The sequence below is a fragment of the Micromonospora sp. NPDC048063 genome (genome assembly GCF_043202855.1).
Lineage (GTDB): Bacteria > Actinomycetota > Actinomycetes > Mycobacteriales > Micromonosporaceae > Micromonospora.
The window spans coordinates 283,240-513,925 of the sequence record NZ_JBIDBG010000003.1 but is presented as its reverse complement, the minus strand read 5'-3'; the positions used below and the strand labels follow the sequence as shown (position 1 = coordinate 513,925).

Below are 230,686 nucleotides of genomic sequence, written 5' to 3'. Positions count from 1 at the left end.
TGATCGACGAGTCCACGGCCCGGACGTCCCGGCACACGTCGATGCCGTTGCCGTCGGGCAGCCGCGCGTCGAGGATCGCCACGTCCGGCCGCAGGGCCGGGATGCGGCGGGCAGCCTCCTGGGCCAGGCCGGACTCGCCCACCACCTCGATGTCACCGCTGCTCTGCAGCAGGTCGGCCAGGCCACGACGGACGACCTCGTGGTCGTCGAGCAGGAACACGCGGATCATCCCTCGTTTCTACCCCGTTCCCACCGGTCTTCGCACGGGCCGAAGGTCCCGAACCGGCCCGTCCAGGCCGTCGTCCGGCCCCACTGCGCCGGGATGCCCGTGGGCAGGTGGGCGGAGCCAGCCGGGCCGAAGGCCCCCTGACCTGCGACGGAGCCAGCCCAGCCGAAGGCCCCTGACCTGGGACGGGGCCGGTCGGGCCCGGCGGGACGGGACGTCCGGCCCTGCCCGCGCCCCGCCCCGCTGACGCACCGTGGAGGTGTACCGGACGGGGACGGCACGACCTGCCACGGGAAGGAGCACAATCATGGACACCGGCTTCACCGTCGAGCAGCTACGGGCCGCCGCGACCGACGCCGTACGGGCACCGTCGCTGCACAACACCCAGCCGTGGCGGTTCCGGCTGCGCGACGGCGGCATCGAGGTGCTGGTCGACCCGGCCCGGCGCCTGCCGGCCACCGACCCGAACGGCTGGGGCGTCCGGATCGCCTGCGGCGCGGCGCTGTTCAACCTGCGGCTCTCCCTCGCCGCGGCCGGCGCCCCGGCGACCGTACGGCTGCGTCCCTACCCGGCGGAGCCGGACGTGGTGGCCCGGCTGGTCCCGGACGTGCCGCGCCACCCCACCCCCGCCGAGCAGGCCCTGCACGCGGCGATCCCCCGCCGGTTCAGCAACCGGGCGCCGTTCTGGCCCGACCCGGTGCCCGCCGACGCCCGCTGGCGGCTGGCCGAGGCGGCCCGCGCCGAGCACTGCTGGCTGGAGTTGCTGATCGGGGTCAGCGCCGTCAACGCGTTCGCCGAGATCGCCCGCAGCGCCCACCGGGTCCTCGAACGCGACCCGGCGTACGTGGCCGAACGCCAGGAGTGGGTGCGCTCGACCCCCGCCCCCGACGGGGTGCCGGTCGCGTCCGGCGGCCCACTGGGCGAGCCGCAGGACCTGCTGCCCTCTCGGGGCTTCGGCGGCCTGGACCGGGCACCGGGGCGGGACTTCGAGCCGGAGCCGCTGGTCGTGGTGCTCGGTTCGCCCGGCAACACCGCCGTCGACCAGGTCGTCGCCGGGCAGGCGTTGCAGCGGGTGCTGCTGACCGCGACGGATTCGGGGCTGGCGGTGTCGATGCTGTCCCAGCCGATCGAGGTGCCGAGCGCGCGGGAGCGGTTGCGGCTGTCGCTGGGGCGGTTCGGCACGCCGCAGATGGTGATGCGCATCGGGTACGGCCAGCCGGGCTGGCCCACCCCGCGCCGGGCTGTGGACGAGGTGCTGGACGTGCCGGTCAGGCGGTCATGACCAGCCCCCACCCGCCCTACGGCTGTGGCGGGGGCGGGACCTGCGGCCACGGTCGAACTGGAGAGGTGTCCGGCTGCCTCGTCGACGAGCAGGGCCCGTCTGGTCGGTGATGCCTGGGTGTGACTGTGGGTTCTTCTCATTGGTCGCGGTCGGCTGCAATGGACGTATGTCGTTTCGTGGTCAGCCGGGTACTGGAAACCGTCAACGTGTGTCCGCTTCGAGGCGGCGTTTAAGAGCTGCAGGCCAATACACGGACGGGCTGCGGGTGCCACGTTCCCCGCGGCCCGCGGCGGCTCGGCTGGAGGTGGGGCCGATCGACGTCAAACCTGACCCGTGGCAGCGTTTGGTGGCCATCGGCAGCATCCTGTCGGTGTTGTTCGTGGCCATCGGCCTGTACATCACCAATGAGGCCAACCGTGAGACCAGCGAGGCCAACCGCGAGCAGCATCGTCTCACCGCTCAGGGGCAGATCACTGATCGGTTCACCAAGGCGGTGGAGCAGCTCGGCCAGCCCGGCGCGGAGAAGGTGGACGTGCGTCTGGGTGCGATCTACGCCTTGGAGCGCATCATGCGCGACTCAGCCGTGGACCAGCCTGCCGTCGTCGACATCCTCGCCGCGTTCATCCGGGTTCACGCCCCCGCACTCAAGCGGACCAGCACTCCGGCTTCTTCAGCTCCTCGCCCACCGGTCGATATCCAGGCCGCCGTGACCGTGCTGGGCCGCCGCGATATCACCCGCGATGGCACCATCGGAAATGAGGCACTGCCTATCCGCCGTCTCGACCTCTCCAACATCAACCTGGCCCGCGCGAACCTGGCCTACGCGAACCTGAACGGCGCGAGCCTGGGCGGCACGGACCTGGCCGGCGCGACCCTGATCGAAGCGAGCCTGACCGGCACGAACCTGAACGACGCGAACCTGACCCGCACGGTTCTGCACAACACGAAGCTGGCCGGCGCGATCCTGACCGACGCGGACCTGACCCAGGCGTTCCTGTATGGCGCGGACCTAACCCGCGCGAACCTGACCCGCGCAAACCTGAACCAAGCGTTCCTGAACGGCACGAACCTGAAAGGCCGGGTCAGCGCGAGAACCGCGAATGTGGTCGCGAACTTGACCGCGAACCTGGCCTACGCGGACTTGACCGACACGATCCTGACCGGCGCGGACCTGACCGGCGCGAACTTGACCGGCGCGAACTTGACCGGCGCGGACCTGACCGGCGCGGACCTGACCGACGCGAACCTGGCGTGCGCCAAGACCGATGACCGCACGCGATGGCCTGCGGGGGTGCCGCGGCCGACGCCGTGTGATGAGTGACCTCCACAGGGGATACACCCCGCTACATCCAAAGGATCATCATGGTGCGTCGCGAAAGCCACAATCCGGGCGCGGATTCGTTCGGCAACCGGGCCTGCGGTCGGGTGCGGTCATGCTCGACCGTTCACGTCATGCTGACAGCGTGACCACCAACGGCGAACCCGACGCGCCACGCACCCGATTGGACTGGCGGAGCCGACTGTCCGTGGTGCTGCTCAGCGCGGCCGGCGGCATGGGCATCAACGTCCTGAGCAACGACGTCGGCTACCGAGGCGTGGCCGCCGCGACCGCCGCCGGCGCGGTCCTGTCCGCCGCCGCCTCACTACGCCGGCTTCCCCCACGGGCGCCCCTGGTCCGCCACACCGCCCGAACCCTGCTCGCCCTGGCCCTGCTCGCCGCGATCGCCGCCGCCGTCGGTCCGGCATCCTGGGCCGCCTACACCACCCTGATCGCAGCCGCCCTGACGATCGCCGCCGTCCTCACCACCAACACCACCGACACCGCCGTCACCCTGCTGCTCAACGCAGCGGTCATCGGCGGCGGGGTGGCGCTCATCGGCGCCGGCATCGCGATCCTGACCGACAGCAACATCCTGCTCGGCGTAGCGGTCATTGGCGGCGGGGTGGCGGGCATCGGCCTCGGCATCGCGATCCTGACCGACAGCAACATCCTGCTCGGCGTAGCGGTCATTGGCGGCGGGGTGGCGCTCATCGGCGCCGGCATCGCGGCCCTGACCGACAGCAACATCCTGCTCGGCGTAGCGGTCATCGGCACCGGGGTGGCGCTCATCGGCATCGGCATCGCGCGCCTGACCGACAGCAACATCCTGCTCGACTCAGCGGTCATCGGCGTCGGGGTGGCGCTCATCGGCGGCGGCATCGCGGCCCTGACCGACGGCGACACCCTGCTCGGCGTAGCGGGCATCGGCGTTGGGGTGGCGCTCATCGGCATCGGCATCGCGTTCCTGACCGACAGCCGCATCCTGCTCGGCGTAGCGGTCATCGGCACCGGGGTGGCGCTCATCGGCGGCGGCATCGCGATCCTGACCGACAGCAACATCCTGTTCGGCGTAGCGGTCATCGGCTTCGGGGCAGCGGGAATCGGTCTCGGCATCGCGGTCCTGGTTCGGGATACCGGTCTCACGACACAGTTACGGGAACGGGTCGCGGCCCTAACGGGGGATCCGGCGGGTGAAAAGTCCACAGCAGAGAACCCGGGCCGGGTTGGGAAGTCGTCCGGCACCTAACCCCGTGCCGTGCCGTGCCAGCCGATGACGGCCGTAGGCCGCCAGCAGGCCGGACGCGGCAACGCCCGGACATGTTCCCGCGATGTTTCGGCAACTGCGGCGCATCCTCTACCGGCCCGCCGCCTGGGTCGGGCGCTGCCGGCGTAGCGAATCTCGCCGCACCGTGCTGTGCCGGCCTGGCTGCCGCTGAGATGGTCGGCGGGGTAGTGACAACGACGGATTTGGTCGACGTCGGAAACGCACGCGCCGCGATCTGAGCGGCGCGTGCGTCATGCTCGGCCTCTCCCGCAGAGGCATGATCGGCTACGGCATGCTCGCCCTGGGCTCGAACCTCCGCCACCCCAGGAGTGGCGGTGGTCCCCTGGACCTCTCGCCACTCACCTTCGATGGTGGCCGTGCCGCGTTCATCGGCGAGGTCTACATCAGCGTCAGCTCGTTCCCCGGCAGCCTGACGGCGTAGTCGTCGACCACCCGGAACGCGTACGCGGCGGGGGTGTGGGCCCGGTCGACGAAGCTGGGCACCTGCCGTAGGAGTTCGCGGACGTCGTGCCCGGCGCGCTGCAACTGGTCGAGCTTGTACGCCAGCGCTGGCCAAGCCTCCGACCCATAGACCCGCTCCGCCCGGTCGGCGGTCCAGACCCCCGCACATGCGCCGCCATCGCCTCCTGGCGCTCCTGGGCGGTGCGGCGTCGCTCGCCGACGTCATCGGGCCGGGCATCCGCCGTCCGGTCGCCGTCCTTCGACGATCTAGCGGGACAGAATACGCCTGATCGCGGGGCCGAGGGCGACCACGCTGGCCGCGTCGTCGGGCTGATGCGTCGCCCATACCACGCCCCCCATCACCTCCGAAGGATCGGAAAGTCCGGGAAGAACGCGCTCCACCGTCGAGGAGCCCAGTTCCGCCAGAAGCCGGCGGGCGAGCTCTCCGTCACCCGCGATGGCTTCGGCTGGCCAGGTGGCAGTGCCCAACCAGGCGAGCAACGGGCGCACCACCGCGGCCGGATCGGCCTCCGACTGCGTCATCTTGGCGATCATCCGTGGGATCGACGACTGATCGATATTCGCCGCTTGGTCGCCCGACAGATCGCGCAGCTCATCGTGCAGGGCCTCGGGCACACGATGTCGCACCAACGCCGCATCGTCGCCGGCCGGCCTGAACTGGACGTCCCCCTCATCCAATTCCAGGGCGGTGATCATCTCACTCAACAGGCTCCTCGATCCGCCTTGAACACCCAACTCCGAAAGAAAGAGTTCCAGGTCGATCGAATTCGAGGTGGCGAGATCGACACCGAACCGGTCGCGTTGCCAGGCGATGGCACCCGGGTGCACCGACGCGGAGCCGATGAGAACGTCGTCGGCGTCGTACAGGGCCAGCGTGAGATCACCAGGACATCTGCAGATGTCTTTCAGCACCTCACCTGACGTGGTCAATGTCCGCAGCTTCTCCAACGCCGTGGAATCCGCGACTTCGGCGAGCACATCGCGATCCGGCAAAGGAGGGCCGTCCTCCCCTTCGGACAAAATTCGAGCAACGCGGACATGAGCCCATGCGTCTTCGAGCCATTGCCGCATCCGCTTAGTGTTCTTGCGTGAATTCAAGGGACGAACACCATCCTGGTCGTTCGGAACTACCGGAAACGGCTCGGCCGGCACCGAAAGGTGCCGGCCGAGCTGCCAAACTACCGCCTCACCACACTACAGGCCGCCCAGTGGCAGGTGCCCATACCAGGTTTGACCAAATCGCTGAGCAGGGTGGGCTCGTCCACCCGCTTTGAGGCCTCACGAACTCTGAGACCACTCGCGGGCAGCAGAGTGAAGTTCGGCATGGATTCGCCGGATCGATAGATCTTCACCGCAGTAGGCGTCGACCGTCCGCTCTCCACCCGGAAGGCGTCCGTATCCAACAGCTTCTTGGAGTACGGCACGTAGACAGCAATCTCCGTTCCCTCCGGGACAGTGAAGTTGCCGTTCGCAACGTCGTGCTTTCCGTGCCCGGCGAACACCACTTCACCGTCCGGACGACCGCCTGGCATGATCGCCTTGGGCGGCGCGGGGGCGGCGCGGGTACGGGCTGCTTGCTCCGCGCGCGTGAGGATGTCATCGGCCCATTTCCTGTTCTCGGCCCAGGTCATCAGGGCAGAACCGGCCCGGCGGAGAGTGTCGACGATCGGGTCGATCTTCTTGATCAGCTTGAGGGCCTTGCCCCATGGCACCATGTCGATGAGCGCCCAGGCACACGCCTTCAGGTCACCACCGATGCAGCCCATGATGTCGTTGATGCCAAAGAACTCGAGCAGAAGCTGGCCGCCCGCCTTGACGATGATGTCGATGGCGTTCTGCTTCTTGACTTCCTTGGCGCGTTTGATCTGCTCGTCGGTGGGGCCGCCACCCTTGCCGCCGCCCTTGCCGCCGCCATTGCCGCCACCGGCCTCGTGGGCGGCGCGGGCCGCAGCCCAGTCGTCATCCCCACAACTGCCGCCGCAGCCGTCGTTGTCGCCCTTCGTCTCGACGACCTCACCGTTGGGCAACTCGTAGTCGGCCCCGCCGCTGCATGCGTCGTCCGAGCAGTGCTTCTGGCCGCTCGGGTCAGAGAACGTGATCGGGTTGTTGTTGCTGTAGGCGTAGGCGTTCCACTGCTGTGGGTCTTTCAGATCCTGGACCGGGTCCACCGAGATGAAACGTCCCAACCCGGGGTCGTACTGTCTGGCCCCGATGTTGGTCAGACCGGTCGGGTCCTTGTCGCCGCCGACGAAGCCCTTGTTGTTGGTCCACTGCGGCTGGCTGCCGCGCGGATCGCCGTACGGGGTCTGCCGTCGGACGCTGACCGCCTGGGTACCCGCGTCGATCGCGGTCTGCTGGGTGCCCTGGTGGTCGGTGTAGAGCCAGGTCAGCCCGTTGGACGTGCGGTTACCGACGGTCCTTCCGGCGAAGCTGTAGTAGCGGGTGCCGGTGACGACCGAGCTGTTCTCCCGCCGGATCTCCTGGCCGGGCAGGTAGAGGGTGGTGCCGGTGGCGTCGCGGCGGATGAGCCGAACACCGTTGGCGTCGTAGATGTTGGTTTCGACGGTCTGCCCACCCGCGCTCACCGAGGCGAGCTTGCCCTCGGAGTTCCAGTTCAGCGTCTGGGAGTTCGTTGGGCTGTCGCAGCTGTTCGCGGTGGTGCCAACCGGCCGACAGGTCATGTTGCCGGCGTCGTCGTAGGCGTACTTGGTGGTGACCGCCGATTGGCCCGGCGCCTGGGTGACGACCTGGGTGACGGCGTGCGGGCGGACGACGTCCTTGCCGCTGGTGGGCGTCGTGTAGGAGCGGGTGGTGTCGCCCGCGGCGGTGTGCACCTTCTCGGTGCTGCGGTTGCCGACGTCGTCGACGGTCCACTCGTGCCAGTACGGCGCCGGGCCGCCCAGGTTCGGCACGCTCGGGTCCGCGGCGCAGTCGATGCCCGACTTCGGCGTCCACGCGTTGGTCATCCGCCGCAACTCGTCGTAGCGGAAGCACTGGGTGTCGGCCGCGCCGACCTCCGGGGTGTCCGCGATCGACAGGATGTTGCCCGCCGCGTCGTGCGTGTAGCGGGTGTCGACCACAGTGCCGGCGGCGGTCTCCGGCTTGATCTTCATCCGGTCGACGCGCCGGGTGGTCAGGTCGTAGTAGCTGGTGTCCTGGACGTAGACCCCACCATCGGTCTTGCGGGTGGTCAGCGTCGGCTCACCGTACTGGGTGTAGTCCTGGCCGATGACGTAGCGGCCGACATTGATCAGGTTGGTGGCCAGCTCCGTCGGCAGGCCCGTGACGGAGTCGTACTTCGTCTCGACGCTCTCGGTGGTCAGGCCGCCGCCGGCCGGGTACGTGATGGCGGTCGGGCTGCCGTCGTACGGCGAGTAGCCGTAGGCGTAGATCCACGTGCCGGCCAGGCTGGTGCCCTCGTTGGCCGGGATGACGTAGTTCGCGCCGGTCGGCTGGTAGCGGGTGTTGAAGCCGCGCGCCTGCCACTTGTAGGCGTTGGCGGAGCCCGCCGACTCGTACCGGATGCTCTGGGTGAGCTGACCGCGGACGGTCTGGCCGCTGTAGAGCTTGTCGTACTTCCACTCGGCCAGCTTGTTCGCGTCGGCGATGCTGCCCTGGTAGAGACCGGTCCGCCGGCCCAGCGAGTCGTACTGGTTGACCAGCACGTTGTCGTTGGCGTCCTTCGTCGTCTCCACCTGGTCGTACTCGGTGTACGTCGTGGTGACGGTGCCCTTGTCCGGGTCCTTGCCGCTGATCTGCCGGCCCTTGACGTCGTAGGTGTTCACCCACTCGTTGCCGCCGGTGTCCTTGACCAGCGTGAGCTGACCCTTGCGGTTGTACGTGTACGTGGTGACGTGGTCCGGCTTGGTGCCGGTCCGGTCGGCCTGCTGCCGCAGCTCAAGGGTCCGGCCCTCGATGTCGGTCTTCGTCGTGGTGACGGTGCCGCCCAGCGGCGGGGTCACGGTGGTGGTGTCACCCAGGTACCGGGTGGTGGTGCGCCACTTCTCGATCAGGTTGGTGATGCCGTCGGTGCCGAAGAAGACCGCGTCGGTGGGCCGGGAGGCGTCGTCGTAGACCATCTTCGTCAGCGCCGGCACCGACCACTCCGGCTCCCACCAGAGCGCCCCGCTCGGCGCGCCCGGCTCGGCGTGCGCCTGGTAGGTCGTCACGGCGCGCCCGGTCGCGTCGTACAGCGTGTCGGTGACCACCCGGTCGCCGCCCACGCCGGCCTTCTGCGTCTGGCGCGGCCTAAGGAAAGCGTCCTTGATGTCGTACGACGTCAGGTAGCCGCCGCCGGCGTGGAGCACCCGGCTCTTGGTGTACGGGTAGGCGTCCTTGTTCGGCGCGTAGTGGTAGGTGTACTCGACCGACGGGCTGGTCGGGTGGTCGGCCTTGGCCCAGCCGTTCTTCCAGCCCCGGGCGAGCCGGCCCATCGGGTCGTACTCCATGTCGGCGACCCGGCCGTTGTAGTCGGTGGTCCGGATCGGCTGGCCCCAGTAGGGCCGGGTCTCGATGGTGGTGGTCCAGTCGGTGGTGCTGCCGTTCGGGTCGGGCGTCTTCGTGACCACCTTGGTGACCGGCCCACCCGTGGCCGGGGTGTACTCCGTGGTCGCCGTCCGGCCGCGCACATCAGTGGCGGTCTTCGGCCGCCCGTACGCGTCGAAGGTGGCCTGGCTGACCGTCTGCCACACGGTGCCCCCGGCGAGCGACCAGTCCTTGAGCTTGTCGACCCGGGTCACCGCGCCGGTGGTCGGCGCGGTGTCGATGCTGGTGGCGCCGTCGTAGAACTTCCGCTCGTCGGCGACGATGTCGTCCTCGCTGGCCGGCGCGGTCGCGCAGGGCAGCACCTTGACGGTGAGCCGCTTGACCGTCTGCGTGATGTTCGCACCGGTGTTACGCGTGTACTCGTACGTGGTGCACTTCTCGTCGCCGGTCTTGGCGATGTCACCGTCGGCTTGGACGGTCTCGATGGTGCCGTACGTGTCGTGGAAGGTCGACACGTTGCGCGAGGTCCGCCACCCGGCGACACCGTCCACGCCGAGCGCGACGGCGCTGTAGGCGATCCGGGTGTTGGTCCAGCGGGCGGTGACCTCGTCGCCGTTGATGGTGCGGGTGGCGAGCGCCGGCGAGCGCCAGGGTACGTTGACGGTCTTGCTGACCGGCTTGGTGTCGACGCCGTTGTAGAGCACCTGCTCGCGCACCATGCCGGCGAACTGGTCCTCGTCGTACACCGTCTCGGTGCCCAGGGACGCGGCGACGGTGACCTCGCGGGTGCCGCCGGACTTGGTCAGCCGGTCGCCGTGCATGCCCCGCAGGAAGGTGGTGCGGGTCAGGGTCTGCGTCGGGGCGTCGCCCTTGCGGACCTCGACCTGGGCGTAGCCGCGGAACTGGTTCCACGTCTTGCGCTTCGGCTTGACCAGGCCGTTGTCGTCGGCGTAGTGCCACGCCGGCGTGCCCAGGTACTTGTAGTAGGTGTTCTGCACCGGCTGGCCGCGGTCGGAGCCGCTGGCCATGACCATGATGTCCGACTCGGACACCTGCTTCACGACGTACTTGTGCCAGTACTCGGTGAGTTCCTTGCTGGAGTCGTACGGGTCCGGGCCGACCACCGGGTAGCAGAGCCGGGTGTTGGTCTCCGGCGCCGACGGCAGGCTGCCGGAGGTGCAGTCGGGCAGGCTGTACGTCACCTGGATCTTGCCGCCGGTCTCGGTGACGATGTTGCCGATCCGCATCCGGTTGTTGCTGGTGTTGTTCTTGCTGAGGACCCGGTTCGGCATCGACACCGGCTCGAACGTCACCGGCGGCATCGCCTCCGTGCCGCCGACGAGGCCCTTGTACTGCAACGAGCTGAGCCACAGGCCGGCGTGGTCGCTGCCGTCACCGACCGAGGGGTAGGTGTGGCCGAGCGTCCACGAGTCGACGGGCTGCCAGGCCGGGGTGGTCTTGGTGGTGTCCCAGACCTGGGTGGTGACGGTCGACAGCCGCTTGGTGGTCCAGAACGTCGGACCGTAGTTCTCCTTGCAGTCCGCCGCCCCGGCCGTGCACTCCTGGTCCCACGGCACGTCCTTCCAGTGCGCCGCGTCCTTGATGTGGCAGTCCGACGCGCACCGGTCGACGCTGTTCAGGACGACCTGCGCAAGCGGGGTCACGGACCGGTCGGTGGCACCGCGGTCCCAGGTGCCGTAGTCGATCCGCTTGAGCACGCCGCCCCGGGTGTACAGGGCCTTGTTGGTCGACGTGGCGTTCTTGCCGTAGTAGTTGGTCTCCTTGTCGTACCAGTACGACAGCGTGTTGCCCCGGGGATCGACGACGTAGTCGAGGTTCCACCGCCACGTCTGGTTGCAGAACGACGAGGCGAACGACGACGCGTTGCACGGCTCGTTGGTGTGGTTGCCGGCGACGGGGACGGTCCACGCCGAGTTCGTCGCGTTGCCCTGCCCCGGCAGGTTGTTCAGGCCGAAGAAGTACTGCACGCCGTCGGACGTGGTGACCTTCCAGTGCTCACCGTTGTCGTCGCCGTTGCCGGCGCCGGTCAGCTTCTCGATCTTCGAGCCGTCCTCGCTGCGGGTGTGCCAACCCTTGCCGGCCTCGTAGATCAGCTCGCCGCCGCGCCCGTTGAGCGACAGGGTGGCGTTGTCGGACCGCCAGCACTGGTCACCGGTGCGGTTGGTGCTGTTGTTGCCGCCGGTCATGTCGTCGGCGCACGGCACGTAGCTGCGCTCGATGTAGCCGGACCACAGGTCGAATCCCTCACCGACCCAGGAAGGCTGGCTGTTCGACGCGTCCGACTGACCGTCGACCTTGTCCGAGGTGTAGGACAGGCCCAGGGTCGGCGCCGGGCCGCCGATGCCCGGCGGCATCCGCATCGGGTACGACCAGGTGAAGCCGCCCGTCGACGTGCCCGCCGACCAGGTCGCGCTGGCCGACATCGGGGTGGCGGAGAAGTCGCCCTCCGGCCCGGAGGAGCCGGCCGCCAACGCCAGCAGCGTGGCGGTTCCGGCGCTCCGCGCGTCCGCGCCGCTCGCCGTGACCGGCACCTCGGCGCTGACGGAGCTGCCGTCGTTGCGGGATTTCAGCGGCGTGGCCGCGCACTCGGCCTTCCCGGGGGTGCGCAGCCCGCACTCCGGCACCTGCCAGAGCGTGAGCCGCGACGACCAGTTGCCACCGAAGGCGTGCTTGAAGCCGCGGTAGTCCACCGAGACGGTGGCGGCGGCCGGCTGGGCTGCGGCCCCGTCCGGCGTGCCGGTCGCGCCCGCCCTGGTCGCCGGCTGGTCGGCGCTGACGCCGCCGACGCGCAGCAGCAGGCCGTCGCGCCAGCGCGCCGGCACCGCCGACCGGTCCAGCACCTCCACGGACACCGCCGACGCGCGGTCGCCCGCCGCGCCGGGGGCTCGGCTCACCGACACCGGCAGTGCTCCCGCCTTGACCGGAGCAGCGGCGGCCCGCCGCGCGCCGGCCGGGGCGTCGGGCAGGGTCACGGACGCCTTGCCCGGCTCCGGCCACACGGGGGCGGCGAGCTTCGCGCTCTCCGCCTCCTTGACGGGGTACGCCCGTCCCTGCGCCGTGCCGCCGTGCTTGTCGAGCTTCTCCCGCTGACCGGTGAGCTTCGTCGGGGCGGGCGCCGCCTGCGCGGGGACCGACAGGCCGGAGACGGCGAGGGTGCCGGTGAGCGCCGCCGCGACAGCGGCGTGGAACCGGTTAGGTCGTTTTCTTGACTTTTGCGGTGGTTGGAGGAGGGGTTTCGGGACGCGTTTCACTGTGCCTCCACAGGCTCGGTCGCAGGGATCGATGGAGAGGAAGAGGGTGAGCGGTTGGTCAGTCGACCGGCTCGACGGTCTCGGCGGACTCGGAGTTGAAGAGGATCTTCACGGCGGTGTCCGTCAACGCGCCCTGGTAGAGACCGAGGTCGTCGATCTCACCGCGCCACCGGTTGACCATGCCCGGTGTTCCCCCGGCCGGGGTCCACTGGCCGCCACCCACGGCCAGCGGGCCGGTGGCGTCGAACGCTCCGGTGAAGGTGCCCGAGAAGGGGACGTTGGCCTCGAGGACGCCGTTCACGTAGAGGCGGATCTGCCGTCGGGAGGCGTCGTGGACTCCCACCAGGTGGGTCCACCGGGAAATGTCCTCCTCGTTCAGCTCCCGGGACATCATCAGCAGTTCCTTGCTGTCGCCGTTCAGGTCGTTGTCCGCTCCGAAGACACTGAACGACCACCGGTTCTCCGTCACGCCGTTCACCACCCGCTCTCGCAGCCCGAGGTAGAAGGCGGACTGCTTCGCGCCCATCTGGGAGACGGCGGTCTGCGTACCGCCGAGCGCCGACGGGCGCACCCAGACCGCGACGGAGAAGGACTGGTCGGTGCGGAGGACCCGGCCGTTCTGCCAGACAGGGTTCTGGGGCTCGCCGAGGTTGTCCTGGGAGAGGCCGTACTCGCGGGTCGCCAGGCCGTAGTAGGGGTCGGTCGTGTCCTCCGTGAAGTGCACCGCGTCGAGCAGCAGCCCGTCGTCACGGTGCCCGGCCCCGACGTTGCTGCCCTGGGTCAGGGCCAGGTGGCGGCCGAACTGGCCGGCCTCGGGAGCGCTGCACAGCGTCGGGTCGAGGAACTCCTCGTAGCAGGGCTGGGCACCGGAGAAGGTCCAGTCGCCGACCTTGACCGCGCTGAGCATGCCGGGCTCGTCGAAGCCGCCCGACTCCGGGTCCTCGGCGGACTGACCGGTGAAGTCGTGGTCGACGAGGATCCGGTCGTAGACCTGGACGTCGGCCAGGTTGCCCTTGAACCAGTTGCCCGGTGCCGCGAAGCTCCAGCCACGTCCGACCACGAACTTGCCGTTCGCGCTCCAGGGCGTCGCGGTCCGGTCGACCTCGGCGGTGAGGGCGCCGTTGACGTAGAGCCGCACCTTGCCGGCGGTCTTGTCGTAGACGCCCGCGATGTGCGTCCACCGGCCGACGTCCGCGGAGGTCAACGCGGTGCTGCTGTACGCCGCCCGGCTCGCGCTGGACTGCAGGTCGCTGTCCTTCATCAGAAACGACCAGCGCGGCGTCAGCGGGGAACCGACCAGCCGCGTCCCCAGGTGGAACCCGGCCGCGCTGGTGGCCTCCTGGGAGGCGACGACGGTGTCGTCCGTCGTGGGCAGCGAGTTCAGCCGCACCCAGCCGGCGACGCTGAACGACTTGGTGGTGTCGACGACCTTGGTCGTGGTCGTCAACGCCGAGGAGGTGCCGTTGAAGGACGCCGTCTCGCCCCGGATCAACCTGAGGTCACCGGTCCAGGAGACGCTGCCTCCGGTGAAGGAGTTGTCGCCGGCCAGCGTCGGCTGGCTGTCCGCCATCGGTCCCGGGTCGACGCCCGGGTAGTTCTCCAGCCCCCAGCGGGCGATCGCGGGCGTCGGTCGGGCGGCGGTGAACTCGTGCGAGCCGTAGCCGATGTTGCCGGCGCCGTCGACGGCGGAGACGGAGATGGTGTTCTGGCCGTACTTCGACACCATCAACGACACGCTGGCCTGCTTGCCCGTGACGGTGGCACCCGTCGACGGGTCGGTCCAGGTGCCGGTCGTGGCGGCGATCTCCGTGGTGGGCGGGTTGACCCAGCCGTACCGGAACTTCGTCACGGTGGTGTCGGTGGAGCGGACCGCGAAGGTCGCCACGGTGCCCGGCACGGGGGACGCCGAGGTGAGCGTCGCGGTCACCGGGGGCACCTTCGTGTCGGCCATGAACTTGCACCAGTCGGACCAGACGCTGGTGCGGCTGTAGGGGGCGGGGTCGGTGGCCCTGGCGCGAAACGCGTACGCGACGGCCTCGGAGACGGTCACCGCCGCCGTGGTGGAACGACCGCCGGCGGGCACGGACGCTCCGGCGGGTGGCGTCCGGCGCGGCGTCGACGCGTCGATGACCCCGTTGGCGGGCACCTGCACCCACTCGTACGCCGTGGTCAGCGCCTGGGTGCTGTCGGCGTCCGGGAAGATCGCCGAGAAGGTCGGCTTCAGGGTGCCGATGACCAGCGTGGTGTTGGTGGGGCAGGCCACGCCGGCTGCCTGGAGGCTGCTGGGCTTGCCCGGGATGTTGTCGTAGTCGACGATCAGCTTGGCGTTGTTGGGGAAGAACTTCTTCCACCGGTCGGTGGTCGACTCGCCCGAGCCGTCGGTGGCGCTGCACGCGCAGAAACCGAAGGTGATGTTCGTGGCGTTGCTGGTCGCGTGCGACTGGATGACGCTGGTCACCGCCGAGCCGGTGAAGTTGACCGTCATGTCCGGCTGCGGCGAGTCCGAGCAGCCCGAGCCCTCGTTGGCGTGCGAGCTGGCCGACGACTTGAGGCTGTTCAGCTTCGGGGACCAGCCGGTGCGTGGCGTCGAGGCGATGCCACCCGAGTGGTACATGTACGTGGGCGTGTTTCCGCAGGACCAGGAGTGGTCCAGCTTCATCTGCACGTACGCCGACTCGATGTGCTTGCCCCTCATGGCGGTCAGGGGGAAGTCGAAGAAGGACCGGTACAGCCTGCCGCTCTCGGGGTCCTTGCCCACCCGGGCGACGGTCGTGTCGGTGTTGTTGCTGTTGTTGCTCGTCGCGTACGCCCACCGGGACTTGCCGGTCGACCACGCCGGGTCGATGTAGACGGGGAACGTCGCGTTCGCCAGGGCGAGCAGCTTCGCGTCCGGCCGCAGCACCAGGTCACGGCCGGCCACCTCGACACCCACCGGCGCGGTCTTCGCCGCGTCACCCGGTGCCGCCGCCGACGACCGCGACGGCAGCCCGCCACCGGTCGGGGCGTCGGCCGCCGACGCGCGGTCCGCTCCGGCCGACCGGGCCGTGGCGGCCGCCGAGGTGTCGTTCGAGTCCCACATGACGGCGGGTTCGGCGGAAGCGATCTGCTCCGCACCCGCCATGGCCGTCAGCCGCCCGTCGGCGCCGCGCACCACCCGGGCATCCCCGCCCAGCTCGAACCGCAACTCCCGCAGCCTCGGGTTGGCCGCCGCCTGCGCCGACTTCACCACGAACACATGCGTGAACCCGCTGCGCGTCGCCCGCAACACCAGGTCGACCCCCGGCAACACCTCCCCGTACGTCGCCGCATCACCACTGACCGACGGCTTCGGCAACCCACCCGGCCACGACAGGCTCAGCGACTTCCCCCGCCGCACCAACGTCACCGCCGCACCCGCACCACCATCGGAGAACCGCACATCCGCCACCGACGCCACCGGACGCCAACCATCCGACCCACGCCGCAACGACAGATCCACATCCGCCCACGACCCGTCCGACCGCTTCACCCGCTGCGGCACCACCGCCGACTCCACGGTGAAACCACCCGACGGATTCGCGAACACCTGCGTCAACTCCGTCCGAGCCGACGCCACCTCCACCCGCCGACCCGACCGCACCGCCGCCACCGCCGCCGACCCCGCATCCGGCGCCACCGACGGATCGGTCCGCGGCGCCGCCGGAGCGGCCTGGGCCGCCGACGGCACCCCCAGGACCGAGGCGACGAGCGTCCCGGCCACGAGCGCGGCGACGGCCGCACGAGTACGGTTCATGGGCTTTGGTGGTTGTTTGCGTGCTGTATTCGGGACGCGTGTCACCGTGTGCCTCCAAGGCGTGATCGAAAAATAGCGGAACTTGGTGAGGTGGAAGGGAACCGGTGGTGCTCAGCCCACGGTGTCGGTGGAGGATCCCGTGCCGTACGCGACGGTCGGCTCCAGCCTGTTCATCATTCGGGGCGTCGTCATCGCGTCGGCCACCCGGCCGTTGAGCCCGCCGACGCCGACGCCGACGACGCTGAAGGACCGCCGGTGCTCGACCGTCCCGTTGACCGTCCTCTGCCACTGCCCGAGGTGGAACGGGCACCTCTCGACCTGCGCGCAGGCAGCAGCCAGCGGCCAGCAGTCATCGCAATCCCCCGTGGAAGATGAGAACCAGTCGGCCGAACTGTAGGGGCGCCCCCGACCCTTGTCTATATCGATCACGGTCCGTGACCTCGGACCAGATTTCGCCGCTCACCGGGCACCGGGAAACCACCCACGGTGAACGCTTTCCCGCAGCACGACGGCGGCCGTCCACTCAGGACAGTGGACGGCCGCCGTCGTGCCGGTGGTGTCGAAGCGGGATCAGGCCCGGGCCGGGCCCGTCGCGGACAACAGCGCCGCCTCCCGCTCCGGGGCCAGACCGACCGGGGCGCGCTGTGGCCGGCCCGCCCGCGGCGGGACCGTGCCCACCTGCCGCAGCCACGCCCAGGTGTCCGCGACCGTCTCCGCCACCGGGCGGCAGGTCAGCCCGGCCGCGTACGCCTTCTCGACGCCGCGCTCCTGCAACCAGCGGTACTCGTGCCCGGCCGGAATCCAGGCCGGCAGGTCGTTCCACGGCACCACCCCGGCGGCCAGGATCGGCTCCGGGTCGGTCCACCGCAGCCGGGCGTCGGCACCGGTGACGGCGACGCAGGCGTCGAGCAGCTCGCCCATGGTCGCGTGCCCGGTGCGGCTCACCACGTTGAACGCCCCGCCCAGCCCCTCCGCGCCCCGGTCCAACATCCAGCCCGCCAGGTCCCGCACGTCGACGTACTGCAACGGCAGGTCGACCGGGCCCGGCGCCAGCACCTCCCCGCCCCGGGCGATCCGCTCCAGCCACCAGGGCAGCCGGCCGATGTCCTCCCCCGGCCCGAGGATCAGCCCGGCCCGGGCGAGCAGCGCCCGGTCACCGAACACCTCCCGCACGGCCCGCTCGCCGCCGGCCTTGTTGTGCGCGTAGTCGCCATCGTCGGCGTCCGACTCGGCGTCCACCACGGGGGCCTCCTCGCCCACCCCGTCGACGACCGGCTGCGCGTAGACCGAGCCGCTGGAGACGTAGACGTAGCCGCCGACGCGGTCGACCAGCGCGCGGGCGGCGTCCCGCGCCGCCCGGGGCGCGCCGTCCCAGGTGTCGACCACCAGGTCCCACTCGCCGTCCGCCAGCGCCGCCAGGCCGCCGGGCGCGGTCCGGTCACCCCGCAACCGGCGTACGCCCTCCGGCGCCGCGCCGTGCAGGCCCCGGTTGAACACCGTCACCGACCAGCCCCGACGCACCCCCTCGGCGACCGTGGCGCCGCCCACGAAACCCGTCCCACCCAACACCAGCAGTCTCATGGGCTCCACTGTGCCGGCTCGGACCGGTCGTCCGGCCCCCTGTTCACGGTGAGCGGATCTGCCCAGGGCAGAAGATCCGGCGGGCGAGGGCGACGCGGGTGGAGGGAGACACGGGTGACGGAGCACCACCCCTGGAGAGCACGAAGGCCCGCCACCGACGACGGTGACGGGCCTCGCGGATCATCTGGTGGGCGATACTGGGTTTGAACCAGTGACCTCTTCCGTGTCAAGGAAGCGCGCTCCCACTGCGCCAATCGCCCGTGGTGGCCACCCGGGCCCGGCAGACCGGGCCGGTAGTGGCGGGATGCGAGCGGACGACGGGATTCGAACCCGCGACCCTCACCTTGGCAAGGTGATGCGCTACCAGCTGCGCTACGTCCGCGTGTCGCCGGCGTTCCCCGGCGACGGGATGAACTCTACCCGACGGCAAGATCGCCCGGCACGCCGCCCCGCCGGCCGCCGCGGGCGATTCCCGCGCAGCCGATGGTTGCGCTGGTCAGCCACCGGGTACTGACCTCCTTCGACAGCACACCACATCCCCTGACCAAGGAGGCTGTCGTGGGTATCGGCACCAGCATCTTCCTGATCGCGCTCGGCGCGATCCTCACCTTCGCGCTCGACGCGAGCCTCGGCGGCATCGACCTCGACATCGTCGGCTGGATCCTGATGGCGGCCGGCGTGCTCGGCCTGATCATGACCACGCTCATCTGGGGACGCCGCCGCCAGGTGGTCAGCACGACCGAGCCGGTGGAGTACCGGCGGGTCGAGGAACGCCGGGACGTCGCCCCGCCGCTCTGACCCGACCGCCCCGCGCGACGGAGTCGGACGGTCGCCGGACGCACCGCGACGCACGTGCCGGGCACCCGCGAGGGTGGCCGGCACGTCGACGTCGCCGGCCCCACCCGCCCGGGGGCCTGCCGGCGTGCCGGGCGTCACCCCTCCGCCGCCTCTCCTCGTGACCCTCGCCACCCGGGTACTACCGTCTGCTGTCGTGCGGACGGAGCAGGACGGGTCGCGAACGCCCGGGCGACAGCCGTCGCGAGTCCGCTTCGAGCACGCCGAGGCCGTCGTCGCGATGACCCGCCTCGCCGCCGGCCCCGATCCCGTCCGGGCCGTCCTCGACACGCTCGCCCGTCGATCCACCGCGGCCGCCCTGATCGGCGTGGACGGCACCCTGCTGGCGGTCCACCCGGGGCGGGACCCGCTGGACCGGGCCGTGCTGGGCGCCGCCGCCCGCGCCGTACCTGAGCTGCACGGACGCGGCACGCCGGCGGCCGTGCGGGGCGGCTCGGGCGCGCCCACCGTCCACCTGGTCGCCCTCGGCGCCGGGGAGCGCAACGACGGCGCGGATTGCGACCCCGACGGCGGGACCGAGCCCGCCCCCTGGCTCGCGGTGGTGGACCCGGTGGACCCACTCCCCGGCGACCTGCTCGCCGACGCGGCGCGCGTCCTCGGTCTCTGCTGGCGGCTGGAACGCTCGGAGCGGGCCCGGCGGCGGGTCGCCGCCGGCGACGTGCGCAGCCGGGAGGCGGTGCTGCACCTGCTGATGGTCGGCGACGTGGCACCGGCCCGGCGCATCGCCGCGGCACTGCGTCCCCACCTGCCCAACCTGGTCCGGGTGTGCGTCGTTGAGTGCGCGCCCCGGCGACGCGGCGAGGCGGCCGGGCAGGTGACCCGCGCGCTGGGCGGGCGGGCCTGGGTGGTGCCCTGCCCGGTCCGCTCCCGGCACCTCATCGCGCTGGTGCCGGCCCCGGACCGCGCCGGGCCGCGAGGGGCCGGCGACGCGGACGCGCTGGGGAGACTCGTCACCGGACGGGTGCCCGGGACGCGGATCGGGGTGAGCGAGCCGGTCCCGCTGCGCCGCACCGCCGCCGGCTACGAGCAGGCGTTCCACGCCCTCGCGGTGGCCCGGAACGGACCGGACGGGCACTGCCGCTTCGACCGGGCGACGGAGCTGCGCGCCCTGCTCGGCGCCGCGGGGCAGGACTGGGCGCGGACGCTGCTGGCGCCGTGCCTGTCGTACCGGCCGGCCCGACGGATCGATCCCGACGGGCAGGAACTGCTCGCCACCCTCGGCTCCTGGCTCGCCTTCGACGGCGCGGCCCACCGGCACCTGCGGATCCACCGCAACACCCTGGCGGCCCGGCTGGCGTTGCTGCGCGACCGCCTCGGGCTCGACCTGTCCCGGATCTCCGACCAGTCGGTCGCGTGGTTGGCCCTGCACCTGCTCGGTTCCGCCGCGACCCCGGAAGACGTGCCGGAGGCACCGCCCGTCGTCGGTGGTGGCGCGGACGGCGCGTTCGGGCAGGGGGCGGCGGCCGGCAGCCGGTGGATGGGCCTCGACCGGCTGCTGGCGACCCCCGCCCTGTGCCTCTGGGCGCGCGGCCAGCTCGCACCCCTGGAGGCCGGCGGGACGCCCGTCGGCCTGGTCACCGTACGCGCGTGGCTGCGCGCCGAGGCGCGACTGCCCGACACCGCCGCCGCGCTCGGCGTCTCGGTGTCCGCCGTACGCAAACGCCTCGGCCGGGCCGAGCAGGCGCTGGGGCGTTCCCTGCTGCGCGGGCCGAGCGCCCGGCACGCGCTCTGGCTCGCCCTGCGGACCCTCGACGCGACCGCCGACGCGGGCCTGGTCGACGACCCGGCCGGGTGGCCGCCCGCCTGACCGCCGGTGGCTTCCCGCCGTGCGCCCCCGAGCGGCGGCGCGGGTCGCGGTCGCTGTGCAGCCCGACACCGCCGGCGCCGTCGCTGTGCGGATCGGTCCTCGCGCCCGGCCGGCGCTGCTCCCTACCGTTGCTGGGAGACGGCGGCGAGGACGCCACCATGTGAGCCCGACCGGCGATCCGGTGAGCTGACGGCCGACGTCCGGACGCGCCGCAACGGGGGACGCGTCCGGCCGGCTCCGGGGGGTGCGGCCGCCCCGTCCGCGACGACACCGCGGGCGGGCGGCCGTGGTCGCCCATGACTCCGGGTCCACCCGGGGCGGTCCGGGCGCGGCCTTCGAAACGGTGACGGTCCGAACGGCAGTGCCCTGTGCGCGGCGGAGGCTCGGCGCAGCGGCGTCCGGGAACGGCGAAGGCCCGTCACCGGATGGTGACGGGCCTTCGTTCTGGTGGGCGATACTGGGTTTGAACCAGTGACCTCTTCCGTGTCAAGGAAGCGCGCTCCCACTGCGCCAATCGCCCTCGCCTGTTGCCGAGGTGGGGACGGGATTTGAACCCGCGTACACGGCTTTGCAGGCCGTTGCCTCGCCTCTCGGCCACCCCACCGAGGTTGCCCCCGTCATGCGTGGCGGCATCTCCGAGCGGACGACGGGATTCGAACCCGCGACCCTCACCTTGGCAAGGTGATGCGCTACCAGCTGCGCTACGTCCGCGTGCCCCCGGCGTTAACCGGTGACGGATGAGAACTTTAGCCGAGCCGGCGAGCGGTTGCCAAATCGGGGTGGTTCTCGGCGCGTCCGATGGTGACGGGTTGCCTCACCTCCAAGCTTCCTAGGAGCCTGCCCAGCTACTCCTCCCCCGGTCCGGGCGAAGCGGGTCGGCCGCGGCGCCGGTCGTGGCGTGGCCGAACTGTCCGGCTTCCGACTCTCGGGAGGGCGGACGGGCCGTTATCGGTGACGCCTCGTGTTCAAGCTGATGCGCTACGGTAACGGCGTGACGAGACGTGCGGCCGAAATCCGCCTGGATGCCCTGCTGCGCACGGCCTGTGACGTGATCGTAGAGCGGGGTCTGGCCAACACCCGCACGGCCGACGTGGCGCAGGCGGCCGGGGTGAGCCAGGCGCTGGTCTTCTACCACTTCGCCACGAAGGACCGGCTGCTCGCGCAGGCGTTCGCGTACGCGGTGGAGCAGGACCTGGCCCGGCTGGACGCGGTGATGCGGTCCAGCGCCCCGCCGCTGACCAAGCTGCGCCGGATCGTGAAGCTCTACACGCCGGCCGGCCGGGCGACGTCGTGGGCCATGTGGATCGACGGCTGGGCGGAGTCGCTGCGCACCCCGGAGCTGGAGAAGGTCTCCCGCCGGCTCGACCTGCGCTGGCGGGAGGACCTCGCGGCGGTGATCTCGGAAGGCGTTCGCGACGGCACCTTCGAGTGCGCCGACCCGGCCGGCGCCGCGTGGCGGATCAGCGCCGTGATGGACGGCCTGGCGGTGCAGCTCGCGGTGCACGACCGGGTCATCTCCCGCCGCCAGCTCGCCGAGTGGGTCCGCCTGGTCACCGCCCGCGAACTCGGGCTCGACCCGGACCAGCTCGACTGACCCCGACCACCCGAGGCCGGCGGACCGGACCAGCTCGACCGATGCCCGTCACCGGAGGGCGGCGGAGCGGACGGGTTCGACCGATGCGGTCATCCTCGCCCGAAGCCGGCAAAACGACTCGGCCCCCGAGGCCACCCGGAACAATCGTCGGCATGGACCCGCTGGAGACGTACCGCCGCAGCCTGGCCGAGTTCACCGACCGGGTGGAGCTGGTCGGCCCCGGGCAGTGGTCGGACCCGACCCCCTGCCCGGACTGGGACGTCCGGGCGCTGGTCAACCACGTCGTCGGCGAGGACCGGTGGTGCGTGCCGCTGCTCGCCGGCCGGACGATCGAGGAGGTCGGCGACCGCTACGACGGCGATGTGCTCGGCCCGGACCCGGTCGAGGCGGCCCGGGAGGCGGCGGCGCAGGCGGAGCTGGCCTTCACCCACCCCGGGGCGCTGGCACGCACCGTCGCGCTCTCCGCCGGCGAGACCCCGGCGGAGGAGTACCTGCACCAGCTCATCGCGGAACACCTGATCCACGGCTGGGACCTGGCCGTGGCGATCGGCGCGGACCCCCGGCTGGACGCCGATGCGGTCGCCGAGTGCGCCCGCTGGTTCGGCCGACGGATCGGCGACTACCAGCGGGACAGGCTGATCCGGTCGGGGGCCGACGTGCCGGCGGAGGCCGACCAGCAGGACCGCCTCGTCGCCGCCTTCGGCCGCGACCCCGACTGGGCGCCGTAGCCCGCTGCGTCGCGCCCGCCGCCACCGGACGGCACCAGCGCGGCGACCACCATCCTCTCCTGGCGGCGGCGGGCCGAGGCCCGTTGCCGACAAGCCCGTGGCGCTCCAGGTAGTCGACCGCCACCGGTCTCCACCCTCCGTGAAGCCGCCATCGCGGCCGGGCCCGCCTTGAGTAGGCGTGGCCCTTGTTCCCGCCGACCCGGGCTGATATCCACAGATGCGCATGTGTCACCGCACTGCGCGGCCGGCGTAGGGCCGGCCACCCCCGCTCCCACGAGGAGGTCCCGTGGCACAACCGGAGTGGACACCCTGGATGAGCCGGCGTCGACGCCGGCTCGTTCCCGTCCTGGCGGCGACCGCGGTGGTGGCCGCGCTGCTCCCCGCCGGCCCCACCGCCGCCGTCCCCACCGGCGGTGCCGCCACCGAACGGCGCTCCGGCCCGTTCGCAGAGGGGCACGAGCACGCCGACGTCGACAACCGCCCCGGCACCGCCGCCCCCGACGCCCGGCAGCGGGGCCTGGCCCGCAAGGCCGACCCGGACGTCCGCTGGAACCGGCTCGGCACCCCGCACGCGCTCGGCCCCGCCCGCGCCCCGCTCGCCACCGGCCTCCCCGGCGACCCGGAGGCGGCCGCCCGCGCGTACCTGACCGGCAACCAGGACCTCTTCGGCCTGGACGCCGCCGCGGTCGAGGCGATGGACCGGCTGCTGGTCCGGCCGATCGGCGACGGCGCGGTGGTCACCCTCCGGCAGCGCTTCGGCGCCCTGCCGGCCGGGCACGACGGCCTGGTCACCGTCGCGGTCGCCGCCGGCACGGTCCTCGCGGTCAGCTCCTCGCTCTCCCGGGACACCGCCGCGCCGGCGCCCGCCACCCTCACCGACGAGCAGGCGTACGACGCGGCGCTCGCCGACGCCGGCCTGGCCGCCGACGCGGTCCGCAGCCACAGCGTGCGGGCCGTCGCCGTGCCCACCCCGCTCGACGGGCCCCGGGCCGCGTACGAGGTGACCCTGATCGGCGCCGACGACGACCACCCGGAGGCGTTCACCACCTACGTCGACGGGATCACCGGGAAGGTGCTGGTCCGCGAGGACCTCGTGGACTTCGACTCCGACAACCCGAGCTGGGCCGTCTTCCCGGCCACCCCGCCGCGCGACCTCGGCCCCGGGCAGGACCCCCGGGTGCGCTGGTGCGGCGACCCCGCACCGGAGTGCCGGGAGGCGTTCCGCGACCCGGCCACCGGGCAGCCGTGGGACGTCGACACGGCCACCGGCACGCCGACCGGCACCGCGCGTGGCAACTCCGCCAACACCGTACGGTCCTGGGGCGGCGGCACGCCGGCCGTGCCGGTCGCGCCCAGCCCGCAGCGGCGCTACGAGTACCCGTTCACCGACCAGTGGCACCAGGCCCGCTGCAACCCCGCGGTGTTCACCTCGGCGCAGCGCAACGACGGCGACGCCGCGATCGCCAACCTCTTCGCCATGCACAACCGGATGCACGACTGGGCCTGGCACCTCGGCTTCACCGAGGCCACCTGGAACCTCCAGGCGGTGAACCTGACCCCGCAGGGCCGGGGCGGCGACGCCGAGCAGGGCCGCGCGCAGCAGGGCGCGCTCAGCGGCAACCGGAACAACGCCAACCAGGGCACGCCGCGCGACGGGCTGCCGCCGACCACCAACATGTACCTGTGGCAGCCGCAGGCCGGTGGGCCGTACCCGCCCTGCGTCGACGGCGACTACGACATGACGGTGATCGGGCACGAGTACACCCACGCCATCACCAACCGGATGATCGCCGGCCCGGACAGCGGCATCGGCGGGCACCAGGGCGGTTCGATGGGCGAGTCGTGGAGCGACCTGCTGGCCGCCGAGTACCTCTTCGAGCACGGGCTGCGCGCCCCCGGCGAGACGCCCTACGTCACCGGCGGGTACGTCACCGGCAACCTGGTCAGCGGCATCCGCAACCACGACTTCAGCCGCAGCCCGCTGAACTACTCCGACGTCGGCTACAACACCGGCGGGCCGGCGGTGCACGCCGACGGCGAGATCTGGAGCGCCACCAACTTCCGGGTCCGCGCCGCGCTGATGAAGCGGTACGGCGTCGGCACCCCGCAGCGCCAGCTCGACTGCGCGCAGGGCAGGGTGGCGGTGGAGCAGTGCCCGGGCAACCGGCGCTGGGCGCAGCTCGTCTTCGACTCGTTCCTGCTCCAGGCCGCCAGCCAGGTCAGCATGCTCGACATGCGGGACAACATGCTCACCGCCGACCTGCTCCGTTTCGGCGGCGCCAACCAGGACCTGCTCTGGGCCGAGTTCGCCCGCTCCGGGATGGGCCGGGACGCCGCCAGCAACGGCGCCTCCGACACCGACCCGACGCCGAGCTTCGCCGCCCCCGACGCCGACAACGCCGTGCTCACCCTCCGCCCGAAGGGCGACAGCGCCGACGCGCCGATCCGGGTGTACGTCGGGGCGTACGAGGCGCGGGCGGTCCCGGTGGCCGACACCGACCCGGCGACGGCGCTGCCGGACCGGATCGAGCTGGTGCCCGGCAGGTACCAACTGCTCGCCGTCGCGCCGGGCTTCGGCCACCAGCGGCTCACCGTGGTCGCCAAGGCCGGCAAGGAGGGGTACGTCGACCTGCGGATGAGCCGCAACCTCGCGTCCACCGCCTCCGGCGCGACGATCACCGGCGACGGGGTCAACCTGGACCGGATCGCCGACGACACCGAGGCGACCAACTGGGCCTCCCTCGACGGGGTGGCCGGCAAGCAGGTCACCGTGGCGCTGCCCGGCGACGCGCCGCAGGTCGTGAAGCGGGTCAACGTCAGCGCGATGCTGCGCCCGTCGATCACCGGCGACGCCGACCCGGGCAGCCAGAACTCGCTCAGCGCGCTGCGGTCGTTCGCGGTGTCGGCCTGCAACGCGAAGACCACCGACTGCGCGGATCCGGCGAACTGGCAGCGGATCCACACCAGCGCGGCGGACGCGTTCCCGGGCGGGGCGTACCGGGCGTACGTGCGGGACATCAACCTGCGCGAGTTCCCGGTGCCGACCACGCTGGCCACGCACCTGCGGCTGGAGGTCCTGGCCAGCCAGTGCACCGGCGGGCCGGACTACGCGGGCGAGCAGGACGACGACCCGGCGACCACCACCGACTGCGCGACCGCCAGCCCGGCGCGTACGCAGGTGCGGATCGCGGAGTTCCAGGCGTTCTCGAAGTGACCGTCCGTCGGGGCCGGCCGGTGGCGCCGGCCGGCCCCGACGGCCAGCCCCGACGGCCGGTGGCGCCGGCCGACGGACGGCGGGAGACAATCGGCGGCGTGTCCGACCTTTCCACCGCCTTCGTCCGGCTGCACGCCCGCCTCGCCCCGGTCGCCTTCGTCCCCGAGGTGCGGCTGCACCAGGCGGACGACGCCATCGGGCTGTGGGAGCTGACCGAGGGCGAGTTCCGCAGCGCGCAGCCGCCGCCGTTCTGGGCCTTCGCCTGGGCCGGCGGGCAGGCGCTGGCCAGGTACGTCAGCGACCATCCCGAGCTGGTCGCCGGCCGCCGGGTGCTCGACCTCGCCGCCGGCTCCGGCCTGGTCGCCATCGCCGCCGCGCGGGCCGGCGCCGCCGCCGTCCGCGCCGTGGAGATCGACGAGCTGGCCGTCGCGGCCGTGGCGGTCAACGCCGAGGCCAACGGGGTACGCGTCGACGCGGAGCTCGGCGACATCCTCGACGGCGACGCCGGCGGAGCCGAGGTGGTGTTCGCCGGGGACGTGTTCTACAGCGAGGCGATGGCCAACCGGGTGCTGCGTTTCCTGCTCCGGGCCGCCCGCGCCGGGGCGGACGTGCTGGTCGGCGATCCGGGCCGGGCGTTCCTGCCCCGCGACCGCTTCGACGAGCTGGCCGCCTACGACGTGCCGGTGCCCGAGACGCTGGAGAGCGTACGGGTGAAGCGCACCACGGTGTGGCAGTTGCGGGCCGGGCTGCCGGGAGCCGCCCGATAGCGTGTCGACGTGCTGTTCCGGAGCTGGGCGCAGACCACCGACGCGCACTGGCCGGACGTGGCCCGGGTGGCCGACCACGTGGGTGTCGAACACCTGGTGGTGACCCGGCACGCGCTGGTCCGGGAGGTGCTGACCAACCCGGTCACGTACCGGCCGGACAACGCGCTGGACGCGGTGACCCCGATCCCGGTGGCCGCCCTGCGGGTGCTGGCCGGGCACCGGTTCCGGCTGCCGCCGACCCTGGCGAACAACGGCGGCGCCAGCCACCCGCAGATCCGGGCGATCGTCGCCGAGGCCCTGCACCCGACCCGGGTCGCCGCGCAGCGGCCCTGGCTGACCGGACTGGTCCGGGAGCGCCTCACCGCGATCGGCGCCGCCCTGGACGCGGGCGCGCCGGTCGACCTCTACGCCGAACTCGCCGCCGACCTGCCGCTGCTGGTGCTGGCCCGGCTGGTCGAGCTGCCCGACACGCCGGTCGGGGCCGTGAAGGAGTTCGCCCGCACGGCGCTGGAACTGTTCTGGGCGCCGCTGGACGCCGACCGCCAGGCGGCGCTCGCGGCCGAGGTGGGCCGGTTCCACCGGGTGCTGCGGGAGTTCGCCGAGACCGGGGGCGGGCTGGCGGGGTCGCTGCGGGCCGCCGGGCACCCGCCCGACGTGGTGGTCGGCGCGCTGTTCTTCCTGCTCGTCGCCGGCCAGGAGACCACGTCGCAGTTCCTCACCCTGCTGCTGCACCGGCTGGCCGGCGAGCCGGCCGTGCTGGCCGGCCTGCGGGCCGGCACCGTCGCGGTCGCCGACGTGGTCGAGGAAGGGCTCCGGCTGGAGCCGCCGATCGTCACCTGGCGACGGGTGGCCGCCGTGGACGCCACGCTGGGCGGGACGGCGGTGCCGGCGGGCACCAGCATCGTGCTCTGGCTGGCCCGCGCCGGCCGGGACCCGGCCACCGTGGAGGCGCCCGACGAGTTCCGGCCCGGGCAGCGCGGATCCCGCCGGCACCTGGCCTTCGGGGCAGGCGCGCACCGCTGCGTCGGCGACCAGCTCGCCCGGATGGAGGCGGCGGTGGTGGTCGGCGAGACGGCGCCGCTGCTGGACGGGGTCGCCGTCGTCCGCGAGCCGTGGTGCCCCGACAACCTCACGTTCCGGATGCCCGACGCCTTCGTCGTCCGACGCCACTGAGCCGCCGACGTGGCGGCGTGGCGGCGTGGCGGCGTGGCGGCGTGGCGGCGTGGCGGCGGATGGTCGGGTGCCAGGCGGCCAGAGGGAAGCCTCCCGGTCGGTCGTTTCGCCGAGGGCGGGCAGTCTGAGCGTCCCTGTCGAGCTGCCCCATCCGTGAGACCACCCCGAAAGGCGCCGCCGTCCCATCGTCAGACCACCCGGAAGGCGTCGCCCGTCCCCCGGACCACCCGAAGGCGCCCGCCGCCCCGTCCATGAGGGCAGCTCGACAGCGCCCGGTGGGATGCCGCGCCCGGTGGCGCTGCCCTGGGCGCGCGGGCCCGGGGCGGGTAAGCCCGGGGCGGGTCAGCCGCTGGGCTCGACCAGCCCCGCCTCGTACGCGAGGATCGCCGCCTGCACCCGGTTGCGCACCTCCAGCCGGGTGAAGATGCTGGTCAGGTAGCTCTTCACGGTGCCCTCGACCAGGTAGAGCCGGCGGGCGATCTCGGCGTTGGACAGTCCCGCCCCGACCAGTGCGAGCACCTCCCGCTCCCGCTCGGTCAGCCCGGCGAGCCGGTCCCGCGCCACCGGCCGGCGGGCCACCCGGTCCCCGCCCAGCTCGATCACCCGGCGGGCCACCCGCGGCGACAGGTACGCGCCGCCGTCGGCGACGGCGTGCACCCCGGCGATCAGCTCGCGCGGGTCGCCGGCCTTGAGCAGGAACCCGCTGGCCCCGTGCCCGAGCGCCCGGGCCACGTGGTCGTCCTCGCCGAAGGTGGTCAGCATGACCGTCGCCGTCTCCGGCACGAGGCGGCGGATCTCGGCGGCGGCGCTGAGCCCGTCCAGCCTCGGCATCCGGATGTCCAACAGCGCCACCCGGGGCCGGTGCGCCCGGACGAGGTCCACGGCGGCCCGGCCGTCGGCAGCCTCACCGATCACCTCGATCCCCGGATCGGTGGCCAGGATGGCCCGGACACCGGCCCGGATCATCGCCTCGTCGTCGGCGAGCACGACCCGCACCGGGCCGCCCGTGTCAGCGTTCATCCGTGATCCGCTCCTTGCTGACCAGCCGGCCGTCGGCGAAGCAGAGCCGCCAGGTCGGCTCGGCCAGGGGGAAGTTCCCGTCGGTGTAGTACTCGCAGCCGGGCCGCGCCGGCTCGGCGGGCGGGTCGAGCTGGCGCCGGGGCAGCCCGGTCAGCGCGGCGCGCTCCGCGCCGAGGGGCATCCGCGCGAAGGCGTCCGCGTGAAGCACCGTACCGGCGGTGGCGACCGGGTAGTAGACCAGCGACAGGACGAGGGCGAGGCCCACCGGGGCGCCGAGCGCCGTCAGCAGGCTACGCCGGACCCGTCGGCGGGCGGCGCGCAGCCGCTGCTCGGCCTCGGCCGGCCGAGGGCCGGCGGCAGGGTCTGGGCCGCCGGCAGGGTCTGGGCCGCCGGCGGGGCCTGGGGCGTCGCCGGGGCCTGGGGCGTCGCCGAGGCCTGGGACGTCGCCGAGGACTGGGGCGTCGCCGGGCGGGAGGACGGCGTCGGCGCCGGAAAGGCCGTCCAGCGGCAGCCGGGCGCGGACGGCGAAGCCGCCACCGCCCAGGGGACCGGCCGTCAGGGCACCGCCGGCGAGGCGGACCCGCTCGGCGAGGGCGAGCAGGCCGGAACCGCTGGACGGGGGGCCGGGCAGCGGCCCGGCCGGCGGCGGCGCGTTGACGACCGACACCTCGACCTGGTCGCCGTCGCCGGCCAGGGCGACGGTGACCGCCGCGCCGGGCGCGTACCGGGCGGCGTTGGTGAGCGCCTCCCGGACCACCCGGTGCAGGGTGCGCGCGGTGGCCGCCGGCAGGTGCGGCAACCCGCCCGGCGGATCCACGTCGACCGCCATGCCGGCCTCCCGGGCCCCGTCGACCAGGTCCGCGACGGTCTCGTCGGCCGGCCGGGTGGTGGCCGTTCCACCCTCGTCCCGGAGCACCCCGATGATCCCGTGCAACCGCTCGGTGGCGGCCGCGACGCTGGCCCGCAGTTCGCCGGCGGCGGCCCGGTGCGCCGGGGCGAGGTCGTCGGTGACCTCCAGGGTGGCCGCGCGCAGGGCGATCAGGCTCAGGTCGTGCCCGAGCGAGTCGTGCATCTCCTGCGCGATGCGGGCCCGTTCCCGCAGCCGGATCCGCTCCGCGGCGCCCCGCTGCTCGCGGTCCCGGGCCTCGGCGTGCCACCGGCCGGCGTCGGCCAGGGCGGCCTGCTGGCGCCGGTACCGCCCGACGAGCCACGGAAACACCCCGGCGAAGAGCAGCACCGAGGCGAGCAGGAACCAGGTGGCCGCGCCGGTGCCGAGCAGCCCCAGGTTGAGCGCGGTGCCGCCGGCCGCGATCGCGGCGAAGGCGAGAGCAGCCGGCACGGCGGTGGCGCTGCGGCGGCCCGTCAGGTAGCTGAACACCGGGATCGCGAAGAGGAAGTTGCCGTCCAGCAACGAGCCGAGCACCGCCGTCACCAGGGCGGCCACCGGCCACCGCCGGCTCACCGCGACCGCCACGGCGAGCAGCAGCAGCGCGCCGACCGTCAGGGCGACGGCCCGCCCGGAGTGCGGCGGCGTGACGCCCGCGTACCCGATCGGGGCGGCGGTCACCAGCCACAGGAGCAGGTCACCGGTCCACCGCCGGACGCCCGCCCGGGCCACCCGTCCACCGCCCGCGAGCGCGGCCCACCAGCTCTCCACGGCGGCCAGGCTACCCACGCCCGACCTGGGCGGGCACCGACGAAAGTCAGGTGCTCATATCTCGTCGGCCCAGGCCCGCCAGTCGTCGAGCACCCCGTAGAGCGCCGGGGTGAGCCAGCCGGGCGCGGACCGCCGGAACACCCCCGGGTCCATCGCGCCGGCACCGGCCGGCAGGGCGCCCAGCAGGTGCGGCACCAGCTCGGTGAGGTTGGCCCAGTGCACCAGCTCCGGGTCGGCCGGCCATGCGCCGATCACCACGCCGGCCGGCACCGCCCGGCGTTCCAGTGCCTCCAGGGTGAGCGCCGTGTGGTTCAGGGTGCCCAGCCCGGCCCGGGCCACCACCACGGCCGGGGACCCCAGCGAGACCGCCAGGTCGGCCACCGTCCAGGGCTCGCCCGACGGCCGCAGCCCCATCGGTACGAGCAGCCCGCCGGCGCCCTCCACCAGCACCAGATCGTGCTTCTCGGCCTCCTCGCGGACCGCGTCGACGGCGGTGTAGAGCTCCAGCGGCTCCAGCTCGGCGACCCGGGCCGCGGCCAGCGGGGCGAGCGGGTCCGGGAAGCTGGCCAGGGTGCGGCCGGTCAGCGGGGCGGCCAGCCGGGTGACGGAGTCGATGTCGCCGGGCTCGCCGGTGGCCGTACCCGTCTGGCCGGGCTTGACCACCGCGACGCGCAGGCCGGCGGCCTGCGCCGCGGCCGCGATCGCGGCGGTCACCACGGTCTTGCCGACCTCGGTGTCGGTGCCGGTCACCAGCACCGGCCCCCGCCACGGCTTGGTCACCGTGCCACCTCAGTTCGCGACTGCGGGGCTCGCAACACCGGCTCACTCCTCGCGCTCACGGGTGCCACCTCAGTTCGCGACTGCGGGGCTCGCAACACCGGCTCACTCCTCGCGCTCACGGTGCACACTCCACGATGACCTCCAAGGCCCGCTCGAAGTCCCGCCGGGGCACCCCCGCGCTGATGGTGAGCCGCAGCCGGGACCGGCTGTCCGGGGTGGACGGGGGGCGGAAGCAGCCGACGGCCACCCCCCGGTCGCGGCAGTCGGCCGCCCACGCGGTCGCCGCTTCGGGCCCCGGCGCGGTGACCGAGACGACCGCGCCGTCGGGGTCGGAGACGGCCAGGCCGGCGGCGGTCAGCCGGCGCACCGCGAGGGCGGCCCGCTCGGCCAACTCCGCGCGCAGGTCGTCGCCGGCGCGGGCGAGCCCGACGGCGGCGTGGACACCGGCGACGACCCCCGGGGGCAGCGCGGTGTCGAAGATGAACGTCCGCCCGGTCTCGACCAGGTGCCGGACGAGCGCGGCCGGCCCGGCGACCACGCCGCCCGCGCCGCCGAGCGCCTTGGACAGGGTCGCGGTGACCACCACGTCGGGCTGGCCGGCGAGACCGGCGGCGGCGACGCCCCCGGCACCCGCCGGGCCGGTCACCCCGAGGGCGTGCGCGTCGTCGACGAGCAGTATCGCGCCGTGCTCCCGGGCGACGGCGTGCAGCCGGGCCAGCGGGGCGAGGTCGCCGTCGACGGAGAAGACCGACTCGGTGACGACCACCGCCGGCCGGCCCGGCGCGGCGGCGAGCGCGGCGGCCACCGCCGCCACGTCGGCGTGCGGCGTCACCACGGTCTCCGCGCCGGAGATCCGGCAGCCGTCGATCAGCGACGCGTGGTTGTGGGCATCGGAGACCAGGAGCGTACGCGGCCGCACGAGCGCCCGGACCGCCCCGAGGTTGGCCAGGTAGCCGGACGAGAAGACCAGCGCCCGGTCGGTGCCGAGCCAGTCGGCGAGGGCGCCCTCGAGCGCGTGGTGGGCGTCGGTGGAGCCACGCACCAGCCGCGACCCGGTGGCCCCCAGCCCGTACGCGGACAGCGCCCGCGCCGCCGCGGCGGTGACGTCGGGGTGGGTGGCCAGGCCGAGGTAGTCGTTGCCGGCCAGGTCGACCACGGCGTCGCCGGCGTCCCGGGGCACCAGCGTGCGGGTCAGCCCCGCCTTCGCGCGCAGCTCGGCGCGGCGGTCGAGCGCCGCCAGCCAGTCCGCCACCGTCACCCCCACGCCGCCCGTGCCGCTCGTCGTCGGCTGCTTCCGCCGGGCGAAATTACCACCCGCCGGACCTGGCCCGGCGCGTCCACCCCGGCGCCGCCGGCCCGACACGCTGGCCGTTCTTCCCGGCCGGGCGGCCTTGTAGGGTACGAGCCATGCCAGAGATCCTCGACCAGGCCCGAACCCAGGTGCTGGAGAACGGCGTCGGTCTCGACGAGGCCGGCGTCCTCGCCGTGCTGAACCTGCCCGACGAACACCTGCCCGCCGCGCTCCAGCTCGCCCACGAGGTGCGGATGCGCTGGTGCGGCCCCGAGGTGGAGGTCGAGGGGATCGTCTCGCTGAAGACCGGCGGCTGCCCGGAGGACTGCCACTTCTGCTCGCAGTCCGGCCTGTTCACCTCGCCGGTACGCTCGGTCTGGCTGGACATCCCGTCGCTGGTCGAGGCGGCCAGGCAGACGGCCGCGACCGGGGCGACGGAGTTCTGCATCGTGGCCGCCGTGCGCGGCCCGGACGCCCGGCTGATGAAGCAGATGCGCGAGGGCGTCGCCGCGATCAAGGCCGAGGTCGACATCCAGGTGGCCGCGTCCCTGGGCATGCTCAGCCAGGAGCAGGTCGACGAGCTGGTCGACATGGGCGTGCACCGCTACAACCACAACCTGGAGACCTGCCGCTCCTACTTCCCGAACGTGGTCACCACGCACTCGTGGGAGGAGCGCTGGGAGACGCTGCGGATGGTCCGCGAGTCCGGCATGGAGGTCTGCTGCGGCGGCATCCTCGGCCTCGGCGAGACGGTGGAGCAGCGGGCCGAGTTCGCCGCGCAGCTCGCCGAGCTGGACCCGCACGAGGTCCCGCTGAACTTCCTCAACCCCCGGCCCGGCACCCCGCTCGGCGACCGGCCGGTGGTGGAGGGCAAGGACGCGCTGCGCGCCATCGCCGCCTTCCGGCTCGCGATGCCGCGCACCATCCTGCGGTACGCGGGCGGCCGCGAGATCACCCTCGGTGACCTGGGCACGCGCGACGGCCTGCTGGGCGGCATCAACGCGGTGATCGTCGGCAACTACCTGACCACCCTGGGCCGGCCGGCGACCGCGGATCTCGAGCTGCTCGACGACCTGAAGATGCCGGTCAAGGCGCTCTCCGCAACGCTGTGAGCGCCCGGTGACGACGAGCGACACTGTGAGCGCCCCGGTGACGACGGGCGACGCGGTGCCGGCGGCGGGCGGCGCGGTGCCGGCGGCGGGCGGCGCGGTGCCGGCGGCGGGCGGCGGGGTGGCCGCCGACCCGTGGTGCGACCGGTGCGGCGAGACGGCCGGCGCCGGTGCCCACGCGGCCTGCCGGGCGGCGCGCGAGCTGGAGCCCCCGCGGTACTGCGCGCGCTGTCGCCGCCGGATGAAGGTGCAGGTGCTGCCGGTCGGCTGGGCGGCGGTCTGCGTCGAGCACGGCGAGATCCGGGGCTGAGGGGGATGCTGCGGGGCAAGGCGGTCACGCTGCGTCCGGCCACCGCGGCCGACGTGCCGGCGCTCGCCGCGATCCGCGCCACCCCGCAGGTCCGACGCTGGTGGCGCGGCGGCGACGACCTCGCCGCGGCCGTGCGGGCCGACCTGGCCGACGACGACCTGTCGGTGTACGCGATCGAGCACGACGGCCGGGTGGTCGGCGCCATCCAGTGGTACGCCGAGGACGACCCGGACTACCGGCACGCCAGCCTGGACGTCTTCCTCGACCCGTCGGTGCACGGCCGGGGGCTCGGGCCGGACGCGATCCGCACCCTGGTCCGGCACCTGGTCGAGGCGCACGGGCACCACCGGTTCACCATCGACCCGGCGGCGGCGAACACCCCGGCCGTGCGCAGCTACGCCAAGGTCGGCTTCCGTCCCGTGGGCGTGCTGCGCCGCTACGAGCGCGGCGAGGACGGCCGCTGGCACGACGGGCTGCTGATGGACCTGCTCGCCGACGAGCTCACCGACTGACCGCCCGGCGTCGGCGCCGGCGCCACCACAACACCGCCCCGGCGACCCCGCCGACCACCAGCAGCACCGGCACGGCCGGCAGCAGGACGAGCGGCCGGGCCGGGAACGGACGCGGGTCGGGGGCCGTGGCGCCAAACCGGCCTGCCTCCATCAGGTGGCGCGCCACGTCCATCGCCCGCACACCGTCGGGCGGGTCGAGCAGCACCTGGACGCGCCCGTCGGGGCGCAGCGACACCAGCTGGACGTGGCCGGTCTCCCAGTAGCCGGTGTCGTCCCAGTCGGCGGTCTCCCCCATGGTCACGCCGGGCTCGGGGGCGTACCTGAGCGCGACCAGGGCGCGGCCGTTGCGCCAGCCCAGCGCGCGCAGGGCCTGCCCCTCGGCCGGGGGCAGGGCGGGGCCGGTGCCGTCCCGGCCGGTCGCCGCGTCGACGTAGCCGGTCCGCCACGTGCGGGCGGCCCGCTGGTCGGCGTCGCACCCACTCCGGCAGCCGTCCTGGCGGAAGACGGTGACCGCCGAGCCGTCGGGGGTGAACGCGCCGACCCCGGCGAGCCGCTCGTCCGGCCCCAGCTCGCGGGACCAGGCGACCGTGCCGGCGCGGTCCAGCATGGTCAGCTCGCCGCCGGCGGCGACGGCGATCCGGGTGCCGTCCGGGGAGAACGCGGCCAGCGACCCGGTACGCAGGTCCCACCGGTTGCCGAGTTCGCCCCCCAACCGGCGGGCGGCGCCGGTGGCCAGGTCCAGCAGGAGCAGCCGGCTGGGGTACACCCCGTCGCCGTCCGCGTCGGCGTCGGCGTGGTACAGCACGAGCAGGGCGTCGCCGCCCGGGGCCCACGCGACCGGCGTGGTGCAGCAGGTGCTCTCCGCCCCGCCGGCGAAGGACCGCCGGTCGCCGGTGGTGAGGTCGGTGACGTGGACCCACCCGTCGGCGGAACCATCCGCGACGTACCGGCTGTCCGGAGAGAGCAGCACGTCGACCCCGGCGCTGCGCTCTGCGTCGCCGTAGAGCATCATGCGGTACTTCCCACCCATGCCGAGCACCGCCACCTTGCCCTCGTGGTCGATCGGGTCGATGCCACGCAGGCCAAGGTGGTCGCCGCCGCTGAACAGCAGCGACGCCCGGCCGGGCGGATCCTGCTCGACGGTCGCCTGCCACATGTACGGCAGCCCGATCCGGTGCGGCACGGCGGCGGGCACGGCGCCCGTCATCGACCGCTGCTCGACGGTGCCGAGCGTCACCGGCACGCCGAGGGCGCAGGCCAGCACCACCACCAGCGACGCCACGGCGGCCCGCCGCCGCGCCCGCCGCCGCAGCCGCCGTCCCGCCGTCCACGGGTCGTCGCCCAGCCGGACCGGTGGCATCCGCTCGCCCAGATCCCGCAGCACGTTCCGCAGCTCCTCGCCCATCACGCCTCCCCCGCCGTCGCGCCGACCAGCTCGGCCAGTTCGGGAGCGTGCGTACGCAGCCGCGCCAGCGCGTCCCGGGTCTGGCTCTTGACGGTGGAGACCGAGCAGCCGAGCGTCTGGGCCGTCTCCACCTCGGTGAGGTCCTCGTAGAAGCGCAGCACCAGCACGGCCCGCTGCCGGGGCGCCAGCCGGGCCAGCGCGGCCCGCACCACCAGGGCGCGGGCGACGTCGGCGCTGCCGTCCGGCAGGGCCCGCTCCGGCGGCTCGGCCCGCAGGTCCACGCCCCGCCACCGGCGCCGCCACAGCGACACGTGCTGGCTGTACATGGTGCGCCGCACGTACGGGTCGGGATCGCCGGCCGCGCTGATCCGCTCCCAGTGCCGGGCGACCCGCACCAGGGTGAGCTGGACGAGGTCCTCGGCCTGGTGGCGGTCTCCGGTCAGCAGCCACGCCGCGCGGGACAGCGCCGCGATGCGCCCCGACACGTACGCGCGGAACGACTCCTCAGGGTCCACACCCCACCTCCCGACCGGGACCACGCGCGGCGACGCCCCGACGGGTGGGTCCGGTGGGAGATTTTCTCAGCCGTCCCAGACGAGGTCGCCGCCGTCGAGCCGGCGGGCGCCAGCAGCGGGCCGGTGCGGGGCACGCCGCCCGTCGGGCATCAGGTGGACCACCGGCACGCCGCGCCCCAGCCCGGCCACGTCGGCGACCAGCCGCCGGTGGCAGCGCCACCAGACGCTCTCGCTGCACATCACCGCCGTGGCCCGGGCCGCCGCGTCGGCGAGCACCGCGTCCAGCGCCGCCCGGAAGTCGGCGGTACGGGTGTACGCCGCGTACGCCCGGAAGGCGGCAACGGTCCACCAGGTGTCCGGCTCGGCGGTGCCGGCCGGGGTGTGCCGCCGCCCGCCGAGGCGCTGCTCCCAGCGGTAGTCGATCCCGGCCGCCGGCAGCCAGCGTGCCAGCTCCTCCCGGCGGACGTCGGGGTTGGTGCGGCTCGCGGGGAACCGCCGCACGTCCACGACGAGGGCGATCCCGGCGCCGGCGAGCAGTTTGCCCAGCCGCGTCCGGTCCGCCGCCCCGTGCCCCACCGTCAGCAGCTCCACGTGGAGGGGATGCCCCGAATCCTGGACAGTTACCGTCCTCGGGAAACGGAAGCTGTCCAAGATCCGCAGGCCGGGCGGTCGGGCATCCGGCGGCGCGGGGCCGGGCGGGCGGCGATGGTGGGACAGATGTGGCCCAGCCTTCCCGCCGACGAGGCCGACGCGCTCGACTGGCTGGCGTTCGACCAGGCCGGCGTCGTCACCACCGCCCAGGCGACCCGGCTGCTGACCGAGGGCACCGTACGCGGACACGTCCGCTCCGGGCGCTGGCGCTCCATCTGCCGGGGCGTCCTGCTCACCGGCAACGGCCGGCTGACCCGGGACCAGCAGTTGTGGGTGGCCGTGCTCGCCACGGGTCCCGGGGCCGTGCTGGCCGGGGCGACGGCTGCCGCCGAGGCGGGCGTACGCGGGCTGCGGCCCGAGCCGCTGCACGTGCTCGTGCCGGCGCACCGGCGGGCGGGCCGCACGGTGTTGGGCCGGCTGCCGATCGACATGCCGGCGGTCGTCGTGCACCGCACGTCGGTGCTGCCGGCGGCGCATCTCCAGCGCGCCCGTCCGCCGCGGACCTGCACCGCCCGGGCACTGGTGGACGCCGCCGGCTGGTCCCGTACGGTCGATCAGGCGCAGGCGACGCTGGCGGCGGGCTGTCAGCAGCGACGGGTCACACCGGACGAGTTGTCGGCCGTGGTGGAGGCGCTGCCCCGAGCCCGTCGGCGGGCGTTGATCCGGCAGACCGTGGCCGACATCTCCGGCGGTGCGGAGGCGCTCTCGGAGCTCGACTTCGTCCGGCTCTGCCGCCGCCACGGCCTGCCCGCGCCCGGTCTCCAGCAGCGGCGCGCCGACGCCTCCGGGCGCATCCGGTGGCTCGACGCGTACTGGCGGGAGTGGGGGCTGCACGTGGAGATCGACGGGGCGCATCACATGGACGTCCGGCACTGGGCGGCCGACATGAAGCGCCAGAACGACGTCTGGACCTCCGGGGACCGCATCCTCCGCTTCCCGGCGTGGCTGGTCCGCGCCCGCCCCGACGAGGTCGCCGACTCCGTCCGCCGTGCCCTCATCGCCGCCGGCTGGCGACGCGCGACGTAAATCTTGGACACTTCCCGCACTCGGCGAACGGCAACTGTCCAAGATCCGCGCGACCGGCGAGCGTCAGGGGACGGTGAAGGGGTGGCGTGTGAGAGAGGCCGGCGGGCTGGGGCCCGGGGCGGTGTGGGTGCCGTGACGACCGGCCAGGATGAACCGGTCCCGACGCGGGCGCCCGAACGGAGCGTCCGCGGGGCCGATCGCGTTACGTCGACACGCCTGCCGACGGTGAGGAATTCCGACACCGAGCCGCTCGATCTCGCCGCGTCGCCGCTGCTCAGGCCGATCGACCGATGTCCACGACCGTCACGCATTGTGCGATCATGTGCTGTCCCCTCGATCAACTCCGGAGGAGTCCTCATGGCACACCGTCGGCGCGTGGCGCGCGCTGCCGTTTCCACAGCCGCCGCCACGGCCCTTCTCGCGCTCGCCACCCCGGCCTGGGCGTCGAGCACCACCCAGATCAACCCCGACCACAAGGACAAGACCGCCGCCGGCTTCCCCACGCAGAAGTGCGACGACGAGCGCTTCGACGACCTCGCGGCCGGTCAGGACGGGTGGCACTTCGTGCTTCCCGGCGGCGAGAAGGCCGGGAGCTTCGAGAGCATCACCCTGACCTTCGACAACGGCACCGGCCCGGTGACCGTGAAGGTGCCGGACGCCTCCGACGCCTACCCCGACTACCTCTACTCCGCGGGCGGCCGGGTCATGCACGCCTACGTGTTCACGCCGGCCGGATGGAAGCTGGTCGACGGCACCGCCACGATCAGCGGCAAGGCCAGCAAGTTCAACCTGAGCCACACCTGCGCCGGCACCGCCCCGACGCAGTCGCCGACCCCCAGCCCGTCGGCGTCGACCTCCCCGTCGCCCTCGACCTCGACGTCGCCCTCGACGTCGGTGTCCCCGTCGGAGTCCACCTCCCCGAGCGGGTCCGTCTCGCCGTCGGAGTCGGTCTCGCCGTCGACGTCGGTCACGCCGTCGGAGAGCACGGGCGGCAGCGGCGGCGGTGACGACGAGGAAGGCGGTCTGCCGCTGACCGGCGTGGCGACGACCAGCATCGCGCTGGGCGGCCTCGCCCTGATCGGCGGCGGCGCGCTGCTGATGCTGCGCCGCCGGCGCGACAACGTCACCTTCACCAGCTGATCCGACCCAGCGCCCGACCGGCCGCCGGACACCTCGTCCGGCGGCCGGTCGCCGTTTCGGTCCGGCCAGCCGCCGTTGCGCCCGTCGGCCAGCGCCACTTCCGGCCCGACGGCCAGCGCCACTTCCCGCCCGACGACCAGCGCCACTTCCGGCCCGACGGCCAGCGCCACTTCCCGCCCGACGGCCAGCGCCACTTCCCGCCCGACGGCCAGCGCCACTTCCGGCCCGACGGCCAGCGCGTCGAGCCGCCGGAACCGCTCGCGCCCGGTCTGGCGCCGGTCGGCTCCGACGAGCACTGACGGCAGGCCCGGTGGGCGACGCCGGACGCTCATCACATCATCTAAGCCTATGGATACCTTGTCCGCGTACACCCTGCTCAGGGACGTGGTCGGCGGCCGGGAGGTCGCGCCACGGCCGGCCGGGCGCGGGCCGGGCGTTCCGGCATACGAACGTACGGTTGCCGCGCCGCTTTCCGGCGCGCGACAGTACCCGACACCAGCGGTGCCATCGACGCCGCCGCTCCCCCGGCCACACCCTGAGGAGATCGCGATGGCTCTACGACTTGCCGACGGCACCGCCTGGTCCGACACTCTCGCCCGCGCGGTGGCCGCCGCGCCGGAGGCGTTCGGCACCCCGGTCGACGGCGTCACCACGCTGCACAACCTCGTGCGCGGCGACTGGCACGCGGTGGGCACGCCCAGCCCGGTCCGCACCCCGGTCGACAACACGATCCTGATCAACCTGCCCCGCCTCGACGCGGAGACCGCCCGCGCCGCGGTCGCGCACGCCGCCGCCGCGCACCGCGCCTGGGCCGACACCCCGCTCGCCGAACGCAAGGCCCGGGTCACCGACGCGCTGGACGCCCTCACCGCCCACCGCGACCTGCTCGCCTTGCTGCTGGTCTGGGAGATCGGCAAGCCGTGGCGGCTGGCCTGCGCCGACGTGGACCGGGCGCGGGACGGCGTCCGCTGGTACGTCGGCGAGATCGACCGGATGCTCGCCGACGGCCGGGAGCCGCTGCCCGGGCCGGTCAGCAACATCGCGTCGTGGAACTACCCGATGAGCGTGCTCGTGCACGCCGAGCTGGTGCAGCTGCTCGCCGGCAACGCGGTGATCGCCAAGACCCCGTCGCAGGGCGGCGCGGTCTGCCTCACCGTCGCGCACGCCCTGATGCGCCGGGCCGGGCTGCCCGCCACGCTGGTCTCCGGCGGCGGCGAGGAACTCTCCGAGGTGCTCGTCCGGGCCCCGGAGGTCGGCGCGGTGGCGTTCGTCGGCGGTCGTTCCAACGGCGGCAAGGTGGCCGCCGCGCTGCTCGACTCCGACAAGCGGCACTTCATCGAGCAGGAGGGCCTCAACGCCTGGGGCATCTGGGACTTCTCGCAGTGGGACCTGCTCGCCGGGCACCTCAAGAAGGGCTTCGAGTACGGCAAGCAGCGCTGCACCGCGTACCCGCGCTTCGTGGTCCAGCGGGACCTCGTCGACGAGTTCCTCGACATGTACCTGCCGGTGGTGCGCTCGGTCCGGTTCGGACACCCGCTCGCCGTCGGCGACGACTGGACCGCCGGGGACCCGCTGCCCGAGCTGGACTTCGGCCCGCTGATCAGCGCCGCCAAGGCCGACGAGCTGCGCCGCAAGGTCGACGAGGCGGTACGCGGCGGCGCGGTGCCGCTGCACCGGGGCAAGCTGGCCGGCGCGCCGTTCCTGGACGGGCAGGACACGTCCGCGTACGTGGCGCCGTCGGTGCTGCTGGCCCCGCCCGGCCGGTCCCGGCTGATGCACGCCGAGCCGTTCGGCCCGGTCGACACCATCGTGGTGGTGGACACCACCGACGAGCTGCTGGCCGCGATGAACGCCTCCAACGGCGCGCTGGTCGCCTCGCTGGCCTGCGACGACGAGGAACTGGCCGGGAAGCTGGCGGTCGACCTCCAGGCGTTCAAGGTGGGCATCAACAAGCCGCGTTCCCGGGGCGACCGGGAGGAGCCGTTCGGGGGCCGGGGCGCCTCCTGGAAGGGCGCCTTCGTGGGCGGCGACCTGCTGGTGCAGGCGGTCACCCAGGGCGGCGACGGTCGCCTCTATGGCAACTTCCCCGACTACAGCAGCTACCCGACCACCTGAGGTGCAAGGAAGGGGCCCTTCCTATACCGGAGGCGTTAACAAGGGCCCCTTCCTTTCACCGCGGGTGCCGGCGGCGAGCGGGACGGTGAGGGTGAGCAGGGCACCGTCGCGCTCGGTCGGCGTGGGCCGGCCCAGCCGCCGCAGGACGCGCAGCATCGGGGCGTTCTCCGCCTGGACGTGCAGCACCAGGGCCGCGTACCCGGCGTGCTCGGCGTGCCGGACCAGCCGGCGCAGCAGGGCCGAGCCGAGTCCTCGCCGCTGCCAGTCGTCGCGGACCAGCAGCGCCACCTCCGCCTCGTCGCCCTCGGCGAGCAGGTTCGCCATCGCCACCACCGACTCCCCCGACCCGGCGTCGCCGCCGGCCGTGGCGAGCAGGGTGAGGCCCCGGGCCGGCTCCAGCATCCGGCGCAACCGGGTGGGCGAGGGCAGCGCCGCCCCGCCCAGGTAGCGGCGGTGCCGGCTGCGCGCCGAGCAGCGCTCGTGCAGCTCGACCACGCCCGGCAGGTCGTCCGCGCCCGCCGGCCGTACGGCCGCCTCGGCACCGTCGGGCAGGACCAGGGTGACCTGCTCGGCGGCCCGGCGGGCAACGGTGGCCGACAGCTCCAGCAGCGCCTGGGCCCGGGCGTACTCGGCCGGGGTGAAGTCGGGGGCGGCGCGGCGCAGGATGAACGCGCCGCCGCCCGGGTCGGCCAGCAGCATGGTGGTGCCGGTGATCCCGGCACCCGCGCCGGCCGGCGCGGGCCGCCAGGTGACGGTGTCCGCGCCGAGCAGGGTGCGCAGGGCCTCCCCGGCCGCGTCCGGGTCCCGCACGAGGCGGTTGGCCAGGCCGAGCACCCGGGTGGGCTGGTCGGCCAGCCCGCGCGCCTCGCTGCGCGCGACCCAGCAGTCCCGGCCCCGCCCCCGCTCCACGGCGGCGACGAGGTCGGCCTCGTCGAGCGCGTCCGGCGCGTCGACCAGGAAGTCGTCGACCGCGCCCCGCTCGGTGGTGTGCACCTGCACGGCGAGGATGTTCACCCCGCGTAACGCCAGGCTGGCCGTGAGCACCGACAGGTAGCCCGGCCGGTCGTCCACGGTCGCCCGGATCCGCCACAACGTCATGGTTGCCTCCCTTCCCCGTACGACCCTCGCCGCTGGCTGTTGCGGGCCGGTTGCCCGGCGGTGACGGCTCCGGTCCGGCCGCCGCGACGTGCGCCACACCGCCCGCCGCGCGGCGGGCTCAGGGCTTCGCGACCACCGGCGGCGCGCCGACCAGGTCGAGCCGGTCGCCGAGGATCACCGCGCCGGCCCGGACGAGCTGCGCCAGCCGGTCCACCTCGGTGGCGTGGAACGCCGCCGGGGCCGGCGTCCCGGTGCGCTCGCGGGCCACCACCAGCACCAGGCCGGCCCGGCCGAACGGCGCGACCGCGAAGTGTCCACCGTCGGGCGCGGTCATCGCCCGGGCGCGCAGCGGGGTCACCTCGGGCAGCCGCGTCGGTACGGGCGCGCGCCAGCTCGCGTAGCCGACGGTCGCCTCCCCCGTGGTGCCGGTCCGCGCGGCCCAGTCCACGGGCACCGCCGCGGCCACGGCCCAGTCGGCGGCGAGCAGCCCGGGCACGGCGTCGACCAGGGTGGCCACCCCCTCGGCGGGGTTCGCCGCGACCTGGGCCAGCAGTTCGGCGTCCTGCCCGGTGGTGGTGGGCGCGCCGATCGCCCGCCACACCCCGTCCACCCGGACCCCGGGGATGGCCGCCAGCCCGGCCAGCAACCGCTCCACCCGCGCCGCGCCCGGCCAGACCACGGTGAAGTCGTCCACCGCCCGCCCGCCGAGCCGCTCCAGGACGACCACCTGGACGATGTCCGCACCGGACACGCCCATGGTGCGCGCCACCTGACCGAGCGTGCCCGGACGGTCCGGCAGGGTGACCCGAACTCGCAGCAACATGTCTGAACCCTCCGCTCGGCGGGCCGGCACCGCTGGCCGGCAGGCTGGGCACCAGCCTGACCCGTGGTCGTTTCGCCCCTGTTGCCGCGGCATGTCCCGAGGGTCACATCCGACCTTGACAACCTGGCGGAGCTGCCATCAACTAGTCGGATGACCGAGCCGGCCGTCGAGGCGCACGGGCCGGGGAACGGCTCCGCCGCCTCGCCCCGCGGGTTGGACCTCGACCGACTCGCCGGCTACCTGGCGCGGCACCGGCCCGAGCTGGCCGACGGTCCGCTGCGGGCCCGGCTGATCGCCGGCGGCAAGTCCAACCTGACCTACCTGCTGCACGCCGGCGGGCAGGAGGTTGTGCTGCGCCGCCCGCCGCTCGGGCACGTGCTGGCCACCGCGCACGACATGGCCCGGGAGCACCGGGTGATCTCCGCGCTGGCGCCGACCGACGTGCCGGTGCCGCGGGCGCTGCTGCTGTGCGGGGACCCCGAGGTGATCGGCGCGCCCTTCTACCTGATGGAGCGGGTGCGCGGCGAGGTGTTCCGCACCCGCGCCCAGACGGACCCGCTCACCGCCGGCCAGCGGCGGGAGCTGGCGATGGCGATGATGGACACCCTCGCCGCCCTGCACGCCGTCGAGCCGGCGTCGGTGGGGCTGGGCGACTTCGGTCGGCCGGAGGGCTACCTCGCCCGGCAGGTCCGCCGCTGGTCCGGCCAGCTCGACCGCTCCCGCAGCCGGCCACTGCCCGGCATCGAGGAGCTGCGCGACCGGCTCGCCGCCACCGCGCCGGAGGGCGCCAACGCGGGCCGGATCGTGCACGGCGACTACCGGCTGGACAACCTCCTCGCCACCGTCGACCCGGTGGCCGTCCGGGCGGTGCTCGACTGGGAGATGGCCACCCTCGGCGACCCGCTGGCCGACCTCGGGCTGCTGCTGACCTACTGGGACGTGCTCGGCGGCAGCGACTCGGCCGCCGGCAACCCGGTCGCCGACGGGCTCGGCCCGCGCGCCGGCTTCCCCACCGGCTCGGAGCTGATCGAGCGGTACGCCGGGCGCGGCGACGTCGACGTCGGGCCGCTGCACTGGCACGTCGCGCTCGGCTGCTTCAAGCTCGCGGTGATCTGCGAGGGCATCCACTACCGGCACACGCTCGGGCAGACGCTCGGCGAGGGCTTCGACCGGATCGGCGACATGGTGGCACCGCTGGTCGAGCACGGGCTGACCGCCGCCGGGGAGCGGTGATGGACTTCGCGTACGACGCCCGCACGGAGACGCTGCGGGCCGAGCTGACCGACTTCTTGGAGCAGCACGTCCATCCCGCCGAGCCGGTGCACGCCGCGCAGGTCGCCGCCGCCGGTGACCCGTGGGCACGGCCGCCGGTGCTGGCGGAGCTGAAGGCCGAGGCGCGCAGGCGCGGCCTGTGGAACCTCTTCCTCCCCGACCCGCGCCACGGCGCCGGGCTGACCAACCTCCAGTACGCCCCGCTGGCCGAGCTGACCGGGCGCAGCCCGCACCTCGCGCCCGAGGCGGTCAACTGTGCCGCGCCGGACACGGGCAACATGGAGCTGCTCGCCGAGTTCGGCTCGCCGGAGCAGCAGGAGCGCTGGCTGCGGCCGCTGCTGGAGGGCGAGATCCGTTCGGCGTTCTGCATGACCGAGCCAGAGGTCGCCTCCTCGGACGCGACCAACATCGCCACCCGGATCACCCGGGACGGCGACCACTACGTCGTCAACGGGCGCAAGTGGTGGTCGTCGGGGGCGATGGATCCGCGCTGCGAGATCTTCGTCGTGATGGGCAAGACCGACCCGGAGGCCGACCGGCACCGGCAGCAGAGCATGGTCCTGGTGCCGCGGGACACGCCCGGTGTCACGGTGCGCCGGGGCATGACGGTGTTCGGCTACAGCGACGCCCCGCACGGCGGGCACGCCGAGATCGACTTCACCGACGTCCGGGTGCCGGCGGAGAACCTGGTCGGGGCGGAGGGCGGCGGCTTCGCGATCGCCCAGGCCCGGCTCGGCCCCGGCCGGATCCACCACTGCATGCGGCTGGTCGGCATGGCGGAGCGGGCCCTGGAGCTGCTCTGCCGGCGGGTCACCGAACGGGTGGCGTTCGGCCGTCCCCTCGCCGAGCAGGGCGTCGTCCGCGAGTGGATCGCCGAGTCGCGGGTGCGCATCGAGCAGGCCCGCCTGCTGGTGCTCAAGACCGCCTGGCTGATGGACACCGTGGGAAACAAGGGCGCGCACACCGAGATCCAGGCCATCAAGATCGCCACGCCGGCGATGGCCGAGTGGGTGATCGACAAGGCCATCCAGGCGTACGGCGGTGCCGGCGTCAGCCAGGACACCCCGCTGGCCGCCCTCTGGGCCCAGGCCCGCACCCTGCGCCTGGCCGACGGCCCGGACGAGGTGCACCGAGCCAGCCTCGCCAAGCGCGAACTCCGCCGCCACCCCCCTCCCCAGCCCTAACCCCACCCACCCCACCCACACCCCCACCCCTGGCCACCTCGTTGATCATGAAGTTGTTGCGCGACACGCCGATGTCGGCGCCAACAACTTCATGATCAACGGCATGGGCGGGGGGTGGGGGGGTGGGGGTGGGGGGGGTGGGGTTAGGAGGTGGCGCGGTTGATGAGGGTGGGGTTTAGGAGGAGGTGGGGGGACGGGAGGTTCTCGCCGCGGATGCGGGAGACCAGCAGGCGGGCCATCTGCCGGCCCATCTCCTCCACCGGCTGGAAGACCGTGGTCAGCGGCGGGTCGCACTGCCGGGCGATCGGGGCGTCGTCGAAGCCGACCACCGCCACGTCCTCCGGCACCCGCCGGCCCGCCTCGCGCAGCGCCCGCAGCGCGCCGAACGCCATCAGGTCGGAGGCGACGAAGACGGCGTCGAGGTCGGGGCAGACCTCCAGCAGCCGGCGCATCCCGGCCGCCCCGCTGCCCTCGCTGAAGTCCCCGTACGCGATCAGGTCGGGATCGACCCCGCCCCCGGCGGCCTGGACCGCCTCCCTGTAGCCGGTCAGGCGGCCCAGGCCGGCGCCCATGTCCTGCGGGCCGGCGATGGTGGCGATGCGCCGCCGCCCCCGGCCGGCCAGGTGTTCCACCGCCTGGCGGGCGCCGCCGACGTTGTCCACGTCGACGTAGTACGCGGGCTGCGTGCCGGGCTGGAGCATCCGGGCCGGCCGCCCGCCCAGCACGGTGGGCAGGCCGCGCTCCTCCAGCAGGGCGGGCAGCGGGTCGGAGTCGTGCAGCGACAGCAGCAGGACCCCGTCGACGTGCTGGTTGGTCAGGTGGTGCTCGACCCGCTCCCGCTCGATCGGCGACTGCACCATGGCGAGCCAGAGCTGCAACGGGGTCTCCAGCAGCCCCGAGCTGACGCCCCGGACGATGCCGGCGAAGAACGGCTCGGTGAAGACCCGGTCGCCCGACTCGGAGACGACCAGGGCGATGGAGTCGGTGCGCTGGGTGACCAGGGCGCGGGCGGCGCGGTTCGGCACGTACCCCAGCTCGGCGATGGCCTGCTGCACCGCGGCGCGCGCCTCGGGGCTCACCTGCGGTGAGCCGTTGACCACCCGGGAGACCGTCCCGCGGCCGACGCCGGCTCGGGCGGCGACGGCGTCGAGGGTCGGGCGCCCGAGCGACCGGGTGCGCTGCGTTGTCATCGTCTGCTCCTCCGACGGCGGGCCGGCCCGGCCCCGGCCCCGGGCGGGTGGTTGCCGGGGCCGCCCGTTGCTGGCTGGCCCTCGCCTATTGTGCGGCCAGACCGTTGCGTCGGATCACCTCGGCGTACCACCTGGCGCTGGACTTGGGGATCCGAGCCTGGCTGTCGTAGTCGACGTAGACCATCCCGAACCGCTTGGTGTAGCCCCAGGCCCACTCGAAATTATCCATCAGCGACCAGGCGAAGTAGCCGCGCAGGGGAACGCCGGCCCCGATCGCCTCGTGCGCGGCGCGCAGGTGGGCGTCGAAGTACGCCACCCGGTCGACGTCGTCGACCCGCCCGTCGACCACCGCGTCGACGAAGGCGGAGCCGTTCTCGGTGACGTAGAGCGGGAGGTCCGGGTACTCCTCGTGGACCCGGCGCAGCGTCTCCACCAGGCCCGGGGCGTCGATCTCCCAGTCCATGTCGGTGACCGGGACGCCCCGCGTGACGAACCGGACGTCCTCGCTGCCCGGCCAGCAGGACGGCGCCCGCCAGTACGGCTCCGGCTCGGCGCCCGCCACCGGGGCGGCGACGACGTGCCGGCTGTAGTAGTTGACGCCGACCAGGTCCAGCGGGGTGGCGATGGTCGCCAGGTCGCCCTCGCGTACGTGCCCGAAGTCGGTGACCCGGGCGAGGTCGGCCATCAGGTCCACCGGGTACGACCCGCGCAGCAGCGGGTCGAGGAAGAACCGGTTGGCCAGACCGTCGATGCGCCGCGCGGCGTCGACGTCGGCGGGCGCGTCGCTGGCCGGGGTGACCGGGTAGAGGTTGACCGTCACCCCGACCTCGGCAGCCGGCCGGGCCGCGCGCAGCGCCCGCACGGCGAGGCCGTGGCCGAGCATCAGGTGGTGCCCGGCCCGGACGGCGTCCGCCCCGTCGGTGCGGCCCGGCGCGTGCGCCCCGGAGCCGTAGCCGAGGAACGCCGAGCACCACGGCTCGTTCAGCGTCGTCCAGTAGCGCACCCGGTCGCCGAGCGCGTCGGCGACCAGCGTGGCGTAGTCGGCGAACCGCGCGGCCGTGTCCCGGGCCGGCCAGCCGCCCGCGTCCTCCAGCGGCTGCGGCAGGTCCCAGTGGTAGAGGGTGAGCCAGGGCTCGATCCCGTGCGCCAGCAGCTCGTCGACGAGCCGCCGGTAGAAGTCCAGCCCCTCCGCGTTGGCCGGGCCGGAGCCGCCCGGCTGGACGCGGGGCCAGGAGACCGAGAACCGGTACGACCTCAGCCCCAGCTCGGCCATCAGCGCGACGTCCGGCTCCAGTCGGTGGTAGTGGTCGCAGGCCACGTCGCCGGTGTGCCCGGCGACCACCCGGCCGGGGGTGTGGCTGAAGGTGTCCCAGATCGACGGGGTCCGGCCGCCCTCGGCCGCCGCGCCCTCGATCTGGTACGCGGCGGTCGCCGCGCCCCAGAGGAAGCCGGGCGGGAAGGTCAGCGGCGGGCGGTCGGCGAGGACGCCGACGGCGGGTGGGGTGGCGGGGTTGCTCACGACGTGACGGCACCTTCCATGATCCCGCGCGGTCCGCGGGAGGACGACGGGAAGCCAGGGGGCCTGCAGCGCTGCCACGAGCATGTCGGGGGCCGTCAAAGGTGTCAACGAACACATGGGAGCGTTCCCAGATCGTTACCGCGGCCGTCGCCACACGATTCGGAGCCGGCCGGCGGTGGGCGTTCAGCAGAAGCGGCGCAGCAGGGTGGCGACCCGGCCGGCGTCGAAGGCGGCCGGGTCGAAGCGCTCGCCCACCCAGTCCCGCATCGACCGGTGCTCCGGGTGGCCCGGGTCGGCCACCGCCGCCAGCAGGGCCTGGTAACCGACCGGCCCGCCCACGTCCTCCGGCGGGCACGCCCGCTCCCCGTCCAGACAGGACGGGTAGCGCTCGTCGGGATCGGCGGTGAAGGCGTCCTCCACCACCAGGTCGTGCTCCCACCAGTCGCCGAAGTCGTAGGTGTAGTGGAACCGGCTGCCCTTGCCGACCACCGCGTCGAGCCGGACGTCCAGCTCGTCGCGCAGGGCCAGCTCGCCGTCGGCGTCGGGCTCGCCGTACTGCCGGCCCTCGATCTCGAACGAGTGCAGGTGGCAGTCCCGCCAGCCCATGCCGTGCTGCACCACCCGGTGCACCCGGTCCAGCGTGTAGCCGCCCGGGACGAGCACCCGGCGCCAGACGGACGGCCGGACCCCGGCCAGGGAAATCTTCAGCTGGAAGATCTGACGCGGCATGCTGTCCCATCCTTCCTCGGCATAGGCTGCGAGCATGATCTGCCGAGCGTGCCGGGCGAGGCGGCACGACGACTGTCCGGGGCGGAACTGGTGCGACTGCCAGCACCGTACCCCCCGACCCACCCCTCCGGTCACCGGTCCGGCCGGCGAATGAGCGTCGGAATCCCGATTTCGGCGCTCTGGCCGCAGCCGTCGGCGCAGCCGCTGGACGACGCGGCGCTGGCCGGGCTCTACGGCCGCGCCGACCGCCCCCACCTGCGGGTGAACTTCGTGGCGAGCGTCGACGGCGCGGTCGCCGTCGACGGGTACTCCGCCGGGCTCTCCGGCGAGCCGGACAAGCGCGTCTTCGGCCTGCTGCGAATGCTCTGCGACGCCCTCGTCGTGGCCGCCGGCACGCTGCGGCACGAGGGCTACCGGGCGGTCCGGCTCGACGAGCGGCGCCGGGCGTGGCGCCGGGAGCACGGCCTGCCCGAGTACCCGACCCTGGTCGTCGTCTCCGGCTCGCTCGACCTCGACCCGGCGCAGGCCGCGTTCGCCGACGCGCCGACGCGGCCCGTCGTGCTCACCCGGTCCGACGCGGCGGCACCGCCCGGCCTCACCGACGTCGCCGACGTGGTGCGCTGCGGCGACGGCCGGGTGGACCTCGCCGCGGGCCTGGCCGAGCTGCGCCGCCGCGGCTTCGACCAGTTGCTCTGCGAGGGCGGGCCGCGGCTGTTCGGCGCGCTCACCGCCGCCGACCTGGTGGACGAGGTCTGCCTCACCGTCGCCCCGCTGCTCGCCGGGGCGGGCCCGGGGCGGATCACCGCCGGGGACGCCAGCGAGGTGCGCCACCTGCCGCTGCGGCACGTGCTGGCCGCCGCCGACGGCGTCCTCATGCTCCGCTACGCCCGCGACTGAGCGTGGCCGGGCGGGCACCCTGCGGCGGGGCGGTCGGCCGGGTGCGTGGCGTCCGCCGCGTCGCGTGGCAACCTGTCGTACTCCTGCGGCAGGATGCACCACGTGTGCCCCGACCGCGACGACCAGCCGACCGGAGTTGCCCGATGACTGACGACGGGTTCGACGGCCCGGGCGAGGAGGTCGGCCGGGTGCTGGGCACGGCCGACGCCACCCCCCTCCAGTTCTGGACGGCGGTCTCCCCCGCCAGCTACCTCCAGCTCGACGACGTCGTGGTGACCCGCCGGGAGCTGCCCGACCGCGAGCCGGTGACGATCGCCGGGGTGGTCACCCAGGTGCGCGCCCGGCACGAGGGCGCCCAGTTCGACTCCGACGTCTTCGCCATCGCCGACGGCACGCTGCCGGCGCAGGTGCAGGAGGCCGCCGAGATCACCACCACCCGCGTCGACCCGGAGCTCTACGTGCCGCCGTCGCCCGGCGCCGTGGTGCACCGCGCCGAGGGCGACGCGCGGGCCCGGGCCCTGCACTTCGACCGGATGGAGCGGCGGATCCCGATGGGGATGGGCCGCGACGGGGTGCCGGTCTACCTCAACGCCGACTTCCTCGACGGCAGCCGGGGCGCGCACGTGTCGATCTCCGGCATCTCCGGCGTCGCCACGAAGACGAGCTTCGCCACCTTCCTGCTCTACTCGGTCTTCCGCTCCGGGGTGCTCGGCGGCGACGCCGTCAACGCCAAGGCGCTCATCTTCAACGTCAAGGGCGAGGACCTGCTCTTCCTCGACCATCCCAACACCCGGCTCGACGACGCCACCCGCGCCGCGTACGCGAAGCTCGGCCTGACCGCCGGTGCGTTCCCCGACGTGCGGGTCTACGCCCCGCCCCGGGTCGGCGACTCCTCCGGCACGCCCGACGTGAGCAGCCGGCTCACCGGGGTGGACAGCTTCTACTGGACGCTCGCCGAGTTCTGCGCCGACCGCCTGCTGCCCTACGTCTTCGCCGACGCCGACGACGAGCGCCAGCAGTACACGATGGTCGTCCACTCGGTCGCCGCCCACCTGGCCCGGCACGCCCAGCCCGCCGACGGCGGGGTGAGCATCGACGGGGTGCGGCTCGGCTCGTACGCCGACCTGGTCGACCACGTCGTCGAGCAGCTCAACGACGACGAGACCCGCTCCGACTGGGCCGGCAGCGCGGTCGGGCTGGGCACGGTCAACGCGTTCGCCCGCCGGCTGATCGGCAGCAAGAAGGACCTGTCCCGGCTGATCCGGGGCGACCTGGCCACCCGCCGCCCGCACTCGATCAACACCGCTGAGAGCGCCCAGGTCACCGTGGTCGACCTGCACAACCTGCCGGACCGCGCGCAGCGGTTCGTGGTCGGCGTGACGCTCAAGAGCGAGTTCGAGCGCAAGGAGAAGGCCGGCACCGCCAAGCCGCTGCTCTTCGTGGTGCTCGACGAGCTCAACAAGTACGCCCCCCGCGAGGGCTCCTCCCCCATCAAGGAGGTGCTGCTCGACATCGCCGAGCGGGGCCGCTCGCTCGGGGTGATCCTGGTCGGCGCCCAGCAGACGGCGAGCGAGGTGGAGCGGCGGATCGTCACCAACTCGGCGATCCGGGTGGTCGGCCGGCTCGACCCGGCCGAGGCGTCCCGCCCGGAATACGGCTTCCTGCCCCCCGCCCAGCGGCAGCGCGCGCTGCTGGCCAAGCCCGGCACGATGTTCGTCAACCAGCCCGACATCCCGGTGCCGCTCTGCCTGGAGTTCCCGTTCCCGGCCTGGGCCACCCGGGTCTCCGAGGCCGGCCGGGCGCCGTCGGAGACGCTCCGGTCGATCACCCAGTCCGCCGACCCGTTCGCGGTGGTGGGCTCCGGCGGCGGCGCCAGCGACGACGACATCCCGTTCTAGGGGGAGAGACCCGTGAAGATCCTGCACACCTCCGACTGGCACGTCGGCAAGGTCCTCAAGGGCCAGTCGCGGGCCGAGGAGCACAAGCAGGTCCTCGCCGGGGTGATCGACGTCGCCCGGGCCGAGCGGCCCGACCTGGTCATCGTCGCCGGTGACCTCTACGACACCGCCGCGCCGACGCCCGAGGCCACCCGCCTGGTCACCCGGGCCCTGACCGCGCTGCGCCGCACCGGCGCCGACGTGGTGGCGATCGGCGGCAACCACGACAACGGCCAGGCCCTCGACGCGCTGCGCCCCTGGGCCGAGGCGGCCGGGATCACGCTGCGCGGCGGCGTCCGGGAGAACCCGGACGAGCACGTCGTCGACGGCACCACGGCCGGCGGCGAGCGCTGGCGGCTGGCCGCGCTGCCGTTCCTCTCCCAGCGCTACGCCATCCGGGCCGTGGAGATGTACGAGCTGACCGCCGCCGAGGCCACCCAGACGTACGCCGACCACCTGGGCCGGGTGCTGGGCCGGCTGACCGAGAGCTTCACCGAGCCGGACCGGGTGCACCTGGTCACCGCCCACCTGACCGTGGTCGGCGCGGCGACCGGCGGCGGCGAGCGGGACGCCCACACCGTGCTCGGCTACGCGGTGCCGGCGACCGTCTTCCCGGGCACCGCGCACTACGTGGCGCTCGGCCACCTGCACCGCTCGCAGCGGGTCCAGGGCCCCTGCCCGATCCGCTACAGCGGCAGCCCGCTCGCCGTCGACTTCGGCGAGCAGGAGAACGTGCCGTCGGTGACGCTCGTCGAGGTCACCGCGACCACGGCGGCGCAGGTCCGCGAGGTGCCGGTCGTCGCGGCGGCCACGCTGCGCACGGTCCGGGGCACCCTGGCCCAGCTCGCCGAGATGGACGTGCCGGACGCCTGGCTGCGGGTGTACGTGCGGGAGCAGCCCCGTGCCGGGCTGCGCGAGGAGGTGCAGGAGCTGCTGCCCCGCGCCCTGGAGATCCGCATCGACCCCGAGCTGGTGCCCGCCCCGGGCGGCGGCGCCCGGGTGGCGCAGCGGGCCGGCCGCTCGCCCCGGCAGCTCTTCGCCGACTACCTGGACAGCCGGGGGCACACCGACGACGGGGTGCGGGAGCTCTTCGACGAGCTCTTCGAGGAGGTCGACCACTGATGCGGCCGATGCGGCTGGACATGGCGGGCTTCACCGTCTTCCGGGACGAGACGACGATCGACTTCACCGACGCCGACTTCTTCGCCCTGGTGGGGCCGACCGGCTCGGGCAAGTCGACGGTGCTGGACGCGATCTGCTTCGCCCTCTACGGCACGGTGCCCCGCTGGGGCGGCACCCGGGGGCTGGCCAACGCCCTCGCGCCGTCGGCCACCGAGGCGCGGGTGCGGCTGGTCTTCGAGTCCGGCGGGTCCCGCTACGTGGCGACCCGGGTGGTGCGCCGGGACGGGCGGGGCAACGTCAAGACGGCCAACGCCGGGTTGCAGCTCATGCCGGCCGGCTTCGACGTGACCAAGCTCGACACCGGGCTGAGCCCCGACGACCTCGGCGAGGTGGTCGCCGGCACCCCCGGCGAGATGGAGCAGGCGGTGCTGGAGGCGGTCGGGCTGCCGTACGAGCAGTTCACCAGCTGCGTGGTGCTGCCGCAGGGGCAGTTCGCGGACTTCCTGCACGCCAAGCCGGCCACCCGGCAGCAGATCCTGGTGAACCTGCTCGGTCTCGGGGTCTACGAGGAGGTGCAGAAGAAGGCGACCGCGCGGGCCGCGCAGGCCGAGGCGAAGCTGGAGGCGGTCGACCAGGCGCTGGCCGGGCTCGCCGACGTCGACGACGCCGCGCTGGCGGCGGCGACCGGGCAGGTCGACCGGATGCGGGAGCTGGTCGGGGCGGTGGCGGCGGCCGTGCCGGAGCTGGCGGCGGCCCGGGAGGCGGCGCGCGAGGCGGACGCGGCGCTGGCCGCGCTCGACGCCGACCTGGCGGTGCTGTCCGCCGTGCGCGCGCCGGACGGGGTGGCCGAGGTGGCCCGGGCGGTGGCGTCGGCGCGGGCGGGCGCGGACGAGGCGGCGACAGCGGTGTCCCTGGCCGAGGAGCGGGAGGAGAAGCTCCGCGGCGAGCTGGCCGCGGCCGGCGACGAGAGCGCGCTGCGGCTGCTGCTGCGGGCGTACACCGACCGGGAGAAGCTGGCCGGCGAGGCGGAGACGGTCCGGGCGGCGGTGGGCACGGCGCGGGGCGAGCACGCGGCGGCGGCGACCGCGCTGACGCAGGCGCGGGCGGCGGCCGAGCGGGCCGAGGCCGAGTTGGAGGCCGCCTTCCGGGCCCACGAGGAGGCCAAGGCGACCGACCAGGCGGTGGCGCTGCGGGCGCACCTGCGCGACGGGGCGACCTGCCCGGTCTGCGAGCAGACGGTGGCGCGGGTGCCGGCGGTGCCGGCGGACTCGGCGGTCGCCGCCGCAACGGCGGCGGGCCGGGCGGCGCGGGCCGCCACGAAGGCCGCACAGGCGGTGGTGGCGGAGCGCGACGCCGCCGCCCGCGAGCTGGAGCGGGTGCTGGTGCGGGCGCGGGCCCGGCAGGACCAGCTGGACGCCCGGCTGGCCGAGCTGGACGGGCAGTTGGCCGGGGCGGCGGAGCCGGCGGTGCTGCGCCGCGAGCTGGACGAGCACGCGCGGCTGCGCCGGGCGCTGGAGGAGTCGGCGGCGGCGGTGCGGGCCGGCCGGGAGGCGGCCCGGCGGGCCCGGGCGGCCGTGGACGCCGCCGAGGAGCGGCTGCGCGCGACCTGGCGGGCGTTCGACGCCGCCCGCGACGGGCTGGCCCGGTTCGGGCCGCCGGCGGCCGACCGCGACGACCTCGGCGCGGCGTGGGCGGCTCTCACCGGGTGGGCGGGCGCGGAGGCGGAGCGCCGCCGCGCCGAGCGGGCGGGGCGGGCCGCCGCGGTGGCGGAGGCCGAGGCCGTGGCGGCCGGCGTCGGCGAGCGCATCGCGGGCATCTTCGCCGCCGCCGGGCTGCCGGCCACCGACGATCCGGTACGCGCCGCCGACCGCGCCCTGGAGCGGGCCGAGGGCGACCTGCGCGAGCTGGAGCGCCGCCGCGAGCAGGCCGGCGGGCTGCGCGAGCAGCGGGCCGGGTACGAGCACGAGGCGCAGGTGGCCCGGGCCCTCGCGGGGCACCTGCGGGCCAACAACTTCGAGCGGTGGCTGCTGGCCGAGGCGTTAGACCTGCTGGTCGACGGCGCGTCGGGCATCCTGCGGGAGCTGTCCGGCGGGCAGTACGACCTGGTGCACGACAAGGGCGAGTTCTTCGTCGTCGACCACCACGACGCCGGGCTGCGCCGGGGCGTGCGCACCCTGTCCGGCGGCGAGACCTTCCAGGCGTCGCTGGCGCTGGCGCTCGCGTTGTCCGAGCAGCTCGCCGGCATGTCCACCACCGCGGCGAGCCTGGAGTCGATCGTGCTCGACGAGGGCTTCGGCACGCTCGACGCGGCCACCCTGGACACGGTGGCCGCCACCCTGGAGAGCCTGGCCGCCCGGGGCGACCGGATGGTCGGGGTGGTCACCCACGTGCCGGCGCTGGCCGAGCGCATCCCGGTCCGCTACGAGGTCAGCAAGGACGCCCGGTCGGCCCGCGTCGAGCGGACCGGCCGGTGAGCGGGGGCCGCCGCCGCGTCCCCCGGGCCACGACGGGAGGCTCGCCCCGGTGACCGATCCCCGGTTCTTCGTCGACGCCTGGGACCCGGCGTACGGGGCCTCGTTCGAGGCGTCCGGCGGCGGTCCCGCCGCGCCGAGCAGCGCCCAGGTCGACGCGGACGCCGAACTGCCCGCGGTGGACTGGCGGGCCATCGGGCCCCGCCCCGGGGTGCGCGCCCCCGACGTGGTGCTGCTGGTCGACGGGGTGCGCCGGATCGACGCGAGCGTGTGGACGGCGGAGGACGACGGCGCCTCCTTTCCCGGCCTGGCCGCCTCGTACGCCGCCGGGGTGGTCCGGTGCGACCTGGAGCGCGGCGCGGCGCGGCTCGCCGGCGCGAGGGTCGGCCGGGGCCTGTTCACCGCCAGCCCGTCGGCGGTGGACGTGGTCGCCGGCAGCGTCCGCTACCCGGTGCACCGGGTCAGCGGCACGGGCGAGCTGAACAAGCTCCCCGCCGCCGTGCAGGGGCCGCTGACCGCGCTGGAGGTGGAGGTCTCCGGGGCGGCCCGCACCGACGGCGACCTGCTGGTGGTGGACGGCCCGCTGCGCAACCGGCGGCAGCTGCCGCGCACGCTGGGCTACATCAAGACACAGCACAGCCAATACCTGGACGCCCGGCTGACGGCGGTGGTCACCGGGCTGGCGGCCGGCGAGCGGTCCCCGGTGTTCCGGCTCGGCACGGCGTGGGGCGGCTGGTCGTGGTATCTGCGGCTGCCGGTGGCCCTCGGGGCGCCGTGGGCGGGCATCGTCCGGATGGAGTGCTCCGCCGAGTTGGACATCGACGAGGCGGTGGAGCTGGCCGACCTGTCGCTGGTGACGCTGCCCCGGTTCGCCTCCACCCCGTACAAGGACCCCCGGGCACCGCAGAACCTCATCCCGATCGCGGGCCTGGAGCGCCGGCTGCGGGCGCTGCTCGGCGACGCGCGGCTGCTGCACCGGGTGCTCACCGCCGCCGCCCGGGCCCGCCGCTGATGGGGCGCAGGCGGGGCGCCGAGACGGTGGCCGCAGGGGTGGACACTGGGCTGGCCGAGCTGGTGCCGGATCCGGACCGGCCGGGGTCGTGGACCCTGCTGCTGGACGGCGCGCCGCAGTCGCACGTGGACCTGGCCGACCCCACGCACCTGGAGTTCGAGTACGTCCGGCGGCTGGCCGCCGCGATCGACCTGGTGGCCCCGGCCGGTGCGCCGCTGCGGGTGCTGCACCTCGGCGGCGGGGCGCTGACGCTGCCCCGCTACGTGGCCGCCACCCGGCCCGGCTCCGGCCAGCGGGTGGTCGAGGTGGACGGTGCGCTGGTGGAGCTGGTCCGCCGCGCCCTGCCGTGGCCGGCGGAGTTCCGGCTCAAGGTGCGGGTGGCCGACGCCCGCGCGGTGCTCGCCGCCAGCCGGGACGCCGGCTACGACGTGGTGGTCGCCGACGTCTTCGCCGGCGCGCGCACCCCGGCCCACCTCACCTCCGTGGAGTACGCCGCCGAGGTGGCCCGGGTGCTGCGCCCCGACGGCTGCTACCTGGCCAACGTCGCCGACGGCCCGCCGCTGCGCCACGCGCGGGCGCAGGTCGCCACGGTCCGGTCGGTGCTGCCCCGGGCCTGCCTGGTCGGGGACGCGGCGGTGCTGCGCGGGCGCCGCTACGGCAACCTGGTGCTCGTGGCGAGCCGGGTCGAGCCGCCGGTGCCGGAGCTGACCCGACGCGCCGCCGGGGACTGGTTCCCCGGCCGGGTGCTGGCCGGCGCGGAGCTGGACCGGTTCGCCGGCGGGGCCCCGGTGGTCCGCGACGCCGACGCCACCGACTCGACCCCGCCGCCGCCCGGAATCTTCTCCGTGCGTCGTTGATCCCGTTCGCGGGGGCCATGCGTACCCACCGGCGGCCGTGCCGAGCGGGGACGACCGGCGCGCCGGCGGTGCCGCCGGTCGAGGGACCGGGACGTGACAGCATGGGCGGGTGACCGGGACCGAACCCTCCGCCCGCCGGGAGCTGCGCCCGCCGGCCGGCTACCGGCTGGCCGCGTCGGTCCGGGCGCTGACCTTCAGCGCGTACGACCCCTGCGCGCGTGTCGCGGCGGGCACCTTCTGGTGGGCCACCCGCACCCCCGACGGGCCGGCCACCCTCGCCCTGCGGCCGGCCGGCGGCGACCTGCTCGCCGAGGGCTACGGCCCGGGCGCCGACTGGGTGGTGGAGCGGGCGGACGCGGTCGCGGGGCTGCGCGACGACCTCAGCGGGTTCGCGGAACTCGCCGCCGGCCACCCCGTGGTGGCGCGGCTGGCGGCCCAGCACCGGGGGCTGCGGATGCCGGCCACCGGTCAGGTCTTCCCCCGGCTGCTCCGGGCGGTCTTCGAGCAGAAGGTGACCGGCAAGGAGGCGTACCGCGCGTACGCCGCGACGGTGCGGCACTTCGCGGAGGCGGCGCCCGGGCCGATGCAGCCGCTGCTGCTGCCGCCGGAGCCGGCGGCGGTGGCCGCCACCCCGTACTGGGTGTTCCACCCGTTCGGGGTGGAGCAGCGCCGGGCCGACACGCTGCGCCGCGCCGCCGCCGTCGCCGACCGGTTGGAGCGCTGCGCGGACTCCGCCGAAGCCACCCGCCGGCTCACCGCCATCGCCGGCATCGGGCCGTGGACCGCCGCCGAGGTGGTGCGGATCGCGTACGGGGACCCAGACGCGGTCAGCGTCGGCGACTTCCACGTGCCGAACACGGTGGCCTGGGCGCTCGCGGGCGAGCCGCGCGGCGACGACGCCCGGATGCTGGCGCTGCTGGAGCCGTTCCGGGGGCACCGGGGCCGGGTCTGCGTGCTGCTGGAGGCCGGGGGCGTCCAGGCCCCGAAGTACGGCCCCCGGATGCCGATCCGCTCCTTCGCCCGGTACTGACGGGCCGCCCCGCCCGCCGGCCGTGGCACGGTGCCGTGGACGGACGCGCGGTCAGGACCGGGCGCAGAGGCGGCGCAGGGTGCGGCCGAGCCACCAGGCGTACGCGTGCTGGAAGGCCCGGCCAGCCGGCCCGGCGGCGCGCATGACCCAGCGGTCGGGGCGGCTGAACGCGACCACCTCGAACCAGACGCGGCCGGCGGCGTCGCGGCTGACCACGAACGCCTCCTCGCCACTGGCCGGGTGCCCGGGCAGCGTGCCGTACCCGAAGCCGGCCCGCCGGTCGTCGTCGACGGCCCAGACCACCTCGCAGGGCGCGGCCAGTCGCAGCGGGCCGACGCCCAGCCGGGAGACCACCCGCACCCCGGGCGCGGCGCGGTCGGCCGCCGCGTCCATCCGGATGCCGGCCGCCCGGTGCAGGCGCCAGCCGAGCACCGCCGCGCCGGCGGCGGCGAAGCAGGAGTCGGGCAGCCGCACCCGGTGCCGCACGTGCCGCCAGCCGGGCGGCAGGTCCCCGACGCGGGTGGCGCCGACGTGCGGATAGGTCAGTGCCGGCACGGCGCGCACCCCCAGGGCTCGACGGATCACCGCCAGCGTACGGGCGGCGCGGCGGGGCCGTGTGGTTGGCTGTCGGCGTGATCGAGCCGCGCATCGCCCCCGCCGACGTGCCGGACGCCGGCGAGATCCTCACGGTGCAGCGCGCCGCGTACCTCGTGGAGGCCCAGCGCTACGCCGACCCGTTCCTGCCGCCGCTGACCGAGACCCTGGAGGAGGTGCGGGCCGCGCTGGCGGGACCGGCGACGGTGCTCACCGCCCGGCTCGGCCACCGGCTGGTCGGCTCGGTGCGGGCGCACGTCGACGGCGACACCGCGCACGTCGGCCGCCTCGCCGTCGCCCCCGACCAGCAGGGCCGGGGCGTCGGCGGGCGGCTGCTACGGGCGGTCGAGGCGGCCTGTGCCGCCCGCGTGCGCCGCCTCGCGCTCTTCACCGGGGCCGACAGCGAGCAGAACCTGCGGCTGTACCACCGGCACGGCTACCGCGTGGTCGGGCACCGGCCGGACCCGAACGGCCACCGGCTGGCCCTGCTGGAGAAGGCCGTGGTCAGTCCCGCTCGCAACGACGCCTGAGCCCGTCGGCCTCCATCCGCAGGTAGCGGCGCGTCAGGTCGCCGTAGAGCCAGCCGACCGGACCGGCCAGCGGCCCGGACTGCGCGAGCACCAGCTCGACCCGGCTGCGCCCGTCGGCCAGCGGCAGCACCCGGTGTTCGGCCAGGGTGCGCACGCCGGGGCTGCGCGACACCCAGGCGAAGGAGTGCCCCTCGGTCAGCTCGGTGACCCGCCAGACGGCCGGCCGCAGCTTCGGCTGCTCCAGCCTGGCGGTGGCGCCCACCGCGAGCGGCCCCGGCTCCCCCCGCCGGGCCCGGCGCACCGAGGGCGTCCACTCCGGCCACCGCTCGACGTCGACCAGCACCGCCCAGACCCGTCCGGGCTCGGCGGCCACCTCCGTACCGGTCTCGAACCGCATCGCGCCCCTTCCCGGGCGGCGCCCCGCGCGCCGCGCCCACCGGTGACGACGCTGCCCGACGGATCGTGACCGCGGCATCCGCCGGTCGGTCGCCGCCGGTCCGCCCGCCTCCGCCGGGCCTCGGGCGCCGTCGGGTCAGGCGGCCTCGTGCAGGTCGGCCAGCCCCAGGGGGGTACGGCGGCGCAGCAGCTCCTCCAGCTCCGCCACCGAGCCGACCTCGCCGAGCACGTCCTTGCCCCCGCCGAACCGGGCCGGGTAGCGGCGCACGAGCCGGTACCGGTGGCGGCCCCGGATCAGCTCGACGCTCACCCGCCACCGACCGCAGCACCCGCAGACCCACTCCGACACCCCGCGAAAGTAGCTCTGACCTGCGGTTTTCCGATTCGCCCTGGCGGGGACGAGGGGCGCGCGGGAGGACACGCCGCCCGCCGCCCGGCCGTGATCTGCCTCACGGCTGTCGGTGCGGTCTGGTTGACTGTCGCCGTGAAGCTGCCGATCAGTCCACCGGTCGAGCCGATGCTGGCCAAGAGCGTCCCGCGGATCCCCACCGCGTCCGGGATGACGTACGAGCCGAAGTGGGACGGCTTCCGGTGCATCGTGTTCCGCGACGGCGACGAGGTGGAGCTGTCCAGCCGGGGCGGCAAGTCGATGACCCGCTACTTCCCCGAGGTGGTCGAACAGGCCCGCCGCCAGCTGCCCGAGCGGTGCGCGGTCGACGGCGAGCTGATCGTGATCCGGCGGGACGGCCCGGGCGGGCAGCCCCGGCTCGACTTCGAGCTGCTGGCCCAGCGCGTCCATCCGGCCGCCTCCCGGGTGAGGCTGCTGGCCGAGACGACGCCGGCCGACTTCGTCGCCTTCGACCTGCTCCTCCTCGACGACGAGACCCTGCTCGACCAGCCCTATCCGCAGCGGCGGGCCCGGCTGGAGGCGGCCCTGGCCGGGGTCCGCCCGCCGGTGCACGTCACCCAGGTCACCACCGACGTCGACACCGCCCACCGCTGGTTCGACGTCTTCGAGGGTGCCGGCCTGGACGGCCTGATCGCCAAGCCGGCCGACCTGCCCTACGAGCCGGGCAAGCGGCTCATGTTCAAGGTCAAGCACGCCCGCACCGCCGACGTGGTGGTGGCCGGGTTCCGGTGGCACAAGTCGGGCCCGGTGGTCGGCTCGCTCCTGCTCGGGCTCTACGACGACGCGGGCGTGCTGCACCACGTCGGGGTGAGCGCCTCGTTCACCATGGCGCGCCGCGCCGAGCTGCTGGAGGAGCTGGAGCCCTACCGGGACGCCGGCGCCGACCACCCGTGGGTGCACGGCGACCACGAGCGCGGCCAGCGCCTGCCCGGCGGGGTCAGCCGCTGGACCGGCACCCGCAACCTCGAGTGGGAGCCGCTGCGTCCCGAGCTGGTGGTCGAGGTCGGCTACGACGCGATGGAGGGCGATCGGTTCCGGCACACCGCCCGGTTCGTCCGGTGGCGGCCCGACCGCGAGCCCGGCTCCTGCCGCTACGACCAGCTCGACCGGCCGGTCCGGTTCGATGTGGACCAGGTGCTCCGCGGCGACCCGACGGTGACCGTGGGCTCCGCCGCCGCGGGCCCGGCGTAGCCTGGCCGTCGAAATCGATCACGGAGGCCCGCTCGTGACCCGCAATTCCGCCCGGATCCGCCGGTTCCGGCTCACCCTGGCCGGCCTGGCCGCCGCCGCGCTGCTCGCCGCCGGCTGCACCCTGCCGGCGTTCGCCCCCCGGACGGACGTCGAGGGCGAGGCCGCCGCGCCGGGTGCCGCGCCGACCTGGCGGTCCTGCCCGGAGGTGGCCGAGGAGCTGGTCGGGCGGAGCGCGCCGAACATGCGCTACGAGTGCGCGCGGATCAAGGTGCCGCGTGACTGGGGCATGGGCGGCGCGGCCGGCACCGGCCCGGGCGCCGGGCAGACCTTCGAGATCGCGCTGCTGCGCGCCCGGTCGACGAAGCAGCGCGAGCGGATCGGCTCGCTGGTCGTCAACCCGGGCGGGCCGGGCGGCTCCGGGGTGGACACGGCGGTCTACCTCTCCTACGGGCCGGCGTTCGGCGGCCTGCCCGCCTCGATCACCGACCGGTTCGACATCGTCGGCTTCGACCCTCGCGGGGTGTCCCGCTCCAGCCCGGTGAAGTGCATTCCGGACGCCGACCTGGACGCGAGCTTCGGCTACGACCCCGACCCGCGCAGCCAGGAGTCCTTCGACGGGTTCGTGGCGCTCAACCAGCGGATCGGGCGCGGCTGCGGCGACCGCTACGGCGACCAGTTGGCGCTCTACGGCACCGAGCAGGCCGCCCGCGACATGGACATGGTCCGCGCGGCCGTCGGCGACGACAAGCTGACCTACCTCGGCTACTCCTACGGCACCCTGCTCGGCGCCACCTACGCGCAGCTCTACCCACAGCACGTCCGGGCGATGGTGCTCGACGGCGCGATCGACCCGAAGCAGGGTCTGGTCGCCGGCTCGGAGAGTCAGGCCAGGGGCTTCGAGCGGGCCTTCGACAACTTCACCCGGTGGTGCGCCGCCAACGCCGGCCGCTGCCCGATCGCCCCGGACGCCCGCGCCGCGGTCACCTCGGCGATCGACAAGGCCCGGGTGTCCCCGGTGCGCGGCGACGACGGCCGGGAGGCCACCCCGGGCTGGGTCTTCTACGCGATCATCTCCTCGCTCTACACGGAGCAGGGGTGGCAGGAGCTGGCCCGCGCCATCGACGAGCTGGAGGGCGGCGACCCGACGGACGTGTTCCGCCTCGCCGACGCGTACGCCGACCGGGACCCCGACGGGCACTACTCGAACCTGTTCGACGCCAACCTGGCCGTCAACTGCGCCGACGAGGAGGAGAAGCCGACCCGGGAGCGGATCCGCCAGTTCCAGTCGCAGTGGCGGGCGAAGTACCCGCTGTTCGGCCCGTCGTTGGCCGTCGGCATGCTCTCCTGCACGGAGTGGCCGGGCGGCCGTGACCCGTACCCGACCGGCCGGGCCGACGGGGCGCCGCCGATCCTGGTGGTGGGCACCACCGGCGACCCGGCGACGCCCTACGAGCAGACCGGCAAGCTGGCCGAGATGCTCGGCGTCGGCCGGGTGCTCACCTGGGAGGGTGAGGGGCACACCGCCTACCCGCAGACCTCCTGCATCACGGAGGCGGTCGACGCCTACTTGATCGACCTGACCGTGCCCAGAGAGGGGCTGCGCTGCCCGGCCCGCTGACCGGCCGTTCCGGCGGCAGGTCGGGCAGCTCGATGCCCTGCCGGGCGGCGATCTCCTCCAGCAGGGCCCGCATGCGCCGGACGTCGGCCTTGAGTTCCTCCTGCTCGTCGTGCTCGAAGGCGTCGTCGTCGACGATCAGCTGGCTGGCGAAGTGCGCGGTGATCAACGGGATGACCAGCAGCACCATGGTCGAGATGAGCAGCGCGGCGAGGGCCCGGCCCTGCCAGCTGGCCGGTGAGATGTCGCCGTACCCGACGGTGGACGCGGTCACCACCGCCCACCAGACCGCGTCCGCCGCCGTGCGGTTCTCCACCTGGCCGTAGATGACGCCGGCCACCACGATCATCAGCAGGTAGGAGATGATCAACGTCCGGGGCGAGTTGGCGAACCAGACCAACGCCCGGTAGATCCACCGGAACGGCAGCAGCAGGACGTCCATGAGCCATCATGCTGCCTGGTGCCGGCAAGCGCCGCCTCCGCATCGCCCCACATCGTTGTGTCACGCTGACGGCATGAGCGACGTGATCTTCCGGGAGGCGGTCCGGGCCGACCTGCCCGCCGTGCTGGCCCTGCTCGCCGACGACGTGCTCGGGAAGTCCCGGGACTTCACGGAGGTCGACGACGCGTACGAGAGGGCGTTCGCGGACATCGCCGCCGATCCGCGCAACCAGCTCATCGTGGCCGACGCGGACGGTGAGGTGGTCGGCTGCATGCAGCTCACCTACATTCCCGGGCTCGGCCGGCACGGCGCGGAGCGGCAGCTCGTCGAGGCCGTCCGCGTCCACTCGGACCGGCGCGGGCGGGGCCTCGGCCGGCAGATGATGACCTGGGCCGTCGACCAGGCGAAGCAGCGCGGCTGCGCCCTGGTGCAGCTCACCACCGACAAGACCCGCCACGACGCCCACCGCTTCTACCTCAGCCTCGGCTTCGTGGCCAGCCACGAGGGCATGAAGCTTCCGCTCTGACCTCGGGGCCGGCCCGCCGGCCCGCCTTCCGCACGGTGGCCCGGGACCGGGGGACGCTCCCCCGCGTCGGGGAGCCGGTTCACCCACTGGCGGGGTGGCGGGCCGTCCTCGGCCGGCGAGGCTGGAGCAGCAGCCGCCGAGGAACGGAGTCCGTCATGAGCACCGCAACCGCGATCGCCCCGTCGGGTCACGCCCGGGACGGACGATCGGCGCCGCGGTGGGCGGTGCGGACCGCCCACCTGATTCCCCTGGTCACCCTCCCGTCGGGGCTGTGGCGCATCGCACTGGTGGCCGGCGTCCCGATCGGCGCGTTCGCGAACGGCGAGCCGGTCCGGGTCGGCGGTTGGGAGGCCGTCTACATCCTGTCGCTGAGCGTGGTCCAGGAGGCGCTGGCGCTGCTCTCGATCGGACTGGTCCGGCAGTGGGGCGAGGTCTTCCCACGCTGGCTGCCGCTGGTCGGCGGCCGGCGGGTGCCGCCGCCGTTCGCCGAGACCGCGGCCACCGCGGGCGGCGTCGCGCTCATCCTGATCTGGGGGTACGCCGCGTTTGGCGGGCTCCCGCGCGGCGACGGGTTCGGCTTCTCCCCTGGCGGGACGGCGCTGCTGTTGGCCTGCTACACCCCGCTGCTGCTCTGGGGTCCGCTGCTGCTCGCGCTCACCGTGGCCTACCACCGGCGTCGCTGCCGGGACTGAGTGCGAGCCGCGCTCGACGAGCCGGCCACCGGCGGCGCTGCCGGGACTGAGTGCGCAACGCGCACGACGAGCCGACCACCCGCCTCGACCCGCGCAGCCCGGGCGCCTCGTTCGCCCTGGTCGCCGGTGCCCGGGGGTCCGCACCGCACGTCGGTGCGGACCCGCCCCGGTCAGCCGTCGACCAGGCGGCCGTCGCGGAGGGTGAGGACGCGGTCGGCGAGGTCGATCAGGGCCGGGTCGTGGGTGGCGACCAGCGCGGTCATGCCCCGCGCGTGCACGACCGCCCGGATCAGGTCCATGATCGAGCGGCCGGTCTCCGAGTCGAGCTGGCCGGTGGGCTCGTCGGCGATCAGCAGGTCGGGCTCGTTGGCCAGGGCCCGGGCCACCGCCACCCGCTGCTGCTGCCCGCCCGACAGCTCGTACGGCCGCTGCGCGGCGTGCCCGCCCAGGCCGACCAGCTCCAGCAGCACCGCCACCCGCTCCTCCCGCTCGGCCGCCGGCACCCGCGCCAGCCGCAGCGGCACGCCGACGTTCTCGGCGGCGGAGAGGATCGGCACCAGCCCGAAGGTCTGGAACACGAAGCCGACGATGCCCCGGCGCAGCTCCAGCAGCTCCCGCTCGCCGACCCCGGTCACGTCGTGCCCCGCCACCACCACCCGGCCCGAGTCGGGCCGGTCCAGCCCGCCGACCAGGTTCAGCAGGGTGGTCTTGCCCGCCCCGGAACGGCCCCGTACGGCGACCAGCTCGCCCCGCCCGGCGGAGAACGACACCTCCCGCACGGCGTGCACCGCGTGCTCACCGCGGCCGAACGTGCGGCTGACCTCAGCCACCCGGACCACCTCGTCGGTGACCGCGACGCCCGCCACGCTTGCGCCGGGCCGCCCGTCCGGCACCGTCCCGCCCGGGCGCCCGTCGACCGTCGCCCCGTCGTACCGGCCGTCCGCCACCACGTCCCGCTCGCTCATGATCCCGCCCCGCTGCGCTCGGCGTGGCCGACCGGCTCGGCCACGCGGTACCGACTGATTCCTGGCCCGCTCACTGCGTCGCCTCCCGCTCGTCCCGCGCCCGGTCGCCCGGCCGCACCTCCACGTGGTCCGGCTCCAGGTTGAGCCGCACCCGGTCCCGCAGCGACAGGGCGTCGACGAAGGACGCCGGCAGCTGCATCCGGCCGGTGCGGTCGAGCACGGCGTACTCCTCGCTGACCAGCTCGGTGCTGCCGTCCGCGCCGATCCGCGCGGTCCGGCGTACCTCGGAGGCGGTCCGGCCGTCGCGGATCGCGACGGTCCGGCGGACCTGGGTGGCCACGGCGTGGTCGTGGGTGACCACCACGATGGTGACGCCGAGTTCGGCGTTGATGGTGCGCAGCGCCCCGAACACCTCGGCGCCGGTCGCCTCGTCCAGCTCACCGGTCGGCTCGTCGGCGAAGAGCACCTCGGGGTCGTTGGCCACCGCCACCGCCACCGCGCAGCGCTGCTGCTCGCCGCCGCTGAGCTGCCCCGGCCGCCGGTCGGCGCAGTGGCCCACGCCGACCAGGTCGAGCAGTTCCCGGGCCCGCTCGCGGTGGGCCCGCCGGCCGCCCCGCCGACCGGCCAGCCGCATCGGCAGCTCGACGTTCTCCAGCGCGGTCAGGTACGGCAGCAGGTTGCGGCCGGTCTGCTGCCAGACGAACCCCACCATGTCACGCCGGTAGCTCAGTCTCCGCCGTGCGGAGAGGTTGAGCAGGTCGTAGTCGCCCACACGGGCGATGCCGGCGGTGGGGGTGTCCAGCCCGGAAAGGATGTTCAGCAGGGTCGACTTGCCGGAACCGGAGGCACCCACGATCGCCACCAGCTCGCCCCGGTCGATGACCAGGTCGAGCCCCTGTAGCGCGACCACCTCCACCCCCTCGGTCTTGAAGATCCGGACCAGCCCGTCGCAGACGATGTGCCCGCGCAACAGGTCCCGGCCACCGGCCCGCTCCGCCGCACGCTCGGCGGCCCGCTGTTGCAGGGCGGCCAGATCCGGCACGGCGGTGGTCTCCGCGGTAGCGGTCATGTCAGCTCTCCTCTCCGAGCCGGAGCACCTCGCCGAGGCGCATCCGGCGGTTGTTCAGGGCCTCGACGGCGACCGCGAAGCCGAGGGCGACCGCCCCCAACGCGACGACCCCCGCCGCCAGGCCGGGCTCGAACGCCACCCGGACCTCCACGCCGTCGGTGAAGGCGGACAGGCCGAGCACCGGGGTGAGCAGCAGCGGCAACACCGTGCCGACCAGCGCGCCGGTCACCACCGAGACGCCCACCAGCGGGGCCAGTTCCACCACCAGCAGCCCGCGCCACTGGCGCCGGGACAGGCCGAGGGTGCGCAGCCGGGACAGCACCTGGCCGCGCTCCCGGGCGCCGGCGAGCACCGTGAAGGCGATCGCGAGCAGGCCGAGCGCCGTCCCGCCGGCCGCGCCGGCGACGAAGCCGAAGGCGAGCACCCCGTTCGCGCCGCCCTCGCCCACCTGCCGGCGGGTGTCCGCGAAGGTCAGCACCTCCACGCTGCGCGAGCGCTCCCGGCCGGTGACGGTCCCGCCCTTCTGGAAACGGGACTGCCCGGCGTCGCCGACCCGGCGCAGCGCCTCGACGTCCAGCCCGTCGCCGACGACCAGGAAGCCGGTCGGCACGGCGGCGTAGTCCCGGCGGGGCAACGACTGCCAGGGCAGGATGACGAACCGGCTGCTGCCCGCACGCAGCAGCGGGAAGCTCTCCGTCCGCTCGGCGACCCGGAACTCGTACCGCTGGCCCTGGGCGCTGACGAAGGCGGAGCCGTCCAGTCCGGCGGCGGCCAGCTCGGCGGCGACCGCCGGGGAGACCACCGCGGGCAGCGGGCCGGTTCCCCCGGCGGGGGTGCGCAGCGCCGCGGGCACCGTCACGTCGACGTCGGCCTGGCTGACCATCCGGGCCAGGGCGGGGCCGTCGACCATGAGCACGGTGACGCTGCCGAGCCTGGTGTCGGTGCCGACCGCGTCCTTCGTCAGGCGCTGGCCCGCCTCCTGCAGCACGGGGCTAGCGGCGCGCACCCCCGGCAGCCGCTCCAACTCGGCGCCCGTGTCCGGGGCGATCCGCTCCCCGAGGATCAGGGCGTCGGCGGGGACCGCCCGGCTGGCGGCCCGGTCCCGGCTCGCCTCGATCCCGGCGGCCGTCACCGCGCAGAACGCCGCCGTCGCGATGGCCAGCACGACGACCACCAGCGGTACGGCGACGACCGACCGGCCGGCCCGGGCGGTACCGAGGAAGGCGACGCTGCCCCGGGCGCGGGCGGCGAGCCGGCTGACCAGTCGCAGGGGCCACGGGTACAACCGCATCGCGACCACCGCCGCGGCGACGGCCAGCAGCACCGGGACCGAGACCAGCAGCGGATCGACCTCGCCGGGAGTGAGGCCACGGCGGCGCAGCAGCACGACCGCGAGACCCGCGAGGACCAGCAACGCCGCCTCCGCCGTGAGCCGACGCGCGGAGGGGCGCGCGCGGACCAGGTCACGCCGCCCGGTGCCGCCGGTGGAGACGGCGAGGGTGGCCACCGGCAGCGCCGACGCCACCAGGACGGTCGCGGCGACGGCGAGCCACCGGGTCTCCCCGGGCGCCCCGGGAGCGAGGCCGCCGAGCAGCCAGCCGAGCGCGGCGGCGGGCGGCACCACCAGCAGCGCCTCGGCCAGGCTGCGGCCCGCGTTCGTGGTGGCCGCCCCGCCCCGGGCACGCAGCAGGATGAACTCTGCCCGGCGCCGGCGCACCAGCAGCCCGGCGGCCAGCGCGACGAGGCCGGCCAGCGTGGCCAACACGCCCGCGGCGATCACCCCGAGCACCGTCCGGGCGCTGTCCACCTCGGCGGCGAAATCCCGCAGCGGGATGTCCAGCCCCTGGATGATGTCCCGGCCGGCCGCCTCCCGGGTCGTCTGCTGGAGGCCGTCGATCACCTGGTCCAGCTCGCGGACGTCAATGCCGTCGGCGCCCAACCGGTAGCGCCAGCTGAACGACATCGGCCAGCCGGCGACGGCCTGGCGGTCCAGCGCCGCGCCGTCGACGACGCCGACGATGATGAAGGGTTCGCCGTCCCCCTCCGGCTCGACGATCCGCAACAGCGGCGGCAGGCCGTCCCAGAGCCCGTCGGTGCCGGCACGCGGCTGGAATAGACCGACCACGGCGACCTGGACGGGAGGCATGGACTCGAAGGGTGAGCCGGCAGTCGGCGCGGCGAGGGTGAGCCGGCTGCCGAGCCGCAGGTTCAGCTTGCGGGCGACGTCCTCGGCCAGCGCCACCTGCACCGGCTGGCCCTTCGGCGCGTCGGCCGGCCAGCGCCCCTCGACCAGGGTGCCGGCCTCCTCGACCCCGGGCACGGCCCGCAGGCCGAGGTCGACCAGGAGGTTCTTCGCCGCCAGGTCCGGGCCTCGCACCCGGCTGGCCGCCGTCTCCGCGGTGAACCACCGCTGTTCGACCATCCGGCGTACGACCGGCGGCAGTCCGGCCTCCAGCTTCGCCAGGTCGCCCTGGTGCGCGGCCACCAGGGAGGTGTCGGTGTCCGTGTCGACGAGCGGCCCGGTCGAGTACGTCACGTCGCGCTGCTGCGGCGGCACGGCGCCCAGGTGGGACCGCAGGCCCTGCTGGGCGTGGTCGTTGACGATCCTCGGCACGCCGCTGATCACCAGCACGGCGACCAGCGTCAGCGCCGCGAGCAGCAGGAACTGCCCGCCGTACGCCCGTACCCGGCGGGCGACCGCCCCGATGCTCACCACGCCCCGTCTCCGCTCCTGGTCGTCCCTACGCTCCACCCGGTCACCGGTCTCCCCCGATCCGCAGCTGCGCCACGGCCACCCGCTGCCGGATGCCGAGGGCGATGAACGCGCTGAAGGCGAGTGCCGCCAGCAGCAGGCCGAGCGCGGTCAGGCCGATGGGCAGCCAGGGCACCACGAAGGCGGCCTCCGGCACCGGCCGACCTGCGGACGGCGTGAGGATGACCAGCGGGGCCATGGTCGCGCCGACCGCGGCGCCCAGCAGCAGGCCGACACCGACGCCGATGCCGGCCAGGAAGGTCTGCTCGGCCAGCAGCGCCCGGGCCAGCAGCCGGGGGCTGGCGCCGAGCGTGTGCAGCACGGCGAACTCCCCCAGCCGGTGCCGGGCGGTCGCCCAGACGTCGACGACCAGGCCGACCAGCGCCAGCAGCACCGAGCCGAGCGCGGCGGCGAGCAGCCCGGTGCGGGCCCCCTGCCAGTACGGGTCGCCGGCGGCCCGCTCGGCCACCTCCCGCCGGTCGAGCAGCGTGGTGCCGGCCAGTTCGGCCGCCCCGCGGGCCGCCTCGGCGTGGCCGTCGCCGTCGGTGCCCAGCCACCACTCCGCGACCGGCCGGATGGCGCCCCGGTCCCGGATCAGCCAGTCCGTCGCCGCCGGCAGGTCCAGCAGCACACCCGCGCCGGCCGTGGACGGCACCTCGTCCAGCTCGCCCACCAGCGTGACCGGCAGCGTCGCGCCGGACAGCACGAGGTCGACCGTGTCGCCGGTGCGCAGACTCAGCGCGTCGCGCACCGCCGGGGTCATCAGCGCGGGTACCGGCCGGTTCTCGGCGGCCGGCACCAGGGCGAAGCGGCTCGGCGGCTGGAACGCGAACCGGCCCCCCGCCAGGTACTCGATCTCCCGCTCGGCGCTCAGGCCGGTGGCCGTGACGTTCGCGCGGACCGGCTTCCCCTGGCCGTCGGCGGCCACCCACCCGCCGGCCAGCGACGTCGGCCGGGCCGCGCCGTCCGCGCCGACCAGCCGCAGGTCCGACACCTCCAGGCGGTACGCCCGCCCGCGCGCGTCCCCGCCGTCGACCTCGAAGCCGGACAGCCGCACGGTGCCCGCCCCGTCGGGGACGGCGACGGTGAACGGCACCGGCCGGCCGTCGCTGCCGCTGCTGCCCGCCGGAATCCGGAAGGCCAGCCCGTCCGCCCGGGTCAGCAGCACCCAGAGACCGATCTGGTGCGGCGTGACGGCGTCCCGCACGGGCGTACGAACCGTGCCGGTGAGGGAGCGGGTGCCCGGGGGCAGGTCCATGCCGGCCGGCGCGCCGCGCGCCCGGGTCAGCCGGTCCAGCAGCGCCGGCACCGGCTCGTCGGCCAGTCGCTCGTTGAGCCGCAGCACGCCGGTCGCGCCCGCGGCGTCCAGGCTCACCACCGTCGTCGGCAGGTCGTCGCGGCCGAGGCGGATCTCGTCCCGCCAGGCCGGCAGCACCCCGTCGACGCCGGGCAGCACGCCGACCTGACCGGCCCGGTCGTCGGGCGCCGCGCCGGTGCGCTCGACGACCCGCAGGTCGGCGCCGACGGTGTGCTCGGCCTGGTCGGCCTGCGACCGCTCCCCCGTCGTCACCAGCGACCAGGCCAGGGTGCTGCCGCCGACGGCGAGGGCGAGCAGCAGCACCGGGCCGGCGTGCGGGCGCCGGCCGGCCTGCCACATGCCGAACATCGTCGCCGTCCACGGCCGGCGGTCGACGAACCGCTCGGCGAACCGGGTCGCGGGCGGTAGCAGCCGCAGCGCCACGACCGCGCCGGCGAGCACGCCCAGCGTCGGCGCGGCGACCAGCAGCGGGTCGACCCCGAGCCGCCCGCCGGCCCCGGTGACCGGCGAGGAGTACTGGCGCAGCTGCGTCCAGGCCAGCACCGCGAAGCCGACCAGCACCAGGTCGAGGCTGGCCCGTTGGACGGTCGCGGCGCGGGTGGGACGGGACCGAGCCGCCATGTCGGCGACGTACGTGCCGGCTCCCCGCAGCGTCGGGACGACCATCGCGACCAGGCAGCCGGCGGCGGTGGCGGCCGCGGCGGCCCAGACCAGCGTGGTGTTCCCGGGGGAGAGCGCCAGCGGGGCGGCGCCGTCGGTGCCCACGTGCCGCAGCGCCTCGCCGGCGATCAGGGGCCCCAGCACGCCGGCGGGCAGGACGACCAGCGCCGCCTCCCGGGCCGCCAGGCCGGCCAGTTGCCGCCGGGCGGCGCCGCGGGCCCGGAGCAGGGCGGTCTGGCCCCGCCGGTCCTCGTGCAGCAGGGCGGCGACCAGCACCAGCGCGTACCCGCCGAGGACCACGATCAGCAGCAGCGGGGTGGCCAGCGAGGAGCGCCCGACCAGGTCGGCCCGGGCGACGCGGTCGAGCAGCCGGTCGATCGCCGTGACGGTCTGGGCCGAGGAGCCCAGCCCGGCCGCCTCGGGCACCTCGGCGACGGCGGCGCTCAGCGCCGCCCGCACGTCGAGCAGCCGGCCGGCGCGGGCCACGGCCGCGAGGTCCGGCTCGACCACCCAGGACGCCGACACCGCGCCCGGGTAGGTCGCGACGAAGTCGGCCCGGTCCAGGACGAAGGGCCCGTACGAGGTGCCGGAGTCCGCCGCACTGCCGGCGCCCACCCCGGGGGCCAACAGCCAGTACGGGTCGGCCGCGTCGCGCGGGCGCCACGTCCCGACGAGCACCACCTCGCTGGTCCGCTCGGACCTGCGGTCCAGCATCGGCACCCGGTCGCCGATGGCCATCCCGAGCGCGCCGGCGACCTTCTCCGGCAACGTCACCTGCACGGGGGACGCCCCGGGGGTGGGCCACGCGCCGCTGCTCAGCTCCGCGTGGCGGGGCAGGTCGTCGAGGGTCGCGAGGCTGGCGAAGACCGGGTCGTCGTCCTCCCGGACCACCGGGCCGAGGTCGCCGGTCAGCTCACGGCCACCGCCGTAGCGGGCGGCGTCGACGGTGATCGGCGCACCGCCGAGACCGGCGGCGAAGCCGTCGCGGACCGCCCGGTCGCGGGTGGCGAACTCGGTCGCGTCCCGGCCGGCCGCACCGCTGACCAGGATGCTGCGCTCCTCGAAGGACGCCCCGGTGAGCAGGGCGCGCTGGCCGGCCTCGACGGCTCGGCGGTTGTAGTCGGAGAGGCCGGTGACCAACGCGACCGCCACCAGGGCCGCGACCACCGCCGCGAGCAGCAGCCCGCGCGCCTCGTGGGCCCGCCTCCACACCAGCTTCATCCGATGCCCTCCCCTGGCCCGGTGTCGGGCCGACGATCAGGGAGAGGGGTGACGGTCCGGGAAAGGTTCGCGCCCGTTACTTGATCGTTACCCGATCGGCGGCGGTCCATCGCCGGGGCGCGGGGCGGACGGGATGACGGCGCTGTGCTTCCATCGCCGGATGGAGATCGTTCTCAGGCGATCGCCGCGTACCGAAAGGCGACCGGCGCGGACCTGCGCTCGGCCGTGGAGGCCGTGGAGGCGTACGCCGGCCGGCGGTGACGGCCACGCCGCCGGGCGGCAGCACGAGAGCCGGCGCGCGCCGGTCAGCGGGGGCGGTCGCGGTCCTTGGAGGGCTGCACCCGCTTCGGCTCGCCGGGCATCTTGGGGTGGTCCGGCGGGTACGGCATGTCGCCCTGGCCGGCGGCGTCGTCCCGGTCGGCCCACTCCAGCAGCGGGGTGATGTCCCACGCCGCGTCGTCGATGCCGGCGTGCGGGTCGCCGCGTTCGGCCAGCCGGGCCGGGACGCTGCGCAGGTCGAAGTCGTCCGGGTCGACGTCGGGCAGCTCGTCCCAGGTGACCGGGGTGGAGACGGTGGCCCGGGCGTTGGCCCGCAGCGAGTACGCGCAGGCGATCGTGCGGTCCCGGGCCATCTGGTTGTAGTCGACGAAGACGCGGGTGCCCCGCTGCTCCTTCCACCAGGCGGTGGTGACCAGCTCCGGCCGGCGCCGCTCCAGCTCGCGGGCGAGCGCGATGGTGGCCCGGCGCACCTCGGTGAACGTCCAGCGTGGCGCGATCCGCAGGTAGACGTGCACGCCGCGACCGCCCGAGGTCTTCGGCCAGCCGGGGACGCCCAGCTCGTCGAGGAGCCCCCGCAACTCGACGGCGGCGGCGACCGCGTCGGCGAAGTCGGTGCCCGGCTGCGGGTCGAGGTCGACGCGCAGCTCGTCGGGGCGGTCGACGTCGGCGGCGCGCACCGGCCACGGGTGGAACACGATGGTGCCCATCTGGGCGGCCCAGGCCACGTGGGCCAGGTCGGCCGGGCAGAGCTCGGCGGCGCTGCGACCGCTCGGGAAGCTGATGGTGGCCGTCTCCACCCACGGCGGCACGCCCCGCGCGGGCACCCGCTTCTGGAAGAACGCCTCCCCCTCGACGCCCTCAGGGAAACGCTGCAACGTGGTGGGACGCCCGCGCAGCGCGCGCATGATGCCGTCGCCCACGGCGACGTAGTAGTGGAAGACGTCGGCCTTGGTGAAGCCGCGCTGCGGGAAGATGACCCGCTCCGGACTGGTCAGCCGTACGGTGTGCCCGGCCACCTCGATCTCTTCGGCCGCGGCCTTCGTGCCACCCATTGCGCGACCATATGCCACACCCCCGACGTCCGGCGTACCGTTGGCGGGTGAGTCTTGACGAGAGCGAACTGCCCCGCACCGAGGAAGAGTGGCGGGTCCGGCTCAGCCCCGAGGAGTTCCGGGTGCTGCGGGAGGCCGGCACCGAGCGCCCGTGGACCGGCGAGTACGTCGACACGAAGACGCCGGGGATCTACCGCTGCCGGGCCTGCGGCGCGGAGCTCTTCCCGAGCGACACGAAGTTCGACTCGCACTGCGGGTGGCCCAGCTTCGACGCCGCCGTCCCCGGCGCGGTCAAGGAGATCGAGGACCGCAGCCTGGGGATGAGCCGCACCGAGATCCGCTGTGCCCGGTGCGACAGTCACCTCGGTCACGTGTTCCGGGGCGAGGGCTTCACCCCCAGGGACACCCGGCACTGCGTCAACTCGGTCTCCATCCGACTGGAGCCGCGCGCCGACGCCTGAGGGCGGGGGCCGCCGGGTCGGGCGACCCGACCACGGGTCGCCGGGTCGCCGGGTCAGCGCCGGGCCGCCGCCAGCCCGGCCAGGAGCGAGACCTCGGCCGTACGCGAGCGCTCGACGCGTCCGGCGAGGTCGCGCACCCTCGGGTCGCTGCCGACCGCCAGGTGCGCCCGGGCCAGGTCGGCCGCCGCGCCCTGGTGGGCGCCGAGCACGTCGAGCAGGACGCGGTCGACCTCGCCGTCCGGGGCGGCCCGTAGGCGTGCCAGGTCCCCGGCGGCGGTCCCGTGGTCGTGGTCGTGCCGGTGGGCTGTCCCGGCGGGCCCGGCGTCCCGCAGCCAGCCGCGCATCGTGGCGAGCTCGTCGGACTCGGTGACCTCGATGGCGGCGACCAGGGTGCGCAGCTTCCGGTCGGTCACCCGGTCCCGGCCGAGCCGCACCATCTCCAGCGTCAGCTCGGTGTGCGCCGCCATGGTGGTCAGGAAGAGCACGTCCAGCCCGCTCAGCGCGCTCCCGGTGGCCGCGGTCGTTGCGGGCACGGCGGGCGCGGGCGGCGTCGGGGGTGTCCCCGCGCCGCAGCCGGATGCCAGCAGCAGGGCGGCGAGCAGGGCGACCGTGCGCAGCCGTCGCATGGCGCACTCCGATCCGGGGTGGTGACGGGTGCGGCGGGCGCCGGGGGGCGGGCCGCACCCGTGCGGTCAGACCTGGGTCCAGAGCGCCGGCACGTGGGGCGGTTCCCAGCCGGGGATCGCGGTGTGCGCCTGCCGGCAGCGGTACGTCAGCCCGCCGTAGGTGGCCTGGTCGCCGGCCTGGTACGCCTGGCCCGCCGTCCAGCTGCCGCCCGGGGCGGGAGGGGTGGTCGGGGAGGCGGTGGGGGTCGGGGTGGGCGACGGGGCCGGCGGCGTCGGGCTCGGCGTGGGCGACGGGCCGCCGCCCCCGCCGACCTGGAGGTCGACGCAGGAGTAGAACGCGTTGGCGGTGTCCGCGATGTTCCACACGGCGAGCACCTTCTGCCGTCCGGACCAGCCGCTCAGGTCGACGGTGTGCGAGACGGTGGCCTCGGGCTGCCGCCCACCGCCGTCGAAGACCGCCACCCGGTTGCCACCGACGAAGTACTCCCAGTTGCTGGTGGCGTGCCGGGCGGTGTTGGTCCAGGTGAAGGTCACCGAGGAGCCGACCGCGGTGGCGGGCCAGCCCCGGCTGTCGTCGTTCAGGACGGCGAAGTGGGCGATCCCGGCGTGGCAGCTGCGCAGCCCCTTCGGGCCCTCCACGCTCTGCGGCTCGTACTTGATCTGTCCGCAGTCCGGGACCCGGCCCTGGGCGCAGAGCGCCTGGCGGCTCGGCGGTCCCGACACGTAGCCGTGGGCCTGGGCGGGCGCCGCGACGGCCAGGGTGGAGACGACGGCGCCCGTCGCCACGAGCGGGATGGTGATTCTTCGGCGCATGGTGGCAGCTCCTTCGGACTTCGGGCTGGTGAGGTGCCACCCAACATAAATTAAACCTTCTTAACAGTAAAGACTCCTGTCGATAACAACATCGATGACCCTCATTGCGCTCCCCCTCAGAGCAGCAGCAGGCCGCCCCGCTCGTCGATCCGGTCGGCGGAGTCGTCGTCCAGCCACATGCCGCCGCTGGCGAGATAGCGGAAGTGGTACTCGCCCGGGCCGAGCCGCACGGTGACCGTACGGGTGCCGTCGCGGCGCGGGACCAGCTCGTGCCGCCCCGGCTCCCAGCCGTTGAAGCAGCCGACCACGCTGACGGCGCCGGGCGGGGTGTCGCGGGGCAGGCTGAACGTGACCCGGGTCTGGTTGCCGAAGAGCTTGTTCCGCTTGATCATGTCGTCGTTCCTCCGGTCGTGCGCGGTCACCCCGTACAACGGCCGACACGCCGGGGGCGACACGCCGCCGAACCCGACCAGCTCGACTGTTTCGACCGCCGGAGCCGCGCCCGTACCGCAGGCTTGGGAAAACGTGTCCTGTTTCGGGGGGTTATGTCGTGGCAACCTGCGAGGTCTGCGGTAACGACTACTGGATGGCGTTCGAGGTGCGAACCGTCAGCGGCGACGTGCACACCTTCGACTGCTTCGAGTGCGCCGTGCACAAGATGGCGCCGATCTGCGAGCACTGCCAGATCAAGATCGTCGGGCACGGGGTGGAGGTGTCCGGCCGGTTCTTCTGCTGCGCGCACTGCGCCCGCGCCGAGGTGGGCGCCCAGGGCGCCGAGATCCGCGACGCGGTGGGCGCCCGCCCCGCCTGACGCGAGTCTCACCGGGGGGCCGTCGCCGACGGGGCGATGCGGCGCGGGGATCGGGCCGGGCGGGACGACGCCCGGGACTGCACGACGATGGCGGCGAGGACGACCAGCCCGCCCGACAGCTGCGCCGGGGTGAGGTCCTGGGCGAGCACGAGCCAGCCCAACGCCGTCGCCACCAGCGGGCTGAGCAGGCCGAGGAAGGTGACGGTGGTGGGCGTGAGGGCGCGGATGCCGCGGAACCAGAGGGCGTAGGCGAGAGCGGAGCCGACGAGCGTGAGGTAGCCGTACCCGATCAGGTTCCCGGCCGTCAGCACCGCCGGCGGGGGACCCTCGACCAGCACGGCGACCGGAAGGAGCAGCAGGCCACCGGCGGCGAGCTGCCAACCCGTGGTGGCCAGCAGCGGCGCGGGCGACGACCACCGCTTGCTGAGCACCACGCCGCCGGCCATCACGACCGCGCCGCCGAGCGCGGCGGCGACGCCGACGCCGTCGAGGCGCGCGTCCGCCCGCAGCACCAGCAGCCCGACCCCGGCCACCCCCGCGGCGCCGGCGAGGACGGTACGCGGGGTCAGCCGGTCGCCGAGCACGCCGGCGGAGAGCGCGGCGACCAGGAGCGGCTGCACCGCGCCGACGGTCGCGGCGACCCCGCCCGGAAGCCGGTACGCGGCGACGAACAACAGCGCGAAGAAGAAGCCGATGTTCAGGGCGCCGAGCACCGCCGCCCGCCACCACCACGCGCCCCTGGGCAGTTGCCGGGTGACCGCGACCAGGAGGAGACCGGCGGGCAGGGCACGCACCACCGCGGCCAGCAGCGGGCGCTGCGGGGGCAGCAGCTCGGTGGTGACGAGATAGGTGGTCCCCCAGATCGCCGGGGCCAGCGCGGTCACGCCGAGGACGAGCGTTCGATTCTTTAGCACTGAGATAATTTATCTGAGCGCTAAGGTAAGTGGCGCGGCGTCCGCCGTGAACTACCTCACCACTAAGGCACCGCTGCTAGGGTGATCGGATGGCCGATCACGTCGACCGGGTGCTGGCGCAGTGGGCCGCCCAACGACCGGATCTGGACGCCTCCCCGATGGGGGTGTTCGGTCGCCTATCCCGGCTCTCCCGGCTCGCCGGGGCGGAACTGCACCGCACGTTCAGCGCACACGGCCTCGACTCCGCGTCCTTCGACGTGCTCGCCACCCTGCGCCGCAGCGACCCGCCCCACCGGCTGACCCCGACCCAGCTGATGCACTCGTCGATGGTCACCTCCGGCGCCGTCACCCAGCGGCTCGACCGGCTCGAGGCGCGCAACCTGGTGACCCGCACCCGCAGCGACACCGACGGCCGCGCGGTGCAGGTCGGCCTCACCGACGAGGGACTGGCGCTCATCGACCGGGTCCTGCCCGACCACGTCGCCACCGAGCACCGGCTGCTCGCCGCGCTCACCCCGGCGCAGCGCGACACCCTCGCGGACACCCTGCGGACCCTGCTGGAGTCACTCGGCGACACGCGCAGCCCGTGAGTCGACCTACCATCGCGGCATGCCGCAGCAGAACCTTCCGATCCGGGTCGCCTCGTTCGCCGACCTGGACGCCCGCACCTTCCACGACCTGCTCCGGCTCCGGATCGACGTGTTCGTGGTCGAGCAGGCGTGCCCGTACCCGGAACTCGACGGGCGGGACGTCGAGCCCGGCACCCGGCACCTGTGGCTCGACGACGACGGCGCGCCGGCAGCGTACCTGCGGATCCTCGCCGACCCGGGCGGCGTCGCGCGGATCGGGCGGGTGGTGGTCACGCCGCGGGCGCGCGGCGGCGGGCACGCCGGCCGGCTGATGGCGGCGGCACTGGAGGTGGTCGGCGACCGCCCGTGCGTGCTGGAGGCCCAGTCCCACCTGGTCGACTTCTACGCCCGGCACGGCTTCGCCGTCAGCGGCCCCGGCTACGTCGAGGACGGCATCCCGCACACCCCGATGCGCCGGGAAGGCACTGACCAACGCAAGTAGATGCGGCATCCTCCGGCAGAGCGAGGCGCCGGGCCGTCCGGTGGACCAGCCCCCTCGGGTCACTGTCGAGCTGCCCCACCGGTGAGACCAGCGCCGGAAAGGCCGCCGCCCCACCCGGCGGGGCAGCTCGACAGCGCCGTGCGGGTCGGTCTCGGGCCCTACGTCAGACGAGGCCGTTGACGATGTCGGCGACCGAGCGGCGGCGGCCGGTGTAGAACGGGATCTCCTCCCGCACGTGCCGGCGGGCGCCGGCGGCTCGCAGGTCGCGCATCAGGTCGACGATCCGGTGCAGCTCGTCGGCCTCGAACGCCAGCATCCACTCGTAGTCGCCGAGCGCGAACGAGGCGACCGTGTTGGCCCGCACGTCGGGGTAGCCACGGGCCAACTTGCCGTGCTCCGCGAGCAGCTCGCGCCGCTCGGCATCCGGCAGCAGGTACCACTCGTAGGAGCGGACGAACGGGTAGACGCACACGTACGAGCGGGCCTCCTCGCCGGCGAGGAACGCCGGGATGTGGCTCTTGTTGAACTCCGCGGGCCGGTGCAGGGCCATCTGGGACCAGACCGGGGTGAGCGCCCGCCCCAGGGTGGTGCGACGGAACCGCAGGTACGCGTCCTGGAGGGCGTCGCTGGAGGCGGCGTGCCACCAGATCAGCAGGTCCGCGTCGGCGCGCAGGCCCGAGACGTCGTACGTGCCGCGGACGACCACGTCCTTGCCGGCCAGCTCCTCGAAGAGGGTCTCGACCTCGCCGGTGACGTTCTCGCGCAGCGACGGAAGTGGGCTGCTGGCCCGGTACACCGACCACATGGTGTAGCGGATGCTGGCGTTGAGCTCCCGCAGCCGGGCCGCGTTGGTCTGCTCGGTCATGTCCCCGATCCTCCCAGTGCTGTGATGATCTCTTCGGCCGCCGTCTCACCGGAGCGGACGCAGACCGGGATGCCGACGCCGTCGTACCCGGCGCCGGCCAGGACGAGCGTCGGGTGGTGCGCCCGCAGGACCGCCCGCGCGGCGGCCACCCGGTCGGCGTGACCCGGGGTGTACTGCGGCAGCGACCCGCCCCAGCGCTGCACGTGCCCGGCGACCGGGGTGGGCAGCGGCACGCCGAGCACCGCCGACAGCTCCCGGTGCACGGTGGCGACCAGGTCCTCGTCGGTGCGCTGCACCTGCCGCTCCTCGCCGTACCGGCCGACGGAGGCGCGGACCAGCGCCAGCCCGTCCGCCCGGCGCAGGTGCCCCCACTTCGTGGTGAAGAAGGTCGACGCCTTGATCAGCAGCCCCTCGGTGTTGGGCACCAGGAAGCCGGACAGCTCGGGCAGCTCCGGCTCGGGCAGCGCGAGGGTGACCAGCGCGACGCTGGCGTAGTCCAGTTCGCCGACGCGCTCGGCCGCCGCGGGCGCCGGAGCGCCGAGCAGCCGCGCCGCCGGCCGGGCCGGCACGGCCAGCACCACGGCGTCGACGTCGACCAGCTCCGGGTCGCGGGTCGGGCCGACGGTCAGCCGCCACCCCGCCCCGGTCGGGGTCAGCTCGCGCACGGCCGCGTCCCGCCGGATCGTCGCCCCGCTCGCCGCCGCCGCGGCCTGGACCAGCGTGCTGAGCCCACCGGCCAGGGTGCCGAAGACCGGCGTACCCGGCGCCCGGGGAGCGGCGGCCTGCGCGGCGCGCACCGCCCCCACCAGGGTGTGCTCCACCCGGGCGGCCCGGGCCAGCGCCGGCATGGTCGCCACCAGGGACAGGTCGTCGGCCCGGCCGGCGTAGACGCCACCGAGCATCGGGTCGACCAGCCGGTCGGCCACCTCGTCGCCGAACCGGGCCCGGACCAGCGCGCCGACCGAGACGTCGTCGTCCGCGCCGAGCAGCGGCCGGCCGGCGTCGACGTCGGCGTCCGCCGCCGGGCGCGCGACCGTGGTCACCCGCTCCAGATCCCCCGGTACGCCCACCAGCGTGCCGCCCGGGATCGGGCGCAGCGCGCCGTCGACCACCAGCGCGGCCTGCCCGACGGTGGGGTGCACGATCCGTTCGCCCAGGCCGAGCCGGCGGACCAGGGCCACGGCGGCGGACTCGCCCCCGGCCGGGTCGCGCATCAGGAACGACTCCGCCCCGAACTCCACCGCCGAGCCGGCCAGCTCGCCGGTGCGCAGCTTGCCGCCGAGCGCGCCGGACTGCTCGTACACGGTGATCTCGGTGTCGGCGGGGGCGCGGTCGCGCAACCGGACCGCGGCGGCCAGCCCGGCGATCCCGCCGCCGACCACCGCCACCCGCCATGGTGCCCGCATGCCGCTCAGCCCCGGTCCGCCGGCTGGGCGGACAGCTCGTGCACCAGGGCCACCACCCGGGTCAGCACGTCGGGGTCGGTCTCCGGCAGCACGCCGTGCCCCAGGTTGAACACGTGCCCGGGCGCGGCCCTGCCCTGCTCCAGGATCCGCCGCACCTCGCCCTCGACGACCGGCCACGGCGCGAGCAGCACGCACGGGTCGAGGTTGCCCTGCACGGCCTTGTCCGGGCCGATCCGGCGGATCGCCACGTCCAGCGGCGTACGCCAGTCGACGCCGACCACGTCGGTGCCGGCCTCGCCCATCGCGCCGAGCAGCTCGCCGGTGCCCACCCCGAAGTGGATCCGGGGCACGCCCGCGTCGGCCAGCCCCGCGAGCACCGCGGCCGAGTGCGGCAGCACGAAGCGACGGTAGTCGGCCTCGGACAGCGCGCCGGCCCACGAGTCGAAGAGCTGTACCGCGGAGACCCCGGCGGCCACCTGGACCCGCAGGAACTCCAGCGTCACCTCGGCCAGCCGGCGGCAGAGCGCGTGCCACAGCTCCGGCTGGCCGTACATGAGGGCCTTGGTCTTCGCGTGGGTGCGCGACGGGCCGCCCTCGACCAGGTAGCTGGCCAGGGTGAACGGCGCGCCGGCGAAGCCGATCAGCGGGGTGTCGCCCAGCTCGGCGACGAGCAGCCGGACCGCCTCGTCCACGTAGGAGACGTCGTCGCGGGTGATCGGCCGGATCCGTTCCACGTCGGGCAGGGTGCGCACCGGCTCGGCCACCACGGGGCCGGTGCCGGGCACGATGTCCAGGTCCACCCCGGCGGCGGCGACCGGCACGACGATGTCGCTGAACAGGATCGCGGCGTCCACCCCGTGCCGGCGTACCGGCTGGAGGGTGATCTCGGTGACCAACTCGGGGCGGCGGCAGGACTCCAGCATCGCCACGTTGGCCCGGATCTCGCGGTACTCCGGCAGCGACCGGCCGGCCTGCCGCATGAACCAGACCGGGGTGTGCGGGACGGGCCGACGCCGGCAGGCCCGGACGAAGGGCGAGTCGGCCGGTCCGCCGGAGCGGGTGTCTTCGTCTCGGGCGTCGTCGCCCGTCGTGGTGGTGGTCATCGCGGCCATCGTGCCACGCGGCACGCTCGCGGCAGCGGGCAGCGCCGCCTTTTGTGACCCCCGTCAGCCCGCCCGGACGGAGGCGCCTCCGGCGGGGCTTCCCCGGCCCGCCGGGCCGTCGCACGCGGGCCGCGGGAGGGCCGGCTCCCGGCGTGCCGTTTCCGGCGGCGGCGGGTTGCCGGGCATAGGCTGCCGGCATGGCCCCCCCGATCGCGCTCCCGGAGACCTTCGCCCGCGCGGTCGCCGGGCTGCGGTCCGCGGCACCCCGGTCGGAGATCGTGCTGGAGGAGGTCGGCGCGCCGCAGCGCCTCGCCCCGTACGCCTTCGCGCTCTCCGCCACCGTCGTGCGCGACGGCGACGAGGTGGCCTCCGGGCGGCTCATCCTGCTGCACGACCCGGCCGGGCACGAGGCCTGGCGGGGCACCCTGCGGCTGGTCACCTACGTGACGGCGGAGCTGGAGGTCGACCTGGCCGCCGACCCGCTGCTGCCCGGGGTGGGCTGGACGTGGCTGACCGACGCCCTGGACGCGCAGGACGCCGGCCACACCGCGATCGGCGGCACGATCACCCAGACCATGTCGACCCGGTTCGGCGACCTGGCCGGGCCACCCGCGGCCGGCGACATCGAGATCCGCGCCTCCTGGACGCCGGTCGACGACGACCTCGCCCCGCATCTGCTCGCCTGGTGCGCGCTGCTGGCCTCGACCGCCGGGCTGCCCCCGCCCGGGGTGACCGCGCTGCCGGAGCGTCGCCCCGCCGGCGCGGCCTGACCCCGCGACGGGTCACCTCACAGATACTTCTCGGCCTCGTTGCAGATCTTGTCCATGCCCTGGACGGCCTTGTCGTAGGCCGCCTTGTTGCCGGCCGCCGCCGCGCCGAGAGCGGTGGTGAGCTTGTCGAGGCAGTTGGCGATGACCTTCTTCTGTCGGGCCTGCTCGTCCCGGTCGTTGCGGGTGCCGGTGAGGTCCTGCTCGGTGTCGTCCAGCTTGTCCTTCACCGACTGGAGGTCGGCCTTGAGCTTCTCGATCTCCTTGCCGTTGGCCGCGATGGTGCCGTCGCGCTGGCTGACCTCGCTGGCCATCTTCTTCTCGGTGCGGTCCAGCTCGCTGCTCGTGCTGACGAACAGGCCGGTCATCACCCCGCCCAGGACGAAGAGCAGCCCGGCCACCACGGCCAGGACCAGCACCTTGCGGCTCTTGCCGGCACCCGGCGCGGGGGCACCGAAGGGCGGGGCGGAGCCGGGCGGGACCGACATCGGCTGCCCGTACGCCGGCCCGGACGCCGGGGGCACGGACATCGGCTGCCCGAAGGCGGGCGGGACGGAGACCTGGCCGGCCTGGGGCGCGGCAGCCGGCGTGCCGGCCGGGGCGTAGCCGGACCCGGCCGGCGGCGCGGACTGCGGGTAACCGGAGGACCCGGCGGGCGGCGCGGACTGCGGGTAACCGGAGGACCCGGCGGGCGGCGCGGACTGCGGGTAGCCGGAGGACCCGGCGGGCTGGGTGCCGTACTGCTGCGGCACGGCCTGCTCGGGGGTGTGCTGGCGGGGGGTGCCGTAGGTGGTGCCGTGCGGGACGCCGCCCGACGGCGGCTGACCGGGCGCGGCCGGCGGCTGCGGCGGGTACGGCGGGTAGCCGCCCGGCCCGGTCGGTGGCTGGGACATGTCGTTCTTCCTCCACGTGAGCTGGTCCGGGGAGCATGGTCCGCCGGGCCGGGTTGGTACGGGTCGGGTGCTGACCGGGTCAGCAGATCTTGAAACCGTCGCAGGCGACCTTGATCGGCACGGCGAGGCCGATCCCCTCGGCGTCGCGGGCCTTGGCGGTGGCGATGCCGACCACCTGCTTGCTGCCGTTGATCACCGGGCCGCCGGAGTTACCGGGGTTGATCGGGGCGTCGAACTGGACGACGGGACCCTGGCCGCCGCCCGCCTCGCGGAAGGCGCTCACCACGCCGGTGGTGACGCTGTCCTCCAGGCCGAGCGGCGCGCCGACGACGACGATCTGCTGCCCGGACTTCACGGCGGCCGGGGCGGCGACCAGGCCGGTGAACTTGCCGGTGGTCCGCAGGTGGGCGACGTCGTTCGCCTCGTCGACCCGGACGATGGTCGCCGGGAAGCGCTGGTCGGTGCGTTCCAGGAAGACCTCCCGCTCGCCGGCCTCCCAGACCGACTCCACCACGTGGTAGTTCGTGAACAGGTTGGTGCCCCCGCCGGCGGCCGGCTTGCCGATGGCGAACGCCGTGCCGGTGGAGTTGCCGGCCCGGACCCGGAACACGCTGGGCAGCACCGCGCTGGCGACGGCCTCCGGGTTGAACGCGGCGCCCGCCTGCTTCTCCAGCGCCTCGGCCCGGCTCTCCAGCCCGTCGAGCCGGGTCCCGTCGGCCGCCTGCGCCGCGTCCAGCCGGCGGTCGGTGTCGCCGAGCCGGTCCGAGAGCCCGTGGATCTGGTACGCCTGCACGCCCGTCACCACGGCCAGCAGGCCGGCGAGCACGAGCGCGGTGACGGTCAGCCAGCGGCCCCGGGAGGCCGGCGCGGCGCCCGCCTGGACGGGACCGGCGGGGTACGGCTGGGCCGGCCCGGCGGCCGGCGGCTGGCCGGGCACGGGTGGCTGCCCGGGGGCACCCGGGGACGCCTGGCCGGCGGCGGGAGGCCAGCCGGTGCCCGGGGCGGCTCCGGCGGACGTCGGGCCGCCGGGGGCTGTCGGGGTGGCGGACGGCGCGCCCCCCTGCCCCCAGCCGGCGGGGGCGACCGGGGCGGCGCCCCACTGGCCCTGTTGCTGGGGCGGTGACCAGGTCGTCCGCGGCGGCGCGGCGGGGGCCTGTCCCGGGACGTTCTGCGGGTACGCCGGCGCGGGCGGCTCGATCCGGGGCGGCAGCGGCCCCGGCCGGTAGCTCCCGTCGCCCGGCCCCGCCGGACCCGTGTCCGCCGACCCGTAGCCAGCAGTCATGATCGCCTTGCCCTCCCCGTAGCCGCCCCGCGGTGTCCCGGGGCCTGATGATGCCGTACCGGCGCAAACGGCTCGATGGACCGTACCTGCGCGAAAGGGGTTTGTCTTCCCCGATGTCCGGCCGGGGGAGGCTCCGTCCGACCGTCCGATCGACACGCACCGGACCGGCTGCACCCGTCGGATCGCGTCGCGCACTAGGGTTGTCAGGTGACCGACGAACCACCCCTGCGCCGTCGGGCCGCCGAAAGCCGTACGGGAAACGAAGCGCACCACCCGCCGTCGGCCCGGCCGGAGCCGGAGGACGCGGGTACCGAACCGAACGCCGACGGGCCCGTTCCGCTGACCGCCCCGCGCGAGGGCACACCCCAGCCGGCGGCCACGCCGGACGAGCTCGCCGAGGTCGTGGCCCGCTTCGCCGCCGGCACCGGCCCGGTCGCCCTGGACGCCGAGCGGGCCTCGGGCTACCGCTACAGCCAGCGGGCATACCTGGTGCAGCTGCGCCGGGCCGGCTCCGGCACGGCGTTGATCGACCCGCTGCCGCTGCCCGACCTCACCGCCCTCGACGAGGTGATCGGCGAGGCCGAGTGGGTCCTCCACGCGGCCAGCCAGGACCTGCCCTGCCTGGCCGAGGTGGGGCTGCGCCCGCGCCGGCTCTTCGACACCGAACTGGCCGCCCGGCTGGCCGGGTTCGAGCGGGTCGGCCTGGCCGCGCTGACCGAGCAGCTACTCGGCTACAGCCTGGAGAAGCACCACTCGGCAGCCGACTGGTCGAGCCGCCCCCTCCCGGAGTCCTGGCTCACCTACGCGGCGCTGGACGTGGAGATGCTGGTCGACCTGCGCGACGCGCTCGACGAGGAGCTGACCCGGCAGGGCAAGTCCGCCTGGGCGGCGGAGGAGTTCGCCGCGCTGGTGCGCACCGGCGCCCGGCCGCCCCGGGTCCGCGCCGAGCCGTGGCGCCGCACCTCCGGCATCCACCGGGTGCGCGGGGCGCGCGCGCAGGCGCGCGTGCGCTCCCTCTGGTACGCCCGGGACCAGATCGCGGCCCGACGGGACGCCGCGCCGGGGCGGGTGCTGCCGGACTCGGCCATCGTCGCGGCGGCCGAGCTGGACCCGAAGGACGAGAAGACCCTGCTCACCCTGCCCGGATTCGGCGGCCGCTCGGTGCGGCGGCTGGCCCGCACCTGGCTGGCGGCGCTGGACGACGCCCGGCAACTGCCGGAGGACGCGCTGCCGGTCGCCCCGACGGTCGAGGGTCCCCCGCCGCCGCACCGCTGGGCCGAGCGGGACCCGGTGGCGGCGGCCCGACTGGCCCGGTGCCGGGAGGTGGTGGTCCGGATCGCCGGGGCGCACCGCCTGCCCCCGGAGAACCTGATCGCCCCCGACTCGATCCGCCGCCTGGCCTGGGTCCCTCCCGAGGAGGTCACCGAGGAGACCGTGGCGGAGACGCTGCGCGGCTTCAACGCCCGCGAGTGGCAGATCAACCTCCTCCTCCCCGACCTCACCGAGGCCCTAACCGACCCACCCCCACCCACCTGACCCCCACCCCCACCCCGCCCCCTCCCCCGCCCGCCCCCGCGCCGTTGATCATGAAGTTGTTGTCGCCACCCCCGGCGTGTCGAGACAACAACCTCATGATCAACGCGTGGACCCGTAGCGGGCGGGGGCGGGTGGGGCGGGGGGTGGGTGTGGGGTTGGCCACATGGGGGTGGGTGCCGGCGGTGGTTACTGGCGAGTAGCATCCGGGGGAACACGCCCGTGCCGGCGACCTTCATTCGGTCCGCCGTGCCGCCTGTCGGCGCGGAGGCCGAATCATGGTCGAAAAGGAGGCTCCAGTGCCCCGTGAAGTCCGGGATGTCGTCTTCGTCGACGGCGTCCGCACCCCCTTCGGCAAGGCGGGTGGCATGTACGCCAACACCCGCGCCGACGACCTGGTGATCCGCTGCATCCGCGAACTGCTGCGCCGCAACCCGCAGCTGCCGCCGGAGCGGGTCGAGGAGGTCGCCATCGCCGCCACCACCCAGATCGGCGACCAGGGCCTGACCATCGGCCGCACGGCCGCCCTGCTGGCCGGCCTGCCCAAGACCGTCCCCGGTTTCGCGATCGACCGGATGTGTGCCGGCGCGATGACCGCGGTGACCACCGTCGCCAGCGGCATCGCCATGGGCGCGTACGACGTCGCCATCGCCGGGGGCGTCGAGCACATGGGCCGCCACCCGATGGGCGAGGGTGTCGACCCCAACCCGCGGATCGTCGCGGAGAAGCTGGTCGACCCGTCCGCCCTGGTCATGGGCGCGACCGCGGAGAACCTGCACGACCGCGTCCCGCACGTCACCAAGGAGCGCGCCGACGCCTTCGCGCTCGCCTCGCAGCAGAAGACCGCGAAGGCGTACGCCAACGGCAAGCTCCAGGACGACCTGGTGCCGATGGCGATCCGCGACGCCGACGGCGGCTGGGGCCTGGCCACGGTGGACGAGGCGCCCCGGGACACCTCGCTGGAGAAGCTCGCCACCCTGAAGACCCCGTTCCGCCCGCACGGCAAGGTCACCGCGGGCAACGCGGCCGGCCTGAACGACGGCGCCACCGCCAGCCTGCTCGCCTCCGAGGACGTCGCCCGCGAGCTGGGCCTGCCGGTCGCCATGCGGCTGGTCTCGTTCGGCTTCGTCGGCGTCGAGCCCGAGGTGATGGGCGTCGGCCCGATCCCGTCGACCGAGAAGGCGCTGCGCCTCGCCGGCCTGACCATCGACGACATCGGCCTGTTCGAGCTGAACGAGGCGTTCGCCGTGCAGGTGCTCGCCTTCCTCGACCACTTCGGCATCGCCGACGACGACCCCCGGGTCAACCCGTGGGGCGGCGCGATCGCCATCGGTCACCCGCTCGCCTCCTCGGGCGTACGGCTGATGACGCAGCTCGCCCGGCAGTTCGCCGAGCACCCGGAGGTCCGCTACGGCCTCACCGCCATGTGCATCGGCATCGGCATGGGCGGCACCGTGATCTGGGAGAACCCGCACTGGGAGGGTGGAGACAAGTGAGCGCGAGGAACGAGCCGGGCCTGCGAGTCCCGCAGTCGCGAACGAAGGAGACGCAGTGAGCCTCGCCGCACCGAACGAGGTCGTCACCAAGGCGCTGCTGCGCCAGGTGAACGTACCGGGGCTGGACCGGCCGGCCGCCCTGATCACCCTGGACAACGGCTTCGACCACACCAAGCCGAACAGCTTCGGCCCGGGTGGCCTGACCAGCCTGGACGAGGCGATCACCGCCGCCGTGGCGGCGAACCCGGCGTTCATCGCGGTCACCGGCAAGCCGTACGTCTTCTGCGTGGGCGCGGACCTCACCAGCCTCCCGCAGCTCGCCGACCGCGAGCAGGCCCTGGAGATCGGCCGGCTCGGCCACCGGGTCTTCGCCCGGCTCCGGGACAGCGAGATCCCGACCTTCGCCTTCGTCAACGGCGCGGCGATGGGCGGCGGCCTGGAGCTGGCCCTGCACTGCCACTACCGGACGCTCTCCGGCGGCGCCGCGGCGCTGGCCCTGCCCGAGGTCTCCCTCGGCCTGGTCCCCGGCTGGGGCGGCACCCAGCTGCTGCCGAACCTGATCGGCATCCCGGCGGCGACCCAGGTGGTCATCCAGAACCCGCTGATGCAGAACAAGATGCTCAAGCCGAAGCAGGCCGCCGAGATGGGCATCGCGGACGTGCTGCTGGAGCCGGCGGACTTCCTGGAGCGGTCCCTGGAGTGGGCCGCCGGCGTGGTCCGCGGCGAGGTCACCGTGACCCGTCCCGAGGTCGACAAGGACATGTGGGCGGGCGTGCTCTACTTCGCCCGGTCGACCCTGGACCAGCGGCTGCACGGCGCGGTCCCGGCCGCGTACAAGGCGCTGGACCTGCTGGAGACGGCGAAGGACGCCGACTTCGCGACGGGCACCGCCGCCGAGGACGAGGCCCTGGCGGACCTGGTCTTCTCGGAGGAACTGCGCAGCGGCCTGTACGCCTTCGACCTGGTGCAGCGGCGGGCCAAGCGGCCGGCCGGCGCGCCCGACAAGGGCCTGGCCCGCCCGGTCACCAAGGTGGGCATCGTCGGCGCCGGCCTGATGGCCAGCCAGCTCGCCCTGCTCTTCGCCCGCCGCCTCCAGGTGCCGGTCGTGCTGACCGACCTGGACCAGGCCCGGGTCGACAAGGGCGTCGGCTACGTGCACACCCAGATCGAGAAGGCCGTCAGCAAGGGCCGGATGGACAAGGGCACCGCCGCCAAGCTGTACGGCCTGGTCAGCGGCTCGGTCGACAAGGGCGTCTTCGCGGACGCCGACTTCGTCATCGAGGCGGTCTTCGAGGACCTGAACGTCAAGAAGCAGGTCTGGGCCGAGCTGGAGAAGATCGTCAAGCCGGAGGCCGTGCTGGCGACGAACACCTCGTCGCTGTCGGTCACCGCGATGGCGGCCGAGCTGGAGCACCCGGAGCGGGTGGTCGGCTTCCACTTCTTCAACCCGGTCGCCATGATGCCGCTGCTGGAGATCGTCCGGGGCGAGCGGACGGACGACGCCACCCTCGCCACCGCCTTCGCGGTCGGCAAGCAGCTCAAGAAGTCCTCGGTGCTGGTGAAGGACGCGCCGGCGTTCGTGGTCAACCGGCTGCTCACCCGCTTCCTGGGCACCGTCTTCGCGGCCGTCGACGCCGGCACCCCGCTGGACGTGGCGAACAGCGCGCTGGACCCGCTGGGCCTGCCGATGCGCCCGCTCGCCCTGCTCCAGCTCGTCGGGCCGGCCGTCGCGTACCACGTGGGCGGTACCCTGCACGCCGCGTTCCCGGACCGGTTCGGGGTCAGCGAGAACCTCAAGCGGATCGCCGACTCCGGTCAGCCGATCGTCGTCGACGACCAGGTCAACGACGAGGTGGCGAAGCTGCTGGTGGTCGGCGACCAGCCGCTCACCGCCGAGCAGGTGCGCCAGAACGCGCTCGACGCGCTGGCCCAGGAGATCCGGCTCATGCTCGACGAGGGCGTCGTCGCCGAGGCGCAGGACATCGACCTGTGCATGGTCCTCGGTGCCGGCTGGCCGTTCCACCTGGGCGGCGTCACGCCGTACCTGGACCGGACCGGCACCTCGGAGCAGGTGACGGGCCAGCGGTTCCTGCCGCGCGGGGTCGCCAGCCTGCCCGCCTGAGTCCACCCCGCTCCCCCGCGTTCGCGGTGGTCGCCCCGTCCGGCTTGGATGGTGGCGGCCACCGCGATCGTCGTTGCGGCCCGCCCGGTCGGGAAGGGGATAGCGGGACGCAGTTGTGGCTGGCTACCATCACGCGTTCGCAACGTCGCCTGGAGCTGATCCATGTCCTCACCGCCGGTCGATCCCTGGTCCGGGCAGCACGAGCACGACACCCACTACGACTTCCACCCGCCGCAGCCGGACAGCTACCCCGTGCCGCCGGCGGAGGGCTGGCCGCCGTCGGGCGGGCAGCCGCCGCACCACGGCGGCTGGTCCGCCGCGCCGGCCTCCGGCTCCCCCGCGGCCCCGTACCCCACCCAGCCGTACGGCGGATATCCCGTCACGCCGCAGGAGGGCTTCCCACCCGCCCCGTACGCCGGCTACCCGCCGCAGTACGCCGGCGCGCCCCAGCCGGTTGGCGGGCCCGCGCGGTCGCACCTCAACCTGGTCCTGACCCTGGGCATCGTCGGGCTGCTGGTGCTCTGCCTCGGCGGGGGCGCCGTGGGCTACGTCGCCCTCTCCGACAACGACACCCCGGTCGTGAGCCCGACGCCGACGGCGACGGCGACCCCGGCGTCGAGCGCCACGCCGAGCGCCGCGCCGTCGTCGGAGGCCACCCCGTCCCCGGAGACCAGTTCCACCCCCCGGATCCGGGTCGTCACGCCGGAGACCCTCGCGGGCCGCCCGCAGAGCACCGAGCCGACGCTGAAGAAGTTGGCCGACGACATGGTGCGGGAACTGAAGTCCTCGGTGCCCCAGGCGACGGGCGTGGCCGGCGCCTTCTACGGCAGCGCCGACGAGCGCGACATGGTCATGGTGGTCGCGGCCTCCACCTTCGTGCTCAACCCCGAGCGTGAACTCGACGACGCGGTCAAGGGGATCTCCAAGGAGCTGGCGGTCAAGAGGCTGACCAGCATCGCCCCGGGCCCGAACGGCGGCGAGGCCAGGTGCGGCGACGGCGAGTCCGCCGACGTGCCGCTGGGCGTCTGCGCGTGGGCCGACCACGGCAGCGTCGGGATCATCGTGATGTTCTTCTCGTCCTCGGCCGCCGCGGCGGCGGAGTTCGTCGAGATCCGCGGCCAGATCGAGCAGAAGTACTGACCCGAGCAGGCAGGGGCCCGTCACCACCGGTGACGGGCCCTGTCGCGTCAGCCCGCCGTGGCCGCCCGCTCGGCGGCGCTGCGCAGCACGCAGAACTCGTTGCCCTCCGGGTCGGCGAGCACCACCCAGCCCGAACCGTCCGGGCGGATGTTGTCGGAGACGTGGGTGGCGCCGATGGCCAACAGCCGCGCGACCTCCTCGTCCCGGGTCCGGTCCGCGGGCTCCAGGTCGAGGTGCAGGCGGTTCTTCACCGTCTTGCCCTCGGGCACGGCCAGGAAGAGCACCTCCGGGCCCCCCGGGGGCAGCAGCATGGCCTCCGGGTCACCGGGGAAGTCGTCCGGCTGCCGGGGGCAGTCGAAGACCTGCGCCCAGAAGCCGGCCAGGGCATACGTGTCGCGGCAGTCGATGCCGATGTTGTGGATGGTCGCGCTCACTGGTTTTCCTCCTCGGTGGACGCACCCGCCCGCTCCGCCGCCCCGCGCAGGACGCAGAACTCGTTGCCCTCCGGGTCGGCGAGCACCACCCAGCCCGTACCGTCGGCGCGCCGCTGGTCGTCCACCAGGACCGCGCCGAGCCCGAGCACCCGCTCGACCTCCTGGTCGCGGGTCCGACCGGCCGGTTGCAGGCAGACGTGCACCCGGTTCTTGACCGTCTTGACCTCGGGCACCTGCTGGAAGAACACGCTCGGGGTGGTGTCGCCGCCCGGTGGCAGCAGGACCGCCTCCGGGTCGCCCGGTGCGTCGTCGGCGTGCCGGGCGTAGCCGAGCACCGCCGACCAGAAGCCGGACAGGGCGTAGGTGTCGTGACAATCGAAACTGATGTTGTGGATCCGTGGATACACGGGTTCCTCCGCTACGGATGGAGGCGCCCCGCGTGCGTGAGGGTCAGCCGGCGAGACGGGGCGCGGAGATCATGACGGTGAACATTCGACGCACCCCCCTCCGGATGTCGGGCTGACGCCATGATCCTTCCATCGGGCCGGCCCGACCCGCAACCCCCGGTGCCGCGTCACCGCCCGGCGGCCGGTTCCTCGGCGGTCACCGCCGGGGCGGCCTCCGCCGCCGGCAGGGTCACCGTGACCTCCAGCCCGCCGCCGGGCTGGGCGATCACCCTGACCGTGCCGCCGTGCGCGTCGCAGACCGCCCGGACGATGGAGAGCCCGAGGCCCGAGCCGCGCGCGCCGGTGCGCTCCCGGCCGCCGCGCCGAAACGGCTCGAACAGGCCCGGCACGTCGGCCTGGTCCACCTCGAAGCCAGTGTTGCCCACCACCAGCCAGGACCGGCACCCGTCCGAGCCCGTACGCACCCAGAGCCGGCCGTGCAGGTGGTTGTAACGCACCGCATTCTCGATCAGGTTGCCGGCCAACCGGTCCAGCAGCCCCGGATCGCCGACCACCGGCGCGGACTCCAGCGACGTCTGCACCCGCAACCCGATCCGCTCCACCTCCCGGCGTACGGCCGACAGGGCGTTGGCGGTGCCGGCGGCGAGGTCGCACTCGGTGCGGCGGCCGAGCCGGCGGCCCGCCTGGGCCTCGCTGCGGGCCAGCACCAGCAGGGCGTCGACCAGCCCGTTGGCCCGCTCGGAGGCGTCCCGCACGACCGTGGCCATCCGGCGGTACTCGGCGGCGTCCGCCTCGTCGTCGCTGAGCGTCACGTCGATCTCGGTACGCATCACGGCGAGGGGGGTGCGCAGCTCGTGCGAGGCGTTGGCGACGAAGCGCTTCTGCGCCTCGAACGCGGCGGCGATCCGGTCCAGCATCGCGTCGAACGTCTTCGCCAGCTCGGCCACCTCGTCGTCGGCGCCGGAGTAGCCGATCCGCTGGTCCAGGGTGGTTTCGCCGAGCCGCCGGGCGGTGGCGGTGACCTGGTGCAGCGGGCGCAGCGCCCGCCCGGCCACCGCGTACGCCCCGGCCACTCCGACGACGCTGATCGCCAGCAGCGCCACCAGGCCCTTGACCAGCAGCTCCGTGCTGGCGGCGTCGACCAGTTGCCGCTGCCACTGCGCGGCGTCCAGCGACCGCCCGTCGGCCAGCACCACGGTCGTGCCGGGGAGCAACTCGTCGGTCGGGCGCAGCGCGTCGCGGACCAGCAGCCAGGCCAGCAGCACCAGGATCGCCCCGGCGCCGACCAGCAGCACGCCGTTGAGCAGGGTCAGCCGCAGCCGCAGGGTGGGCCGCAGGCGCCTCCGCACGGCCGGGTCCTTCGGTTTGGACCGCGGGGCTCGCAGAACCGGCTCACTCCTCGCGCTCACCGTGCCACCTTCGTTCGCGACTGCGGGGCTCGCAAAACCGGCTCACTCCTCGCGCTCACCGTGCCACCTTCGTTCGCGACTGCGGGGCTCGCAAAACCGGCTCACTCCTCGCGCTCACCGTGCCACCTCCGCCGTGCGGTAGCCGGCGCCGACCACCGTCTCGATCAGCGGGGGGTCGCCCAGCTTCTTGCGCAGCGTCATCACGGTGACCCGGACGATGGTGGTGAACGGGTCGGTGTTGGCGTCCCAGACCCGCTCCAGCAGCTCCTCGCTGGAGACCACCGCGCCGCGCGCCTTGAGCAGCTCGCAGAGCACGCCGAACTCCTTGTTGGTCAGGTCGACCGGCTGCCCGCCCCGGGTGGCGACCCGGCGGGCCGGGTCGAGCACCAGATCGGCGAGTTCCAGCACCGGCGGCGCGGCCGGGGTGGCCCGCCGGCCGAGCGCCTGCACCCGGGCGACCAACTCGTCGAAGGCGAACGGCTTGGGCAGGTAGTCGTCGGCGCCGAGCTGCAACCCCTCGACGCGGTCGGCGACGGTGCCGCTGGCGGTCAGCATCAACACGCGGGTGAGCGCGCCGGAGGCCGCCAGGTCCGCGCAGATCTGGTCGCCGTGCACGCCGGGCAGGTCCCGGTCCAGCACCACCACGTCGTAGCGGGTGACGAACGCCATCTCGTGGCCGCTGTCACCGTCGTAGGCGACGTCCACCGCCATGCCCCGCTTGCGCAGCCCCCGCACGATCGCGTCGGCGAGGTTGCGCTCGTCCTCGACCACCAGTACCCGCATCCCGGCCTCCTCGCGCCCTGACCACCCGACAACCTAGTGCGGGCCGCCAACCCGGGCCGCACCCGCCGTCCGGGCCGGCCACCGTTGCAGAAAACCTTCGTCGTACGCGATGCTTTTCGGCACCAACCTTCGCGACGGACGGGGAGACGCATGACCGACGCGGCGCCGACGGCCGGGCGGGACGTCGCCTACCGGGGCTTCCGTCTGCCGGACGACGCGGACCGGGGCGTCCTGGCCGGGCTGCGCGCCGTCCCCGCGGGGCTCGAACTGGCCGACCCGGTCGACCGGATCGACCACACCGACGCCGACGGCCGCACCCGCCGGTACGCCGCGGGCAGCTGGACCTCGCCGCCCGTGCCGGCCGGCTTCGCCGTCCGCGACGTGGTGCCCTCGTGGACCGGGCAGACGCCGGGCGGCTGCTGGCTGCGGGTGGAGCTGCGCGGCTGGCACGACGACGCCCCGTCCACCGGCTGGTACGTCCTCGCCGACTGGGCCGCCGACGACGAGGCGTTCCGCCGCACCTCCGTGCCCGGGCAGCGCGACGCCGACGCCCGGGTGGACACGGACACCCTGCTCGTCACGGGCGCGACGGTCACCGGCTGGCAGGCCCGGGTGACCCTGCTCCGGCCGGCGGACGCCGACGCCGGCACCACGCCGGTGCTGCGTACGGTCGGGGCCGTCGCCTCCGCACCGCGCGCGGAGGCCGCGGCGACCCGGCCGGCGGCCGAGGGTCCACCATCCGTGGCGGCCCCGCCCGGCGCGGAAGCCCGGCCCGCCGGAGTCGCCGCGGCCCCGGCCGCCGCACCCGGTGCCGCCCGGACGACGCCGGCCGCCTGGGGCACCGTGCTGGACGTGCCGCGCTACTCGCAGCGGCTGCACGCCGGCGCGCACCCGCAGTGGGGCGGCGGCGGGGACTCCTGGTGCAGCCCCACCTGCACGTCGATGGTGCTCGCCTTCTGGGACGCCGCCCCCGCCCCGGACCGGTACGCCTGGGTGGCCCCGGCCGGCCCCCGCCCGGTGGTGGTGCACGCCGCCCGGCACTGCTACGACCACGCCTACGCCGGGGCCGGCAACTGGCCCTTCAACACCGCGTACGCCGGGCTGCACGGGGTAGACGCCTTCGTCACCCGGCTGCGCTCGCTGGCCGAGGCGGAGGCGTTCGTGGCGGCCGGCATCCCGCTGATCGTCTCCGCCGCGTTCACCGCCGGCCAGGTGCCCGGCCTGGACTACGACACCGCCGGGCACCTGTTGGTGCTGGTGGGCTTCACCGACACCGGCGCGCCGGTGCTCAACGACCCGTACGCCCCGGACGACGACGCGGTGCGCCGGACCGTCGACCGGGACCGGTTCGAGGCCGCCTGGCAGGCCGGCAGCGGCGGGGTGGCGTATGTGCTCCGGCCGCCCGGCGTGCCGCTGCCCCCGGCGCCGGAGCAGCCCAACTGGTGACCCGGCACCCGGAGCAGCCCGACGGGTAACCCGGCGGCGCGGGCCGGACGACCATCCGGCGTGCCCGGGCTCAGCCCTCGAACCGCCAGACGCCGTACTCGCCGGTGCGCAGCCGGCACAACACGGCCTCCGTGCCGCCCCGGCAGTCCCCGGAGGCGTCCCTGAGCAGGTCGACAACCCGGGACCGGCCGGCCACGACGTCCAACTCGCCGACCACCAGTCCGCCGCCGGATGCGGCCGGCCGCACGGCGAGGAGCCGGTCGCCGTCCTGCCACGGCATCAGCTGCCACGTGCCCAGGTCGGCGACCTGCCGACCGGTCGCCGCGTCGAGCACGCTGAACCGCTCCCCGGTCGACCCCGGCGCGAGCGCCAGGAGCCGCCCCTCGCGGCCGGACAGCACCCCCAGCCACCCCTCCGCGGTCCAGCGGAGTGCGCCGGTGGCCGGGTCGAGCGCACGGAAGCCCCCGGTCTGCCCGGCGGCGCAGAGCAACTCGCCGCAGTCGACGACGTGCTCGACCAGCGGCACGCGCGCCGCCCACCGCGGTCGCAGCCCGTCCAGCCCGTACGCGGTCACCACGCCGGCCCGAGCGACCAGCAACAGGTCGTCGATGACCGTCGGCTGACCGAACGAGGGCTGCCCGTCGAGGCGCAGGTCCGCCGCGTGCAGCAGGTCGCCCGAGCGGGGGTCGCGCACCTCCGCCCGCCCGTCGGCCGTGACCAGCACGAACCGCTCGACCAGCCCGTCGCGGACGCCGAAGCGCACCCCCTCGGGCGGCGTCGGCACCGACCAGAGCGCCCGCCCGGAGGCCGGGTCCACGGACCGCAGGGCGGCGGCGTCCTGCATCAGCAGCGTCCCGGCGACGTCCGCCCAGTGGTAGCCGGCCTGCCGCCAGCGCTCCCGGCCGGTGGCGGGGTCGAGGGCGATCGTCTGGCCGAGGCTCTGGTCCCCGGTGACCGAGAACAGCACCACCCCGGGCCCGGTCTGCACCTGCCAGAACCGGCCAGGCGCGAGGAGGCGGGCGCGCCAAAGGGGAGCCGGTGCCCGCCCGTCGGCGGGGGTCCGGGCGGGCAGGGCGTAGGCGCGCACCTCGACGGTCCCCCCGGGCTCCCCCTCGGCCGGTTCGACCACGTAGAACCGGTCGCCGTCGAGGAACGCCTCGGACCCGACGCGGGCCGGCACGACGACCGAGACCCGCTCCGGTGTCGGCGCGGCGCCGGCCAGGGTCGCCACGAGCAGCGCGAGCACCAGTGCCACCCGCAGCGGCCGGCCGACGGCGCGGGGCGGGCGGGGCAGCGGCGCCTCGCCGTCCGGCCCGTCGCGCAGCTCGCCGAGGTCGATCAGGGTCATGCCCGCCCCTCCCCGCCGGTCATCCGGGCAGCTCCCAGACCCCGTACGCGCCGCCCTCCCGGCGGCAGAGGACGAGCGACCCGTACGCGCCGCACGCCCCGACCACACCGTGCAGGGCCGCCAGCACCCGGATGCCGTCCCCCCGCTCGTCGAGCCGGGCGACCAGGACCCGCCCGTCCCGCTGCCGACGGTGCAGGACCGCGGGGTCCTCCCACGGCGCCAGGTCACCCAACTGCCAGCGGCCCAGCTCCCGCACCGGGCGACCGGTCGCCGCGTCGAGCAGCACGTGTTCCGCCGCACCGCCGCGCGGATAGCCAGCCGCCAGCAGCCGATCGCCCACGGGAGTCAGCAGCGGCCAGTCGTCGGCGCGCCAGCGGGCGCTGCCGGTGGCGGGGTCGAGCAGCCGCAAGCGCCCGCCGTCCCCGACGCAGATCACCACGCCGCAACCGAAGGCGTACGGCCGGGCGGACGGGCCGCGCGGCACGCTCCACCGTCGGCGCAGGGCGGCGGTGTCGTAGGCGGACAGCACAGCGGGCCCCTCGGACACCAGGACCACGTCGTCGGTGACCCCGAGCACCTCGGGCGGCCCGGCCGCGGCGGGCAGGGCCGCCGCGTGCAGGACGTCGCCCGAGTCCGGGTCGCGCAGCTCCAGCCGCCCGCCGTCGAGCACCGTCAGCAGCGTCACCCGGCCGTCCCGGGTCGACCAGTGCAGGGCCCCCGGGGGCAGCCGCCGCGTCCAGCGGACCGCACCGCTGGCGGCGTCGACCGACCGCAGCACCGGCGCCCCCGGCCGGGTGCCGGCGGTCCCCCACACGAGCAGGTTTCCGGCCGGCGTGGCGCCGTCCAACCGCCCGTCGACGCGCCAGCGCACCGCGCCGTCGGCGGCGGCGAGCCCGACGACCTGCGGCCCCGCCGGCTCCTCCGGCATGCCGAGCACCACCACGTCGCCGACGCGCACGACGGGGAAGGGACTCACCGGCCCGGTCAGCGGAAGGTGCCACAGTGGACGGCCCGAGGGCAGCTGATGAGCGGCCACCCGGGGCGCCGGGCCGGGGCCGGGCGCCACGCCGGGCCCGGTGCGGTCCACCACCAACAGCAGGTCGCCCGCGACGACGACGTCGGCGTCCGGGCGGGCCGGGACGACGGCACCGGGCGGGTGCGCGGCCTGGGGCGCGGCGGCGGTCAACACGGCCAGACAGAGCAGGGCGACGAGGGCGGGTGCCCAGCGGCGGACCGCCCGACCCGGCCCGGGGCCGGCCGGCGGCGGGACCTCCCGCCGCTCACCGAGGTCGATGACCGTCACGCGCCGTCCTCCCCGTCACACCCCCGCGCCGGCCGGCAAACCGGCCGGGGAGGCACCGGCCCGGCAAAAGCGACGCATCCGCGCCTGTACGATGGCGCGTCGTGGCTGTGCCGGTGGTAGACCCCTCGCTGAACTCCGTCTCCGCGCCCGTCGCGGCCGAGCCGTCGCGGCGGCCCCGGCGGAGGCCGGCCCGCGCCGACGTACTGGCCATCGGAGCCTATGTCCTGCTCGGCGTTCTCGTGTGCCTGAACTACTGGGTGGACGTGCAGAACCGGGTGTCGTCGCACCTGCCCACCGACCACAGTTGGTTCGAGTGGCTCTTCTCGCACGGCGCGTACTCGTTGCGGCACCTGGAGAACCCGCTGTTCACCGCCCGCCAGAACGCCCCGGACGGGGTGAACATGATGGCGAACACCTCGCTGCTCGGGGTGACGCTGCCGCTGGCGCCGCTGACCATGCTCCTCGGCCCGCAGGTCATGTACGCGCTCTACCTGGGCGCCGCGCTGGCCGCGACGGCCGGCACGTCGTACTGGGTGCTGTCGCGGCACCTGGTGCGCTCCCGGGCGGCGGCCTTCGTCGGCGGCGCGTTCCTCGGTTTCGCGCCCGGCATCGTGCACCACGCCAACGGTCAGCCCAACTTCGTCTCGAACTTCCTGCTGCCGCTCATCGTGCTGCGGGTGTTCCGGCTGGGCGAGCCCGGCCGGTGGCGGCGCAACGGCGTCGTGCTCGGGCTGCTGGTGGCGTACCAGATCTTCATCAACGAGGAGATGCTGCTGCTGACCGCGCTGGCCTGCCTGGTCGCCGTGGTCGCGTACGCCGTGCTGCGGCCGGCGCGGACGCGGGCGGTGGCCGGCACCTTCGCCGCCGCGCTCGGCGTGGGCGGCGGGTTGGCCCTGCTGCTGACGGCCTACCCGATCTGGTTCCAGTTCAACGGCCCGCAGTCCTACCGGGGCCTGCAGGGTGGGGTGTTCCACAACTGGGGCGAGGACCTGGCGGCCTTCGTCACCTTCGCCCGGGACACCGTCGCCGGGGACGAGGCGGTGGAGAAGACCATCGGGCTGACCGAGCAGAACACCTGGTTCGGCTGGCCGCTGGTGCTGCTGTCGCTGGTGGCGCTGGTGCTGCTGGTGCGCCGCTCGCTCGCGGCCCGGATCGTGGCGGTGCTGGTGGTGGTCTTCACCGTGGCCTCGATCGGCCCGAAGGTGCGCCTGAACGGGGTGGAGACCGAGACGGACGGCCCGTGGTCGTACATCCCCGACGACCTGCCGCTGGTCGAGATGATGATGCCGACCCGGCTGGCCCTGGTGGTGGGGGCGGCGGTCGGCGTGCTGCTCGCCCTGGCCTGGGACGCGGTGGCCGGGGCCGGCCGTTCGTCGGTCCCCGCGCCGCGCTCCGGCGACGACACCGCCGGTGGCGCCGGGCCGCGCCGCCGCTGGCTCCGGCCGGTCGGGTACGCGGCCGTCGCGCTCGCCGTGCTGCCGCTCGTCCCCCGCCCGCTGCCGGCACAGCCCGTCGAGCCCCCGCCGCACTTCATCACCGCCGGCGGCTGGCGCCCGTACGTGCCGGCGGGCCGGACCCTGGTGCCGGTGCCGATCCCGAGCAACGTGCACGGCCTGCCCACGCTGCGCTGGAGCGCCCTGACGCAGCACGCGTTCCCCATCCCCGGCGGCTACTTCATCGGGCCGAACGAGCTGGGCGAGGGCGTCTTCGGCGCGCCGAACCGGCCGACCAGCACCCTGGTCTACGCCACGATGGACTCCGGCGAGGTGCCCCCGCTCACCGACGAGAACCGCCGCCAGGTGGTCGAGGACCTGCGGTTCTGGAAGGCGTCCGTGGTCGTCCTCGGCGCGCATCCGCGCGAGGCGGTCCTCCGGGAGCTGATGACCGCGCTGATCGGCCCGCCGCAGCGCGTCGACGACGTCTGGCTGTGGGACGTCCGTCCCCTGGTCGGCTGACCAGTCACCCCACCAACGGGCGCACGTCCCAGACGTAGGCGCCCGCGACCTCGCGGCCGGGGCCGAGGAGCGCCTCGACCGTACGCCGGACCGGGTCGCCGTGGTGCAGTCCACCCTGGACCACCACGGCGGCACGCCAGTGGCGCAGGTCCTCCACCGCGCGCCGGCGGTCGGCGTCGGTGACCGCCGGCACCTCGCCGGTCTCCGCCGCCCGGCGCAGCAGCACGGCCGTGGGACGATCCGGCGCGCCCCAGCGGGCGGCCGGGTCGTCGGCGGCCCGGGGGCCGATGAAGTAGCCGCCCGGCGTCGGGAAGGCCAGCCCGGTGCGGGCCGACCAGAGCATCGCCGGGCTGACCCCGGCGCCGGTCACCGGCGGCACCGGCACCACGGTCCGGCCCGGCGGGACGTACGCGCGCCAGCCGCCCTCGGCCACGAAGGCCGGCACCGGCCAGGCCGGCACGGTCCGGATCGGGGTGGGGAACAGCGGCAGCAGCGCGGCGGCCACCGCCCCGCCCCAGAGCAGCCGCACCGGCACCCCGCCCGCCCGTGGTTCGGCCCCCGCCGCGGCGCGGAGGCGGTCCAGGGAGAGGGCGAGCAGGATGCCCAGCACCGGGATGCAGACCAGCGGGAAGCGCGCCGGCACCGCGAGGTCGAGCAGCGGCAGCTCCGCGACCAGCCGGTACGGGCCCGGGATGCCGGTGGCCGTGCCGCCCAGGCGCACCTGCGCGCCGAGGGAGAGCAGCGCGAACAGCACCCCGCAGACGGCCAGCGCGCGGACCGACGGCCGGCGCCACAGCCAGATCACGATCACCACGGCGAGCACCAGCAGCCCCGGCCCGAAGAAGGAGTTCTCCTCGGTCGGGTTCGGCGCGAGCAGGCCCGGCAGATGGTCGTCGCCGAACACGGTCTGCCGGGCGGAGGCGGTGAACGACGCGGCGTCGAGCTGGTAGCCGTACGCGTGGAAGGGCATTCCCCGGTAGTGGCCCGGGCCGAAGAACTGGAACCACAGCGGGTACGCCAGCAGCGGCAGCGAGACCGCCACGCCGATCCCCAGCCGCACGAGCAGCGCGGGCGCCAGCCGGCGGGCGGCCGACCGGTCGGCCGCCGCGTACGCGAGCGCGAACGTCCCGGCCGCCAGCACCAGGAAGACCAGCACCTCCTCGCCGAGGAAGACCTGGTACGCCACCAGCAGCCCCAGCAGCGCCCCGTGCCGCACCGACCGGCGCGGGTCGGGGTGGAACACCAGCGCCAGGATCGCCGGCACCAGGAACTGCGCGGCCATGTGCAGGTGCGCCCCGGCCTGCGCGACCATGCCCGGGGCGAAGCCGCAGAACAGGCCGCCGACGGCCGCGGCCACCCGGGAGTCGACCAGCCGGCGGCGCAGCAGGACGTACCAGGCGGTCGCGGTGCCGGCGAGGCAGCCGACCACCGCCACCAGGAACGCCGCCTGCGAGCCGAACAGCAGGGTGACCGGGGTCAGCGGCACGCCCAGGCCGAGCACCGAGGTGTTGGCCATCAGGTTCACGCCGTCCGGCGCGTTCAGCGCCGAGCTGTACAGCGGATTCTCCAGGCCGGTCACGGCCCGGGCCGCGCGGGCCAGCATCCACTCGAAGAGGATCTGGTCCCCCGCCTGGTGGAACAGCCGCCCCGGCCGCCCCCACTGGCCGACGGTCAGCAGCACCGCCAGGGCCAGGTAGCCGGCCACGACCAGCGCGTCGGCGGCGCGGGCCGGCAGCCGGCGCGGGCGCCGGGCTGGTGCCGCGTCGACGGTGCCGGTCGCCGTCGGGGCGGCCATCAGGCCGGCTGGTCGGTCAGCGCCCGGACGTCCCACACCCAGACGTCCAGCTCCCGGCGGCCGGGGCCGACCAGTTGCTCGACGGTGCGCCGCAGCGGCTCGGCGTGGTGCTGGTCGACCGGGAGCACCAGGATGGCCGCCCGCCAGTGCCGCAGCTCGTCGAGGGACCGGCGGCGCTGCCGGTCGTCCAGTTCGGGCGTACGGCCGGTCGACGCGACCTCCTCCAGCAACTGCCCCACACCGCTGGGCCGGCCACCGAAGCGGCCGGGGTCGCCGGTGTTGCCGTTGCGCGGGGCCAGGAAGTAGCCGCCGGGGATCTTGAAGTCGAGGTTGGTGGACGCGGCCCAGCGCATCCCGTGGGTGTAGCCCATGTTCGGTACCGGGATCGGCACCAGGGTCTGGTCCGGACCGACGTAGCCGCGCCACCGGTCGGCGGTGATGAAGTCCGGCACCGGCGGGCGCGAGGTGACCTTCAGCGGCATCGGCGCGATCGGCAGCAGCGCGAGGACGAGCCCGGCGACGGTGAGCGTACGCAGCGTCCGTGGCTCGACCGGCAGCGTCCGGGAGCGCTCGACGGCCAGCGCCAGCAGGATGCCGATCACCACGCCGGTGATGAGGCCGAACCGGGTCGGCACCACCGCGTCGAGCAGCGGCAGCCGGACCAGCCACTCCCACGGCCCGGTGACCAGCTCGCGGTCCCACCAGGACACCCGCTCGCCGAGGGAGAGCACGGCGAAGAAGACCCCGGTCACGGCGAGCGCCCGGACCAGCAGCTCCCGCCGCAGCCAGGCCACGATGCCGACGGCGATCAGGGAGAGGCTCCAGCCGAAGAAGGCGTTCTCCTCGGAGTAGTTCGGGGCGAGGTTGATGTTCGCGCGCTCGTTGCCGCCGAGCGTCGGCGAGCCGGGGGCGAAGAAGGCGGCGATGTCGTTGCCGTAGTCGCGGACCGCGTCGCTCAGCCCGTGGTACGCCATCGGCCCCGCGAACTGGATGTAGAGCGGGTACGCCAGCAGCGCCCCGGCGACGACGGCGCAGGTCGCCAGGGCCTTCGCCAGCGGCCGCCAGGCCGCCGACCAGAGCGCCGGACGCTGGGCGAGCACGGCGAGCAGGAACACCCCGCAGGCCAACGCCGTGAAGAGCAGGATCTCCTCGTTGATGAACGCCTGGACGGTGACCAGCAGGGCGAGCAGCAGACCGTCGCGCCACGGCCGCCGGGACCGGGTGATGACCAGCACCCGCCAGACGATGAACGGCAGCAGGAACTGGGAGATGATGTTGGGGTGCCAGTTGGCGTGCGACAGCATCGCCGGCGAGAACCCGCAGAACCAGCCGCCGACCGCCGCCGCCAGCGGGCTGCGCACGACGTGCCGGGAGAGCACGAAGTACCAGGCCGAGGCGGTACCGGCGAGGGCGAGGGTGACCAGCACCACGAACGTCACGGCCGGGCCGAAGAGCAGGGTCACCGGCACCATCGGGATGCCCAGCGCGAGGATGGCCGTGTTGGCCATCAGGTTGACCCCGTCGGGATAGTTGAACTGCTCGGTGAAGAACGGGAACTCGCCGTGCAGCACCACGCGTACCGAGTGGGCGAGGAAGAACTGCACCTGGGCCGGGTCGCTGCTGTAGAGCGAGGCCACCCGGCCGGCCGGGTCCACCCAGATCTGACTGGTCACCCAGACGGCGGCGAGCAGGAACAGGCCGAAGACCACGAGGTCCTGCCGGCGCCGGGCCCAGCGCCGCGGCCGGGCGGGGGCCGCCCCGCCGTCCGCCGCCGGCGTCCCGGTCCCGCCGTCCGCCGCGGGCGAGGTGCCGGCGACGGGCTTCGACGGCGTTCCGGCGGCGTCGACCTCGGCAGCGGCGCCCGACGGCCCGCTGGCCTCGGCCGGGGCCCGGGTGGCGGGGACGGATGCGCCGCCGTTCGACGTACGGTCACCGGCGTCTTCGGGGTCGGACGCGGAGGCCGCGGCGGCGTCGGATTCCGGCGAGGATTCGGCGCGGGTCTCGGCAGGCGTCACAGTCGGCGGAGTCTACCCGAGCGGGACATTCGCCCTGAAACCACGTCAGCGTCCTCTGTGGCGCGTGTCGGCCGGCCGTGCGATCCGCGCGCGACCTGCGGCCGGTCGGCGGACGAGGTGCCGCGTCCGGGTGATCGGACATCTCGTACTATGGCGCTTTCCGTAGACCACGGCTGAGGCGATCGAGGGGGCGTACAGGTGGCTCCAGTCCGCCGGCGCGGCATCACGGCCACCGCACTGCTGACCCTGCTGCTCACCGCGACGGCCTGCGGTCCGGTCGCCGACCGGCAGCCGGGCGACCTGCGGGTCGGGTACGACAGCCTCGACGGCGACCTGGCGGTGTGGCCGCCGCGCGGCGCGCTCGCGGGCGACGCCACCGTGACCGCGGCGGTGACCGGCGCGGTCCGCGACTGGCGGTCGCCGGCCGAGGACCGGGTGCACCTGCCCACGTCCGGGATCCTCTGGTCGGGTGAGGTGGACGGCGCGCCGCTGGTGCTGGTGGCCGCCGACGTGCCCGGCGAGAGCGCGTCCTGGCTGCTCCAGGTCACCGCCGACGGCGGCCGGTACGCGGTCACCCGCGCCGCCGAGTACACCGACCCCGGCTACCTCGTCTACTCCGACGTGCTTCCCGTGCACACCGTCGCCGGCCGGCGCTACCTGACGTCGAGCCGGGTCGAGCGGCTGCTCGGGCCGGACGGCCGCGCGCTGCGCAACGTCGACGGCCTCACCGAGCCGGTGGACGTGCCGGCCTGCCGGGCCGTCGGGGTGACCGCCACGCTGAAGGCGACCGAGTCGCTGCCCCGGGGCCGGTCCGCCGACCGGCTGCTCGACCTGGGCACCGGCACCACCGACCCGCGCTATCCGCTCGTGCGGGACGAGAGCGGCTCCGGCAAGCGGGCCCTCAAGGGCCTCGACACCTGCGTGCTCGCCGGCGAGGAGGGCCCGTTCGGCAGCGTCCCCCGCCGCATCGGCGACCGGGACGCGCCGCGCTCCACGCCGTCGTCCTGGCCGATGTCCAAGCTGGCGGTCCGCACCCTGGGCGAGGTCGCCCTCGGCGGCGGCGAGCCGGCGGAGCTGGAGCAGCTCAGCTGGGAGACCGCGGACGGGACGATGACCGCGGTGGTCTACCGCCCGTCCGACGGGGGCCCGCCGGTGCTCTCCCCCGCCGACCGGTCCAGCCCGCTGCAGGCGTACGCGCTGCCGGTGCCGGGGCAGCCGCTGGCGGTGCTGAGCTGGCGGTCCACCCGGGACAGTTCCCTGTCGACGCCGCCGGAGACCCCGCGCCTGGTGGACCGGCCGGGCCTGGTCGTCGTGCCGATGCCGACCCGCTCGGAGACGTTCAGCCTGGCCGAGACGGAGAAGACCCACTACCGCTCCCTCGGCGGCCGCTGACCCGCCCCGCCCCGCCCCGCCCCGCCCCGCCCCGCCCCGGCGATCTTGCACTTCCTGCCCAGGCAAAAAGGCATTCGCGGCACAAGGGTGGCCGAAAGTGCAAGATCGGCGCGGCGGCGGGACGAGCGCCCGGGGAGGTCCGGGCCCCCCGGGGGTGGCGGCACGCAGGCGGCGGGTGGCCCGGGAGGGCCGCCCGCCGCCTGCGTTCGGTGCGTCAGTTCTGCGCGGTCGCGTCGTCGGCGGTGATGACCGGCTCGACCGGCTCGACGTCCAGCCGGGAGATCCAGCCGGTGACGTCGCGGGCCACGTCCTGGGCGGTCAGGCCGAGGTCGGCGAGGATCTGCGCGCGGGTGCCGTGCGGGTGCCAGTCCGCCGGCACGCCGAGGTCGCGCAGCGGCACCCGGACGTCGGCGTCCCGCATCGCCTGGGCGAGGGCGTCGCCGACGCCGCCGACCCGCACGCCGTCCTCGACGGTGACCACGAGGCGGTGCCCGGCGGCCAGCTCGACCAGCTCGGCCGGGACCGGCCGGACCCAGCGCGGGTCGACCACGGTGACGCCGTAGCCCTGCCCGGCGACGCGGGCGGCCACCTCCATGCCGAGGTGCCCGAAGGAGCCGACCGCGACCAGCAGCACGTCCGTACGCGCCGACTCGGCCAGCACGTCGACGGTGCCGACCCGGCGCACGGCTGGCAGGTCGGCGGCGACGGTGCCGGTCGGGAACCGGACGATGGTCGGGCCGTCGTCGACGGCCACCGCCTCGCGCAGTTCCTCGCGCAGGGTGGCGGCGTCGCGGGGCGCGGCGATCCGCAGGCCCGGCACGACCCCGAAGACGGACATGTCCCACATGCCGTAGTGGCTCGGCCCGTCGGGGCCGGTGATCCCGGCCCGGTCCAGCACGAAGGTCACCGGCAGCTTGTGCATCGCCACGTCCAGCAGGACCTGGTCGAAGGCGCGGTTGAGGAAGGTCGCGTAGACCGCCACCACCGGGTGCAGCCCGCCGAGCGCTAGGCCGGCGGCCGAGGTGGCCGCGTGCTGCTCGGCGATGCCCACGTCGTACACCCGGTTCGGGTGCTTGCGGGCCAGCTTGGCGATGCCGGTCGGCTCGGCCATCGCGGCGGTGATGCCCACCACGTCGGGCCGCTCGTCGGCGATCGCGACCAGCTCGTCGGCGAAGACGTGGGTCCACTTCACGGAGGGACCCGCGAGCGACTTGCCGGTCTCGGCGTCAAAGGCGCCCGGGCCGTGCAGGCAGTCCGCCTCGTCCTCCTCGGCCGGGCGGTAGCCGTAGCCCTTGCGGGTGACGGCGTGCACGATCACCGGGCCGCCGAAGTGCTTCGCCGCGCGCAGCGCCGACTCGACCGCCACCACGTCGTGGCCGTCGACCGGGCCGACGTACTTGATGCCGAGGTCCTCGAACATCGCCTGCGGGGCGACCGCGTCCTTGATGCCCTTCTTGACCGCGTGCAGCACCTCGTACATCGGCCTGCCGACCAGCGGCGTCGAGCCGAGCGCGTCCTTGACGGTGTCGAGGACCTTCTCGTAGCCGGGGTTGAGCCGCAGCGAGGAGAGGTGGTCGGCGAGCCCGCCGATGGTCGGCGCGTACGACCGGCCGTTGTCGTTGACCACGATGACGAGCGGGTTGCCGGCGGTCGCGATGTTGTTCAGCGCCTCCCAGCACATGCCGCCGGTGAGCGCGCCGTCGCCGACCACCGCGACGACGCTGCGCTGCTCGCCCCGCAGGGCGTACGCCTTGGCCAGCCCGTCGGCGTAGGACAGGGCGGTGGAGGCGTGCGAGTTCTCGACCAGGTCGTGCTCGCTCTCGGCCTGGCTCGGGTAGCCGGAGAGGCCGCCGCGCTGGCGCAGCTTGTCGAAGCCGACCTGCCGCCCGGTGAGGATCTTGTGCACGTACGCCTGGTGGCCGGTGTCGAACAGGAGCCGGTCGCGCGGCGAGTCGAAGACGCGGTGCATGGCCAGCGTCAGCTCGACCACGCCCAGGTTGGGGCCGACGTGCCCGCCGGTGCGGGAGACCTTGGCGATCAGGAAGTCACGGATCTCGGCGGCGAGGATGTCCAGTTCCTCGGCGGACATCCGCTTGACGTCCTGCGGACCCCGGACGGTGGCCAGCAGCCCGGCGTGGTGGACCGTGCCCTCTTCAACACTCATGACGGAAGAGTCTATCGGCCGCCGCACAGTCCGCAGCCTGGCCGGGATCATCGCCGCCCGGTCGGGGTGCTGAGCGCCCGGTCAGCCGCGGATCCGCCCGGCCCGCTCCACCCGGCCGGGCGAAGCCCCCGGTCCGCCCGCCGTCGTCAGGGGCGGATCCGCAGCCGGCGGGGCGCGGCGGCGGCCGGCGCGTGCCGGCCCGCCGGCCCGGACGGGGTCCAGGAGCCGAGCACGGCTGCCCGGGTGGCGCCGGTCACCGAGGGCAGCGCGCCGGGCAGCCCGTGCCAGGAGAGCCAGCCCAGCAGCGCGAAGGCGTACGCCTCCTTGGCCTGCGCCGGGACGCCCAGCTCGTCGGTGGTGCGCAGCCGCCACCGGCCGGCCCCGAGCGCGGCCAGCCGGGCGGTCAGGGTGGGGTTGCGCACCCCGCCGCCGGCCGCCACCACCTCCGTGACGCCGTGCCGGTCGCACTCGGCGGCCACCACCCGGGCGGTCAGCTCGGTCAGGGTGGCCAGCACGTCGTCGGCGGGCACCGGCTCGCCGAGGGCGGCCAGCCGCGCGTCCAGGTAGCCGGCGTGGAACAGCTCCTTGCCGGTCGACTTGGGCGGCGGCGCCGCGTAGTACGGCTCGGCGAGCAGCGCGGCGAGCAGGCCGGGGTGCACCCGGCCGGCCGCCGCGCGGGCGCCGTCGAGGTCGCAGGGCCGGCCCAGGAGGCGCCGGGCCGCCGCGTCGAGCAGCGCGTTGGCGGGCCCGACGTCGTACCCGAGCACCGGCGCGCCCGGCGCGACCACGGTGAGGTTGGCGATGCCGCCCAGGTTGAGCGCGGCGCGCGGGGCCGCGCCGTCGGCCGGGTCGAGCAGCAGCGCGTCGAACGCCGGGACCAGCGGCGCGCCCTGCCCGCCGGCCGCGACGTCCGCCGAACGCAGGTCACTCAGCACGGGTACGCCGACCCGGGCGGCCACCCGCGCCACCGTGCCCAGTTGCAGGGTGCCCCGGGCCCGCCCGCCGTCGACCCAGTGGAAGACCGTCTGCCCGGGCGAGACCACGGCGTCGACCGCGCCGCCGGCCAGCTCGACGCCGACCGCCGCCGCCTCGGCGAAGACCTCGCCGAGGCGGTTGTCCAGCCGGCAGACCGCCTCGATCGTGGTGGCCTGCGGCGGCAGCAGCGCCCCGATCTCGGCACGCAGCGCGTCGTCGTAGTCGAGGCCGCGATGCCCGAGGGGGCGCAGCCAGAGCGTGTCGCCCTCGACGGTGAACTCGGCGGCGGCCACGTCCACCCCGTCGTACGAGGTCCCCGACATCAACCCGACGATCTTCATGTAAGGAAGGGCCCCTTCTTATCGGATCCGGTAGAGGAAGGGTCCCCTGCTAACACAAGGTCGGGCGGGAGGAGCAGACCCACCAGCTCGACGTGCTGGGTCATCGGGAACAGGTCGAAGCCGCGCAGCGCGGCGAGCCGCCACCCCGCCCCGGCGAAGGTGTGCACGTCCCGGGCGAAGGCGGCCGGGTCGCAGGCCACGTACGCGACCGCGCGCGGACCCGCGGCGACGACGTCCCGCACCACCCGGGCGCCCGCGCCGGAACGCGGCGGGTCCAGCACCACCACGTCAACGGGGCCGGTGACCCGGCGGCGGGCGAGCGCGGCCTCCACGCGGGCCGGCACGAGGTCGACCCGGGGCAGGTCGCGCAGGTTCTCCCGGGCCGCGGCGACGCCCTGCTCGGCGGACTCCACCAGGGTGACCCGGCCGGCGTCGCCGACCCGGCCGGCCAGCGCGGCGGCGAAGAGGCCCGCCCCGCCGTAGAGGTCCCAGGCGGTCTCCCCCGGCCGGGGGTCGAGCAGGTCGAGGACCGCGTCGACCAGGGTGTCGGCGGCTGCCGGATGGACCTGCCAGAACGACGACGCGGGCAGGACCCACTCCCGGCCGACGGCGACCTCGCGGACCCGCTCCGGCCCGCGCACCGGGCGCGGCACCCCCTCGGCGACGGCGGTCACCGCCACGTCCCCGCCGGTGGAGGCGACCGTCTCGACCGCGTCCGCCGCCGGCCAGCGCGCACCGCTCGGGGCCAGCACGGGCAGCTCCTGGATCGCCGGGTGGGCGATCAGGCAGCGGTCGATCGGCACCACCTCGTGCGAGCGGTGCTTGAGCAGCCCGGCCCGGCCCGCGGCGTCGACGGCGTAGCGGACCCGGGAGCGCCAGCCGAGCGGCCCGCCGGGCAGCGCCGCGACCCGGACGCCCAGCGCGTCCACCTCGGCGTCGGTCAGCCCGCCCAGGCGGGTGAGCTGCTCGCGCACCACCGCGGCCTTCCAGCCGAGCTGGGCGGCCGGGGCGACGTGCTGCAGGTCGCAGCCGCCGCACCGACCCGGCTTCGCGTACGGGCAGGGCGGCTCGACCCGGTCCGGGGCGGCCTCGAGCACGGTCACCGCGTCGGCCCGGACGAACCCCTTGTGCACCTCGGTGACCTCGGCGACCACCCGCTCGCCGGACAGCGCGTGCCGGACGAAGACCACCTGGCCGTCCACCCGCGCGACGCAGTGCCCGCCCGGGGCGACCGCCCCGACGGTCAACTCGACCCGCTCGGCCTCCTCCAACCCCCGGCCGTCCCGCGCCCCGGTCACCGCTCACCCCCACCGCTCGGGCCGCCCTCGCCGGGCGGCGCGGACACGACCGGCGGGACGCTCGGCGGCAGGGTGCCGCGCGGCGCCACCCGGGGCCCACGGGCCGGTCCCCGGCTCAGCGTGGCGTCCAGCCGGTCCAGGTCCTTGCTCGCCGTCGAGGCGAGCTGCCACGGCACGCTGGTCACCATCACGCCCGGCTCGAACAGCAGCCGGCCCTTGAGGCGCAGCGCGCTCTGGTTGTGCAGCAGGTGCTCCCACCAGCGCCCGACCACGTACTCGGGGATGAAGACCGTGACCACGTCGCGGGGCGACTCGCGGCGGACGCCGGCCACGAAGTCCAGGATCGGGCGGGTGATCTCCCGGTACGGCGAGTCGACCACGGTCAGCGGGACGGGCAGGTCCCGCAGCTCCCACTCCTGCTGCAACTCCCGCGTGTCCTTCTCGTCGACGTTGACGGTCACCGCGGTCAGCGTGTCCGGCCGGGTGGCCCGGGCGTACGCGATCGCCCGCAGCGTCGGCTTGTGCAGCTTGCTGACCAGCACGACGGCGTGGTTGCGGGCGGGCAGCACGGCGCGGCCCTCGTCCGGCGGGGTCAGCTCCGTGGCGACCCGGTCGTAGTGCCGGCGGATGGCCAGCATCAGCACGTAGATCATCGCCATGGCGGCGATGGCGATCCACGCGCCGAGCAGGAACTTCGTGACCAGCACGATGACCAGCACGGTGCCGGTCATCGCCATGCCGAAGGCGTTGATCGCCCGGGACCGGAGCATCCGCCGGCGCGCCTGCGGGTCCCGCACGGTCCGCAGGTGCCGGTTCCAGTGCCGGATCATGCCGGCCTGGGAGAGGGTGAAGGAGACGAACACGCCGACGATGTAGAGCTGGATGAGCCGGGTCACCTCGGCCTGGAAGCCGACGATCAGCACGATCGCGGCGACGGCCAGGAAGACGATGCCGTTGGAGAAGGCCAGCCGGTCGCCGCGGGTGTGCAACTGCCGGGGCAGGTAGCGGTCCTGGGCGAGGATCGAGCCGAGCACCGGGAAGCCGTTGAACGCGGTGTTCGCGGCCAGGAAGAGGATCAGCGCGGTGACCCCGGCGACCACGAAGAGCAGCACCGAGCCGGAGCCGAAGACCGTCTCCCCGAGCTGGGCGGTGACGGTCTTCTGCACGTACCCCTCGGGGCCGGAGATGATCTGCAGCTCCGGGTCCTCGACGAACTGCAGGCGGGTGAGCTTGGACAGCCAGATGATGCCGACGAGCATGGCCACCGAGATGGTGCCGAGCAGCAGCAGCGTGGTGGCCGCGTTGCGACTCTTGGGCGCCTTGAACGCGGGCACCCCGTTGGAGATCGCCTCCACGCCGGTCAGTGCCGCGCAGCCCGAGGAGAAGGTGCGCAGCAGCAGGAAGACCAGGGCGAAGCCGGTGACGCTGTGCTCGGCCTGGATCTCCAGGCCGGCGCTGGGCGCCCGCAGGTCGTCACCGAGCACGAAGACCCGGACCAGCCCGGTGAGCAGCATCCCGACCATCACGATGATGAAGCCGTAGGTGGGGATCGCGAAGGCCGTGCCGGACTCCCGCAGGCCGCGCAGGTTGACCGCGGTGAGCAGCACCACCGCGGTGACCGCGATCAGCACCTTGTGGGTGGCCACGAACGGCACCACCGAGCCCAGGTTGGCCACCCCGGAGGAGACCGAGACGGCGACCGTGAGCACGTAGTCGACCAGCAGCGCGCTGGCCACCGCGACGCCCGCCCGGGGGCCGAGGTTCACCGTGGCCACCTCGTAGTCGCCGCCGCCGGAGGGGTAGGCGTGCACGTTCTGCCGGTAGCTGGCCACGACGGTGAGCATCACCACCACGACGGCCAGGGCGATCCACGGCGAGAAGAAGTACGCCGAGGCGCCGGCGATGGAGAGGGTCAGCAGGATCTCGTCGGGCGCGTACGCGACGCTGGAGAGCGCGTCGGACGCGAAGACGGGCAGCGCGATGCGCTTGGGCAGCAGCGTGTGCTTGAGCCGGTCGGACCGGAACGGTCGACCGAGGAGCAACCGCTTCAGCAGCGAGGTGGGTCTGGCCACAACCGCCAAGAGTACGACGCCCCGGGCGGGCGGCGCGGGGTGGCCGAGCACGGGGCGGTGAACCGGCGGAGTACCGTCGGTCCCCGCCCCCGCCGGGAACGTGGCAGGCTCGCAGACGACACGCTCACCGGTCGGGCGGTTGCGCACCTTGAGGAGGGACGCGGTGCATGTCGTGATCATGGGTTGTGGCCGGGTCGGCTCGACCCTCGCCCACAGCCTGGAGTCCCGGGGCCACTCGGTCGCGGTCATCGACCAGGACTCCGACGCCTTCCGCCGGCTCGGCCCCGAGTTCGCCGGGATCACCGTCACCGGCGCCGGTTTCGACGGCGAGGTGCTCCGGCAGGCCGGCATCGAGCGCGCGGACGCCTTCGCGGCGGTCTCCAGCGGCGACAACTCCAACATCATCTCGGCCCGGCTGGCCCGCGAGACGTTCGGCGTCTCCCGGGTGGCGGCCCGGATCTACGACCAGCGCCGGGCGCAGGTCTACGAGCGGCTCGGCATCCCCACCGTGGCCACGGTCCGGTGGACCGCCGACCGGATGCTGCGGCACCTGGTGCCCGAGGGGAACGTGGAGATCTTCCGCGACCCGACGAGCACGGTGTCGATCGTCGAGGTGCCCGTGCACAAGGACTGGATCGGCCGGCCGGTGCTCGCCCTGGAGGATGCGACGGGGGCCCGGGTGGCGTACCTGATCCGCTTCGGCATCGGCACGCTGCCGACCGTGTCCACCGTCGTCCAGGAGGGTGACCAGCTCTTCATGCTGGTCACCGACGACATCGCCGGGACGGTCACGTCGGCGGCGGCGGCGCCGCCGGAAGGAGGGCTCTGAGCCATGCGCATCGCCATCGCCGGCGCCGGCAACGTGGGCCGCTCGATCGCCCAGGAGCTGATCGACAACGGCCACCAGGTGATGTTGATCGAGCGCCAGCCCAAGATGCTCCGGCCCGACCGGGTGCCCGCCGCCGAGTGGGTGCTGGCCGACGCGTGCGAGCTGACCAGCCTGGAGGAGGCCAACGTCGCCGGCTGCGACGTGGTGGTCGCGGCCACCGGGGACGACAAGGTCAACCTGGTGGTCTCGCTGCTGGCCAAGACCGAGTTCGCGGTGCCCCGGGTGGTGGCCCGGGTGAACCGGGCCGAGAACGAGTGGCTCTTCACCGAGCAGTGGGGCGTCGACGTCGCGGTGAGCAAGCCGCGGGTGATGGCCGCCCTGGTCGAGGAGGCGGTCACCGTCGGCGACCTGGTCCGGCTGATGACCTTCCGGCAGGGCGAGGCGAACCTCGTCGAGATCACCCTGCCGCCGACCGCGCCGTACGTCGGGCAGCCGCTGCACGCGGTGCCGCTGCCGCGCGACTCCGCGCTGGTGGCGATCCTGCGCGGCAAGCGGGTGCTGGTGCCCAGCCCGGACGACCCGCTGGAGGCCGGCGACGAGCTGATCTTCGTCTGCACCGCCGAGGTGGAGGACGCGGTCCGCGCGGTGGTGCTCGGGCCGGACAGCGTGGAGCGGACCCGCGAGCAGCGCTGACGGCGCGGCGGCGAGCACCGGCGCTCGCGGGGCTCCGCCACCCGGGCCGGCGTGCCGCACCGGGCCGCCGCACTCGGCCGCCGTGCCCGCGTGGCGGTACGGGCGCGCACCGAGTGGGCGCGCCCGTCAGCCGGGCAGCGGGGCGGGCCGGGGCTCCCGGGTCACCCGGCGGACCGTCCAGACCGTGATGAGCAGCAGCAACGCGTACGGCGGGTAGCCGAGCGCCAGCCGGGCGACGCCGAGCGCCGTTTCCATGTTGGCCGCGGCGGCCTCGTTGCCGGCGTCGTCGAAGTGGCGGGCGGCGAGGTAGAGCGCCGCCTGCACGCCGACCTTGGCCAGCCAGACGACGCCCCAGAGCACGGTCAGCCCGGTGAACGTCCGCACCAGGCGCGGGTCGTCGCGCCACTCGGAGCGCCCCTTGGCCACCAGCACCGACCAGATCCACCCCACCAGGGGCTGCCGGACGGCCGCCGAGACCAGCAGGGCCAGCCCGTAGCCGATGCCGTAGAGGATGCCGGGGAGGTAGAAGTCGCGTTCGTCGCCGGTGCGCCAGGCGATCGCGGCGCCGATGGCGACGCCGAACAAGCCGTTGACGGCGTGCCGGACGGGCCGCCGCTGGGCCAGCCGGAGCCCGGCGATCACCAGCGCCACCGCCACCGAGGCGATCACGGCGGGCCGCAGCTCACCGACGACGTTGGCCACCACGAAGACGACCACCGGGATGCTGGACTCGACCAGGCCTCGCCAGCCGCCGAGTTGGTCGGCCATCTGCTCGGCGAGGGTGGGCAGCCGCTCCTCGTCCTCCGGACCGCTCTCCGGCTGCGCCGCCCGGTGTTGTCCCGTCGTCATCGCACGCCTTCCGTCCGCCGCGCCCACCGGGTCACTTCGGCGGTTCCAGCTCGTAGTACGGGTTGTAGATCACCTTGCGGTCGTCACGCACCGCCACCCGCCCACGGGCGGTCAGGTGCCGGCCCGGCTCGATGCCGGCGATGTGCCGCCGGCCCAGCCACACCAGGGTCACCACGTCGCTGCCGTCGTAGAGGTCCGCCTCCAGCGTGGGCAGGTTGGTCCGCGGGGTGTAGACCACCGTGCGGAGCCGGCCGGCGACCGACACCACCTGCCCACGCAGGCACTCCCCGACCGGCTTGCCGCCGTGCTCGGCGCACTCCCGGCGCAGCTCCTGCGCCTCGATCTCCGCCTCGCTCGCGGTGAGTCGTCGCAGCATGCGGCGCAGCGAGCCCCGGTCCTCGTCGGTCGACATGACCTCCGCGTCACCCTCTCCACGCTGGCCGGCGCTGCCGGCACGGGCCCGGCACCCGGCGGCGCCGGGACCGTGCCGCCAGCGTACGCCGACGGGCCCGGTCCCGGCGTCGCCGGTGACGGGCGGTCAGGCCTCGCGCGGCCCGGGAGCGGGGTTGCCGCCGGCCGGCGCCCCGGCACCGGCCTGGTCGGCGACGTCGCGGGGCAGCCGCAGCGGCAGCGGCTCGCGCACCGGCTTCGCCTCCTGCCCCCGGTCGACCACCAGGCCGTCGAGGCACTCGGCGAGCGGGCCGGCGGCGGCCGGGTTGGTCGCCGCCTCGCCCTGGTAGACGCCGCGGACCATCCAGCGCGGCCCGTCGATGCCGACGAACCGCAGGTCGGTGATCCCGTCCTGGGTGCGCACCCGGGCGTGCAGCTCGGTGCCGTACTCGCCCTCGACCTCCTGGGCCGCCGCGCCGTCGTTGAACAGCGACTGGCGGATCTCCTCGCGCACCTCGTCCCAGATGCCCTCGGAGCGCGGCGCGGCGAACACGCCGAGCTGGAGCGCGTTCTGGCCGTGCACCAGCACGACCTGCTGGATCACGCCCTCCGGGTCCGCCTGCACCCGCACCTCGACGTCACGCACCGCGGGGATCTGCAGGCTGCCCAGGTCGAGCCGCTGCACCCCGGCGGGCGCCTCCGAGACGTCGTACGGGCCGCGCGCCAGGGCCGCCGGGGCCGACTCGGTGGAGTCGAGGACCTCGGTCGTCCGCTCGTCACGGGCGTTCCGTCGGGCATCGTCCCGCTTACGGGAGAAGATCACTGCGCCCACCCTCCGCTGTTCGCACTCACCCTGCCACCTCTTCCGTCCGTCCGCCTGCCCGGTCCCGCTCGTCCGGCCGCCCGTCCGGCACGTCCGGCGCCCGCCGCCCGTCCGGCGCCCGGAGGGCCGCCGGGGACGGCACCAGGCCGGCGTGTCCGCCGGTGGAGCCGTGCCCGCCGGTCCCACGCCGGGACGTGGGCAGCTCGGGCACCGGCTGGAAATCGGCCCGCGCCACCCGCTGGACAACGAGCTGGGCGATCCGATCGCCACGGGAGATCTTCGCCGACGCCTCCCGATCATGGTTGATCAGGTTGACCAGGATCTCACCCCGGTAGCCGGCGTCGACCGTACCGGGCGCGTTGAGCACCGTCACCCCGAGTCTGGCCGCGAGCCCCGATCGGGGGTGGACCAGGCCCACGTACCCCTCGGGCAACGCGATCGCCACCCCGGTCGGGACCAGGGCCCGACCGCCGGGTGGCAGCTCGACGTCCGCGGCCGCCACCAGGTCGGCCCCGGCGTCACCGGGATGGGCGTACGCCGGCAGCGGCAGCTCCGGGTCGAGCTGCCGTACGGGCACGGGTACGACGTCGGTCACGGTTCCCCTCTTCCGTCCGGTTCGTGGGGTGACCCTGACATCCTGCCGGTTCCGCCGGCCGCCGTGCGCCGTACCCTGGCAGGAGTGAGCCTGTCGCCATCCTCGCCATCCCCGGCGTCGCCCACCGCGGCGCCCCCGGAGCACACCGAGCGGCTCGGCCTGCCCTGGTGGCTGTGGCTGGGCGGGCTGGCCGCGGCCACGCTGCTGGCCGTGGAGCTGTGGATGGGCGCCCCCGGCGTGCGTGCCTGGCTGCCGTTCGTGGTGCTGCTGCCGACGGCCGTCGCCTGCCTGGCCTGGCTGGGCCGGATCCGGATCGCGGTACGCGACGGCGAGCTGCGGGTGGACGACGCCCGGCTGCCCGTCCGGTTCGTCGCCGACGTCGTCCCGCTGGACGCCGCCGGCCGGCGTGAGGTGCTCGGGGTCGGGGCCGACCCGCTGGCGTTCGTGGTGCAGCGGCCGTGGGTCCCGGGCGCCGTCCAGGTGGTCCTCGACGACCCGGCCGACCCCACCCCGTTCTGGGTGGTCAGCACCCGCCATCCGGTCGAGCTGGCCGAGGCGGTCCTCGCCGCCCGCGACGCCGCTCGTTCCTGAGCCGCCCCGCGCCCGTCCCGCCGCCCGGCTGTCCCGGGCCCGTCCCCTGGCCTGGCCTTCGGTCCCCGGGCCTGGTCCTCCCGCATTCTTCCCCGGCCCTGACGGGGCGTCAGGCGGGGCCGGGGAGGGCCGGCGGGCCGCCGGGGAGGGCGGGGCTCCTGCGGCGCAGGTCGCGGCGGAGTTCGTCGGCCATCGTCCGGGTGGCCCGGCGGTTGAGGTAGCTCGCCACCGCCGCCCCGGTGAGGAAGGGGCCGAGCGTGGTCAGGTTGCGGCCGAAGCGCTTGAGCAGCATGTCCCGCAACTCCTTGCGGGCGGCGGTGCCGAGCACCGCGCCCACCCCGACGCCGGGCATCATCGGGTTGATCCCGCGCTGGCCGGCCCAGGACTGCACCAGCGCGACCGCCCGCTGGGTGCCGCCGGGTGCCAGCGGCACCCCGTAGACCTCGTGCAGCTCGCCGATCAGCTTGAGCTCGACGGCCACCACGGCGACCGTCTCGGCGGCGAGCAGGACCGGCGCGGAGAGCAGGGTCGGGGTGACGGCCCACTCGACCGCGGCGACTCCCCCGCCGGCGGCGCCGATCCCCGCCGTCGTCCGCGCGGCGTTGCGCACCAGCCGTTCGGCCAGCGCCTCGCCGTCCAGGCCGTCGAAGTGGCGACGCAGGGTCGCCAGGTCCCGCACGGGCACGTGCGGGGCGATCTCGGCGACCGTGTCGACCATCCACCGGACGGCGGTCTTCGGCTTGAACAGGTCGCCCAGCCCGCGCGCCCGCGCCTGCCCGACGAGCCGGCCGAGCAGTTGCCGCCGGCGGGCCGGTGCGACGTCGTCGGCGGTCAGGGCCGCGACGGTCGCGCCCAGCTCGTCGTCCGCGCCGGGCACGGCGTCCGAGCCGGGCAGGGCGTCCGAGCCGGGCAGGGCGTCCGAGCCGGGCAGGGCGTCCGAGCCGGGCACGGCGTCCGAGCCGGGCACGGCGTCGCCCCGGCTCCCGTCCGGGTCGCCGTCGCGTGCGCGCTCGGCGCGGGTCCGGTCCGCGCCGCGCGTGCCGCGGGGCTCGCTCATGGGTCCGACCTCCCGAATGGACTGTCGCCGGCGTGGCGGCCACCCGTCACGAGTGAAGCAGGTCCCCCGCCGCGTCGCACGGCATCTCGGGCAGCGGCGGCCCCACGAGGGAGCCGCCGCTGGTGGAGGCGCGTCGTGTCAGACGCACTCGCGGCAGATCAGCTCGCCGTTGCGCTCGACCGCCAACTGGCTGCGGTGGTGCACGAGGAAGCAGCGGGCGCAGCGGAACTCGTCCTGCTGCATCGGAAGCACCTTGACCGTGAGTTCCTCGTCGGCCAGGTCGGCGCCGGGCAGCTCGAAGCTCTCGGCCACCTCGGCCTCGTCGACGTCCACGGCGCCCGACTGTGAGTCGACGCGTCGGGCCTTGAGCTCTTCCAGGCTGTCCTCGCCGAGGTCGACCTCGTCGCGACGCGGGGCGTCGTAGTCGGTGGCCATCGGTTTCACTCTCCCATATCGATGTTGTCGCTTCCGGTTGTAACGCCGGACGACGCTGTTTCGGTTCCGCTGGCCGGCCACCACTTGTGTCGGTCACCCGACCCGAAGACAGCACGGACGGAGACCTCCGGAGGAACCCCCAGCGAGCGCGGAACCTTACCCCCCCTTTGGGCGAGGCATGTATACCGCCCTCGTGGCTGAGATGTACGCCCCCGCACGCGAAGTTGTTCCCAATGTGACTCAGGCGACACGAAGATAGGGGTAGTAGTACCCGGTTCCCGGATGGCGCGCCGGCATGTCGGGCTGTTTCCACGCGACGGCCGGACAACCGTTAACCTCAGCGGCGTACTCGACGGCCGGCGGGGCGGCCCGACCGCCGGCGGCCGCCGCCACCCACCTCTGTCCGGGGAGCACCCTGATGAGCTTTGCGCGAGTGCGAGCACTCGTTGTCGTCGGCCTGCTGGCGGTGCTGGCCCTGGTCTTCGTGGTGGTCGCCATGGTCCGCGACACCCAGGGCGACGGCGGCCTCGCCGGTGGCTGCCCGGAGGGCTGGCCGATGGCCGACGTGACCCTGCGCGAGCCCAAGGACGTCAAGATCAACGTGCTGAACGGCACGGACCGGATCGGCCTGGCCGGCGCCATCGCCGACGACTTCCGCAACCGGAAGTTCCAGGTCAAGAAGACCGGCGACGAGAAGAAGCAGATCGACGACATCGCGGTGCTCCGCTACGGCCCGAAGGGGGTCGGCTCGGCGCACCTGCTGCGGGCGTACTTCCTCGACAACGCCGAGTACGAGTACGACGCCAAGCGCACCGACGACGTCGTCGACGTGGTGCTGGGCAGCGGCTTCCAGCAGCTCGCCACCACCACCGAGGTCAACCAGTCCCTGGGCGACCTCGGCGCGCCGGTCGCCCCGGCGGGCTCCTGCCCGACGCGCGAGGACGGCTGACGCGGAGTGCCGCGCCCCGGCCGGGCCGGGGCGCTCACCACGCCCGCGCGGCGCGGGAGCCGTACCGGCCACGTGAGGGCCATACCCGGCCGCGTGGGGCCACACTCGGCCGCGTCCGTCACGGGCCGCCGGAGGCGTCCAGGTCGGCGAGGCGGTCGTGCAGGGGCTTGAACAGGGCCGACGGGGCGGCGATCACCATGTCCGGGCCGGCCGGCAGCCCGCCCAGCCCGGCCACCAGCAGCCCTGCCTCGGTGGCCACGAGGGCCCCGGCGGCCTGGTCCCAGGCGGCCAGACCCTTCTCGTAGTAGGCGTCCACCCGCCCCTCCGCCGCCAGGCAGAGGTCCAGCGCGGCGGCGCCGAGCCGGCGGATGTCGCGGACGTGCGGGATCAGCTCGGCGACCACCCGGGCCTGGTGCGCCCGGCGCGCCGGGTCGTAGCCGAACCCCGTGGCGACCAGCGCCTGGCCGAGGTCGGTCTCGGTGGAGCAGCGCAGCCGCTCCCCGTCGCGCCAGGCGCCTCCGCCGACGGTGGCGGTCCACTCCTCGCCGGTGTTGACGTTGCGCACCACCCCGGCCACCACCTCGCCGTCGACCTCGGCGGCGAGCGAGACCGCGCAGTGCGGGATCCCGTACAGGTAGTTGACCGTGCCGTCGATCGGGTCGATGATCCAGCGCACCCCGCCGGGGCCGGTCGGGCCGCTCTCCCCCGCCCCGTACTCCTCGCCGAGTACGGCGTCACCCGGGCGCAGCCGGCGCAGCGCGTCGACCACCTGCCGCTCGACCGCCCGGTCGGCGGCGGTCACCACGTCGGTGACCGTGCTCTTGGTCGCGGCCACCGAGACGCCCTCGACCCGCATCCGGTACGCGGTCGCCGCCGCCTCGCGGGCCACCTCGATCGCGATCTCCAGCAGCTCCGCAGGCGCCGAGCGGTCCATCGTTCGTCCCCTTCCCGCACGGCCGGGGTGTTCCGGGTCACGCGCGGTACCATCCTTACAAAGTCCACATCTACGTCGAATCGGCGGTCCCCGCCGCCGGTCCACCGTGCGGCGACGGATGATCGCCGCAGACGGCGTTACAATTCACCCCTGCCCACGCTGCGACGGACCGCCAACGACCGGCCGGCCCGGGACACGGGGGTCCTTCAACCACATCGCCCGGCAAGGTGCACCGCTCTGCGTCGGACGACCCGGCCGTGCTCGCTCTTCGCCTCCGGAAGGTCATTCGTGACAGAACCCCGCCAGACCGGCGCCGACGTTCGCTCGCTCACCGACACCCTGATCGCCCACGCGCAGAGCGCCGGCGGCCAGCTCACGTCGGCCCAGCTCGCGCGCACCGTCGAGTCCGCCGAGGTGACTCCGGCCCAGGCCAAGAAGATCTTGCGGGCGCTCTCCGAGGCGGGAGTGACCGTGGTGGTGGACGGCTCGGCGAGCACCCGCCGCCGCGTCGCCGCCGCCCGCTCGGCCACCCCGGCGTCCCGGGCCACCACCGCCAAGACGACCAAGAAGGCCGCCGCGCCCGCCCCCAAGCAGGCGCCCGCCGCCGACGAGGCCGCCGCGCCCGCCCCGCGCAAGGTCGCCGCCGCCCGCAAGGCCGCCGGCACCACCGCCGAGGTGGCCGCCAAGGCCGCGGCGCCCGCGAAGGCGACCAGGTCCACCCGGGCCACCAAGGCCACCGTCGCCGCGGCGGCCGGTGCCAAGCCGGCCAAGGCCGGCGGCAAGGCCAAGGGCGAGGGCGCCGAGGGCGACATCGACCCGGAGGAACTGGCCGCCGAGATCGAGGACGTGGTGGTCGAGGAGCCGGCCGAGCTGACCCAGGCCGCCGAGACCGACGCCGCCAACTCGGCGAGCGACAACGACTTCGAGTGGGACGACGAGGAGTCCGAGGCGCTCAAGCAGGCGCGCCGCGACGCCGAGCTGACCGCCTCGGCCGACTCGGTCCGGGCCTACCTGAAGCAGATCGGCAAGGTCCCGCTGCTCAACGCCGAGCAGGAGGTGGAGCTGGCCAAGCGGATCGAGGCCGGGCTCTACGCCGCCGAGCGGCTGCGTGCGGCCGAGGAGGGCGAGGAGAAGCTCACCCGCGACATGCAGCGGGACCTGCTCTGGATCTCCCGCGACGGCGAGCGCGCCAAGAACCACCTGCTGGAGGCCAACCTCCGGCTGGTCGTCTCGCTGGCCAAGCGCTACACGGGTCGCGGCATGGCCTTCCTCGACCTCATCCAGGAGGGCAACCTCGGCCTGATCCGCGCGGTCGAGAAGTTCGACTACACCAAGGGCTACAAGTTCTCCACCTACGCCACCTGGTGGATCCGGCAGGCGATCACCCGCGCGATGGCCGACCAGGCCCGCACCATCCGCATCCCGGTGCACATGGTCGAGGTAATCAACAAGCTCGGCCGTATTCAGCGCGAGCTGCTCCAGGACCTGGGCCGCGAGCCCACCCCGGAGGAGCTGGCCAAGGAGATGGACATCACACCGGAGAAGGTGCTGGAGATCCAGCAGTACGCCCGGGAGCCCATCTCGCTGGACCAGACGATCGGCGACGAGGGCGACAGCCAGCTCGGCGACTTCATCGAGGACTCCGAGGCCGTGGTCGCGGTCGACGCGGTGTCGTTCTCGCTGCTGCAGGATCAGCTCCAGCAGGTGCTGCAGACGTTGTCCGAGCGTGAGGCGGGTGTGGTACGCCTGCGCTTCGGCCTGACCGACGGCCAGCCGCGCACGCTCGACGAGATCGGCCAGGTCTACGGCGTGACCCGGGAGCGCATCCGGCAGATCGAGTCCAAGACCATGTCCAAGCTGCGCCACCCGTCGCGTTCGCAGGTGCTGCGGGATTACCTGGACTGATCGCGATCGTCAACCGAACGTGTCGTTTTGATCACCTGACGTGCAACGTCGGAAGGTGATCGTTCGGTTGCACGATTGTGATCGTTGACGTGGCACCCTTGGTGCACGGCACACTGTCCCTGCCATGTGTGACCTCGGTCCCCCGCGGGCACACAGGGAAGGCAGCGCCGGGACAGGGTGTTGCACGATAGGTGAGCAACGACCGAAGAGATTGTTCATCGGTGACGACCAGAGGAGGAAGGCGATGACCCCGACCCTCACGCCGCCGCCCGAGACGGTGGCTCCCCCAGCCGCCGATGAACGGTGCGACCGCTGCAATGCTGCCGGCAAGCTCCGGATCACTCTGGCGGGTGGGAGCGAGCTGGTGTTCTGTGGGCACCACGCGAACAAGTACGCGGAGGATCTCGTGAAGATCACCGTGCGGTACGCGACGGACCCGGAGTTCAGCTGGCGTGGCGCCGATCTGATGGCGAACTGAGTCCGCAAACCCACGACATAGCCGGCCGGAGGCCCCCAACGGGGAGCCTCCGGCCGGCTTTTGCGTACCCCCGCCCTGTCTGACCCACGGCCGCAACGGGCCGCGGTGGAACGGAGCGCGCGGCCGGGCCACGGGCTACCTGACGGGTGCAGCGGGGCGCGGAGCGCGCGGCGGGGCCCACGAGCGCCCGACGGGGCCCAGGGGGCCCGGGCGGGCGGATCCCACAGCCGGCCCACGGGCGGCCTGAGAGGGCACAGCGGGCGCGGGCGGAGCCGACCGCACACCGCCGGCCCCACGGGCGGCCTGACGGGCGCCGGGGGTCGCGGACCGCGCGCCGGGTCCACGGGCCACCACCCGGGCCGTGCGGGGCCGTCCGCCGTCAGAGGGTCTGGACGGTGGCGATGCGCTCCTCGAGCTGCTCGATCGTGGCCTGGGCGCTCGGCGGGCCGCCGCAGAGGCGGCGCAGCTCGGCGTGGATCTTGCCGTGCGGCTGCCCCGTCCGGTGGTGCCGGGCGGCCACCAGAGCGTTGAGCTGCCGACGCAGGGCGACCCGGCGCTGGGCGGCACTCATCGGTGCCGGCGGCGCCGCGGACGGCTCAGCGGCCGGCTCAGCGGGCCGCGCGGCCCTTCGGCGCTGGGCGGCGAGCTGCTCCTGCTGCCGCTTGGTCAGCAGCATGGCGACCTGGTCGGCGGTCAGCAGCCCGGGCAGGCCCAGGTACTCCTCCTCCTCGGGGGTGCCGGCCTGGGCGGCGGTGCCGAACGAGGCGCCGTCGAAGATCACCTGGTCCAGCTCGGCGGTCGCGGAGAGTGCGGCGAAGCGCTTCTCCAGCTCGCCGTTGGCCTGGTCGTCACGCTGGGCGCGTTCCAGCAGGTCGTCGTCGAAACCCTCGCGGTCCTTCGGCTTGCCGAGCACGTGGTCCCGCTCGGCTTCCATCTCGCTGGCCAGCCCGAGCAGGTGCGGCACGCTGGGCAGGAAGACCGAGGCGGTCTCCCCCTCGCGGCGGGCGCGGACGAACCGGCCGATCGCCTGCGCGAAGTAGAGCGGGGTGCTGGCGCTGGTCGCGTACACCCCGACCGCCAGGCGGGGGATGTCGACGCCCTCGGAGACCATCCGGACCGCCACCAGCCACCGCTGGTCGGACGCCGCGAACGTCGCGATCCGCGCGGAGGCCCCCACGTCGTCGGAGAGCACCACCGCCGCCCGTTCGCCGGTCAACTGCTCGATGAGCTTGGCGTACGAGCGGGCGGTCTGCTGGTCGCTGGCGATCACCAGCCCGCCGGCGTCGGGCATCCCCGCGTTGCGCAGCACGGTCAGCCGGGCGTCGGCGGCCCGCAGCACCTGCGGCATCCAGTCGCCCGCCGGGTCCAGGGCGGTACGCCACGCCTGCGCGACGAGGTCCTGGGTCATCGGCTCGCCGAGCCGCGCCGCCAGCTCCTCCCCGGCGTTGGTGCGCCACCGGGTCTCCCCGGAGTACGCCAGGAAGAGCACCGGGCGGACCACGCCGTCGCGCAGCGCGTCGGAGTAGCCGTACACCGAGTCGGCGCGGGAGCGGAGCAGACCGTCCCCGCCGCGCTCGTACGTGACGAACGGGATCGGGTTGTCGTCGGAGCGGAACGGGGTGCCGGTGAGCATCAGCCGGCGCTCGGCGCCCTCGAAGGCCGCCTTCACCCCGTCGCCCCAGGAGCGGCTGTCCCCCGCGTGGTGGATCTCGTCGAGGATGACCAGCGTGCGCCGGGTCAGGGTGCGCCGCCTGTGCACCTGGGGCGCCATCCCCACCTGCGCGTACGTCACGACGGCGCCGTGGAAGTCGGCGGCGGAGTGCAGGTCGGCGTTGCGGAAGGCAGCGTCGAGCTGGATGCCGACCCGGGCCGCCGACTGCGCCCACTGGGTCTTCAGGTGCTCGGTCGGGGCCACCACGGTGACCGCCTCGACGGTGCCGTCGGCGAGCAGCTCGGCCGCGATCCGCAGGGCGAAGGTGGTCTTGCCGGCACCCGGGGTGGCGACGGCGGTGAAGTCGGGGTCCCGCCGGCGCAGGTACTCCACCAGTGCCTTGCGCTGCCACGCACGCAGTGCCGGAAACGTCTCGATCGCCGGCAACCGGGCCGCCACGCGAAGCTCCTCTCCGACCGCCTGAAACGGGCGGACCCCGGCCGAGGGCCACGGGTGCCGCCGCCCATGAAAACGCCTCCGCGCCGATGGTGCCGCGAAGGCCGACTCAGCATAACCAGCGGGGCGCTCCCGACCCAGCCGACACCACGCGGCTCACATCCCCCACGCCCGTCACCCCGCCCCGGCGAGGGCTCAGGGATGGGGGCCGGGGGCGTGGGTACGTGGGGGGCGGAGGGTGGCGATCGGGGCCGACCAGCGCCGGCGCAGGGCGACCAGGCGGAACAGGAAGACGAACGCCGCCGCCGCGGTCAGCCAGGCGGCGTTGGCGTGCCCGAGCGCGTCCAGCAGCGCCACGGCGATCGAGCCGGCGAGCGCGGCGACCGCGTAGATCTCGCGCCGCAGCACCACCGGGATCTCGGCGGTGAGCAGGTCCCGCCCGAGGCCGCCGCCGATCGCGGTGAGCATGCCGATCACGCACGCCCCCACCGCCGGCACCTGGGCGTCGAGGGCCTTGACCGTGCCGGTAACGGTGAACAGCCCCAGCCCGGCCGCGTCCAGCACGAGCACGGTGGTGCGCAGCCTGGCGAGCTGGGGGTGCAGCCAGAAGACGGCGGCGGCGGTGACGGCGGCCGTGGCGGCGTACCGCCAGTCGGCGAAGGCCAACGGCGGCACCTCGTCGATCGCCAGGTCCCGGAAGATCCCGCCGCCGAGCGCGGCGACGAAGCCGACGAAGACGACGCCGAAGAGGTCGAGCCGTTTGGCCACCGCCGCGGAGGCCCCGGAGGCGGCGAAGACCGCCACCCCGGTGAGGTCGGCGAGGAGCAGGGCGGTGGAGGTGGTCACCGCCGCAGGTTACGTGGGCGGCCGGGACGACCGCCCCGGTTCACTCGGCGTACGAGTCGTAGATCTCCTTGCACTTCGGGCAGACCGGCGAGCCGGGCTTGGCGGCCTTGGTCACCGGGAAGGTCTCCCCGCAGAGCGCGACGACGAAGGTGCCCATGACGGCACTCTCGGCGATCTTCTCCTTGCGCACGTAGTGGAACATTTCGGGACCGGTGTCGGCGTCCTTCAGCTCCGGACGCTCGAGAACCTGTGTGCTCACTTCTACACCTCCAACCGTCAAGTCTGGCAGGTCACCGCGGCCCGGTCCACTTCAGGCCACCCCGGCGAAGGCCGTACGGTGGTGACGTGACCGACTTTCACATCCACTACGGCGCCGAGGTGGCCGAGGCGCTGCGCGCCGGACGCCCCGTCGTCGCCCTGGAGAGCACCATCGTCTCGCACGGCCTGCCCCGGCCCGACAACCTCCGGGTGGCCCGGGAGATCGAGCAGGCGGTCCGGGACGCGGGCGCGGTCCCGGCGACCATCGGCATGGTCGGCGGCCGGCTCGTGGCGGGCCTGGACGACGCGGAGCTGACCCGGCTCGCCACCGCCGACGGGGTCGCCAAGCTCTCCGTACGCGATCTCGCCGTGGCGGCGGCCACCGGCGCGGACGGCGCCACGACCGTGGCCGCGACCAGCGCGGTGGCCGCCGCCGCCGGCATCGGGGTGTTCGCCACCGGCGGCCTCGGCGGGGTGCACCGGGAGGCCGCGCAGACCTTCGACGAGTCCGCCGACCTGGTCACCCTGGCCCGGACCCCGATCGCGGTGGTCTGCGCCGGCGTCAAGTCGATCCTCGACGTGGGCGCCACCCTGGAGCGGCTGGAGACCCTCGGCGTCGGCGTGGTGGGCTACCGGACCCGGCGGTTCCCCGGCTTCTTCATCACCGACGGCGGCTTCGACCTGGACTGGTCGCTGGACTCCGCGGAGCAGGTCGCCGACGCGCTGGCCGCCCGGGAGCAGCACAACGTGCACCACGGCGGCCTGATCGTGGCCAACCCACTGCCGGCCGACGAGCAGCTCGACCCGGAGCTGCACGACCGGACGCTCGCCGACGGGCTGGCGCTGCTGGAACGCGACGGGGTGACCGGCAAGGCGGTGACGCCCTACCTGCTCGCCCACTTCCACTCGGCGACCGAGGGGGCGAGCCTGGCGGTGAACGTCCGGATCATCCTGCGCAACGCCGACCTCGCCGCCCGGATCGCGGTCGCCGCGGCCGCCCGTCGCGCCGACGCATGACCGCAGGCCGCGTCCTCGTCGTCGGTGACCTGATCACCGACGTGGTGGCGGTGCTGGACGGGCCGCCGGCCACCGGGTCCGACACGCCGGCGGCCATCCGGTTCAGCGGCGGCGGACAGGCCGCCAACACCGCGGCCTGGCTCGCCGCCCAGGGCGTGCCGGTGACGTTGGTGGGCGCGGTCGGCGACGACGGCCAGGGGCGGGAGCGGGTGGCCGAGCTGGAGCGGGCCGGGGTCGACTGCGCGGTGACGCGGCATCCGGAGCACGCCACCGGCACGGTCATCGTGCTGGCCACCGCCGGGGAACGGACGATGATCACCGAGCGGGGCGCGAACCTGCGGCTGGCCCCGGCGGACGTCGACGCGGCGCTGGCCGCCGCGCCGGACGCGCGGCACCTGCACCTGTCCGCGTACACCCTGCTGGACGCCGGGTCCCGCCCGGCCGGGCTGCGCGCGCTGGCCGCCGCCCGCGAGCGCGGGCTCACCACCAGCGTCGACGCGGCCTCCGCGGCGCCGCTGCGGCGGGTCGGCGCGGCGGCCTTCCTGTCCTGGGTACGCGGGGTCGACCTGCTCCTGGTCAACGCCGACGAGGCGACGGTGCTGGCCGGCGGGCTCGACCCGGCGGCGCAGGGGCGGGCGCTGTCGGCCTCCGCCCGGCGGATCGTCGTCAAGCAGGGTGCGGCCGGGGCGGTCTGGGTGGACCGGGACGCCACGGTCGCCGTGGCGCCGGCCCGCCGGGTGGCGGTGGTGGACGTCACCGGGGCCGGGGACGCCTTCGCGGCCGGGCTGCTGGCCGCCTGGCTCGCCGGCGCGGGCCCGACGGTGGCGCTGCGCCGCGCGGGCGACCTCGGCGCCCTGGCGGTCTCGCAGGTGGGCGCCCGCCCCGCTCCCTGACCCGAACCCCGCGCCCCACCCCCGCTCGCCCGCGGGGGGCGGGGCGGTCAGGGCTCGGCGTCGATCACCTTGTGCGGCCGCTCCTCGGCGGTCAGGCTCATCGGCGGGGTCTCGTCGCGGTGCCGCGGCTGGAACCGGGACGCCAGCCGGTGTTGCTCCTTCGGCGGCCGGTCGTTCGCCAGCAGCACCGCCAGCCAGGGGATGAGCACCATGCCGAGGGCCACCAGCGGCAGCCAGAGCCAGAGCAGTGGGGCCTGCACGCCGACCAGGACGGCACCGACGATCACGCACGCCACCCGGATCCCCATCATCAGCACGTAGCGCCGCTGGCGGCTGGTGAGCTGGTCGTCCTGGCTGCGCGAGGCGTCGGTGATCAGGATCGGCTGGTACGCCTGACGCTTCACCACGGACCTCCTCGAGGGGGTTACGCCTCATCCTGTCACCTCGAACGCGTGATCAGCGAAAATCGGCACAGCCGGGCTCGTGTTACATCCGTGGTACGCTCGCGCCGTGGGCAGCAGGTTCAGCTTCACCGACGAGGCGTTGGCCAACCTGAGGGTCTACGACGTCACGCCTGGGGAAGTCTGGGAGGCGCTGCACAGCACCCGCCGGGTGATCCGTCACCTGGGCGACGACGTGATGGTCGTCTACGCCGCCGCCCGCCGGGGGCGCCGGCTGGCCGTGCTGCTCGCCGAGGCCGACGGCACCGACAACGACTGGGACATCCTCTCCGCCCGCGAGCTCAGCGACGCCGAGGCGAAGCGCTACGACGAGGCCGTGCGGAGATCTCGCCGATGAGGAGGCGGTGACGATGAACCGTAACGACGCGACCAAGCAGTTCCACAGCGGCGGTGACCGGCTCGCGGAGCTGATCGACGAGAGCCAGCCGGTGGAGCTGCCCGCCCCCGACACCGACACCCCCATGGTCAGCCGCTCGGTGCGCCTGCCCCTGGAGACGTACGAGCGGGTCCGCGCGGCCGCCGACGCCCGCGGCATCGGGGTCACCACTCTGATGCGGCAGTGGATCGAGGCCGGCCTGGCCGACCTGGACGACTCGGCGACGGTCTCGCTCGCCGACGTCCGGCGGGCGCTGGCCGCCCTGTCCCGCCCGACCGCCGCCTGACGTCGCGGCGCACCGGGGCACACCCCACGACCGCCGTCCGACCCCGGCCCGCACGGGTCGCCCTGGAAACTCCCGCCCACCGGACCCGCCGCGCGGCAGCGGCGTCAGCCCTGGGCGGCCTTCGCCTTCGCCGCCGCCTTCATCTGCTGCTTGTAGTCGCGCACCCGGCGCAGCGATTCCGCGTCGACGACGTCCGCCACCGACCGGTGGGCGTCCAGGTCGCCGTACCCGCCGGCCGCCTCCCGCCAGCCCTCCGGCGTGACCCCGAACCGCTTGCCGAGCAGGGCGAGGAAGATCTGCGCCTTCTGCGTGCCGAAGCCGGGCAGCTCGGCGATGCGGCGGAGCAGTTCCCGGCCGTCGGCGACGTCGGACCAGAGCCGGGCGGCGTCGCCGTCGTACCGGTCGACGAGGACCCGGCACACCTCCTGCACCCGGGCCGCCATCGCCTTCGGGAACCGGTGCAGCGCCGGCGGCCGGGCGAACAGGGCCACCAGGGCCTCGGGGTCGTGGTCGGCGATCTCCCGGGCGTCCAGGTCCCGCCCGAGGCGCTGGGTCAGCACGTACGGCGAGGAGAAGGCCTTCTCCATCGTCACCTGTTGGTCGAGGACCATCCCCAGCAGCAGGGCCAGCGGGCTGCTCTCCAGCAGCCGGTTGGCCTCGGGGTCGATGGGCAGCGCGAGCGTCATGGGGACATCCTGCCCAATGGCGGGGGCCGGGGCGGAGGGGCCGCGCCGATCCGCCCCACCTTCCCGCCGCCGACGGGCCGGCCCCGGCCACCGCCGCGCGGGGCGTCACCGCCCGACCCCGGGTTACCCGACCGGCGCCCCTACGCCGGTGACCGCCGGGAGGCGGGCCGGACGAGCCCGAGATCGTAGGCGAGGATCGTCGCCTGCACCCGGTCCCGCGCACCCAGCTTGCCCAGCAGGGCGTTGACGTGCGCCTTCACCGTGCCGGTCGCGACGCCCAACTGCGCGCCGATCTCCGCGTTGGTCAGCCCGGCCGCCAGCCGGACGAAGACCTCGCGCTCCCGTGCGGTGAGCGCGGCCAGCTCGACGGGCTCCGCCGGCGGGGTGAGCGCCCCGGTGGCGAAGGCGTCGATCAGCCGGCGGGTGACGGTGGGGGCGAGCAGCCCGTCGCCGGCGGCCACCACCCGGATCGCGTGCAGCAGGTCGACCGGTTGGGCGTCCTTGAGCAGGAAGCCCGAGGCGCCCACCCGCAGTGCCTCGAACACGTGGGCGTCCAGGTCGAAGGTGGTCAGCACCAGCACCCGGGGGCCGGCCGGGTCGGCGGTCAGCCGGGCGGTGGCGGTGAGGCCGTCCATCCCCGGCATCCGGATGTCCATCAGCACCACGTCCGGTCGGCTCCGGGCGGCCTGGTCGAGCGCGTCGGCGCCGTCGGCGGCCTCCCCGACCACCGTCAGGTCCGGTTCGGCGTCGACGATCGCCGCGAACCCGGCCCGGACGACCGGCTGGTCGTCCACCACCAGCACCCTGATCATCGCGCCCCCTCCGGCACCCGTTCCCGCCGCTGCCCGGGCCGGGCGACGGAGGCCCCGGGGACCGGCGGCAGCGGCAGCCGCGCCCGCAGTTCGCCGCGGCGCAGCGCGAGCCGGCCGCCGAGCGCGTCGACCCGGGCCCGCAGCCCGGCGACGACCAGCGGGTCCGCCGCGGTGGGCAGGCCCGTGACCGACACCCACAGCTCACCACCGGCCAGCCGCAGCACCACCCGGGCCGGCCCGGTGCCCGCGTCCAACGCGGCCTCCACCAGCCGGTACGCCGACACGTCCACGTCGGTCGGCAGGGCCGGCACGGTCGCCGGCGCGTCCAGCAGGACGTCCCGGCCGTCCGCCTGCCGCGACGCGCAGAGCCCGCCCACATCGGCGAGGGTCGGTTGCGGACCGTGCGACGTCGGCCGCTCGTCGGCGCGCAGGTCGTCCAGCAGGCCGCGCATCGCGGCCAACGTGGCCCGTGCCTCGACCAGGATCTCGGCGAGCCGGCCCTGGTCGGCGACGACCACCAGGCGACCAGCCCGGTCCAGCACCGCCGAGCGTAGTCCGGCGCCGACCCGCTCCCGCTCGGACCGGGCGGCCGCCACGGCCCGGGCGGTCGCTGCGGCGAGCGCGTCGTCCTCCCGGCCGAGCACCTGCCGCCGCCGGCGCCGGACCAGCGCGCCGCCGCCCCAGGCCAGCAGCGTCGGCGCCAGCAGCAACGCGGCGACGAAGACGGTCATGAAGACGGTGACGGGAACGTGCACGGGCTCCCCCGCGATCGAGCCGTCCGCCGCCGCCGTACCGACCAGGCCCACGGCGAGCACCGTGGCCGCCACCGGCGCGGCCAGCCACGTCGGGCCGGCCCGTCGGGCGTACGCGGCCACGGCCCAGACGGCGGCCAGGTCGGCGAAGCCGGCGGTCAGCAGCACGAACTCCGCGCCCCGGGGCAGCTCGACCAGCAGCGCCGTGACCGGCCAGAGCAGCGCGGTCCCGGCGACGCCCGCGAACGCGGCCCACGGTCGGCGGCACCGCCACGCCAGCGGCGCGGCGTGCGCCACGGAGAACAGCAGGAGCTGGAGCAGGACGATCGGGTCGCGCAGCCCCGCCAGTTCGACGTCGGTCTCCACCGACACGAGGGCCGCGGCCACCGGAAGCACGAGCGCGTTGCCGACCAGCGCGGCGGTCACCAGGGACCGGCCGTTCTCCGACCGGACCGGCGACGGCATGCTGCCGAGATCCGCCCCGACCGGCAGGCTGCCGGAATCCGCCCCGGCGGGCAGGCGTGCCTCGACCCGCCAGCCGTCGCCGTCCGGGCCGGCCCGCAGGGTGCCGCCCAGGGCGGCGACGCGCTCCCGCAGGCCGCTGATCCCCCGCCCGGCGCCCAGCGTGAAGGTGGCCGTCGGCCCCGGTACGCCGGTGTCGGCGACGGTGACGGTGACGGTCCCGGCGTCGACCGCGACCCGGACCGAGGCGTCGGCTCCGGCGGCGTGCCGCACCACGTTGGTCAGGGACTCCCGGACGACGGCGTGGACGACCTCGGTCAGCGCGGCCGGCGGTTCCGGACCGACCCGGTCCAGGCGCACCGGCTGGCCGAGCCGGTGGAAGCCGGCGACCAGGTCGTCGAGCCGCCGCCGCAGCGGCCGGTGCGCCTCGGTGTCCTCGCCCATCACCGCGACCAGGCGACGCAGCGCGACCAGGGTCTCCCGCCCCGTACGCGCCGTGAACTCCACCGCCTCCGCGGCCAGTTCCGGACGTCGGGCCGCGAGCCGCTCGGCCGCTCCCGCCGTCACCACGATGGAGGTGAGGTGGTGGGCGCTGACGTCGTGCAGCTCCCGGGCGAGCCGGTGGCGTTCGGTCTCCGCCGCCCGGCGGGCCTCCGCCTCGACGGCGACGAGCCGGCCGGCCACCGCCGCCCGCCCGGTCACCCAGTGCCGGCGGCTGCGCCCGAGCCCGGCGGCCAGCAGGTAGCCGAGCACGGCGACGACGACCTCCCCCAGATAGGCCGCGGCGGTGTCGAAGCGGGGCAGGTTGACCGACGCCACCCACAGGGCGCCGGCGGCCAGCGCCACCCGGACCACCCGGCCGGGCGCCCGGACGGCCACGGACCAGATGGCGACCAGCTCGGCGAGGCTGAGCACCAGCAGGTCGTCCGGAGAGACGCCGAGCCGGCCGAGGGTCTGCGCGGCCAGGACCACGCCCAGCGCCGGGAGCGGCCGACGTTGCCGCCAGCCCAGCGCCAGGAGGGTGACCACGGCGGCGACCAGACCCGCCGTGGTCGCCGCCGCGTCCGGTGCGTCACCCCGCAGCAGCGGCAGGCCGGGCCAGACCAGGATCTGGGCGCCGACCAGCGCCGACGGCAGCAACCAGGTCCGCAGGAGAGTCATGATGAGGGCAACCCTACGTAGGCCCGCCGACCGGTCACGTCACCCGCGGGCACGAGGCGGCCTATACCCCAGGGTGGTGCCGAAATCGGTCCGCACGTCGACCCGTCGGCCCGTCGGCGGCGGCAGGCTTGCCTCCATGATCAGTACTACTCCCCCGGGCGCCCCGTACCACCGACTGGCCCGGACCGGCCGGCAGCGGTGGTGGCGGCCGCTCGTCGGCGTCCTCGCCCTGCTCGGCGGGGCGCTGCTCGTCGGCTGCGCGATCTTCGGCGTCGCCACCATCGTGGCGGAGATCACCGACCGGCCGACGGACGCCGACGGGCTGCCCGTCTTCGGTCCCGTCGTGGACACCGCCCTGCTGGTGCTGTCGGTGGCGGTGGCCCTGCCGCTGACGATGGCCGTCACCCGCTGGGTGGAACGCCGGCCGGCCGGCAGCCTCTCCTCCGTGCTCGGCCGGGTGCGGTGGCGCTGGCTGGGCACCTGCCTGCTGACGGCGGCCCCGGCGATCACGGTCATGCTGGTCGGCAGCCATCTGCTCCTGCGGGCCACCGGGGACGAGATGGTCCTCGTCGGCCCGCTCGACGCCTGGGTCGGCTGGCCTGCTTTCGCCGCCGGCCTGCTGATGATCGTCACGCTGGTCCCGTTCCAGGCCGCCGCCGAGGAGTACCTGTTCCGCGGCTGGCTGCTCCAGGCCTTCGGGACCTGGCTGCGCTCGCCCTGGCCGGGGCTGGTGGTGCAGGCGGTGCTCTTCGCCGCGGCGCACGGCTGGGGCACCGTCTGGGGCTTCGCCGACCTGGTCGTGATGGGTCTGCTCTGCGGGTGGCTCACGGTGCGTACCGGCGGCCTGGAGGCGGCCGTCGCGTTGCACGTGGTCAACAACGTGAGCGCGTTCGGGCTGGCCGCGGCGTTCGGCGGGCTGACCGTGGACGAGACAATGGCCGACGCGCCGTGGCAGCTGGTGCTGGTCGACGTGCTCGTGCTGCTGGCGTACACCTGGCTGGTGGCACGGGCCGCCGACCGGCGCGCGCTGGCGACGGCGGCGCCGGGCGGCGGATCCCCCGAGCGTCCGGGCGGCGGTCAGGGCGGCGACCCGGAGGCCGACGCCGGAGTGGCCCATCCCGACGGGCGGTCCGTGTGGCCGGTGGGGTCGGTTGACGGCGACGGGCCGGCGGTCGGGCCGGCGCCGGGGTCGGCGGCCCGCCGATCTCCCGGGTGGTCGAACGCCGGCGCACGGCGCCAGGCAGGATGACGGCGTGGACGGACACGACATGTTGCTCTCCCCCGCCGGCGTCGAGGCGCTGCGGACCGCGCTGACCAGGGCCGGGTTCACCTCGAACGGCATCGCCACCCGGCTCGGCCCGCAGGCCACCGGCGGCGTGGCCCGCAACGACTTCCGGGCCGCGCTGCGCGCCACCGAGGACCGCGACCCGCTCGGCACGCTGATCCGGGTGTTCGTCTGCGAGCAGACCGAGCCGGAGGCCGCCGTGGCCGCCGCGCTCGCGCCGCTGTCGCTGGACGAGGCGCTCGCCGGGGGCCTGGTCGAGCGGCATGGCGACGGGCTGCGGATGGGCCTGGACCTGGAGCCGTACGGGGACGACTGGTGGGTGCTGGCTGACGTGCCCGCCAGCGCCCGCCCGGGCCGCCCGTTGCACGCCCACCACGTGCTCGGCATCGGCGGGGCGACCCAGACGCTGATCGGCGCGACGGTCCGCCGGCCGGTGGAGACCGCGCTGGACCTGGGCACCGGCTCCGGCGTACAGGCGCTGCACCTGGCCACCCACGCCCGGCGGGTGACCGCCACCGACGTCTCCGAGCGGGCGCTGCGCTTCGCCGCCACCACCGCCGCGCTCAACGGCCAGGACTGGGAGCTGCTCCGCGGCGACCTGGTCGCCCCCGTCGCCGGGCGCCGCTTCGACCTGGTGGTGAGCAACCCGCCGTTCGTGGTCGGGCCGGGCACCACCACGCACGTCTACCGCGACTCCGGCCGGGTCGGCGACGCGATCGGCGCGGAGCTGGCCGCCGCCGCGCCCGGTCTGCTCACCGAGGGCGGCACCATGCAGTACCTGGCCAACTGGGTGCACGTCGCGGGCGAGGACTGGGCCGAGCGGGTGACCGGCTGGTTCGCCGGCACCGGGCTGGACGCCTGGGTCGTCCAGCGCGAGGTGGCGGACCCGATGGCGTACGTCAACCTGTGGCTCACCGACGTCGGCGAGGCCGCCGACCCGCGGCGGATGGCGGACTGGCTGGACTGGTTCGACGCGCACAAGGTGGAGGCGGTCGGCTTCGGCATCGTCTCGCTGCGCCGCTCCGGCCACGACGACCCGGTGATCCGGGTGGAGGACCTGCGGCAGCGGGTGGAGGCGCCGCTGGGCGACCGGATCGGCGCCTGGTTCGACCGCCAGGACTGGCTGCGCGCCCACGACGCCGACGGGCTGCTCGCCGCGCGCTACCGGGCGGCTGACGGCCTCCAGCTCCGGCAGGAGGCCACGATGGGCGACGAGGGCTGGGCGGTGGACCGGCAGGTGCTGGCCATGCCGCACGGGCTGCGCTGGACGGAGGAGATCGACCCCCTGGTGCTCGCCCTGGTGGGCGGGGCCGACGGGCGGCTGCCGCTGCGCGACCAGCTCGCCCTCCTCGCGGCCGCGCACGACGTCGCCCCCGAGGAGCTGGCCGACGCCGCCGGCCCGATCGTGGCGCACCTCGTCGAGCGCGGCTTCATCGAGCCGGTGACCGGCTGATGCGGGCCGTGGTGCAGACCGTCAGCCGGGCGGGCGTGACGGTCGACGGCGAGGTGGTCGGCGCGATCGACGACGGGCTGCTGGTGCTGCTCGGGGTGACCCACACCGACACCGTCGAGACCGCCCGCACGATGGCCCGCAAGGTGCACGAGCTGCGCATCCTCGACAACGAGCGGTCCGCCGCCGACACCGGCGCGCCGATCCTGGTGGTCAGCCAGTTCACCCTCTACGGCGACGCCCGCAAGGGACGCCGTCCGAGCTGGACGGCGGCAGCCCCGGCCGAGGTGGCGGAGCCGCTGGTGGCGGCGGTCGTGGAGGCGCTGCGTGCCCGGGGCGCGAAGGTCGAGACCGGTCGCTTCCGCGCCCACATGCTGGTCGAGAGCGTCAACGTCGGTCCGCACACGATCCTCCTCGACCTCTAACCTCCACCTTCCCCTCCCCCTCCCCCACCCGCACTCCCCGAATCCCACCCCGTTGATCATGAAGTTATTGCCGTGACACGCCGCGGTGAAGGACAACAACTTCATGATCAACTCGCGCCGGCGGGGGGCGGGGTGCGGGTCAGGAGAAGAGGCCGCGGCGCTGGAGCGACTGGCGGATCCAGGCGTCGAGCTGGGCCGTCCAGTCGGTGCGCTCGGCGGTGGCGTGGTCGATGGTGAAGCGGCCGAAGGCGTCCCGGCCCTCGGTGAACAGGCCGCCGCGCTTGTCGAGCTCCAGCACCACCTGGATCTGCTGCGGGTCGGTGACGAAGGTGACCTCGAGCTGGTTGATCGCGCCGGCGTACTGCGGGGCGGGGTAGAACTCGATCTCCTGGTAGAAGGGCAGGCTCTGCCGCACGCCGTAGATGTGGCCGCGCTCCACGTCGGCCCGGGCGAACCGGAAGCCCAGCCGCAGGAACGCCTCCAGGATCCGCTGCTGGGACGGCAGCGGGTGCACCGCCACCGCGTCCAGGTCGCCCTTGTCGACCGCGCGGGCCACCTCCAGGTCCGTACGCAGCCCCATCGTCATCCCGTGCAGGTGCTGCCCGTACAGCTCGGTGAGCGGCGTCTCCCACGGCACGGCGAAGCGGAACGGGATGTCGTGGCGCTGGCCGGGCTCCAGCCGGAACGCGCCGGTCGCCGCCTGCCGGTGGAACTCCTGCGTGGTCTCGTAGTCGTTGTCGCCGCTCTCCACCTCGACCCGGGTGACCAGGCCCAGGGACACGTAGGAGATGTCGACGGGGTGCTCGCCGCCGGCCACGTGGACGACGCCCTCCAACTGGCCGCCGGGGCGGCAGTTCGGGTTCGCCAGGACCGTTTCCACCGACGGGCCACCCACGCCCATCGCCTGCATGAGCCGCTTGAAGACCACGACACCCTCCAAAACCTGTTCCGGTGCGCCGACGTCGCCGGCGGCGCCGGCCCCACTGGCCGACCGCTGGCACGGTAACCGCACGCGACAAGGAACGCTCGGCGACGACACGCGCACGGTACGCAGGACCCGGGCCGGATTCGTGTCGGGTCCCCGATCGCCTCACTCCCGTTTCACGCCCCGCCCGCCAAGCTGTGTGTCACACCGGCACCACTGGGCCGGAACGAGCGGCACAGACGTGGACACGGGGAGAAGACGAGATGGCCCTGCAGATGATGGAGCACCGGATGCGCCCGGCCGGCACCACCGAGGCCGACCACGCCCACGACACCCTGACCGACCTCGACGCCACGGACGAGCGCGGCGTCTCCACGGACCTGGTCCGGGCATACCTGAACGGGATCGGGCGGACGAAGCTGCTGACCGCCGCGCAGGAGGTCGACCTGGCCAAGCGGATCGAGGCCGGCCTGTTCGCCGAGGAGAAGCTGGCGACCTGCACCCCGGTCTCCGGCGAGCTGCGGGCCGACCTGGAGCTGATCGTCACGCAGGGCCGGGCGGCGAAGGACCACCTGCTGGAGGCGAATCTCCGCCTGGTGGTCAGCATCGCCAAGCGCTACACCGGTCGCGGCATGGCGTTCCTCGACCTCATCCAGGAGGGCAACCTCGGCCTGATCCGCGCGGTCGAGAAGTTCGACTACGCCAAGGGCTACAAGTTCTCCACCTACGCCACCTGGTGGATCCGGCAGGCGATCACCCGCGCGATGGCCGACCAGGCCCGCACCATCCGCATCCCGGTGCACATGGTCGAGCAGGTCAACCGCATGGTCCGGGCCCGCCGCGAGCTGTCCGTCTCGCTGGGCCGCGAGCCCACCGTCGCCGAGGTCGCCCGAGCCATGGACATCCCGGAGTTCCAGGTGATCGAGCTGATCTCGTACGACCGGGAGCCGGTGAGCCTGGACCAGGCGGTCGGCGAGGACGGCGAGAGCGCGCTCGGTGACTTCGTGGCCGCGGTGGACCCGAGCGCCGAGCCGGGCGACGTCGCCGCGCAGGGCGAGCTACGCAACGAGGTGAGCATCGTGCTGGCCACCCTCTCCCAGCGGGAGCAGGCGGTGATCCGGCTGCGGTTCGGTCTCGACGACGGCCGGCAGCGCACGCTCGACGAGGTCGGCCGGGAGTTCGGCCTGTCCCGGGAGCGGATCCGGCAGATCGAGAAGGTGACCCTGCTGAAGCTGCGCGACCCGGAGCGGGCGCAGCGCCTGGAGGCGTACGCCTGCTGACGTTCCCTGATCCACGCGAGGCCCCGGCGGTTCGCCGGGGCCTCGCGTGTGTCCGGGCCGTGGTCCTTGACGCGGGCCGCCGGGCGGGCTAACAACATGTGTGAACTGGACCCTGGAAGTGGTGGTCGTACCGGTCTCCGACGTGGACCGGGCCAAGGCGTTCTACGCCGACCAGCTCGGCTTCGTCGTGGACCACGACACGGTGGTCAGCGCCGACGCCCGAATCGTGCAGCTCACCCCGCCCGGCTCGGGCTGCTCGATCGTCATCGGCACCGGGGTGCTGCCGGACATGCCGCCGGGCTCGCTGAAGGGCCTCCAACTGGTCGTGCCCGATCTGCCCAGGGCCCGGGCCCAGCTGGTCGAGCGCGGCGTGGCGGTGAGCGAGATCCAGGTGGTGGGCGAGAACCCGCGCCCCGTGCCGGACCCGTTGGACAACGTCGGCTTCGTCTTCTTCACCGACCCGGACGGCAACGCCTGGGCGGTGCAGCAGATCTCCTCCCGGGCGTGAGTGCTCGGCCTCCCGCCGGTTAGGAAGGGCCCCTTCCTCTACCGCAGGCGTTAGGAAGGTGCCCTTCCTTACAGGCGGCGGGGGCCGGTGTCGGGGCGGGCGACGGCGGAGCCGATGCGTACGGTGGCGTGCAGCACCGAGATGCCGTCGGGGCGGGCGAGCACCGGGTTGAGGGTGAGCGCGCGCACCCGGGGCTGCTCGTCGGCGAGCCGGCCGACGCGCAGCAGCAGGTCGGCCAGGGCCGCCCGGTCCACCGGCGCCGCGCCCCGGTGCCCGCGCAGCAGCGGCGCGGCCCGTGGCTCGTCGACCAGCTCGGCCGCGTCCAGGTCGGTCAGCGGCACCGCGCGCCAGGCCCGGTCGCCGAGCAGTTCGGTGGCGACGCCGCCCAGCCCGAAGCCGACCACCGGGCCGAACGCCGGGTCCTCGACCAGCTCGACCACGCAGGCCACGCCGGGCGGCACCATCGGCTGCACCAGGACGTCCGCGCCGAAGACCGCCGACATCTCCACGTACGTGCGGTGGACCGTGGCGGCGTCGGGCAGGTCGAGCCGGACCGCGCCGAGGTCGAGCCGGTGCCGCAGGCCCGGGGCGGCGGCCTTGAGGGCCACCGGGAACCCGAGCCGGGTCGCCGCGTCGACGGCCTCCCCGGCGGAACGCACCGGTGCCGACTCGACCACGTCGATCCCGTACGCGGCGAGCAGCCCCACCGGGTCGAGGGCCTCGGGTCGCAGGGCCGCGTGCGCCGCCACCCGGTCGACCCGGGGCAGCTCCGGCAGCAGGCCGGCCGGGCGGCGCAGCCAGTCGGCGTACGTGGCGACCCGGGCGAGGGCGCGGACGGCCTCCTCGACGCTCGGGTACGCGGGCACCCCGGCCGGCGCCCGGCCGACCAGGAACGTCGCCACCGTCGGCTTGCCGGCGGCGAGCGCGGCCGGCAGGGCGGCGGTGAAGTCCGCCTCGGTGTCGGTGAGCTGGCCGGGCAGCGGCGGGGCGAAGACCACCACGAGCGCGTCCACGCCCTCGTCGGCGGCGGTGTCGGCGAGCGCGGCGGCGAACTCGGCCGCGCCGGCGCGGGGCCCGACGTCGCGGGGGTAGCCGCGGGCGACGGTGAGCCCCTGCGCGGCGCAGGCGGTGGCCGCGAGCCCGGTCAGCGCCGAGGAGTTGCCGACCACCCCGACCCGCGGCCCGGCGGGCAGCGGCTGGTTGGCCAGCAGCACCCCGACGTCGAGCAGCTCGGCGACGGTGTCCACCCGGATCACCCCGGAGTGCGCGAACAGCGCGCCGACGGCGACCTCGTCCGGCCCCGCGGAGTCGCCCACGCCGGGCGGGCGGGCCGGCGAGGCGAGCGCCACGACCGGCTTGTCCCGGCCGATCCGGCGGGCCAGCCGGGCGAACTTGCGCGGGTTGCCGAAGGTCTCCAGGTACAACATGATCACGTCGGTGCCGGGGTCGTCCTGCCAGTACTGGAGCAGGTCGTTGCCGGAGACGTCGGCCCGGTTGCCGGCCGAGACGAAGCTGGACAGGCCCAGCCCGCGCCGGTCCGCCTCGGCCAGCAGCGCCACCCCGAACGCGCCGGACTGGCTGAAGATGCCCACCCGGCCGGGCACCGGCAGCCGCGGGGCGAGGGTGGCGTTGAGGCGTACGGTCGGGTCGGTGTTGGCCACCCCCAGGCAGTTCGGGCCGACGACGCGCATGCCCGCCGCGTGCGCCGCGCGGACCAGCGCGCGCTGCGCGGCGGCACCGTCCGGGCCGGCCTCGGCGAAGCCCGCGGAGATCACCACCAGGGCGTGCGCGCCCGCGGCGGCGGCGTCGTCGACCGCCTCCCGCGCCGTCTCCGGCGGCACCGCCACCACGGCCAGGTCGACCGGCACGCCCGCGTCGGCCGCCGACGGGTACGCGGGCAGCCCGGCGACCGCCGCCGCGCTCGGGTGCACCGGCACCACCGAGCCGGTGTAGCCGCCGTCGCGCAGGTGCCCGAGCACCGCCGCGCCGACGCCCTGCCCGGTGGCGCTGGCGCCGTAGACGGCGACGCCGCGCGGGGCGAGCAGCCGGGCGACGGAGCGGGCCTCGGTGCGGTGCTCGCGACCGCGCTGCACCTCGAGCGTGGCGTCGGTGGGCGCGATCGGGAAGGTCAGGTGCACCACGCCGTCGGCGAACTGGCGCTGGAGCTGGTAGCCGAAGTCGGAGAAGACCCGCAGCATCGCGCCGTTGGCCGGGAGCACCTCGGCCACGAAGTTCGCGATGCCGGTCCGGCGGGCCGCGTCGGCCAGGTGTTCCAGCAGCACCGAGCCGATGCCCCGGCCCTGGTAGGCGTCCTCGACCACGAACGCCACCTCGGCCTCGGGCGCGTCGGGGCCGAGCCGCTCGTAGCGGCCGACGGCGACGATCCGGTCGCCGGCCAGCACCACGAACGCCTCCCGGTCGCGGTGGTCGACGTTGACGAAGCGGTGCAGGTCCCGCTCGGGGATCCGCGGGTACGGCGAGAAGTACCGCAGGTAGCGGGTGCGCTCGGAGAAGCGCGAGTGCATCGCCACGATCCCCGGCCCATCCGACGGGCGGATCGGTCGCAACTGGACGGTGGTGCCGTCGCTGAGCAGCACGTCCACTGGTTGTTCCACCGTGGTCACCTGTGTGGTTCCTTCCGGCCCGGCTCAGTCGCGCGGGTCGTGCGGGTCGAGCCCGAACAGCGGGAACGCCGTCTTGCGGGCCGCCGCGATCGCCCGGTCCACCGCGTTCGGCTCGCCGGTCGGCTGCCACGGCTCGTACGACGGGTCGACGTCGTCGGTCATCCGCAGCGGGATCTCCCGGCCCGGCCGGCGCGCGGCGGCCAGTTCCCGCCAGACCGGCGGGGTCAGCGTGGCCGGCGCGATCGGCTCGCCCGTGGCCACGGCGAGCAGGTGCGTCCAGGCCCGCGGCACCACCTCGACCAGCGCGTACCCGCCGCCGCCGGTGGCCACCCAGCGGCCCTCGCACAGCTCGTCGGCGAGCGCCCGCAGGGCCAGGTAGGTGGCGCGCTGACCGTCGACGGAGAGGTGCAGGTCGGCGAGCGGGTCGAGCCGGTGCCCATCGGCCCCGCACTGGGTCACCAGCACCTGCGGCCGGAACGCGCGCAGCACCGACGGCACGACCGCGTGGAAGGCGCGCTGCCAGCCGGCGTCGTCCACGCCGGGCGGCAGCGGGACGTTGACGGCGCTGCCCACCGCGCCCGGCCCGCCGGTCTCGTCGGGGAAGCCGGTGCCCGGGAAGAGCGCCAGCGGCGTCTCGTGCAGGCTGACCGTCAGCACCCGGGGATCGTTCCAGAAGATCTGCTGCACCCCGTCGCCGTGGTGCACGTCCACGTCCACGTACGCGACCCGCTCGGCACCGAGGTCGAGCAGGCGGGCGATGGCCACCGCCGGGTCGTTGTAGACGCAGAAGCCGGCGGCCCGGGCGGGCATCGCGTGGTGCAGCCCGCCCGCCACGTTGACCGCCCGCCGGGCCTCGCCCCGCCAGACCGCCTCGGCCGCGGCCACGCTCGCCCCGGCGACCAGCGCGCTCGACTCGTGCATCCCCGCGAAGACCGGGTTGTCCGAGGTGCCCAGCCCGAAGCCGGCGAAGAGCGGGTCGCGCGGGGCGGCCCGCACCGCGTCGAGGTAGCGGGGGTCGTGCACCCGGGTCAGCAGCGCGTCGTCGGCCGACTCGGGCTTGACCAGCCGCACCCCGGGACGCGCCAGCACGCCGAGCTCGCGGGCCAGCGCGACGGTCAGCTCCACCCGGACCGGGTCGAGGGGGTGATCCCCCATGTCGTAGGCGAGCAGGGACTCGTCCCACACCACCACCGTGTCCTCGGACATGGCCTCATCGTCGCACGCGCGCCCGTGCGCCCCCAGCGCGCGTGCTGGGGGCGTGCCCCGGTGTCGGCCTGCTCACGCGCCCTCGTGTCGCCCGGCGCACGTGCCGTCAGCCGGCCCGCGTCGCCGGGGTGGGCGTGCCCCTCAGCCCTCCCCGGTGGCGACCGGTCGGGACGGGTCGGCGACCCAGTTGCTCCACGACCCGACGTAGAGCGCCGCGTCGGGCCGACCCGCCAGGTGCAGGGCGAGCACGGCCTGCGCGGCGGTCACCCCCGACCCGCAGTACGCCCCGACGGGGGCGCCCCCGGCCACCCCGGCGGCGGCGAACCGCGCGCGCAGCGCGTCGGCGGCCGGAAACCGGCCCTCGGCGACGTACTCGCCGGCGGGCAGGTTCACCGCGCCCGGGACGTGCCCGGCGACGGGGTCGATCGGCTCGGTCTCGCCCCGGTAGCGGGGCGCGGCGCGCACGTCCAGCAGGACGCCCTCGTCGGCGGCGGCCAGCCGGGCGGCCTCCCCCGCGTCGAGCACCGGCAGCGCGCCGGGGCGCACCTCGACGTCGCCCGCCGCCGGGGTCGGTTCCGCCGTGCTGGTGGGCAGCCCGGCGGCCCGCCACGCCGGGAAGCCGCCGTGCAGCAGGCGTACCGGCCGGTGACCCGCCCAGCGCAGCGTCCACCAGGCGCGGGCGGCGGCCATGCCGTCGCCGCCGTCGTACACCACCACGGGATGACCGGCACGGACGCCGGCGGCCCGCAGCGCGGCCTGGAGCGCGGCCGGGTCGGGCAGCGGGTGGCGGCCGGCCGGGCCGGGCGGGCCGCAGAGCGCGGTGTCGAGGTCGACGAAGACCGCGCCGGGCAGGTGACCGGCGGCATAGTCGTCCCGGCCGGGCGGGCCCGTCAGGCGCCAGCGGACGTCGAGCAGGGTGGGCGGGTCGGCGTGGTCGAGCTCGGTCGCGAGCCGGTCGGCCTCGACCAGCAGCTCCTCGGTTCCGGACATGAGGTCAAGTCAACACCATCCGGGACCGGGCCTCGCGGTTCGTCAAGGGTCGTTCGGCCTGCGTCGGGGTACCATCGTGGGCCGGAGGGCCGCTGACGTGGGGCATGATCTGGTCGGCACGACCGAGCCTGAAGTTACCTCCGCGGCAGGGAGGGATGAAGGTGTCCAAAACGGATCTGGTCGACACGACCGAGATGTACCTCAAGACCATCCTCGAACTGGAGGAGGAGGGCGTGCCGCCCCTGCGCGCCCGGATCGCCGAGCGGCTGGGGCAGAGCGGGCCCACCGTCAGTCAGACCGTCGCCCGGATGGAGCGCGACGGCCTGCTCACCGTGGAGGGCGACCGGCACCTGGCGCTCACCCCGCACGGTCGCAGCACCGCCGTTTCGGTGATGCGCAAGCACCGGCTCGCCGAACTGCTGCTGGTCAACGTGATCGGGATGCCCTACGAGGAGGCCCACGAGGAGGCCTGCCGGTGGGAGCACGTGATGAGCGACGCCGTCGAGAAGCGGGTCTACGACCTGCTCAACCGGCCGACCCGCTCGCCCTACGGCAACCCGATCCCCGGGCTGGAGGCGCTGGGCACCCCCGGGCCGGAGACCACCGACGCCGTCGAGGGTGAGCGCAACCTGGCGTTCCCCGGCCTCTCCGGGCCGGTCGTGGTCCGGCGGATCTGCGAGAGCGTGCAGACCGACGCGGACGTGCTGCGGCAGTTGCACGCGGCCGGCGTCGACCCGGGCGCGACGGTGATGGTGGCGCAGGAGCGCGACGGGGTGTCGATCGACCGCTCGGGCGACCGCGTCCGCCTCCCCCGCGAGGTCGCCTCCCGCGTCTTCGTCGCCGCCCACTGACCCCTCCCACTCCGCCCCCACCCCGCGCTCCCTGCCCCGGATTGGCTCGGCTCGGCGATCTTGCATTTTGTGCCCGGAAATATCCGACACAAGGGACGGATCGGGGGCCGAAAGTGCAAGATCGCGGAGTGGGGGGAGTGGCGGCGCGGGTCAGATGGCGCGGATGTCGAGCTGCTTGGCCAGGGCGACGAGCGCGTCCGTGAGCTTGTCGGCGTCCGCCTTGGGCGTGCCGGCCGGGGTGGTGTAGCGGAGGGCGGCGAGGCGACCCTCGGTTGCCAGCCAGCCCACCTCCGCGACCGGGCCGAACGCACCCTTGGCCGACAGCGTCCGCCGGTACGCCTTCTGGCCCAGCCCGGTGACCTTGCCCGCTTTGTCCGGCACCACGTCCGTGGTGAAGGTGGCCGCGTCGATCGACGCCTCGGTGACGATCAGCGTCAACTCCGGCAGGGTGGCCTGCTCGGCGCGGACCACGCAGGTGTGGCTGTCGCCCGTCTCGCTGGCGGCGGCGATGTCGAAGCGGGCCCCCGCGTGCTGCTCGATCACGCCGAAGTCCAGCAGCCGGCACGCCCCGCCCGACGAGGCGGCCGCCACGTCGACCGCGATCGGCGCGGGAGGCGGCACCGCCACCGGTTCGGCCGCCTCCGCGCCGCAGCCCGTCGCCAGCAGTACGGCCACGCTGACAAGCCGAACCCGCCCGCTCACCGCCAACCTCCTGATCATTGAGCCTTCCATCTTGATGCGCCGGTCACGAAAAGTGCGTGGGACTGTGTCGACATAGGGCAAGGGACCCCCGGAAAGACAGCGATCGACCAAGATCCGACGCCCGCACCGGGAGCCTTAATGCGCTGTCCTACCTGTTGGCGATCGCGCTGTCCAGCCCGCACCTTAAACCACCCGGCTAACCTCATGTGCGCCGAGCGCACTCGCCGCCACGGCCGATGGCGGGTTTTGATGCCGGGCGGCAGGCACTGTTCGTCCTAGCTCCTCCTCGTTCTCGAAACAGACTAGACGTGAGATCGCCACTTACGTCGGCTACGACAAGCGCGGCCCTGCCAGCATAGGCAGCGGAGGCAGAAGCATCCGTGACGGCAGCCGGACTGAGCCGGTCGCATCCCGGAGTCACGCCCGACGGCGAAATTGAGTTAGCGGGTCAGGCACGGCAAGATCAGCCATATCAACAATAGCAACCGCTTCCTTCTGATACCGCTCCAGATCTTCAAACCAGGTCGGATACTCGCCGCGACGACTAAAAAATCTGACAGTGGCTCCCTGGAGCAAGAAGTCCTCGTCTCCCTCATCCACCGATATGCTCACGACCGCTAGCAGGCTATCAGCCTCAGGAAGAGCGGTGGCATCTCTCAGCATGCGAGCAGCAAAAGAGATGCCCCTCACGGCCGCCCTATTCAGATAGGTTCCCTTGTTCGCCGCAAGGTCGGACAGAGAAACGTAGACATCGTTCACCTCATACTCGTAGGATCCCACTTCCGAGGCGTCTATGCTGGTGCGCCATCCGGGCCCCCACAAAGACTTGAGCAAGATGGCGCCACAAGGGCCGAGCACCCAGCCGGCCCTCGCGACTTCATCCAATTCAGGCGACAGGTTGCGGCCTGGGTCCACAGCCCCCCGCTCAAGAACAGCGAACATGGGTGAATTCATCTTCACGGCGGCGTAATCCCCAGATATTGATAGGCTCTGTTAATCGCACTTTGCGGCACCTGTTTTGCGATTCTTGGCGCCAGCACTTCTCCGCTCGCCGAGATCCACTTCCCGGTGTCCTGGTGATAGTAGTACTTACCTGAGGCACCTCGCCCCATAGGCTGTAGATGAATATTTGCACCCGGCCGTCCCGGATTTTGGTTTTCGACATCGATCCGGAAGCGGCCACTCTTGTCCAAGTGTACGGTCTTGCTGTTAATTACCGGGGCGCCAGGGCTGCTGGTGAGACGGGCAGCTACCGGACACGAGTTGTGAACGAGAAGCGATGTATTACCTGCGAGCACGTAATACGTGTGGATGTCGCGGACCGTGAAGTTATACGCGGCGCCCCTGCTGATCGGTGTGTCGCTCAAGCTGCCGACGGCCACCAAGTCACCAGAGGCTGTCCGCAACGCGTCGCCTCGGTCTAGGGCGTCCGTCCGCTCCCACCTGCGGTCTGTAGCGTTCCAGAACGGGTGGTCCTCCGTGGTAATCAGCACAGCACCGGCGACGGTCAACGCATAGAGGTCGTCCTCGTGCACCCAGACGTGAGTTACCTCGCGATCACCGCGTTCGCCGGTTTCCGGATCCGTCGCGACGACGAAGTCTCCGACCCTGATCTCGCTGATCGGCTTCGTGCTGCCGTCGGCCATGAGGACTGCGGTTTCGCCACCAAAACTACAAGCGGCGTCAGCGCCTTTTAGTAGCGCCTTACCAATCGGCCCGGCCGCCTTCAACTTTCCGACCGGCACGAAGCCAACGACAGTCCAGGCGCATCCCGAGATCTGACCCTTCCAACAATTCTGAGCGTCGGTGATGCCGAGCAGATCCTTCAGACCCTGCGCTGAAGCCTTGGCCTTCGCTTTCTCCAGTTCGGCGCAGATTTCCGGATTGTTGTAGCAGAACACCCAGTCCTCGACAACCTCGCGCTGGAATATGTCCAGGTTGGTGATGTGGGTGTAGTACCGGAACTGAGCGCCGTTCTCGATGGTCATCTTGCCGGGTGCCGGCATGGGGCGCCCATCGTCCTCGTGCTTGCCGGTCCAACCGCCGGTACCGCCGGGACTTTCCGGTTCTTCCTTGTCGCAGGCGACGGGCCAGCACGGGTTGTCTTCCTTCGCGTCCTGGTTGGCGCCCTCGTTGCCGGGGACGTAGCCGGAGCAGTCGAACTTGGCGCAGTCGTCAGGGATAAGGCCCGTCGGGTCGCTGCTGGTGACCGGCGTGTTGTTGGCGTAGGCGTAGCCGTTCCACTGCTCTGGATCGGCAAGATCCATGAGTGGGTCGACCGCGACGAACTTGCCAATGGCCGGGTCGTAGGGCCGCGCCCCGATGTTGGTCAGGCCGGTCGTGTCAGGGCCGCCGTCGATCGTGCCACCCACGAACCCGAGCTGGTTCGGCCAGGTGGCGGGCGCCGAACCACGCACGCCGCCGTACGGAGTTTGGCGGCGTGCAGTAATCGCCTGGTTACCCGAGGCGAGGCTGATTGCCTGGGTGCCTTGGTGGTCGGTGACCAGCCAGGTGATGCCGGTGCCGGGCTCACGCATGCCGTACAGCTGACCGAGGTGGCTGTAGTAGCGCGTCGCCGACTTGGTGGCGGTGCTGGTGGTGTAGCGGATCTCCAGACCCGGAAGGTAGAGGGTCTTCCCGGTCGGGTCGCGCGCAATGAGGCGAGCACCGTCGGCGTCGTACAGGTAGGTGTGGCTCTTTCCGCCGTCGGTGAGGGCGACTAGCTTGCTCTCGCTGTCCCAGTTCAGGGCCTGGCTGCCGGTCCCGCTGGGGCAGGTGTTGTTGACGGCGGTCGCGCTCGGCCGGCAGATCATGTTGCCGGCCGGGTCGAAGCGGTAGTTGCGGGTCCCCGCGCCGGCCCCGGTCGTAACGACCTCCTGCGCCCCGTGGGGCTGGGCAGTGCCGACGGCCGGGTACTTGAAGGTGGACACGGTGTTGGTGGTGCCGTGTTTGGTCTCCGTCACCCGGTTACCGGTCGATTTGCCGATCGGGTCGAAGGTCCAGGAGTGCCAGTACGGGGCGGGCCCGCCGAGCCCGGTCACCGCTGGCGCGACCTTGCAGTCGCCAGAGGACGGCGTCCACGCTTCCGTCAGCCTCCGCGCGTAGTCGTAGCCGAAGCACTGGACATCGGCGGTGCCACCCACCGGGATATCGGCGATCCGGGTGATGTTCCCTGACTCGTCGTAGTCGTACTTCACGTCGGCCACCGGCTGGGGCGCCATCTGCCGGCTAGTGACGGCCTTCGACAGCCGGCCCGTACTGTCCTCGTATGCCCAGGAGCGGTCGAGGTAGTTCTGGGCGATCTGCTGGTAGCGGACGAAGCCCAACTCGGCGAACGCGTTGTAGTCGGTGTTGGCGACGTACTGGCCCGCGTTGGGCCAGTTCGTCTTGACCTGCTCGGCGAGGCCGGTCACCCCGTCGTAGGTGAAGGTGAGCTGCTCGCCACCGAGACTTCCCGCGTTCGGGTAGGTGGCTGTGCCGACGCTGACCCCGTCCGCCTTGTACGAGCGGGTGAAGGTGTACGTGCCGGTCAGCCCGGTCTCGGAGGCGGGGATGACGTAGTCCTCGCCCAACGACTTGTAGAGGGCCGTGTAGCCCCTGATCCGCATCTTGTACTCGTTGACGCCCCGGTCCGTCCAGCGGCTGCTCGACGCCAACTGACCCTTCGCTCCCGTGGGGTCGTACGCCCAGGTGGCCCGTTTGTTCTCAGGGGCGATAGATGTGTCATATACCGCGTCCTTACGGCCCAGGCTGTCGTAGTGGTAGACCAGCTTGTTGCCGCGCGCGTCGATCGTGTACTCAAGGTCGCCGTAGTCGTTGTACTTCGACTCGGTCCGGCCGCGGTCGGGGTCCACAGACACGTCCTGCCGGCCGCGGATGTCGTACTCGTAGGTCCACTTGTTGCCTGCGGGATCCGTGACGCCGGTGAGCTGGTTCTTGCGGTTGTAGGTGTAGGTGCTGGCGTCGTACGGCCCGGTGACCGACCCACCCGAATGCTGGCGCACCTCGACCGTGTTGCCGGCCGCGTTGGTGATCGTGCTCGTCGGCGTCCCGCCCTTCGGCGGGGTGGCGTAGACCCGGTCACCGCCGTAGGCGGTGGTGGTGCGCCACATCTCCTGCCCGCTGGTGGTCAGGATGCTGGCCGTGACCCGACCAGCCCGGTCGTAGTGGTTCACGGTCTGGCTGTTCGCCTCCCACGCCGCGATCGACTTCAAGTTAGTGCCGGCGGTCAGGTTTGGGTCGTGATGACGGCCGTTGGTGTACGCCACGCGCCCGGCTGCGTCGTAGACGATCTCGCTGAACACCGTGCCGCCACCAGAGGCGGCGGGAGTCTGGGTCTGTCGCGGGCGGAGCAGGCCGTCGGAGAGCGCGTGGCTGGTGATGTAGCTGCCCTCGGCGTTCAGTACACGGGTCGTGACGGCGTTGGCACCCCCGCTGTTGCGGATGGTGTAGGTGTATTCGTACGAGGGGGTGGCTGGGTTGGCCGGGTCGATGCCGATCGGCCGGTTCGGCAACCAGACCTTCCGCAGCCGGCCGAGCCCGTCGTACTGCAGGTCAGTCACCTTGCTGTTGGCGTCGACGGACCGCTTCGCCAGGCCCCAACCCGGAATCATCTCCTGGCTCGTGGTCCAGCCCAGGTGGTTGGTGGTCTCCACCTTCGTGACGGGTCCACCGACCGCCGGGGTGTACGTCGTGGTGATCTTGTTGCCGCGGACGTCGTAGGCGTCCTTCACCCGGCCGTCGGCGTCGTAGGTCGAGGTACCCGTGGTCAGCCAGACAGTGCCACCGTCAGGTGACCAGTCCTTCAGCGTCTCAACCTTTGTGGGGTCACCCTTCGTGGGCGCCGTGCCGTACGCCTGGTTGTCGTAGGACGTGCGGACGTCGTTGACGATGTCGTCCTCACTGGTGGGGGCGGTGCCGCAGGGCAGGGCGAAGGTCTCGACCCGCACCGAGGTGGCGACGATGTTCTTGTTGGTGTTCCGCGCGTAGGTCGTACGCATGCACTGTTCGTCGCCGTCGTGGGCGACGTCGCCAAGGTCGCTGGCGGTGACCTCCATGCCGTACTCGTCGAAGCCGTTGGTCTTCTTCGTCACCCGCCACCCACGGTCCGCGTCCAGCTTGACAGCGTTCCAGCTGGTCTGCACTTCTGTGTAGCGGGCGTAGGTGGTGGTTTGGCCCATGTCCCGGGTCGCGGTGGCCGCCGACTGCCACGCCTGGCTGGCCCCCCGCGACACGACATCGCTCTCGACACCGTTGTAGGTGATCTGCTCCCGGACCTGGCCGGCGAACGCGTCCTCGTCGTTGGCCTGGGGCGCGTCGGCGGCATCCGAGACGTCGCCGTCGCCGTTCAGGTCGAGCGCGGGGAGCGTCACGTTGCGTGTCCCGCCGCTCGGTGCCGCCCGGTCGCCGTGCATGCCCCGGTAGTAGCGGGTCTCGGCCAGGGTCTCCTGACCGTCGGTGCCCTTGCGGACCTGGACCCGCCCGTAACCTCGGTAGTCGGACCAGGTACGGAACTTGTCCTTGGTCATGCCGTCGTCCGTCGCGTGTCGCCAGGCCGCACCGCCGAGGTAGTCGTACTTGGTGACGACATCGGTACCGCCGACGGTTCCGTCCGACTCGTGGATCTCCTCGACCACATATTTGTGGAAGTAGTCGGTCTTGATCAGCTTCGTGAACGGATCCTCTCTGAGCACCGGATAGCAACGCAGGGTGTTGCTCTGCGGTGAGGACGGCATCGGCCCGTTGGTGTCGCACTCCGGGTCGGAGTAGACGACAGTGATCTTGCCGCCGGCCTCGGTCCAGATGTCGTTCATCCGCAGCCAGTGCATCGGCGGCTTGCCGTCGTCGGTCTTGTCGACCCGGTTAGGCCTCTGCACGAAGTCGAAATTGATCTCCGGCAGCGTCACCGTCTCCCCGATGTACCCGGTGTGTTGGATCGACTCCAGCCACATGCCGTCGCGGGAACTGTCACCGTTTGGAGGGAAGGTGTGCCTGAGGTCCCAGCTCTCGACGTCACCCGAGACGCCGGCGACCTTCGTGGTGATCTTCGACAGGCGGCGGGTGCTCCAGAAGGTCGGTGAGTACTTCCCAGGGCACTCCGTGCCGGTGCACTGCTGGTCCCACGGCGTGTCCGGCCAGTGGGTCAGGCCGTGGTCGGTGCAGTCCGACAGGCACCGGTCGACCGTGGTGAAGAAGACCTGCGCCGTCGGGGTGACGGAGCGGTCGGTGGCGCCCCGGTCCCACGTGCCGTAGTCGATGCGGGTGACGTTCGAGGCCCGGACGTAGGAAACCTCGTCGCTGTCCGTGGCGTTCGCGGCGTACTTGTTGGTCTCACGGTTGTACCAGAGCGACATGGTGCCACCGTGGGTGTCCACGACGTAGTCGAGGTTCCACCGCCACGCCTGCTCGCAGTGGGCGGCGGCGAAGCTGGTGTTCCAGCAGGGCTCGTCCTTGTGGTTGCCGTAGACCCGGACGGTGTTGGTGGAGGCGGTGTCCGCCGTCTGGCCGGGCAGGTCGTCGAGCCCGAACCAGTACTCGGTGCCGTCGGCGGTGGTCACCTTCCAGTGCTCACCGTTGTTGTCGCCGTTCGAGGCACCGGTCAGCTTCTCGATCTTCGAGGCGTCGTCGCTCTTGGGCCGCCACACTCCTGTGGCGGTGTCCTTGACCAGCTCGGTCGACCGCCCGTTGAGCGAGAGCACGGCGTTGTCAGTGCCCCAGCACTGGTCGCCGACCTGATCGTTGTTGGTGGCGCCGTTGGCGGTGTCGTCGAAGCAGGGCACGTACCGCCGCTCGATGAAGCCGGGGCTGTAGTCGAAGCCCTCCCCGATCCACGACGGCTGGTTGTTCGAGGCGTCGCTGCGACCGTCGACTGCGCTCGACGAGTAGGCCAGGTTCACATTCGGCGTCGGACCCGCCGCAGGTGGGACCCGCACGGGATAGGACCAGGAGAAGTCGCCGCTCGATCCGCCCGCGGTCCAGCTCGACGACGCCTGCAACGGCGTGGCGCCGTAGTCGCCGGCCGACCCGGAGGAAGCCGCGGTCACGGCCACCAGCGTCGTGGCGCCAGCGGATCGAGCCGAGGTGTCAGCAGCACCGCTCACCGGCAGCTCCACCTCGGCGGAAACCCGGTGGTTCTCGGCATCGTTACGGGAGGGCAGCGGACGGGCACCGCACCCGGCCTTACCCGGCGTGGTCAACGCGCACTCGGGCAGCGCAACCATGCGCAGCCGGGTCGACCAGTCCGCTCCGAACGCCGCGGCGAATCCGGAGTAGTCCAGCCCGACGCTCATCCGGCCGGCGCTCGCCACCCCGTCGGCGCGGGAGACCCGCAGCACGACGCCGTCACGCCAACCTACCGGCACCTTGGCGCGGTCGAGCACCTCGACCCGCGCCCGGCCCACAGCGGTGGAGGCGGTGGTCCGTGCGCCCGCGGCATCCGTCACCGAAGGGCCGACGTAGACCGGCAGAGCGCCGGCCTGGGTTGTCGCCGACGGTGTGGCCTTACGCTCGGCGGCGGGCGCGACGGCCACCTCTGCCGCGCCCACCGCCGGCCAGGTGATTTTCTCGACTGGTCGCCGGTTCGCGCCCTGCGACAGGTCGGCGGGACGGGGCTTCGGCTTGACCGGCTTCGCGGAGACCGGCTTCGGTTGCGTCACGCCGAGGCTGGTCGGCGGCGCGGCGGTCGCTCGACGCGGCTGAGCGGTCAGCGACGACGCCAACATGACGAGCGCCAGGCCACCGGCCAGGCCCATCCGCAGCCGGCTCTCCGGACGCCAGAAAGAGAACCGGGGATCACGTCGCGTCGGGGTGGTCGGCAACGGACGAGCAAACATGGACAACCTCCGCCGTGAGGGCTGGGCAGAAAGGTGCGTGAGGGGCGCCAAGGGGTCCGGTACCGCTGGTCGGCGCCGGACCCGCCTAAGCCTCAGGAGTTCTCGTGGAGCGCGGCGACCTCGCGGTCCGACATGGCTCCCGCGAAGATCTTGATCTGGTCCAGGTCGCCCGCGAGGTGGCCCCAAGTCGTATGGCCCGCACCGACGTACAGTGGCTCGGAGGAGGTGCCACCGTCAGCGCCAGTCGCAACCTGCTGCTGCCGAACGCCGTTGATATACAGGCGAACTTCTCCGGCGCTCGCGTCAAAGACGCCCGTAAGATGCGTCCATTCACCAAGCTTCGTCAATTCCAGTGAGTCCGCCCATGCCGCAGACCAGAGTGCTCCACCCGAGGCGTCCGGCGTCAGCACCGCGAAAACCCATCTGTTACTCGGAGCAGCATAGAGCTCGATGGACGCCTCTTTGAGCGCGTTCCTGCCTTGTCGCAAGACGACCTGCTCCTTGCCGTTGAAGGAGTCCAGGCGCACCCAGGCCGACACGGTCAGGGACTGACCGGTGTTGACGACAGGACCGCTCGTGGCGGCATAACCCGTTCCGGTGTTCGCGGTGCCGTATCCGTCGGGCTGGGCGTGGTTGAGCCAGAGGGCGTCGTTGTCGTCGTGGGCTTCGCCCGTGAAGCCGACGTTCTGTCCATCGGAATACGGATCGGTGCAGCCGTAGAGATCGAGTGACTGGCCCCAGTATCCGGAGCTAACGGCAGGCATGCACATCGACGACAGAGCGCCGTTGAAGTCCCAGTTCGCCACCTCGATCGGCGCCAGAATCCCCGGCAGGGCCTCCGTGCCCGTTTCGGCGCTCGCGTCCGTGCCGTTCAGATCGTCAACGGTGAGCACGCGGTTCCACAGACGGACGTCGGTGAGCTCGCCCCGCCATTGGACGTTCATGTAGGGGTTGCCGCCAGGCACCGTGTGTTGGGCAGCACCGACAACCAGCGCGCCCGAACCGGCCCAGCCGGCGGTCGTCCGCACGGCGGATCCAGCGAGCTTTCCGTCGACGTAGAGATTCGTCTGCCCCGTGGCGGCGTCGAACGATCCCGCAAGGTGAGTCCATTTGCCGATGTCGCGGGTGGTCACAGAGGTGGCGGATACGACGAACAGCCACCGTGGCTGTAGGTCTGTGTCGGCTTCAGGCAGAGTGAAGGACCACTTCGGCTCCCCGTTGTACATGCGGTAGCCGAGGTAGAACGCACTGAGCTTGTCGCCTGCCTTGCTTACCGCCGTCAATGTCGTGGCAGACAGGTCGAGGTCCCCGTCACTAGGGTCGGCGTCTGCCATCCGAACCCATGCCGAGACGCTGAACGATCTGCTCGTGTCGAGGAGCGGGGCATTCGTGGAGAGGTAGGAATTCCCGTTGAATGCCGGGGTAGATTCGTTGTGGATCCGACTATCCGGTGCCCAACCGACGCTGCCTGCCGGCGTCAGCTGCACCTGGTTCATCACATCGTTGAAGTTGTGCCCATCGATTGTGTCGAGAGGCCAGTGCGCAACTGGTGCCGACGGGCTACCCACCAGGAACTCGTACGGGTAAATGTCGCTGCGCTTGCCGGCCTTGTCGATGCTGTAGACCTCCAGCACGTTGAAACCGAACCGGGGCGGCGTCAGGGTCACCGTGTACGCCGCTCCTGCGGCCACCGTCACCGTGGTCAGGGCGGCAGTCTGCCCCCTCCAGCCGTAGACGTACTTCACGACATCCTGGGAACCTGCCGTGAAGGTGAAGGACCCGGCAACTCCCGGCCCGCCGTGCGCCGTGCCGTCCTTCGGATAGGCCGTCGACGTCACCGTGGGCGGCAGCGGCTTGGAGACATCGACCGTGAAGCCGCACCAGCCCGTCCAGTCCGAGTACAGCCCGGCCTTGTCCTTGGTCCGCACCCGCCACTCGTAGGTCACGCCCTCCGCGCCGGCACCGAGGCTGATGATGCCCGATTCGCCATAGCTGTTGCCCGGCTTGGTCTGCCCGGTCTTCGCGGTGGCGGTCGTGGTGTCCTTGACCCGGTACTCGAAGTAGCCGACCAGGCTGTCCGCAGCGCCGTCCGCGTCGCCGTAGAAGGCCTTGAGGACCGGCGAGGCGGTGCCGATCGTCGCGCCGCACACCTGACCGGACGTGGTGAGGCTGCTCGGCATGCTGGGCTTCGAGTTGTAGGTGACCTCAAGCCACGCCTTGTCGGTGTAGAACTTCTTCCACCGGCTCTCGAAGTCCTCGCCGTCGCCCGACGGGTTGCAGGAACAGAGACCCACGGTGTAAACCGACCATCCGTTGGTGGCGGCGAGCTGAAGGTCCTTGATCACGTTGGTGTTGGAGAACTCCGCGTCGTCGTCCGGCTGGATCGATCCGCAGCCGCCAGCCTCGTTGGCGTTGCCCTCCCACGAGTCCAGATAGGTGGCCGGCAGCGGCCGGGTGGTCCACGCCATCCTGCCTCCGCTCGAAACCGTGATGCCGCCCGTCCGGTACGCATAGACCCAGGTCGGGTCGCAGGAGTACGAGTGGTCGAGCGTGACTCGTACCGTCCCGCCGAGGATCTGCTTGCCCTTGAGACCGGAGACGTTGAAGTCGTAGTACGAGCGGTAGCGCTCCCCGTTGCCGCCCTCCGGATAGGGCTGACGTCCTACCCGGGCGACAGTGGTGTCGTTGTTCTCCCCGTTGCTGGTTGAGTACGCCCACTTCGTCCGCTGCTTCTCGAACTGCGGGTCGATGTAGATCGGATACGTCAGGGCAGGATCCGCCATCAGCTTGGTGTCGGGGGTGACGGTGAGCTGCGTACCCGACGCGGCGACGTCGACCTTGGCACTGCGGGAGGTAACCGCCGGTTCCGTGGCGGTCGCCCGCTCACCGGACGGAGTCGCCAGGCTGCGTGCCCGCGCCGCCGCCACGCTAGGCCGCACCTCACCCGCCCGGGCGGGGTCGTCGGAGGAGTCCCACATCCGTGCCGGTGCCGAGGTCGCGACGGTCACGCCGGCGGCGGTCACCAACCGCATGGTGCCCTTGCCGTCCTGGGCGATCTTCATGTCGCCCCCGGTGCGGTAGCGCAGCGCCCGAATCGCCGGCTGCGCGGCGGCCTCGGGCGTGAGCACCTCGACGACGTGGGTGTAGCCCTCCGCGGTCGCCGTCACATGCAGATTGACGTCCTTCAGCACGGAGGCATACGTGGCCGTGGGGCCGTGCACCTGCGGCTTCGGCAGTGGTCCGAGCGGCCATTCGAGGGTGAAGGTGGAACCAGCCTCACGCCAGGTCACGAGGGGCCCGGTGCCGCCGGTGGAAAACGACACGTCGGCCACGGTCGCGGCGGGCACCAACTTGTCGCCTCGCTGACGCAGGCCAGCGTCGATCGACGCCCAGGACCCGTCCGCGCGACGTACGCGCTGCGGCGCGACCGCCGCGATCATCTTGCGGACGCCGTCCGGACTGACGGTGACGTGCGAGTACTCAGTGCGCTCGCTGAGCGCCTCGACCGGCCGGCCGCAGGCCGCCGCCAGCTTGGCGGCCGCCACCTCGTCGGGCGCCTCGAGCCTCATGCATTCCTGCTGCTCAGCGACGCCGGGCGCGGCGACGGCGGGCGAAGCCACGACCACCACGAGCCCGGCGCCCGCCACGCCGACGCTGACGGATGTCAGCCAGCTGAGGGCACGATGCTTCCACGACACGACCACGAGGTCCCCCGAATCACCCGCACGATAGCGAGCGAACTCTAGAGATCCTTTACCCCCTACGTAAAGCCTCGACTACAAACTGTTTCCACCAAAGGCGCTTATGCGGACAAACGGCGGCGTCAAGTAGCCGTCCGTAGTCCTCGATCAGCCAGTCGTCATCAGCCGTTCGACGTCAGTCGTCGACGTACGGGCAGTGCCGACAGCCGCGACCGCAGCAGGTGCCGCGTCGGGCCAGGAACCCCGCGCTCAGCACGAACAGGCCGGTCGCCGGGTCGAGGTAGCCGGCCTCACCGGCAGCCAGGGCGGCGGCGTGTGCGGCCAGGATCCGCTCCCGGTCCGGATGCTCCGGCGGCAGCCGGGACGGGTGTGGCTCGGTCAGCGGCCGGTCCGCCAGCGGTCGTCGCTCTCCGGTCACCGGCGCAGTCTAGAGAGCGGTCAGCCGTGCCGGGCCAGGGCGGCGGCGATCTCCTCGCGGCCCGCGCCGGCCGCGAGCAGCAGCCGCAGCAGCACCTTCGCCTTGTACGGGTCGAGCAGCCCACCGTCCAGCAGGCCCCGGCGGCGCAGGTCCGTCTCGGAGCCGACCGCGCCGTAGGTGTGCCGCAGCACCGAGCCGGCACCGGTGCGGGAGGTGAGCACCACCGGGATCCGCTCGGCCAGCGCGCCGAGCACCGGGGCCAGGACGGCCGGGACATGCCCGACTCCGAAGGCGGCGACGACGAGCCCGTGGTGGGTGTCGGCGACCCGGTCGAGCAGGCCGCCGTCGTCGTCGAGCGTCACGGTGTGCAGCGCGACCCGGGTGGCGTCGAGCCGCGCCGGGTCGACCGGCGGCAGCGGCTCCCGCCGGGACGGGCGGGCCAGCACGCGTACGCGTCCCTCGACCACGTGCCCGACCGGGCCGGCGTTCGGCGAGGCGAACGTGCCGGTGCTGGTGCTGTGCGTCTTGCGTACCCAGCGGGCGGCGTGGATCTCGTCGGCGAACGCGACCAGCGCGCCCAGGTCGCGGGCGGCGGGGGCGGCCGCCACGCGGGCCGCCGCGAGCAGGTTCGCCGGGCCGTCCGGGCCGGCCAGGGTCGGGTTGCGCATCGCGCCGGTGAGGACCAGCGGCGCGGCGTGCGGCCAGACCAGGTCGGCCAGGAACGCCGACTCCTCCAGCGTGTCCGTGCCCTGGGTGACCACCACACCGGTCGCCCCGTCGGTCACCGCCCGCGAGGCGGCGTCGACCACGTCGAGCAGTTGTCGGTACGTCAGGTGCGCGCTCGGCACCGCGTGGGTGTCGCGGACCTCCAGCGGCAGGCCCAACTCGTCGAGGCCCGGCACGGCGGCGGTGAGGTCAGCGCCGGTCAGCCGGGTGACCACCCCGGCCCGGCCGGGGTCCACCCCGCCCATCGCGATCGTGCCGCCGAGGGTGAACAGGGCGATGGACACGCCGGGCCTCCCGTCCGCCGCCCTGGAAGGCGGCCCGCAAGAACGTACCCTCCGGGTCGGATAACCGGTGGCGCCGGTCTGCGGGCGGCCCCGCCGGCGCTGGTGGTTCCGACGGCGACGGGGTCGTCCTGCTCCGCCACCAGCGCGTCCACGACTGACGAGCGCCCCGGTCGGGTGAGGCCGGTTTCCGGGCGGACGGAAGCACGTTGGTTTTCCGTTCCGCCCGGCCTATGGTGGCTCCATGTGTTCGTTCGGTCAGCAGAGGAGCACCGCCGTCGTGACGGCGGCGTCCGCTGCTGCCCGTCGGCGTGCCCTGTCGGTGACCGTCGAGACCCGGGTGGTGCGATCCGCGGCCGCGCCGTCGCCTGCCGGCTCGGTGGCCTCCGGACTGCCGAGCCCCGTCCCCGCCGGACGTAGCCCTCCGTGAACCGCTTGCAACTGTGCGAACGGCCACCAGGGCGAAGCTTCTCAAGCTTCGGCCCTTTTCTTTTTTCAGAGGAGCTACGCCATGACCACGCACACCCAGCCGGACCAGCAGTGGCTCGATGAGCTGCGGGCGACACTGACGACCGACTTCGAGGCGCAGACCGTCCGGCTCACGCAGCTGACGGCCGACACCGGCGACCCGGGCGAGGCGCACACCCAGAGCGCGATGATCGCCGCGACCCGGCAGAGCCTGGACCAGATCACCGGGGCGCTGCGGCGCATCGCCGACGGCCGCTACGGCATCTGCGAGAAGTGCGAGGCGCCGATCCCCCGGGAACGCCTGGAGGTGCTGCCGCACGCCCGCTTCTGCGTGCCCTGCCAGCAGAAGCAGTACTGAGTGAACCGGGTCGAGGGCTGCCTCGTACGGCGGAGGCAGCCCGCGACCCGAGCGGACGCGATCTGGCCGTCACGCCGCGACCGCGCCCGGTGTCGGACGCCGGGTCAGCCCCACCAGGTCATCGCCTGGCCGTGCGTGCGGGTCCAGGCGAGGGGCACGCCGTCGAGGGACAGCACGTTGTGCAGCGCCTCGCCCGGTGGCTCCGGCAGCGCGTCGTGGGGCAGCACGCCCGGCGTCTCGTTCGCGATCCAGTGGCCGGGCAGTCCGCGTACCAGCTCGGTGAACGCTGCCCGGCGCGGAGCCGGCACCTGATAGAGCACGGAGGTGTGGAACACCACCAGCGTCGCGCCGGGCGGCGCCTGCGCGGCCAGTGCCGGCAGGTCGTCCACCAGGTCGCCGCGCGCGAGCAGCGGCGGGTCGGTCGCGGCGACGGCCGCGGCGGCCCGCAGCCGGGCGCGGCGGTGCGAGTGCTCCGGCCAGATGAGCGCGTCGAGCCAGGCGACGTCCGCCGGGTCGGTGACCCGCAGCGGGTTCAGGTCCAGCCCGGCCCGCCACACCACCTCGGGTAGCTGGTCCGGTGGCGCGGTGCCGGTGAGCGCGCAGTCGAGGACCGGCTCGCCCGTGCCGAGCAGGTGGTCGCCGTAGCGGTAGGCGTACCGGTCGGGGTAGAGACAGAGGCCGGCGGACGCGCCGACCTCCAGCAGCGCCAGCGGCTGCGGCAGCGCGGCGAGCACCGGCAGCAGGACGGCGCACCGCCCGGGCTCGTTCGTCTGGACGGCCCGGACGCGCAGTTCGGCCTCGATCGCCGGCCAGTTCGCCACCGTGAAGTCGTGGAACGCGGCCGCGTCGTCGACGGGCCCGCCGAGCAGCCGTACGACACCGAACAGCAGGTTCGGCTGCCGCTTGGCCGGCGGGAGCGTTTCGACCAGCGCGAGCAGTTCGTCGTCACGCGAGACCGCGAGGGAAAGGCGCTCGTACGTCGGCGACACGCCGCGCGCCTCACGGGTGCCGAACTCGGCGTAGCTCTCGGCAATCGTCATGTCTTGATGATCGCCAACTAGGTCACCGGCTCCCGCTTGACCCACTGGTCCAGGGCCCGCGTGAATTCGATCACTGCAGCCTTGGCGGAGGGCGGCATCGACGTCCGGGACGCTTGGCGGTACTTCAGGCACACCGCGAGGTTGTTGACGCGAAAGTAGACACGCACGTCACGGTCGTGCCAGCCGTGCTCGTCGAGGTCCCCCTCTTCGGAGATGTACGCCTCCTCGCCGATGCCGGGAAGCCGCTCGCCCTCGGTAGGACAGCCACCCAGGTTGGCGGGGAGCAGGGGGGCCTCCACGTCGAGCTGGGTGAGTTCCCCGTCGTCGGGATCTTGGCCGGGCTCCCATTTACAGCTGTTCGTGGCCTGGTGTGCGGACCAGAGCTTGGCCCTGGGAATCAACGGCGCAATGACCTCGGGGTGGTCGGCCAGGTACAGGCACACGCTCGGTGCGGTCGTGAACCGTCTGACCGACGGCGATGCGGACGGGGCTGCGGGCGTGGTGGCCGACGGGCTGCCAGCCTGTTGGTCCCCGGCCCGGCCGGTCTCCCGATTCGGCGCCCCGTCCGGCGCGAGCGCGTAGCCGGTCGCCAGTGCGCCGGCCGCCAGGGCCGTGGCGAAGATGATCGCGGCAATGCGCGTGGGCGCGACACGTCGTGCACGCGGGCCGCTCCCCTCGGACAGCAGCGGCTCGGTCAGCTTCTTGGTCGCCCCTGCGGCCTGCTCCTTGGCTGGCATGGTGACGCGAACCGTCGGGTGGTCGCCGGCCGTGACGCCGACGGCGACCTCCCGCAGACGCTCCGCGGCCACATCGGCAGACAGCCGTTCGCCCGGGCGACGCGCCATCAGGCCGAGCAGCGTCGGACTCAGCAGACCAGCACGTTCAGCCGGCCCGGGGTCGCGGCTCAACACGGCAGCGACCAGTTCTGCCGGATCGTCCGAGTCGTACGCGGGCCGACCTTCGACGGCGAAGTACAGCGTCGCACCGAGCGACCACAGATCGGATGCCGGCTCGGCACCCTGCCCGGTCAGCCGCTCGGGCGCCACGTAGCCCAGCGTGCCCATGACCGAGCCAGTCCCGGTGAGGCCCCGGGTGGCGCCGATGACCGCGGCGATCCCGAAGTCCGTGAGTACGGCGCGCCCGTCCCGCCCCAACAGGACGTTCTGCGGCTTGACGTCGCGATGCAGGATGCCGGCAGCGTGAGCTACCCGCAGTGCCGCAAGCAGTCCCGCGCCGATCTCCGCGGTCCGCCGCGGACTCAGCGGTCCGTCCTCGCGCACCACCGAGTAGAGAGACGACCCCTCGACCACGCCCATCACGATCCACGGGTGGCCATCCTCGATCAGAACATCGTGAATGGTCACGATGCCGGGGTGGTCCAACCGCCCGGCCGCCCGCGCCTCGGTTATCGCGCGCTCTCGGAGCACCTCATGTTCGGATTCGCTCAGGCCCTCGGGCAGTCGTAGCTCCTTCACTGCCACGTCGCGGTCCAGCAGGGTGTCCACAGCTCGCCAGACCACCCCCATGCCCCCGCTGCCGATCGGCTTGGCCTGCAAGACATACCGGCCCCCGGCCAGGGTCCGCCGCTCCTCCGCCATGTTCGGAAGGATAGCCAGCGTCAGCCGGCGAGGAAGCCATCGAGGAGTGTTGCTCCCGCAGCCCAACTCGACACCTACCTGCTGCCCGGTGCGGTCGGAGATGCCCGGCGGCGACGCCTCACGTTGTCCGCTTCTGGTGACGCGGCTCCCTGCGCCGCGAGATCTCCGCCAGGTGCTGGCGCTGATGCTGCCGCACCATCTCGTCCCAGACCTCCTGGTCGTAGTCCGGGTCGGGCGGGATCCACTTGTGGGAGCCGTCGCTGTAGTGGAAGCGCTCGTCGCCGCGCCGGATCACGCTTACCGCACCCACCCGAGGAAGCGCCGGTGCAGCAGCCCGGCGGGCACCCAGGTCAGGTCCTCGGCCGCCCAGACCAGGTAGGACCCCATGTAGAGGGCCAGCGACACCGGCGCGCCCTCGAACTCGGCGTGCAGTTCCCTGCGTCGGGTCTGGCACGGCCAGGGCGCGTCGCAGCCGCCGCAGCTCCGCACCGGACGGACCGGGCCGTGGGTGGTCACCGCAGGCCGTCCAGGAAGCGCCAGGCGGCGACGCGAGCACGCCAGCGGGACGCCCATTCCGCCTGATGGCAGGGGTACGGCGCCAGCCGCGCCCACCACCAACGGCAACCGGCACACGGGCCGTCGACGCCGGGCAGACGCACCGACAGGACCCGCCCGACCTGATCCTCCGTCACTGCTGCTCCTCCCCCGGCCAGTGACCTCGACGTATCGGCGTGCGGTGGCGAGCCCGGCAGGGCAAATCCGACCCACACCGGCAGACCCGACGCCACCGCCGCCAGGACCAGACCGGCCGGTGCCGACGGGCCAGAGTGAGCGCCACCGCCAGCAGGTAGTCGTCGTACGACACACGCCTTGGCATCCGAACTCCTGGCAATCGTCACGTCACGCTGCGCGTGCGCCGCCGATTTTGCGCGCGCATTTTTGGGTGGTCAAGCACAGCGAGCCAGAAAGCATGCGCGTGTTGGGCGCGCTGAGACAGAGACATCGACGGCAGAATGACCGCCATGGAGAGTCCGACCTTCGTTCGTTTCCAGCTCGGCGCACAGCTCCGCCGGGTTCGCGAGGACGCCACTGTGACCGCCGAGCAGGCTGCCGAGGTCATCGAGGTGTCGGCCAGCACGTTGCGGCGCATCGAGGCGGGCCGGGTCGGGATCAAGGGGCCGGCGCTCAACGCCCTGCTGGATCGCTACGGTGTCACCGACGCCGAACTGCGCGACACGCTTCTGTCGATGGCCAAGAGCGGCAAGCAGCGGGGCTGGTGGGCCAAGTACGGCGACCTGCCGTCGTCGTACCGTCAGTACATCGGCCTGGAGTCCGCCGCCGAGGAGGTACACAACTTCGAGACGCTGGTCGTGCCGGGGTTGCTCCAGACGGCGGATTATGCGCGGGCGTTGACCAGCGCGGACGCCATCGAGCGCTCACCCGAGGCGGTCGAGCGCCGAGTCGCCGTCCGCATGAAGCGCCAGGAGCTAATCGCGTCAGGGAAGTTGCGCCTCCTGGCCGTGCTCGATGAGGCGGTGCTGCGCCGGCAGATCGGCGGCGCAGCAGTCATGGCCGACCAGCTCACTGCCCTGCTCGACGCCGCCAAACGGTGGAACGTCACGGTCCAGGTGATCCCGTTTCGGGAGGGTGCCCATGCCTCCATGGTGTCGAGCTTCCACATCCTGAACTTCGCGGACGGCCCCCGCGTGGTCTACATCGAGGGCATCACCGGCGACCTCTACGCGGAAGGTGAGGACGTGCGCCGCTGTACCGTGGTCTTCAACAGCTTGCGCGCCGCAGCCTTGTCACCCAGCGACTCGACCGCGATGATCGAGGAGATCCGCAGCGCGAGGCGCAAGGAGTAGGAGGCGCACGTGGACTCGCAGTGGCGCAAGAGCACCCGGAGCGGCGGCGACGGCGCCTGCGTCGAGACCCGGTACGTCGATGGTGTGGCCCAGGTCCGAGACAGCAAGAGCCAGCAAGGGCCGGTGCTCTCCTTCCCCCGCGACCGGTGGACGGTGTTCGTCAACTCGTTGAAGCGCCAAGGCTGATTACACGTTCTTCAAGGAGCGGTGATGGAGACCTCGGATCGCCCGGTCTGGCGCAAGTCGAGCTACAGCGACAACAACGGCGGCGCATGCGTCGAGGTCGCCGCCAGCGGCGCTGGGATATTGGTCCGGGACAGCAAGGATCCGAACGGCCCTACGCTCGACTTTTCACTTGACGCGTGGACCCTCTTCGTCTGCGAGTTCCGGACTCACCGATAGGACTTTGTCCTGCTGTTCGGATCGCTGATCCGTCCACGCGAGCGTGGTCAGCGCCGCAGCGGTCGCACTGCTGATAAGGCCGTGGATGACAGACGCAGACGAACCGGCATACCTTCACGCGGTGAAGCGACCACGCTTGTACGGGCCTGGCGAGTTGGCCGCCCTGTTCGGCGTGTCACGGCAGCGGGTTCTGCAGATCACCCGCAGGCCCGGCTTTCCTGAGCCTGTCGCCCGCCTGATCGGGACAACCATCTGGGACGCGGACGAGGTGGACGAGTGGGCTCGCCACAATCGCCCACCCCGCCCCATCGACGGCGACGAGGACCGCTGACGAGAACGTGCTGCCCGCGTCTCCGTCGCATCAGCGGCACTGGATCGGTCTGGGACAGCAAGGGCCGCTCTGCATTCCCCCGTCGTGGGACGGAATGGACCGAGCCGCGGGCGTCGGAACGCCCGGGGCTCATCGTCGTCGTACGAACTGGTGCAGTGCAGTATCTGGAAGGTCGACTATTCCTGGCCGTTGGCCAGGTCCGGTGTGGCAGCGAGGGAGCAGACGAGTACACGACCGTCCAGGGTGCCGATCGCGAGGCGGTCTGGACTCAGCCGGACGAGTGAGAGCGGAACGACGCGGTGGCCGTTGACCCGTAGCTCCTGCCGTGCGTGCACCGCACCATCCTCGGCGCGCAGGAGCACCAGTTCCCCCGAATTGAACGTGACGTAGACGAAGTCGTCGTCGGCGTCGAGCGCTGTGGCCTGATGATCGGCCGTGAAAATCCATTGCAGCTCGCCGGTCAGGTAGACACGGCGGACCACGAAGGCGTTCCCCGGCAGCAGGCCGGCACCGTCGTGGACCGCTCCGGTGTGCACGAGCGCCGGTCCGGACCGGTCGTCGAGGTACGCTCCACAGCCGCCGAACAGATGGCCGCCTCGCGACTCGTCCCATTCGAGTGGGAACAGGCGTCGCACCGAGCCCTCGGGCACATCGACGGAGACCACCCACTTGTCTTGCCAGGGCTCGTCTTCTTGGCCTTGGAGAAACAGCAGGTCCGGCGCGTAGCGGATGTCGAAGAAATGGTTGAACAGGTCATACCGGCCGAGTTCGACGGTTGCTGTTTTCACGCCGTCGGGGGGATGAAGAACGACCTCCCCGGTCGCTACCCGAGTGGGGTGCTCGATGCCGCGTAGTGCCCACCAGCCGTCGGTCCTGGACACCATGACAGCGGAAAAGGCAGGTTCGTGGATCGCCCGGACCGCACCGTCGTCCAGGTCGACCTCCGCCACGACACTCGGATCGACTGTCCACCACCCGCCCTCGAACCTGTGCGGTGTCTGCGTCAGCACCAAGGCCGTGCGCCCCTCCGGCAGCACCTTCACCTGGCGTCCCGCACCATCGACCGGGAGTCGCCACAACGACTCCTCAACCGTCGAAGACCAACATTCGAGGCGGACACCTTCGAGAGCAGCGACGATCCGGCCATCGGATAGCGAATCCACCGCCCACACCCCGCGCCGGGCCGCCCAACGCAGTCCGCGTTCCCGGCAGAGCCTCTCGATGGTGGTGACGGCGACCGCCGGGTCGGTCCGCGGTCCATCCGGAACCGGCGCCTCCCCGTACGGCATCCGTAGCATTCCCTCGGTAGCGCGATCCCAGTCGTCACGGCGAATCGAGCACGCGAGGGACGTGGTAGCGAACCGCTTTTCATCCTCGTCGCAAGGAATGGCCAGCACCAGGTCGAGCGTCTGCGGATCGCGCCACGCGATCTGCCGCACCTCGCGTGGATGAGCGAGCAACGACACGGTGGTACCGGTGGTCAGGTCCAGCAGAAGTAGTTCGCCCTCGTAGGCCCATCCGCCGTCGTACGCGCCGGTGCCGATGGCTGCCAGCGGCAGAGTCGGATGGCAGGCGATCACGTTGGTCGGCCAGCGGGTGGTGATGTAGTGCAGGCAGGTCAGGTCGTCGGACTCGTATACCGCCAACGGATACCAGCCCGGGTGCGGCCGTGACCGGCTGGAGACATCGCGGCCGTGCCACTGCGGCCATTCCAGTACCCCACCAATCACGACGAGATCACCGTCAGGCGGGGCGGCGATGGCACGGGGCTGGCCGATCTCGCAGAACGGGCCGGTGCCCAATACCTGGTCCAGTCGGACCTCGAGGGCGCTCACCGGGCGGCGTCGGGTTCGATTCTCTCGATCATGGAGTGATGATGCCCTCCCGGCTTACGATCGGCAAGGCTACGAAGGTGTCGACGGCCAGGTGACGTGACAGCGACCGCCCAACCCCTACAGGATCGGGCGGTCGCTGTCTTCAGCCGTCGGTCGGCGCAGCGATCCTCACGGTTGCAGACCGCCGGCCTTCAGCCGTCGTCCGTCATCGAGCAATTCGGCGTTACAGCAGATGCAATTCGGCGCAATATCAGCTGCAGCCGCTGGTGGAGCCGCAGCCCTCGCAGACGTAGCAGCTACCGGCCGGACGCATCTTCGTACCGCAGGTGAAGCAGAGCGGCGCGTCGGCGGCCTTGCCGATCACGGCCTCCAACAGCTCCGTGCTGGAACCCACGGACGGCGCCGGCTTGGCGGCGGCGACGTCCGCGACCTCCTGCGCCGGCTGGGCAACCGGCCCGGTCTTGGGCTCGGCCGGCGCCTCGACCGGGGCGGAGGCGGCCATCGCGGTGAGGTCCGCACCGTTCGCCTCCGCCTCCGCCTCGGCCCGGAGCTGGGCGGCCCGCTCACTGGCGGTGAAGATGCCCAGCTCCGCGCGGCGCTCGTACGGCAGGAAGTCCAGCGCCAGGCGACGGAAGATGTAGTCCATCACCGAGGCGGCCATCCGCACGTCCGGGTCGTCGGTCATGCCGGCCGGCTCGAAGCGCATGTTGGTGAACTTGCTGACGTACGTCTCCAGCGGGACGCCGTACTGGAGACCGATGGAGATGGCCACCGAGAAGGCGTCCATCACGCCGGCCAGGGTCGAGCCCTGCTTCGACATCTTGAGGAAGACCTCGCCGAGGCCGTCGTCCGGGTAGGACGACGCGGTGAGGTAGCCCTCGGCGCCGCCGACGGAGAAGCTGACCGTCTGGGACGGGCGCTTCTTCGGCAGCCGCTTGCGCACCGGGCGGTACTCGACGACCTTCTCGACGACCTTCTCCACCTCGGCGGGGGCGGCCTCGGTGGCCTTGTTGGACTTGGCCACCGAGAGCGGCTGACCGACCTTGCAGTTGTCGCGGTAGATCGCCAGCGCCTTGAGGCCGAGCTTCCAGCCCTCGAAGTAGATCTTCTCGACGTCCTCGACGGTGGCCGCCTCCGGCATGTTGACCGTCTTGGAGATGGCGCCGGAGACGAACGGCTGGATCGCCGCCATCATCCGCACGTGGCCCATCGGGGCGATGGAGCGCTCGCCCATCGCGCAGTCGAAGACCGGGTAGTGCTCCGGCTTGAGGCCGGGGGCGTCCACCACGTGGCCGTGGTCGGCGATGTGCTCGACGATCGCCTCGACCTGCTCCTCGGGGTAGCCGAGGCTGCGCAGGGCGCGCGGCACGGTCTGGTTGACGATCTGCATGGAGCCGCCGCCGACCAGCTTCTTGAACTTGACCAGCGCCAGGTCCGGCTCCACGCCGGTCGTGTCGCAGTCCATCATGAAGCCGATGGTGCCGGTCGGGGCGAGCACGCTGGCCTGCGAGTTGCGCCAGCCGAACTTGTCACCGATCTTGTTGCCCTGGGTCCACTGCTTCGTCGCCTCGCGGACGATCGCGGTGGCCACGGTGCCCGCCGGCTTGATCTCGTCGTTGGCGGCGGCGTGCTTGCGCATGACCCGCTTGTGCGGCTCGGCGTTGCGGGCGTAGCCGTCGTACGGGCCGACGACACCGGCCAGCTCGGCCGAGCGGCGGTAGGCGGTGCCCGTCATCAGCGAGGTGATCGCCGCGGCGACCGAGCGGCCCTGCTCCGAGTCGTACGGGAGGCCGGAGGCCATCAGCAGGGCGCCGAGGTTGGCGTAGCCGATGCCGAGCTGCCGGTAGGCGCGGGACGTCTCACCGATCTTCTCGGTGGGGAAGTCGGCGAAGCAGATCGAGATGTCCATCGCGGTGATGACGAACTCGACCGACTTGACGAACTTCTCCACCTCGAAGCCGCCGTCGGCGCGGAGGAACTTCATCAGGTTCAGCGAGGCCAGGTTGCACGAGGAGTTGTCCAGGTGCAGATACTCCGAGCACGGGTTCGACGCGGTGATCCGCCCGGTCTCCGGGCAGGTGTGCCAGTCGTTGATGGTGTCGTCGTATTGCAGGCCGGGGTCGGCGCACTCCCAGGCGGCCTGGGAGATGGAGCGGAAAAGGTTCTTGGCGTCGATGGTTTCGATCACCGCGCCGTCGAGCCGGCCGCGCAGGTCGAAGCCGCCGCCGTTCTCCACGGCGGTCATGAACTCGTCGGAGACCCGGACCGAGTTGTTGGCGTTCTGGTACTGCACGCTGACGATGTCGGCGCCGCCCAGGTCCATGTCGAACCCGGCGTCGCGCAGCGCGCGGATCTTGTCCTCCTCGCGCGCCTTGGTGACCACGAACTCCTGGATGTCCGGGTGGTCCACGTCGAGGATGACCATCTTCGCCGCGCGCCGCGTGGCGCCGCCGGACTTGATGGTGCCGGCGGAGGCGTCCGCGCCGCGCATGAAGCTGACCGGGCCGGAGGCGTTGCCGCCGGAGGAGAGCAGCTCGCGGGAGGAGCGGATCCGGGACAGGTTGACCCCGGAGCCGGAGCCGCCCTTGAAGATCAGCCCCTCCTCCTTGTACCAGTCGAGGATGGAGTCCATCGAGTCGTCGACGGCCAGGATGAAGCAGGCGCTGACCTGCTGCGGCGAGGGCGTGCCGACGTTGAACCAGACCGGCGAGTTGAAGCTGAACACCTGGTGCAGCAGCATCCAGGTCAGCTCGTGGGCGAAGACCTCGGCGTCGGCCGGGCTGGCGAAGTAGCCGTACTCCTCACCGGCGGTGCGGTAGGTGGTGACCACCCGGTCGATCAGCTGCTTGAGCGACCACTCCCGCTCCGGGGTGCCCACCGCGCCCCGGAAGTACTTGGTGGTCACGATGTTCGCCGCGTTGACGCTCCACGACTCCGGGAACTCGACCCCGCGCTGCTCGAAGTTGATCGAGCCGTCGCGCCAGTTCGTCATCACGACGTCGCGGCGCTCCCAGGCGACCTCGTCGTAGGGGTGCACCCCCTCGGTGGTCCAGACCCGCTCGATCTTGAGCCCCGCGCCGGCCTTGCTCCGTGCCCTGCTCGTCGTCACACCATCCCCCGACATCTCATCCGCCCCCTCGTCCGCGCGGCCACCTCGCCACGCGATCCGACTGTCATCAACTGCGAAGAACTTCAACTGGTACGGCCGGCGGCCTCGGCCGCGTCGGCCCCGGCGCCCTTCCGGGCGCGTGCGGCGGCCCGCAGCGTCTCGATCTCCCGCTCGAAGTCGGCGAGCGAGTCGAACGACCGGTAGACGCTGGCGAACCGCATGTAGGCGACCTCGTCCAGGTCCTGCAGCGGACCCAGGATGGCCAGCCCCACCTCGTGGCTGGGGATCTCGGCGGCCCCCTTGGCCCGGACGGTCTCCTCGACCTTCTGCGCGAGCAGCGCGATCGAGTCGTCGTCCACCGGCCGGCCCTGGCACGCCTTGCGCACCCCGCCGATGATCTTCGTGCGGCTGAACGGCTCGGTGACCCCGCTGCGCTTGACGACCGCGAGGACCGCCTCCTCCACCGTGGTGAACCGCTTCCCGCACTCCGGGCAGGACCGCCGCCGGCGGATCAACTGGCCGTCGTCGGCCTCCCGCGAGTCGACCACCCGGGAGTCCGCGTGCCGGCAGTACGGACACCGCATCGGCCCGACCTCCTTCATCGACTGCGGGCACGCCGACCGCTTCCCGGGCACGCGTCAGCGCGGCGGAGCCATCTGTCGATGGTCTTCGCCGTGTCGACGGTACGGGAGTGCGGTCGGTAGTCGAACCCAACCTGTAGGCGACTTACGCCCGTGTGACTACTACATCTAGGGGTCGACCGTATGCCGCCGACGATCCGCGGTCAAGTTGAGCGGCGTGTCCGGCGCGTCACCGCCATCCGGAGTCGACCCCGGCCGGCGCGACCCGCCGCAGAACCAACCGTCCGACGCCGCCCGGGGTTATTCGTCCGGTCGCGGCGAAACCGCCGCCGATCGGGCAGGCGTCGAACACCCGTTCGACCCGACGTACCATTTATCAGAACGTGAGTACGAGCAGGGCCACTTTTCACCCCGACACGCCCGAGGTGATGTCGTACAGACGTTTGAAAATGACCGATCTCACCTATACGGTCATGAACAACCGGGCGCGGATCGTTCCGTCACCGGTCACCACGCACCGCCGCACGCACCACGAGCCGCCAAGGCACCCAGCGCCGACCAGGGAGGACGGACGTGACCGAGGACCGGGCCAGCCGGCCGAAGAGCCCGCAGCAGATCACCGAGGCGGGCCCGCCGGCCACCCGACGCCGGAGCGCCGCGCGCAGCCGGGCCGGGCAGCCCGCCGTGCGCCCGGTCACCCCGGTGGTGAGCGCCTTCCCCGACCCGGCGACGGTGGATCTCACCGCCCGGCAGCGGCGGATCCTGGAGTTCATCCGCACCTGGGTGGACCGGCACGGCTATCCGCCGAGCGTGCGCGAGATCGGCGAGGCGGTCGGCCTGGTGTCGCCGTCCAGCGTCGCCTACCAGCTCAAGGAGCTGGAGAAGAAGGGCTTCCTGCGCCGCGACCCCAACCGGCCGCGCGCCGTGGACGTCCGGGCCCCCAACGACGTCGACGACGAGCTGAGCCGCTCACAGCGCCCCGCCCCGGCGTACGTGCCGATGCTGGGCCGGATCGCGGCCGGTGGCCCGATCCTGGCCGAGCAGGCCGTGGAGGACATTTTCCCCCTCCCCCGCGAGCTGGTGGGTGAGGGCGAGGTCTTCATGCTCCAGGTCAAGGGCGACTCGATGCTCGACGCGGCGATCTGCGACGGCGACTGGGTCGTGGTCCGGCAGCAGCCGACCGCCGAGGCCGGCGACATCGTCGCCGCGATGCTCGACGGCGAGGCGACGGTCAAGACCTACCGCCGCCGTGACGGGCACGTCTGGCTGATGCCGCAGAACCCGGCCTTCGACCCGATCCCCGGCGACGACGCGACCATCATGGGCCGGGTCGTCGCGGTGCTGCGCCGCATCTGACCCCGTGGCGCCTCCGGAGCGGTCGCCGACGGCGGGCCCCGGAGGCTCGGGGACGTCAGTAGCGGTCGCCCCGGTAGCCTCGGCCGCCACCCCGCCCGTGGCCGTTGGGGCCGCCGCGGCCGTCGTCGTAGCCCTCGTCGCGCCGGCGGGCCGGCCGCTGAGCGCGAGGATCCTGCTCGCCGCCGCGACGGGGCGGCTCCGCCCGGCCACCGCCGCCGTGGACGCCGGGGCCCGGTTGGCCCCCGCCGCCGTAGACGCCACCACCGGGACGGCCACCGCCACCCTGCCGGCCACCGCCGCCACCGCCTGCGGGGCCACCGGGGCCCGGCGGCCGGCCGCCACCGTAGGCTCCGCCACCGCCACTGGCCGGGCGACCGCCGCCACCACCACCGCCGGCCGGGCGACCGCCACCGTAGACGCCGCCGCCGGCCGGGCGGCCACCGCCGTAGACCCCGCCGCCGGCCGGCGCGGCGCCGCCGCGACCACCGCCCGCCGGGACCGCCCCGCCCCGCCCGCCACCGGGCGCACCGCCGTAGACGCCACCGGAGGGCGCGCCACCGTAGACGCCGCCCCGCGCCCGGTCGCCCGGCGGCAGGAAGTCGTCGTCCGCCGGGCCCCGCGGGTCGTCGGCGAGGTCGTCGCGGTCCGGCCCGTCGGCGTCCCGGCGCGGGGGAGCCGGTCTGCGCCGGGCCCGCAGGATGCCGAAGACGCCGGCGGCCACCATCAGCGCGCCGATCACGCCGACCGCGGCGATGATGTACGTGATGTCGCTCAGGCTCAGGCCGTCGAGCCACGACTGCCCGGCCGCCTTCTTCGGCCCGTCGCCCTTGCCGGCGACCGGCTTCGCGCCCTCGGCGGACGGGGTGTAGCTGAGGATCTCCACCGGCTCGGCCTCGTCGAGCTGGCCGCCGTCGGAGACGGTGAGGAACGTCTTGCCGTCCGGGGTGTAGGCGATCGCCTCACCGAACGGATCGGTCAGCGCCGTCACCCGGGGCTTGGCGGAGGTCAGGGCCGCCACGATGTCGCCGCCGGTCACGTCGTACTCGAAGGCGTCGGCGTAGGTGCGCACCACCACCCGGGACCCGTCGGGGGAACGGGCGGCTCCGGTGATCGCCACGCGGCCCGGAGCGCCGAGCCGGTTGTCCGTGTCCGTCCTCGGCAGGGCGATCTCGCCGACCTTCTTCATCGGCACCGCCTCGGTGTCCCCGCTCTTCATCTTCGCGGCGGGGGTATAGATCTGCGCCTTGCCCGACATCACCTTGGTGATGATCAGCGGGTTGCCGTCGTCGCCGATGAGCAACGCCTCGGCGTCGTGCGGTTTGCCCTCGGGGTAGGAGAGCCGGTGCAGCACCGGCCGCTTGGACCCGTTGACCGGCATGCTCCACAGCGCCACCCGCTCGCGGCGCTCGCGGCTGGTGACGTTGTCACCGGTGTCGGCGATCCACAGGGTCTGGCCGTTCGGCGAGAGCGCCAGGTCCTCCGTGTCGAACGGCCCCTGCCCCGAATAGCGGACCGGCTCCTTCGAGATCTCACACTTGGCGTCGAGGAAGAAGACCCGCTTGCGGCTCTCCACCTCGGTGCCGTCGTTGATCACGATGTAGCCGCTCTTGGTGGCCACCAGGCCGGACAGCTCGCGCAGCCGCTCGTCGGTCACCGCGCACCGCTTCTTGCCGGCGGCGGCCGTGAGCGGGGACGAGGCCGAGGCGGGCGCCGCCAGGGCGGCCCCCGCACACGCCACGGTCGCCCCCAGCAAGCCGAGGGCGACCGTGACCGAAGCAACAGCGCGGCGCATTGAATCAGTGTCGCATGCCGCAGGTTTCCGCCGGGTGACGCCGGGACGCCGTCACCGGGCGGACGCGACCGCCTGGCTCTCCGCCGCCGCTCGGAACGGGGCCAGCTCCGCGGCGAGCGCCTCGCCCACCCGGACGTGCACCAGCGTCCCCTCCGGCAGGTGGGAGGTGCTCAGCACCTCACCCTGCCGGTGCACCCGCGCCACCAGGTCGCCCCGGTCGTACGGGAGCACCGCGCGGACCTCCACCGCCGGGCGGGGCAGCCGCTCCTCGACGGCCTCGCGCAGCCCGTCGAGCCCGCGCCCGGTGTGCGCGGAGACGAAGACCGCCTCCGGCCAGAGCCGCTTGAGCCGCAGCAGCGTCTCCTCGTCGGCCGCGTCGGTCTTGTTGACCACCAGCAGCTCGGGCAGCCGGTCGGCGCCCACCTCGGCGAGCACCTCACGGACGGCGCGGACCTGCTCCTCCGGATCCGGGTGGGTGCCGTCGACGACGTGCACCACCAGGTCGGCCTCGGCCACCTCCTCCAGCGTCGAGCGGAACGCCTCGACGATCTGGTGCGGCAGGTGCCGGACGAAGCCGACGGTGTCGGAGAGGGTGTAGAGCCGCCCGTCGGAGGTGGTGGCCTTGCGGGTGGTCGGGTCGAGGGTGGCGAAGAGCGCGTTCTCGACCAGCACACCCGCGCCGGTCAACCGGTTGAGCAGGCTGGACTTGCCGGCGTTGGTGTAGCCGGCGATGGCGACGGCGGGAACGGCGTTGCGGGACCGCCGGGCGCGCTTGGTCTGGCGTACCAACCGCATGCCCTTGATCTCCCGGCGCAGCCGGGAGATGCGGTGGCGGATCCGGCGCCGGTCGGTCTCCAGCTTGGTCTCACCGGGGCCACGCAGGCCCACGCCGCCGCCGGCGCCCCCGCCACGACCGCTACCACCGGTCTGCCGGGAGAGCGTCTCACCCCAACCGCGCAGGCGGGGCAGCAGGTATTCGAGCTGGGCCAGCTCGACCTGCGCCTTGCCCTCCTTGCTCTTGGCGTGCTGGGCGAAGATGTCGAGGATCAGCGCGGTGCGGTCCACCACCTTGACCTTGGTGCGCTGCTCCAGGTTGCGCAGCTGGGACGGCGACAGCTCGCCGTCGCAGATCACCGTGTCGGCGCCGCTGGAGAGCACGACCGAACCGAGGTCGTCGACCTTTCCCCGGCCGATGTAGGTGGCCGGGTCGGGGCGGTTGCGCCGCTGGATCAGCCCTTCGAGCACGTGCGAGCCGGCGGTCTCCGCCAGCGCGGCCAGCTCGGTGAGGCTGTTCTCGGCGTCGCTCTGGCTGCCCTCGGTCCAGACGCCCACCAGGACCACGCGCTCCAGGCGCAGCTGGCGGTATTCGACCTCGGTGATGTCGGCGAGCTCGGTGGAGAGGCCAGGGACCCGCCGCAGCGCCTGCCGCTCTGACAGCTCGAACTCGCCGGTGGTGGCGTCGAGCTCGTCGTCGGTGTAGGGGAGGTAGGTCTCCTGGTTGGTCAAGCTGGTCTCCTGTCCGTTCTGTCACGTACCGAGCAATCCTGACATGTGTCAACGCCGGGCGCACCCGCTATATGCCCGCGTGAAATGCCACAAAAGCGGGGGCGGCCGGTGGGCCGGCCCGGGTGGGCGAGTAGAAATGCGGTGCGAGCCGCTCAGCGTCGACGGAGGGATCCTGTGTCAATCACCCGACTTCCGAGTGCCGGATTCTCGATCACCATCCGGATCGCCGTGCCTGCGGACGCGTCCTCCATCGGCCGGCTGACCACCTCCGTCGGCGAGGCCGGCGCGATCGTCACGGCGCTCGACGTGGTCGACTCCGACCCGACCCACGTGATCGTCGACCTGACCTGCGACACCGCCGACGCCGCCCACGCCGACCAGGTGGTCGACGCGCTGACCGCGCTCGACGGCGTGGACGTGCGCAAGGTCTCCGACCGGACGTTCCTGCTGCACCTCGGCGGCAAGATCGAGGTCAGCTCGAAGGTGGCGCTGCGCACCCGCGACGAGCTGTCCCGCGCGTACACCCCGGGGGTGGCCCGGGTCTGCCAGGCGATCGCGGAGAACCCGGCCGACGCCCGGCGGCTCACCATCAAGCGCAACACCGTGGCCGTGGTCAGCGACGGCTCGGCCGTGCTGGGCCTGGGCAACCTCGGGCCGGCGGCGTCGCTGCCGGTGATGGAGGGCAAGGCGGCGCTGTTCAAGCGCTTCGGCGGGGTGGACGCCTGGCCGGTGGTCCTGGACACCCAGGACACCGACGAGATCGTGCAGATCGTCAAGGCCATCGCGCCCGCGTACGGCGGGATCAACCTGGAGGACATCGCCGCGCCGCGCTGCTTCGAGATCGAGGCCCGGCTGCGGGAGGCGCTGGACATCCCGGTCTTCCACGACGACCAGCACGGCACCGCGATTTGCGTGCTGGCCGCGCTGACCAACGCGCTGCGCGTCGTGGGCAAGCAGCTCGCGGACGTCCGGGTCGTGGTCTCCGGCGCCGGCGCGGCCGGCACCGCGATCATGAAGCTGCTGCTGCGCCAGGGCGTGGGCGACATCATCGCGTACGACCGGCAGGGCGCCCTGCACCGCGGCCTGACCGGGCTCAACCCGGCCTGGCAGTGGCTGGCCGACCACACCAACAAGGACAACTACGCCGGTGACCTGCCCGGGGCGGTACGCGACGCGGACGTCTTCATCGGCGTCAGCGCGCCGAACCTGCTCACCGGCGACGACATCGCCATGATGGCCAAGGACGCCATCGTCTTCGCGCTGGCGAACCCGGACCCGGAGGTCGACCCGCGCGAGGCGCGCAAGCACGCCGCCGTGGTCGCCACCGGCCGTTCCGACCAGCCGAACCAGATCAACAACGTGCTCGCCTTCCCGGGTGTCTTCCGCGGCATGCTGGACGCGCACGCCGAGGAGTTCACCGAGGAGATGGCGATCGCCGCCGCCCGGGCCATCGCGGACGTGGTCGGCGAGGACAAGATCAACCCGACGGTGATCGTGCCCAGCGTCTTCGACTCCCGGGTGGCCCCGGCGGTCGCCGCGGCGGTGCGCGCCGCCGCCCAGAACCCGGCCCCGGCCCCGGCCGCGGACCCCGGCCCGGCCGACCTCCCCGAGATCGCCGCCGAAGCCAGCGCCACCCCCTGACACCCCCACCCCCACCCCCTCCCTCTCCTCCCTCCCCACCCCGCCCCGGCCCCCTGCCCCGCGCGATCTTGCACTTCCTGCCCAGGCACTCGGGACAGACCCGACAAAACACGGGCCGGAAGTGCAAGATCGCGCGTGGGGGGCGTGGCGCGGGGGTCGCCCACGTGAGGCGCGCGCCCACAGGTCGTGGCGGGTGGGTCCTGCGCGTGAGGCGTGGCGGGTGGGTCCTGGTGGTGGGTGGCGTGGGCGGGAGGGCAGGGGGAGGCTGGGGTCAGGCGGGCGTGGTCAGGGCGGCGGGGTCGACCTCGCCGACCGCGACCAGGACGGCGGGGCCGGCCAGCCAGCAGGAGTCCTCGGTGACCGTGACCGTGAGGCGACCGCCGGGGACGTCCACGGCGATCACCCCGGTGTCCCGGCCGGCGTCGCGCAGGGCCACGGCGGCCACCGCGCACGCGCCCGTGCCGCAGGAGAGCGTCTCGGCGGAGCCGCGCTCGTACACCCGCATCAGCACGTGCCCGTCGGCGCCGTCGACCGGCTCGCCGGGCGCGGTGAACTCGACGTTCACTCCGGCCGGGAAGGCAGCCGGGTCGAACTCCGGCGCGCGGGTGAGGTCGAGGCCGGTCAGGTCCAGCCCGGTCGGGAGCGCGCAGACCAGATGCGGGTTGCCGACGTCCACCGCCGCGCCCGGCAGGGTCAAGCCGCCCAGGGTGGCGGTCGAGGCGTCGTACACCCGGGGGCGGCGCATCTCGACGGCGACGGCGTCCCCCTCGACGCGCGCGCGCACGAGGCCGGCCCGGGTGGCCACCGGCAGCGCCGCGCCGACCGGCGTGGCCAGCCCGGACGCCAGCAGGTAGCGGACGAAGACGCGAGCGCCGTTGCCGCACATCTCGGCGAACGAGCCGTCGGAGTTCCAGTAGTCCATGAACCACTCGGCCTCGCCGGCCAGGGCGGCGCCCTCGGGGTGTTTCGCCGCCCGCACCACCCGCAGCACGCCGTCGCCGCCGAGGCCGCGCCGCCGGTCGCAGATCGCGGCGACCAGCCCGGGCGTCAGGTCGAGCGCCCCGTCCGGGTCGGGCAGGATGACGAAGTCGTTGCCGGTGCCGTGGCCCTTGGTGTACTCCACGCCCCCATCATCGCGCAGCGGCCGGCAGCAGGCGCAGGGCGGCCGGGATCAGGTCCGGCGCGGCCGAGTCCAGCCAGTGGATGCGCTGGTCACGGCGGAACCAGGAGCGTTGCCGGCGGACGAACCGCCGGGTGGCCCGAACCGTCTCGTCGTGCGCCTCGCCCTCGGTGATCTCCCCGGCCAGGAAGCGCAGCACCTGCTGGTACCCGAGCGCCCGGCTGGCCGTCCGCCCCTGCGGCAGGCCGCGGCCGACCAGCTCGCGGGTCTCGGCGACCAGGCCGTCGGCCCACATCCGGTCCACCCGCAGCGCGATCCGCTCGTCCAGCAGCGCCGTGTCCAGGTCCACCCCGAGCTGCACGGACGGGTAGTACGGCGTCGGGCCGGGCAGCGACGCGGTGAACGGCGCCCCGGTCAGCTCGATGACCTCCAGCGCCCGCACGATCCGCCGGCCGTTGGTGGGCAGGATCCCCGCCGCGGCGACCGGGTCGGCCTCCCGCAGCCGGGCGTACAGCGGGGCCGGGCCGGTCTCGGCCAGCTCCCGTTCGAGCCGCTCGCGGGCCGCCGGGTCGGTGCCGGGGAACTCGAACCGCTCCAGCACCGCCCGCACGTAGAGGCCGGAGCCGCCGACCAGCAGCGGCACCCGGCCCCGGGCCAGGATGTCGTCGACCGCCGCGCGGGCCAGCCGCTGGTATTCCGCCACGCTCGCCGGCTCGGTGACGTCCCAGATGTCCAGCAGGTGGTGCGGCACCCCCTCGCGCTCGGCCGGGGTGAGCTTCGCGGTGCCGATGTCCATGCCCCGGTAGAGCTGCATCGAGTCGGCGTTGACCACCTCGCCGTCGAGGGCGTGCGCGAGCGCGATGCTCAGTGCGGACTTCCCGGCCGCCGTCGGCCCGACCACCGCGACCACCGTCCCGACCGGCGGGTGGCCGCCGGTCGGCGCGCTCACGCCGGCTCCCAGGTGGCCACGAAGTAGGCCACGCCGTAGGGCGCGGCGTCGTGGGTCAGCTCGCCGCGCCAGCGTCCGCCCGCCGCGCCCGCGAGCACCTGCCAGGCCGCCCGACCGGCGACCTTCAGCTCGGCCGACAGCACCGGGTCCAGGCCGTGCAGGGCGTCGGCGTCCGCGTCCGCCAGAGCCCGGGCAACCCTCTCGTCGTACGCCTGCGCGCGCGGGTCGTCGTAGCCGGGCGCCTTCTCGCCCCGGCAGGCGGACCCGTCCCCCATCACCAGCAGCGCGACCCGGCCCTCGGCGCGGCGCACCAGCTCCGCCCCGAGCGCGGCGCACTCGCCCGGGGCGGCGTCGGCGGCGACCGACTGGGCGAACCGGGGCAGGTCGGTCCCCGCCCTGCCGAGCAGCCACGCGCCGACGGTCAGGCTCAGCGGCAGCCGCTCCCCGCCGCCGCAGTTGGTCTTCCACAGCCGGACGTGGCGGTCGACGCCGTAGGCGCGCAGGGAGCCGTAGTCGGCGGCCCGGAAGCGGACGGTCTCCGGCCCGGCGCCGACCAGCACGATCTGGTCGGGCGAGGCGGCGAGCAGCCGGCCGACGGCCGCGTCGCAGGCCGTGCGGAGTTCGTCCAGCTCAGCGGCGGCGGCACCGGCCACCTCGGGCACGAGCAGGGGCGGATGCGGGCAGACGGCGGCGGCGACCAGGGGCACCCGTTCACCGTAGCGGGACCCCCCGGTGCGTCCCCGCGCCGATCCGGTCATTCGGGGGCTAGGACACCGTATGGTCACGGTCGGCGATAGGCGCTCGACGCGGACGGGGGCGGACCTGTGACAATGCCGGGAGTAACTTTGCTGCGCCGTGGCGGCGATCGTGGGACCGGTCCCCGACGCCGGGAGAACGAGGATGGGCACATGAGCGACTGGACTGCCTTCGGACGGGTGGACGCGGACGGCACCGTGTACGTCAAGACCGCCGACGGCGAGCGGGTGGTCGGATCCTGGCAGGCGGGAGCGCCCGAGGAGGGGCTTGCCCACTTCGCCCGCCGCTTCGACGACCTGGTGACCGAGGTCAACCTGACGGAGGCGCGGCTCAACTCGGGTGCGGCGGACGCCGGCCACTCGCTGACCACGATCCGCCGGATCCGCGCCTCGCTCGCCGAGGCGCACGTCGTCGGCGACATCGACGCGTTGGCCGCGCGGCTGGACCGACTCGCCGCCGTCGCCGAGGAGAAGGCCGGCGAGGCCAAGGCCGCCCGGGACGCCGCCCGGGGCGAGGCACTCGCCCGCAAGCAGGCGCTGGTGGAGGAGGCGGAGAAGCTGGCCGCCGAGTCGACCGGCTGGAAGACCGCCGGCGACCGGCTCAAGGAGATCCTCGAGGAGTGGAAGACCATCCGCGGGGTCGACAAGAAGACCGACGGTGAGCTGTGGAAGCGGTTCGCCGCGGCCCGGGACGGCTTCACCCGCCGCCGGGGCGCCCACTTCGCCTCACTGGACTCGCAGCGCAAGCAGGCGCAGTCGGTCAAGGAGGAGCTGGTCGCCGAGGCCGAGAAGCTGAAGGACTCCACGGACTGGGCGGCGACCGCCAACCAGCTCAAGGACCTGATGAACCAGTGGAAGGCCGCCCCGCGCGCCTCCAAGGAGGCGGAGCAGAAGCTCTGGGAGAGGTTCCGGGCCGCGCAGGACGAGTTCTTCACCCGGCGCAGCGAGGTCTTCTCGGCCCGCGACAACGAGCAGCGGGCCAACCTGGAGCGCAAGCAGGCGCTGCTCGCCGAGGCCGAGGCGCTGGACGTCGACGGCGACCCGAAGGGCGCGCAGGCCAAGCTGCGGGAGATCCAGGCGCAGTGGCACGAGGCCGGCCGGGTGCCCCGCGAGGCGGCGGCCGGGCTGGAGCGCCGGCTGCGGGCGGTCGACGACAAGGTCCGCGAGGTGATGGACTCCGCGTGGCGACGCACCACCAAGGAGGACAACCCGCTGCTGGCCCAGATGCGGACGCAGGTCGCCGAGGCCGAGGAGCGGCTGGCCCGGGCCCAGGCGGCCGGGGACGCCCGGCGGATCAAGGAGGCCGAGCAGGCGCTCGCCTCGAAGCGGCAGTTCCTCCAGCTCGCCGAGCAGGCCGGCTGAGCTGAGCCACGCGAGAGCCCCCGGTCCGCGCGGACCGGGGGCTCTCGCGTGACCGGGCAGCCGCCGCGGCGGTGGGAGCGGCCGGCCCGTCGTGGGTCAGTGGGCGGCGCAGCCCGTCGTCGGCGCGGGCGCCGCGGCCGGCGCGCCGATCGTGGGCAGCCCGAGCAGCACCCCGGGCGTACGCGGGGAGCGCCCCGCCTCGGCCGCGTCGCCGGCCCGGGTGCGCCGGTGCGACAGCGGTTCACCGTCGGCGTTGAGGTGGTGCGGGGCCGCGTACGTGACGGTGGTGTGCACGATGTCGCCGGGGCGGATCTGCCCGGCGAGGGAACCCGCGTCGAAGTGGACGAGGCGGCCGTCACGGGCGCGGCCGGACATCCGGCCGGTGCGCTCGTCCTTGCGCCCCTCGCCGACGGCGACCAGCACCTCGACGGTCTCCCCCACGAGCCGCTTGTTCTCCGCCCAGGTGATCTCCTCCACGCAGGCGACCAGCCGCTCGTAGCGCTCCTGGACGACCTGCTTGGGGAGCTGGCCCTCCATCGTGGCGGCGGGGGTGCCGGGGCGCTTCGAGTACTGGAAGGTGAACGCGGAGGAGAACCGGGCCTCGCGGACCACGTCGAGGGTGCGCTCGAAGTCGGCGTCGGTCTCGCCGGGGAAGCCGACGATGATGTCCGTGGTGATCGCCGCGTCCGGCATCGCCGCCCGGACCTTCTCGATGATGCCGAGGTAGCGGTCGGCCCGGTACGAGCGGCGCATGGCGCGCAGCACGTCGTCCGAGCCGGACTGCAGCGGCATGTGCAGCGAGTGGCAGACGTTCGGCGTCTCGGCCATCGCGGCGATCACGTCGTCGGTGAAGTCCTTGGGGTGCGGGCTGGTGAACCGGACCCGCTCCAGGCCGTCGACGTCGCCGCAGGCGCGCAGCAGCTTGCCGAAGGCGAGCCGGTCGCCGAACTCCACGCCGTAGGAGTTGACGTTCTGCCCGAGCAGGGTCACCTCCAGCACGCCCTCGTCGACCAGGGCGCGCACCTCGGAGAGGATGTCGCCGGGGCGGCGGTCCTTCTCCTTGCCGCGCAGGGAGGGCACGATGCAGAACGTGCAGGTGTTGTTGCAGCCGACGGAGATCGACACCCAGCCGGCGTACGTGGACTCGCGCCGGGTGGGCAGCGTCGAGGGGAAGACGTCGAGGGACTCGATGATCTCCACCTCGGCGGCGGCGTTGTGCCGGGCCCGCTCCAGCAGCACCGGCAGCGACCCGATGTTGTGCGTGCCGAAGACCACGTCCACCCAGGGCGCCTTGCGGACGATCTCGCCGCGGTCCTTCTGGGCGAGGCAGCCGCCGACGGCGATCTGCATCCCCGGGTGCCTGTCCTTGACGGGGCGCAGGTGACCGAGGTTGCCGTAGAGCCGGTTGTCGGCATTCTCCCGGACCGCGCAGGTGTTGAACACCACCACGTCCGGGTTGTCGTCGGCCTCGGCGGCGCGCACGTAGCCCGCCTGCTCCAGCAGCCCGGAGATGCGCTCGGAGTCGTGCACGTTCATCTGGCAGCCGTACGTGCGCACCTGGTAGGTGCGCGGGCTGCTCGCCGCTGCGGTAGTCATGACCCGGACAGCGTATCCGGGCGAGAATCCCGAACCGAACGAGGAGGAGCCGTGTGCCGGAGCATCAAGACCCTTCGTGAGCCGTACGTCGCCGAGGTGAGCCCGGCCGACGTCGAGGCCGCCGCCCTGCAGTACGTCCGGAAGATCTCGGGCTTCCGCAGGCCCGCCGCGCACAACGCCGCGGCCTTCGACGCGGCGGTCGCCGCGGTCGCCGCGGCCACCGCGACCCTGCTGAACGAGCTGGAGGTACGCGGCGGCCGCTCCGCCCGCCCGGCGAGCTGACCCCGCCGCCCGCTGGGCCGCCGCGGGAGCCGCCCCGCGTGCTGGCGCGGCTGGTCTCAGGCGGCGGCGAGCGCGGGCAGCACCGAGTCGGGGGCCCAGCGTGAGCGGTGGCACTGCGACCAGCCGCGGCAGCGGGGATCGGCCTCGGTGCAGAGCCGCTGGTTGCCGAGCACCTCGCCGTCGTCGGTCTCGCGGACGTCGAAGTGCACCGGCCGGATCGTGCCGTCGGGGGCCACGAGCAGGTGCCGGCCGGCGTCGAGGGTGTCGTCGCGCAGCAGGCAGTTGCGGTCCAGCAGCCGCGCCAGCGCGGCGATGCTGGCGTGCTCGGGGAGCCCGTCGGGCACGCCGTAGCAGTCCACGATGGTGGCGAACTCCCCCGGCGCCTGCCAGACGTCGCAGATCACCGCGTGCGTCGGCAGCCGGGCCGGGTCGGCCGCCGCCAGGGGCATCACCACCCGACCGAGTGCCTCGGCCAGTGCCGGGTAGACCTCCACCGGCCGCACCTGGTCGATTCTCCAGTTCCACAGCTCGGTCATGCCGCCTCCTCGCTGTGCTCGTCCCACCGGCCTCCGGATCGGGCCTTACTGACGATGGTGGGGGGCATATGACCTCAGCCGGGGGCAAGTTACCGGTCTGTGACCATTCCGGGCAAAATTTCCTCGGGCGCCATCGCTCCGAGTGGCCGAAAGATGACAGTTTATCGGGTACGGTGCCCCGCCCGGAACTTCCCGCTCCGCGGCGCGCCCGTTCCGACCGGGTCGGTCAGCGCACGACGACCCGGTGCTCGCCGGGGGGCAGCAGCTCGCCGACCACGGTGGCGCCCGGCAGTTCGCCGGCGACCAGCAGGCCGCCCGACGTCTGCGCGTCGGCCAGCAGCAGCCGGTCGTCCTCGGCGATCCCGCCGAAGTCCGTCCACCCGGCGACCCACTCCAGGTTGCGGCGGCTGCCGCCGCTGACGTACCCGTCGCGCACCGCCTCCCGGGCGCCGGCCAGGTAGGGCACCCGGGCCGCGTCGATCGCCACCGTCAGCCGGCTCGCCCGGGCCAGCTTGGACGCGTGCCCGAGCAGACCGAAGCCGGTCACGTCGGTGCCGCAGCGCACACCGGCCGCCACCGCGGCCCGCGCGGCGTCCCGGTTGAGGGTGGTCATGGCGGCGACCGCCTCGGGGAAGCTCTCGCCGGTGGCCTTGTGCCTGGTGTTGAGCACCCCGACGCCCAGCGGCTTGGTCAGCGACAGCGGCAGCCCCGCCCGGCCCGCGTCCAGGGTGATCAGCTCCTCGGGCCGAACCACCCCGGTGACGGCCAGCCCGTACTTGGGGCCCTCGTCGTCGACGCTGTGCCCGCCGGCGAGGTGGCATCCCGCGTCCCGGGCCACGTCCTGCCCGCCGCGCAGCACCTCCCGGGCCAGCTCCAGCGGCAGCACGTCGCGCGGCCAGCAGAGCAGGTTGAGTGCGACGAGCGGGGTGCCACCCATCGCGTACACGTCGGAGAGCGCGTTGGTCGCGGCGATCCGCCCCCAGTCGTACGCGTCGTCGACGACCGGGGTGAAGAAGTCGGCGGTGGTGACCAGGCCGGTCCGTTCGTCGAGCCGGACCACCGCGGCGTCGTCGCCGTGGTCCAGGCCGACGAGCAGGTCCGAAGTGCCGGTGGCCGGGCCGAGGCCGGCGACCATCTTCTCCAGCTCGCCGGGTGGGATCTTGCAGGCACAACCGCCGCCGCGGGCGTACCGGGTCAGCCGTACCGGGTCCGTCATGCCCCGTATGATCTTTTACACACCCCCGCGCCGCCAACGGGCGGACCGGTTTCGGAGTCAAAATCCGACTCCCGGCCCCGAGCGGCAAGGGTGTTACCGCTCCGTGACCAACTGACTTGCGTTCCGCCACATCCACCCGCCTAAAGTTGCCGCACCGGGGGTCAACGGACCCCGTGCGCGACGACAGGGACGGTGGACGACGTGGCGACGGGCGAACCGCTCATCGTGCTGGAATCGGTCAACAAGTGGTTCGGGCCGCTGCACGTGCTGGACGACGTCTCGCTGTCGGTCGGGCGCGGCGAGGTGGTCGTGGTCATCGGGCCGTCCGGCTCCGGCAAGTCGACGCTCTGCCGCACCATCAACCGGCTCGAGCCGATCACCTCCGGCACGATCACCTTCGACGGGCAGCCGCTGCCGGCCGAGGGCAAGGCGCTGGCGAAGCTGCGCAGCGAGGTCGGCATGGTGTTCCAGTCGTTCAACCTCTTCGCGCACAAGACGATCCTCGAGAACGTCACCCTCGGGCCGGTCAAGGTCCGCAAGGAGAAGCCGGCGGCGGCCCGCGAGCGCGGCCTGGCCCTGCTGGACCGGGTCGGCATCGCCAACCAGGCCGACAAGTTCCCCGCCCAGCTCTCCGGCGGCCAGCAGCAGCGCGTCGCGATCGCGCGCGCGCTGGCCATGCAGCCCAAGGCGATGCTCTTCGACGAGCCGACCAGCGCGCTCGACCCGGAGATGGTCGGCGAGGTGCTGGACGTGATGACGTCGCTGGCGCGCGAGGGCATGACGATGGTCGTGGTCACCCACGAGATGGGCTTCGCCCGGCACGCGGCGAACCGGGTCATCTTCATGGCCGACGGGCAGCTGGTCGAGGACGCCCCGCCCGCCGAGTTCTTCGCCAACCCGCGCAGCGAGCGGGCCAGGGACTTCCTCTCCAAGATCCTCACGCACTAGGCGTCCGTACCTGGAGCGCGCCGTCCCCCGGCGGTTCCGTCGAAGAAGGAGATGAGTATGCGTATCACGCGCGTAGCGGCGCTCGCCGCGGCCGCCACCCTGGCGCTCGGCATGACCGCCTGCGGTGGCGACGACGCCGAGGAGGGCACCGGCGCCGGCAGCAAGTCCTTCGCCGCCGGCAGCACGATGGAGCGCCTGAACAAGGCCCAGTCCATCAAGATCGGCACGAAGTTCGACCAGCCCGGCTTCGGCCAGAAGGGCCTGTCGGGCGACCCGGAGGGCTTCGACGTCGAGGTCGCGAAGATCATCGTCAAGGAGCTCGGCATCCCCGAGGACAAGATCGAGTGGGTCGAGGCCCCCTCGAAGGTCCGCGAGGACGTCATCGTGAACGGCACGGTCGACCTGGTCGCCGCGACCTACACGATCAACGACAAGCGCAAGGAGCGCATCGCGTTCGCCGGGCCGTACTACGAGGCCGGCCAGAACATCATGGTGAAGAAGGACGACACCACGATCACCGGGCCGGACTCCTTCAAGGACGGCACCAAGAAGGTCTGCTCGGTCACCGGCTCCACCCCGGCCGAGGAGATCAAGAAGCACGTCAAGGACGTCGCCACCCAGCTGGTGCTGTTCGACACCTACGACAAGTGCCGCGACGCCCTCAAGGGCGGCCAGGTCGACGCCGTCACCACGGACAACGTGATCCTGCTCGGCTACGTCGCCAAGGACGAGGCGTCCTTCAAGCTGGCCGGCGACAACTTCACCAAGGAGCCGTACGGCATCGGGGTGAAGAAGGAGGACACCGCCTTCCGCAACTTCATCAACGACACGCTGGAGAAGGCGTTCGCCGACGGTAGCTGGCAGAAGGCCTGGGACGGCACCGCCGGCAAGTTCGGCGCCCAGCTGGGCTCCGCCCCGACCGTCAACCGCTACTGATCTAATTCCTTCGATCTGGAGGGTGGGGAGGAAGACCGACCCGTGAGTGTGCTCATCGACAAGTTCGACGTCTTCGCGGGTGGTTTCTGGCTCACCCTCCAGATCTGCGTACTCGCCGCGATCGGTGCCCTGATCCTGGGCGCCGTCGTGGCGGTACTGCGGATCTCCCCGGTGCCGCCGCTGCGGGCGGTCGGCACCGCGTACGTCAACATCTTCCGGAACATGCCGCTGACCGTGGTGATGTTCTTCGCCGCGTTCGGCCTGCCGGCCCTCGGCTCCAACGCGGACTTCCTGCGCATCCCCGGCCTGGACGCGGTGTTCAGCCGGCTCGACACGGACCTGCCGTACTTCCGCTTCGCGCTGATCGCGCTGGTGCTCTACACCGCCGCGTTCGTCTGCGAGGCGCTGCGGTCCGGCGTGAACGCCGTCCCCGCCGGCCAGGCGGAGGCCGCCCGGTCGCTCGGCCTCACCTTCGGCCAGAACCTGCGGTACGTGGTGCTGCCGCAGTCCTGGAAGGCCTCCGTGGTGCCCCTCGGTTCGGTCATCATCGCGATGATCAAGAACTCGGCCCTGATCGGCTTCTTCGGCGTGGTCGGCGACCTCTCGCAGACCGCCGACCAGCTCACCTCGGCCGAGGGCTACGCCTTCGTCCCCGTCGCCATCGGCATCTCGATCGGATACCTGATCATGACCGTCCCCCTCGGCGCGCTCCTCGACCGGATCGAGAAGCGGCAGGCGGTGGCCCGATGAGCCAGCAGACCGTCCTCTACGACGTCCCCGGCCCCCGGCAGCGCCGGATCACCCTCGTCAGCAGCCTGGTCGCGACGGTGCTGCTGCTCGCGGGCGCGTACTTCCTGATCTACAAGCCGCTGGACGCCAAGGGCCAGTTCTCGATGGAGCTCTGGGGGCCCCTGCTCGACCCCTCCAACGAGAACTTCTCGCAGGTGTGGGAGCGGATCGGCCTCGGCTTCAAGAACACGCTGACCGCCGCCGCCCTGGCGATCGTCGCCTCGCTGGTGGTCGGCACCCTGCTCGCGGTGCTGCGGATCCAGCTCAAGAGCCTGACCCGCCGCCGGTTCACCGGGGTCGCCACGCCGCTGGCCTACCTGCTGCGCGGGCTGAGCGTGCTGCTGTCGGCGGTCACCCGGGTCTGCGTCGAGGTGTTCCGGGGCCTGCCCGTGGTCATCACGATCTTCTTCGTGGCGCGCGGCTTCCCCGAGTTCGGCGTCTCGTTCGACACGCTGTGGTACCTGGTCATCGGCCTGACCATCTACAACTCGGTGGTCATCGCCGAGATCCTCCGCTCCGGCATGGAGGGCCTGCCCGGCGGGCAGGCCGAGGCGGCGGCCGCGATCGGCCTCTCCCCGCTGCAGACCACCCGGATGATCCTGCTGCCGCAGGCCTTCCGGATCATGCTGCCGGCGCTGATCAGCCAGCTCGTCGTGGTGCTCAAGGACACCTCGCTGGGCTTCATCATCAGCTACGAGGAGACCCTGAACATCGGCAAGCAGCTCATCGGCGTGCTGGACAACCCGATCCAGGTCTACGTCGTGATCGCGGTGATGTTCATCCTGGTGAACTACTCGCTGTCGAAGCTGGCCCAGTACGTCCAGCACCGGCTCTCCCGGGGCCGCAAGACCGCCGGCACCCCGGCGCAGCAGCCTCCGGCCACCGCCCTCATCGCGCAGGCCGAGGGCGGCGGGGGCGGCGGCGCGGGCGGCAACTGACCCGAACCCACGACGCCGAAAGGGCCGGCCCGGGAAACCGGGCCGGCCCTTTCGCAGTCCCTCGGCCTGGTGGCCGCCTCCCCCGGGTGCCCGGGGGTCAGGTGTTCAGCGCGCGATCTCGGTGACCCGGGACTCGCGGACCACGGTCACCCGGATCTGCCCCGGGTACGTCAGCTCCTCCTCGATCTGCTTCGCCACGTCCCGGGCCAGCACGGCGGCGCCGATGTCGTCCACGTCGTCCGGCTTGACCATCACCCGGATCTCGCGGCCGGCCTGCATGGCGAAGACCTTCTCCACGCCGAGCTTGCCGGCCGCGATCTCCTCGATCCGCTCCAGCCGCTTGACGTACGCCTCCAGGCTCTCCCGCCGCGCCCCGGGCCGCCCGCCGGAGCAGGCGTCGGACGCCTGGGTGAGGACGGCCTCGATGGTCTGCGGCGGCACCTCGTTGTGGTGCGCCTCGATGGCGTGGACGACGTCCTCGCTCTCGCCGTACTTGCGGGCGAGATCCGCGCCGATGATGGCGTGGCTGCCCTCCACCTCGTGGGTGAGCGCCTTGCCGATGTCGTGCAGGAACGCCGACCGCTTGATCGTCGGCACGTCGAGCCGCAGCTCGGCCGCCATGATCCCGGCGATGTGCGCGGTCTCCACCAGGTGCTTGAGCACGTTCTGCCCGTACGACGTCCGGTAGCGCAGCCGGCCGAGCAGGGTGACCAGCTCCGGGTGGATCTCGGTGATGCCGACCTCGACCAGGGCGTCCTCGGCGGCCCGCTGGCACAGCTCCTCCACCTCGTGCCGGGCCAGGTCGTAGACCTCCTCGATCCGGTGCGGGTGGATCCGCCCGTCCAGCACCAGCTTCTCCAGGGTGAGCCGGCCGACCTCCCGGCGCACCGGGTCGAAGCAGGAGAGCAGCACCGCCTCGGGGGTGTCGTCGATGATCAGGTTGACCCCGGTGACCGACTCGAAGGCGCGGATGTTGCGGCCCTCCCGGCCGATGATCCGCCCCTTCATCTCGTCGCCGGGCAGGTGCAGGACGCTGACCACGCTCTCCGCGGTCTGCTCGCTGGCGACCCGCTGGATCGCGTCGACGACGATGTGCCGGGCGCGCTGCTCGGCGGTGTTGCGCGCGTCGGACTCGATGTCCCGGACCAGCAGCGCGGCCTCCCGCTTGGCCTGGCCCTCGATCGCCTCGATCAACTCCGCCCGGGCCGTGTCGGCGGTGAGCCCGGCGACCCGCTCCAACTCCCGGCGCCGCTGCTCCTCCGCCTCGGCCAGCTCCGCCTCCCGCTGGTCGAGCGCGGCGCCGCGGGCGGCCAGGGCCGCGCTGGCGGCCGTGAGCTGGCGCTCCCGCTCGGCGAGCCGCTCCACCTCCTCGGTGTGCAGCCGCTCGCGCTCGTCCATCCGGGCCGCCCGCCGCTCCACCTCGGCGGCCTGCTCCCGGGTGGTGGCGGCGAGCACCGCGACCTCGCGTTCGCCGCTGCGCCGGGCCGTGGTCCGTAGCTGCTCCGCATCCGCCTCGGCCTGCTTGTGGGCCCGTTCCAGGATGGTGTCGGCCTCCGCCCGGGCGTCGTCGAGCACCCGGCGTGCCTCGGCGCGGGCCGCCTTCGCCTCGGCCTTCGCGGCAGCCGCCTCGGCCCGGGCCGCCGCGGCGGCGGACTTCGCCACGTCGATCGTGCTGTTGGCCTCGTCGGCGGCGCTGCGCAGCGCGGCCAGGGACTGTTCCTGCCGGTCCTTCTCGGCGATGAAGGCGGGATCCTCGGGTGCCGGCGCCGAGCCGAGGCGGCGCAGCGTCCGTACGCCCAGCAGCACCGCCCCGAGCACGACCACGGTCAGGACCAGCACCACCGCGAGGATCACGACGTCGAAGCCGCTCATGCCGGCGCCCCGTTCCGCACGGCCGTCACACGGTCGGCCACACCCCGGTCGGCTCGGGACCGGTGCGGGCCCGGCCCGACGTTCAGCCCGCTCATGTCGGCACCCCGGTGGACCTGCGCCGCCTCGCCATGGCCGCCTCCCCTGAACGTCGGGACCGCAGCGACGGTGCCGGTGGGCACGCACCCTGCGGCTGTGGACGCCCGACCGGAGCGACTGGCCGTGGGTAGGTTCCGTCGGCGGTGCCCACGCGGGGCATCGCCGGCGGCCGGGTGCAGTTGTCGCGCCAGCCCCGGACCGGCCTGTCCGAAGCTGCCGCCAGTGGCCGACGAGTCGGCCAAAGTGATGCTGTTCCGTTACGCGATCTATGTTGTGCGCTTAGCCTGCGCTGGTCGGGCAATGTGAGCCTGTATGGCGAGGCTAGGTCTCCCGGGGCCGTCTGGTCAAGAACTCATGATCAAACCCCCCGAACGGAGAGAAGTTGTCGCGTCACCGTGCGCTCACTGCACGACGGACACCAGCGGACAACCCGGGCAGCCAGCAGGGCCTCACGACCCATCGGCCCTGCTCAGGCCGGACCGCCCGCCGCGGCTCGACCCGACGACCCGGCGTCCGGAGTCGTGCGGAAAACGCGGCTTCGTCGCCGGGGCGGAGTCAGCGGGCGCCGGCGGCCACCGCCGCCGTCACCAGGTCGGCGTTGCCGGGCGTGACCACCCCGTCGGGCAGCCGCAGCGTGTCCTCCAAGCCGATGCGGCTGTGCAGGCCCCGGCGGACCGCCTCGGCGAGGATCGGCCACGTCGCCGGCCCCTCGGCGTGCAGCAGCACCGGCGGCGGCCCGGCGGCCGGGGACGGCAGCGCGGCGAGCATGCCCGCCGCGTCCGCCAGCGCCACCGCCGGTTCCTCGGCCATGCACTCGACGAGGACGCGCCCCGCCGGCACCCGCCAGCCCCTGTACGCCTCGACCGCGTCGACCGTCCAGAGCCCCGCCTCCACCACGACACCCCGCTCGTGCAGCGCCGCCGCGACCGCCTCGGCGCCCGGCTCGTGCGCGTTGACCGAGGCGAAATCCGGCAGCACCGTCCAGGCCCGGACGGCGACCACCCGGGCGGCCGGGTCCGGCTCGATCCAGGCCCCGGTGCTCACCCCGACCGGCAGGCCCGGGCTGGCCGCCCGGATCGCGTCCAGCGCGGCGGCGATCACCGACGGGTGCAGGGACTCCCGGCCATCGGCGCCGCGGGGGTGCACGTGCACCGCCCCGGCACCGAGCCGGGCACAGCGGGCCGCGTCGGCGGCCAGGTCGGCCGGGGTGACCGGCACCGACGGGTGCTCGTCGCACCCACGGGCGCCGTTGAGGCACGCCTTGAGCACAGACCCTCCCCTCCGGCCGCCGCTCCGCTCAGTCGACGGAGCGGCTGTTCAGTCGACTGGGCGGCTGTCGCGGTCGAGCTCGCCCTCGGCGTCGGCGAGCGCGTCGGCGTCGATCTGCTCGGCGAACTCGGCCGCCTCGGCGCTCTGCGCGGCGAGCGCGTCCTTCACCGCCCGGATCGCCACGCCGGGCGGGTAGCCCTTGCGAGCCAGCATCGCCACCAGCCGCCGAAAGATCGCGTCCGGCTCGCCGCGGGCGGACCGCAGCTTCCGCTCCACCAGGGCGCGGGCGGTCTCGGCCTCGGTCTCCTCGTCCAGCTCGCCGAGGGCCTCGCTGGCGACCTCGCCGTCGACACCGCGCTGACGCAGCTCGTTGGCGAGCGCCCGGCGAGCCAGGCCCCGGCCGGCGTGCCGGCTGGACACCCAGGCCCGCGCGAAGGCGGCGTCGTCGATGATGCCGACCTCGTCGTAGCGGTCGAGCACCATCGCGGAGACCTCCTCGGAGATCCCCCGCTTCGCCAGTGCCCCGGCCAGCTCGGCCCGGGTGCGCGGCCGGACGGCGAGCTGGCGCAGGCAGATCTCCCGCGCCAGCTCCGACTCGTCGGGCGGCGCGGCGGCGGGCGCCTCGGGGTCGATCTCCTCGGCACGGGGGCCACGGCGACCCCGCCGGGGTCGGGGCGTCGTCGTGCCGTCACCCGCGCGGGGCGGACTGGCATCCCAGCCCCGCCCCGTGCGGGCGCGTCGTCCTGCCACGGGTCAGCGACCGGTCAGAAGTCGACCGGCGGCAGCTCCGGGCCACCGGCGGCGTCGCCCGCGCCGACCCCGACGCCGAGCTTCTCCAGGATCTTCTTCTCGATCTCGGCGGCCACGTCCGGGTTCTCCCGGAGGAACTCGCGGGCCTTCTCCTTGCCCTGGCCCAGCTGGTCGCCGTCGTAGGTGTACCAGGCGCCGGACTTGCGGATGATCGCCTGCTCGACGCCGACGTCGATCAGCGAGCCCTCGCGGGAGATGCCCTTGCCGTACATGATGTCGAACTCGGCCTGCTTGAACGGCGCGGCGACCTTGTTCTTCACGACCTTGACCCGGGTGCGGTTACCGACCACGTCGGTGCCGTCCTTGAGGCTCTCGATGCGGCGCACGTCGAGCCGGACCGAGGCGTAGAACTTCAGCGCCCGGCCGCCCGTGGTGGTCTCGGGGCTGCCGAACATCACGCCGATCTTCTCGCGGAGCTGGTTGATGAAGATCGCGGTGGTGCCGGTGTTGTTGAGCACACCGGTGATCTTCCGCAGCGCCTGGCTCATCAGCCGGGCCTGCAGACCCACGTGGCTGTCGCCCATCTCGCCCTCGATCTCGGCGCGCGGCACCAGCGCGGCCACCGAGTCGATCACGATGATGTCGAGCGCGCCGGAGCGGACCAGCATGTCCGCGATCTCCAGCGCCTGCTCACCGGTGTCGGGCTGGGAGACCAGCAGGGCGTCGGTGTCGACGCCGAGGGCCTTCGCGTATTCCGGGTCGAGCGCGTGCTCGGCGTCGACGAAGGCGGCGATGCCGCCGGCCCGCTGGGCGTTGGCCACGGCGTGCAGCGCGACCGTGGTCTTACCGCTGGACTCCGGACCGTAGATCTCGACGACTCGGCCGCGGGGCAGGCCGCCCACGCCGAGCGCCACGTCGAGGGCGATCGACCCGGTGGGGATGACCGCGGTCTGGATGACCGGCCGCTCCCCGAGCCGCATCACCGAGCCCTTGCCGAACTGCTTGTCGATCTGAGCGAGAGCAAGGTCGAGTGCCTTCTCCCGGTCAGGCCCTGCTGCCATCGTTGCCACCCCTGCCTTCGCCGGCGTCTTTCCTGAGCTTCGCGTCACGCGGACACGCTAGGCGCTGGGTCCGACAGAAAACCAGCCGACGGGCCGTGAGCTGTGGACGAGCACCCCGCTGTGGACAATAGCCGAACAGGTGTACGAGTCGGCAAGCGACACGCGGGAGCGACGAAATGGCAGCTCAGCGTAGTCGCGCGGGCACCCGGTCGGGATAGGCGGCGCAGACCGCCCGCCACACGACGTGCGCCTGCTCACCCGATGCCAGCGCCTGCTCGACGGTCCGGCCGCCGAGCTGGGACAGCACCTGGTCGCGGGCGATGCTGGCCGCGTAGGCGGGGCCGAACGCCTCCTCCAACCGCGACCAGAAGTCGGTCAGCCGCACGTGATCAGTCCTCCTCCTCCGGTGCGCCCGCCGGCACCGGACGCAACGCTAGCGCCACCAGGGGCACCGCCGCGACCGCCGCGAGCAGGGCGAGCACCGGATAACCCGCCACCTCCATGACAAACCCGCTGACCGCCCCGGCGGCAGCGCCGGCCAGTCCCATGGTCAGGTCGGAGAGCCCCTGGACGCTCGGCCGGATCCCCACCGGCACCGACTCCGACAGCAGGGTGGAACCGGCCACCATGGTCCCCGACCAGCCCAGGCCGAGCAGGAACAGCCCGATCGAGAGCCGGGCCGTGTGGTGCCCGGCGGTGCCGGCGACCGCGCACGCCACGAGCAGCAGCCCGACGCCGCCGAGGATCACCGCCCGGCGGCCGAGCCGGTCCGTGAGCCAGCCGGCCACCGGGGCGAGGGCGTACATGCCGGCGATGTGCAGGCTCAGCACGAGACCGACCACCCGCAGCACGTCGGCGGCGGCGTGCCACTCGTGCAGGCGCACCGGGGTCATCACCATCACCGCGACCATGACCAGGTGCCCGACCGCCACCGCGGCGATGCCGAGCCGGGCGGCCGGGCGCGCGCGTACGACCGACCAGGCGGCCCGCATGCCCACGCCGCGCCGGCCGGTCGGTGCCGGCGCGACGACGGCGTCCGGCGGCGGGGTAACGGCGGGAACGGCGTCCGGCGACGGGGCGGCCGGGACGACGGCGTCCGACCCCGGGGCGACCGGCGGGACGACAACGGCCGCCAGCCGGCGCGCGGTCAGCAGCGGGTCGGGCCGCAGCAGCGCCAGGATCACGCCGGCGGCCAGCGCCAGCGCGACGGCGCTGAACGCGAACGGACCGGCCAGCGTCGGCAGTCCCCAGCCGCTGGTGGTGCGGTCCGCGAACGCGGCGAAGTTCGGCGCGGCGACCGCGCCGATGGTGGTGGCCCAGACGATCAGGGCGAGCTGGCGACCCCGTCGCGCCGGCTCGGCCAGGTCGACCGCGGCGTAGCGGGCCTGGAGGTTGGCCGCGCTGCCGCCGCCGAAGAGGAGCATGCCGAGGAAGAGCAGTGGGATCCAGCGGGTGACGGCGGCCAACACCACCAGGCCGCCACCGGCCGCGCCGGCGAGATAGGCCACGACCAGGCCGGGCCGCCGGCCGTGGCCGTTCATGATCCGGGTGACCGGCACCGCGAGCAGGGCCCCGCCCACCACGGCGGCGCTGCTCACCAGCCCGGCCATGGCGGTGCCGGCGATGTCCGCGGCGAGCAGCGCCCCGACGGCGACGCCGACCGTCACCCCGATCCCGCCGACGATCTGGGTGACGAAGAGCAGCCGCAGGGTACGCCGCTGGATCGGCGTGACGTCGGGCGCGGCGAGTGGCGCGGCGAGGTCGGTGGCCATCGGCGGCTCCTTCGGCGGTAAGGGGCGGGGGCCCGTCTCATCCTTGCGCACCCGGCGCGCCACCCCGCAGCCGGTCGCCTCCCGACTGCGCCCCTCCCCCGGCTGCGCTACAGGCCCAGGCCGCGGCCGATGATCTCCTTCATGATCTCGGTGGTGCCGCCGTAGATCGTCTGCACCCGCCCGTCCAACCAGGCCTTCGCCACCGGGTACTCCAGCATGTAGCCGTAGCCGCCGTGCAGTTGCACGCAGCGGTCGGCGACCTTGTTCTGCAGCTCGGTGGTCCACCACTTCGCCTTGGCCGCGTCGGTGACCGAGAGCCGGCCGGCGTTGTACTCCGCGACGCAGTGGTTGACGAAGGTGCGCGCGATGGTGACCTCGGTGTCCAGCTCCGCCAGGAGGAAGCGGTTGTGCTGGAACGCGCCGATCGGCCGGCCGAACGCCTGCCGGGAGCGGGCGTAGTCGAGGGTGACGGCGAGCAGCCGCTCGGCGGCGGCCACCGCGGCGACCGCGATGCTGAGCCGCTCCCGGGGCAGGTTGGCCATCAGGTGGTAGAAGCCGTGGTTCTCGGTGCCGATCAGGTTCTCCACCGGCACCCGGCAGTCGGAGAAGAACAGCTCGGCGGTGTCGTTGGCCTTCAGCCCGACCTTGGCCAGCCGTCGGCCGCGGGAGAAGCCGGGGGTGCCGTCCTCCACGGCGACCAGGCTCACCCCGTGCGCGCCCTGGTCCGGCGCGGTGCGGACGACCACGACCACCAGGTCGGCCATCTCCCCGTTGGTGATGAAGGTCTTCTGGCCGTTGAGCACCCAACTGTCGCCGTCGCGGACCGCGCTCGTGCGGATCCCGGCGAGGTCGGAGCCGGCGCCGGGCTCGCTCATCGCGATCGCCGTGACGAGGTCGCCGGAGCAGAACCCGGGCAGCCAGCGCTTGCGCTGGTCCTCCGTGGTCAGCTCGGTCAGGTACGGCGCCACCACGTCGTTGTGCAGCCCGAAGCCGAGGCCGGTGCAGCCGGCGGCGACGATTTCCTCGGCCAGCACCGCGTTGAACCGGAAGTCCCGCTGCCCGCCGCCGCCGTACTCCGGGTCGACGTCCGTGCCCAGCAGGCCGGCCGCCCCGGCCCGACGCCACACCTCGCGGTCGACGATCCCGGCGGCCTCCCAACGCTCGTGGTGGGGCACGGCCTCCCGGTCCAGGAACTCGCGGCACAGCTCGCGGAAGTCCTCGTGGTCGCGCTCGTAGAGATGCTGATCCATGGCCGCCAGTGTGGCACCGCGCACCCGCCCTGCCCAGGGGCCGGCGGGTGGCCCGGCGACGGCTCAGCCGGTGAGGGCGCGGGCGGCCACGGCGAGGTCGGCGACCAGCCCCTCGTACGCCTTGTCCTGGTCGTCGGCGCGGAGCACGGCGGACGGGTGGATGGTGGCCAGCAGCCGGGCCGGCGGGGCGTCGGCGACCGTGCCCTTCGCGTCCACCGGCACCCGCTGGAAATCCTCCGGGTGCTGGGCCGACGCCGGCCAGGGCAGCAGCTCGCCGCGCTGCCGGGTGACCCGGAACGTGGGGCCGAGCAGCGCCTTGGCCGCGGTCGCGCCGAGCACCACGACGATCTCCGGGCGCAACTGGGCGAACTCGGCCACCAGCCAGGGCCGGCAGGCGGTGACGTGCACCCGGTCCGGGGTCTGGTGGATGCGCCGTTTGCCGCGCAACTCGAACCTGAAGTGCTTCACGGCGTTCGTGAGGTAGATGTGCCCGGGATCGAGCCCGGCGTCGTCGACCGCCTTGCGGAGCAGCCGACCGGCGGGGCCGACGAACGGCAGCCCCTTCTGGTCCTCCATGTCACCGGGCTGCTCACCGACGAAGACCACCCGCGCGCCGGCGTCGCCGCGGCCGAACACGGTCTGCGACGCGTCCCGGTACAGCTCGCAGCCCCGGCAGCCGGCGGCTGCGGCGCGCAGGTCGTCGAGGGTGTCGGCCTGCGGCGGGATGAACTGCTGCGCGCCCGGCGCGGTCTCGGTCTGCTCGGCCATGTCGACTGTTATATACCCGTTCGGGCCGCGATGCCGGTCCGCCCTGCCTCCGCACGACGTCCCACCGCGGCCAACCGTCAGTATCCGCCGCCGCCGTCGCCGCCGCCGGACGCCAGCGCGATCACCACGATCACGAGCACGATCACCGCCACCACGACGGCGATCCAGACGCCCCTCCTCGATCCCGACGAAGCCATGGTCGCCCACCTCCGGCACCGCGCTTACCCGCCCGGCGTCCGGTCACGCCCGCGCCCGGCACACCGACAGGTCGCCGCCAGAGGGTCATGCGGTGAAACCGGAGGACACGGCGGGCCGGACGGCGCGGGCGACGGCGTCGGCGAGCGGTGCCACCTCGCCGTCGTCCAGCGAGCTGACGGTGATCCGCAGCCCCGGCGGGCCGGCGATCCGGTAGAGCGCGCCGGGCGCGACCGCCCAACCGGCGTCGCGCAGTGCGGTCAGCGCGCTGGTCTCGTCCGCCACCGGCAGCCACACGTTGATGCCGCTGCGCCCGTGGGCGGCGAGGCCGTGGCCGGCGAGCGCGTCGACCAGCGCCCCGCGCCGCCGCTCGTAGCTGGCGGCGGCCCGGTCCACCAGCCCGGCCACCGCCGGGTCGCGCCACAGCGACAGCACCAGCCGTTGCAGCACGGTGGAGACCCAGCCGGCGCCGACCCGGGCCCGGCCGGCCACCCGGGCCACCGTGGTCTCGTCCCCCACCAGCACGGCCAGCCGCAGGTCGGGACCGAGCGGCTTGCTCACCGAGCGGACGAAGGCCCACGTCGGGGTCGCCCCGGCGAGCGGGTGCAGCGGTACGCGGGCCAGCTCGGCGGCGTGGTCGTCCTCGATCAGCAGCAGGTCGGACCGGCCGGCGAGCAGCGTACGCAGCTCCTCGGCCCGCCCGGCGGAGACCGCCGCGCCGGTGGGGTTCTGCGCCCGGCTGGTCACGATCAGCGCCCGGGCCCCGGCGGCGAGCGCGGCCCGGACGCCCTCGACGAGCGGACCGTCGTCGTCGACCGGCACCCCGATCGGCCGCAGCCCGAGCGCGGCGACCAGGTCGAGCAGGTTGGCCCAGCCCGGGTCCTCAACGGCGACCGCGTCGCCGGGGCGCAGGTGCGCGCCGAGCAGCCGCTCGATGCCGTCCAGGGCGCCGCCGGTGAGGGTCAGCTCCGCCGCCGGCACGCCGTCGACGGCCAGCCGCTCGCGGGCCGCCTCGGCCAGTTCGGGCAGCACCCCGGCGGCCGAGTACCCGACGGGCGGCCCGGCGTCGGCCGCGAGCCCGGCCAGGTGCGCCCCCAGCGGCGGCAGCAGCCGCGGGTCGGGCTCGCCCAGGGAGAGGTCGCGCAGGCCGGGGGCGGGTGGCGGGTGCAGCGCGGAGCGGCGGGCCGCCACCGGCGGGCGGGGCCGGACCCGGGTGCCGTGCCGGCCGGCGGTGACCACCAGGCCCCGCTGGCGCAGCTCCTGATAGGCCCGGGCCACGGTGGCCGGGCTGACCGCGAGCTGGGCGGCGAGCGCGCGCACCGCCGGCAGGGCGGCGCCGGGGGCGAGGGCGGCGGAACGGATGCCCGACTCGATGCTGGCCGAAATCTCGGCGGCCGTCGCGCCGGTGACCTGATAGCGTGCTGACACAAATCAGAGATTGTACTAGAACAAAGGCGGGAGCATGTACGCACGCACCGACCGGACCACCGCCAGCCGCTCCCGGGACCGGATGAGCTACGACGCCGACGCCGCGCACGCGGTCCTCGACGAGGCGTACCACTGCGCGCTCGGGTTCACCGTCGACGGCGAACCCCGGGTGCTGCCCACCCTGCACGTCCGCATCGGCGACACCCTCTACCTGCACGGATCCACCGGCAGCCGGCCGCTGCTCGCCGCCCGGGGCGACGGGCTGCCGGTCTGCGTCACGGTGACCCTGCTCGACGGCCTGGTCTACGCACGCTCCCAGTTCCACCACAGCGCCAACTACCGGTCGGTCGTCGCGCACGGCACCGCGCACCTGGTCACCGACGAGCGGGAGAAGGCGCGGGTGCTCACCGCGCTGGTGGAGAAGGTCGGTGCCGGGCGCAGCGCCGACAGCCGACCGCCGTCGCGCCGGGAGCTGGCCGAGACCGCCGTGCTGGCCCTGCCGCTGCGGGAGGTCTCCGTCCGCGCCCGCACCGGCGGCGTACGCGACGACGAGGCCGACCTCGCCCTGCCGCACTGGGCCGGGGTGGTGCCGCTGCGGCTCACCGCCGGGCTGCCCGAGCCGGACGCCGGGGTGACCGCGCCGGTGCCGGCGTACCTGCGGCCGGCCCCCACGCCGTGGCTGGAACCGGCAGTGCTGCGCGGGGAGCACGTGGTGCTGGAACCCCTCGACCTCGCGCACGCCGACGAGCTGCACGCGGCGACCGCCGATCCGGAGGTCTGGCAGCACCTGGGCAGCCCGCTGCCGGCCGACCCCGCCGGCACCGCCGAGGTGGTCGCCACCGCGCTGGCCGCCCACCGCCGGGGCGAGCGGGTGCCGTGGGTGCAGCGTTGCGCCGTCACCGGCGCGGTGGTCGGCACCACCTCCTACTACGAGGTGGACCCGGAGCGCCGGTCGGTCGCGATCGGCTACACCTTCCTGGGCCGGCCGTGGTGGCGCACCGGGATCAACACCGAGGCGAAGCTGCTGCTGCTCACCCGCGCCTTCGAGGAACTGGGCGCGGTGCGGGTGGTCTGGCACACCGACATCCGCAACGAGCGCTCCCAGCGGGCGATCGAGCGCCTCGGCGCGTCCCGCGAGGGGGTGCTGCGGATGCACAAGCTCCGCCCGGACGGCTCGTGGCGGGACACCGTGCAGTATTCGATGACCGTCGACGAGTGGCCAAACGCACAGGTCGCGCTGCGGGAAAGGCTTCGCCGGACGGCACCGGTGGCCCGATGATGTCGGGCGTGCTGGGCATCACCGACATCTGGACGTACGTGCTGGGCACCGTGGCGATCGTGCTGTTGCCCGGGCCCAACTCCCTCTTCGTGCTCTCCACCGCCGCGCAGCGCGGTGTGGCCGCCGGCTACCGGGCCGCCGGCGGGGTCTTCGTCGGCGACGGGGTGCTGATGTTCCTCTCCGCCGCCGGGGTGGCGTCGCTGCTCAAGGCGTACCCGCCACTCTTCCTGGTGATCAAGTACGCCGGCGCCGCGTACCTCGGCTACGTGGGGTTGACGATGCTGCGCGGCGCGTGGCGGCGCTGGCGCGACCGCAACGACCCGGCCACGCCGCGGCTGATCGACGCCGCGGAGCCGGTGGCGATGCGCAGCCCGTTCCGCAAGGCGCTCGTGGTCAGCCTGCTCAACCCGAAGGCGATCCTGTTCTTCGTCTCGTTCTTCATCCAGTTCGTCGATCCGGGCTACGCGTGGCCGGCGCTGTCGTTCCTCCTGCTCGGGCTGATCGCCCAGGTCACCAGCGCGCTCTACCTGACCGCGCTGATCTTCGCCGGGACCTTCCTGGCGGCCCAGTTCCGCCAGCGCCGCCGCCTCGCCGCCGGCGCCACCACCGGCGTCGCCGCCCTCTTCCTCGGCTTCAGCCTGAAACTCGCCACCGCCACCGTCTGACCTTCCGACCTTCCGACCCTTCCCCCTCCCCTCCCTCTCCTCTCCCCTCCCCGCCCTCCCCGGCCTGACCTCCCGCGATCTTGCACTTTCGGCCCTCGTTACGGGCGATAAGTCCGATATACCGGGACACAAAAGTGCGAGATCGCGGGAGCGAGGGTGGGGCGGGGCGGGAGTGCGGGTGGGGCGGGGGTGGGCGGGGGTGGGGTGGGGGTGGGCGGGGGGTCAGGTGCCGTCGCCGGAGCCGCCGATGCCGGCTCCGCCGGCGGTGCCGCCCAGGCCGAAACCGGGGCGGGTGGGCTCGTCCGGCGGGCGGCTGACGTGCGCCGACTCCGCGATGGTCGCGGACCAGTCGGCGTGCGCGGCGGCCGCGGCGTGCCGGTTGATCGCCGCGCGCAGCCAGCCGTCCACCGTCGCCACCCAGTCCCGCCGGTCGGCGCCGACGTGCCAGATCCGGAAGCGACTGATGCTCTGGTGGGTGATCCCGGCCAGGGCCAGCCGCCGGTCCAGCCAGAAGATGACCTCCAGGCCGGCCGGGTTGGCGATGAAGATCAGCTCCAGCTCGGTGATCGGCCCGGCGTAGAGCGGCGCCACCCAGAATCCCAGCCGCTGGTGCAGCGGCAGGGTCTGTTCCACCCCCGGCAGCCGGGCGTCGACCAGGCCGGCCTGGCGCATGCTGAAGCCCAGCGTGTCGAGGGCGGCCAGGATGTGCGCCTGGGTGGGTAGCGGGTGCACGAAGACCGGCACCATCGCGCCCTGGTCGAGCTGCGGCTCGACCGCCACCTCGGTGCGCAGCCCCATCCGCAGGCTGAGCAGGGGTACCCCGCCGAAGATGGTCACCGGGGTCTCCCAGGGCAGCGGGAACTCGAACGGGATCGTGCGGCCCCGCCCGGCCCGCAGCACGAAGCCGTCGGCGAGGGTCGCCTGGTGGAACTGCACCAGGCGGCGGGGCGCCTCCGGGTCGTCCGGCTCCGCCGTGGTGACCAGGCCGAGCCGGACGTGCAGCACCGGCACGTCGGTCGAGCCGGCGATGACCGTGACCCGCCCGGGCAGCCGCAGCCCGGGGCGGGTGCTCGGGTTGGCCAGGGCGGTGCGGACGGAGAGCCCGGTCCACCCGGACTCCGGCGACACCCCGGTCAACCGCACCCGCACTCCCCCGTCCGCGTCCCGCGCCCCGGCGGACCCGCTGGGGACCGGGCCTCGCCGCGATCGGGCGCGCGAGTCACCCCGCGCAGCCCGTGCGCCACCCGCCCCCGGCCCGTGTCCCACCCGGTACCGACCTGAGCGTCACCAGGCCCCGGCCCGAGCGCCACCCGGTACCGGCACGAGCGCACCCGGCCCGGTCCCTCCAGCCTCGCGGACCTGGCGGACGTCCGTGCGGTCTTCGCCGAAGACCGCACGGTCCGACGTGCCGGACCACGCCGGGCCGCCCCCACACCTCACCCGGGGGCGGCCCGCGGGTCTCACCTCATGCGTCGGCCGCGCGGCACCGGGTCGGTCTCGTCGTCGAACTCGCCGATGACCTCCTCCAGGAGGTCCTCCAGCGCGACGAACCCGATCGGCCGGGTCGGGCCGCCGCCGTTGCGCACGAGCGCGAGCTGGGACTGCCGGGCCCGCATCGCCGCCACCGCGTCGGTCACCGTGGCCGCGGCGGGCAGGGTGAACGCGCTGGTCATCAGGTCGCCGGCGGTGACGCTGCGGCCCGTGGTGGTGGCCCGCACCGCCTCCCGGACGTGGACGAGGCCGCAGACGTCGCCGTTCGCGTCCAGCACGGCCAGCCGCGACCGGCCGCTGTCCCGGCTGACCTGCTCGATCCGGGCGGCGTCCTCGTCCCGGCGGACCGTCACCATCTGGTGGAACGGCTCCATCACCTGGGCCACCGTGGTGCCCTGCAATTCCAGCATGCTGGTCAGCAACTGGTGCTGCTCGACGCCGAGCAGCCCGTGCTCGCGGGACTGCTCCAGCAGGATGCGCAGCTCGTCGGGGCCGTGCACCTGGGCGAGCTGGTCCTGCGGGTTGACCTTGACGAGCCGCAGCATCGCGTTGGCCAGGGCGTTCATCACCGACAGCACCGGCCGGGCGACCCGCGCGAAGGCGCGGAACGGCAACGCCAGCAGCATCGCCGAGCGCTCGGCGTCGGTGATCGCCCAGGACTTCGGCGCCATCTCGCCGACCACCAGGTGCAGGAAGGTGACCAGGCTGAGGGCGAAGACCAACGCGACCGCGTGGCTCGCGGCGTCCGGCAGCCCGACCGCGTGTAGCAGCGGGCTGAGCAGGTGCTCGATCGCCGGCTCGGCGAGCGCACCGAGCCCCAGGGTGCACAGCGTGATGCCGAGCTGCGCGCCGGCGAGCATCAGCGACAGCTCGCGTACGCCCTCCAGGGCGGCCCGGGCGGCCCGGCCGCCACCGGCCGCCGCCTGCTCCAGGCGGTAGCGCTTGCTGGCCACCAGGGCGAACTCGGCGGCCACGAAGAAGCCGTTCAGCGCCAGCAGGATCACCGACGTGAACAGCGCTATGCCCGGACTCACTCGGACACCTCCCGGGACTCGGCGAGCCGCAGCCGGACCGAATCGGCCACGTGCCGGTCGACGGCCAGCACCTCGACCAGGGCGCGCGGCTCGACCGCGCCGTCCTCGCCGTCGGCTAGCAGGCTGATCTCCAGCCGGTCACCGACCTCGGGCACCCGGCCCAGCTCCCGCATGACCAGGCCGGAGAGGGTGTCGTACTCCGGGGCCTCGGGCAGCTCGATGCCGGTGCTGTCGGCGACCTCGTCGATGCGCCAGCGCGCGGGCACCACCCAGGAGCCGTCCTCCTGCCGGGCCGGGGCCCGCTCGGGCGGGTCGTCCTCGTCCCGGATCGGGCCGACCAGCTCCTCGGCGATGTCCTCCAGCGTGATCACGCCGGCGAAGCCGCCGTACTCGTCGACCACGCAGGCGAGCTGCCGGTGGCCGGAGCGGAGTCGGTCCAGCACGGTCGGCAGCGGCAGCGTCTCCGGCACCAGCAGCGGCGGGCCGGCGACCGCGCTGACCGGGGTGGTCGCGCGCCGCTCGGGGGGCACCCCGAGCACGTCGGCGATGCCGATGACGCCGATCAGGTCGTCGACGCCCTCCGCGCCGCGCACGGGGAAGCGGGACTTGCCGGTGTCCAGCAGCTCCACCACCCGGCTGACCGGCTCGTGCGCGCGTACGGTGTGCACGTCGACGCGGGGCACCATGGCCTCGCCCGCGGTCAGCTCGCGGAAGTCGAGCCCCCGGTCGAGCAGCGTGGACATCTCGGCGGTCAGGTGCCCCTCCTGGCGGGACTCGGCGATGATCTGTTCCAGGTCCTCCGGGGTGGCGCCGCTGGGCAGCTCCTCGATCGGCTCGATGCCGACGCGGCGGAGCAGCCGCACCGCGGCGCGGTCGAAGAGCTTGATCAGCGGACCAGCCACCTTGAGATACATCAGGGTGGAGCGGCTCAGGGCCTTGGCCAGCGGTTCGGCCCGGGCGATGGCGAGGTTCTTCGGGGCCAGCTCGCCCAGGACCATCTGCACCACGGTCGCGATGACCAGGGCCAGGGCGACCGAGAGCGGCAGGCTGACCGCCGTGGAGACGCCGGCCACGCCGAGGAGTTCGGCCAGCCCGGCGCCGAGGAACGGCTCGGCGACGTAACCGACCAGCAGGGCGGTGACGGTGATGCCGAGCTGCGCGCCGGAGAGCATGAACGACAGCCGTCCGGTCACTTCCAGGGCCCGGGCGGCGGCCTTGTCGCCGTCGTCGGCGAGCTGCTTGAGCCTGCCCCGGTCGACGGCGACGTAACCGAACTCCTGGGCCACGAAGTAACCGGTGGCGGCGGTGAGCACGATGATGAAGAGGAGACCAACGACGATCAACACGGGTCGCTCAGGGCTCCCGGGGACATCGGGGTCGGGATACGCCGGGCAGGACCCGGCTGGCTACTGCTGCCCTCCTGGGCAGAGGAGTCGATCATGCAGCCATTTTATCCGCGCCGGCTGTACGCCCGCTGAAGGTGCGTCGAAGGCCCCCTGTCGTCCGGTTACCCGGCGTGGACAGGGGGCCGTCACCCGGCGTGGACAGGGGGCGGGGCCGTGCCGGCTCAGCTCTGGGTGATCCGCACGTCGTCCACGGCCGCCTCGACGAGGCTGGCGCCGCCGGCATCCGCCGCGTCGACGACGATCCGTACGGTCTGTCCCCGCAGGGCCGAGACGTCGACGCCGGCGCTCTGCCAGGCCGCCGCCCGGTCGGTCGCGGCCCCGGTCGCGTTCAGCGCCGTGACGGTGCCGCTGCCCACCACCCGTACGCGCAGGTAGTCGGCGCTGCTGGCGTTGTTCAGGTGGGCCAGGTACCAGGAGAACGAGAGGTTCAGCGTGCCGGTCGACGGCAGCGTGATCGCCGGCGACTGGATGGTGCTCACCCCGCCGTCGAGGTCGTACGCCCCGGCGCTGCTGCCGGCGAGCGGCCCGGTGACCAGGTCGTAGCTGCCGCTGACGGTCGTGCCGAGCTGGGTGGCCACGCCGGAGCTGGTGGCCGCGGGGTCGCCGCGCTCCCACCGGCCGAGGGTGGCGGTGTCGGTGCCGGCCGGGTTCGCGGTCCATCCGGTCGCGGTCTCGAAGGTGTCGCTCCAGACCGTGCTGCCCGGCGGGGCCCCGGCCCCGGCCAGCGCCCAGACCGTGTACGCGATCGCGTCGGCGTTGCGGTCCAGCGCGGTGTCGTTGATGTTGGCGGTGGTGTCGCAGGACCGGTGGTAGCACGGGTCGAACGCCTGGCCGGCCGTGCCGCCCCAGAGCGAGGCGTGGGTGCTGGACTTGATCCCCTCGGCCCCGGTGAAGGTGCCGCCGGCCGGGATGCCGACGTTGATGAACGGCCCGTAGTCGCTGCGGCCGTCGAAGTCGGTGCCCCGGGTGGGCACGCCGATCGAGGTGAAGTACGCCTGGATGGTCTGCTCGATCTGCGCCGAGCCGGCCGGGCCCGGCCCGGAGCCCACCCCGTCGGAGTTGTCGCCGTCGTAGACGAAGTAACCGGCGTTGGGCGAGCCGACCATGTCGAAGTTGAGGTACTGCTTGATCTTGGTGCGCTCGGTCGACGGCAGGTTGTTCACGTAGTACTGCGAGCCGCGCAGCCCCAGTTCCTCGGCGCCCCACCAACCGAAGCGCAGGTGCTTCGTGGGGGTGAGGCCGCTGCGGGCCACCGCGAGGGCGGTCTCCAGGATCGCCGCGGAGCCGGAGCCGTTGTCGTTGATGCCGGGACCGGCGGAGACGCTGTCCAGGTGCGCCCCGGTCATGACCACCTGGTTCGGGTCGCCGCCGGGCCAGTCGGCGATCAGGTTGTAGCCGGTGGCGCCGTTGTAGGTGAACGACTGCACCACGGTGCTGAACCCGGCCGCGTCGAGCTGGCCTTTGACGTAGTTGACGGAGGCGAGGTAGCCGGGGCGGCCGTGCGCCCGGTTGCCGCCGTTGGCGGTGGCGATGGACTGGAACTGGGACAGGTGTGCCTTCACGTTGGCCAGCGGGACGTCGGGCGCGGCCAGCGCCGCGGACCCGCCGGCACGGGCGGCGGGAGCGGCGGGAGCGGCCGGGGCGGCGGCGCCGGCCGCTCCGGTGGGCGCGACGGTCGCCGAGGAGGCGGTCACGACCGCCGCCGCCACGGCCACCACGGCCAGCCAGGCGGAGCGGGGGGTACGAGGTCTCATGGGTCCTCCGGGTGGGGGGCGGGGTCCGGCTCCCGCCGGGTGGGTGGTCACCGGGGACGGCCATCGATCGATAACCATCATTGCGAAGCGTGCAGCGGGACCGGCCACCCGGCAAGACGCAAGACTCAGAATCGCCGCATTCCCCGAATTGGGACGCCCGCGGCCCCGGCGGTGCGGACGGCGCACGTCAGCGGTCGGCGAGCTCGTCGGCGTCGAGGAGGTCAGGGTCCACCCGGCCGGCGCGGTAGGCGGCCCGGCCGATCATCTGCGCGGCCACCGGAGCGGTCGCCAGCTGGAAGATCCCGACCAGGGCCACCATGCCCAGGTCGGCCGGGGCGCGCAGCCGCAGGGCCAGGCCGAGCAGCAGGAGCAGCACCCCGAGCACCTGCGGCTTGGTGGCCGCGTGCATCCGGTCCAGCGTGGCCGGGAAGCGCAGCACCCCGATGCCGGCGGCGAGACTCAGCAGCGCGCCGGCCACCAGGCAGCCGGCGCCGACCCAGTCGGCGACGGTGCCGAACATCACCCCTCCTCCTTCTCGCGGGCGGCGAAGCGGACCAGCGACACCGAGCCGACGAAGCCGAGCAGGGAGAGCACCACCAGCACCGGCAGGGTGGTGGCGTGGCGGTTCACCGCCGCCTCGGCGCCGACGGCGCCGACCATGGTGGCGAGCAGCATGTCGGCGGCGACCACGCGGTCGATCAGGGACGGCCCCCGGTAGAGCCGGGCCAGCGCGAGCAGCGCGGTCACCGAGAACAGGACGGTGAGGACGACGACGAGGAACGCGGTCACGGTTCAGAGCCCCTCTCGACGGGATCGGTGGCCACCTGGCGCAGCTCCACGGCGGAGCCCACCGCCCGGACGATCCGCCGCTCGACGGCGAGGATCCGCTCCCGGCTGTCGGTCAGGTCCTGCGGGCCGTGGACGTCGAGCACGTGCACGTAGAGGACCCCGGCGTCCCGGTCCACCTCGACGATCAGGGTGCCCGGCACCAACGAGACCGCCTCGGCGGTGAGCGCCAGATTCAGGTCGGTACGCACGCGCAGCCGGACCGCGATGATCGCGCCCCGCGGCCGGTAGCCCGGCTGCACCGCGATCCGGGCGACGTGCAGGCTGGCGCTGACCAGCTCGCCGACGAAACGCACCAGGAAGACCAGCAGCGGCCCGGGGCGCAGCCGCCCGCCGAAGGTGACCGGCGGCAGCGGGAAGAACAGCAGCACCGCCCCGGCCACCAGTACCCCGCCGACCAGGTTGCCCCAGGAGAACTCGCCCCAGAGCAGGCTCCAGACCAGCACCAGCCAGCCGAGGGCGATCAGCTGGTCCCGCCACCGCACCGCCCGCTCCCGCGGCGGCGCGCCGGACTCCGGGTTCACGGGGCGCCGCCGGGCAGCACGGAACGGATGTACGGGGTGCGTTCGCGCAGGTCGACGGCCGCGTCGGCGGTGACGTCGAAGAGCGGCCCGGCGACGACGGTCAGCACCAGCCCCAGCGCGACCAGCGCGACCGTCGCGCCGACCATCAGCCGGGGGAGCCGGACCGCCGGCTCGGCGGTGGCCAGCCGGGGGGCGCGCCAGAAGGCGATGTTCCACACCCGCGAGGCCACGTAGAGGGTGAGCAGGCTGGTCACGGCGCCGGCCGCGACCAGCGCGCCGGGCAGCGGGCCGCCGGCCGCCACCCCGGCCTGGAGCAGGCCGAGCTTGCCGAGGAACCCGGAGAACGGCGGCACGCCGGCGAGGTTCATGGCCGGCACGAAGAAGAGCATCCCGAGCAACGGCGCCACCCGGGCCAGCCCGCCGAGGCGGCGCAGGTCGGTGCTGCCCGCCCGCTCCTCGACCAGCCCGGCGACCAGGAACAGCGTGGTCTGGATGGTGATGTGGTGCACCACGTAGAAGATCGCGCCGGACAGCCCGGCCACGGTGCTCAGCGCCACCCCGAAGATCATGTAGCCGATGTGGCTGACCAGGGTGAACGAGAAGAGCCGCTTCATGTCGGACTGGGCCACCGCGCCGAGGATGCCGACCACCATGGTCAGCCCGGCCACCACCATCAGCAGCCCGGCCACCTGGCCGTCGGGGAAGAGCAGCGTCTCGGTCCGGATGATCGCGTAGACGCCGACCTTGGTGAGCAGGCCGGCGAAGACCGCCGTGACCGGGGCCGGTGCGGTCGGATAGCTGTCCGGCAGCCACGCCGAGAGCGGGAAGACCGCCGCCTTGACCCCGAAGGCGAGCAGCAGCATCAGCTGCAGACTGAGCCGTACGCCGTCCGGCAGGGCGTCCAGCCGGTGGGCGAGCTGGGCCATGTTCAGCGTGCCGGTGGCCGCGTACACGAGGCCCACCGCGGTGAGGAACAGCATCGAGGAGAGGATGCTGACCACCACGTACGTCGAGCCGGTGCGGATCCGCGTCTCGGTGCCGCCGAGGGTGATCAGCACGAAGCTCGCGGCCAGCAGGATCTCGAACCCGACGAAGAGGTTGAACAGGTCGCCCGCGAGGAACGCGTTCGTCACGCCGGCGGTCAGCACCAGGTAGGTGGGGTGGTAGATGGTCACGGGGACGGTCTCGCCGAAGTCCCCCTGGCCCTGCCCGACGGAGTAGAGCAGCACGCACAGCGTCACCGCCGACGAGACCACCAGCATCAGCGCGGCCAACTGGTCGGCGACCAGCACGATGCCCACCGGTGCCGGCCACCCGCCGACCTGCACCACCACCGGCCCGTGCCGGTACGCCTGCATTAGCAGCAGCGCCGCCACCGCCAGCGTGCCGGCGAGGCAGGCCACGCTGACCACCCGTTGCAGCCCCGGCCACCGGGCCAGCAGCAGGGTCAGCGCCGCGCCCAGCAGCGGCACCACCACCGGCAGCGGCACGAGGGCGTTCACGGGACGATCCCGTCCGCGTACCCGGTCATCCGGGACCGTCCCCGGGCCGGAGCCGGCGCGGCAGCTCGGGGTCGACCTGCTCGGGGTCGGCGTCCGGGCCCTCGCCGCCGAGGTCGGCGGTGGCCACCTCGTTGCGCTCCGCCGCCCGCCTGATCTGCCGGTCCTCGATGTCGTCGGGGACCTCGTCGTCGCCGGTCAGGTACCAGCTGCGATAGCTCACGGCCAGCAGGAACGCGGTCAGCCCGAAGGTGATCACGATCGCGGTGAGGATCATGGCCTGCGGCAGCGCGTCACTCAGCCGGCCGGCGGGCGCGGCGCCGACCACCGGGGCGGCGCCCGCCCGCCCACCCATCAGGATGAGCGCGTTGACCCCGTTGCCGAGCAGGATGACGCCGAGCAGGATCCGGGTCAGGCTGCGCTCCAGCAGCAGGGTGACCCCGCAGCCGACCAGCACGCCGACGGCGACGACCAGCACCAGGGTCGGTCCCTCCACCCCCGGCCTCACGTCCGCTCCCCGCTGCGGTCGACGCGCAGCCCGCCGCCGGACGCGCTGGCCGCCTCGATGTGCCGGTCCACCTCGGCGCCGAGACTGCGCAGGATGTCCAGCACCAGCCCGACCACGACGAGGTAGACCCCGACGTCGAAGAAGAGGGACGTGACCAGGTAGAAGTCGCCGATCAGCGGCAGCCACAGGTCGATCCGGGCGCTCTCGAGCACCGATCCGCCCGCGAGCAGCGCGACCACCCCGGTGCCGATCGAGACGAGGAGGCCGGCGCCGAGCACCGTGCCGGCGCCGACCGGCGCGGCCTCGGCCAGCTCGTCGCGGCCGCCGGCCAGGTAGCGCACGACCAGCGCCAGGCTCGCCACCAGGCCGCCGGCGAACCCGCCGCCCGGGGCGTTGTGGCCGGAGAAGAGCAGGAACAGGGAGAAGACCACCACGGTGTGGAAGATCAGCCGGGTGACCACCTCGAGCACGATGGAACGCCGCCGCTCGTGCAGGGTCGCGCCGCCGCGCAGCCAGACCGGGCGGCCCGGCCGGCGCGCCGGACCGGACGGCTCGGGACGGCGGGGACGCGGCCCCGTCCGGGACCGCTGGAAGATCAGGCTGGCCACGCCGGTCGCGGCCACCACCAGCACCGCCAGCTCCCCCATCGTGTCCCAGGCCCGGATGTCGACGAGGGTCACGTTGACCACGTTGCGGCCGTACCCCTGGCTGACGGCGAGGTCGGGGAAGGCGTCGGAGATGGTGGGCGCGTTCCGGGCCGCCGCGGCGGTCAGCGCCAGCCCGGCCGCCACCACGCCGGCCGCCACGCCGATCGCCCGGCGCATCCAGCGGCGCCGGCGCGGGCGGGCCGAGAACCGCTCGGGCAGCCGGCGCAGCACCAGCACGAACACCGCGATGGTCGCGGTCTCCACGAGGAACTGCGTCAGCGCCAGGTCCGGCGCGCCGTAGAGCACGAAGAGCATCGCGCTGCCGTAGCCCGTCATCCCCACCAGCAGCATCGCCGTCAGCCGTCGCCGGGCGCCCACCCCGAGCACCGCCGCCACGGTCACCACGGCCACCACCACGACCTGCAACGGGCTGTCCCAGAGGTCGATCCGGTCCCGCCACGGCCGGGTGGCCAGCATCGCCCCACCGGGCAGCACCGTGAGGGCGAGCAGGATGATCCCGAGGTACTGCGGCAGCGAACCCCGCTGGGTGACGCTGGTGACCTCGATGGCCAGCCGGTCGAACCGGCCGATGACCCACTCGTACCCCTGGTTGCCGCTGACCGGGACGTGCAGCCGGGCCAGCGCCGGGGCGAGGGGGCCGCGCAGCGCGTGCAGCGCCGCGCCGCCGGCCACGGCGAGGGCGGAGAAGCCGAGCGCGGGGCTGAGGCCGTGCCACAGCGCCAGGTGCCCGCCGACCGTGCCGAAGAGTTCGGCGTACGGGGCGAGCAGGCCGTCGAGGATCCCGGCGGCCGGGCCGGCGACCAGCCCGAGGACGGCCAGCAGGGCCGGCGGGGCGAGCATCGGCACGGCGATCCGCCCCGGGTCGGACGGCTCCACGCCGGGCCGGGTGGCGAACGCGCCCCAGACGAACCGGGCGCTGTAGGCAACGGTGAGCGCGGTGCCGGCCACCAGCACGGCGAGCACCACCGGCCGGTCGGTGAAGGCGGCCAGCACGGCCTCCTTCGCGACGAAGCCGACCAGCGGCGGCAGGCCGGCCATCGACGCGGCGGCGAGCACCGCGACGGTGGCCAGCAGTGGGGCCCGCCGGCCCAGGCCGGACAACTCCCGCAGGTCGCGGGTGCCGGCGCCGTGGTCGACGATGCCGACGACGAGGAACAGCGCCGCCTTGAACAGGGCGTGGGCCAGCAGCATGGCCACGCCGGCCAGCGCGGCGTCCGGGGTGCCCGCCCCGACGACCACGGCGAGCAGGCCGAGCTGGCTGACCGTGCCGTACGCCAGCAGCAGCTTCAGGTCGGTCTGCCGCAGCGCCGCCCAGCCGCCCGCCAGCATGGTCGCCAGGCCGGCGACCACCACCACCGGCCGCCACGGGCCGACGTCCGCCAGCACCGGGGCGAGCAGCCCGATCAGGTAGACGCCGGCCTTCACCATCGCGGCGGCGTGCAGGTACGCGCTCACCGGTGTGGGGGCCGCCATCGCCACCGGCAGCCAGGAGCTGAACGGCAGCACCGCCGACTTGGACAGCGCCCCGGCCAGGATCAGCAGCACCGCCGTGACCAGGTACGCCCCGCCGGGCAGCGAACCGGCAGCGATCTCGGACCACCGGTAGCTGCCGGCGTGGTGGCCGAGCATGATGAACCCGACCAGCATGGCCAGCCCGCCGAGGGTGGTCACGGTCAGCGCCTGGGCGGCCGCCCAGCGGCTGGCACGCCGCTCCGTGCTGTGCCCGATCAGCAGGTACGAGAAGATCGTGGTCAGCTCCCAGCAGACGTAGAGCAGCAGCAGGTCGTCGGCGAGGACGAGCCCGAGCATCGCCCCGGCGAAGGCCACCAGCACGGCCGCGAACCGGACCATCCCGACCGACCCGGGGCCGAAGTAGCGGGCGCTGTAGACGAGGACCAGCGCGCCGACGCCGCCGACGAGCAGGGTCATCAGCCAGGACAGGGTGGTCAGCCGCAGCGCCAGGTCGAGCCCGAGCTGCCGGATCCACGGGTACGTCTCCACCACCGCCCCGCCGTCGCGGACGGCCGGCGTGCGGGCCAGCGCCCAGCCGACGGCGGCGGCCGGCGCCAGCGCCAGCGCGTAGCAGGCACGCGGACCCCACCGCCGGACCAGCAGCGGCGCCAGGAGGGCCGCCACGAGGTGGAGGATCAGCAGTACGAGCACCCGCACTCCCGGTCGAGGTGGCAGCGGCGCGCGCCGGAGGTGGGCCGGCACCTAGGTGCGATCAGACGCCAGATGACCGCCCGTCGGGCCGTTTTGCGGGAATTCGTACCCTTGGCCGGCTTTGCCGTTCTCCCGTGGACTGCCCGGTGCGGGGCCGAAGGGCGTCGTGCGGCGCGGTCAGCCGACGGTGATGTCGGCGGCGGGGACGGCGGGCTCCCGGGCGGGGCGCTCCCGGCGGGTCTCCACCAGCAGGTCGGGGCGGTCGAGCTGGAGCACCACCTTGTTGACCACCCGCTGGGCGGCGGCGAGCGACCGCACCGACAGCAGCCGGCCCCGGCTCTCCCGGCGCAGCACGAAGTAGTGCACCGCGGCACGCACCTGGCCCCGGTCGGCGGCGCTGGCCTGGGCGGTGGAGACGACCAGCTCCCGCAGCGCCGCGGCCAGCCGCTCGGCCAGCTCCAGCTCCGGCCCGGCGAGACCGGCGCGGACGGCGGCGAGATGCCTGTCGACCTTGCGGATGAGCACGTCGGTGCCGGGCTCGAAGCTCCGCTCCTCGACGGTCATCCGATCCCCTCCACCCCGGCCGACTCCGAGTGAAGTTACTTTACGTTGCACGCTACAAGCAAGCAGTTAAGTGAGACTTAACGCATTCAACGGCACAACCATCGCGTATGAGCCGGACCAGGACACATCAGCGCCCGCCAGGGGAACGGATGTCAGACGGCCGGGGCAGGATGGATGGCGTGACGGATGCGATGGCGGGTTTCGGCGCGGCCACCCGGGAATGGTTCACCGCCGCCTTCGCCGCGCCCACCGCCGCCCAGGCCGGTGCCTGGAGTTCCGTCGCCGCCGGCCGCAACGCGCTGGTGGTGGCGCCCACCGGCTCCGGCAAGACGCTCGCCGCGTTCCTCTGGTCGCTCGACCGGCTGGCCCGCGAGCCGGCCCCGGCCGACCGCCGGCACCGGTGCCGGGTGCTCTACGTCAGCCCGCTCAAGGCGCTCGCGGTCGACGTCGAGCGCAACCTGCGCACGCCGCTGGCCGGGATCCGGCAGGCCGCCACCCGGTTGGGCGTCGCCCCGCCGGAGATCACCGTGGGGATGCGCACCGGCGACACCCCGGCCGACGAGCGGCGCGCGTTCGCCCGCACCCCGCCCGACATCCTCATCACCACGCCCGAGTCGCTGTTCCTGCTGCTGACCTCCGCCGCCCGCGACTCCCTGCGCGGCGTCGAGACGGTCATCCTCGACGAGGTGCACGCGGTGGCCGGCACCAAGCGCGGGGCGCACCTCGCGCTCTCCCTGGAGCGCCTCGACGGGTTGCTGCCCGCGCCGGCGCAGCGGATCGGCCTGTCCGCCACGGTCCGGCCGGTCGACGCGTGCGCCCGCTTCCTCGGCGGCGCCCGGCCCGTCGACGTCGTCGCCCCGCCCACCGCCAAGACGATCGAGGTCAGCGTCCAGGTCCCGGTGGAGGACATGACCCGCCTCGACGAGCAGGAGCCGCCGGAGGACGACCTCGGTGGGCCCGGGCCGCGCCGGGCGTCGATCTGGCCGGCGGTCGAGGAGCGCGTCTTCTCCCTGATCCGGGCGCACCGCTCGACCATCGTCTTCACCAACTCGCGGCGCTCCGCCGAGCGGCTCTGCGCGCGGCTCAACGAGCTGGCCGCCGACGAGTTGGCCGGCCTGCCCGCCGTCCCCGGCGCCGGGGACGACCGGGCCGTGCCGGCCCGGAAGGCCGACGCGTGGGACGGCCCCACCGGCCCGGACCGGGGCACCGGCACGTGGGGCGGGCCCGCCGGTGCGGACCGGGGCACCGGCACGTGGGGCGGCCCGGCGCGCCGCACTCCGGCGGAGATGATGGCCCAGGCCGGTGGGGCGGCCGGCGCGCCGACCGTGATCGCCCGAGCCCACCACGGCAGCGTCTCCCGGGAGGAGCGCAAGCACATCGAGGAGGCGCTCAAGTCCGGCCAGCTGCCCGCCGTGGTGGCCACCTCCAGCCTCGAGCTGGGCATCGACATGGGCGCGGTCGACCTGGTCGTGCAGATCGAGGCGCCGCCCAGCGTGGCCGCCGGCCTGCAGCGGGTGGGTCGGGCCGGGCACCAGGTCGGCGCGGTCTCCCGGGGCGTCGTCTTTCCCAAGCACCGGGGCGACCTGCTGTCCTGCACCGTCGTGGCCGAGCGGATGGGCGGCGGCGCCATCGAGGAGCTGCACTACCCGCGCAACCCGCTCGACGTGCTCGCCCAGCAGATCGTCGCCATGGTCGCGCTGGAGCCGTGGCACGTCGGCGACCTGGCCGTCCTGGTCCGCCGGGCGGCGCCCTTCGCCGAGCTGCCCGACTCGGCCCTGCACGCCGTGCTCGACATGCTCTCCGGCCGCTACCCGTCCACCGCGTTCGCCGAGCTGCGGCCCCGGCTGGTCTGGGACCGCGCCACCGACACGCTCACCGGCCGGCCCGGCGCGCAGCGGCTCGCGGTGACCAGCGGCGGCACCATCCCCGACCGGGGGCTCTTCGGCGTCTTCCTGGCCGGCGCCGAACGGGCCGCCCGGGTCGGCGAGCTGGACGAGGAGATGGTCTACGAGTCGCGGGTCGGCGACGTGTTCCTGCTCGGCTCCTCGTCCTGGCGGATCGAGGAGATCACGCCCGACCGGGTGCTGGTCTCCCCAGCCCCCGGGCAGGCGGCGAAGATGCCCTTCTGGAAGGGCGACCAGCTCGGCCGGCCCGTCGAGCTGGGCCGGGCCATCGGCGCCCGGGTGCGCGCCCTGCTGCGGCAGGACGACAGGTCCGCCGTCGCCACGCTGCGGGCCGGCGGGCTCGACGACTGGGCCGCCGGCAACCTGATGGCCTACCTGCGCGAGCAGAAGGAGGCCACCCGGTCCCTGCCCGACGACCGCACCGTGGTGGTCGAGCGCTTCCGCGACGAGCTGGGCGACTGGCGGCTGGCCGTCCACAGCGTGCTCGGCGCCCGGGTCAACGGGCCGTGGGCGCTGGCGATCGGCCGCCGGCTCACCGAGCGCTACGGCGTGGACGCCCAGGTGATGCCGTCCGACGACGGCATCGTCGTCCGCCTGCCGGACACGGCCGACGAGCCGCCGGGCGCGGACGTGGTGGTCTTCGAGCCGGAGGAGATCGCACAGCTCGTCGAGGAGTCCGTCGGCACCTCCGCGCTGTTCGCGTCCCGGTTCCGGGAGTGCGCCGCCCGGTCGCTGCTGCTGCCCCGCCGCGACCCGCGCCGCCGCCAGCCGCTGTGGCAGCAGCGCCAGCGCGCCGCCCAGCTGCTCGACGTCGCCCGCGAGTACGCCGACTTCCCGGTCACCCTCGAGGCCGCCCGGGAGTGCCTCCAGGACGTCTTCGACCAGCCCGCGCTGGCGGAGCTGATGCGCGACCTGGCCGCCCGCAAGGTGCGCCTGGTCGAGGTGGAGACCGCCCAGCCGTCGCCGTTCGCCCGGTCGCTGCTGTTCGGCTACGTCGGGGCCTTCCTCTACGAGGGCGACGCCCCCCTCGCGGAGCGACGGGCGGCCGCGCTGGCGCTGGACTCGGCCCTGCTCGGCGAGCTGCTCGGCCGCGTCGACCTGCGCGAGCTGCTCGACCCGGCGGTGCTGGCCGAGACCGAACGGCAGCTGCGCTGGCTGACCGAGCAGCGCCGCCCGCGCGACGCGGAGGACGTGGTCGAGCTGCTCCGGGTGGTCGGCGACCTGTCCGAGGCCGAGCTGGCCGAGCGGGGCGCGCCCGTGGAATGGCTGACCGGGCTGGCGGCCGCCCGCCGGGTGCTGCGGGTGCGCATCGCCGGCGAGGAGCGCTGGGTGGGCGTCGAGGACGCGGCCCGGCTGCGCGACGCCCTCGGCGTGGCCCTGCCGGTCGGGGTCGCCGAGGCGTACCTCGCCCCGGTGGCCGACCCGCTGGGCGACCTGGTCGCCCGCTACGCGCGTACGCACGGCCCGTTCGCGGCCGCCACCTGCGCCGCCCGGTTCGGGCTCGGGGTGGCCGTGGTGGAGCAGGCGCTGCGCCGGCTCGCCGCCACCGGCCGGGTCGTCTCCGGCGAGTTCACCCCGGACACGGCCGGCGCCCAGTGGTGCGACGCGGAGGTGCTGCGCCTGCTGCGCCGCCGGTCCCTCGCCGCGCTACGCCGGGAGATCGAGCCGGTGCCGCCCCGCGCGCTGGCCGCGTTCCTGCCCCGGTGGCAGCAGGTCGGCTCGTCGGCGCGCGGCGTGGAGGCGCTGGCCGCGGCGGTCGAGCAGCTCCAGGGGGCGGCGGTGCCGGCGTCGGCCCTGGAACGCCTGGTGCTGCCCGGCCGGGTCGCCGACTACTCCCCCGCCCAGCTCGACGAGCTGTGCGCCAGCGGCGAGGTGCTCTGGGCCGGCTCGGGGGCGATCTCCGGCGGGGACGGCTGGGTCACCCTCGCGTACGCGGACGCCGCCCCGCTGCTGCTGCCCCCGCCCGACGAGGCGCTCACCCGCACCCCGCTGCACGACGCGGTGCTGGAGGCGCTCGGCGACGGGCAGGCGTTGTTCTTCCGGTCGCTGTCCGACCGGGTGGGCTCGACGGACGACGCCGCGTTGACCGCGGTCGTCTGGGATCTGGTCTGGGCCGGCCATCTCACCAACGACACCCTGGCCCCGCTGCGGGCGGTGCTCGGCGCCGGCGGGGCGCACCGGTCTCGCCCGACCGCGCCGCGCACCCGCTACCGCCGCCCCGGGCGGGTGGCCCTGCCGACCCGAGGCGGCCCGCCGACCGTTGCCGGGCGCTGGTCGCGCCTGCCGGAACGCGACACCGACCCCACCCGCCGCGCCGCCGCCCTGGCCGACGTGTTGCTCGAACGGCACGGCGTGGTGACCCGGGGGGCGGTCGTTGCCGAGCAGGTGGCCGGCGGGTTCGCGGCGGTCTATCCGGTGCTCTCCGCGCTCGAGGAGCGCGGCGCGGCCCGGCGGGGCTACTTCGTCGAGGGGCTGGGCGCGGCGCAGTTCGCGGTGCCGGGCGCGGTGGACCGGATCCGGGCGCTGGCGGAGCCGGCCGACGGCGGGCGGGGGCGCGGCGGGCCCACCCTGGTGCTCGCCGCGACGGACCCGGCCAACCCGTACGGGGCGGCGCTGCCCTGGCCGGAACGGGTGGTCGACTCGGGCGACGGGGCCGCCCCGGCGACCGGGCACCGGGCGGGGCGCAAGGCCGGCGCCCTGGTGGTGCTGGTCGCTGGCGACCTGGTGCTCTACGTCGAGCGCGGCGGGCGGACCATCCTCTCCTTCAGCGACGACGCCGACACGCTGGCGGCGGCCGGCAAGGCGCTCGCCGACGCGGTCCACTCCGGCGCGCTGGGGGCGATGTCGGTCGAGCGGGCCGACGGCGGGGCGGTGCGTTCCTCGCCGCTGCGCGACGCGCTCACCGCCGCCGGCTTCCGGGCCACCCCACGCGGCCTGCGCCTGCGCGGCTGAACCGCACCCAGGCCCCATGACCGGCGACTGCGTCGACGCGGGGCGTGGTGGCGGGGCGGCAGCCGTGCAGGGCTCCTGGTGGAGTGGTTGTGACGCGGCGCTCACCGTGTCACAGCCGGGCCGGCGTATGTGTCTCGGGGGTATGACGAACTCGGAACAGACCTCTGTGTTGATCACCGGAGGCAACAAAGGACTTGGTCTCGAGGCCGCCCGGCGGCTCGGGGAGCAGGGCTGGACGATCTTCCTCGGCTCGCGTGACCAGGGTCGAGGACGAGCAGCCGCCGACAGGCTGACCGCCGGCGGCGCGAACGTGATCATGGTCCCGCTCGACGTGACGTCGGAGGAGTCGGTGACCGCCGCCGTACGACGTGTGCGGGAGCACACCGACCGGCTGGACGTGTTGATCAACAACGCGGGCGCCAGCGGGAACGGTGTCGCGCCAGCGGACGCGACGGCCGACGAAGTTCACTCCGTCTACGACACGAATGTGTACGGACCGATCAGGGTCACGCACGCCTTCCTTCCCTTGCTGCGGGCGGCGAAGAATCCGCGGGTGGTCATGGTGTCCAGTGGTGCCGGGTCCATGACGGTCGTGACCGATCCGGACCAGCCCGTCTCGAAGATGCACGAGCTTGCCTACAGCTCGTCGAAATACGCCCTGAACATGATCACCGTCCGGTACGCCCAGGCGCTTCCGGAGATCAAGTTCAACATCGCCACTCCCGGGGAGATCGCCACTCGCAAGTTCGCCGCGACCGACATGAACAATCACACCGGTCAGCTGACCGTCACTGAGGGCACCGACTCGATCGTCAAACTCGCGATGATCGATGCCGACGGGCCGACCGGAATCTTCATCGATCGCAACGGCCCCGCCCCGTGGTGACCGAGGTCGGCGGAGAGGCGCGGAGCGTCGGGGCGGCAGTGCCTCAAGGAGGAGCCGGCGTGACCCGGGCCGAGGAGTTCGAAGAACTGCGGGCGCTGCTGTTCGCGATCGCCTACCGGATTCTCGGCAGCGTGAGCGAGGCCGAGGACGCGGTCCAGGAGACCTGGCTGCGCTACGAGGCCTCCCCGACACGGCCCACGTCGACCAAGGCGTTTCTCTCGGCCGTGGTCACCCGGGTCGCGATCAACGTGCTGCGCTCGGCCCGGCTGCGGCGGGAGGAGTACGTCGGGCAGTGGTTGCCCGAACCGCTGCTGGCCGACCCGTACGAGGATCCGGAGCGGTCGGCGGAGCTGGCCGACTCGGTGTCGATGGCGGCGCTGTTGCTGCTCGAGCGGCTCAGTCCGCTCGAGCGCGCGGTCTTCGTGCTGCGGGAGGTGTTCGGGTTCGGCTTCGGGGAGATCGCGTCGACGGTGGGCCGCTCGGAGGCGGCCTGCCGCCAGCTCGCGGTGCGGGCGCGCCGCCACATGGACGCGGGCCGGCCCCGGTTCGATGCAGACCGCAGGGAGCGCGAGGAACTCGCCGAGCGCTTCTTCGACGCCTTCAGGGAAGGCGATCTCGACGGGCTACGGGAACTCCTCGCCGCCGACGTGCAGATGATCAGCGACGGCGGTGGCAAGGCCCCGCAACTGCCCCGGGCCATCATCGGCGCCGACAACGTGGCCCGGGTGCTCGCCGCGGCCGCTGCGCCGATGGTCCGGATCGGCGGTGTCCTCGAGCCACACGAGGTGAACGGCCAGCCGGGCGCGATCTTCCGCGACCGGGACAACAAGGCGGTCAACACCTTGGCGCTCGACATCCTCGACGGGCAGATCCAGGCGATCCGCTTGGTGATCAACCCCGCCAAGCTCCAGCACCTGGGTTCGGTGGCCGACGCCTGGGCGGTCGCCCGCAGGTTTCACCAGGCTCGCCGGCCCACGGAGTGACGTGAGGCCGAGGCCGCCGGATGGGTGGCGGCTCCGCCATCGTCGACGTCGGAGTCGCTGACGCGCAGCCGGCACCGGCCACCGCACCGCAGGAAACGACAATCTCTACGACTCTGCAAGGAGCAACCGATGGACCTCGACCGCTGGCTGTGGATCGCCACCGGGCTGCTGACCGTTGTCCTCCTGGTCAGCACCTCCAAGATGTTCGTACCCAGGGAGAAGATGGCCTCCATGGGGGGCCACGCCGCGGAATGGGTCCTGGATTTCAGCCCCGGCACCCTCAGGGCCATCGGGACCCTCGAAATCCTGGCTGCGGCGGGCCTGGTCCTGCCCGCGGTCCTCGACATCGCGCCGGTTCTGGTGCCCGTGACCGCCACCTGCGTGGCGTTGCTGTTCGTCGGCGCGGCGGCCATGCGCCTTCGCCGTGGCGAGACGGTGACGATCGTGCCCGACCTGGTCTATCTCGCCATCGCCGCCTTCGTGGCCTGGAGCCGCTTCGGCCCCGAGTCCTTCACGGGCTGACGGGGTCAGCGGGGTCCACAGGTGCGGGCTCGGTGCGGCGGTCCCACAGACGGGGCAGCTCGACAGTGCTCCCGGGGCAAGCCTGCCGGGCAGCCCGCCACACGACCGACGCGGCCGTGCTCGGCACCACACGTCCGACGACGGATGGGCGGCCGGGGTTGCCGGATGCCCGGGCGCGTCAGCGCAGGCCGGTGAGGACCCTCTCGTACCCGAGGCGGTCAGCCTTGGGCGTCCTCGCCTCCAGGTAGTTGAGCACCACCGTGCCGCGCCGGAAGGACTGACCGCCCCAGGCCTCGGCGATGTCGCTGGCGCTCGACTCGTCCGGGAAGACGTAGACGGTGACGGCGTCGGTGGCGATCAGCTCGGAGCAGCCCAGGCCGAGGCCGTCCGGCCCGCAGTCGACCGAGCGGTCCCGTGGGTTCGGCACCTTCAGCCCGGCCGCCTTGAACGCGTCGACGACCTGCCGCGCGCCCGGCGTCCCGGACGGCCGGGCGGGCAACTCCACCGGCGGCGGGCTGGCCGGGCGGCGTTCGGTGGTCCCGGCGCTCGGCCCGGCCGGCCCCCCGCCGGTGGGCGGTGCGGCGGACGTGGTGGCCGTCGTGGCCGTCCCCGGCGCCGTGGGGCCCGACGGCACGTCGGCGGCCGGCGTCGACGCCGAGGCGGCCGGGGGCGCGGCGCGCGGGGGCTCCTCCGCGTCGTCTCCGCAGGCGGCGGTCAGGGCGGCGGCGATCACGAGCACCGCGACGGCGGGCAGGCTGCGGTTGGTCACCCCTGGCAGTCTGCCCAACCCGGTCCCGTCCCGGCAGTGGCCGGTCGGCCATCCGGCTGTCCCATATCCGCCAGCGCCGCCCCGGGCCGGGGACCGCGCCGCACGAGGGCTGATCGTCGAACTGCGGCTCACCGCCGGCGACTAACCTGCCCGGCATGGACCGCACCCCCTGGATCTCGCTGACCACCGACTACGGTCTCGCCGACGGCTTCGTGGCCGCCTGCCACGGGGTGATCGCCCGGCTGGCGCCGGCCGCCCGGGTGATCGACGTGACCCACCTGGTGCCGCCGGCCGACGTGCGCCGGGGCGCGGCGGTGCTGGCGCAGACCGTGCCCCACCTGCCCGAGGGCGTGCACGTGGCGGTGGTCGACCCCGGCGTCGGCACCGCCCGCCGGGGCGTCGCCCTGGCCGCGCCGCGCGGGCTGCTGGTGGGGCCGGACAACGGCCTGCTCGTCGACGCCGCCGAGGCGCTCGGCGGGGTCACGGCGGCCGTCGAGCTGACCGCGCCGGACTGGCTCGCGCCCGAGGTGTCCCGCACGTTCCACGGCCGGGACGTCTTCGCGCCCGTGGCCGCGCGGCTGGCGCTCGGCGCCCCGCTGTCCGGCGCCGGCCCGACCATCGACCCGGCGACCCTGGTCCGGCTGCCGACGCCGGTCGTCCGGCCGGAGGCGGCGGGCTTCACCGCCGAGGTGCTGACCGTGGACCACTTCGGCAACGTGCAACTGGCCGCGCCGGCCGACCTGCTGGCGCCGCTGCCGGCCCGGGTGCGGGTGCGGCCGGACGTCGAGCCGGGGGCCGGGCGCGAGGCGGTGCACGGCCGCACCTTCGGGGACGCCCCGGCGGGCCGGCTGGTGGTGCACGCCGACTCGGCCGGCCTGGTCGCCGTGGCGGTCAACGGCGGCCGGGCGGTCGACCTGCTCACGGTGGCACCGGGCGACCTGCTGCGCGTCGCGGCCCGGTGACCGCCGCGCCGGGTCCCGGCCGGCGAGGGAGGATGGACGGGTGCCCGAAGGCGACACCGTCTGGAACACCGCCCGCGTCCTGCACCGCGCGCTGGCGGGCGCCCGCCTCACCGGCAGCGACTTCCGGGTGCCCCGGCTCGCCGCGACCGACCTCACCGGCTGGACGGTGCGGGAGTCTGCCAGCCGGGGCAAACACCTGCTGCTCCGCCTCGTCGCACCGCCGGGAGACGCACCGCCGGGAGACACGCCGCCGGGAGACGCCGCCACGGGAGGCGGCGGGGCCCGCTGGACGCTGCACTCCCACCTGCGGATGGAGGGCGCCTGGCGGGCGTACGCGCCGGGGGAACGGTGGACCGCCCGGCCGGCGCACCTGATCCGGGCGGTGCTGCGCGCCCCGCAGGCGGTCGCCGTCGGCTACCACCTGCACGAGCTGGCGCTGGTGCCGACGGCCGAGGAGGACTCGCTGGTCGGCCACCTCGGCCCCGACCTGCTCGGCACGGACTGGGACCCGGCCGAGGCGGTACGCCGGCTGGCCGCCCACCCGGACGTCACCATCGGCGAGGCCCTGCTGGACCAGCGCAACCTGGCCGGCGTCGGCAACCTCTACAAGTGCGAGATCCTGTTCCTGCGCGGCGTGTCGCCGTGGACGCCGGTACGCGCCGTGCCGGATCTCGCCGGCACAGTGGCCCTGGCGCAGAAGCTGCTCGCGGCCAACCGGGGCCGCTGGACGCAGAGCACCACCGGGTCGCTGCACCGGGGGCAGACCAGCTACGTCTACGGGCGGCGCGCCCAGCCCTGCCGCCGGTGCGGCACCGCGATCCGCAAGGAGGAGCTGGGCGAGCGGGTCACCTACTGGTGCCCCGTCTGCCAGCCCGAACGCCCGGCCGGCTGACGATCCTGGGGGCACGTCGGCCCTCCCTCCGCCACCGGTCGACCGGCGTGGGGCCGGCGTGTCGGGCGGGACACTCCGCCGGTGCGGCGGGAAAGTCGCGTCCCCGCCACAGATACGGACGATTGGGTACTTCCTAACCCCGCCGTCGCGTCGCATGCTGCGGTTGACTCCTCACGCATCGTCAGCGACGCGCGACCGGGCCGCCACGGCGCCGTGGCGGGCCCCGCGCCCGGACACCGGGGAGAGCCATGGACCTGTTCCGCAGACTCCGGATCCCGTGGGAGCGGGCGGCGCCCCGCACCGGGAACGGCGCCACCGCCGGATCCCGTCCGGCGGGGCCGGTCCCGGCGGCCCGGCGCGTGGAGGAGCCGGTCGTGGTGCCGGCCAGCCTCGACCCGGCGGCCGTCCCGCGCTGCTTCGGTCCGGTGCCGAACTACGCCCGCAGCCCGCTGCCGGTCGTCGGGGCCGACGGCCGGGTGGTGCCCGGCACCGGCATCCGCAAGTTCGTCGACGCGCTGCCCGGCCTCGGCACACTCGGCCGCACCCATCTGGGCGGCCACCTCCCCGTGGCGGTGCCCGACACCATCAGCTACCCGGGCTGCGACTACTACGAGATCGTCCTGGAGCAGTACGCGCAGCGACTGCACCGGGACCTGCCGGCGACCCGGCTGCGCGGCTACCGCCAGCTCAACCTCGGCACGGACGCCAACGGGCACAACACGGTGGTGCCGGCGGGGCGCCCCTGGCACCTCGGCCCGGTCATCCTGGCCCGCCGGGGCCGCCCGGTCCGGGTCAAGTTCATCAACCACCTTCCCACCGGCCGGGCCGGGGAGCTCTTCCTGCCGGTCGACCCGACGGTGGCGGGCGCGGGGACGGGCCCGCTCGACGGCCCCGCGCCCTACCCGCAGAACCGGGCGGTGCTGCGCCTGGCGGGCGCGCACACCGGGTGGATCAGCGCCGGCAACCCCTGGCAGTGGGTGACCCCGGCGGGCGAGATCACCCCGTACCCGAACGGGACCGGCCTGGCCCACGTCCCCGACATGCCGCCGCCCGGCGCGGGCGCCACCACGCTCTACTACCCGAACGAGCAGAGCGGGCGGCTGTGCTGGTTCCACGACAACACCGTCGGCCTGGCCCGGCTGACCGTCTACTCCGGGCAGCTCGCGCTCTACCTGCTCACCGACCCGGCCGAGGAGGAACTCGTCGCCGACGGCGTGCTGCCCGCCGACCAGCTCCCGCTGGTGATCGAGGACAAGACGTTCGTGCCGGACGACACCCAGCTCGCCGGGGAGGACCCGACCTGGGACCGGGACCGCTGGGGCTCCCGGGGCAGCCTCTGGCACCCGCACGTCTACCAGCCCCGGCAGAACCCGCACCGGGCCGACGGGACGAACCCGACCGGCCGGTGGGACTACGGCCCGTGGTCGCGTACGGCCGACGAGCCCGGGCCGCGGGAGCACCCCGGGACGCCCGACGCGGGCCCGGTGCCGAACGCGCACCACGACCCGGTCACGGACCCGGAGGAGCCGCCGCTGACGCCCGGCGTCCCGCACCCGTCGGCGGTGCCGGACGCGTTCGGCGACACCATGCTGGTCAACGGGGTCGCGTACCCGTACCTGGAGGTCGCGCCGCGGACGTACCGCTTCCGGATCCTCAACGCCTGCCTGGACCGCGGCCTGAACCTCCAGCTCTACCGGGCCCGCTCCGACGGCCCGATGTGGGACCCGGAGGGCGACCTGGCCGACGCGGACGCCGGCGAGGTGCCGATGGTGGAGGCGGTCCGCGCGCCGGACCGTCCGGCGGGCTGGCCGACGGACGGGCGCGAGGGCGGGGTCCCCGACCCGCGCGCCGCCGGCCCGGCGCTGGTCCAGATCGGCAACGAGGGCGGCCTGCTCCCCGCGCCGGTGGTCGTGCCCAACCAGCCGGTCGGCTACCGGTACGACCGCCGGGACCCGACCGTGCTCAACGTCGACTCGCACGCGCTGCTGCTCGCCCCGGGCGAGGTGGCCGACGTGCTGGTCGACTTCTCGGCCGTGCCGCCGGGTGGCACGGTGATCCTCTACAACGACTGCCCCGCCCCGCTGCCCGGCTTCGACCCGCGCGCCGACCACCACACGGGTGCCCCGGACCGCACCGCCGAGGGTGGCCCGCCGCCGACCCGCCCCGGGTACGGCCCGAACACCCGCACGCTGCTCCAGTTCCGGGTCGCCGGCACCCCGGCGCCGCCGTACGACCTGGCCCGGCTGCGGGACCGCCTGCCCCGCGCGTACGCGGCCAGCCAGCGCCCGCCGATCGTGCCGCAGGCGGCGTACGACGCGGCGTTCGGCACCCGTACCGGCCGGGGAACGGTCGTCCCGGTGCACGCCACCACGGTCAGCTTCGTGCCGACCGGCGGCGCCGCCCCGGTGCTCCTCCCGTTGCAGGTGAAGGCGGTGCAGCAGGTCTTCGAACCGGAGCACGGCCGGCTGGTCGGCCGGCTGGGCGTCGGGCACCCGCACGCCGGGCCGCTCGCCCCCATCACCCTGCCGCTCGGCCCGACCGATCCGGCCACCGAGGTGCTGCACGTGAGCGATCCGGCGATCGGAGTGGGCGCGCCCGCCGACGGCACCCAGCTCTGGCGCATCCGCGGCAACAGCCGGCAGACCCAGCCGGTGCGGTTCGCCGGCTGCGACGTCCAACTGGTCAACCGGGTCGGCTGGGACGGCGCCACCCGCCCGCCGCACCCCGCCGAGCGGGGCTGGAAGCAGGTGGTCCGGGTCGACCCGCGGGAAGACGTGATCGTCGCCCTGCGGCCCGTCGCGCCGCCGCTGCCGTTCAAGATCGGCGACAGCGTACGGCTGCTCGACCCGGCCCGCCCGGCCGGCGCCCGGACCGGCTCGACCCCGGTCAGCCCGGTCGACGGCCGGCCGTCGCTGGTGGTGAACCAGCTCGTCAACCTGGGCTGGGAGTACCACTGGCACAGCCAGCTCGCCGGGCACCGCGACCAGGGCATGATCCGGCCCCTGGTGCTGCGGGTCTCGCCCAGGGCGCCGACCGGGCTGACCGCGACGCCGGCCCCGGGCTCGGCGACCGCGCTGCCGGCGATCGCGCTGGCCTGGACGGGCAACGGCAGCCGCCCGGCGGCCACCAGCCACCTGCTCCAGCGGGCCACCGACGCCACCTTCACGCAGGGGCTGACCGCGATCACCGTGGCGGCCACGGCGAGCCGCTACACCGACGCCACCGTCACCCCGGGGGTGACCTACCACTACCGGATCCGGGCGGAGAACGCGGTGAGCTGCTCCACCTGGTCCAACAGCGTGCCGGCGTCGGTGCAACTCGCCGCGCCGGCGGGGCTGACCGCGGCGATCCCGCCGGCCGCTCCACTGCGGATCGTGCTGCGCTGGACCAACCGTTCCTTCGCCACCGGCATCGACGTGCAGCGGGCCACCAACCCGACCTTCAGCAGCGGGCCGGGCACCACCGCGATCGGGGTCGGCGACAACCACCTCGACGCGGCGGTCGCCCCGGACACCACGTACTACTACCGGGTGCGGACCACCTATCTCGGGGCCGCGTCACCCTGGTCGACGGTGGCCCGGGCGACCACGCCGCCAGCCCCGGGCCTGCCCACGGGGGTGACCGCCACCGCCACGGCGCCCGGGCCCGACACGGCGACGGTGATCCTCGGCTGGTCGTCGAGCACCCCCGCCGGACCGGGGGCCGGGTTCATCGTGCAGCGGGCGCTGGACCCGGCGTTCAGCCGGGAGGTGTCGACCTTCACCGTCACCGGCCGCGGCTTCACCAACACCGGCCTGGCGCGGGGCGTCACCTACCACTACCGCATCCGGTCGTTCAACGTCGTCGGCAGCTCCCCGTTCACCGGCCCGGTGCCGGTCACGACGCCGCCCTGATCAGGGAGCACGCAGCGGCGCGCCTGATCAGGGAGCACGCAGCGGCGCGCCTGATCAGGGAGCGCGCAGCGGCGCGCCCACGCCGCGCAGCTCGGCCAGCGCCGAGGCGACCCCGTGCAGCAGGTCGGTCGCCTCGGTCAGGCGGGAGGCGGCCGGGTGGTCGGCGTCGGGACGCGCGTCCTCGGCGACGTAGCCGGCGGCGGCCACGACCAGCCGCTCGTACGCCGCGACACCCTGCTCCAGTTGGCCGGCCAACGCCCGGTGCGCCTCGGCCAGCGGCGGCCGGGCGTCGGCGGGGGCGAGCCGCAGCGCGCGTTCGACGCTGGCCACCCGGCCGGCGAGGTCCCGCAGCGAGCGGTCCGCGTCGGCCGCCTCCGACACGGCGGGCCCGGCCAGCCCGGTCAGCCGGCCGGCCATCCCGGCGAGGGTGAGGGCGGCCCGGTCCAGCCGGGCCCACGGCTCGGCGGCGCTGGTGCCGCGCAGCGCCACCCGGGAGCGCACCCGACGCACCTCGGCCAGCACGCCGGGGCCGGCGGGGAGCCGCTCCACGGCGGCGACGAAGCGGGCGCGTGACCGGGCGGCGGCCTCGGCCGGGTCGAGCGCGGGCGGCGCCGGCTGGGCGGCCAGCGCGCGCAGGTCGACCCAGCGCCAGGCGGCGAGCACCAGCGCCCCGCCCGCCCCGGCCGCCCAGGCCGCGTCGGGCAGCCCGAGCCCGGCGTACGGGGTCAGCACGGCGGCCGCGCCGCCGAGGCCCCCTGCCGTGACGCTCCACCGGCGGGCGGACCGTCGCAACCGACTCAGGCGCCGGAAGTACCGCGTGCGCTCGTCTGCCACCTCTGCTGCCTCCTCGACCTGACCGGCCTCAGCCGGCGGCGGTGGTGTCCCCGGTGCCGCGTTCCCGGCCCATGCTGGCCCGGATCTCGTCCAGCCGGGCGGCGGCGGCCGGGTCGGTTGCCGGCGCGGCGGGCTCCGTACGCGCGACGGGCGGTCGTTCCTGCCTGCCGCCGAGCTGCTCACCGGCCATGCTCGACCGGATCTGCTCCAACCGGGCGGAGCCGGCCGAGTCGAGGGTCGCCTTCTGGATCTCCAGCATCCGGCCCTCGACGGAGTTGCCGGCCAGCTCGGCGCGGCCCATCGCGGTGGCGTACCGCTGCTCGATCCGGTCGCGCACCTCGTCGAGCGAGGGGGTGTTGGCGGGCGCGGTCAGCGCCGACATCGACTCCAGCGAGCGGGCCACGCTCTCCTGCATCTTGGCCTGTTCCAGCTGGCTGAGCAGCTTGGTGCGCTCGGCGAGCTTCTGCTGGAGGATCATCGAGTTGTTCTCGACCGCCCGGCGAGCCTGGGCGGCGGCGCCCAGCGCCTGGTCGTGCAGGGTCTTCAGGTCCTCGGTGGCCTGCTCGGCGGAGACCAGTTGGGTGGCCAGGGTCTGCGCGGAGTGCTCGTAGCGGTTGGCCTCGGCCTCGTCGCCCTTGGCGCGGGCCTGGTCGGCGAGGACGAGGGCCTGGCGCGCGTTGGCCTGGAGCCGCTCGACCTCCGACATCTGGCGGGACAGCTTCATCTCGAGCTGCCGCTGGTTGCCGATCACCGCGGCGGCCTGCTGGACGAGCGCCTGGTGCTGGCGCTGGGCCTCCTCGATGGCCTGCTGGATCTGCACCTTGGGATCGGCGTGCTCGTCGATCCTGGCGCCGAACAGCGCCATCAGGTACTTCCAACCCTTGACGAACGGGTTAGCCATCTCCGCGGTATCCCCTCAGTAGCGTCGCTCCGCCTCGACCGGGCGGGCCCGGCCGGCTGCGGCGCGGCAGTGGCTCCATCGTCCCAGCCGGACGCCACCGGGGCATCCGTACCGACCAGCGAAGCGAGCGCCGACGCCGTCCGCGATCAACCCTACGCGGCGGTCGCCACCGCGACCATGGGACGCGGACGGGGGTGGGGTGGGTCAGGCGGCGCAGACCACGTCGCGGTCGCCTCCGCGGACGCGGGAGGTGCGCAGCGTGGCCTTCAGCGGCGAATCCTGGCGGACCTGTACGGCGACCTTGCCGTCGGAGCTGACCTGGTGCACGCCCCGGCCGGTGGCCTTGCGCACCGCGGTCACCCCGGTGGTGTCGACGGTCTCGTCCTGCACCGGCACGAGCACGCCCGGCATCTGCTCGGCGAGCGCGACCGTGTCGCTGACCTCGCGCAGCAGCTCGGACAGGCGCGCGCCCAGCGCGTCGCAGATCGCCGCCAGCAGCTCGCTGGACGGCTCCTTCTGGCCGCGCTCGATCTCGGAGAGGTAGCCCAGGCTGACGTTGGCGGCGGAGGAGACCTCGCGCAGGGTGCGATGCTGCCCCTGCCGGCGCGCCCGCAGTGCGTCACCGATAACCCGGCGTAGCAGGACCATTCGCACCTCCCCTGAGGGACACCACTGTTTCGTGCGGCCGTCCGGCACGTCGTGCCGGCTCCGACCGTCGGAGCCTTCCCGCAACCGTACCCGTTGCCGGCCCCGCCGACATCCCACCCCGCCTCTCGGATTGCGGAGTCTGCTCAGCCTGTGGGATCGGCTCGGCGTGGGACGTGGGCCCGCGTTGCGGGGGTCGGCTCGGCTTGCGGGGCCGGGCGAGGCCCGGCTCGGCCGCGCGAGACGGCCCGGCCGCGCGAGACGGCCCGGCCGCGCGAGACGGCCCGGCCGCGCGAGACGGCCCGGCCGCGCGGGACGGCTCAGCGCCGCCCGGCGGCGGCGGTGTCGGTCCGCCCGGCTTCGGCCCCGCCCGCGTCGGCGTGGTGGATCCGCTCGGCGAGCAGCCGCAGCGCCTCGACGACCGCCGCGGAGCGGATGTGGTCGCGGCCACCGTCCAGGTCGAGCTGCCGGACGTCGACCCCGGCGGGCCCGGCCACCGCCACGTAGACCAGCCCGACCGGCTTGCCGTCCTGCGGCTCCGGGCCGGCCACCCCGGTCGTGGCCAGGCCCCAGTCGGCTCCGCAGCGCTGTCGCCCGCCCTCCGCGAGGGCCACCGCCACATCCGGGTCGACGGGCCCGCGGTCGGCCAGCAGATCCTCTGCCACGCCGGCGAGCTGCGACTTCAGCTCGGTGGCGTAGACCACCAGCCCGCCCCGGAAGATGCCGCTCACCCCGGCGATCTCCACGATCGAGGCGGCCAGCAGCCCCCCGGTCAGCGACTCCACCGTGGCCAGGGTCTCGTGGCGCTCCGCCAGCCGGTGCACCACGCCCGCCGCCGGGCTGCCCACCGGCCGCGCGCCGTCCGCGTCACTCTCCATGTCCCAGATCCTTCCCGCGCCCCGCCGGGCGTACTCATCCTCCCCGAGCCGACAGGATCACAGGGTGGGCGGCCTGGATCCCCGGACCGCCGCCCGGCCGGGGGACCGGGTCAGGAGGCGGGCCGGCGCAGGCGCAGGGCCTGGGCGACGTAGTCGAAACCGGTGACCACCGTGACCCCGACCGCCGCGGCCATGATCCACGGACCGACGGCGGCGAGGGCGGCCGGCATCGGCCACAGGTACCAGGTGATCGCGAGGATCTGGAGCGCTGTCTTGATCTTGCCGCCCCGGCTGGCCGCGATCACCCCGTGCCGGATCACCCAGAAGCGCAGCCCGGTGATGCCCAGCTCGCGGACGAGGATCACCGTGGTCACCCACCAGGGCAGCCGGTCATACCAGGAGAGCAGCAGCAACGCGGCGCCGGTGAGCGCCTTGTCGGCGATCGGGTCGGCGACCTTGCCGACCGAGGTGACCAGGGCGAAGCGGCGGGCGATCCAGCCGTCGACCAGGTCGGTCACCGAGGCGACGGCGAAGATCAGGCAGGCGGCCATCTGCCAGCCGGCGTGGGTCATCCCCGAGATGACCAGGGACGCGCCGAAGATCGGCACCAGGACCAGCCGCAGCGCGGTGAGCGCGTTCGCCGCGTTCAGCACGGGCACCCGGGCCACCACCGGCGCCGGCGTGGAATCCGTCGCCCCGGTCACCGCCGTCCCCCGCTCCGGCCGCCGTGGCGCATCTGGCACCCCACCACGTGGCTCCCCCGCTCTGTCCGGGCCCGCCGTCACCGTGCCGCGCCGGGCGCAGCCGAGATCATCTCATCCGGGACCGCGACGAGGTCCACCCCTTCGGTGCCCGTCACCGTCGCCCGCACCAGGTCGCCGGGGCGCAGCGCGGCGAGGTCCACCCCGCCACCGGACGGCGCGACGAGGGTGGTCGAGCCGTCGACCTCGGGGGCCTGGTGGGCCGCCCGCCCCTCGACCACGCCGTCGGCGACCGAG

The 230,686-nt window shown here is 74.0% G+C and carries 196 protein-coding genes and 5 tRNA genes (2 of these 201 running past the window's edge); 80 read left to right on the top strand and 121 right to left on the bottom strand.

The window, feature by feature from the left end:
- Positions 1–229, bottom strand: the beginning of a protein-coding gene (locus ACGFZ2_RS10695; protein ID WP_357464030.1) for a response regulator transcription factor. Its footprint begins 410 nt before the window's first position; only the first 229 of its 639 coding nucleotides appear in the window; it begins with the start codon at positions 227–229; the stop codon falls past the left edge of the window.
- A gap of 304 nt (positions 230–533) precedes the next feature.
- On the opposite strand from ACGFZ2_RS10695, the gene ACGFZ2_RS10690 reads away from it, so the two are divergent.
- The 3 genes from ACGFZ2_RS10690 to ACGFZ2_RS10680 all read left to right on the top strand — a co-directional run bounded on the left by ACGFZ2_RS10690 (position 534) and on the right by ACGFZ2_RS10680 (position 4,075).
- Complete coding sequence (locus tag ACGFZ2_RS10690; protein ID WP_393452166.1) at positions 534–1,508, top strand: Acg family FMN-binding oxidoreductase; 975 nt, start codon at positions 534–536, stop codon at positions 1,506–1,508.
- Positions 1,509–1,812: 304 nt separating this feature from the next.
- The gene (locus ACGFZ2_RS10685; RefSeq protein WP_393452163.1) at positions 1,813–2,829 is read left to right on the top strand and encodes a pentapeptide repeat-containing protein; all 1,017 of its coding nucleotides are present in this window, start codon (positions 1,813–1,815) and stop codon (positions 2,827–2,829) included.
- 142 nt (positions 2,830–2,971) lie between these two features.
- Positions 2,972–4,075, top strand: a complete 1,104-nt coding sequence (locus tag ACGFZ2_RS10680; protein WP_393452160.1) for a hypothetical protein — start codon at positions 2,972–2,974, stop codon at positions 4,073–4,075.
- Positions 4,076–4,492: 417 nt separating this feature from the next.
- Here the strand turns inward: ACGFZ2_RS10680 and ACGFZ2_RS10675 are convergent, their stop codons facing one another.
- From ACGFZ2_RS10675 to ACGFZ2_RS10640, 8 genes are all read right to left on the bottom strand, one after another.
- Positions 4,493–4,639, bottom strand: coding sequence for a hypothetical protein (locus tag ACGFZ2_RS10675; protein ID WP_393452157.1), 147 nt, complete (start codon positions 4,637–4,639; stop codon positions 4,493–4,495).
- A 183-nt stretch (positions 4,640–4,822) separates the two neighbouring features.
- On the bottom strand, positions 4,823–5,647 hold the full coding sequence (locus ACGFZ2_RS10670; protein WP_393452155.1) for a hypothetical protein: 825 nt from the start codon (positions 5,645–5,647) through the stop codon (positions 4,823–4,825).
- Positions 5,648–5,754: 107 nt separating this feature from the next.
- The gene (locus ACGFZ2_RS10665) at positions 5,755–12,333 is read right to left on the bottom strand and encodes a putative adhesin (RefSeq protein WP_393452152.1); all 6,579 of its coding nucleotides are present in this window, start codon (positions 12,331–12,333) and stop codon (positions 5,755–5,757) included.
- 58 nt (positions 12,334–12,391) lie between these two features.
- Entirely contained in the window at positions 12,392–16,105 is a 3,714-nt protein-coding gene (locus ACGFZ2_RS10660; RefSeq protein WP_393452149.1) for a LamG-like jellyroll fold domain-containing protein, read from the bottom strand.
- Between the two features lie 111 nt (positions 16,106–16,216).
- Positions 16,217–16,534 carry a hypothetical protein gene (locus tag ACGFZ2_RS10655; RefSeq protein WP_393452146.1) on the bottom strand — a complete coding sequence of 106 codons (318 nt, stop codon included), beginning with the start codon at positions 16,532–16,534 and terminating at the stop codon, positions 16,217–16,219.
- A 141-nt stretch (positions 16,535–16,675) separates the two neighbouring features.
- Complete coding sequence (locus tag ACGFZ2_RS10650) at positions 16,676–17,686, bottom strand: NAD-dependent epimerase/dehydratase family protein (protein WP_393452143.1); 1,011 nt, start codon at positions 17,684–17,686, stop codon at positions 16,676–16,678.
- A gap of 185 nt (positions 17,687–17,871) precedes the next feature.
- A tRNA-Val gene (locus ACGFZ2_RS10645) sits at positions 17,872–17,946 on the bottom strand.
- A gap of 49 nt (positions 17,947–17,995) precedes the next feature.
- A tRNA-Gly gene (locus tag ACGFZ2_RS10640) sits at positions 17,996–18,068 on the bottom strand.
- Between the two features lie 176 nt (positions 18,069–18,244).
- Between ACGFZ2_RS10640 and ACGFZ2_RS10635 the strand changes: the two genes are divergently transcribed.
- The gene (locus ACGFZ2_RS10635; RefSeq protein WP_350711694.1) at positions 18,245–18,484 is read left to right on the top strand and encodes a DUF6458 family protein; all 240 of its coding nucleotides are present in this window, start codon (positions 18,245–18,247) and stop codon (positions 18,482–18,484) included.
- A 193-nt stretch (positions 18,485–18,677) separates the two neighbouring features.
- Entirely contained in the window at positions 18,678–20,348 is a 1,671-nt protein-coding gene (locus tag ACGFZ2_RS10630) for a helix-turn-helix domain-containing protein (RefSeq protein ID WP_393452140.1), read from the top strand.
- A gap of 445 nt (positions 20,349–20,793) precedes the next feature.
- Here ACGFZ2_RS10630 and ACGFZ2_RS10625 read toward each other — a convergent pair.
- The 3 genes from ACGFZ2_RS10625 to ACGFZ2_RS10615 all read right to left on the bottom strand — a co-directional run bounded on the left by ACGFZ2_RS10625 (position 20,794) and on the right by ACGFZ2_RS10615 (position 21,059).
- Positions 20,794–20,868, bottom strand: a tRNA-Val gene (locus tag ACGFZ2_RS10625).
- Positions 20,869–20,881: 13 nt separating this feature from the next.
- A tRNA-Cys gene (locus tag ACGFZ2_RS10620) sits at positions 20,882–20,952 on the bottom strand.
- A 34-nt stretch (positions 20,953–20,986) separates the two neighbouring features.
- Positions 20,987–21,059 (bottom strand) — tRNA-Gly (locus ACGFZ2_RS10615).
- 280 nt (positions 21,060–21,339) lie between these two features.
- Between ACGFZ2_RS10615 and ACGFZ2_RS10610 the strand changes: the two genes are divergently transcribed.
- From ACGFZ2_RS10610 to ACGFZ2_RS10590, 5 genes are all read left to right on the top strand, one after another.
- Positions 21,340–21,942: a TetR/AcrR family transcriptional regulator gene (locus tag ACGFZ2_RS10610; RefSeq protein WP_350711691.1), complete on the top strand. Its 603-nt coding sequence runs from the start codon at positions 21,340–21,342 to the stop codon at positions 21,940–21,942.
- A 152-nt stretch (positions 21,943–22,094) separates the two neighbouring features.
- Entirely contained in the window at positions 22,095–22,670 is a 576-nt protein-coding gene (locus tag ACGFZ2_RS10605) for a TIGR03086 family metal-binding protein (protein WP_393452137.1), read from the top strand.
- Positions 22,671–22,956: 286 nt separating this feature from the next.
- On the top strand, positions 22,957–25,884 hold the full coding sequence (locus ACGFZ2_RS10600; protein WP_393452134.1) for a M36 family metallopeptidase: 2,928 nt from the start codon (positions 22,957–22,959) through the stop codon (positions 25,882–25,884).
- 98 nt (positions 25,885–25,982) lie between these two features.
- Complete coding sequence (locus tag ACGFZ2_RS10595) at positions 25,983–26,651, top strand: 50S ribosomal protein L11 methyltransferase (protein WP_350684270.1); 669 nt, start codon at positions 25,983–25,985, stop codon at positions 26,649–26,651.
- A gap of 9 nt (positions 26,652–26,660) precedes the next feature.
- Positions 26,661–27,824, top strand: coding sequence for a cytochrome P450 (locus tag ACGFZ2_RS10590; RefSeq protein ID WP_393452131.1), 1,164 nt, complete (start codon positions 26,661–26,663; stop codon positions 27,822–27,824).
- 342 nt (positions 27,825–28,166) lie between these two features.
- Here ACGFZ2_RS10590 and ACGFZ2_RS10585 read toward each other — a convergent pair whose 3' ends face one another.
- From ACGFZ2_RS10585 to ACGFZ2_RS10570, 4 genes are all read right to left on the bottom strand, one after another.
- Positions 28,167–28,844: a response regulator transcription factor gene (locus ACGFZ2_RS10585; protein ID WP_350711683.1), complete on the bottom strand. Its 678-nt coding sequence runs from the start codon at positions 28,842–28,844 to the stop codon at positions 28,167–28,169.
- Positions 28,834–30,501: a sensor histidine kinase gene (locus tag ACGFZ2_RS10580; protein ID WP_393452129.1), complete on the bottom strand. Its 1,668-nt coding sequence runs from the start codon at positions 30,499–30,501 to the stop codon at positions 28,834–28,836. The genes ACGFZ2_RS10585 and ACGFZ2_RS10580 overlap by 11 nt, the downstream gene beginning before the upstream one ends.
- Before the next feature lie 54 nt (positions 30,502–30,555).
- A complete protein-coding gene (bioD, locus tag ACGFZ2_RS10575; RefSeq protein WP_393265597.1) occupies positions 30,556–31,257 on the bottom strand; it encodes a dethiobiotin synthase in 702 nt (233 codons plus the stop codon).
- A 139-nt stretch (positions 31,258–31,396) separates the two neighbouring features.
- Positions 31,397–32,533: an 8-amino-7-oxononanoate synthase gene (locus ACGFZ2_RS10570; RefSeq protein WP_393452126.1), complete on the bottom strand. Its 1,137-nt coding sequence runs from the start codon at positions 32,531–32,533 to the stop codon at positions 31,397–31,399.
- 155 nt (positions 32,534–32,688) lie between these two features.
- Between ACGFZ2_RS10570 and bioB the strand changes: the two genes are divergently transcribed.
- The 3 genes from bioB to ACGFZ2_RS10555 all read left to right on the top strand — a co-directional run bounded on the left by bioB (position 32,689) and on the right by ACGFZ2_RS10555 (position 34,503).
- Positions 32,689–33,684: a biotin synthase BioB gene (gene bioB, locus ACGFZ2_RS10565; RefSeq protein ID WP_350711677.1), complete on the top strand. Its 996-nt coding sequence runs from the start codon at positions 32,689–32,691 to the stop codon at positions 33,682–33,684.
- Positions 33,685–33,760: 76 nt separating this feature from the next.
- Complete coding sequence (locus ACGFZ2_RS10560) at positions 33,761–33,991, top strand: hypothetical protein (RefSeq protein ID WP_393452572.1); 231 nt, start codon at positions 33,761–33,763, stop codon at positions 33,989–33,991.
- Positions 33,992–33,996: 5 nt separating this feature from the next.
- Positions 33,997–34,503, top strand: coding sequence for a GNAT family N-acetyltransferase (locus ACGFZ2_RS10555; protein WP_393265189.1), 507 nt, complete (start codon positions 33,997–33,999; stop codon positions 34,501–34,503).
- Here the strand turns inward: ACGFZ2_RS10555 and ACGFZ2_RS10550 are convergent.
- The 3 genes from ACGFZ2_RS10550 to ACGFZ2_RS10540 form a co-directional block, all read right to left on the bottom strand.
- Positions 34,493–35,908 (bottom strand): WD40 repeat domain-containing protein, encoded by a 1,416-nt coding sequence (locus ACGFZ2_RS10550; protein WP_393452123.1) that lies wholly within the window; start codon positions 35,906–35,908, stop codon positions 34,493–34,495. The two genes, ACGFZ2_RS10555 and ACGFZ2_RS10550, sit on opposite strands and share 11 nt — an antisense overlap.
- A complete protein-coding gene (locus ACGFZ2_RS10545) occupies positions 35,908–36,423 on the bottom strand; it encodes a SigE family RNA polymerase sigma factor (RefSeq protein WP_393452120.1) in 516 nt (171 codons plus the stop codon). Before ACGFZ2_RS10545 ends, ACGFZ2_RS10550 begins: the two co-directional genes overlap by 1 nt.
- Before the next feature lie 66 nt (positions 36,424–36,489).
- Complete coding sequence (locus tag ACGFZ2_RS10540) at positions 36,490–37,014, bottom strand: DUF488 family protein (protein ID WP_393452117.1); 525 nt, start codon at positions 37,012–37,014, stop codon at positions 36,490–36,492.
- Between the two features lie 126 nt (positions 37,015–37,140).
- Between ACGFZ2_RS10540 and ACGFZ2_RS10535 the strand changes: the two genes are divergently transcribed.
- The 3 genes from ACGFZ2_RS10535 (at position 37,141) to ACGFZ2_RS10525 (ending at position 41,355) form a co-directional block, all read left to right on the top strand.
- Positions 37,141–38,100, top strand: a complete 960-nt coding sequence (locus ACGFZ2_RS10535) for a hypothetical protein (RefSeq protein ID WP_393452114.1) — start codon at positions 37,141–37,143, stop codon at positions 38,098–38,100.
- A 375-nt stretch (positions 38,101–38,475) separates the two neighbouring features.
- Positions 38,476–39,240 carry an LPXTG cell wall anchor domain-containing protein gene (locus tag ACGFZ2_RS10530; RefSeq protein WP_393452111.1) on the top strand — a complete coding sequence of 255 codons (765 nt, stop codon included), beginning with the start codon at positions 38,476–38,478 and terminating at the stop codon, positions 39,238–39,240.
- Between the two features lie 549 nt (positions 39,241–39,789).
- A complete protein-coding gene (locus tag ACGFZ2_RS10525; protein WP_393452108.1) occupies positions 39,790–41,355 on the top strand; it encodes an aldehyde dehydrogenase family protein in 1,566 nt (521 codons plus the stop codon).
- A 21-nt stretch (positions 41,356–41,376) separates the two neighbouring features.
- Here the strand turns inward: ACGFZ2_RS10525 and ACGFZ2_RS10520 are convergent, their stop codons facing one another.
- A complete protein-coding gene (locus ACGFZ2_RS10520) occupies positions 41,377–42,453 on the bottom strand; it encodes a GNAT family N-acetyltransferase (protein ID WP_393452106.1) in 1,077 nt (358 codons plus the stop codon).
- Between the two features lie 118 nt (positions 42,454–42,571).
- Entirely contained in the window at positions 42,572–43,276 is a 705-nt protein-coding gene (locus tag ACGFZ2_RS10515) for an amino acid-binding protein (protein WP_393452104.1), read from the bottom strand.
- A 150-nt stretch (positions 43,277–43,426) separates the two neighbouring features.
- On the opposite strand from ACGFZ2_RS10515, the gene ACGFZ2_RS10510 reads away from it, so the two are divergent.
- Together ACGFZ2_RS10510 and ACGFZ2_RS10505 are read left to right on the top strand one after the other, a co-directional pair.
- Entirely contained in the window at positions 43,427–44,509 is a 1,083-nt protein-coding gene (locus tag ACGFZ2_RS10510; RefSeq protein ID WP_393265211.1) for a phosphotransferase family protein, read from the top strand.
- On the top strand, positions 44,509–45,732 hold the full coding sequence (locus ACGFZ2_RS10505; protein ID WP_393452101.1) for an acyl-CoA dehydrogenase family protein: 1,224 nt from the start codon (positions 44,509–44,511) through the stop codon (positions 45,730–45,732). The genes ACGFZ2_RS10510 and ACGFZ2_RS10505 overlap by 1 nt, the downstream gene beginning before the upstream one ends.
- A gap of 143 nt (positions 45,733–45,875) precedes the next feature.
- Here the strand turns inward: ACGFZ2_RS10505 and ACGFZ2_RS10500 are convergent, their stop codons facing one another.
- The 3 genes from ACGFZ2_RS10500 to ACGFZ2_RS10490 form a co-directional block, all read right to left on the bottom strand.
- Complete coding sequence (locus tag ACGFZ2_RS10500) at positions 45,876–46,922, bottom strand: LacI family DNA-binding transcriptional regulator (protein ID WP_393452099.1); 1,047 nt, start codon at positions 46,920–46,922, stop codon at positions 45,876–45,878.
- Positions 46,923–47,007: 85 nt separating this feature from the next.
- Positions 47,008–48,441 carry a GH1 family beta-glucosidase gene (locus ACGFZ2_RS10495; protein WP_393452096.1) on the bottom strand — a complete coding sequence of 478 codons (1,434 nt, stop codon included), beginning with the start codon at positions 48,439–48,441 and terminating at the stop codon, positions 47,008–47,010.
- 183 nt (positions 48,442–48,624) lie between these two features.
- A complete protein-coding gene (locus tag ACGFZ2_RS10490) occupies positions 48,625–49,170 on the bottom strand; it encodes a plasmid pRiA4b ORF-3 family protein (protein WP_393265221.1) in 546 nt (181 codons plus the stop codon).
- A gap of 150 nt (positions 49,171–49,320) precedes the next feature.
- On the opposite strand from ACGFZ2_RS10490, the gene ACGFZ2_RS10485 reads away from it, so the two are divergent.
- The 7 genes from ACGFZ2_RS10485 (at position 49,321) to ACGFZ2_RS10455 (ending at position 58,496) form a co-directional block, all read left to right on the top strand.
- Positions 49,321–50,067 carry a pyrimidine reductase family protein gene (locus tag ACGFZ2_RS10485; protein ID WP_393452093.1) on the top strand — a complete coding sequence of 249 codons (747 nt, stop codon included), beginning with the start codon at positions 49,321–49,323 and terminating at the stop codon, positions 50,065–50,067.
- Positions 50,068–50,210: 143 nt separating this feature from the next.
- On the top strand, positions 50,211–51,965 hold the full coding sequence (locus tag ACGFZ2_RS10480; RefSeq protein ID WP_393265226.1) for an ATP-binding protein: 1,755 nt from the start codon (positions 50,211–50,213) through the stop codon (positions 51,963–51,965).
- Between the two features lie 12 nt (positions 51,966–51,977).
- Positions 51,978–53,126 carry an exonuclease SbcCD subunit D gene (locus ACGFZ2_RS10475; protein ID WP_393265228.1) on the top strand — a complete coding sequence of 383 codons (1,149 nt, stop codon included), beginning with the start codon at positions 51,978–51,980 and terminating at the stop codon, positions 53,124–53,126.
- A complete protein-coding gene (locus ACGFZ2_RS10470; RefSeq protein ID WP_393452090.1) occupies positions 53,126–55,600 on the top strand; it encodes an AAA family ATPase in 2,475 nt (824 codons plus the stop codon). Before ACGFZ2_RS10475 ends, ACGFZ2_RS10470 begins: the two co-directional genes overlap by 1 nt.
- A gap of 49 nt (positions 55,601–55,649) precedes the next feature.
- Complete coding sequence (locus tag ACGFZ2_RS10465; RefSeq protein WP_393265231.1) at positions 55,650–56,609, top strand: hypothetical protein; 960 nt, start codon at positions 55,650–55,652, stop codon at positions 56,607–56,609.
- Positions 56,609–57,466, top strand: coding sequence for a spermidine synthase (locus ACGFZ2_RS10460; RefSeq protein ID WP_393452087.1), 858 nt, complete (start codon positions 56,609–56,611; stop codon positions 57,464–57,466). Before ACGFZ2_RS10465 ends, ACGFZ2_RS10460 begins: the two co-directional genes overlap by 1 nt.
- A 109-nt stretch (positions 57,467–57,575) precedes the next feature.
- A complete protein-coding gene (locus tag ACGFZ2_RS10455; protein ID WP_393265237.1) occupies positions 57,576–58,496 on the top strand; it encodes a DNA-3-methyladenine glycosylase family protein in 921 nt (306 codons plus the stop codon).
- A 51-nt stretch (positions 58,497–58,547) separates the two neighbouring features.
- Here the strand turns inward: ACGFZ2_RS10455 and ACGFZ2_RS10450 are convergent, their stop codons facing one another.
- Complete coding sequence (locus ACGFZ2_RS10450) at positions 58,548–59,051, bottom strand: DUF1990 family protein (protein WP_393452084.1); 504 nt, start codon at positions 59,049–59,051, stop codon at positions 58,548–58,550.
- A gap of 77 nt (positions 59,052–59,128) precedes the next feature.
- Between ACGFZ2_RS10450 and ACGFZ2_RS10445 the strand changes: the two genes are divergently transcribed.
- Positions 59,129–59,620, top strand: coding sequence for a GNAT family N-acetyltransferase (locus tag ACGFZ2_RS10445; protein ID WP_393452081.1), 492 nt, complete (start codon positions 59,129–59,131; stop codon positions 59,618–59,620).
- On the opposite strand, the gene ACGFZ2_RS10440 is transcribed toward ACGFZ2_RS10445, so the two are convergent.
- A complete protein-coding gene (locus ACGFZ2_RS10440; RefSeq protein ID WP_393452078.1) occupies positions 59,595–60,017 on the bottom strand; it encodes an SRPBCC family protein in 423 nt (140 codons plus the stop codon). The two genes, ACGFZ2_RS10445 and ACGFZ2_RS10440, sit on opposite strands and share 26 nt — an antisense overlap.
- Positions 60,018–60,152: 135 nt before the next feature.
- The gene (locus ACGFZ2_RS10435) at positions 60,153–60,365 is read right to left on the bottom strand and encodes a hypothetical protein (RefSeq protein ID WP_393265245.1); all 213 of its coding nucleotides are present in this window, start codon (positions 60,363–60,365) and stop codon (positions 60,153–60,155) included.
- A gap of 135 nt (positions 60,366–60,500) precedes the next feature.
- On the opposite strand from ACGFZ2_RS10435, the gene ACGFZ2_RS10430 reads away from it, so the two are divergent.
- On the top strand, positions 60,501–61,616 hold the full coding sequence (locus tag ACGFZ2_RS10430) for an ATP-dependent DNA ligase (protein WP_393452075.1): 1,116 nt from the start codon (positions 60,501–60,503) through the stop codon (positions 61,614–61,616).
- 34 nt (positions 61,617–61,650) lie between these two features.
- A complete protein-coding gene (locus ACGFZ2_RS10425) occupies positions 61,651–63,234 on the top strand; it encodes an alpha/beta hydrolase (RefSeq protein WP_393452073.1) in 1,584 nt (527 codons plus the stop codon).
- Here ACGFZ2_RS10425 and ACGFZ2_RS10420 read toward each other — a convergent pair.
- Positions 63,161–63,673, bottom strand: a complete 513-nt coding sequence (locus tag ACGFZ2_RS10420; RefSeq protein ID WP_393265252.1) for a potassium channel family protein — start codon at positions 63,671–63,673, stop codon at positions 63,161–63,163. The two genes, ACGFZ2_RS10425 and ACGFZ2_RS10420, sit on opposite strands and share 74 nt — an antisense overlap.
- 73 nt (positions 63,674–63,746) lie before the next feature.
- Here ACGFZ2_RS10420 and ACGFZ2_RS10415 point away from each other — a divergent pair, with 73 nt between their 5' ends.
- Together ACGFZ2_RS10415 and ACGFZ2_RS10410 are read left to right on the top strand one after the other, a co-directional pair.
- The gene (locus ACGFZ2_RS10415; RefSeq protein ID WP_393265254.1) at positions 63,747–64,199 is read left to right on the top strand and encodes a GNAT family N-acetyltransferase; all 453 of its coding nucleotides are present in this window, start codon (positions 63,747–63,749) and stop codon (positions 64,197–64,199) included.
- Between the two features lie 155 nt (positions 64,200–64,354).
- Positions 64,355–64,891 carry a hypothetical protein gene (locus ACGFZ2_RS10410; RefSeq protein WP_393452070.1) on the top strand — a complete coding sequence of 179 codons (537 nt, stop codon included), beginning with the start codon at positions 64,355–64,357 and terminating at the stop codon, positions 64,889–64,891.
- Positions 64,892–65,061: 170 nt separating this feature from the next.
- Here ACGFZ2_RS10410 and ACGFZ2_RS10405 read toward each other — a convergent pair whose 3' ends face one another.
- The 5 genes from ACGFZ2_RS10405 to ligD form a co-directional block, all read right to left on the bottom strand.
- Complete coding sequence (locus tag ACGFZ2_RS10405; RefSeq protein WP_393452067.1) at positions 65,062–65,856, bottom strand: ABC transporter ATP-binding protein; 795 nt, start codon at positions 65,854–65,856, stop codon at positions 65,062–65,064.
- 70 nt (positions 65,857–65,926) lie between these two features.
- Positions 65,927–66,925, bottom strand: coding sequence for an ABC transporter ATP-binding protein (locus ACGFZ2_RS10400; RefSeq protein ID WP_393265262.1), 999 nt, complete (start codon positions 66,923–66,925; stop codon positions 65,927–65,929).
- Position 66,926: 1 nt separating this feature from the next.
- Positions 66,927–69,677 carry an FtsX-like permease family protein gene (locus tag ACGFZ2_RS10395; RefSeq protein WP_393452064.1) on the bottom strand — a complete coding sequence of 917 codons (2,751 nt, stop codon included), beginning with the start codon at positions 69,675–69,677 and terminating at the stop codon, positions 66,927–66,929.
- 4 nt (positions 69,678–69,681) lie between these two features.
- Positions 69,682–72,876: an FtsX-like permease family protein gene (locus tag ACGFZ2_RS10390; RefSeq protein ID WP_393452061.1), complete on the bottom strand. Its 3,195-nt coding sequence runs from the start codon at positions 72,874–72,876 to the stop codon at positions 69,682–69,684.
- Positions 72,877–73,181: 305 nt separating this feature from the next.
- Entirely contained in the window at positions 73,182–74,207 is a 1,026-nt protein-coding gene (gene ligD / locus ACGFZ2_RS10385; protein WP_393265271.1) for a non-homologous end-joining DNA ligase, read from the bottom strand.
- Between the two features lie 47 nt (positions 74,208–74,254).
- Between ligD and msrB the strand changes: the two genes are divergently transcribed.
- Entirely contained in the window at positions 74,255–74,668 is a 414-nt protein-coding gene (gene msrB, locus ACGFZ2_RS10380; RefSeq protein WP_393452058.1) for a peptide-methionine (R)-S-oxide reductase MsrB, read from the top strand.
- A 53-nt stretch (positions 74,669–74,721) separates the two neighbouring features.
- On the opposite strand, the gene ACGFZ2_RS10375 is transcribed toward msrB, so the two are convergent.
- The 3 genes from ACGFZ2_RS10375 to ACGFZ2_RS10365 all read right to left on the bottom strand — a co-directional run bounded on the left by ACGFZ2_RS10375 (position 74,722) and on the right by ACGFZ2_RS10365 (position 76,499).
- Positions 74,722–75,294, bottom strand: a complete 573-nt coding sequence (locus ACGFZ2_RS10375) for a DUF305 domain-containing protein (RefSeq protein ID WP_393452055.1) — start codon at positions 75,292–75,294, stop codon at positions 74,722–74,724.
- Positions 75,295–75,360: 66 nt separating this feature from the next.
- A complete protein-coding gene (locus ACGFZ2_RS10370; protein ID WP_393452052.1) occupies positions 75,361–76,107 on the bottom strand; it encodes a lytic polysaccharide monooxygenase in 747 nt (248 codons plus the stop codon).
- A 116-nt stretch (positions 76,108–76,223) separates the two neighbouring features.
- The gene (locus ACGFZ2_RS10365; RefSeq protein ID WP_393452049.1) at positions 76,224–76,499 is read right to left on the bottom strand and encodes an isoamylase early set domain-containing protein; all 276 of its coding nucleotides are present in this window, start codon (positions 76,497–76,499) and stop codon (positions 76,224–76,226) included.
- 158 nt (positions 76,500–76,657) lie between these two features.
- Between ACGFZ2_RS10365 and ACGFZ2_RS10360 the strand changes: the two genes are divergently transcribed.
- Positions 76,658–76,918: a Prokaryotic metallothionein gene (locus ACGFZ2_RS10360; protein WP_393265283.1), complete on the top strand. Its 261-nt coding sequence runs from the start codon at positions 76,658–76,660 to the stop codon at positions 76,916–76,918.
- Between the two features lie 8 nt (positions 76,919–76,926).
- Here the strand turns inward: ACGFZ2_RS10360 and ACGFZ2_RS10355 are convergent, their stop codons facing one another.
- Positions 76,927–77,832: an EamA family transporter gene (locus tag ACGFZ2_RS10355; protein ID WP_393452046.1), complete on the bottom strand. Its 906-nt coding sequence runs from the start codon at positions 77,830–77,832 to the stop codon at positions 76,927–76,929.
- 89 nt (positions 77,833–77,921) lie between these two features.
- Between ACGFZ2_RS10355 and ACGFZ2_RS10350 the strand changes: the two genes are divergently transcribed.
- A complete protein-coding gene (locus ACGFZ2_RS10350) occupies positions 77,922–78,422 on the top strand; it encodes a MarR family winged helix-turn-helix transcriptional regulator (RefSeq protein WP_393452043.1) in 501 nt (166 codons plus the stop codon).
- A gap of 19 nt (positions 78,423–78,441) precedes the next feature.
- Entirely contained in the window at positions 78,442–78,903 is a 462-nt protein-coding gene (locus ACGFZ2_RS10345; RefSeq protein ID WP_393265291.1) for a GNAT family N-acetyltransferase, read from the top strand.
- A 163-nt stretch (positions 78,904–79,066) separates the two neighbouring features.
- On the opposite strand, the gene hemQ is transcribed toward ACGFZ2_RS10345, so the two are convergent.
- The 3 genes from hemQ to hemE are packed head-to-tail and all read right to left on the bottom strand — an operon-like array spanning position 79,067 to position 82,277.
- Positions 79,067–79,768, bottom strand: a complete 702-nt coding sequence (gene hemQ, locus ACGFZ2_RS10340; protein ID WP_357696520.1) for a hydrogen peroxide-dependent heme synthase — start codon at positions 79,766–79,768, stop codon at positions 79,067–79,069.
- The gene (gene hemG, locus ACGFZ2_RS10335; protein ID WP_393452040.1) at positions 79,765–81,174 is read right to left on the bottom strand and encodes a protoporphyrinogen oxidase; all 1,410 of its coding nucleotides are present in this window, start codon (positions 81,172–81,174) and stop codon (positions 79,765–79,767) included. Before hemG ends, hemQ begins: the two co-directional genes overlap by 4 nt.
- A gap of 5 nt (positions 81,175–81,179) precedes the next feature.
- Positions 81,180–82,277, bottom strand: coding sequence for a uroporphyrinogen decarboxylase (gene hemE / locus ACGFZ2_RS10330; RefSeq protein ID WP_393452037.1), 1,098 nt, complete (start codon positions 82,275–82,277; stop codon positions 81,180–81,182).
- Positions 82,278–82,474: 197 nt separating this feature from the next.
- On the opposite strand from hemE, the gene ACGFZ2_RS10325 reads away from it, so the two are divergent.
- On the top strand, positions 82,475–83,047 hold the full coding sequence (locus tag ACGFZ2_RS10325; RefSeq protein WP_357696526.1) for a DUF3000 domain-containing protein: 573 nt from the start codon (positions 82,475–82,477) through the stop codon (positions 83,045–83,047).
- A 17-nt stretch (positions 83,048–83,064) separates the two neighbouring features.
- On the opposite strand, the gene ACGFZ2_RS10320 is transcribed toward ACGFZ2_RS10325, so the two are convergent.
- Together ACGFZ2_RS10320 and ACGFZ2_RS10315 are read right to left on the bottom strand one after the other, a co-directional pair.
- Positions 83,065–83,937, bottom strand: coding sequence for a hypothetical protein (locus tag ACGFZ2_RS10320; RefSeq protein ID WP_393452034.1), 873 nt, complete (start codon positions 83,935–83,937; stop codon positions 83,065–83,067).
- Positions 83,938–84,016: 79 nt separating this feature from the next.
- Entirely contained in the window at positions 84,017–85,219 is a 1,203-nt protein-coding gene (locus tag ACGFZ2_RS10315; RefSeq protein ID WP_393452032.1) for a trypsin-like peptidase domain-containing protein, read from the bottom strand.
- 207 nt (positions 85,220–85,426) lie between these two features.
- Between ACGFZ2_RS10315 and ACGFZ2_RS10310 the strand changes: the two genes are divergently transcribed.
- The 4 genes from ACGFZ2_RS10310 to ACGFZ2_RS10295 all read left to right on the top strand — a co-directional run bounded on the left by ACGFZ2_RS10310 (position 85,427) and on the right by ACGFZ2_RS10295 (position 91,510).
- On the top strand, positions 85,427–86,755 hold the full coding sequence (locus ACGFZ2_RS10310) for a ribonuclease D (RefSeq protein WP_393452029.1): 1,329 nt from the start codon (positions 85,427–85,429) through the stop codon (positions 86,753–86,755).
- Positions 86,756–87,051: 296 nt separating this feature from the next.
- Entirely contained in the window at positions 87,052–88,248 is a 1,197-nt protein-coding gene (locus ACGFZ2_RS10305) for a thiolase family protein (protein ID WP_393265307.1), read from the top strand.
- Between the two features lie 55 nt (positions 88,249–88,303).
- The gene (locus ACGFZ2_RS10300; RefSeq protein WP_393452026.1) at positions 88,304–90,370 is read left to right on the top strand and encodes a 3-hydroxyacyl-CoA dehydrogenase NAD-binding domain-containing protein; all 2,067 of its coding nucleotides are present in this window, start codon (positions 88,304–88,306) and stop codon (positions 90,368–90,370) included.
- 162 nt (positions 90,371–90,532) lie between these two features.
- Entirely contained in the window at positions 90,533–91,510 is a 978-nt protein-coding gene (locus ACGFZ2_RS10295) for a hypothetical protein (protein WP_393452023.1), read from the top strand.
- Positions 91,511–91,557: 47 nt separating this feature from the next.
- Here ACGFZ2_RS10295 and ACGFZ2_RS10290 read toward each other — a convergent pair whose 3' ends face one another.
- The 4 genes from ACGFZ2_RS10290 to ACGFZ2_RS10275 form a co-directional block, all read right to left on the bottom strand.
- Positions 91,558–91,944: a VOC family protein gene (locus ACGFZ2_RS10290; protein ID WP_393265314.1), complete on the bottom strand. Its 387-nt coding sequence runs from the start codon at positions 91,942–91,944 to the stop codon at positions 91,558–91,560.
- On the bottom strand, positions 91,941–92,351 hold the full coding sequence (locus ACGFZ2_RS10285; RefSeq protein ID WP_393452020.1) for a VOC family protein: 411 nt from the start codon (positions 92,349–92,351) through the stop codon (positions 91,941–91,943). Before ACGFZ2_RS10285 ends, ACGFZ2_RS10290 begins: the two co-directional genes overlap by 4 nt.
- Before the next feature lie 167 nt (positions 92,352–92,518).
- Complete coding sequence (locus ACGFZ2_RS10280; RefSeq protein WP_350711021.1) at positions 92,519–93,700, bottom strand: HAMP domain-containing sensor histidine kinase; 1,182 nt, start codon at positions 93,698–93,700, stop codon at positions 92,519–92,521.
- A gap of 174 nt (positions 93,701–93,874) precedes the next feature.
- Positions 93,875–94,543, bottom strand: a complete 669-nt coding sequence (locus tag ACGFZ2_RS10275) for a response regulator transcription factor (protein ID WP_350711019.1) — start codon at positions 94,541–94,543, stop codon at positions 93,875–93,877.
- Between the two features lie 150 nt (positions 94,544–94,693).
- On the opposite strand from ACGFZ2_RS10275, the gene ACGFZ2_RS10270 reads away from it, so the two are divergent.
- Positions 94,694–95,989, top strand: a complete 1,296-nt coding sequence (locus ACGFZ2_RS10270) for a peptidase C39 family protein (RefSeq protein ID WP_393452017.1) — start codon at positions 94,694–94,696, stop codon at positions 95,987–95,989.
- A gap of 70 nt (positions 95,990–96,059) precedes the next feature.
- On the opposite strand, the gene ACGFZ2_RS10265 is transcribed toward ACGFZ2_RS10270, so the two are convergent.
- Positions 96,060–97,337 carry a PQQ-binding-like beta-propeller repeat protein gene (locus ACGFZ2_RS10265; RefSeq protein WP_393452014.1) on the bottom strand — a complete coding sequence of 426 codons (1,278 nt, stop codon included), beginning with the start codon at positions 97,335–97,337 and terminating at the stop codon, positions 96,060–96,062.
- A gap of 19 nt (positions 97,338–97,356) precedes the next feature.
- Positions 97,357–98,640, bottom strand: a complete 1,284-nt coding sequence (locus ACGFZ2_RS10260) for a PQQ-binding-like beta-propeller repeat protein (RefSeq protein ID WP_393452011.1) — start codon at positions 98,638–98,640, stop codon at positions 97,357–97,359.
- Positions 98,641–98,747: 107 nt separating this feature from the next.
- Between ACGFZ2_RS10260 and ACGFZ2_RS10255 the strand changes: the two genes are divergently transcribed.
- Entirely contained in the window at positions 98,748–100,595 is a 1,848-nt protein-coding gene (locus ACGFZ2_RS10255) for a hypothetical protein (protein WP_393265602.1), read from the top strand.
- 4 nt (positions 100,596–100,599) lie between these two features.
- On the opposite strand, the gene ACGFZ2_RS10250 is transcribed toward ACGFZ2_RS10255, so the two are convergent.
- Together ACGFZ2_RS10250 and ACGFZ2_RS10245 are read right to left on the bottom strand one after the other, a co-directional pair.
- Complete coding sequence (locus ACGFZ2_RS10250; protein ID WP_393452008.1) at positions 100,600–102,390, bottom strand: hypothetical protein; 1,791 nt, start codon at positions 102,388–102,390, stop codon at positions 100,600–100,602.
- Complete coding sequence (locus ACGFZ2_RS10245; protein ID WP_393452005.1) at positions 102,390–104,405, bottom strand: hypothetical protein; 2,016 nt, start codon at positions 104,403–104,405, stop codon at positions 102,390–102,392. Before ACGFZ2_RS10245 ends, ACGFZ2_RS10250 begins: the two co-directional genes overlap by 1 nt.
- Before the next feature lie 198 nt (positions 104,406–104,603).
- Between ACGFZ2_RS10245 and ACGFZ2_RS10240 the strand changes: the two genes are divergently transcribed.
- Positions 104,604–105,797: a hypothetical protein gene (locus ACGFZ2_RS10240; RefSeq protein ID WP_393452002.1), complete on the top strand. Its 1,194-nt coding sequence runs from the start codon at positions 104,604–104,606 to the stop codon at positions 105,795–105,797.
- A gap of 214 nt (positions 105,798–106,011) precedes the next feature.
- Here the strand turns inward: ACGFZ2_RS10240 and dxs are convergent, their stop codons facing one another.
- From dxs to ACGFZ2_RS10220, 4 genes are all read right to left on the bottom strand, one after another.
- Positions 106,012–107,961, bottom strand: a complete 1,950-nt coding sequence (gene dxs / locus ACGFZ2_RS10235; RefSeq protein ID WP_393451999.1) for a 1-deoxy-D-xylulose-5-phosphate synthase — start codon at positions 107,959–107,961, stop codon at positions 106,012–106,014.
- Between the two features lie 146 nt (positions 107,962–108,107).
- Positions 108,108–109,277, bottom strand: coding sequence for an anhydro-N-acetylmuramic acid kinase (locus tag ACGFZ2_RS10230; RefSeq protein ID WP_393265335.1), 1,170 nt, complete (start codon positions 109,275–109,277; stop codon positions 108,108–108,110).
- Positions 109,274–110,575: a class I SAM-dependent RNA methyltransferase gene (locus ACGFZ2_RS10225; protein WP_393265338.1), complete on the bottom strand. Its 1,302-nt coding sequence runs from the start codon at positions 110,573–110,575 to the stop codon at positions 109,274–109,276. The genes ACGFZ2_RS10230 and ACGFZ2_RS10225 overlap by 4 nt, the downstream gene beginning before the upstream one ends.
- On the bottom strand, positions 110,572–112,647 hold the full coding sequence (locus tag ACGFZ2_RS10220; protein ID WP_393265340.1) for an APC family permease: 2,076 nt from the start codon (positions 112,645–112,647) through the stop codon (positions 110,572–110,574). The genes ACGFZ2_RS10225 and ACGFZ2_RS10220 overlap by 4 nt, the downstream gene beginning before the upstream one ends.
- Positions 112,648–112,810: 163 nt before the next feature.
- Between ACGFZ2_RS10220 and ACGFZ2_RS10215 the strand changes: the two genes are divergently transcribed.
- Positions 112,811–113,476 carry a potassium channel family protein gene (locus ACGFZ2_RS10215; protein WP_393451996.1) on the top strand — a complete coding sequence of 222 codons (666 nt, stop codon included), beginning with the start codon at positions 112,811–112,813 and terminating at the stop codon, positions 113,474–113,476.
- A 3-nt stretch (positions 113,477–113,479) separates the two neighbouring features.
- Positions 113,480–114,169 (top strand): TrkA family potassium uptake protein, encoded by a 690-nt coding sequence (locus tag ACGFZ2_RS10210; protein WP_350681297.1) that lies wholly within the window; start codon positions 113,480–113,482, stop codon positions 114,167–114,169.
- Between the two features lie 126 nt (positions 114,170–114,295).
- On the opposite strand, the gene ACGFZ2_RS10205 is transcribed toward ACGFZ2_RS10210, so the two are convergent.
- From ACGFZ2_RS10205 to dut, 4 genes are all read right to left on the bottom strand, one after another.
- The gene (locus ACGFZ2_RS10205; protein ID WP_393265345.1) at positions 114,296–115,018 is read right to left on the bottom strand and encodes a DUF3159 domain-containing protein; all 723 of its coding nucleotides are present in this window, start codon (positions 115,016–115,018) and stop codon (positions 114,296–114,298) included.
- Positions 115,019–115,049: 31 nt separating this feature from the next.
- Positions 115,050–115,430 carry an OB-fold nucleic acid binding domain-containing protein gene (locus ACGFZ2_RS10200; RefSeq protein WP_350681301.1) on the bottom strand — a complete coding sequence of 127 codons (381 nt, stop codon included), beginning with the start codon at positions 115,428–115,430 and terminating at the stop codon, positions 115,050–115,052.
- A gap of 126 nt (positions 115,431–115,556) precedes the next feature.
- Positions 115,557–116,231, bottom strand: coding sequence for a DUF3710 domain-containing protein (locus tag ACGFZ2_RS10195; RefSeq protein ID WP_350710991.1), 675 nt, complete (start codon positions 116,229–116,231; stop codon positions 115,557–115,559).
- 25 nt (positions 116,232–116,256) lie between these two features.
- A complete protein-coding gene (gene dut, locus ACGFZ2_RS10190) occupies positions 116,257–116,826 on the bottom strand; it encodes a dUTP diphosphatase (protein ID WP_393265348.1) in 570 nt (189 codons plus the stop codon).
- Positions 116,827–116,916: 90 nt separating this feature from the next.
- On the opposite strand from dut, the gene ACGFZ2_RS10185 reads away from it, so the two are divergent.
- Entirely contained in the window at positions 116,917–117,417 is a 501-nt protein-coding gene (locus tag ACGFZ2_RS10185; RefSeq protein ID WP_393265604.1) for a DUF3093 domain-containing protein, read from the top strand.
- Positions 117,418–117,526: 109 nt separating this feature from the next.
- Here the strand turns inward: ACGFZ2_RS10185 and ACGFZ2_RS10180 are convergent, their stop codons facing one another.
- A complete protein-coding gene (locus ACGFZ2_RS10180) occupies positions 117,527–118,474 on the bottom strand; it encodes a hypothetical protein (RefSeq protein ID WP_393451993.1) in 948 nt (315 codons plus the stop codon).
- A gap of 138 nt (positions 118,475–118,612) precedes the next feature.
- Entirely contained in the window at positions 118,613–118,909 is a 297-nt protein-coding gene (locus ACGFZ2_RS10175; RefSeq protein WP_007075406.1) for a DUF4193 domain-containing protein, read from the bottom strand.
- A gap of 433 nt (positions 118,910–119,342) precedes the next feature.
- Between ACGFZ2_RS10175 and ACGFZ2_RS10170 the strand changes: the two genes are divergently transcribed.
- Positions 119,343–119,858, top strand: coding sequence for a LytR C-terminal domain-containing protein (locus ACGFZ2_RS10170; protein WP_393265607.1), 516 nt, complete (start codon positions 119,343–119,345; stop codon positions 119,856–119,858).
- Positions 119,859–119,976: 118 nt separating this feature from the next.
- Here the strand turns inward: ACGFZ2_RS10170 and ACGFZ2_RS10165 are convergent, their stop codons facing one another.
- Positions 119,977–120,792, bottom strand: coding sequence for an inositol monophosphatase family protein (locus tag ACGFZ2_RS10165; RefSeq protein WP_393451990.1), 816 nt, complete (start codon positions 120,790–120,792; stop codon positions 119,977–119,979).
- A gap of 288 nt (positions 120,793–121,080) precedes the next feature.
- Between ACGFZ2_RS10165 and ACGFZ2_RS10160 the strand changes: the two genes are divergently transcribed.
- Complete coding sequence (locus ACGFZ2_RS10160) at positions 121,081–122,697, top strand: RNA polymerase sigma factor (protein ID WP_393265357.1); 1,617 nt, start codon at positions 121,081–121,083, stop codon at positions 122,695–122,697.
- A gap of 244 nt (positions 122,698–122,941) precedes the next feature.
- Entirely contained in the window at positions 122,942–123,175 is a 234-nt protein-coding gene (locus ACGFZ2_RS10155) for a hypothetical protein (RefSeq protein ID WP_036374862.1), read from the top strand.
- A 379-nt stretch (positions 123,176–123,554) separates the two neighbouring features.
- Here the strand turns inward: ACGFZ2_RS10155 and ACGFZ2_RS10150 are convergent, their stop codons facing one another.
- The 3 genes from ACGFZ2_RS10150 to ACGFZ2_RS10140 all read right to left on the bottom strand — a co-directional run bounded on the left by ACGFZ2_RS10150 (position 123,555) and on the right by ACGFZ2_RS10140 (position 126,387).
- Complete coding sequence (locus ACGFZ2_RS10150) at positions 123,555–125,285, bottom strand: DEAD/DEAH box helicase (protein ID WP_393451987.1); 1,731 nt, start codon at positions 125,283–125,285, stop codon at positions 123,555–123,557.
- A gap of 192 nt (positions 125,286–125,477) precedes the next feature.
- Entirely contained in the window at positions 125,478–126,128 is a 651-nt protein-coding gene (locus ACGFZ2_RS10145; protein WP_393265362.1) for a trimeric intracellular cation channel family protein, read from the bottom strand.
- Between the two features lie 40 nt (positions 126,129–126,168).
- Complete coding sequence (locus ACGFZ2_RS10140; protein WP_091096469.1) at positions 126,169–126,387, bottom strand: DUF3039 domain-containing protein; 219 nt, start codon at positions 126,385–126,387, stop codon at positions 126,169–126,171.
- Between the two features lie 86 nt (positions 126,388–126,473).
- Here ACGFZ2_RS10140 and ACGFZ2_RS10135 point away from each other — a divergent pair, with 86 nt between their 5' ends.
- Both ACGFZ2_RS10135 and ACGFZ2_RS10130 read left to right on the top strand, forming a co-directional pair.
- Positions 126,474–127,403 (top strand): pseudouridine-5'-phosphate glycosidase, encoded by a 930-nt coding sequence (locus ACGFZ2_RS10135; protein ID WP_393265364.1) that lies wholly within the window; start codon positions 126,474–126,476, stop codon positions 127,401–127,403.
- Positions 127,400–128,296: a carbohydrate kinase family protein gene (locus tag ACGFZ2_RS10130; protein WP_393451984.1), complete on the top strand. Its 897-nt coding sequence runs from the start codon at positions 127,400–127,402 to the stop codon at positions 128,294–128,296. The genes ACGFZ2_RS10135 and ACGFZ2_RS10130 overlap by 4 nt, the downstream gene beginning before the upstream one ends.
- Before the next feature lie 47 nt (positions 128,297–128,343).
- Here ACGFZ2_RS10130 and ACGFZ2_RS10125 read toward each other — a convergent pair whose 3' ends face one another.
- Complete coding sequence (locus ACGFZ2_RS10125) at positions 128,344–128,700, bottom strand: DUF3099 domain-containing protein (RefSeq protein WP_350711071.1); 357 nt, start codon at positions 128,698–128,700, stop codon at positions 128,344–128,346.
- Positions 128,701–128,806: 106 nt separating this feature from the next.
- Between ACGFZ2_RS10125 and ACGFZ2_RS10120 the strand changes: the two genes are divergently transcribed.
- The gene (locus ACGFZ2_RS10120) at positions 128,807–129,094 is read left to right on the top strand and encodes a hypothetical protein (protein WP_245724613.1); all 288 of its coding nucleotides are present in this window, start codon (positions 128,807–128,809) and stop codon (positions 129,092–129,094) included.
- Positions 129,095–129,107: 13 nt separating this feature from the next.
- Positions 129,108–129,419, top strand: a complete 312-nt coding sequence (locus ACGFZ2_RS10115) for a hypothetical protein (protein ID WP_393451981.1) — start codon at positions 129,108–129,110, stop codon at positions 129,417–129,419.
- Between the two features lie 104 nt (positions 129,420–129,523).
- On the opposite strand, the gene ACGFZ2_RS10110 is transcribed toward ACGFZ2_RS10115, so the two are convergent.
- The 3 genes from ACGFZ2_RS10110 to ACGFZ2_RS10100 form a co-directional block, all read right to left on the bottom strand.
- A complete protein-coding gene (locus tag ACGFZ2_RS10110; protein WP_393451978.1) occupies positions 129,524–130,105 on the bottom strand; it encodes an HhH-GPD-type base excision DNA repair protein in 582 nt (193 codons plus the stop codon).
- Between the two features lie 140 nt (positions 130,106–130,245).
- Complete coding sequence (locus ACGFZ2_RS10105) at positions 130,246–130,917, bottom strand: response regulator (protein WP_393451975.1); 672 nt, start codon at positions 130,915–130,917, stop codon at positions 130,246–130,248.
- Positions 130,914–133,292, bottom strand: coding sequence for a histidine kinase (locus ACGFZ2_RS10100; RefSeq protein WP_393451972.1), 2,379 nt, complete (start codon positions 133,290–133,292; stop codon positions 130,914–130,916). Before ACGFZ2_RS10100 ends, ACGFZ2_RS10105 begins: the two co-directional genes overlap by 4 nt.
- A 136-nt stretch (positions 133,293–133,428) precedes the next feature.
- Here ACGFZ2_RS10100 and ACGFZ2_RS10095 point away from each other — a divergent pair, with 136 nt between their 5' ends.
- The 3 genes from ACGFZ2_RS10095 to dtd are packed head-to-tail and all read left to right on the top strand — an operon-like array spanning position 133,429 to position 136,452.
- On the top strand, positions 133,429–134,541 hold the full coding sequence (locus ACGFZ2_RS10095; protein WP_393451969.1) for a CPBP family intramembrane glutamic endopeptidase: 1,113 nt from the start codon (positions 133,429–133,431) through the stop codon (positions 134,539–134,541).
- A gap of 4 nt (positions 134,542–134,545) precedes the next feature.
- Positions 134,546–136,030, top strand: a complete 1,485-nt coding sequence (locus ACGFZ2_RS10090; RefSeq protein ID WP_393451966.1) for a methyltransferase — start codon at positions 134,546–134,548, stop codon at positions 136,028–136,030.
- A complete protein-coding gene (dtd, locus tag ACGFZ2_RS10085; RefSeq protein WP_393265384.1) occupies positions 136,030–136,452 on the top strand; it encodes a D-aminoacyl-tRNA deacylase in 423 nt (140 codons plus the stop codon). The genes ACGFZ2_RS10090 and dtd overlap by 1 nt, the downstream gene beginning before the upstream one ends.
- Before the next feature lie 139 nt (positions 136,453–136,591).
- Here dtd and ACGFZ2_RS10080 read toward each other — a convergent pair whose 3' ends face one another.
- Positions 136,592–137,380, bottom strand: coding sequence for a sporulation protein (locus tag ACGFZ2_RS10080; protein ID WP_393451963.1), 789 nt, complete (start codon positions 137,378–137,380; stop codon positions 136,592–136,594).
- A gap of 260 nt (positions 137,381–137,640) precedes the next feature.
- On the opposite strand from ACGFZ2_RS10080, the gene sigB reads away from it, so the two are divergent.
- Both sigB and ACGFZ2_RS10070 read left to right on the top strand, forming a co-directional pair.
- Positions 137,641–138,657 (top strand): RNA polymerase sigma factor SigB, encoded by a 1,017-nt coding sequence (gene sigB, locus ACGFZ2_RS10075; RefSeq protein ID WP_393451960.1) that lies wholly within the window; start codon positions 137,641–137,643, stop codon positions 138,655–138,657.
- A 100-nt stretch (positions 138,658–138,757) separates the two neighbouring features.
- Entirely contained in the window at positions 138,758–139,165 is a 408-nt protein-coding gene (locus ACGFZ2_RS10070; RefSeq protein ID WP_357693690.1) for a VOC family protein, read from the top strand.
- A 68-nt stretch (positions 139,166–139,233) separates the two neighbouring features.
- On the opposite strand, the gene ACGFZ2_RS10065 is transcribed toward ACGFZ2_RS10070, so the two are convergent.
- The 3 genes from ACGFZ2_RS10065 to ACGFZ2_RS10055 form a co-directional block, all read right to left on the bottom strand.
- Positions 139,234–141,789, bottom strand: a complete 2,556-nt coding sequence (locus ACGFZ2_RS10065; RefSeq protein ID WP_393451956.1) for a GNAT family N-acetyltransferase — start codon at positions 141,787–141,789, stop codon at positions 139,234–139,236.
- Between the two features lie 24 nt (positions 141,790–141,813).
- Positions 141,814–142,995, bottom strand: a complete 1,182-nt coding sequence (locus ACGFZ2_RS10060) for an acetoin utilization protein AcuC (protein WP_393451953.1) — start codon at positions 142,993–142,995, stop codon at positions 141,814–141,816.
- A gap of 141 nt (positions 142,996–143,136) precedes the next feature.
- A complete protein-coding gene (locus ACGFZ2_RS10055) occupies positions 143,137–143,985 on the bottom strand; it encodes a sulfurtransferase (RefSeq protein ID WP_393451950.1) in 849 nt (282 codons plus the stop codon).
- Between the two features lie 161 nt (positions 143,986–144,146).
- Between ACGFZ2_RS10055 and ACGFZ2_RS10050 the strand changes: the two genes are divergently transcribed.
- Positions 144,147–144,836: a metal-dependent transcriptional regulator gene (locus ACGFZ2_RS10050; protein ID WP_393451947.1), complete on the top strand. Its 690-nt coding sequence runs from the start codon at positions 144,147–144,149 to the stop codon at positions 144,834–144,836.
- Between the two features lie 150 nt (positions 144,837–144,986).
- Here ACGFZ2_RS10050 and ACGFZ2_RS10045 read toward each other — a convergent pair whose 3' ends face one another.
- The 6 genes from ACGFZ2_RS10045 to ACGFZ2_RS10020 all read right to left on the bottom strand — a co-directional run bounded on the left by ACGFZ2_RS10045 (position 144,987) and on the right by ACGFZ2_RS10020 (position 158,499).
- Positions 144,987–145,538, bottom strand: coding sequence for a hypothetical protein (locus tag ACGFZ2_RS10045; protein ID WP_393451944.1), 552 nt, complete (start codon positions 145,536–145,538; stop codon positions 144,987–144,989).
- A 417-nt stretch (positions 145,539–145,955) separates the two neighbouring features.
- Complete coding sequence (locus ACGFZ2_RS10040; protein ID WP_393451941.1) at positions 145,956–146,498, bottom strand: hypothetical protein; 543 nt, start codon at positions 146,496–146,498, stop codon at positions 145,956–145,958.
- Entirely contained in the window at positions 146,495–153,370 is a 6,876-nt protein-coding gene (locus ACGFZ2_RS10035; RefSeq protein ID WP_393451938.1) for a polymorphic toxin-type HINT domain-containing protein, read from the bottom strand. Before ACGFZ2_RS10035 ends, ACGFZ2_RS10040 begins: the two co-directional genes overlap by 4 nt.
- Positions 153,371–153,462: 92 nt before the next feature.
- Complete coding sequence (locus tag ACGFZ2_RS10030) at positions 153,463–157,068, bottom strand: LamG domain-containing protein (protein ID WP_393451935.1); 3,606 nt, start codon at positions 157,066–157,068, stop codon at positions 153,463–153,465.
- Between the two features lie 178 nt (positions 157,069–157,246).
- Positions 157,247–157,489: a DUF5522 domain-containing protein gene (locus ACGFZ2_RS10025; protein WP_357454027.1), complete on the bottom strand. Its 243-nt coding sequence runs from the start codon at positions 157,487–157,489 to the stop codon at positions 157,247–157,249.
- A gap of 20 nt (positions 157,490–157,509) precedes the next feature.
- Entirely contained in the window at positions 157,510–158,499 is a 990-nt protein-coding gene (locus ACGFZ2_RS10020) for an asparaginase (protein WP_393451932.1), read from the bottom strand.
- A gap of 508 nt (positions 158,500–159,007) precedes the next feature.
- On the opposite strand from ACGFZ2_RS10020, the gene ACGFZ2_RS10015 reads away from it, so the two are divergent.
- Positions 159,008–159,322, top strand: coding sequence for a TraR/DksA C4-type zinc finger protein (locus ACGFZ2_RS10015; RefSeq protein ID WP_350710945.1), 315 nt, complete (start codon positions 159,008–159,010; stop codon positions 159,320–159,322).
- A gap of 104 nt (positions 159,323–159,426) precedes the next feature.
- Here ACGFZ2_RS10015 and ACGFZ2_RS10010 read toward each other — a convergent pair whose 3' ends face one another.
- The 5 genes from ACGFZ2_RS10010 to ACGFZ2_RS09990 form a co-directional block, all read right to left on the bottom strand.
- Complete coding sequence (locus ACGFZ2_RS10010; RefSeq protein ID WP_393451929.1) at positions 159,427–160,362, bottom strand: DUF2332 domain-containing protein; 936 nt, start codon at positions 160,360–160,362, stop codon at positions 159,427–159,429.
- A gap of 17 nt (positions 160,363–160,379) precedes the next feature.
- Positions 160,380–161,960, bottom strand: coding sequence for a serine/threonine-protein kinase (locus ACGFZ2_RS10005; RefSeq protein ID WP_393451927.1), 1,581 nt, complete (start codon positions 161,958–161,960; stop codon positions 160,380–160,382).
- A gap of 118 nt (positions 161,961–162,078) precedes the next feature.
- Positions 162,079–162,270, bottom strand: a complete 192-nt coding sequence (locus ACGFZ2_RS10000; protein ID WP_393451924.1) for a hypothetical protein — start codon at positions 162,268–162,270, stop codon at positions 162,079–162,081.
- Positions 162,258–162,476, bottom strand: a complete 219-nt coding sequence (locus ACGFZ2_RS09995; protein ID WP_393451921.1) for a hypothetical protein — start codon at positions 162,474–162,476, stop codon at positions 162,258–162,260. Before ACGFZ2_RS09995 ends, ACGFZ2_RS10000 begins: the two co-directional genes overlap by 13 nt.
- Positions 162,473–162,652, bottom strand: a complete 180-nt coding sequence (locus tag ACGFZ2_RS09990; RefSeq protein WP_393451918.1) for a hypothetical protein — start codon at positions 162,650–162,652, stop codon at positions 162,473–162,475. The genes ACGFZ2_RS09995 and ACGFZ2_RS09990 overlap by 4 nt, the downstream gene beginning before the upstream one ends.
- Before the next feature lie 330 nt (positions 162,653–162,982).
- On the opposite strand from ACGFZ2_RS09990, the gene ACGFZ2_RS09985 reads away from it, so the two are divergent.
- The 4 genes from ACGFZ2_RS09985 (at position 162,983) to ACGFZ2_RS09970 (ending at position 164,558) form a co-directional block, all read left to right on the top strand.
- Positions 162,983–163,825, top strand: a complete 843-nt coding sequence (locus ACGFZ2_RS09985) for a helix-turn-helix domain-containing protein (RefSeq protein WP_393451915.1) — start codon at positions 162,983–162,985, stop codon at positions 163,823–163,825.
- Positions 163,826–163,834: 9 nt separating this feature from the next.
- Positions 163,835–164,011, top strand: coding sequence for a DUF397 domain-containing protein (locus tag ACGFZ2_RS09980; RefSeq protein ID WP_393451912.1), 177 nt, complete (start codon positions 163,835–163,837; stop codon positions 164,009–164,011).
- Between the two features lie 24 nt (positions 164,012–164,035).
- The gene (locus ACGFZ2_RS09975) at positions 164,036–164,227 is read left to right on the top strand and encodes a DUF397 domain-containing protein (RefSeq protein WP_393451909.1); all 192 of its coding nucleotides are present in this window, start codon (positions 164,036–164,038) and stop codon (positions 164,225–164,227) included.
- A 121-nt stretch (positions 164,228–164,348) separates the two neighbouring features.
- A complete protein-coding gene (locus tag ACGFZ2_RS09970) occupies positions 164,349–164,558 on the top strand; it encodes a helix-turn-helix transcriptional regulator (RefSeq protein WP_393451906.1) in 210 nt (69 codons plus the stop codon).
- A gap of 176 nt (positions 164,559–164,734) precedes the next feature.
- Here ACGFZ2_RS09970 and ACGFZ2_RS09965 read toward each other — a convergent pair whose 3' ends face one another.
- The 3 genes from ACGFZ2_RS09965 to nrdR form a co-directional block, all read right to left on the bottom strand.
- The gene (locus tag ACGFZ2_RS09965; RefSeq protein ID WP_393451903.1) at positions 164,735–166,393 is read right to left on the bottom strand and encodes a hypothetical protein; all 1,659 of its coding nucleotides are present in this window, start codon (positions 166,391–166,393) and stop codon (positions 164,735–164,737) included.
- Between the two features lie 250 nt (positions 166,394–166,643).
- The gene (locus tag ACGFZ2_RS09960; RefSeq protein ID WP_393265421.1) at positions 166,644–169,517 is read right to left on the bottom strand and encodes a vitamin B12-dependent ribonucleotide reductase; all 2,874 of its coding nucleotides are present in this window, start codon (positions 169,515–169,517) and stop codon (positions 166,644–166,646) included.
- Between the two features lie 68 nt (positions 169,518–169,585).
- Positions 169,586–170,086: a transcriptional regulator NrdR gene (gene nrdR, locus ACGFZ2_RS09955; protein ID WP_393451900.1), complete on the bottom strand. Its 501-nt coding sequence runs from the start codon at positions 170,084–170,086 to the stop codon at positions 169,586–169,588.
- Between the two features lie 570 nt (positions 170,087–170,656).
- Here nrdR and lexA point away from each other — a divergent pair.
- On the top strand, positions 170,657–171,439 hold the full coding sequence (gene lexA, locus ACGFZ2_RS09950) for a transcriptional repressor LexA (RefSeq protein ID WP_393451898.1): 783 nt from the start codon (positions 170,657–170,659) through the stop codon (positions 171,437–171,439).
- Between the two features lie 55 nt (positions 171,440–171,494).
- On the opposite strand, the gene ACGFZ2_RS09945 is transcribed toward lexA, so the two are convergent.
- Positions 171,495–173,231 (bottom strand): hypothetical protein, encoded by a 1,737-nt coding sequence (locus ACGFZ2_RS09945; RefSeq protein ID WP_393451895.1) that lies wholly within the window; start codon positions 173,229–173,231, stop codon positions 171,495–171,497.
- Between the two features lie 51 nt (positions 173,232–173,282).
- Entirely contained in the window at positions 173,283–174,737 is a 1,455-nt protein-coding gene (gene hflX / locus ACGFZ2_RS09940) for a GTPase HflX (RefSeq protein WP_393451892.1), read from the bottom strand.
- Positions 174,738–174,911: 174 nt separating this feature from the next.
- Here hflX and ACGFZ2_RS09935 point away from each other — a divergent pair, with 174 nt between their 5' ends.
- Entirely contained in the window at positions 174,912–176,378 is a 1,467-nt protein-coding gene (locus ACGFZ2_RS09935; protein WP_357693731.1) for an NAD-dependent malic enzyme, read from the top strand.
- Positions 176,379–176,649: 271 nt separating this feature from the next.
- Here the strand turns inward: ACGFZ2_RS09935 and dapF are convergent, their stop codons facing one another.
- Genes dapF through ACGFZ2_RS09920 form a run of 3 tightly spaced genes read right to left on the bottom strand, consistent with a single transcriptional unit; the run spans position 176,650 to position 179,205 of the window.
- Positions 176,650–177,501: a diaminopimelate epimerase gene (dapF, locus tag ACGFZ2_RS09930; protein ID WP_393451889.1), complete on the bottom strand. Its 852-nt coding sequence runs from the start codon at positions 177,499–177,501 to the stop codon at positions 176,650–176,652.
- 7 nt (positions 177,502–177,508) lie between these two features.
- A complete protein-coding gene (gene miaA / locus ACGFZ2_RS09925) occupies positions 177,509–178,459 on the bottom strand; it encodes a tRNA (adenosine(37)-N6)-dimethylallyltransferase MiaA (protein WP_393452569.1) in 951 nt (316 codons plus the stop codon).
- Entirely contained in the window at positions 178,444–179,205 is a 762-nt protein-coding gene (locus tag ACGFZ2_RS09920) for a class III extradiol dioxygenase subunit B-like domain-containing protein (RefSeq protein WP_393451886.1), read from the bottom strand. Before ACGFZ2_RS09920 ends, miaA begins: the two co-directional genes overlap by 16 nt.
- 150 nt (positions 179,206–179,355) lie before the next feature.
- Here ACGFZ2_RS09920 and ACGFZ2_RS09915 point away from each other — a divergent pair, with 150 nt between their 5' ends.
- Complete coding sequence (locus tag ACGFZ2_RS09915) at positions 179,356–180,564, top strand: DUF349 domain-containing protein (protein ID WP_363704966.1); 1,209 nt, start codon at positions 179,356–179,358, stop codon at positions 180,562–180,564.
- A gap of 96 nt (positions 180,565–180,660) precedes the next feature.
- Here ACGFZ2_RS09915 and miaB read toward each other — a convergent pair whose 3' ends face one another.
- Complete coding sequence (gene miaB / locus ACGFZ2_RS09910) at positions 180,661–182,160, bottom strand: tRNA (N6-isopentenyl adenosine(37)-C2)-methylthiotransferase MiaB (RefSeq protein ID WP_393265439.1); 1,500 nt, start codon at positions 182,158–182,160, stop codon at positions 180,661–180,663.
- A gap of 51 nt (positions 182,161–182,211) precedes the next feature.
- On the opposite strand from miaB, the gene ACGFZ2_RS09905 reads away from it, so the two are divergent.
- The gene (locus ACGFZ2_RS09905) at positions 182,212–182,442 is read left to right on the top strand and encodes a DUF2277 family protein (protein WP_393265442.1); all 231 of its coding nucleotides are present in this window, start codon (positions 182,212–182,214) and stop codon (positions 182,440–182,442) included.
- A 56-nt stretch (positions 182,443–182,498) separates the two neighbouring features.
- Here the strand turns inward: ACGFZ2_RS09905 and ACGFZ2_RS09900 are convergent, their stop codons facing one another.
- Both ACGFZ2_RS09900 and selD read right to left on the bottom strand, forming a co-directional pair.
- Positions 182,499–182,978: a hypothetical protein gene (locus tag ACGFZ2_RS09900; protein ID WP_393265444.1), complete on the bottom strand. Its 480-nt coding sequence runs from the start codon at positions 182,976–182,978 to the stop codon at positions 182,499–182,501.
- Between the two features lie 226 nt (positions 182,979–183,204).
- Positions 183,205–184,194: a selenide, water dikinase SelD gene (selD, locus tag ACGFZ2_RS09895; protein ID WP_393451883.1), complete on the bottom strand. Its 990-nt coding sequence runs from the start codon at positions 184,192–184,194 to the stop codon at positions 183,205–183,207.
- 192 nt (positions 184,195–184,386) lie between these two features.
- Between selD and ACGFZ2_RS09890 the strand changes: the two genes are divergently transcribed.
- From ACGFZ2_RS09890 to ACGFZ2_RS09875, 4 genes are read left to right on the top strand one after another with little or no spacing between them, the layout of a single operon-like run.
- Complete coding sequence (locus tag ACGFZ2_RS09890; RefSeq protein ID WP_393265449.1) at positions 184,387–185,142, top strand: amino acid ABC transporter ATP-binding protein; 756 nt, start codon at positions 184,387–184,389, stop codon at positions 185,140–185,142.
- A gap of 57 nt (positions 185,143–185,199) precedes the next feature.
- Positions 185,200–186,078 carry a glutamate ABC transporter substrate-binding protein gene (locus ACGFZ2_RS09885; protein ID WP_393265452.1) on the top strand — a complete coding sequence of 293 codons (879 nt, stop codon included), beginning with the start codon at positions 185,200–185,202 and terminating at the stop codon, positions 186,076–186,078.
- Positions 186,079–186,120: 42 nt separating this feature from the next.
- Positions 186,121–186,828, top strand: coding sequence for an amino acid ABC transporter permease (locus ACGFZ2_RS09880; protein WP_357454096.1), 708 nt, complete (start codon positions 186,121–186,123; stop codon positions 186,826–186,828).
- Positions 186,825–187,805 (top strand): amino acid ABC transporter permease, encoded by a 981-nt coding sequence (locus ACGFZ2_RS09875; protein ID WP_393451880.1) that lies wholly within the window; start codon positions 186,825–186,827, stop codon positions 187,803–187,805. Before ACGFZ2_RS09880 ends, ACGFZ2_RS09875 begins: the two co-directional genes overlap by 4 nt.
- Positions 187,806–187,910: 105 nt before the next feature.
- Here ACGFZ2_RS09875 and rny read toward each other — a convergent pair whose 3' ends face one another.
- The 9 genes from rny to ACGFZ2_RS09830 all read right to left on the bottom strand — a co-directional run bounded on the left by rny (position 187,911) and on the right by ACGFZ2_RS09830 (position 198,266).
- Complete coding sequence (rny, locus tag ACGFZ2_RS09870) at positions 187,911–189,677, bottom strand: ribonuclease Y (RefSeq protein ID WP_393265458.1); 1,767 nt, start codon at positions 189,675–189,677, stop codon at positions 187,911–187,913.
- Between the two features lie 651 nt (positions 189,678–190,328).
- Positions 190,329–191,042, bottom strand: coding sequence for a 3-keto-5-aminohexanoate cleavage protein (locus tag ACGFZ2_RS09865; RefSeq protein ID WP_393451876.1), 714 nt, complete (start codon positions 191,040–191,042; stop codon positions 190,329–190,331).
- Between the two features lie 48 nt (positions 191,043–191,090).
- Entirely contained in the window at positions 191,091–191,792 is a 702-nt protein-coding gene (locus tag ACGFZ2_RS09860) for a regulatory protein RecX (RefSeq protein WP_393451873.1), read from the bottom strand.
- Between the two features lie 14 nt (positions 191,793–191,806).
- A complete protein-coding gene (gene recA / locus ACGFZ2_RS09855) occupies positions 191,807–192,853 on the bottom strand; it encodes a recombinase RecA (protein ID WP_088995380.1) in 1,047 nt (348 codons plus the stop codon).
- A 184-nt stretch (positions 192,854–193,037) separates the two neighbouring features.
- Positions 193,038–193,238: a DUF3046 domain-containing protein gene (locus ACGFZ2_RS09850; RefSeq protein WP_350705093.1), complete on the bottom strand. Its 201-nt coding sequence runs from the start codon at positions 193,236–193,238 to the stop codon at positions 193,038–193,040.
- 4 nt (positions 193,239–193,242) lie between these two features.
- Positions 193,243–194,625: an MFS transporter gene (locus ACGFZ2_RS09845; RefSeq protein WP_393451870.1), complete on the bottom strand. Its 1,383-nt coding sequence runs from the start codon at positions 194,623–194,625 to the stop codon at positions 193,243–193,245.
- Between the two features lie 107 nt (positions 194,626–194,732).
- Entirely contained in the window at positions 194,733–195,875 is a 1,143-nt protein-coding gene (locus ACGFZ2_RS09840; RefSeq protein ID WP_393265469.1) for an acyl-CoA dehydrogenase family protein, read from the bottom strand.
- 63 nt (positions 195,876–195,938) lie between these two features.
- Positions 195,939–196,643 carry a UdgX family uracil-DNA binding protein gene (locus ACGFZ2_RS09835; protein WP_393451867.1) on the bottom strand — a complete coding sequence of 235 codons (705 nt, stop codon included), beginning with the start codon at positions 196,641–196,643 and terminating at the stop codon, positions 195,939–195,941.
- Positions 196,644–196,925: 282 nt separating this feature from the next.
- Positions 196,926–198,266 carry an aminotransferase class I/II-fold pyridoxal phosphate-dependent enzyme gene (locus ACGFZ2_RS09830; RefSeq protein WP_393451864.1) on the bottom strand — a complete coding sequence of 447 codons (1,341 nt, stop codon included), beginning with the start codon at positions 198,264–198,266 and terminating at the stop codon, positions 196,926–196,928.
- A gap of 34 nt (positions 198,267–198,300) precedes the next feature.
- On the opposite strand from ACGFZ2_RS09830, the gene ACGFZ2_RS09825 reads away from it, so the two are divergent.
- Both ACGFZ2_RS09825 and leuE read left to right on the top strand, forming a co-directional pair.
- Positions 198,301–199,545 (top strand): bifunctional pyridoxamine 5'-phosphate oxidase family protein/GNAT family N-acetyltransferase, encoded by a 1,245-nt coding sequence (locus tag ACGFZ2_RS09825; RefSeq protein ID WP_393451861.1) that lies wholly within the window; start codon positions 198,301–198,303, stop codon positions 199,543–199,545.
- Complete coding sequence (gene leuE, locus ACGFZ2_RS09820) at positions 199,542–200,210, top strand: leucine efflux protein LeuE (RefSeq protein WP_350705081.1); 669 nt, start codon at positions 199,542–199,544, stop codon at positions 200,208–200,210. Before ACGFZ2_RS09825 ends, leuE begins: the two co-directional genes overlap by 4 nt.
- 222 nt (positions 200,211–200,432) lie before the next feature.
- Here leuE and ACGFZ2_RS09815 read toward each other — a convergent pair whose 3' ends face one another.
- From ACGFZ2_RS09815 to ACGFZ2_RS09765, 11 genes are all read right to left on the bottom strand, one after another.
- Complete coding sequence (locus tag ACGFZ2_RS09815; RefSeq protein WP_357454126.1) at positions 200,433–201,353, bottom strand: sporulation protein; 921 nt, start codon at positions 201,351–201,353, stop codon at positions 200,433–200,435.
- A gap of 317 nt (positions 201,354–201,670) precedes the next feature.
- Complete coding sequence (locus tag ACGFZ2_RS09810; protein WP_393265479.1) at positions 201,671–202,735, bottom strand: hemolysin family protein; 1,065 nt, start codon at positions 202,733–202,735, stop codon at positions 201,671–201,673.
- Positions 202,732–204,081, bottom strand: a complete 1,350-nt coding sequence (locus ACGFZ2_RS09805; RefSeq protein WP_393451858.1) for a hemolysin family protein — start codon at positions 204,079–204,081, stop codon at positions 202,732–202,734. Before ACGFZ2_RS09805 ends, ACGFZ2_RS09810 begins: the two co-directional genes overlap by 4 nt.
- Positions 204,082–204,302: 221 nt before the next feature.
- Positions 204,303–205,895: a M28 family peptidase gene (locus tag ACGFZ2_RS09800; protein ID WP_393451855.1), complete on the bottom strand. Its 1,593-nt coding sequence runs from the start codon at positions 205,893–205,895 to the stop codon at positions 204,303–204,305.
- Between the two features lie 187 nt (positions 205,896–206,082).
- Entirely contained in the window at positions 206,083–206,415 is a 333-nt protein-coding gene (mnhG, locus tag ACGFZ2_RS09795; RefSeq protein WP_357693777.1) for a monovalent cation/H(+) antiporter subunit G, read from the bottom strand.
- Entirely contained in the window at positions 206,415–206,684 is a 270-nt protein-coding gene (locus tag ACGFZ2_RS09790) for a monovalent cation/H+ antiporter complex subunit F (protein WP_350705071.1), read from the bottom strand. The genes mnhG and ACGFZ2_RS09790 overlap by 1 nt, the downstream gene beginning before the upstream one ends.
- Entirely contained in the window at positions 206,681–207,265 is a 585-nt protein-coding gene (locus ACGFZ2_RS09785) for a Na+/H+ antiporter subunit E (protein WP_393451851.1), read from the bottom strand. The genes ACGFZ2_RS09790 and ACGFZ2_RS09785 overlap by 4 nt, the downstream gene beginning before the upstream one ends.
- A complete protein-coding gene (locus tag ACGFZ2_RS09780) occupies positions 207,262–208,767 on the bottom strand; it encodes a Na+/H+ antiporter subunit D (protein ID WP_393451848.1) in 1,506 nt (501 codons plus the stop codon). The genes ACGFZ2_RS09785 and ACGFZ2_RS09780 overlap by 4 nt, the downstream gene beginning before the upstream one ends.
- Before the next feature lie 25 nt (positions 208,768–208,792).
- Positions 208,793–209,272 (bottom strand): Na(+)/H(+) antiporter subunit C, encoded by a 480-nt coding sequence (locus tag ACGFZ2_RS09775; protein ID WP_393265495.1) that lies wholly within the window; start codon positions 209,270–209,272, stop codon positions 208,793–208,795.
- Positions 209,269–212,103 (bottom strand): Na+/H+ antiporter subunit A, encoded by a 2,835-nt coding sequence (locus ACGFZ2_RS09770; protein ID WP_393451845.1) that lies wholly within the window; start codon positions 212,101–212,103, stop codon positions 209,269–209,271. Before ACGFZ2_RS09770 ends, ACGFZ2_RS09775 begins: the two co-directional genes overlap by 4 nt.
- A 177-nt stretch (positions 212,104–212,280) precedes the next feature.
- Positions 212,281–212,667 (bottom strand): hypothetical protein, encoded by a 387-nt coding sequence (locus tag ACGFZ2_RS09765; protein ID WP_393451842.1) that lies wholly within the window; start codon positions 212,665–212,667, stop codon positions 212,281–212,283.
- Positions 212,668–212,837: 170 nt separating this feature from the next.
- Here ACGFZ2_RS09765 and ACGFZ2_RS09760 point away from each other — a divergent pair, with 170 nt between their 5' ends.
- The 4 genes from ACGFZ2_RS09760 (at position 212,838) to ACGFZ2_RS09745 (ending at position 219,914) form a co-directional block, all read left to right on the top strand.
- A complete protein-coding gene (locus ACGFZ2_RS09760) occupies positions 212,838–217,523 on the top strand; it encodes a DEAD/DEAH box helicase (RefSeq protein ID WP_393451839.1) in 4,686 nt (1,561 codons plus the stop codon).
- Positions 217,524–217,665: 142 nt separating this feature from the next.
- Positions 217,666–218,409 carry an SDR family oxidoreductase gene (locus tag ACGFZ2_RS09755; protein WP_393451836.1) on the top strand — a complete coding sequence of 248 codons (744 nt, stop codon included), beginning with the start codon at positions 217,666–217,668 and terminating at the stop codon, positions 218,407–218,409.
- A 59-nt stretch (positions 218,410–218,468) separates the two neighbouring features.
- Complete coding sequence (locus ACGFZ2_RS09750; RefSeq protein ID WP_393451833.1) at positions 218,469–219,392, top strand: RNA polymerase sigma-70 factor; 924 nt, start codon at positions 218,469–218,471, stop codon at positions 219,390–219,392.
- 129 nt (positions 219,393–219,521) lie between these two features.
- The gene (locus ACGFZ2_RS09745) at positions 219,522–219,914 is read left to right on the top strand and encodes a DoxX family protein (RefSeq protein WP_393451830.1); all 393 of its coding nucleotides are present in this window, start codon (positions 219,522–219,524) and stop codon (positions 219,912–219,914) included.
- 178 nt (positions 219,915–220,092) lie between these two features.
- On the opposite strand, the gene ACGFZ2_RS09740 is transcribed toward ACGFZ2_RS09745, so the two are convergent.
- The gene (locus ACGFZ2_RS09740; protein ID WP_393451827.1) at positions 220,093–220,683 is read right to left on the bottom strand and encodes a hypothetical protein; all 591 of its coding nucleotides are present in this window, start codon (positions 220,681–220,683) and stop codon (positions 220,093–220,095) included.
- A gap of 155 nt (positions 220,684–220,838) precedes the next feature.
- On the opposite strand from ACGFZ2_RS09740, the gene ACGFZ2_RS09735 reads away from it, so the two are divergent.
- The 3 genes from ACGFZ2_RS09735 to ACGFZ2_RS09725 all read left to right on the top strand — a co-directional run bounded on the left by ACGFZ2_RS09735 (position 220,839) and on the right by ACGFZ2_RS09725 (position 226,430).
- Complete coding sequence (locus tag ACGFZ2_RS09735) at positions 220,839–221,645, top strand: S-adenosyl-l-methionine hydroxide adenosyltransferase family protein (RefSeq protein ID WP_393265512.1); 807 nt, start codon at positions 220,839–220,841, stop codon at positions 221,643–221,645.
- A gap of 40 nt (positions 221,646–221,685) precedes the next feature.
- Entirely contained in the window at positions 221,686–222,537 is an 852-nt protein-coding gene (locus tag ACGFZ2_RS09730; RefSeq protein WP_393451824.1) for a zinc finger domain-containing protein, read from the top strand.
- A 248-nt stretch (positions 222,538–222,785) separates the two neighbouring features.
- Positions 222,786–226,430 (top strand): hypothetical protein, encoded by a 3,645-nt coding sequence (locus ACGFZ2_RS09725; protein WP_393451821.1) that lies wholly within the window; start codon positions 222,786–222,788, stop codon positions 226,428–226,430.
- A 54-nt stretch (positions 226,431–226,484) separates the two neighbouring features.
- Here the strand turns inward: ACGFZ2_RS09725 and ACGFZ2_RS09720 are convergent, their stop codons facing one another.
- The 6 genes from ACGFZ2_RS09720 to rimO all read right to left on the bottom strand — a co-directional run.
- Positions 226,485–227,264 carry a hypothetical protein gene (locus ACGFZ2_RS09720; RefSeq protein WP_393451818.1) on the bottom strand — a complete coding sequence of 260 codons (780 nt, stop codon included), beginning with the start codon at positions 227,262–227,264 and terminating at the stop codon, positions 226,485–226,487.
- A 28-nt stretch (positions 227,265–227,292) separates the two neighbouring features.
- Complete coding sequence (locus ACGFZ2_RS09715; protein ID WP_393451815.1) at positions 227,293–228,165, bottom strand: PspA/IM30 family protein; 873 nt, start codon at positions 228,163–228,165, stop codon at positions 227,293–227,295.
- 204 nt (positions 228,166–228,369) lie between these two features.
- A complete protein-coding gene (locus tag ACGFZ2_RS09710; protein ID WP_393451812.1) occupies positions 228,370–228,813 on the bottom strand; it encodes a helix-turn-helix domain-containing protein in 444 nt (147 codons plus the stop codon).
- Between the two features lie 317 nt (positions 228,814–229,130).
- Complete coding sequence (locus tag ACGFZ2_RS09705; RefSeq protein WP_393265524.1) at positions 229,131–229,688, bottom strand: CinA family protein; 558 nt, start codon at positions 229,686–229,688, stop codon at positions 229,131–229,133.
- Between the two features lie 110 nt (positions 229,689–229,798).
- On the bottom strand, positions 229,799–230,392 hold the full coding sequence (gene pgsA, locus ACGFZ2_RS09700) for a CDP-diacylglycerol--glycerol-3-phosphate 3-phosphatidyltransferase (protein ID WP_393451809.1): 594 nt from the start codon (positions 230,390–230,392) through the stop codon (positions 229,799–229,801).
- Between the two features lie 77 nt (positions 230,393–230,469).
- A protein-coding gene (gene rimO / locus ACGFZ2_RS09695) for a 30S ribosomal protein S12 methylthiotransferase RimO (protein WP_393265528.1) crosses the window boundary here: on the bottom strand, positions 230,470–230,686 show its 3' end. It continues 1,286 nt past the right edge of the window; the window shows 217 of its 1,503 coding nt (coding positions 1,287–1,503); the start codon falls outside the window, past its right edge; it ends in the stop codon at positions 230,470–230,472.

Bases quoted from the DNA above. Each gene is read 5' to 3' on its own strand.
- ACGFZ2_RS10690 (WP_393452166.1), top strand. From the start codon at position 534: ATGGACACCGGCTTCACCGTCGAGCAGCTACGGGCCGCCGCGACCGAC.
- ACGFZ2_RS10670 (WP_393452155.1), bottom strand. From the start codon at position 5,647: ATGCGGCAATGGCTCGAAGACGCATGGGCTCATGTCCGCGTTGCTCGA.
- ACGFZ2_RS10660 (WP_393452149.1), bottom strand. From the start codon at position 16,105: ATGAACCGTACTCGTGCGGCCGTCGCCGCGCTCGTGGCCGGGACGCTC.
- ACGFZ2_RS10650 (WP_393452143.1), bottom strand. From the start codon at position 17,686: ATGAGACTGCTGGTGTTGGGTGGGACGGGTTTCGTGGGCGGCGCCACG.
- ACGFZ2_RS10605 (WP_393452137.1), top strand. From the start codon at position 22,095: ATGGACCCGCTGGAGACGTACCGCCGCAGCCTGGCCGAGTTCACCGAC.
- ACGFZ2_RS10585 (WP_350711683.1), bottom strand. From the start codon at position 28,844: ATGAACGCTGACACGGGCGGCCCGGTGCGGGTCGTGCTCGCCGACGAC.
- bioB (WP_350711677.1), top strand. From the start codon at position 32,689: ATGCCAGAGATCCTCGACCAGGCCCGAACCCAGGTGCTGGAGAACGGC.
- ACGFZ2_RS10555 (WP_393265189.1), top strand. From the start codon at position 33,997: ATGCTGCGGGGCAAGGCGGTCACGCTGCGTCCGGCCACCGCGGCCGAC.
- ACGFZ2_RS10550 (WP_393452123.1), bottom strand. From the start codon at position 35,908: ATGGGCGAGGAGCTGCGGAACGTGCTGCGGGATCTGGGCGAGCGGATG.
- ACGFZ2_RS10535 (WP_393452114.1), top strand. From the start codon at position 37,141: ATGTGGCCCAGCCTTCCCGCCGACGAGGCCGACGCGCTCGACTGGCTG.
- ACGFZ2_RS10525 (WP_393452108.1), top strand. From the start codon at position 39,790: ATGGCTCTACGACTTGCCGACGGCACCGCCTGGTCCGACACTCTCGCC.
- ACGFZ2_RS10520 (WP_393452106.1), bottom strand. From the start codon at position 42,453: ATGACGTTGTGGCGGATCCGGGCGACCGTGGACGACCGGCCGGGCTAC.
- ACGFZ2_RS10515 (WP_393452104.1), bottom strand. From the start codon at position 43,276: ATGTTGCTGCGAGTTCGGGTCACCCTGCCGGACCGTCCGGGCACGCTC.
- ACGFZ2_RS10510 (WP_393265211.1), top strand. From the start codon at position 43,427: ATGACCGAGCCGGCCGTCGAGGCGCACGGGCCGGGGAACGGCTCCGCC.
- ACGFZ2_RS10505 (WP_393452101.1), top strand. From the start codon at position 44,509: ATGGACTTCGCGTACGACGCCCGCACGGAGACGCTGCGGGCCGAGCTG.
- ACGFZ2_RS10500 (WP_393452099.1), bottom strand. From the start codon at position 46,922: ATGACAACGCAGCGCACCCGGTCGCTCGGGCGCCCGACCCTCGACGCC.
- ACGFZ2_RS10490 (WP_393265221.1), bottom strand. From the start codon at position 49,170: ATGCCGCGTCAGATCTTCCAGCTGAAGATTTCCCTGGCCGGGGTCCGG.
- ACGFZ2_RS10485 (WP_393452093.1), top strand. From the start codon at position 49,321: ATGAGCGTCGGAATCCCGATTTCGGCGCTCTGGCCGCAGCCGTCGGCG.
- ACGFZ2_RS10480 (WP_393265226.1), top strand. From the start codon at position 50,211: ATGACTGACGACGGGTTCGACGGCCCGGGCGAGGAGGTCGGCCGGGTG.
- ACGFZ2_RS10470 (WP_393452090.1), top strand. From the start codon at position 53,126: ATGCGGCCGATGCGGCTGGACATGGCGGGCTTCACCGTCTTCCGGGAC.
- ACGFZ2_RS10460 (WP_393452087.1), top strand. From the start codon at position 56,609: ATGGGGCGCAGGCGGGGCGCCGAGACGGTGGCCGCAGGGGTGGACACT.
- ACGFZ2_RS10440 (WP_393452078.1), bottom strand. From the start codon at position 60,017: ATGCGGTTCGAGACCGGTACGGAGGTGGCCGCCGAGCCCGGACGGGTC.
- ACGFZ2_RS10420 (WP_393265252.1), bottom strand. From the start codon at position 63,673: ATGGACGTCCTGCTGCTGCCGTTCCGGTGGATCTACCGGGCGTTGGTC.
- ACGFZ2_RS10415 (WP_393265254.1), top strand. From the start codon at position 63,747: ATGAGCGACGTGATCTTCCGGGAGGCGGTCCGGGCCGACCTGCCCGCC.
- ACGFZ2_RS10410 (WP_393452070.1), top strand. From the start codon at position 64,355: ATGAGCACCGCAACCGCGATCGCCCCGTCGGGTCACGCCCGGGACGGA.
- ACGFZ2_RS10405 (WP_393452067.1), bottom strand. From the start codon at position 65,856: ATGAGCGAGCGGGACGTGGTGGCGGACGGCCGGTACGACGGGGCGACG.
- ACGFZ2_RS10400 (WP_393265262.1), bottom strand. From the start codon at position 66,925: ATGACCGCTACCGCGGAGACCACCGCCGTGCCGGATCTGGCCGCCCTG.
- ACGFZ2_RS10390 (WP_393452061.1), bottom strand. From the start codon at position 72,876: ATGAAGCTGGTGTGGAGGCGGGCCCACGAGGCGCGCGGGCTGCTGCTC.
- ligD (WP_393265271.1), bottom strand. From the start codon at position 74,207: ATGGGTGGCACGAAGGCCGCGGCCGAAGAGATCGAGGTGGCCGGGCAC.
- ACGFZ2_RS10375 (WP_393452055.1), bottom strand. From the start codon at position 75,294: ATGCGACGGCTGCGCACGGTCGCCCTGCTCGCCGCCCTGCTGCTGGCA.
- ACGFZ2_RS10370 (WP_393452052.1), bottom strand. From the start codon at position 76,107: ATGCGCCGAAGAATCACCATCCCGCTCGTGGCGACGGGCGCCGTCGTC.
- ACGFZ2_RS10365 (WP_393452049.1), bottom strand. From the start codon at position 76,499: ATGATCAAGCGGAACAAGCTCTTCGGCAACCAGACCCGGGTCACGTTC.
- ACGFZ2_RS10350 (WP_393452043.1), top strand. From the start codon at position 77,922: ATGGCCGATCACGTCGACCGGGTGCTGGCGCAGTGGGCCGCCCAACGA.
- ACGFZ2_RS10345 (WP_393265291.1), top strand. From the start codon at position 78,442: ATGCCGCAGCAGAACCTTCCGATCCGGGTCGCCTCGTTCGCCGACCTG.
- hemQ (WP_357696520.1), bottom strand. From the start codon at position 79,768: ATGACCGAGCAGACCAACGCGGCCCGGCTGCGGGAGCTCAACGCCAGC.
- hemG (WP_393452040.1), bottom strand. From the start codon at position 81,174: ATGCGGGCACCATGGCGGGTGGCGGTGGTCGGCGGCGGGATCGCCGGG.
- hemE (WP_393452037.1), bottom strand. From the start codon at position 82,277: ATGACCACCACCACGACGGGCGACGACGCCCGAGACGAAGACACCCGC.
- ACGFZ2_RS10325 (WP_357696526.1), top strand. From the start codon at position 82,475: ATGGCCCCCCCGATCGCGCTCCCGGAGACCTTCGCCCGCGCGGTCGCC.
- ACGFZ2_RS10320 (WP_393452034.1), bottom strand. From the start codon at position 83,937: ATGTCCCAGCCACCGACCGGGCCGGGCGGCTACCCGCCGTACCCGCCG.
- ACGFZ2_RS10315 (WP_393452032.1), bottom strand. From the start codon at position 85,219: ATGACTGCTGGCTACGGGTCGGCGGACACGGGTCCGGCGGGGCCGGGC.
- ACGFZ2_RS10295 (WP_393452023.1), top strand. From the start codon at position 90,533: ATGTCCTCACCGCCGGTCGATCCCTGGTCCGGGCAGCACGAGCACGAC.
- ACGFZ2_RS10275 (WP_350711019.1), bottom strand. From the start codon at position 94,543: ATGCGGGTACTGGTGGTCGAGGACGAGCGCAACCTCGCCGACGCGATC.
- ACGFZ2_RS10270 (WP_393452017.1), top strand. From the start codon at position 94,694: ATGACCGACGCGGCGCCGACGGCCGGGCGGGACGTCGCCTACCGGGGC.
- ACGFZ2_RS10265 (WP_393452014.1), bottom strand. From the start codon at position 97,337: ATGACCCTGATCGACCTCGGCGAGCTGCGCGACGGGCCGGACGGCGAG.
- ACGFZ2_RS10250 (WP_393452008.1), bottom strand. From the start codon at position 102,390: ATGGCCGCCCCGACGGCGACCGGCACCGTCGACGCGGCACCAGCCCGG.
- dxs (WP_393451999.1), bottom strand. From the start codon at position 107,961: ATGAGTGTTGAAGAGGGCACGGTCCACCACGCCGGGCTGCTGGCCACC.
- ACGFZ2_RS10230 (WP_393265335.1), bottom strand. From the start codon at position 109,277: ATGAAGATCGTCGGGTTGATGTCGGGGACCTCGTACGACGGGGTGGAC.
- ACGFZ2_RS10210 (WP_350681297.1), top strand. From the start codon at position 113,480: ATGCGCATCGCCATCGCCGGCGCCGGCAACGTGGGCCGCTCGATCGCC.
- ACGFZ2_RS10205 (WP_393265345.1), bottom strand. From the start codon at position 115,018: ATGACGACGGGACAACACCGGGCGGCGCAGCCGGAGAGCGGTCCGGAG.
- ACGFZ2_RS10200 (WP_350681301.1), bottom strand. From the start codon at position 115,430: ATGTCGACCGACGAGGACCGGGGCTCGCTGCGCCGCATGCTGCGACGA.
- ACGFZ2_RS10180 (WP_393451993.1), bottom strand. From the start codon at position 118,474: ATGAGCGAGCCCCGCGGCACGCGCGGCGCGGACCGGACCCGCGCCGAG.
- ACGFZ2_RS10175 (WP_007075406.1), bottom strand. From the start codon at position 118,909: ATGGCCACCGACTACGACGCCCCGCGTCGCGACGAGGTCGACCTCGGC.
- ACGFZ2_RS10165 (WP_393451990.1), bottom strand. From the start codon at position 120,792: ATGGACCGCTCGGCGCCTGCGGAGCTGCTGGAGATCGCGATCGAGGTG.
- ACGFZ2_RS10155 (WP_036374862.1), top strand. From the start codon at position 122,942: ATGACCCCGACCCTCACGCCGCCGCCCGAGACGGTGGCTCCCCCAGCC.
- ACGFZ2_RS10130 (WP_393451984.1), top strand. From the start codon at position 127,400: ATGACCGCAGGCCGCGTCCTCGTCGTCGGTGACCTGATCACCGACGTG.
- ACGFZ2_RS10115 (WP_393451981.1), top strand. From the start codon at position 129,108: ATGAACCGTAACGACGCGACCAAGCAGTTCCACAGCGGCGGTGACCGG.
- ACGFZ2_RS10110 (WP_393451978.1), bottom strand. From the start codon at position 130,105: ATGACGCTCGCGCTGCCCATCGACCCCGAGGCCAACCGGCTGCTGGAG.
- ACGFZ2_RS10105 (WP_393451975.1), bottom strand. From the start codon at position 130,917: ATGATCAGGGTGCTGGTGGTGGACGACCAGCCGGTCGTCCGGGCCGGG.
- ACGFZ2_RS10100 (WP_393451972.1), bottom strand. From the start codon at position 133,292: ATGACTCTCCTGCGGACCTGGTTGCTGCCGTCGGCGCTGGTCGGCGCC.
- ACGFZ2_RS10095 (WP_393451969.1), top strand. From the start codon at position 133,429: ATGATCAGTACTACTCCCCCGGGCGCCCCGTACCACCGACTGGCCCGG.
- dtd (WP_393265384.1), top strand. From the start codon at position 136,030: ATGCGGGCCGTGGTGCAGACCGTCAGCCGGGCGGGCGTGACGGTCGAC.
- sigB (WP_393451960.1), top strand. From the start codon at position 137,641: ATGGCCCTGCAGATGATGGAGCACCGGATGCGCCCGGCCGGCACCACC.
- ACGFZ2_RS10060 (WP_393451953.1), bottom strand. From the start codon at position 142,995: ATGTCCGAGGACACGGTGGTGGTGTGGGACGAGTCCCTGCTCGCCTAC.
- ACGFZ2_RS10055 (WP_393451950.1), bottom strand. From the start codon at position 143,985: ATGTCCGGAACCGAGGAGCTGCTGGTCGAGGCCGACCGGCTCGCGACC.
- ACGFZ2_RS10035 (WP_393451938.1), bottom strand. From the start codon at position 153,370: ATGTTTGCTCGTCCGTTGCCGACCACCCCGACGCGACGTGATCCCCGG.
- ACGFZ2_RS10015 (WP_350710945.1), top strand. From the start codon at position 159,008: ATGACCACGCACACCCAGCCGGACCAGCAGTGGCTCGATGAGCTGCGG.
- ACGFZ2_RS10010 (WP_393451929.1), bottom strand. From the start codon at position 160,362: ATGACGATTGCCGAGAGCTACGCCGAGTTCGGCACCCGTGAGGCGCGC.
- ACGFZ2_RS10005 (WP_393451927.1), bottom strand. From the start codon at position 161,960: ATGGCGGAGGAGCGGCGGACCCTGGCCGGGGGCCGGTATGTCTTGCAG.
- ACGFZ2_RS09985 (WP_393451915.1), top strand. From the start codon at position 162,983: ATGGAGAGTCCGACCTTCGTTCGTTTCCAGCTCGGCGCACAGCTCCGC.
- ACGFZ2_RS09975 (WP_393451909.1), top strand. From the start codon at position 164,036: ATGGAGACCTCGGATCGCCCGGTCTGGCGCAAGTCGAGCTACAGCGAC.
- ACGFZ2_RS09960 (WP_393265421.1), bottom strand. From the start codon at position 169,517: ATGTCGGGGGATGGTGTGACGACGAGCAGGGCACGGAGCAAGGCCGGC.
- nrdR (WP_393451900.1), bottom strand. From the start codon at position 170,086: ATGCGGTGTCCGTACTGCCGGCACGCGGACTCCCGGGTGGTCGACTCG.
- ACGFZ2_RS09945 (WP_393451895.1), bottom strand. From the start codon at position 173,231: ATGCGCCGCGCTGTTGCTTCGGTCACGGTCGCCCTCGGCTTGCTGGGG.
- ACGFZ2_RS09920 (WP_393451886.1), bottom strand. From the start codon at position 179,205: ATGACCGGATCGGCGCGGGGACGCACCGGGGGGTCCCGCTACGGTGAA.
- ACGFZ2_RS09915 (WP_363704966.1), top strand. From the start codon at position 179,356: ATGAGCGACTGGACTGCCTTCGGACGGGTGGACGCGGACGGCACCGTG.
- miaB (WP_393265439.1), bottom strand. From the start codon at position 182,160: ATGACTACCGCAGCGGCGAGCAGCCCGCGCACCTACCAGGTGCGCACG.
- ACGFZ2_RS09900 (WP_393265444.1), bottom strand. From the start codon at position 182,978: ATGACCGAGCTGTGGAACTGGAGAATCGACCAGGTGCGGCCGGTGGAG.
- selD (WP_393451883.1), bottom strand. From the start codon at position 184,194: ATGACGGACCCGGTACGGCTGACCCGGTACGCCCGCGGCGGCGGTTGT.
- ACGFZ2_RS09885 (WP_393265452.1), top strand. From the start codon at position 185,200: ATGCGTATCACGCGCGTAGCGGCGCTCGCCGCGGCCGCCACCCTGGCG.
- ACGFZ2_RS09875 (WP_393451880.1), top strand. From the start codon at position 186,825: ATGAGCCAGCAGACCGTCCTCTACGACGTCCCCGGCCCCCGGCAGCGC.
- rny (WP_393265458.1), bottom strand. From the start codon at position 189,677: ATGAGCGGCTTCGACGTCGTGATCCTCGCGGTGGTGCTGGTCCTGACC.
- recA (WP_088995380.1), bottom strand. From the start codon at position 192,853: ATGGCAGCAGGGCCTGACCGGGAGAAGGCACTCGACCTTGCTCTCGCT.
- ACGFZ2_RS09845 (WP_393451870.1), bottom strand. From the start codon at position 194,625: ATGGCCACCGACCTCGCCGCGCCACTCGCCGCGCCCGACGTCACGCCG.
- ACGFZ2_RS09840 (WP_393265469.1), bottom strand. From the start codon at position 195,875: ATGGATCAGCATCTCTACGAGCGCGACCACGAGGACTTCCGCGAGCTG.
- ACGFZ2_RS09835 (WP_393451867.1), bottom strand. From the start codon at position 196,643: ATGGCCGAGCAGACCGAGACCGCGCCGGGCGCGCAGCAGTTCATCCCG.
- ACGFZ2_RS09825 (WP_393451861.1), top strand. From the start codon at position 198,301: ATGTACGCACGCACCGACCGGACCACCGCCAGCCGCTCCCGGGACCGG.
- leuE (WP_350705081.1), top strand. From the start codon at position 199,542: ATGATGTCGGGCGTGCTGGGCATCACCGACATCTGGACGTACGTGCTG.
- ACGFZ2_RS09800 (WP_393451855.1), bottom strand. From the start codon at position 205,895: ATGAGACCTCGTACCCCCCGCTCCGCCTGGCTGGCCGTGGTGGCCGTG.
- mnhG (WP_357693777.1), bottom strand. From the start codon at position 206,415: ATGTTCGGCACCGTCGCCGACTGGGTCGGCGCCGGCTGCCTGGTGGCC.
- ACGFZ2_RS09765 (WP_393451842.1), bottom strand. From the start codon at position 212,667: ATGACCGTCGAGGAGCGGAGCTTCGAGCCCGGCACCGACGTGCTCATC.
- ACGFZ2_RS09760 (WP_393451839.1), top strand. From the start codon at position 212,838: ATGGATGGCGTGACGGATGCGATGGCGGGTTTCGGCGCGGCCACCCGG.
- ACGFZ2_RS09755 (WP_393451836.1), top strand. From the start codon at position 217,666: ATGACGAACTCGGAACAGACCTCTGTGTTGATCACCGGAGGCAACAAA.
- ACGFZ2_RS09745 (WP_393451830.1), top strand. From the start codon at position 219,522: ATGGACCTCGACCGCTGGCTGTGGATCGCCACCGGGCTGCTGACCGTT.
- ACGFZ2_RS09735 (WP_393265512.1), top strand. From the start codon at position 220,839: ATGGACCGCACCCCCTGGATCTCGCTGACCACCGACTACGGTCTCGCC.
- ACGFZ2_RS09725 (WP_393451821.1), top strand. From the start codon at position 222,786: ATGGACCTGTTCCGCAGACTCCGGATCCCGTGGGAGCGGGCGGCGCCC.
- ACGFZ2_RS09715 (WP_393451815.1), bottom strand. From the start codon at position 228,165: ATGGCTAACCCGTTCGTCAAGGGTTGGAAGTACCTGATGGCGCTGTTC.
- ACGFZ2_RS09710 (WP_393451812.1), bottom strand. From the start codon at position 228,813: ATGGTCCTGCTACGCCGGGTTATCGGTGACGCACTGCGGGCGCGCCGG.
- ACGFZ2_RS09705 (WP_393265524.1), bottom strand. From the start codon at position 229,688: ATGGAGAGTGACGCGGACGGCGCGCGGCCGGTGGGCAGCCCGGCGGCG.